At 57.0% G+C, this 230686-nt stretch carries 219 protein-coding genes, 3 tRNA genes, 4 pseudogenes and 1 riboswitch (1 of these 227 cut by a window edge); of the genes and pseudogenes, 110 read left to right on the top strand and 116 right to left on the bottom strand.

What is annotated here, in order from left to right:
* Window positions 1-310, top strand: partial view of a serine protease gene (locus tag ACR0ID_RS05045; RefSeq protein ID WP_480604167.1) — the end only. 1430 nt of this gene lie to the left of the window's left edge; the window shows 310 of its 1740 coding nt (coding positions 1431-1740); its start codon lies beyond the left edge, outside the window; its stop codon occupies window positions 308-310.
* A gap of 70 nt (window positions 311-380) precedes the next feature.
* Here ACR0ID_RS05045 and ACR0ID_RS05040 read toward each other — a convergent pair whose 3' ends face one another.
* The 5 genes from ACR0ID_RS05040 to metZ all read right to left on the bottom strand — a co-directional run bounded on the left by ACR0ID_RS05040 (window position 381) and on the right by metZ (window position 6926).
* A complete protein-coding gene (locus ACR0ID_RS05040) occupies window positions 381-1955 on the bottom strand; it encodes a 5-guanidino-2-oxopentanoate decarboxylase (RefSeq protein ID WP_480604165.1) in 1575 nt (524 codons plus the stop codon).
* A complete protein-coding gene (locus ACR0ID_RS05035; RefSeq protein ID WP_480604163.1) occupies window positions 1955-3403 on the bottom strand; it encodes a TrkH family potassium uptake protein in 1449 nt (482 codons plus the stop codon). The genes ACR0ID_RS05040 and ACR0ID_RS05035 overlap by 1 nt, the downstream gene beginning before the upstream one ends.
* A 59-nt stretch (window positions 3404-3462) precedes the next feature.
* The gene (locus ACR0ID_RS05030) at window positions 3463-4101 is read right to left on the bottom strand and encodes a hypothetical protein (RefSeq protein WP_480604161.1); all 639 of its coding nucleotides are present in this window, start codon (window positions 4099-4101) and stop codon (window positions 3463-3465) included.
* A 283-nt stretch (window positions 4102-4384) separates the two neighbouring features.
* Window positions 4385-5488 carry a GTP cyclohydrolase FolE2 gene (folE2, locus tag ACR0ID_RS05025; RefSeq protein ID WP_480516616.1) on the bottom strand — a complete coding sequence of 368 codons (1104 nt, stop codon included), beginning with the start codon at window positions 5486-5488 and terminating at the stop codon, window positions 4385-4387.
* 247 nt (window positions 5489-5735) lie between these two features.
* Entirely contained in the window at window positions 5736-6926 is a 1191-nt protein-coding gene (metZ, locus tag ACR0ID_RS05020; RefSeq protein WP_480604159.1) for an O-succinylhomoserine sulfhydrylase, read from the bottom strand.
* Between the two features lie 61 nt (window positions 6927-6987).
* Window positions 6988-7065: riboswitch (SAM riboswitch) on the bottom strand.
* A gap of 123 nt (window positions 7066-7188) precedes the next feature.
* On the opposite strand from metZ, the gene ACR0ID_RS05015 reads away from it, so the two are divergent.
* Window positions 7189-7887: a glutathione S-transferase N-terminal domain-containing protein gene (locus ACR0ID_RS05015; protein WP_480493443.1), complete on the top strand. Its 699-nt coding sequence runs from the start codon at window positions 7189-7191 to the stop codon at window positions 7885-7887.
* Window positions 7888-8020: 133 nt separating this feature from the next.
* Window positions 8021-8977, top strand: coding sequence for a calcium/sodium antiporter (locus tag ACR0ID_RS05010; RefSeq protein ID WP_480604157.1), 957 nt, complete (start codon window positions 8021-8023; stop codon window positions 8975-8977).
* Window positions 8978-9125: 148 nt separating this feature from the next.
* Here the strand turns inward: ACR0ID_RS05010 and ACR0ID_RS05005 are convergent, their stop codons facing one another.
* Both ACR0ID_RS05005 and ACR0ID_RS05000 read right to left on the bottom strand, forming a co-directional pair.
* Complete coding sequence (locus ACR0ID_RS05005) at window positions 9126-9623, bottom strand: hypothetical protein (RefSeq protein WP_480476510.1); 498 nt, start codon at window positions 9621-9623, stop codon at window positions 9126-9128.
* Between the two features lie 240 nt (window positions 9624-9863).
* Window positions 9864-10235 carry an OB-fold nucleic acid binding domain-containing protein gene (locus tag ACR0ID_RS05000; protein ID WP_480476508.1) on the bottom strand — a complete coding sequence of 124 codons (372 nt, stop codon included), beginning with the start codon at window positions 10233-10235 and terminating at the stop codon, window positions 9864-9866.
* A gap of 127 nt (window positions 10236-10362) precedes the next feature.
* Between ACR0ID_RS05000 and ACR0ID_RS04995 the strand changes: the two genes are divergently transcribed.
* Together ACR0ID_RS04995 and ACR0ID_RS04990 are read left to right on the top strand one after the other, a co-directional pair.
* On the top strand, window positions 10363-10686 hold the full coding sequence (locus tag ACR0ID_RS04995; protein WP_209504265.1) for a 2Fe-2S iron-sulfur cluster-binding protein: 324 nt from the start codon (window positions 10363-10365) through the stop codon (window positions 10684-10686).
* Complete coding sequence (locus tag ACR0ID_RS04990; RefSeq protein ID WP_480604155.1) at window positions 10686-11429, top strand: FG-GAP repeat domain-containing protein; 744 nt, start codon at window positions 10686-10688, stop codon at window positions 11427-11429. The genes ACR0ID_RS04995 and ACR0ID_RS04990 overlap by 1 nt, the downstream gene beginning before the upstream one ends.
* Window positions 11430-11563: 134 nt before the next feature.
* On the opposite strand, the gene purD is transcribed toward ACR0ID_RS04990, so the two are convergent.
* Window positions 11564-12832 (bottom strand): phosphoribosylamine--glycine ligase, encoded by a 1269-nt coding sequence (gene purD / locus ACR0ID_RS04985; protein WP_480604153.1) that lies wholly within the window; start codon window positions 12830-12832, stop codon window positions 11564-11566.
* A 76-nt stretch (window positions 12833-12908) separates the two neighbouring features.
* Here purD and xseA point away from each other — a divergent pair, with 76 nt between their 5' ends.
* The gene (xseA, locus tag ACR0ID_RS04980; RefSeq protein ID WP_480604151.1) at window positions 12909-14393 is read left to right on the top strand and encodes an exodeoxyribonuclease VII large subunit; all 1485 of its coding nucleotides are present in this window, start codon (window positions 12909-12911) and stop codon (window positions 14391-14393) included.
* Between the two features lie 3 nt (window positions 14394-14396).
* Window positions 14397-15038, top strand: coding sequence for a glutathione S-transferase family protein (locus ACR0ID_RS04975; RefSeq protein ID WP_480604149.1), 642 nt, complete (start codon window positions 14397-14399; stop codon window positions 15036-15038).
* Here the strand turns inward: ACR0ID_RS04975 and ACR0ID_RS04970 are convergent, their stop codons facing one another.
* The gene (locus ACR0ID_RS04970) at window positions 15039-15419 is read right to left on the bottom strand and encodes a hypothetical protein (RefSeq protein WP_480604147.1); all 381 of its coding nucleotides are present in this window, start codon (window positions 15417-15419) and stop codon (window positions 15039-15041) included.
* A 155-nt stretch (window positions 15420-15574) separates the two neighbouring features.
* On the opposite strand from ACR0ID_RS04970, the gene ACR0ID_RS04965 reads away from it, so the two are divergent.
* From ACR0ID_RS04965 to ACR0ID_RS04945, 5 genes are all read left to right on the top strand, one after another.
* Entirely contained in the window at window positions 15575-16213 is a 639-nt protein-coding gene (locus ACR0ID_RS04965) for a lysoplasmalogenase family protein (RefSeq protein WP_480554672.1), read from the top strand.
* 58 nt (window positions 16214-16271) lie between these two features.
* Window positions 16272-17414, top strand: a complete 1143-nt coding sequence (gene ftsY / locus ACR0ID_RS04960; RefSeq protein WP_480604145.1) for a signal recognition particle-docking protein FtsY — start codon at window positions 16272-16274, stop codon at window positions 17412-17414.
* Between the two features lie 88 nt (window positions 17415-17502).
* A complete protein-coding gene (locus ACR0ID_RS04955; RefSeq protein ID WP_480516595.1) occupies window positions 17503-18405 on the top strand; it encodes an EamA family transporter in 903 nt (300 codons plus the stop codon).
* A 16-nt stretch (window positions 18406-18421) separates the two neighbouring features.
* On the top strand, window positions 18422-19027 hold the full coding sequence (locus ACR0ID_RS04950) for an inner membrane-spanning protein YciB (protein WP_267363984.1): 606 nt from the start codon (window positions 18422-18424) through the stop codon (window positions 19025-19027).
* Window positions 19028-19140: 113 nt separating this feature from the next.
* Complete coding sequence (locus ACR0ID_RS04945) at window positions 19141-19809, top strand: Crp/Fnr family transcriptional regulator (protein ID WP_480476488.1); 669 nt, start codon at window positions 19141-19143, stop codon at window positions 19807-19809.
* Between the two features lie 217 nt (window positions 19810-20026).
* On the opposite strand, the gene ACR0ID_RS04940 is transcribed toward ACR0ID_RS04945, so the two are convergent.
* From ACR0ID_RS04940 to rpiA, 6 genes are all read right to left on the bottom strand, one after another.
* The gene (locus tag ACR0ID_RS04940; protein ID WP_480493563.1) at window positions 20027-21466 is read right to left on the bottom strand and encodes a Do family serine endopeptidase; all 1440 of its coding nucleotides are present in this window, start codon (window positions 21464-21466) and stop codon (window positions 20027-20029) included.
* Window positions 21467-21647: 181 nt separating this feature from the next.
* Window positions 21648-21842 carry a DUF2065 domain-containing protein gene (locus ACR0ID_RS04935; RefSeq protein WP_480476484.1) on the bottom strand — a complete coding sequence of 65 codons (195 nt, stop codon included), beginning with the start codon at window positions 21840-21842 and terminating at the stop codon, window positions 21648-21650.
* A complete protein-coding gene (hflC, locus tag ACR0ID_RS04930) occupies window positions 21842-22738 on the bottom strand; it encodes a protease modulator HflC (protein ID WP_480476482.1) in 897 nt (298 codons plus the stop codon). The genes ACR0ID_RS04935 and hflC overlap by 1 nt, the downstream gene beginning before the upstream one ends.
* Window positions 22738-23880, bottom strand: coding sequence for an FtsH protease activity modulator HflK (gene hflK / locus ACR0ID_RS04925; protein ID WP_480557332.1), 1143 nt, complete (start codon window positions 23878-23880; stop codon window positions 22738-22740). Before hflK ends, hflC begins: the two co-directional genes overlap by 1 nt.
* Window positions 23881-23952: 72 nt before the next feature.
* The gene (gene gor, locus ACR0ID_RS04920) at window positions 23953-25311 is read right to left on the bottom strand and encodes a glutathione-disulfide reductase (RefSeq protein ID WP_480604143.1); all 1359 of its coding nucleotides are present in this window, start codon (window positions 25309-25311) and stop codon (window positions 23953-23955) included.
* A 124-nt stretch (window positions 25312-25435) separates the two neighbouring features.
* Window positions 25436-26224, bottom strand: a complete 789-nt coding sequence (rpiA, locus tag ACR0ID_RS04915; protein WP_209504279.1) for a ribose-5-phosphate isomerase RpiA — start codon at window positions 26222-26224, stop codon at window positions 25436-25438.
* A gap of 167 nt (window positions 26225-26391) precedes the next feature.
* Between rpiA and ACR0ID_RS04910 the strand changes: the two genes are divergently transcribed.
* The 4 genes from ACR0ID_RS04910 to ACR0ID_RS04895 are packed head-to-tail and all read left to right on the top strand — an operon-like array spanning window position 26392 to window position 29865.
* The gene (locus ACR0ID_RS04910) at window positions 26392-27093 is read left to right on the top strand and encodes a glutathione S-transferase family protein (RefSeq protein WP_480604141.1); all 702 of its coding nucleotides are present in this window, start codon (window positions 26392-26394) and stop codon (window positions 27091-27093) included.
* 1 nt (window position 27094) lies between these two features.
* Complete coding sequence (locus ACR0ID_RS04905; protein WP_480604139.1) at window positions 27095-28468, top strand: L-serine ammonia-lyase; 1374 nt, start codon at window positions 27095-27097, stop codon at window positions 28466-28468.
* A 20-nt stretch (window positions 28469-28488) separates the two neighbouring features.
* Window positions 28489-28905 (top strand): GFA family protein, encoded by a 417-nt coding sequence (locus ACR0ID_RS04900; protein WP_480604137.1) that lies wholly within the window; start codon window positions 28489-28491, stop codon window positions 28903-28905.
* 45 nt (window positions 28906-28950) lie between these two features.
* Window positions 28951-29865, top strand: a complete 915-nt coding sequence (locus ACR0ID_RS04895; RefSeq protein ID WP_480604135.1) for a DMT family transporter — start codon at window positions 28951-28953, stop codon at window positions 29863-29865.
* Here ACR0ID_RS04895 and ACR0ID_RS04890 read toward each other — a convergent pair.
* Complete coding sequence (locus ACR0ID_RS04890) at window positions 29810-30517, bottom strand: thiamine diphosphokinase (RefSeq protein WP_480476468.1); 708 nt, start codon at window positions 30515-30517, stop codon at window positions 29810-29812. The two genes, ACR0ID_RS04895 and ACR0ID_RS04890, sit on opposite strands and share 56 nt — an antisense overlap.
* A gap of 123 nt (window positions 30518-30640) precedes the next feature.
* Here ACR0ID_RS04890 and ACR0ID_RS04885 point away from each other — a divergent pair, with 123 nt between their 5' ends.
* Window positions 30641-32344 carry a hypothetical protein gene (locus ACR0ID_RS04885; RefSeq protein WP_480604133.1) on the top strand — a complete coding sequence of 568 codons (1704 nt, stop codon included), beginning with the start codon at window positions 30641-30643 and terminating at the stop codon, window positions 32342-32344.
* Window positions 32345-32544: 200 nt separating this feature from the next.
* Here ACR0ID_RS04885 and ACR0ID_RS04880 read toward each other — a convergent pair whose 3' ends face one another.
* The 5 genes from ACR0ID_RS04880 to nthA all read right to left on the bottom strand — a co-directional run bounded on the left by ACR0ID_RS04880 (window position 32545) and on the right by nthA (window position 35915).
* Window positions 32545-32781, bottom strand: coding sequence for a DUF2842 domain-containing protein (locus tag ACR0ID_RS04880; protein ID WP_480476464.1), 237 nt, complete (start codon window positions 32779-32781; stop codon window positions 32545-32547).
* Entirely contained in the window at window positions 32781-34076 is a 1296-nt protein-coding gene (locus ACR0ID_RS04875; protein ID WP_480604131.1) for an adenylosuccinate synthase, read from the bottom strand. The genes ACR0ID_RS04880 and ACR0ID_RS04875 overlap by 1 nt, the downstream gene beginning before the upstream one ends.
* Before the next feature lie 215 nt (window positions 34077-34291).
* Window positions 34292-34630 (bottom strand): nitrile hydratase accessory protein, encoded by a 339-nt coding sequence (locus tag ACR0ID_RS04870; RefSeq protein WP_480493471.1) that lies wholly within the window; start codon window positions 34628-34630, stop codon window positions 34292-34294.
* Window positions 34627-35304, bottom strand: coding sequence for a nitrile hydratase subunit beta (nthB, locus tag ACR0ID_RS04865; protein WP_480476458.1), 678 nt, complete (start codon window positions 35302-35304; stop codon window positions 34627-34629). The genes ACR0ID_RS04870 and nthB overlap by 4 nt, the downstream gene beginning before the upstream one ends.
* On the bottom strand, window positions 35301-35915 hold the full coding sequence (nthA, locus tag ACR0ID_RS04860; RefSeq protein ID WP_480604129.1) for a nitrile hydratase subunit alpha: 615 nt from the start codon (window positions 35913-35915) through the stop codon (window positions 35301-35303). Before nthA ends, nthB begins: the two co-directional genes overlap by 4 nt.
* A 150-nt stretch (window positions 35916-36065) precedes the next feature.
* Between nthA and secG the strand changes: the two genes are divergently transcribed.
* The 11 genes from secG (at window position 36066) to ACR0ID_RS04805 (ending at window position 45143) form a co-directional block, all read left to right on the top strand.
* Window positions 36066-36425 (top strand): preprotein translocase subunit SecG, encoded by a 360-nt coding sequence (gene secG / locus ACR0ID_RS04855; RefSeq protein ID WP_480476944.1) that lies wholly within the window; start codon window positions 36066-36068, stop codon window positions 36423-36425.
* Window positions 36426-36585: 160 nt separating this feature from the next.
* Window positions 36586-38229, top strand: coding sequence for a CTP synthase (locus tag ACR0ID_RS04850; protein WP_480604127.1), 1644 nt, complete (start codon window positions 36586-36588; stop codon window positions 38227-38229).
* 112 nt (window positions 38230-38341) lie between these two features.
* Complete coding sequence (locus ACR0ID_RS04845; protein WP_480554650.1) at window positions 38342-38824, top strand: bacterioferritin; 483 nt, start codon at window positions 38342-38344, stop codon at window positions 38822-38824.
* A gap of 160 nt (window positions 38825-38984) precedes the next feature.
* Complete coding sequence (locus tag ACR0ID_RS04840; protein ID WP_480604125.1) at window positions 38985-39755, top strand: isocitrate lyase/PEP mutase family protein; 771 nt, start codon at window positions 38985-38987, stop codon at window positions 39753-39755.
* A 180-nt stretch (window positions 39756-39935) separates the two neighbouring features.
* Window positions 39936-40385: a tellurite resistance TerB family protein gene (locus ACR0ID_RS04835; RefSeq protein WP_209504295.1), complete on the top strand. Its 450-nt coding sequence runs from the start codon at window positions 39936-39938 to the stop codon at window positions 40383-40385.
* A gap of 20 nt (window positions 40386-40405) precedes the next feature.
* The gene (locus ACR0ID_RS04830) at window positions 40406-40843 is read left to right on the top strand and encodes a tellurite resistance TerB family protein (protein WP_480476448.1); all 438 of its coding nucleotides are present in this window, start codon (window positions 40406-40408) and stop codon (window positions 40841-40843) included.
* On the top strand, window positions 40840-41589 hold the full coding sequence (locus ACR0ID_RS04825) for a phosphate/phosphite/phosphonate ABC transporter substrate-binding protein (protein ID WP_480604123.1): 750 nt from the start codon (window positions 40840-40842) through the stop codon (window positions 41587-41589). Before ACR0ID_RS04830 ends, ACR0ID_RS04825 begins: the two co-directional genes overlap by 4 nt.
* Window positions 41590-41717: 128 nt before the next feature.
* Window positions 41718-42494 carry an ABC transporter ATP-binding protein gene (locus ACR0ID_RS04820; RefSeq protein WP_209504298.1) on the top strand — a complete coding sequence of 259 codons (777 nt, stop codon included), beginning with the start codon at window positions 41718-41720 and terminating at the stop codon, window positions 42492-42494.
* 34 nt (window positions 42495-42528) lie between these two features.
* On the top strand, window positions 42529-43278 hold the full coding sequence (locus ACR0ID_RS04815; protein ID WP_480476444.1) for a transporter substrate-binding domain-containing protein: 750 nt from the start codon (window positions 42529-42531) through the stop codon (window positions 43276-43278).
* A gap of 79 nt (window positions 43279-43357) precedes the next feature.
* Window positions 43358-44245 carry an ABC transporter permease gene (locus ACR0ID_RS04810; RefSeq protein WP_480517728.1) on the top strand — a complete coding sequence of 296 codons (888 nt, stop codon included), beginning with the start codon at window positions 43358-43360 and terminating at the stop codon, window positions 44243-44245.
* Between the two features lie 91 nt (window positions 44246-44336).
* Window positions 44337-45143, top strand: a complete 807-nt coding sequence (locus ACR0ID_RS04805) for an ABC transporter permease (RefSeq protein WP_480554643.1) — start codon at window positions 44337-44339, stop codon at window positions 45141-45143.
* 92 nt (window positions 45144-45235) lie between these two features.
* Here the strand turns inward: ACR0ID_RS04805 and ACR0ID_RS04800 are convergent.
* Together ACR0ID_RS04800 and ACR0ID_RS04795 are read right to left on the bottom strand one after the other, a co-directional pair.
* Window positions 45236-45312 (bottom strand) — tRNA-His (locus tag ACR0ID_RS04800).
* Window positions 45313-45360: 48 nt separating this feature from the next.
* Window positions 45361-45843 carry a GNAT family N-acetyltransferase gene (locus ACR0ID_RS04795; protein WP_480604121.1) on the bottom strand — a complete coding sequence of 161 codons (483 nt, stop codon included), beginning with the start codon at window positions 45841-45843 and terminating at the stop codon, window positions 45361-45363.
* A gap of 77 nt (window positions 45844-45920) precedes the next feature.
* On the opposite strand from ACR0ID_RS04795, the gene ACR0ID_RS04790 reads away from it, so the two are divergent.
* Window positions 45921-46109: a DUF6324 family protein gene (locus tag ACR0ID_RS04790; RefSeq protein WP_117869403.1), complete on the top strand. Its 189-nt coding sequence runs from the start codon at window positions 45921-45923 to the stop codon at window positions 46107-46109.
* Window positions 46110-46114: 5 nt separating this feature from the next.
* Here the strand turns inward: ACR0ID_RS04790 and ACR0ID_RS04785 are convergent, their stop codons facing one another.
* A complete protein-coding gene (locus ACR0ID_RS04785) occupies window positions 46115-46546 on the bottom strand; it encodes an MmcB family DNA repair protein (RefSeq protein ID WP_480493473.1) in 432 nt (143 codons plus the stop codon).
* Window positions 46547-46660: 114 nt separating this feature from the next.
* Between ACR0ID_RS04785 and ACR0ID_RS04780 the strand changes: the two genes are divergently transcribed.
* Window positions 46661-46981 (top strand): ArsR/SmtB family transcription factor, encoded by a 321-nt coding sequence (locus ACR0ID_RS04780; RefSeq protein ID WP_480476940.1) that lies wholly within the window; start codon window positions 46661-46663, stop codon window positions 46979-46981.
* Entirely contained in the window at window positions 46978-47403 is a 426-nt protein-coding gene (locus ACR0ID_RS04775) for an SRPBCC family protein (RefSeq protein ID WP_480604119.1), read from the top strand. The genes ACR0ID_RS04780 and ACR0ID_RS04775 overlap by 4 nt, the downstream gene beginning before the upstream one ends.
* Window positions 47404-47617: 214 nt before the next feature.
* On the opposite strand, the gene ACR0ID_RS04770 is transcribed toward ACR0ID_RS04775, so the two are convergent.
* From ACR0ID_RS04770 to ACR0ID_RS04750, 5 genes are all read right to left on the bottom strand, one after another.
* Complete coding sequence (locus ACR0ID_RS04770) at window positions 47618-47923, bottom strand: hypothetical protein (RefSeq protein WP_480604117.1); 306 nt, start codon at window positions 47921-47923, stop codon at window positions 47618-47620.
* Between the two features lie 59 nt (window positions 47924-47982).
* Entirely contained in the window at window positions 47983-48465 is a 483-nt protein-coding gene (gene nusB, locus ACR0ID_RS04765; RefSeq protein WP_209504306.1) for a transcription antitermination factor NusB, read from the bottom strand.
* The gene (locus ACR0ID_RS04760) at window positions 48462-49013 is read right to left on the bottom strand and encodes a 6,7-dimethyl-8-ribityllumazine synthase (RefSeq protein WP_480604115.1); all 552 of its coding nucleotides are present in this window, start codon (window positions 49011-49013) and stop codon (window positions 48462-48464) included. Before ACR0ID_RS04760 ends, nusB begins: the two co-directional genes overlap by 4 nt.
* 2 nt (window positions 49014-49015) lie before the next feature.
* Window positions 49016-50137: a 3,4-dihydroxy-2-butanone-4-phosphate synthase gene (gene ribB, locus ACR0ID_RS04755; RefSeq protein WP_209504308.1), complete on the bottom strand. Its 1122-nt coding sequence runs from the start codon at window positions 50135-50137 to the stop codon at window positions 49016-49018.
* Between the two features lie 104 nt (window positions 50138-50241).
* On the bottom strand, window positions 50242-50829 hold the full coding sequence (locus ACR0ID_RS04750) for a riboflavin synthase (RefSeq protein ID WP_480476428.1): 588 nt from the start codon (window positions 50827-50829) through the stop codon (window positions 50242-50244).
* Window positions 50830-50970: 141 nt separating this feature from the next.
* Between ACR0ID_RS04750 and ACR0ID_RS04745 the strand changes: the two genes are divergently transcribed.
* The 3 genes from ACR0ID_RS04745 (at window position 50971) to ACR0ID_RS04735 (ending at window position 55487) form a co-directional block, all read left to right on the top strand.
* Window positions 50971-52269 carry a capsule biosynthesis protein gene (locus tag ACR0ID_RS04745; RefSeq protein ID WP_480516553.1) on the top strand — a complete coding sequence of 433 codons (1299 nt, stop codon included), beginning with the start codon at window positions 50971-50973 and terminating at the stop codon, window positions 52267-52269.
* Window positions 52270-52349: 80 nt separating this feature from the next.
* Window positions 52350-53483, top strand: coding sequence for a polysaccharide biosynthesis/export family protein (locus ACR0ID_RS04740; protein ID WP_480604113.1), 1134 nt, complete (start codon window positions 52350-52352; stop codon window positions 53481-53483).
* 3 nt (window positions 53484-53486) lie between these two features.
* Entirely contained in the window at window positions 53487-55487 is a 2001-nt protein-coding gene (locus ACR0ID_RS04735; RefSeq protein ID WP_480476422.1) for a capsular polysaccharide biosynthesis protein, read from the top strand.
* A 2-nt stretch (window positions 55488-55489) separates the two neighbouring features.
* On the opposite strand, the gene ribD is transcribed toward ACR0ID_RS04735, so the two are convergent.
* The 6 genes from ribD to ACR0ID_RS04705 form a co-directional block, all read right to left on the bottom strand.
* On the bottom strand, window positions 55490-56590 hold the full coding sequence (ribD, locus tag ACR0ID_RS04730) for a bifunctional diaminohydroxyphosphoribosylaminopyrimidine deaminase/5-amino-6-(5-phosphoribosylamino)uracil reductase RibD (protein WP_480604110.1): 1101 nt from the start codon (window positions 56588-56590) through the stop codon (window positions 55490-55492).
* A complete protein-coding gene (nrdR, locus tag ACR0ID_RS04725) occupies window positions 56587-57057 on the bottom strand; it encodes a transcriptional regulator NrdR (RefSeq protein WP_267367325.1) in 471 nt (156 codons plus the stop codon). Before nrdR ends, ribD begins: the two co-directional genes overlap by 4 nt.
* Window positions 57058-57177: 120 nt before the next feature.
* Window positions 57178-57591, bottom strand: coding sequence for a secondary thiamine-phosphate synthase enzyme YjbQ (locus ACR0ID_RS04720; protein WP_480604108.1), 414 nt, complete (start codon window positions 57589-57591; stop codon window positions 57178-57180).
* 21 nt (window positions 57592-57612) lie between these two features.
* Window positions 57613-58017 carry a hypothetical protein gene (locus ACR0ID_RS04715; RefSeq protein WP_480493482.1) on the bottom strand — a complete coding sequence of 135 codons (405 nt, stop codon included), beginning with the start codon at window positions 58015-58017 and terminating at the stop codon, window positions 57613-57615.
* Window positions 58018-58095: 78 nt separating this feature from the next.
* Window positions 58096-58641 carry a DUF4166 domain-containing protein gene (locus ACR0ID_RS04710; protein ID WP_480604106.1) on the bottom strand — a complete coding sequence of 182 codons (546 nt, stop codon included), beginning with the start codon at window positions 58639-58641 and terminating at the stop codon, window positions 58096-58098.
* A gap of 2 nt (window positions 58642-58643) precedes the next feature.
* On the bottom strand, window positions 58644-59081 hold the full coding sequence (locus ACR0ID_RS04705) for a thiol-disulfide oxidoreductase DCC family protein (RefSeq protein ID WP_480604104.1): 438 nt from the start codon (window positions 59079-59081) through the stop codon (window positions 58644-58646).
* Between the two features lie 344 nt (window positions 59082-59425).
* On the opposite strand from ACR0ID_RS04705, the gene ACR0ID_RS04700 reads away from it, so the two are divergent.
* The gene (locus tag ACR0ID_RS04700) at window positions 59426-60445 is read left to right on the top strand and encodes a helix-turn-helix domain-containing protein (protein WP_480516538.1); all 1020 of its coding nucleotides are present in this window, start codon (window positions 59426-59428) and stop codon (window positions 60443-60445) included.
* A 178-nt stretch (window positions 60446-60623) separates the two neighbouring features.
* Here the strand turns inward: ACR0ID_RS04700 and rpoD are convergent, their stop codons facing one another.
* The 4 genes from rpoD to ACR0ID_RS04680 form a co-directional block, all read right to left on the bottom strand.
* Complete coding sequence (rpoD, locus tag ACR0ID_RS04695) at window positions 60624-62606, bottom strand: RNA polymerase sigma factor RpoD (RefSeq protein WP_480476408.1); 1983 nt, start codon at window positions 62604-62606, stop codon at window positions 60624-60626.
* 114 nt (window positions 62607-62720) lie between these two features.
* On the bottom strand, window positions 62721-64670 hold the full coding sequence (gene dnaG / locus ACR0ID_RS04690; protein ID WP_480604102.1) for a DNA primase: 1950 nt from the start codon (window positions 64668-64670) through the stop codon (window positions 62721-62723).
* Between the two features lie 80 nt (window positions 64671-64750).
* A complete protein-coding gene (locus ACR0ID_RS04685) occupies window positions 64751-65047 on the bottom strand; it encodes a hypothetical protein (protein ID WP_480554631.1) in 297 nt (98 codons plus the stop codon).
* 119 nt (window positions 65048-65166) lie between these two features.
* Complete coding sequence (locus tag ACR0ID_RS04680) at window positions 65167-66597, bottom strand: Glu/Leu/Phe/Val family dehydrogenase (protein WP_480604100.1); 1431 nt, start codon at window positions 66595-66597, stop codon at window positions 65167-65169.
* A gap of 335 nt (window positions 66598-66932) precedes the next feature.
* Between ACR0ID_RS04680 and ACR0ID_RS04675 the strand changes: the two genes are divergently transcribed.
* Genes ACR0ID_RS04675 through ACR0ID_RS04665 form a run of 3 tightly spaced genes read left to right on the top strand, consistent with a single transcriptional unit; the run spans window position 66933 to window position 69698 of the window.
* Window positions 66933-68570 (top strand): Tad domain-containing protein, encoded by a 1638-nt coding sequence (locus ACR0ID_RS04675; protein WP_480604098.1) that lies wholly within the window; start codon window positions 66933-66935, stop codon window positions 68568-68570.
* Entirely contained in the window at window positions 68567-69097 is a 531-nt protein-coding gene (locus tag ACR0ID_RS04670) for a TadE/TadG family type IV pilus assembly protein (protein ID WP_480604096.1), read from the top strand. The genes ACR0ID_RS04675 and ACR0ID_RS04670 overlap by 4 nt, the downstream gene beginning before the upstream one ends.
* Before the next feature lie 4 nt (window positions 69098-69101).
* Window positions 69102-69698: a TadE/TadG family type IV pilus assembly protein gene (locus ACR0ID_RS04665; RefSeq protein ID WP_480516528.1), complete on the top strand. Its 597-nt coding sequence runs from the start codon at window positions 69102-69104 to the stop codon at window positions 69696-69698.
* Here ACR0ID_RS04665 and ACR0ID_RS04660 read toward each other — a convergent pair.
* The gene (locus ACR0ID_RS04660; RefSeq protein ID WP_480476394.1) at window positions 69660-70139 is read right to left on the bottom strand and encodes a hypothetical protein; all 480 of its coding nucleotides are present in this window, start codon (window positions 70137-70139) and stop codon (window positions 69660-69662) included. The genes ACR0ID_RS04665 and ACR0ID_RS04660 overlap by 39 nt on opposite strands.
* A gap of 157 nt (window positions 70140-70296) precedes the next feature.
* Between ACR0ID_RS04660 and ACR0ID_RS04655 the strand changes: the two genes are divergently transcribed.
* A complete protein-coding gene (locus tag ACR0ID_RS04655) occupies window positions 70297-71208 on the top strand; it encodes a pirin family protein (protein ID WP_480516526.1) in 912 nt (303 codons plus the stop codon).
* Window positions 71209-71229: 21 nt separating this feature from the next.
* Here ACR0ID_RS04655 and ACR0ID_RS04650 read toward each other — a convergent pair whose 3' ends face one another.
* Window positions 71230-71817: a TetR/AcrR family transcriptional regulator gene (locus ACR0ID_RS04650; RefSeq protein WP_480604093.1), complete on the bottom strand. Its 588-nt coding sequence runs from the start codon at window positions 71815-71817 to the stop codon at window positions 71230-71232.
* Between the two features lie 102 nt (window positions 71818-71919).
* Here ACR0ID_RS04650 and ACR0ID_RS04645 point away from each other — a divergent pair, with 102 nt between their 5' ends.
* The 6 genes from ACR0ID_RS04645 (at window position 71920) to ACR0ID_RS04620 (ending at window position 76743) form a co-directional block, all read left to right on the top strand.
* Entirely contained in the window at window positions 71920-72168 is a 249-nt protein-coding gene (locus ACR0ID_RS04645; protein ID WP_480604092.1) for a hypothetical protein, read from the top strand.
* 125 nt (window positions 72169-72293) lie between these two features.
* A complete protein-coding gene (locus ACR0ID_RS04640; RefSeq protein ID WP_480516520.1) occupies window positions 72294-73580 on the top strand; it encodes a homoserine dehydrogenase in 1287 nt (428 codons plus the stop codon).
* Between the two features lie 69 nt (window positions 73581-73649).
* Window positions 73650-74633 carry a class II fructose-bisphosphatase gene (gene glpX, locus ACR0ID_RS04635; protein WP_480516517.1) on the top strand — a complete coding sequence of 328 codons (984 nt, stop codon included), beginning with the start codon at window positions 73650-73652 and terminating at the stop codon, window positions 74631-74633.
* Window positions 74634-74726: 93 nt separating this feature from the next.
* Window positions 74727-76469: a single-stranded-DNA-specific exonuclease RecJ gene (gene recJ, locus ACR0ID_RS04630; RefSeq protein WP_480604090.1), complete on the top strand. Its 1743-nt coding sequence runs from the start codon at window positions 74727-74729 to the stop codon at window positions 76467-76469.
* A 98-nt stretch (window positions 76470-76567) separates the two neighbouring features.
* Window positions 76568-76642, top strand: a tRNA-Glu gene (locus ACR0ID_RS04625).
* A gap of 26 nt (window positions 76643-76668) precedes the next feature.
* Window positions 76669-76743 (top strand) — tRNA-Glu (locus tag ACR0ID_RS04620).
* A gap of 65 nt (window positions 76744-76808) precedes the next feature.
* Here the strand turns inward: ACR0ID_RS04620 and ACR0ID_RS04615 are convergent.
* Window positions 76809-77591 carry a DeoR/GlpR family DNA-binding transcription regulator gene (locus ACR0ID_RS04615; RefSeq protein WP_480604088.1) on the bottom strand — a complete coding sequence of 261 codons (783 nt, stop codon included), beginning with the start codon at window positions 77589-77591 and terminating at the stop codon, window positions 76809-76811.
* A 475-nt stretch (window positions 77592-78066) separates the two neighbouring features.
* On the opposite strand from ACR0ID_RS04615, the gene ACR0ID_RS04610 reads away from it, so the two are divergent.
* The 8 genes from ACR0ID_RS04610 (at window position 78067) to ACR0ID_RS04575 (ending at window position 85608) form a co-directional block, all read left to right on the top strand.
* Window positions 78067-79806 carry an ABC transporter substrate-binding protein gene (locus ACR0ID_RS04610; RefSeq protein WP_480476378.1) on the top strand — a complete coding sequence of 580 codons (1740 nt, stop codon included), beginning with the start codon at window positions 78067-78069 and terminating at the stop codon, window positions 79804-79806.
* Window positions 79807-79868: 62 nt separating this feature from the next.
* A complete protein-coding gene (locus ACR0ID_RS04605) occupies window positions 79869-80918 on the top strand; it encodes an ABC transporter ATP-binding protein (protein WP_480476376.1) in 1050 nt (349 codons plus the stop codon).
* A 1-nt stretch (window position 80919) separates the two neighbouring features.
* Window positions 80920-81996 carry an ABC transporter ATP-binding protein gene (locus tag ACR0ID_RS04600; protein WP_480604086.1) on the top strand — a complete coding sequence of 359 codons (1077 nt, stop codon included), beginning with the start codon at window positions 80920-80922 and terminating at the stop codon, window positions 81994-81996.
* A complete protein-coding gene (locus ACR0ID_RS04595; protein ID WP_480493503.1) occupies window positions 81993-82856 on the top strand; it encodes a carbohydrate ABC transporter permease in 864 nt (287 codons plus the stop codon). The genes ACR0ID_RS04600 and ACR0ID_RS04595 overlap by 4 nt, the downstream gene beginning before the upstream one ends.
* Window positions 82853-83650 (top strand): carbohydrate ABC transporter permease, encoded by a 798-nt coding sequence (locus tag ACR0ID_RS04590; protein WP_155139158.1) that lies wholly within the window; start codon window positions 82853-82855, stop codon window positions 83648-83650. The genes ACR0ID_RS04595 and ACR0ID_RS04590 overlap by 4 nt, the downstream gene beginning before the upstream one ends.
* Window positions 83651-83658: 8 nt before the next feature.
* Window positions 83659-84063, top strand: coding sequence for a DUF2160 domain-containing protein (locus ACR0ID_RS04585; protein WP_480604084.1), 405 nt, complete (start codon window positions 83659-83661; stop codon window positions 84061-84063).
* 65 nt (window positions 84064-84128) lie between these two features.
* On the top strand, window positions 84129-84524 hold the full coding sequence (locus tag ACR0ID_RS04580) for a BlaI/MecI/CopY family transcriptional regulator (RefSeq protein WP_480476368.1): 396 nt from the start codon (window positions 84129-84131) through the stop codon (window positions 84522-84524).
* On the top strand, window positions 84511-85608 hold the full coding sequence (locus ACR0ID_RS04575) for a M56 family metallopeptidase (protein WP_480604082.1): 1098 nt from the start codon (window positions 84511-84513) through the stop codon (window positions 85606-85608). The genes ACR0ID_RS04580 and ACR0ID_RS04575 overlap by 14 nt, the downstream gene beginning before the upstream one ends.
* Before the next feature lie 9 nt (window positions 85609-85617).
* On the opposite strand, the gene ACR0ID_RS04570 is transcribed toward ACR0ID_RS04575, so the two are convergent.
* The 5 genes from ACR0ID_RS04570 to xylF form a co-directional block, all read right to left on the bottom strand.
* The gene (locus tag ACR0ID_RS04570; protein ID WP_480604080.1) at window positions 85618-86955 is read right to left on the bottom strand and encodes an MATE family efflux transporter; all 1338 of its coding nucleotides are present in this window, start codon (window positions 86953-86955) and stop codon (window positions 85618-85620) included.
* A 216-nt stretch (window positions 86956-87171) separates the two neighbouring features.
* Window positions 87172-88479: a xylose isomerase gene (gene xylA / locus ACR0ID_RS04565; protein WP_480604078.1), complete on the bottom strand. Its 1308-nt coding sequence runs from the start codon at window positions 88477-88479 to the stop codon at window positions 87172-87174.
* 10 nt (window positions 88480-88489) lie between these two features.
* Entirely contained in the window at window positions 88490-89287 is a 798-nt protein-coding gene (locus ACR0ID_RS04560) for an ATP-binding cassette domain-containing protein (protein WP_209504341.1), read from the bottom strand.
* Entirely contained in the window at window positions 89287-90585 is a 1299-nt protein-coding gene (locus tag ACR0ID_RS04555) for a sugar ABC transporter permease (RefSeq protein WP_480493509.1), read from the bottom strand. The genes ACR0ID_RS04560 and ACR0ID_RS04555 overlap by 1 nt, the downstream gene beginning before the upstream one ends.
* A gap of 76 nt (window positions 90586-90661) precedes the next feature.
* Window positions 90662-91681, bottom strand: a complete 1020-nt coding sequence (gene xylF / locus ACR0ID_RS04550) for a D-xylose ABC transporter substrate-binding protein (protein ID WP_267364640.1) — start codon at window positions 91679-91681, stop codon at window positions 90662-90664.
* A 152-nt stretch (window positions 91682-91833) separates the two neighbouring features.
* Between xylF and ACR0ID_RS04545 the strand changes: the two genes are divergently transcribed.
* Both ACR0ID_RS04545 and ACR0ID_RS04540 read left to right on the top strand, forming a co-directional pair.
* Window positions 91834-93051 (top strand): ROK family transcriptional regulator, encoded by a 1218-nt coding sequence (locus ACR0ID_RS04545; protein ID WP_480493513.1) that lies wholly within the window; start codon window positions 91834-91836, stop codon window positions 93049-93051.
* On the top strand, window positions 93041-94552 hold the full coding sequence (locus ACR0ID_RS04540; RefSeq protein ID WP_480604075.1) for a CRTAC1 family protein: 1512 nt from the start codon (window positions 93041-93043) through the stop codon (window positions 94550-94552). Before ACR0ID_RS04545 ends, ACR0ID_RS04540 begins: the two co-directional genes overlap by 11 nt.
* Here the strand turns inward: ACR0ID_RS04540 and ACR0ID_RS04535 are convergent, their stop codons facing one another.
* Genes ACR0ID_RS04535 through xylB form a run of 3 tightly spaced genes read right to left on the bottom strand, consistent with a single transcriptional unit; the run spans window position 94553 to window position 98252 of the window.
* The gene (locus ACR0ID_RS04535) at window positions 94553-95851 is read right to left on the bottom strand and encodes a cytochrome-c peroxidase (protein WP_480604073.1); all 1299 of its coding nucleotides are present in this window, start codon (window positions 95849-95851) and stop codon (window positions 94553-94555) included.
* Window positions 95848-96795: an aldose epimerase family protein gene (locus ACR0ID_RS04530; protein ID WP_480604071.1), complete on the bottom strand. Its 948-nt coding sequence runs from the start codon at window positions 96793-96795 to the stop codon at window positions 95848-95850. The genes ACR0ID_RS04535 and ACR0ID_RS04530 overlap by 4 nt, the downstream gene beginning before the upstream one ends.
* Window positions 96795-98252 carry a xylulokinase gene (gene xylB / locus ACR0ID_RS04525; RefSeq protein ID WP_480554612.1) on the bottom strand — a complete coding sequence of 486 codons (1458 nt, stop codon included), beginning with the start codon at window positions 98250-98252 and terminating at the stop codon, window positions 96795-96797. Before xylB ends, ACR0ID_RS04530 begins: the two co-directional genes overlap by 1 nt.
* A 341-nt stretch (window positions 98253-98593) precedes the next feature.
* On the opposite strand from xylB, the gene ACR0ID_RS04520 reads away from it, so the two are divergent.
* Together ACR0ID_RS04520 and ACR0ID_RS04515 are read left to right on the top strand one after the other, a co-directional pair.
* The gene (locus ACR0ID_RS04520) at window positions 98594-101023 is read left to right on the top strand and encodes a GcvT family protein (RefSeq protein WP_480604069.1); all 2430 of its coding nucleotides are present in this window, start codon (window positions 98594-98596) and stop codon (window positions 101021-101023) included.
* A gap of 31 nt (window positions 101024-101054) precedes the next feature.
* A complete protein-coding gene (locus ACR0ID_RS04515) occupies window positions 101055-102065 on the top strand; it encodes an Ldh family oxidoreductase (RefSeq protein WP_480604067.1) in 1011 nt (336 codons plus the stop codon).
* Between the two features lie 164 nt (window positions 102066-102229).
* Here ACR0ID_RS04515 and ACR0ID_RS04510 read toward each other — a convergent pair whose 3' ends face one another.
* The gene (locus ACR0ID_RS04510) at window positions 102230-104176 is read right to left on the bottom strand and encodes an FAD-dependent monooxygenase (RefSeq protein WP_480604065.1); all 1947 of its coding nucleotides are present in this window, start codon (window positions 104174-104176) and stop codon (window positions 102230-102232) included.
* A 136-nt stretch (window positions 104177-104312) separates the two neighbouring features.
* Between ACR0ID_RS04510 and ACR0ID_RS04505 the strand changes: the two genes are divergently transcribed.
* The 12 genes from ACR0ID_RS04505 (at window position 104313) to speB (ending at window position 117194) form a co-directional block, all read left to right on the top strand.
* On the top strand, window positions 104313-104756 hold the full coding sequence (locus tag ACR0ID_RS04505) for a MarR family winged helix-turn-helix transcriptional regulator (protein WP_480604063.1): 444 nt from the start codon (window positions 104313-104315) through the stop codon (window positions 104754-104756).
* Between the two features lie 337 nt (window positions 104757-105093).
* The gene (locus ACR0ID_RS04500; protein ID WP_480476338.1) at window positions 105094-106134 is read left to right on the top strand and encodes a TRAP transporter substrate-binding protein; all 1041 of its coding nucleotides are present in this window, start codon (window positions 105094-105096) and stop codon (window positions 106132-106134) included.
* 58 nt (window positions 106135-106192) lie between these two features.
* A complete protein-coding gene (locus tag ACR0ID_RS04495; protein WP_480604061.1) occupies window positions 106193-106777 on the top strand; it encodes a TRAP transporter small permease in 585 nt (194 codons plus the stop codon).
* Complete coding sequence (locus ACR0ID_RS04490; protein WP_480604059.1) at window positions 106774-108087, top strand: TRAP transporter large permease; 1314 nt, start codon at window positions 106774-106776, stop codon at window positions 108085-108087. Before ACR0ID_RS04495 ends, ACR0ID_RS04490 begins: the two co-directional genes overlap by 4 nt.
* Window positions 108088-108178: 91 nt before the next feature.
* A complete protein-coding gene (locus tag ACR0ID_RS04485; protein ID WP_480476332.1) occupies window positions 108179-108943 on the top strand; it encodes an SDR family NAD(P)-dependent oxidoreductase in 765 nt (254 codons plus the stop codon).
* Between the two features lie 10 nt (window positions 108944-108953).
* Complete coding sequence (locus ACR0ID_RS04480) at window positions 108954-109721, top strand: crotonase/enoyl-CoA hydratase family protein (protein ID WP_480476330.1); 768 nt, start codon at window positions 108954-108956, stop codon at window positions 109719-109721.
* Window positions 109722-109725: 4 nt separating this feature from the next.
* Complete coding sequence (locus ACR0ID_RS04475) at window positions 109726-110208, top strand: MarR family winged helix-turn-helix transcriptional regulator (protein ID WP_480604057.1); 483 nt, start codon at window positions 109726-109728, stop codon at window positions 110206-110208.
* A 2-nt stretch (window positions 110209-110210) separates the two neighbouring features.
* The gene (locus ACR0ID_RS04470) at window positions 110211-112028 is read left to right on the top strand and encodes a feruloyl-CoA synthase (RefSeq protein ID WP_480604055.1); all 1818 of its coding nucleotides are present in this window, start codon (window positions 110211-110213) and stop codon (window positions 112026-112028) included.
* A gap of 15 nt (window positions 112029-112043) precedes the next feature.
* Window positions 112044-112919 carry an amidohydrolase family protein gene (locus ACR0ID_RS04465; protein WP_480604053.1) on the top strand — a complete coding sequence of 292 codons (876 nt, stop codon included), beginning with the start codon at window positions 112044-112046 and terminating at the stop codon, window positions 112917-112919.
* Between the two features lie 118 nt (window positions 112920-113037).
* Window positions 113038-114567, top strand: coding sequence for an acyl-CoA dehydrogenase family protein (locus ACR0ID_RS04460; RefSeq protein ID WP_480604051.1), 1530 nt, complete (start codon window positions 113038-113040; stop codon window positions 114565-114567).
* Window positions 114568-114636: 69 nt separating this feature from the next.
* Window positions 114637-115926, top strand: coding sequence for a flavin-dependent oxidoreductase (locus tag ACR0ID_RS04455; RefSeq protein WP_480604049.1), 1290 nt, complete (start codon window positions 114637-114639; stop codon window positions 115924-115926).
* A gap of 290 nt (window positions 115927-116216) precedes the next feature.
* Window positions 116217-117194 (top strand): agmatinase, encoded by a 978-nt coding sequence (gene speB / locus ACR0ID_RS04450; protein ID WP_480604047.1) that lies wholly within the window; start codon window positions 116217-116219, stop codon window positions 117192-117194.
* Window positions 117195-117224: 30 nt separating this feature from the next.
* On the opposite strand, the gene ACR0ID_RS04445 is transcribed toward speB, so the two are convergent.
* The 9 genes from ACR0ID_RS04445 to ACR0ID_RS04405 all read right to left on the bottom strand — a co-directional run bounded on the left by ACR0ID_RS04445 (window position 117225) and on the right by ACR0ID_RS04405 (window position 127438).
* Entirely contained in the window at window positions 117225-118445 is a 1221-nt protein-coding gene (locus ACR0ID_RS04445; RefSeq protein WP_480604045.1) for an aminopeptidase P family protein, read from the bottom strand.
* 162 nt (window positions 118446-118607) lie between these two features.
* A complete protein-coding gene (locus ACR0ID_RS04440) occupies window positions 118608-119819 on the bottom strand; it encodes an ABC transporter permease (protein WP_480554597.1) in 1212 nt (403 codons plus the stop codon).
* A gap of 5 nt (window positions 119820-119824) precedes the next feature.
* The gene (locus ACR0ID_RS04435; RefSeq protein ID WP_480604043.1) at window positions 119825-121099 is read right to left on the bottom strand and encodes an ABC transporter permease; all 1275 of its coding nucleotides are present in this window, start codon (window positions 121097-121099) and stop codon (window positions 119825-119827) included.
* Between the two features lie 70 nt (window positions 121100-121169).
* Complete coding sequence (locus ACR0ID_RS04430; protein ID WP_480604041.1) at window positions 121170-122261, bottom strand: extracellular solute-binding protein; 1092 nt, start codon at window positions 122259-122261, stop codon at window positions 121170-121172.
* Between the two features lie 103 nt (window positions 122262-122364).
* Entirely contained in the window at window positions 122365-123465 is a 1101-nt protein-coding gene (locus ACR0ID_RS04425) for an ABC transporter ATP-binding protein (protein ID WP_480476308.1), read from the bottom strand.
* Between the two features lie 136 nt (window positions 123466-123601).
* The gene (locus ACR0ID_RS04420; RefSeq protein WP_480476306.1) at window positions 123602-124312 is read right to left on the bottom strand and encodes a maleate cis-trans isomerase family protein; all 711 of its coding nucleotides are present in this window, start codon (window positions 124310-124312) and stop codon (window positions 123602-123604) included.
* Window positions 124309-125454 (bottom strand): M24 family metallopeptidase, encoded by a 1146-nt coding sequence (locus ACR0ID_RS04415; RefSeq protein ID WP_480604039.1) that lies wholly within the window; start codon window positions 125452-125454, stop codon window positions 124309-124311. The genes ACR0ID_RS04420 and ACR0ID_RS04415 overlap by 4 nt, the downstream gene beginning before the upstream one ends.
* On the bottom strand, window positions 125451-126494 hold the full coding sequence (locus ACR0ID_RS04410) for a pyridoxal-phosphate dependent enzyme (RefSeq protein WP_480604037.1): 1044 nt from the start codon (window positions 126492-126494) through the stop codon (window positions 125451-125453). The genes ACR0ID_RS04415 and ACR0ID_RS04410 overlap by 4 nt, the downstream gene beginning before the upstream one ends.
* Window positions 126495-126565: 71 nt before the next feature.
* Entirely contained in the window at window positions 126566-127438 is an 873-nt protein-coding gene (locus ACR0ID_RS04405; protein ID WP_480604035.1) for a LysR family transcriptional regulator, read from the bottom strand.
* A gap of 106 nt (window positions 127439-127544) precedes the next feature.
* Between ACR0ID_RS04405 and ACR0ID_RS04400 the strand changes: the two genes are divergently transcribed.
* Genes ACR0ID_RS04400 through ACR0ID_RS04380 form a run of 5 tightly spaced genes read left to right on the top strand, consistent with a single transcriptional unit; the run spans window position 127545 to window position 132344 of the window.
* Window positions 127545-128144, top strand: coding sequence for an amino acid synthesis family protein (locus tag ACR0ID_RS04400; RefSeq protein WP_209504371.1), 600 nt, complete (start codon window positions 127545-127547; stop codon window positions 128142-128144).
* Window positions 128116-128904, top strand: a complete 789-nt coding sequence (locus ACR0ID_RS04395; RefSeq protein ID WP_480476298.1) for an alpha/beta fold hydrolase — start codon at window positions 128116-128118, stop codon at window positions 128902-128904. Before ACR0ID_RS04400 ends, ACR0ID_RS04395 begins: the two co-directional genes overlap by 29 nt.
* Window positions 128901-129818 carry a flavin reductase family protein gene (locus ACR0ID_RS04390; RefSeq protein WP_480604032.1) on the top strand — a complete coding sequence of 306 codons (918 nt, stop codon included), beginning with the start codon at window positions 128901-128903 and terminating at the stop codon, window positions 129816-129818. Before ACR0ID_RS04395 ends, ACR0ID_RS04390 begins: the two co-directional genes overlap by 4 nt.
* Before the next feature lie 3 nt (window positions 129819-129821).
* Complete coding sequence (locus ACR0ID_RS04385; protein WP_480493541.1) at window positions 129822-130856, top strand: LLM class flavin-dependent oxidoreductase; 1035 nt, start codon at window positions 129822-129824, stop codon at window positions 130854-130856.
* Window positions 130857-130865: 9 nt separating this feature from the next.
* On the top strand, window positions 130866-132344 hold the full coding sequence (locus ACR0ID_RS04380; RefSeq protein ID WP_480604030.1) for an aldehyde dehydrogenase: 1479 nt from the start codon (window positions 130866-130868) through the stop codon (window positions 132342-132344).
* 83 nt (window positions 132345-132427) lie between these two features.
* On the opposite strand, the gene cuyB is transcribed toward ACR0ID_RS04380, so the two are convergent.
* Together cuyB and cuyA are read right to left on the bottom strand one after the other, a co-directional pair.
* Window positions 132428-133135 (bottom strand): cysteate racemase, encoded by a 708-nt coding sequence (cuyB, locus tag ACR0ID_RS04375; RefSeq protein WP_480604028.1) that lies wholly within the window; start codon window positions 133133-133135, stop codon window positions 132428-132430.
* A 3-nt stretch (window positions 133136-133138) separates the two neighbouring features.
* On the bottom strand, window positions 133139-134152 hold the full coding sequence (gene cuyA / locus ACR0ID_RS04370) for a D-cysteate sulfo-lyase (protein ID WP_480604026.1): 1014 nt from the start codon (window positions 134150-134152) through the stop codon (window positions 133139-133141).
* 122 nt (window positions 134153-134274) lie between these two features.
* Here cuyA and ACR0ID_RS04365 point away from each other — a divergent pair, with 122 nt between their 5' ends.
* Window positions 134275-135180, top strand: a complete 906-nt coding sequence (locus ACR0ID_RS04365; RefSeq protein ID WP_480604024.1) for a LysR family transcriptional regulator — start codon at window positions 134275-134277, stop codon at window positions 135178-135180.
* A gap of 133 nt (window positions 135181-135313) precedes the next feature.
* On the opposite strand, the gene ACR0ID_RS04360 is transcribed toward ACR0ID_RS04365, so the two are convergent.
* The 7 genes from ACR0ID_RS04360 to ACR0ID_RS04330 form a co-directional block, all read right to left on the bottom strand.
* Window positions 135314-137050: a SulP family inorganic anion transporter gene (locus ACR0ID_RS04360; RefSeq protein ID WP_480604022.1), complete on the bottom strand. Its 1737-nt coding sequence runs from the start codon at window positions 137048-137050 to the stop codon at window positions 135314-135316.
* Window positions 137051-137185: 135 nt separating this feature from the next.
* Window positions 137186-138868 carry a bifunctional protein tyrosine phosphatase family protein/NAD(P)/FAD-dependent oxidoreductase gene (locus ACR0ID_RS04355; RefSeq protein WP_480604020.1) on the bottom strand — a complete coding sequence of 561 codons (1683 nt, stop codon included), beginning with the start codon at window positions 138866-138868 and terminating at the stop codon, window positions 137186-137188.
* A 15-nt stretch (window positions 138869-138883) separates the two neighbouring features.
* On the bottom strand, window positions 138884-139768 hold the full coding sequence (locus ACR0ID_RS04350) for an MBL fold metallo-hydrolase (RefSeq protein WP_480604325.1): 885 nt from the start codon (window positions 139766-139768) through the stop codon (window positions 138884-138886).
* A 92-nt stretch (window positions 139769-139860) separates the two neighbouring features.
* Window positions 139861-140481, bottom strand: coding sequence for a hypothetical protein (locus ACR0ID_RS04345; protein WP_480604018.1), 621 nt, complete (start codon window positions 140479-140481; stop codon window positions 139861-139863).
* Between the two features lie 150 nt (window positions 140482-140631).
* Complete coding sequence (locus tag ACR0ID_RS04340; RefSeq protein WP_480604016.1) at window positions 140632-141297, bottom strand: Crp/Fnr family transcriptional regulator; 666 nt, start codon at window positions 141295-141297, stop codon at window positions 140632-140634.
* A gap of 110 nt (window positions 141298-141407) precedes the next feature.
* A complete protein-coding gene (locus ACR0ID_RS04335) occupies window positions 141408-142115 on the bottom strand; it encodes an IS6 family transposase (protein ID WP_480604014.1) in 708 nt (235 codons plus the stop codon).
* A 9-nt stretch (window positions 142116-142124) separates the two neighbouring features.
* Window positions 142125-142487, bottom strand: a complete 363-nt coding sequence (locus tag ACR0ID_RS04330; protein ID WP_480604012.1) for a methyltransferase domain-containing protein — start codon at window positions 142485-142487, stop codon at window positions 142125-142127.
* Window positions 142488-143010: 523 nt separating this feature from the next.
* On the opposite strand from ACR0ID_RS04330, the gene ACR0ID_RS04325 reads away from it, so the two are divergent.
* From ACR0ID_RS04325 to ACR0ID_RS04300, 6 genes are all read left to right on the top strand, one after another.
* Window positions 143011-143919 (top strand): LysR family transcriptional regulator, encoded by a 909-nt coding sequence (locus ACR0ID_RS04325; protein ID WP_480604010.1) that lies wholly within the window; start codon window positions 143011-143013, stop codon window positions 143917-143919.
* A gap of 112 nt (window positions 143920-144031) precedes the next feature.
* The gene (locus tag ACR0ID_RS04320; RefSeq protein ID WP_480604008.1) at window positions 144032-145195 is read left to right on the top strand and encodes an ABC transporter substrate-binding protein; all 1164 of its coding nucleotides are present in this window, start codon (window positions 144032-144034) and stop codon (window positions 145193-145195) included.
* Window positions 145196-145260: 65 nt separating this feature from the next.
* On the top strand, window positions 145261-146250 hold the full coding sequence (locus ACR0ID_RS04315; RefSeq protein WP_480604006.1) for an ABC transporter ATP-binding protein: 990 nt from the start codon (window positions 145261-145263) through the stop codon (window positions 146248-146250).
* On the top strand, window positions 146243-147172 hold the full coding sequence (locus tag ACR0ID_RS04310) for an ABC transporter permease (protein WP_480604004.1): 930 nt from the start codon (window positions 146243-146245) through the stop codon (window positions 147170-147172). The genes ACR0ID_RS04315 and ACR0ID_RS04310 overlap by 8 nt, the downstream gene beginning before the upstream one ends.
* A complete protein-coding gene (locus tag ACR0ID_RS04305; protein ID WP_480604002.1) occupies window positions 147162-147968 on the top strand; it encodes an ABC transporter permease in 807 nt (268 codons plus the stop codon). Before ACR0ID_RS04310 ends, ACR0ID_RS04305 begins: the two co-directional genes overlap by 11 nt.
* Window positions 147969-147986: 18 nt before the next feature.
* Entirely contained in the window at window positions 147987-149411 is a 1425-nt protein-coding gene (locus ACR0ID_RS04300; RefSeq protein ID WP_480604000.1) for a gamma-aminobutyraldehyde dehydrogenase, read from the top strand.
* A gap of 59 nt (window positions 149412-149470) precedes the next feature.
* On the opposite strand, the gene ACR0ID_RS04295 is transcribed toward ACR0ID_RS04300, so the two are convergent.
* Window positions 149471-150178 carry an IS6 family transposase gene (locus ACR0ID_RS04295; protein WP_480603998.1) on the bottom strand — a complete coding sequence of 236 codons (708 nt, stop codon included), beginning with the start codon at window positions 150176-150178 and terminating at the stop codon, window positions 149471-149473.
* 244 nt (window positions 150179-150422) lie between these two features.
* Between ACR0ID_RS04295 and ACR0ID_RS04290 the strand changes: the two are divergent.
* Window positions 150423-151127 (top strand): annotated as a pseudogene (locus ACR0ID_RS04290) (IS6 family transposase).
* 96 nt (window positions 151128-151223) lie between these two features.
* On the opposite strand, the gene ACR0ID_RS04285 reads toward ACR0ID_RS04290, so the two are convergent.
* From ACR0ID_RS04285 to ACR0ID_RS04265, 5 genes and pseudogenes are all read right to left on the bottom strand, one after another.
* Window positions 151224-151472: a hypothetical protein gene (locus tag ACR0ID_RS04285; protein ID WP_480603996.1), complete on the bottom strand. Its 249-nt coding sequence runs from the start codon at window positions 151470-151472 to the stop codon at window positions 151224-151226.
* A 38-nt stretch (window positions 151473-151510) separates the two neighbouring features.
* Window positions 151511-153370, bottom strand: a complete 1860-nt coding sequence (locus tag ACR0ID_RS04280) for a Na/Pi cotransporter family protein (protein WP_480603994.1) — start codon at window positions 153368-153370, stop codon at window positions 151511-151513.
* A gap of 436 nt (window positions 153371-153806) precedes the next feature.
* Window positions 153807-154513: pseudogene (locus ACR0ID_RS04275) on the bottom strand (IS6 family transposase).
* On the bottom strand, window positions 154510-155199 hold the full coding sequence (locus ACR0ID_RS04270) for a phytanoyl-CoA dioxygenase family protein (RefSeq protein ID WP_480603992.1): 690 nt from the start codon (window positions 155197-155199) through the stop codon (window positions 154510-154512). The pseudogene ACR0ID_RS04275 and the gene ACR0ID_RS04270 overlap by 4 nt, the downstream one beginning before the upstream one ends.
* A 4-nt stretch (window positions 155200-155203) precedes the next feature.
* On the bottom strand, window positions 155204-156262 hold the full coding sequence (locus ACR0ID_RS04265; protein WP_480603991.1) for an L-idonate 5-dehydrogenase: 1059 nt from the start codon (window positions 156260-156262) through the stop codon (window positions 155204-155206).
* A 69-nt stretch (window positions 156263-156331) separates the two neighbouring features.
* Here ACR0ID_RS04265 and ACR0ID_RS04260 point away from each other — a divergent pair, with 69 nt between their 5' ends.
* Window positions 156332-157099: an SDR family oxidoreductase gene (locus tag ACR0ID_RS04260; RefSeq protein WP_480603989.1), complete on the top strand. Its 768-nt coding sequence runs from the start codon at window positions 156332-156334 to the stop codon at window positions 157097-157099.
* Window positions 157100-157146: 47 nt separating this feature from the next.
* Here ACR0ID_RS04260 and ACR0ID_RS04255 read toward each other — a convergent pair whose 3' ends face one another.
* Genes ACR0ID_RS04255 through ACR0ID_RS04235 form a run of 5 tightly spaced genes read right to left on the bottom strand, consistent with a single transcriptional unit; the run spans window position 157147 to window position 162081 of the window.
* Window positions 157147-157737, bottom strand: a complete 591-nt coding sequence (locus tag ACR0ID_RS04255; RefSeq protein WP_480603987.1) for a LysE family translocator — start codon at window positions 157735-157737, stop codon at window positions 157147-157149.
* 16 nt (window positions 157738-157753) lie between these two features.
* Window positions 157754-158677, bottom strand: coding sequence for a 2-hydroxyacid dehydrogenase (locus ACR0ID_RS04250; RefSeq protein WP_480603985.1), 924 nt, complete (start codon window positions 158675-158677; stop codon window positions 157754-157756).
* Window positions 158670-159518: a fumarylacetoacetate hydrolase family protein gene (locus tag ACR0ID_RS04245; protein ID WP_480603983.1), complete on the bottom strand. Its 849-nt coding sequence runs from the start codon at window positions 159516-159518 to the stop codon at window positions 158670-158672. Before ACR0ID_RS04245 ends, ACR0ID_RS04250 begins: the two co-directional genes overlap by 8 nt.
* A gap of 11 nt (window positions 159519-159529) precedes the next feature.
* Window positions 159530-161326: an IlvD/Edd family dehydratase gene (locus tag ACR0ID_RS04240; RefSeq protein ID WP_366553914.1), complete on the bottom strand. Its 1797-nt coding sequence runs from the start codon at window positions 161324-161326 to the stop codon at window positions 159530-159532.
* Window positions 161323-162081, bottom strand: a complete 759-nt coding sequence (locus tag ACR0ID_RS04235; protein WP_480603981.1) for an SDR family oxidoreductase — start codon at window positions 162079-162081, stop codon at window positions 161323-161325. The genes ACR0ID_RS04240 and ACR0ID_RS04235 overlap by 4 nt, the downstream gene beginning before the upstream one ends.
* Before the next feature lie 190 nt (window positions 162082-162271).
* Here ACR0ID_RS04235 and ACR0ID_RS04230 point away from each other — a divergent pair, with 190 nt between their 5' ends.
* Window positions 162272-163156: an NAD(P)-dependent oxidoreductase gene (locus ACR0ID_RS04230; protein WP_480603979.1), complete on the top strand. Its 885-nt coding sequence runs from the start codon at window positions 162272-162274 to the stop codon at window positions 163154-163156.
* A complete protein-coding gene (gene denD / locus ACR0ID_RS04225) occupies window positions 163153-164121 on the top strand; it encodes a D-erythronate dehydrogenase (RefSeq protein WP_480603977.1) in 969 nt (322 codons plus the stop codon). Before ACR0ID_RS04230 ends, denD begins: the two co-directional genes overlap by 4 nt.
* Here denD and ACR0ID_RS04220 read toward each other — a convergent pair.
* Window positions 164118-164768: a GntR family transcriptional regulator gene (locus tag ACR0ID_RS04220; RefSeq protein ID WP_170396177.1), complete on the bottom strand. Its 651-nt coding sequence runs from the start codon at window positions 164766-164768 to the stop codon at window positions 164118-164120. The two genes, denD and ACR0ID_RS04220, sit on opposite strands and share 4 nt — an antisense overlap.
* 197 nt (window positions 164769-164965) lie before the next feature.
* Here ACR0ID_RS04220 and ACR0ID_RS04215 point away from each other — a divergent pair, with 197 nt between their 5' ends.
* From ACR0ID_RS04215 to ACR0ID_RS04170, 10 genes and pseudogenes are all read left to right on the top strand, one after another.
* Window positions 164966-165979: a TRAP transporter substrate-binding protein gene (locus ACR0ID_RS04215; protein WP_170396175.1), complete on the top strand. Its 1014-nt coding sequence runs from the start codon at window positions 164966-164968 to the stop codon at window positions 165977-165979.
* A 79-nt stretch (window positions 165980-166058) separates the two neighbouring features.
* Window positions 166059-167228 (top strand): mandelate racemase/muconate lactonizing enzyme family protein, encoded by a 1170-nt coding sequence (locus ACR0ID_RS04210; RefSeq protein ID WP_142634768.1) that lies wholly within the window; start codon window positions 166059-166061, stop codon window positions 167226-167228.
* A 16-nt stretch (window positions 167229-167244) separates the two neighbouring features.
* The gene (locus tag ACR0ID_RS04205; RefSeq protein WP_480603975.1) at window positions 167245-168087 is read left to right on the top strand and encodes a TRAP transporter small permease subunit; all 843 of its coding nucleotides are present in this window, start codon (window positions 167245-167247) and stop codon (window positions 168085-168087) included.
* Entirely contained in the window at window positions 168087-169709 is a 1623-nt protein-coding gene (locus tag ACR0ID_RS04200; protein WP_480603973.1) for a TRAP transporter large permease, read from the top strand. The genes ACR0ID_RS04205 and ACR0ID_RS04200 overlap by 1 nt, the downstream gene beginning before the upstream one ends.
* 10 nt (window positions 169710-169719) lie before the next feature.
* Window positions 169720-170670 carry a phytanoyl-CoA dioxygenase family protein gene (locus ACR0ID_RS04195; protein WP_480603971.1) on the top strand — a complete coding sequence of 317 codons (951 nt, stop codon included), beginning with the start codon at window positions 169720-169722 and terminating at the stop codon, window positions 170668-170670.
* Window positions 170671-170694: 24 nt separating this feature from the next.
* Entirely contained in the window at window positions 170695-172197 is a 1503-nt protein-coding gene (locus ACR0ID_RS04190; protein ID WP_260024878.1) for a UxaA family hydrolase, read from the top strand.
* Window positions 172194-173198 (top strand): Gfo/Idh/MocA family protein, encoded by a 1005-nt coding sequence (locus ACR0ID_RS04185; RefSeq protein ID WP_480603969.1) that lies wholly within the window; start codon window positions 172194-172196, stop codon window positions 173196-173198. The genes ACR0ID_RS04190 and ACR0ID_RS04185 overlap by 4 nt, the downstream gene beginning before the upstream one ends.
* Window positions 173199-173304: 106 nt before the next feature.
* Window positions 173305-174225, top strand: a pseudogene (locus ACR0ID_RS04180) (NAD(P)-dependent oxidoreductase); the annotation flags it as partial.
* Between the two features lie 3 nt (window positions 174226-174228).
* Complete coding sequence (locus ACR0ID_RS04175; RefSeq protein ID WP_480603967.1) at window positions 174229-175110, top strand: DMT family transporter; 882 nt, start codon at window positions 174229-174231, stop codon at window positions 175108-175110.
* Window positions 175107-175970 (top strand): sugar kinase, encoded by an 864-nt coding sequence (locus tag ACR0ID_RS04170; protein ID WP_480603965.1) that lies wholly within the window; start codon window positions 175107-175109, stop codon window positions 175968-175970. Before ACR0ID_RS04175 ends, ACR0ID_RS04170 begins: the two co-directional genes overlap by 4 nt.
* Here ACR0ID_RS04170 and ACR0ID_RS04165 read toward each other — a convergent pair.
* Both ACR0ID_RS04165 and uxaC read right to left on the bottom strand, forming a co-directional pair.
* Window positions 175957-177153, bottom strand: coding sequence for a mannitol dehydrogenase family protein (locus tag ACR0ID_RS04165; protein ID WP_480603963.1), 1197 nt, complete (start codon window positions 177151-177153; stop codon window positions 175957-175959). The genes ACR0ID_RS04170 and ACR0ID_RS04165 overlap by 14 nt on opposite strands.
* Window positions 177154-178518 carry a glucuronate isomerase gene (gene uxaC, locus ACR0ID_RS04160; protein ID WP_480603961.1) on the bottom strand — a complete coding sequence of 455 codons (1365 nt, stop codon included), beginning with the start codon at window positions 178516-178518 and terminating at the stop codon, window positions 177154-177156.
* 102 nt (window positions 178519-178620) lie between these two features.
* Between uxaC and ACR0ID_RS04155 the strand changes: the two genes are divergently transcribed.
* The 7 genes from ACR0ID_RS04155 to ACR0ID_RS04125 all read left to right on the top strand — a co-directional run bounded on the left by ACR0ID_RS04155 (window position 178621) and on the right by ACR0ID_RS04125 (window position 185384).
* Window positions 178621-179637, top strand: a complete 1017-nt coding sequence (locus ACR0ID_RS04155; RefSeq protein ID WP_480603959.1) for a Gfo/Idh/MocA family protein — start codon at window positions 178621-178623, stop codon at window positions 179635-179637.
* Window positions 179634-180635, top strand: a complete 1002-nt coding sequence (locus tag ACR0ID_RS04150; RefSeq protein ID WP_480603957.1) for a Gfo/Idh/MocA family protein — start codon at window positions 179634-179636, stop codon at window positions 180633-180635. Before ACR0ID_RS04155 ends, ACR0ID_RS04150 begins: the two co-directional genes overlap by 4 nt.
* Complete coding sequence (locus ACR0ID_RS04145; protein ID WP_480603955.1) at window positions 180632-181684, top strand: Gfo/Idh/MocA family protein; 1053 nt, start codon at window positions 180632-180634, stop codon at window positions 181682-181684. Before ACR0ID_RS04150 ends, ACR0ID_RS04145 begins: the two co-directional genes overlap by 4 nt.
* Complete coding sequence (gene uxuA / locus ACR0ID_RS04140; RefSeq protein WP_480603953.1) at window positions 181681-182862, top strand: mannonate dehydratase; 1182 nt, start codon at window positions 181681-181683, stop codon at window positions 182860-182862. The genes ACR0ID_RS04145 and uxuA overlap by 4 nt, the downstream gene beginning before the upstream one ends.
* Before the next feature lie 224 nt (window positions 182863-183086).
* Window positions 183087-183977 (top strand): NAD(P)-dependent oxidoreductase, encoded by an 891-nt coding sequence (locus ACR0ID_RS04135; protein ID WP_480603951.1) that lies wholly within the window; start codon window positions 183087-183089, stop codon window positions 183975-183977.
* 11 nt (window positions 183978-183988) lie between these two features.
* Entirely contained in the window at window positions 183989-184852 is an 864-nt protein-coding gene (locus ACR0ID_RS04130) for a sugar phosphate isomerase/epimerase family protein (protein WP_366553952.1), read from the top strand.
* 112 nt (window positions 184853-184964) lie between these two features.
* Complete coding sequence (locus ACR0ID_RS04125; RefSeq protein ID WP_366553954.1) at window positions 184965-185384, top strand: secondary thiamine-phosphate synthase enzyme YjbQ; 420 nt, start codon at window positions 184965-184967, stop codon at window positions 185382-185384.
* 30 nt (window positions 185385-185414) lie between these two features.
* Here ACR0ID_RS04125 and ACR0ID_RS04120 read toward each other — a convergent pair whose 3' ends face one another.
* The 8 genes from ACR0ID_RS04120 to ACR0ID_RS04085 form a co-directional block, all read right to left on the bottom strand.
* Window positions 185415-186185 carry an SDR family oxidoreductase gene (locus ACR0ID_RS04120; protein ID WP_480603948.1) on the bottom strand — a complete coding sequence of 257 codons (771 nt, stop codon included), beginning with the start codon at window positions 186183-186185 and terminating at the stop codon, window positions 185415-185417.
* Entirely contained in the window at window positions 186182-187222 is a 1041-nt protein-coding gene (locus tag ACR0ID_RS04115) for a zinc-dependent alcohol dehydrogenase (RefSeq protein ID WP_480603946.1), read from the bottom strand. Before ACR0ID_RS04115 ends, ACR0ID_RS04120 begins: the two co-directional genes overlap by 4 nt.
* Window positions 187219-188319, bottom strand: coding sequence for a mandelate racemase/muconate lactonizing enzyme family protein (locus ACR0ID_RS04110; RefSeq protein ID WP_480603944.1), 1101 nt, complete (start codon window positions 188317-188319; stop codon window positions 187219-187221). Before ACR0ID_RS04110 ends, ACR0ID_RS04115 begins: the two co-directional genes overlap by 4 nt.
* On the bottom strand, window positions 188319-189314 hold the full coding sequence (locus tag ACR0ID_RS04105) for an ABC transporter permease (protein ID WP_480603942.1): 996 nt from the start codon (window positions 189312-189314) through the stop codon (window positions 188319-188321). Before ACR0ID_RS04105 ends, ACR0ID_RS04110 begins: the two co-directional genes overlap by 1 nt.
* 3 nt (window positions 189315-189317) lie before the next feature.
* Entirely contained in the window at window positions 189318-190295 is a 978-nt protein-coding gene (locus ACR0ID_RS04100; RefSeq protein ID WP_480603940.1) for an ABC transporter permease, read from the bottom strand.
* On the bottom strand, window positions 190280-191815 hold the full coding sequence (locus tag ACR0ID_RS04095) for a sugar ABC transporter ATP-binding protein (protein WP_480603938.1): 1536 nt from the start codon (window positions 191813-191815) through the stop codon (window positions 190280-190282). The genes ACR0ID_RS04100 and ACR0ID_RS04095 overlap by 16 nt, the downstream gene beginning before the upstream one ends.
* Window positions 191816-191882: 67 nt before the next feature.
* A complete protein-coding gene (locus ACR0ID_RS04090; protein WP_170558391.1) occupies window positions 191883-192857 on the bottom strand; it encodes an ABC transporter substrate-binding protein in 975 nt (324 codons plus the stop codon).
* Window positions 192858-192911: 54 nt separating this feature from the next.
* Window positions 192912-194378: an aldehyde dehydrogenase family protein gene (locus ACR0ID_RS04085; RefSeq protein ID WP_480603935.1), complete on the bottom strand. Its 1467-nt coding sequence runs from the start codon at window positions 194376-194378 to the stop codon at window positions 192912-192914.
* Window positions 194379-194544: 166 nt separating this feature from the next.
* Between ACR0ID_RS04085 and ACR0ID_RS04080 the strand changes: the two genes are divergently transcribed.
* Window positions 194545-195645, top strand: a complete 1101-nt coding sequence (locus tag ACR0ID_RS04080; protein WP_480603933.1) for a LacI family DNA-binding transcriptional regulator — start codon at window positions 194545-194547, stop codon at window positions 195643-195645.
* Between the two features lie 10 nt (window positions 195646-195655).
* Window positions 195656-197293 carry a GMC family oxidoreductase gene (locus ACR0ID_RS04075; protein WP_480603931.1) on the top strand — a complete coding sequence of 546 codons (1638 nt, stop codon included), beginning with the start codon at window positions 195656-195658 and terminating at the stop codon, window positions 197291-197293.
* A 143-nt stretch (window positions 197294-197436) separates the two neighbouring features.
* Here the strand turns inward: ACR0ID_RS04075 and ACR0ID_RS04070 are convergent.
* From ACR0ID_RS04070 to ACR0ID_RS04030, 9 genes and pseudogenes are all read right to left on the bottom strand, one after another.
* Window positions 197437-198141 (bottom strand): annotated as a pseudogene (locus ACR0ID_RS04070) (IS6 family transposase).
* 79 nt (window positions 198142-198220) lie between these two features.
* Window positions 198221-198964, bottom strand: coding sequence for a ribonuclease activity regulator RraA (locus ACR0ID_RS04065; protein ID WP_480603929.1), 744 nt, complete (start codon window positions 198962-198964; stop codon window positions 198221-198223).
* Between the two features lie 16 nt (window positions 198965-198980).
* A complete protein-coding gene (locus ACR0ID_RS04060; protein ID WP_480603927.1) occupies window positions 198981-199904 on the bottom strand; it encodes a sugar kinase in 924 nt (307 codons plus the stop codon).
* Between the two features lie 72 nt (window positions 199905-199976).
* Window positions 199977-200720, bottom strand: a complete 744-nt coding sequence (locus ACR0ID_RS04055; RefSeq protein ID WP_480603924.1) for an SDR family NAD(P)-dependent oxidoreductase — start codon at window positions 200718-200720, stop codon at window positions 199977-199979.
* A 54-nt stretch (window positions 200721-200774) separates the two neighbouring features.
* Window positions 200775-201647 (bottom strand): NAD(P)-dependent oxidoreductase, encoded by an 873-nt coding sequence (locus ACR0ID_RS04050; RefSeq protein ID WP_480603922.1) that lies wholly within the window; start codon window positions 201645-201647, stop codon window positions 200775-200777.
* Between the two features lie 10 nt (window positions 201648-201657).
* Window positions 201658-202092, bottom strand: a complete 435-nt coding sequence (locus tag ACR0ID_RS04045; RefSeq protein ID WP_480603919.1) for a GlcG/HbpS family heme-binding protein — start codon at window positions 202090-202092, stop codon at window positions 201658-201660.
* A 19-nt stretch (window positions 202093-202111) separates the two neighbouring features.
* On the bottom strand, window positions 202112-203398 hold the full coding sequence (locus tag ACR0ID_RS04040) for a TRAP transporter large permease (protein WP_480603916.1): 1287 nt from the start codon (window positions 203396-203398) through the stop codon (window positions 202112-202114).
* A gap of 2 nt (window positions 203399-203400) precedes the next feature.
* On the bottom strand, window positions 203401-203934 hold the full coding sequence (locus ACR0ID_RS04035) for a TRAP transporter small permease (protein WP_010437284.1): 534 nt from the start codon (window positions 203932-203934) through the stop codon (window positions 203401-203403).
* 76 nt (window positions 203935-204010) lie between these two features.
* Window positions 204011-204985 (bottom strand): TRAP transporter substrate-binding protein, encoded by a 975-nt coding sequence (locus ACR0ID_RS04030; RefSeq protein ID WP_010437283.1) that lies wholly within the window; start codon window positions 204983-204985, stop codon window positions 204011-204013.
* 322 nt (window positions 204986-205307) lie between these two features.
* Here ACR0ID_RS04030 and ACR0ID_RS04025 point away from each other — a divergent pair, with 322 nt between their 5' ends.
* Entirely contained in the window at window positions 205308-205976 is a 669-nt protein-coding gene (locus tag ACR0ID_RS04025) for a GntR family transcriptional regulator (protein ID WP_480603913.1), read from the top strand.
* Between the two features lie 24 nt (window positions 205977-206000).
* Here the strand turns inward: ACR0ID_RS04025 and ACR0ID_RS04020 are convergent, their stop codons facing one another.
* The 12 genes from ACR0ID_RS04020 to ACR0ID_RS03965 all read right to left on the bottom strand — a co-directional run bounded on the left by ACR0ID_RS04020 (window position 206001) and on the right by ACR0ID_RS03965 (window position 218426).
* A complete protein-coding gene (locus ACR0ID_RS04020; protein ID WP_480603910.1) occupies window positions 206001-206519 on the bottom strand; it encodes a redoxin domain-containing protein in 519 nt (172 codons plus the stop codon).
* A gap of 303 nt (window positions 206520-206822) precedes the next feature.
* Window positions 206823-207530 carry an IS6 family transposase gene (locus ACR0ID_RS04015; protein WP_480545708.1) on the bottom strand — a complete coding sequence of 236 codons (708 nt, stop codon included), beginning with the start codon at window positions 207528-207530 and terminating at the stop codon, window positions 206823-206825.
* Between the two features lie 407 nt (window positions 207531-207937).
* Window positions 207938-209092, bottom strand: coding sequence for a Gfo/Idh/MocA family protein (locus ACR0ID_RS04010; protein ID WP_209504393.1), 1155 nt, complete (start codon window positions 209090-209092; stop codon window positions 207938-207940).
* Window positions 209092-210147: a sugar phosphate isomerase/epimerase family protein gene (locus tag ACR0ID_RS04005; protein ID WP_480481740.1), complete on the bottom strand. Its 1056-nt coding sequence runs from the start codon at window positions 210145-210147 to the stop codon at window positions 209092-209094. Before ACR0ID_RS04005 ends, ACR0ID_RS04010 begins: the two co-directional genes overlap by 1 nt.
* A gap of 27 nt (window positions 210148-210174) precedes the next feature.
* Window positions 210175-211233 carry a LacI family DNA-binding transcriptional regulator gene (locus ACR0ID_RS04000; protein ID WP_209504395.1) on the bottom strand — a complete coding sequence of 353 codons (1059 nt, stop codon included), beginning with the start codon at window positions 211231-211233 and terminating at the stop codon, window positions 210175-210177.
* Window positions 211234-211240: 7 nt separating this feature from the next.
* Window positions 211241-212863: a dihydroxyacetone kinase subunit DhaK gene (locus ACR0ID_RS03995; RefSeq protein ID WP_480603907.1), complete on the bottom strand. Its 1623-nt coding sequence runs from the start codon at window positions 212861-212863 to the stop codon at window positions 211241-211243.
* Between the two features lie 11 nt (window positions 212864-212874).
* Window positions 212875-213867, bottom strand: coding sequence for an ABC transporter ATP-binding protein (locus tag ACR0ID_RS03990; protein ID WP_209504397.1), 993 nt, complete (start codon window positions 213865-213867; stop codon window positions 212875-212877).
* The gene (locus ACR0ID_RS03985) at window positions 213860-214957 is read right to left on the bottom strand and encodes an ABC transporter ATP-binding protein (RefSeq protein WP_209597607.1); all 1098 of its coding nucleotides are present in this window, start codon (window positions 214955-214957) and stop codon (window positions 213860-213862) included. The genes ACR0ID_RS03990 and ACR0ID_RS03985 overlap by 8 nt, the downstream gene beginning before the upstream one ends.
* 2 nt (window positions 214958-214959) lie before the next feature.
* A complete protein-coding gene (locus ACR0ID_RS03980; RefSeq protein WP_209504399.1) occupies window positions 214960-215148 on the bottom strand; it encodes a hypothetical protein in 189 nt (62 codons plus the stop codon).
* Entirely contained in the window at window positions 215145-216083 is a 939-nt protein-coding gene (locus tag ACR0ID_RS03975) for a carbohydrate ABC transporter permease (protein ID WP_010442361.1), read from the bottom strand. The genes ACR0ID_RS03980 and ACR0ID_RS03975 overlap by 4 nt, the downstream gene beginning before the upstream one ends.
* Complete coding sequence (locus tag ACR0ID_RS03970; protein ID WP_170332156.1) at window positions 216080-217027, bottom strand: carbohydrate ABC transporter permease; 948 nt, start codon at window positions 217025-217027, stop codon at window positions 216080-216082. Before ACR0ID_RS03970 ends, ACR0ID_RS03975 begins: the two co-directional genes overlap by 4 nt.
* A gap of 79 nt (window positions 217028-217106) precedes the next feature.
* Window positions 217107-218426, bottom strand: coding sequence for an ABC transporter substrate-binding protein (locus ACR0ID_RS03965; RefSeq protein ID WP_480603904.1), 1320 nt, complete (start codon window positions 218424-218426; stop codon window positions 217107-217109).
* 270 nt (window positions 218427-218696) lie between these two features.
* On the opposite strand from ACR0ID_RS03965, the gene ACR0ID_RS03960 reads away from it, so the two are divergent.
* Complete coding sequence (locus tag ACR0ID_RS03960; RefSeq protein WP_480476258.1) at window positions 218697-218912, top strand: hypothetical protein; 216 nt, start codon at window positions 218697-218699, stop codon at window positions 218910-218912.
* A gap of 355 nt (window positions 218913-219267) precedes the next feature.
* The gene (locus ACR0ID_RS03955) at window positions 219268-221184 is read left to right on the top strand and encodes an adenylate/guanylate cyclase domain-containing protein (RefSeq protein WP_480496567.1); all 1917 of its coding nucleotides are present in this window, start codon (window positions 219268-219270) and stop codon (window positions 221182-221184) included.
* 846 nt (window positions 221185-222030) lie between these two features.
* Here the strand turns inward: ACR0ID_RS03955 and ACR0ID_RS03950 are convergent.
* Window positions 222031-223593 carry an arylsulfatase gene (locus tag ACR0ID_RS03950; protein ID WP_480603901.1) on the bottom strand — a complete coding sequence of 521 codons (1563 nt, stop codon included), beginning with the start codon at window positions 223591-223593 and terminating at the stop codon, window positions 222031-222033.
* A 177-nt stretch (window positions 223594-223770) separates the two neighbouring features.
* Here ACR0ID_RS03950 and ACR0ID_RS03945 point away from each other — a divergent pair, with 177 nt between their 5' ends.
* A complete protein-coding gene (locus ACR0ID_RS03945; protein ID WP_142640380.1) occupies window positions 223771-224154 on the top strand; it encodes a DUF4345 domain-containing protein in 384 nt (127 codons plus the stop codon).
* Entirely contained in the window at window positions 224151-225053 is a 903-nt protein-coding gene (locus ACR0ID_RS03940; protein ID WP_480603898.1) for a DUF302 domain-containing protein, read from the top strand. Before ACR0ID_RS03945 ends, ACR0ID_RS03940 begins: the two co-directional genes overlap by 4 nt.
* A gap of 267 nt (window positions 225054-225320) precedes the next feature.
* On the opposite strand, the gene ACR0ID_RS03935 is transcribed toward ACR0ID_RS03940, so the two are convergent.
* The 3 genes from ACR0ID_RS03935 to ACR0ID_RS03925 form a co-directional block, all read right to left on the bottom strand.
* Complete coding sequence (locus tag ACR0ID_RS03935) at window positions 225321-226028, bottom strand: IS6 family transposase (RefSeq protein ID WP_170442133.1); 708 nt, start codon at window positions 226026-226028, stop codon at window positions 225321-225323.
* A gap of 220 nt (window positions 226029-226248) precedes the next feature.
* Window positions 226249-228447 carry an adenylate/guanylate cyclase domain-containing protein gene (locus ACR0ID_RS03930; protein ID WP_480519626.1) on the bottom strand — a complete coding sequence of 733 codons (2199 nt, stop codon included), beginning with the start codon at window positions 228445-228447 and terminating at the stop codon, window positions 226249-226251.
* 283 nt (window positions 228448-228730) lie between these two features.
* Window positions 228731-229060 (bottom strand): hypothetical protein, encoded by a 330-nt coding sequence (locus tag ACR0ID_RS03925; RefSeq protein WP_480495749.1) that lies wholly within the window; start codon window positions 229058-229060, stop codon window positions 228731-228733.
* Between the two features lie 432 nt (window positions 229061-229492).
* Here ACR0ID_RS03925 and trpS point away from each other — a divergent pair, with 432 nt between their 5' ends.
* Window positions 229493-230494, top strand: coding sequence for a tryptophan--tRNA ligase (trpS, locus tag ACR0ID_RS03920; RefSeq protein WP_480603895.1), 1002 nt, complete (start codon window positions 229493-229495; stop codon window positions 230492-230494).
* Window positions 230495-230686 lie beyond the last annotated feature (192 nt).

Here is a 230686-nt window from a genome sequence, read left to right as displayed (position 1 = left end):
CGCGGATATCCGTGGCCTGAACGGCGAGACGGGTGTCAAACGGCTGGCGCTGAACGCACAGCCCGGCGATGCGGGCGGGCCGGTCTTCAACGACAGCGGCAACGTGGTTGGCATGCTGCTGCCCACACCGTCAGCGGGTCGTACCCTGCCCGCATCAGTCAGCCTTGCGGCAACCGTCGAGCGGTTGACAGAAATCCTGACGAAAGCCGGTGTTTCCGGTCAGTCGAGCGAGGAAACCACCCGGATTTCCCCCAACGAGCTGAACCGGCGCGCGACCGGAATGACGGTTCTGGTGCATTGCTGGGATTGAACGCGCGCAGATATTGAAACCAGACATTGAAACATCAAAGCGCCGCATGAACCTGCGGCGCTTTTATTTGTTACAGAATGTCCGGGGTCACGTGGATCAAGGTCGGGACAGGTGCATCGAAAGCCGCGCGAACCGCGCTCTGCATCTCAGCCAGAGATGAAGGGGCTGAGGCGCGCGCGCCAAAAGCCTCGGCCAGCTTGCAGAAGTCCGGGTTATGCGCCACCACTGCATTGGGCGCGATCTGGCTGCGGACCATGCTGTCTTCGATTTCTTTCAGTTTGCCATTGTCCCATAGGATGATCGGCAGCGACAAACCCAGTTCGACCGCAACACCCAGTTCCTGCATCGTATAGTGGAACCCGTAATCCCCGGCGATAACCGCAGTTGGTTTGCCGCGCCGTGCCACCGCGCCGCCAATTCCGGCCGGTAAACCATAGCCCAGCGTTCCGAACCCGGTCGGATGGTGCCAGTGATGCGGGTAGGCCATGTCCCACACCTCTTTCGCGACATAGGCGAATTGGGTCATGTCGGAATAGATCATGGTATCAGCGGGCATCGCGGCGCGCAGCGCATCGGCCACTGCTGCAATTCCGGGCCGTTCGGCATCCACCTCGGCCCGCCACCGGGCACGGGTTCCGGAAATCTCGTCGGGCGACCAGCCGGTTGCCGGTTTCAGGTTTTCGGTCGCCTGCCACAAGGCGCGGGCAAAGCTTTCGCTGTCGGTTTGCAATTTGATCGCGGCGCGATGGTGGTCGGACAGGACTTCGGGATCAAGGTCAACGCGGATCAGCGTTGACGAATGCCCAAGGTCGCTGCGCCACAGATCGACCTCGCCCAGTTCTGCGCCGACCGCGATGACCAGATCCGCCGAGGCGATAACCTCGGCGCTGCCGGGGCGCGGCAGCGACGCGCCAAAATCCAGCGGATAGTTTGCGCCCGGCAGCCCGCGCCCTGCGTATGTAGTAAAGCATGCAGCCCCAAGCTGTGTCAGAATCTGCCGCCAGTCGTTGGACTTGCAACCGCCCCCAAGAATGAACAGCGGCCTGCGCGCAAGGTTCAGCATCGAGACAACCGGCGATACGTCAGGCGGCAACGCCTTGGTGCGCAACGCAGGCTGGCTGGGGAAAGGTGCCGGGTCGGCCTCGGCCTGCAACTGCGCGATTGGCACCTGAATGTGCTTGGGGCGCGGGCGCGACAGCTCGAATTCTTCAAAGGCGCGTTCGACCAGCGCATAGGCGGCCTCGGCGGTGTTGGCCTGTGCCGACCAGTCGGCAACAGTTCCGGCCGCAAGGCGCTGGTCCTTCATCTGGTGCAACTGGCCGCGCAGGGCCTGTGTTTCATCAAGGCAGGACGACACCACCAGCATCGGCACCGAGTCGCTGTAGGCCTGCCCGATCGGCGTCATGATGTTGCACAGGCCGGGCCCGGTGATCACATAGGCAACCCCCGGCTTGCCGGTTGCGCGGGCATACCCATCGGCCATAAACCCCGCCCCCTGTTCGTGACGGGCCAGAACATGTTGGATGCCAGCCTCTTCGATGCCGCGATACATTTCCTGATTGTGAACGCCGGGTATACCGAAAATCACGTCCACGCCACGATCCTTGAGCATATGCGAAATCTGCGCGCCAAGGGGTCTTTTCATCAGCCTCTCCAGAATTGAACAGTGAAGATCGCGTAAACGGCCAACAGCTCGAGCCGCCCGACCAGCATCCCGATTGTCAGCAACCATTTAGCCGTGTCGTTGAGATTTGCGAAATTGCCCGCTGGTCCGATCTGATCGCCCAGACCGGGACCGACATTGGCCAGCGCGGTCGCTGCCCCGGAAACGGCTGTGATAAAGTCCAGACCGGTCAGCGCCAGCGCCCAGGACAGAACGCCCATCGACAGGACAAAGAACATGAAAAAGCTCATCACCGAGGTCAGAATACCCTGCCCCACAGGCCGCCCATCATAGAGCGGCACGAACACGCCATGCGGAGACCTGATCCGTTTGATCTGACTATTGATCGAGGCAAACAGCAGCTGATAGCGGAATATCTTGATCGAACATGCCGTCGATCCCGCGCAGCCACCTATCAGGCCGATCAGGAAGAACATCATGATCGGAAAGCTGCCCCAGCCCATGTAATCGACACTGGCATAGCCGGTGCCCGAGATGATCGAGGTGATGTTGAACAAAGATTCCCGAAACGCCTGTTCCCAGTGATGCGGAAAGACCGATGTCAGGAAAATCGACATGATGATGACCAGAACCAGAATGGTCGCCAGAAACACGCGAACTTGACTGTCTTTCCACAAGGACGCTGTATGGCCGTTTGCCAGCTGGACGTAGCGCACAAAAGGAAGCGCCGCCAAAATCATGAAGACCGACGCCGCATATTCGGCGGGCCCCGAGAAGGTTCCGAACGAGGCGTCATAATTCGAGAACCCGCCGGTCGAAAGCGTTGTCAACGCATGTACCAGGGCGTCGAAAAAGTTCATTCCCAGACCGGCGTAAACCAGCGCGCAGACAAGTGTCAGGAAAACATAGATAAGCGAAATCTGACCCGCGATTTCTTGCGCGCGGGGCAGGATTTTTCCCATTGTTTCAAAGCCTTCCGAGCGGAAGATTTGCATGCCGCCAACGCGCAGCTCGGGCAGGAATACCATGGCGACAACGATGATCCCGATGCCCCCCAGCCATTGCAGGATACCGCGCCACAGCAAAAGCCCCTGTGGCAGGGTGTCCAACCCGGAAATCACCGTTGAACCTGTTGTTGTCAGGCCGGACATCGCCTCGAAATACGCATCGACAAAGCGCAGCTCGGTTTCACCGAACAGAAACGGAATTGCGCCAAACAGGGGCAGCGCCGCCCAAACACCGGTTGTCAACAGGAAGGTCTGGCGGATGGTCAGCCCTTCGCCCACACCGTTCGAGCAGCTCATCGCCAGAACGGACCCGGTCAGCGTCGTGATAATCGCGCTTTCCAGAAACACGTGCCATTCCCCGCGCCCCTCGATCAGGTCCGCGAGCATAGGCAGCAGCATGGTCGCCCCAAGAATGGCGACCAGCAAGCCAATCACATATCCGACCGGGCGAAGATCCATCATGACGCGCAGGGTTGGCGTGCCAACCCGACCGTGTCAAGCAGATGATCCCGGTTTACCCGTCAGTTTTTGGCATCTGCTCCGGGCATCACGGGTGGTTTGGACGGGGCACGAGTTTTTCGCGCCTGCGGTTTGCGCGGCTCTGTGGCCGGGGCAGATTTCGCCTGCACCTCAGCCGGGGCAGGATCGGCCGGTGTCGGCTTAACCTGCGTTGCCTGAACAGGCGCCGGTTTTGCAGGGGCGGGCTTGGGCGTTACGGGCGACACGGCTGCGGTCGCAGGTGTCACCGTAGATTCAACAGGTTTTACTGCTATTTCATCCCTAACCGCTGGTGTCGGTTTGGCTGCCGCCGGGGGTGCTGCCGTGGGCCGCGGACTGGCTGAGAACTCAACCGGCGTGGCCGCCGGCTTGGACGGTGCAGGTTTGCGGGCCAGCTTTTTCTTGGGCGTTGACGATTTCACCGGTACGCGTTTCGCACGGTTCGCGGCGGGTTTGGGTTTGGCCACCGGTTTTTCCGCCGGTGTTTCCACCACAGGAACCGGTGCTGATGCTGCCAGGTGCAGGGCGTGGACCGGCACCATCGGCAGTTCAAGTGCCGAACGGGTCATGATCTGTGCGATCTTGATCTGGTTGACGATCGCATAGCCAGCCATGCGTATAGCTGCGGCCTGAAGCTCTAGCGGTTGGGTAATCGGATTCATTCCATAGATCTCCTCTGAAAACGATGCAGCCCGAAGAGTGAGGGTAAAGCGCCCTGCCCGCTCGGAGGGTCCGGGCGGAGGTAGGGGTCTTGCAGTCCAAGGCGTCTCACGTCTCGGCTTCCTTTCGGGTGACACACCATTAAGCGCGCCGGTGTGCCGAAGCTGCATTCCCCGTCAGGATACAGGAAGTCTTCACGCAATTGCAGCATTTTTGCTGCACTGCGGCGAATGAGCGCCTATCAGATAAATCTCTGATTAAATTCTAGCCACTTACCCGAGACGTTCAGCCAACGTGAAACAGGGTCGTAAACAGTTTCGGGTCCAGGCTGGACGCGGTGAAGGTTGGGCCTTCGGTCAGAATCGACACGGCGTCATGGCTGTGCAGGCTCTCTTGATGGCTTGCGACAACGCGAAAATCGCCAACGTGATGATCTGCCAAAAGCTCGGCGCAGAACAGGCGCGCGGCATCTTCGACAAAGATCGGATTGGCTGCGTTCAGCTCGGCAAATGCCTGTTCATCTTCGCGTTTCACCATGACCTGCGTTTCCGTCGGAACCGCACGGCGGCACAGCGCAATCAGGTCTTCAAACCACAGGCAATCCGCATCACAGTCCACGACAACCGAGATCCGCGCGACGGAGCGCTGCGAATGCGGCGTCGCCAGCTGACCACGCATCGACCGGGCATGTTCGCTGAGTTCCAAAGAACATGGGCAGGTCGAGGAATAGACATAGTCAAGGTGCATGATCTTTAGACGCACACCGTTCTGTTCGACCAGTTCCAGCGCTATATCGTAATACTGGTACCCTTCAAGGCCCGAGCGCAGGCTTTTGATCCTATCCGGGTAAGAAAAGCGCATCTGGATACGGGCGTCGAAACTGTCCAGATCGGACATGTAATCATCCAGAGCGGATTCCATGACCTCAAAGCTGAACGTCCGTTCCGCATGTTTATAGAAAGACCGCATGATCCGGGACATATTGATGCCCTTTTTCTCGGCCTCGAGGCTGACCGTGCCGGTGATCGAGGTTTCCAGCGTCAGGTCTTCACCCTCTTTCCGGTGGAACCGGATCGGCAGGCGGAAGTTCGAAATACCCACATGTTGAATCTGCTGTTTGGCCCCACGGATCAGGCTGGACGGGCCGTTCTGCAAATCCGGCAAGGAAGCGCGGTACGCTGCATCGACGGTAAAGTCATCGGGGTAAGCGCGCGAAAAGGGCGGATAGTTGCCCGCCGCCAGACCGGGCAGCAGCCGGGCCACAGCCGGGTCAAGCTGGTTTATATCGGCTTCCGAGGCGGACTTTGCCCATTGCCGCAAAACGTTCAAAGCCTCGGCAGCCTTGTCCCGATCCGGTTTTTCATCAATGTCGCGCGGGTGAACGTTCATCAGCGGCAGTTCCTTGGTTGGTCGTCGGACTATATATGACTGATGGTCTATTACCAGTCTAACCCGATACATCGGCAATAGCAGCCCGGATTGAAAAATCCGGCGCAAAACCGTCATCTCGCAACAGTTAGCGCCTTTTGAAGGCGGGAACAGCGGGCGGTGCGCCTAGCTGCCGCCCGAAACAGAGTGGCCGCATAGGCACGCAGCCAGCCCCCACGCACGAAATGGGCGCGCGGGGGGCTTTGGTTTATTTCTGCGAGGCTTCCAACGCTTGCTGAAGGTCGGCCAGCAAGTCACCGGCATCCTCAAGCCCGACGGAAAAGCGGACCAGACCCGGTGTAATGCCCAGCTGGTCCTTCTGCACGTCACTAAGACGCTGGTGCGTTGTTGTCGCCGGGTGCGTCGCGATGGATTTGGCATCGCCCAGATTGTTCGAAATCACAGGAATGGTCATTGCGTTCAGGAAGGCAAACGCCGCATCCTTGCCGCCCTTAATGTCCAGCGACAGCACGGTTCCGCCCTTGCCGCCCAACTGGGTCTGAACTAGCGCGTTCTGGGCATGGGTTTTCAGACCGGGGTAAAGTGTACGTTCCAGCGCCGGGTGCCCTTCCAGCGCCTCGGCAATCTTTTGCGCGCTTTCGGCTTGAGCATTGACCCGCAGCGCCATTGTCTCAAGACCCTTGAGCATGATCCACGCATTGAACGGGCTCAGCGCGCCGCCGGTATGCTTGAGATAGGGTTCAACGGTTCCGCGGATGAAGTCCTTGGTTCCGATGATCACACCGCCCAGCGCACGGCCCTGCCCATCGATATGCTTGGTCGCTGAATAGACGACCACATCCGCACCCTGCTGGATCGCGCGCGAGAACACCGGGGTCGAGAACACGTTGTCCACCACGACAACGGCTCCGACCCCATGGGCCAGATCGGCCACGGCGGCGATATCGATCACCTCAAGCGTGGGGTTCGACATGGATTCAAAGAAAACGGCCTTGGTGTCCGGGCGGATCGCAGCCTTCCACTGTTCCAGATCGGTGCCGTCAACAAAGGTCACGTCCACGCCATAGCGGCTCAGGATGTTTTCAAGGATATAGAGGCACGAGCCGAACAGCGCCTTGGCCGAAACGACATGGTCCCCGGCCTTCAGCATCGAGGTCAGCGCGCCGTTGACGGCGGCCATACCCGAGGCCGTCGCAAACGCATCTTCGCCGCCTTCCAGCGCCGCGATGCGTTGCTCGAACATGGACACGGTCGGGTTGCCGTAACGGGCATAGATGAACTCGTCCGGGCCACATTCCAGAAATCGGGCCTCGGCCTGTTCAGCGTTTTCGTAGACGAAACCCTGCGTCAGGAAAATCGCCTCGCTCACCTCGTTATACTGGCTGCGACGGATGCCGCCATGGACGGCTTGGGTGCGTTTGTTCCAGTTCTCGCTCATCTCAATCCTTTCAGCCTCGGGTGGAGGCAAACAAAAAACCCCAGACGCGGCCAAGCGAAAGGGGTCTTTCATCCTGACCTTTTAGCGGTGTTGTTTAGCGTGGCCCGCAATCCGGTAACAAATCGCCACGTAGCTTCAGGATCGCAATACGCCTCGGGCGGTTCTCGGTCAAGCCCGGCCTGCGGTTCGGTCACGCTTTCGTAAGCGGTACTTGCCGAACCGGCAGAAACCCGCATGATCCCCGTCAACATCAGGAGAACATATGGCTGACCCGATTGATCTGTATTTCTGGCCGACACCGAATGGCTGGAAAGTTTCCATCGCCTTGGAAGAGATGGAGCTGCCCTACACCACCCATCTGATCAATATCGGCAAGGGTGACCAGTTCGACCCCGGTTTCCTGAAGATCGCGCCCAACAACCGGATGCCCGCCATCGTCGATCCCGACGGGCCGGACGGCGCACCTATTTCGGTTTTCGAAAGCGGCGCGATCCTGATGTATCTGGCCCGCAAGACCGGGCGGTTCTATGGCAGGACCGAGCGCGACCGGATCGCGGTCGAGGAATGGCTGATGTGGCAGATGGGAGGCGTTGGCCCGATGGCGGGTCAGGCGCATCACTTCCTGAAATACGCCCCGCAACTGGACCCGCCACAGGACCTGCCCTATGCCAAGGACCGCTACCGCGCCGAGGTCGCGCGCCTTTACGGCGTACTGGACCGGCGGCTGGCCGAAAACGAGTATGTCGCGGGCGATTTCTATTCCATCGCCGACATGTCGATCTGGGGCTGGGCCAGCCTGTGGGAAGGTCAGCAGCAGGTACTGGAGGACAAGCCGCACTTTGCCCGCTGGCTGGAGACCGTCAGCGCCCGCCCAGCCGTTCAGGCCGGACGCGCGCTTTATGCCGAGTTGCGAGGGGATCACCGGGACAAGCAGGCGCAGAGCGTTTTGTTCAAGCGGTAGGCTTGTTCCATGGCCGGTTTTGAGGTCAATCTTACGTATGCTGCGTGATGCGCGAATATCCGCCTTTGCTATTGTATAGGTTTGGCAAATCATTACATGAGCGACGGAAATCCTTCAGAAAGACCCACTCAAGATGTACGCGGCATTATTTGTCGTTTTTGGCCTTGTTGGCTTAGTGGTCGGTGGCGAATTGGTGGTGCGCGGATCGGTTTCTGCTGCCAAGTCGTTCGGTATTTCACCGATGGTCATTGGACTGACACTGGTTGGCTTCGGAACGTCAACACCGGAACTGGTTACAAGCTTGCAAGCCGCGCTTTCCGGTTCTTCAGGCATTTCAATTGGGAATGTTGTCGGCAGCAACATTGGAAACATTCTTCTAATACTCGGCATCGCAGCACTCATCGCGCCTATCGCCGTGAACCCGAGAGCACTCCGCCGGGACGGTACGGCGGTCGTGATAGTAACTCTCCTTTGTTTAAGCGTAGTTCTATACGGCGAAATCAGCCGGCTGATCGGCGCAGGGCTTGTCGTCACCTTGGCGGCCTATCTGGGCTTCACACTGTGGTCTGAGTATAGGTCCGAAGGCACGCCAGCCGCAGCTGTCTACGAGAACGAAGCAGAAGCCGTAGTCGGCCCAGAAACATCACTTGCCGTGTCGTTACTGATCACCGTTGCAGGGCTGGCGATCACGATATTTGGGGCAAAGCTCTTGGTGACAGGTGCCGTGTCTCTTGCCGAGACAGCGGGGCTTTCGGAGACGGTAATTGGGCTGACAATTGTTGCAATCGGAACCTCAATGCCGGAGCTCGTCACTTCAATCATCGCAGTTCGGAAAGGTGAGGGAGATGTCGCACTCGGGAACGTCTTGGGCAGTAACATCTTCAACATCTTGGGTATCCTTGGCGTAACTGTCCTGGTGCAACCTATGGTCATTCCTGGCGAGATTATTCGTCTCGATATCTGGGTTCTGTGTGCCTCAACGCTTGTCCTTATCGGGTTTGCCCGAAGCGGCTGGTCAATCAGTCGGCGCGAGGGCGGGCTCTTTGTGCTCGCTTACGTTGTCTATCTTGGTGTGCTTCTGGCTCGGTAAGCGTTCACTCGGATAGCCTAGCTGTCTAATGAAGCGGACCTTTACAGCGGTGCAGTTATGGCCCGCTTTGTCCCCGTACCAGGTTACTCCGCCCCGCACCAACACGACCAGCACCCCCGGCGGCGAATCCTTGGCGCAGGGTGACCTGTCAGCGAAACTGGAATTCAGGTTCCGCGGGGAAAGACATGGAAATACCTGTCCAGTGCCCATTGCGCAGCCTTGCAACGTTCCGCCCGTCAACACGCATCCGGGTTGTCAGGACAAATGCGGCCTGCCCTTTGTTCGCTCCGGCTTTCTGGGCTGCGCCGTCAGAACGCTCTGCCCTTTCGAAAAGCATCCCATCGGGTTTTGCCGACCGCCGGGACCGAAAGCTCGGGATCAAATGCGGCTTTCGATCCGCTTTCTCCGCCGAGCGCGACGCCTCCATCCGCTTGAGTTGCTGCAACTCCGACCGAAGCCTTTTTGCAGTCTCAACCTGCCTGCGTTCAAAGGAATAAGCGCTTAACGCCTCATCGATCATTCGGGCGGTATGAACATATCCCGCTGAACGCGTGAGTTCCGAGAGCTCAGCCAGACGGTCGGAAATCCGGCTTTCTTCCAGAGAGACGGTATTTTCGAGCGATCCTTGATGTGTTGCGTTGGGCATCCGAACTGACTCTGAAAAGACGTTGAGTGATGCGCAATCCGGCCCGAGCTTTGACACAAGCCGATGCGCAAAGATGCGTGTCACTACGCGCCCGGTGCCAAAGAGTCGACCATCCCGCGTTCAAGTGGCGGAAAAGCGCCTTAGTCGCGCATTTGGGGCATAGAAAACATACCGCCCGTTCTTCAGGCGCGGGTTTGCGGCACTGCGACGGACAATGTCGGATTGATCCGCACAGCAGACCTAACCCTGCCCCTGCACCAGCAGGTCCAGCATGCCCGAGATATCCTCGATCTCTTCCGCGATCACATGGGTCACCGAATGCGCCCGCTGCATCCGGCCCGTCACCTTCAGCAACCGCCCCGAGATCACCGCACGGCGGAAGCGTTCGTAGATTTTGCGCCAGACCACCACGTTGACGATCCCGGTCTCATCCTCAAGCGTCAGAAAGATCACGCCTTTGGCCGTCCCCGGCCGCTGCCGCAGGATCACCAGCCCGGCCACGGCCACACGCGCCCCTTCGGGCGGGGCCTCCAGCTGGGCGGAGGGCAGACAGGACGGCGGTCGCGGCCAGTCCCGGTTTGAAATCGCGCGGTGAAAAGGGGCAGTAAACATAAGAACAAAAATAGAACAAAATACAGGAAAGTCCAGACACGGCGCAAGGAGTCGCAAATGAGGCTGGAAACACCTAACTCCCTTCACTAAGGAAGGTTTCGAACATCGCAAAAGGAAGACGCACGCAATGGCAAAGATCACCTATGTCGAGCATGGCGGTACCGAGCACACTGTCGAGGTCGCCAACGGACTGACTGTCATGGAAGGGGCCCGAGACAACAATATTCCCGGCATCGAGGCCGATTGCGGCGGTGCCTGCGCCTGCTCGACCTGCCATGTCTATGTCCACCCCGACTGGGTCGAGAAGATCCCGGCCAAGGACGACATGGAAGAGGATATGCTGGATTTCGCCTATGAGCCCGACCCGGCCCGCTCGCGCCTGACCTGCCAGATCAAGGTGACCGACGCGCTGGACGGTCTGATTGTCCAGATGCCCGAAAAGCAGATCTGATGCTGTCCAAAGCGCCGCGTCAACCCGCCCGCCTGTGGCAATGTCGGGTGCGCAGCGCTTTGCTCCCTTTTGGCATGTGGTGCGCGCTGCCAATCGCAGTCCCGGCGGACACCATCACCGACGCTCGCTTCACGGAACCAACCACGCGATACGCGCATGGTGTTTTGGGCGACAACATCGAATACGGCGCGCTGGAACTTGTGGTCAATGACACAGTCGTAACGGTTCTCCTGCCACAGGACCGTGTATTCGAAGACCTCGCGCCGCGTCTGGCAGACATCGACAGGGACGGCGCGGTTGAAGCAATTGTCGTTGAAACGCAGGACACAACAGGCGCTCAGCTTGCGATCTACAACGCCGCTGGCGAAAAAATCGCGGCCACACCTCATATCGGCGCACGTTTCCGCTGGCTCGCCCCGGTCGGTGCTGCTGATCTGGACGGTGACGGCAATATCGAAATCGCCTATATCGACCGCCCCCACCTGGCCAAAACCCTGCGCATCTGGCGCTTCAAAGATGGCGGCCTGACCGAAATCGCCGCTCTGCCCGGCCTGACCAACCACAAGATCGGTGAGGATTTCATTTCCGGCGGCCTGAGGAGCTGTGGTGAACTCCCTGAGATGATCCTTGCCAGCGCCGACTGGTCGCAGATCATCCGTGTTTTTTATCAGGATGGCTGGCATCTGACGGACCTGGGCCCGCTCAAACACCGCGACAGTCTCACATCAGCCCTGAATTGCTGATCCGCTTCTTCATCTGGCCAATAATATCCTGGGGGTGAGCGGTTGAAAGGAAATCGTACAGTGGACGATTTCGACCGCGAACGCGCGCAGCGCCGGGAGGCCGCAAGGCCGAGGGGGCAAAGCCCCCTGCCCGATCATCCCTCCAAAGCGCGCCAGCCGATATCGCTGCGATAGAACCCTTCGGGCCAATCCACGGCATCAACCATCTGATACGCCCGGTCGCGCGCCTCTTGCAGCGTTTTTCCGCGCGCGGTCACGTTCAGAACGCGCCCGCCGACAGCCTGCACCTGCCCCGCAGCCTCGCTAGTGCCGGCATGAAACACCATATTGCTGCTGTCCTCGGGCAAGCCGTCCAATCCTTTGATGACCGTGCCCTTCTCGTAGGTTCCCGGATAACCTTTGGCCGCCATCACGACCGTCATCGCGTGATCATCAGCCCAGTTGACCCGCATCTCGCCCAGCCGCCCTTCGGCGGTGGCATGCAACAGGTCCATCGCCTGCGCGCCCAGACGCATCATCAGGACCTGACATTCCGGGTCCCCGAAACGGACGTTGTATTCCACAAGGCGCGGCTGGCCGTCCTTGATCATCAGCCCCGCATAGAGAATTCCCTGAAACGGTGTGCCCCGGCGCTTCATTTCAGCAATGGTAGGGCGCACGATTTCTTCCATCGCGCGCGCTTCAACTTCAGCACTCAGAACCGGCGCCGGAGAATAGGCACCCATCCCCCCGGTGTTCAGGCCGGTATCCCCTTCGCCCACCCGCTTGTGGTCTTGTGCCGTACCGATGGACAGGATGTCTTGGCCATCGCACAGAACAAACAAAGACGCTTCTTCGCCGTCCATAAACTCTTCGATCACGACCTCGGCCCCCGCGCCACCAAAGGCACCTCCGAACATGTCGTCAATGGCGTCAAGCGCCGTGTCTTCGTCCATGGCCACGATCACGCCCTTGCCGGCGGCCAGACCATCGGCCTTGACCACGATTGGCGCGCCCTTTTCGCGGATATAAGCCTTGGCGGGTTCGGGCGCGGTGAACCGCGCATAAGCGGCGGTGGGGGCATGTGCCGCGTCGCAGATTTCCTTGGTAAAGCTTTTCGAGGCTTCCAGCCGGGCCGCTTCGGCAGACGGTCCGAAAACCAGCACCCCGGCTTCGCGCAGGCGATCCGCCACTCCTGCTGCCAAGGGAGCCTCGGGGCCGACAATCACGAAATCAATCGCGTTTTCTTCGGCAAAGCTGACGACGGCCCCGCCGTTTTCGATATCCAGAGCGGCACAATCAGCGATCTGAGCGATCCCGGCATTGCCCGGCGCCACGATCAGACGGTCGCATTTGGGGTTTTGCATCACCGCCCAGGCCAGGCTGTGTTCGCGCCCGCCGCTGCCGAGAATAAGGATGTTCATGGGGTCGTCTCCGATCTGCTTGGCCTCGCCTGCGCGGCGTTCTAAGCTGGGTGAGCATTTGAAACAAGGCGCTGAAATGTCCGACCTGCTTGATGACCCGATTCCGGGCCAAAACACCCCTGAATACACGGTTTCCGAGGTATCGGGCGAGGTAAAACGCACGCTGGAAGGCGCGTTCGGGCGAATCCGCGTGCGCGGCGAAGTTGGCCGCGTGTTCAAGGCCCGATCCGGGCACCTGTACTACGACATCAAGGACGACCGGAACGTTTTGGCCTGCACAACATGGAAAGGTCAGGTTTCCAGCCTCTCGGTCGTGCCAGAGGAAGGGCTGGAGGTTGTCGTCACCGGTCGCCTGACCGCTTTTGGCGCGCAATCCAAATACAACCTGAATGTCGATGAAGTTGCCGTAGCCGGTCAGGGCGCGCTTATGGCCTTGCTGGAAAAGCGCAAGAAACAGCTTGAGGCCGAAGGTCTGTTTGCGCCCGAGCGTAAGAAGCCCCTGCCGTATCTGCCGCAGATCATCGGCGTCGTGACATCGCCTTCGGGCGCGGTGATCCGTGACATTCTGCACCGGCTTCGGGACAGGTTCCCGCGCAAGGTGCTGATCTGGCCCGTAGCCGTGCAGGGCGCAAACTGCGCCCCCGAGGTTTCCCGCGCCATCGAAGGGTTCAACCAGTTTACACCCGGTGGCGCACTGCCCCGTCCTGACCTGATCATCGTGGCCCGTGGCGGTGGGTCGATCGAAGATCTTTGGGGCTTCAACGAAGAAAGTGTCGCGCGCGCCGCCGCCGCATCGGAAATACCGCTGATTTCGGCCGTCGGGCATGAAACCGACACGACCCTGATTGATTTCGTCTCGGACCGCCGCGCGCCTACACCCACAGCTGCGGCAGAGCTGGCCGTGCCGGTCCGCATCGAACTGCTCGCCTGGACCGGAGAGCAAGGCGCCCGTCTGTCGCGCGCGGCAACGGACGCGGTGCAGCGCCGTTCGCAAAGGCTGCGCGATTTGTCCCGCGCCCTGCCGCGCCCTGACAGTCTGTTGAACTCCCCCAGACAACGCCTTGATTTGATTGCAGATCGCCTGACCCCAGCTTTGACGCGAGGAGTGCAAAACCGTCGCCTGCAAGTGGTGGAACTGTCTGCGCATCTGCGCCCGTCAACTCTGCGCGGTCTGGTTTCGGCCCGTCAGGAATCACTGCGCAACCTGTCTTCTCGCCTGTCCCTGCGACCGATTCAACGCGAGATCGGCCAGCACGCGCAAAACCTTGCCCGGCTTGGTGACCGGCTGAACGCGGCGCAGACCACGCGGCTGGATCGTCTGAAACATCAGCTTGAGGCCACCGACCGCCTGCGCGAAACGCTCAGCTACAAGGCCACGCTGGAACGCGGATATGCTGTGGTCCGCGCAGATGGGAATGTCATCACGACCAAAGCCGAGGCCGCGAAACATACGGCGCTGGACATCGAATTCGCCGATGGCATTCTTGGCGCCGGGACAGCCGCAAAGCAGCCCAACCGGAAAACCAAACCGGATGCACCAGGTCAGGGATCGTTGTTCTAAGCCATGCTGACAATCTGGGCCCGCAAAACGTCATCGAATGTTCAGGCCCTGATGTGGTGCGTCGGAGAGCTGGGGCTGCGCTTTCATCGCCACGATGCAGGGCACAGGTTCGGTGGGCTGGACACCGATGCCTTTCGCAAGCTGAACCCGAACGGCACCATCCCAGTACTCCAGGATGGTAATCACCCACCGCTGTGGGAGACCGGCGCAATCCTGCGCTACCTGGCGAATGCCTATGGCGGGAATGCGTTCTGGCCGCGCGACCCGGTCCAACGGGCCGAAGTCGACAAATGGGCGGAATGGGCCAAGATCAACATTGCGATGGATTTCACGGTACCCGTGTTCTGGCAGGTTGTGCGAACTGCTCCGGCGCAGCAGGACCAACACGCGATTAAACAGGCCGTTGCCGCACTGGAAAGCAAACTGGCACTTGCCGATACCCGGCTATCAGAAAACACCTACCTGTGCGGGTCCGATCTGACGCTGGCCGATATTCAGCTGGGACATATCCTCTATCGCTATTACGACATTGCCATATCCCGCAGGGTCCTGCCCAACCTGCGGCGCTATTACGAAAAGCTGACAGAAAGACCTGCATATCAGGAGCATGTCATGCTCAGCTATGATGAGCTTCGGGTGATCTAGTCAGACACCGACGTCGGGGCCATAACACACCATTTCTTCACCGATATCTTCCGCCTCGTACAGTTCGGTCGCCTGCGGGTCGCCTTCAAACTGCGCGACAAGGCCACCACCGGATCGCGTAAAGACCCAGCATTGCGGATCAAACCGGTCTTCGTAGATGAAACAAATCTGCTCTTCCTGCTGATACCAGACACCTTCCTTGCAATCGCCATCCAGAAAAGACCAGATCACGCGGCGGTTGGGCAAATAGCGTTCGACCCCGTAGACGTGCCCTTCGAACCCGTAAAACAGGGTCTTGCCCCGCGTATAGGTGTCGAATTCGGGGCCGGACAAAGGGGTCTGGGCCACAGCGGGCGGTGCGGCAAAACAGGCGAGAATCATCAGCGCTCGGAACATACGCCCATTGTGTCAGATGCGATCCGGCGACGCCATTCACCCTTTGGCCGAGGTTTGGCGAAACACGCTTAACTCCACGTAAGCGCTTGATTATATGCCCCGCTCGGGATGATGGTATTCGAAAACCGCGGTGAGGTGACATGACAACCTTTCTCTTCTGGATCGCCCTTGGCTGCGCATTGGGATACCTGCCCCTGACGGTCCGACCAGCCAGTTCCTTGCGCACTGTGCTGAAAACCGCCTCGGTCGCCGTGTTGGCAGTCATTGCGGTTCTGCAAGGCGGCCCATGGATGCTGGCCGTTGCGCTTGCTCTGTGCGCGACCGGGGACGCGCTGTTGTCGCGTGAAACGGATGCCACGTTCATGGCTGGTATTGCCGCTTTTGCCGCCGGGCATCTGGCCTATATCGCCCTGTTTCTTTCGCATCCCGCCAGTTCCGCCAGCCTGATCTGGGATGCCCCCGCGATCGTGTGGTCTCTGATCATTCTGGGCATTGTCATGGCCACCTTGCTTGCCTCTCGGGCCGGAGATCTGAAAGGCCCTGTTCTGGCCTATATACCGATCATCCTTGGCATGGGGATCACCGTGCTGGCGCTGCCCCAGACAGGTGCCCTGCGATGGGCGTTTCCGGCTGCAATCGCCTTCATCGCGTCCGACCTGATCCTTGCAACGGAAAAGTTCCTGCTGCCTGCGAACCATCCCGCCCACAAGCTGACTCCCTATCTGATCTGGCCGCTCTACTGGGGCGCGCAATTTGGGTTCGTCTTCGCTTTTGCGTGACCCTTTGCAACTGCCGCAAATCCGCATTAGGTGAAAGGAACACCTGCGGAGACCAAATATGGCGTTTTTCTCAAAGCTAAAGGACAAGCTGTTCAAATCCTCATCCCGCCTCGAACAGGGGCTGGACGCCATCGTCGAGGATGGTGGCGAGGAAATCGCCGCACCCGACCCAGTCCTCCCCGAACCAGAGCCCGAGCCGCAACCGGTCCCGGAAATTCCGGCCCCTGAACCGGCGCAGGAACCGGCTGAACAACCTGCCCCCGCGCCGGCAGACCCCAAGCCCATTGCCCCACCGCCGGAAATTCCCGAATCCAAAGGCATCCTGAACCGCCTGTTCAGCCGCGGCGGCGCCGCCACTGAAATGCGCCGCACGCTGGATGACGACATGCTCGAGCAGCTCGAAGAGCTGCTGATCGCTTCTGACATGGGCGTCGACACCGCCCTCCGTGTCACCTCGAACATGGCCGAGGGGCGCTTTGGGCGCAAACTCTCGACCCGGGAAATCAAACAGCTTTTGGCGCAGGAAGTGTCCCGTGTGATGGAGCCCGTGGCCAAGCCCCTGCCGATCTATCCCAAACGCCCGCAAGTGGTGCTGGTCGTCGGCGTCAACGGCTCGGGCAAGACCACGACCATCGGCAAACTGGCCAGCCAGTTCAAACAGGCTGGCAAAAAAGTCGTCATCGCCGCCGGTGATACCTTTCGTGCTGCGGCCGTCGAACAGCTGCAAGTCTGGGGCGACCGCGCCGGGGTTCCGGTTCTGACCGCGCCCGAGGGCTCGGACCCCGCCAGCCTCGCCTTTGACGCGCTGACCCGTGCTCAGGCCGAAGGTGCGGATCTGCTGATGATCGACACCGCCGGACGCCTGCAAAACCGTACCGACCTGATGGAGGAGTTGGCCAAGATCGTCCGCGTCATCCGCAAGGTTGACGAGACCGCACCGCACAACACCTTGCTGGTCCTCGATGCCACCACGGGCCAGAACGCGCTGAGCCAGGTGGAAACCTTCCGCAAGCTGGCCGATGTCTCGGGCCTGATCATGACCAAGCTAGACGGAACCGCCAAGGGCGGTGTTCTTGTCGCGCTGGCCGACAAGTTCGGTTTGCCGATCCACGCAATCGGCGTGGGAGAGCAGATTGATGACCTTGCCCCCTTCGACCCCGAAGAATTCGCCGCCGCCCTGACCGGGCTCGACAAGGGCTGATCCGCCTCTTCATCTGGCCCAAAATATCCTCGGGGGTGTGGGGGCAGACAGCCCCCACCCCTCTCCGCCCTGCAAAAGGTTTGCGTATTTGAGCGACTGGCTGATTTCACTTGAAGGCACCGAAGCCGGTCACCAACTGGCGCTGGCACTAGCGTTGATGGCTGCCTTCCTGCACGCCGCGTTCGGGGCGCTGCAGAAAGGCCGCCATGATCCATGGCTGTCCCGCGGCGCCATTGACGCCAGCTATGGCCTGATGGCCGCCCCGTTTGCCTTTTTCGTGGTTCCCTGGCCTGAACCTCATATGTGGCCGATCTTCGCCCTCGTCTGGCTGATCCACATTGCCTACAAGACGCTGCAGGCCGCGGCGTACACCAAGGGGTCCTACACGGTCGTCTATCCCGTCGTGCGCGGGACAGGCCCGCTGTTTACGGTCATTGGTGCCTATCTTCTGTTCGGTGAAACATTCTCGGCCGTTCAGTGGCTGGGCGTGGCCACCCTGCTGGCCGGAATATTTGGGTTGGCCGCCTACAACTTCAGGTTCCTGGAAACCAACAGGGATACGCTGGGCATCGCGTTGACACTGGCGATCATCACGGGCCTGTTTGTGGCGCTTTACACCACCTATGACGCCTATGGCATACGCGCCACCGCCGACCCGTTCACATTTCTGGCCTGGTTCTTCATGATCGACGGCGCGGCGATGCCGGTCTACGCCTTCCTCAGATGGCGCGCGATGACACATCGCCCTGCACCCGGCCCGCTGATGCTGCGGGGTCTGGCCGGCGGCATCATCGCGCCTTTGTCCTTTGGGTCGATCATGCTGGCCACACGGCTGGACAAAGTCGGCGAAGCCGCCGTCCTGCGCGAAACCTCAACCGTCTTTGCGGCGCTGATCGGCTGGCTTGTCCTGAAGGAGACCGTTGGCCCAAGACGCATTGCATTGATGGCATTGATTGCACTCGGCGCCGTAATAGTTGAAATGGGCGGGTAAGCAGCAGGACATACCGATGACAGGCAAAAAAGATATCAACCCATTTCTGAAACAGGTGCTGGAGCTTGGCCCGCCGCTGGCCTTCTTCTTCATCTACCTGCGCTTGCGCGATGACAGCTTTCTGATCGGTGGCACCGAGTATTCCGGCTTTATCATCGCCACGATTATCTTCGTCCCCTTGATGCTGGGGGCAATGGGTATCCTGTGGTACCTCACAGGCCAGCTTAGCCGGATGCAGATTTTCACGGCCTTCATGGTCATTTTCTTTGGTGGCCTGACCGCATGGTTCAATGACGAGCGGTTTTTCAAGATGAAAACCACGCTTGTCTATGGCCTGTTCGCCCTGATCCTTGGCATCGGGTTGCTGCAAAAGAAATCTTATCTGGCCTACGTACTGGATGAAATGCTGCCTATGAAGCACGAAGGCTGGATGATTCTGACGCGCCGCCTTTGCGCCTGTTTCGCCGTTCTGGCCGCCGCAAACGAGTTTGTCTGGCGCACCATGTCGACGGACCTTTGGGTCAAAATCGAAACCTTCGGATTTCCCATCGCGCTGATGGCCTTCCTGATGCTGCAATTCAGCATCCTGCAACGCTATATGGACGACCCGGAACAGAAATAGCTGTCCTGACGTCGCAATACCTGCAAAACAAACAAAATTCTTGGCTTAGCCGCCGAGCTATGGGAAGTTGTGCCACCACCCACACTCACACCTTACCCAAGATCGGTGTATACATGACGGCCTTTCCCACCAGCGGCTTCCTTTCGGAGGCCTCCGACGGGCTTAGAGAGATGCTTTCGGCGCAGGCGACCGACATCTCGCTGGCTCAAGGCGAAACCCTATTCGAACAGGGCGATGAAGGCGATTCGCTCTATGCCATTCTGGAAGGCACGCTTGAAGTGTCCTTTCTGGCGATGAGCGGGCGAAAGCTGACGCTGACCCTGATGCGCCCTGGCGAAGTCTTTGGCGAAATTGCGCTGTTTGACAACGGCCCGCGCACGGCGACTATTGCGGCGGCCGAGCCATCGCGCGTTTTGCGCGTACGTCGCAATGACGTCATGAACCAGATCAGAAAACAGCCTGATCTTGCCGTGGATCTGATCCGGTTGGCCGGGGTGCGCATGCGATGGATGGGGTTGCAGCTGAACGAGCAGGTCTTTTTGCCCATGCCCATTCGATTGGCCCGAAAGCTGTTGCATCTGTCGGAATTGCAGGACGACCCAACGCAGCGCATCACCTTGTCGCAGAGCGAACTGGCCGAATTTGTCGGGGCCACACGCGAGGCCGTTTCCAAGACGATCTCGATCTGGAAACGCGACAATATTGTCGAATCCTCGCGCGGCGGATTGCTGATTCAGGATTTCGACGCTTTGCGGGAACTGGCCGATTCCGAACTTATCTGACCCAGTGTGATCTGGTTCACATACGAAGAGGTCGGCGTTGACCTAAGGTGAAGTTGTTACCGTAGGAGGTCAGAGAATCATCCCCGATATCTGTCCACTGATCTCTCCCTGTATCTGAGCCATACGCAATTACCGCGTATGGCTCATTTTCTTTCTGCATGCCTCTTCAGGTGTTCAGGCAATGAAAAGGCCGGGTGCTTGTCCCGGCCTTTTCTAATCACTCTTCCAGGCTTAGCGCCACAAATCGCGGCTCGCCCCCCCTGCGGACCAAAAGCAGCAGGGATTTCCGCCCAGCCTCTCGCGATTGGTCCATTCGGGCCTCCAGATCCGCGATGGTTTCCACCTTTTGCTGACCCGCTTCCGTAATCAAGTCACCCGCGCGCAACCCTTTCGCGTAGGCTTCAGACGCTTCGTCGACATTCGAAATCACCAGACCTTCGGCATCTGCATCCAATCCCATATCCGCGCGCAGCGTATCTGTGAGCGGGGAGATGGTCAGCCCGAGAATATCGGCGTTTTCTTCGACCGGAGCATCTTGCGTTTCTTCTTCGTCATCTTCTTTGCTTTCTGCGTCTTCGCGGCGTCCCAGCGTGACCAGAATTGTCTGCGTGCCGCCATCGCGATGCACAATGACCCGGACAGCTTTGCCGACTTCTGTTTCGCCAACCTGACGGACCAGACCACGGGTGTCTTCGACTTCGACACCGTCAAAGCTGATGATCACGTCGCCTGCTTTCAGACCGGCCTCCTGGGCGGGGCCTTCCGGAACATCGCTGATCAGCGCGCCGCCGGGCTTTTCCAGCCCCATGGCCTCGGCCATGTCCTCGGTCACGTCCTGAATGCGGACACCCAGCCAGCCGCGCCGGGTTTCACCAAACTCGCGCAGCTGATCGACAACCTTCACTACCACGTTCGACGCCATCGAAAAGCCGATGCCGATCGAGCCACCGTTGGGCGAGAGGATGGCGGTGTTCACGCCGATCACTTCGCCGTCCATGTTGAACAACGGACCGCCCGAGTTGCCCCGGTTGATCGCCGCATCCGTCTGGATGTAGTCGTCATAAGATCCGCTGAGCGCACGGTTGCGGGCGGATACGATACCAGCGGATACAGAAAAGCCCTGACCAAGCGGGTTGCCCATGGCAATAACCCAATCACCCACACGCGCCACGTCGCTGTCGCCGAATTGCACGTATTTCAAGGGGCCGGACGCTTCGACCTTGAGCAGCGCGATATCGGTTTTCTCATCGGTTCCGATGACCTTGGCCACCAGTTCTTTTTTGGGCTGCCCGTCGCCGGGGAAGAATTCTATGAGGATTTCATCAGCTTCCGCAATGACGTGATTGTTGGTGACAATAAAGCCATCCTCGGAGATCACAAAACCCGACCCAAGGGCGTTGCTGCGTCGGGGCGGGCCGTTGTCATTGCCGCCGTTGCGATCCTGAAACTCGCGAAAGAAATCCTCGAACGGAGACCCCTCGGGCACGATGCCCTGCGGACCTGTCTGACCTTCGATCAGGGTGCTTGTGGTGATGTTCACCACGGCCGGGCTGATCTTTTCCGCCAAGGGCGCAAGGCTTTCGCTTCTGGCCTGAGCGGAAACCGACTGCGCCAGCACAAGCAGTGTACCAGCAAAGGCCAGCCACATTAGCCGCATCCAAACACTCACGTCGTCCCATCGGACGGATAAACTGCGCGCTTTTGCCTGCACTTGAGCTCTCCTTGTCGACAATCTTGCCAAGGCCTGTATCGGCCTTTCTTAGTTTCCAATGTAGTCAGTTTAACCCGGTGAGCAACTCGGGATCGCAGCGAAATCACCCGCACGTGAAACCGCCTCGTCAAAAGCCCAGTTGATATGCCCCCCAGAGCAGGATCAAACCACTGACAACACAAAGCAACCCGGCCAGACGCCGGGCCTGTACGGGCATGGCGCGCAGCGCCTCCAGCATCCGTTCGATAAGCGAAGGGGCCAGCGCATAGGCCAGCCCCTCGACAATCAGTACCAGCCCGAAGGCCAGAAGGATCATGCCCATTATTCAGAGACCGGAGCCGCCGGAACACTCCGCCCTGTGGGTGAACCCAGGTAATTGAAAAATTCGGAATCCGGGCTCAACACCAGCGAGCTGTTACCGCCTTGCAGCGCATTCTGATAGGCCGTCAACGAGCGGTAAAACTCAAAGAACTCCGGATCGGCGCTATAAGCTTCGGCAAAGATCGCGTTGCGTTCGGCGTCGGCTTCACCGCGGGTGATCTCAGCCTCACGGCGCGCATCCGACACCAGTTCAACCACAGTCCGGTCAGCCTGCGCGCGCACACGTTGCGCCGCCTCGTTACCACGTGCGCGTTCATCTGTCGCTTCACGTTCCCGCTCGGCCTTCATCCTGTCAAATGTGGCCTCAAGGTTGGCCTGCGGCAAGTCGGTCGCTTTCAAGCGCACGTCGATTACGGTGACGCCTAACGCCTGCGCTTCGGCAATCGCGCTATTTCGAATGCGCAGCATCAAGGCTGCACGGTCCGAGCTGAGAATGTCACGCGAGGAAACCGAACCCAGTACTTCGCGGGTTTCAGCACGCAGAATGCGGTCCAGACGATCCTCGGCCACCGGGATACCACCGACGCCAACGGCCTGACGGAACTGTTCCAGATCAGAAATTCGATAACGCGCAAACGCATCAACCACCAGACGACGATCATCCAGCGGAGTAACTTCCAGCGGGTGGACATCGATGGACAGGATGCGGTTGTCATAGCGCACTACTTCTTGAATCACCGGTATCTTGAACGCCAGACCTGGCTCCTCCTTCACCGCGACAACGCGGCCAAATTGTAAAACCAGAGCACGTTCGCGCTCGTCCACGATGAAAATCGAGGAAAGAACACCGACTACCGCGATGAAAACGATCGGCAAAATAAATGTCGTCTTACGCATCAGTTGCTCTCCCCAGAAGGACTACGGCGCAGCTCATTCAGTGGCAGGTAGGGCACGACGCCCTGCCCTTGTCCACTCGAACTCGGGTCTAGAATGATCTTGTCGACGTCACCCAAAATCTGTTCCATCCGCTCCAAGTACAGACGCTTGCGAGTCACGTCCGGTGCCTTGGAGTATTCTTCCAGAACCGCGCTAAAGCGGCTGGCCTCACCTTGGGCACTATTGATTTGTTGGGCGCGGTACCCTTCAGCCTCTTCCAGAATCTGTGCGGCTTCACCACGTGCCTCGGCCAGCACACGGTTGGCATAGGCGTCTGCCACGTTCTGCAACCGGTCACGTTCTTGCGCGGCAGCCTGGACATCGCGGAAGGAGGCGATCACGTCCTGTGGAGGGTCGGCTTTGTCAAAGTTGACGCGAATGATGTTCACACCCGAATCGTAGCTGTCCATTGTATCCTGAATCAGCACCTGCAAACGGTCGGCGATTACGCCGCGATCACGGTTAAGGATCGGTGCAAGCTCGCTTTGCGCAATGATCTCACGCATCGCGGATTCGGACACGGCTCGGATCGTCTGGCGCGGATCACGCAGATTAAACAGGTACTTGGCCGGGTCGTTGATGTTCCAGACAACCTGATAATCTATGTCGACCACATTCTCGTCGCCGGTCAGCATCAGGCCATCGTCGCTACCACGCGCGCCACCCATGTCTTCGTTCTGTTCGCGGGTCACCGGTATGACCTCGGCGGTTACAAACGGCCATGGCGCAAAGTTCAGGCCCGGATTGCCGACGGCCGAGAATTCGCCCAGAAACAGTTCGACAGACTGTTCTTCGGGTTTGACAGTATAAAAGCTCGCAAGCCCCCAGACTACTGCAGCTGCAACAAGGCCAATCGCAACTGTGCCCTTGGTAAAGGCCGGACCGCCACCGCCCTGATCACCGCTACCGCCACGGCCACCGCCGCCACGGCCGCCCATGAGGACGCGCAGCTGCTCCTGGCCTTTTTTCATCAGTTCATCGATCTCGGGAATATGCGGGCCATCGCTTTCGGGAGGCTTGCGCCCGTTCCCGTTGTTACCCTGATTTCCTCCGCCACCGGATGAGCCTCCGCCCCCCCAGGGGCCGCCGCTGTTGCCCGCCATATGTATCTTTTCCTTCGTTTTGGACCGTGTGATCACGGGTTCCCTTGTAACCTGTGTGCGCGCGCTTGCAAATCAAGCCGTGCGCACAGGTTGCCGCATTGTCACCAGTTCTTCGGCCATGACCGGGTGAACTGCAACCGTGCGGTCAAAATCTTCCTTGGTCGCGCCCATCTTTACGGCGATTCCCGCCAGCTGGATCATCTCGCCGGCACCGGGGGCGACAATATGGCAACCCAGCACCTTGCGCGTGGCCTGAGAGACGATGAGTTTCATCAGTACCCGCTGAGTGCCGCCAGCAAAAGATTTCTGCATCGGCTTGAAAGATGTGGCATAGACCTCGATCGGTTCCTGTTCTGCTGCCTCTTCTTCGCTGAGGCCGACAGTTCCCATCTCGGGCTGAGTGAAGATCGCAGTCGGGATCAATTCGTGATCTACCGGTGTCGGATTGCCTTTGAACACGGTTTCCACAAAGGCCATTCCCTCGCGGATCGCGACCGGGGTCAGGTTCACCCGGTCGGTCACATCGCCAATGGCAAATATCGAGGGAACGGCGGTCTGGCTGTATTCATCCACGATGATCTCGCCCTTACGACCGCGTTCAACGCCCAAAGCCTCCAACCCAAGGTTATCGGCATTCGGCGCACGGCCCGTGGCATACATCACCACATCAAAACTCTGCTCGGAGCCGTTGGTGGCCTTGACCCAGATCTTGTCGCCTTGCTTTTTCATCTCAAGCACATTGGTGCCCAGATGCAGGTCGATGCCGTTCTGGCACATTTCTTCGCTGATCAGTCCACGCGCCTCGTCATCAAAACCCCGAAGGATCTGTGCGCCGCGATAAAATTGAGTCGTCCTGACCCCCAGCCCGTTCATGATCCCGGCAAATTCACAGGCGATATAACCGCCCCCTACGATCAGGATGCTTTCTGGCAGCTTACCCAAATGGAATATCTCGTTCGACGTAATCGCCAGTTCCGAGCCCGGAAAATCCGGAACAACCGGGCGACCGCCAGTGGCGATCAGAATGTGTTTGGCGGTTTTGCGGGTTCCATCGGTCAGCTCGACCGTGTGGGCATCCACAAGGCGCGCACGCTGGTCAAAGCTTTCGACGCCGTTGTTCTTCAGGATATTGCGATATATCCCTTCCAACCGATCAAGCTCGGCCACCAGCTTGCCGTGGAAAGTGTTCCAGTTGAACGCGCCGGGCTGAATGTCCCAGCCATAGGCCTGCGCATCCCCGACCATGCCCGAGTATTCGCTGGCAAAGACCATCAGCTTCTTTGGCACGCAGCCCCGGATCACACAGGTGCCGCCATACCGGTCTTCTTCGGCCAGCGCGACCTTGGCGCCGGTTTCGCCCGCCGCAACACGCGCCGCGCGGACCCCGCCCGAACCTCCGCCGATGACAAAAAGATCATAGTCAAAGCTCATGCCGGGTTCCTTCGTTCAACTTTCAAAATTCTCTGGATATCTGGGCGTAAAAAAGCCTGTGCCAACCCCCGGCGCGGAAAATTCGAACTTTCATAGCCACTTGCCGAACGGAACTGCACGAAACTCAGTCCGAAAAATCGGAGAACAGATTGTCGCGCGACCCGCTGAGCAGCTGATCCAGTTCGACCGTGCCCGCATTGATATCCCGCAGCTCGACCCGGCCATCGCCATGGCCGATCACGACCTTGTCGCAGATGTCGATGAACAGGCCATTTTCCACAACACCGGGCACCTGGTTCAGGATCAGCGCCATCTGGCGTGGGTTGCCGATGCGCTTGAGGTGCAGGTCAAGGATGTGGTTGCCCTCATCGGTTACAAACGGGGCCTCACCATTCATGCGCAGCGCCGAGGACGTTCCAAGCACATCCATTGTATCCAGGGCTTCCTCGATCAATGTGCGCGTTGTCTGCCAGCCAAAGGGAATGACCTCGACAGGCAGTGGAAAGGCCCCCAGAGTTTCAACTTCTTTGCCTGCATCGGCGATGACGATCATCTGATCGCTGGCCGTGGCCACAATCTTTTCCTGCAAATGCGCACCGCCGCCCCCCTTGATCAGGTTCAGGTCCTGATCGAACTCATCCGCGCCGTCGATGGTCATGTCCAGCCAACCGGCCTGATCCAGTGAAATGACGTCAATACCAACCTCGCGGGCAAGCTGCGCCGTGCGGGTCGAGGTTGGAACACCCTTAATCCGCAGGCCGTCTTCGCGCACCCGTTCACCCAGACGGCGCACCAGCCAGGCGGCTGTCGATCCTGTGCCAAGGCCCACGCGCATCCCGTCTTCGACCATGTCGGCGGCACGGTACGCGGCAACATATTTCGCGGTGTCGATTGGCGACAGATCTCTGGTCATAGCAGCTTTCCCAGTTTATTCTGACGGAGTTATAGGGAATGCGTCAGGCGACTGCGACCCCATTTTGCGATCCGACAGGCGTTAAGATGTCTCAGGACTACGCGTTTCCTGTCGGAAAAGTCGCAATCATGTCTTACACCCACATCTTTGCGCTGTAAGTTGCGCGCATGTTGACCCCGTACCGCCTGCACTATGCCCCTGACAACGCCTCGCTGGTGATCCGGCTGGCGCTGGACGAGATGGGCGTGGCTTATGAAACGGTGCTGGTGGACCGCCGCCAGAACGAGCAGGACAGCGACGCGTATCGGTCGCTTAATCCCAACGGGCTGATCCCGGTTCTGGAAACGCCGCAGGGCCCGATCTTTGAAACCGCGGCGATCCTGCTTTGGCTGACGGAGCGCCATGGTCAACTTGCTCCGACGGCGGATGATCCTGAACGCGCCGGATTTCTGAAATGGCTGTTTTTTGCGTCCAACACGTTGCATGCGGATCTGCGCATCCTGTTCTACGCTGAAAAATACATAGACGCCTCACAGGCCGACACGCTGCGCGCGGGCATCCGACCCCGGTTGCTGCAGCACCTGCGGCTGCTGGATGCGCTGGCGCAACGCGGGCCTGAGTGGTTTCGCGCAGGTGTCCCATCGGTTCTGACCTATTATGTCGCCTGCATGATGCGCTGGATGGCCCTGTACCCCGTAAGTGCTAACCGTAGCTGGTATCAACTGGCCGACACGCCGCATCTGCAGAAAGTTCTTCTGCACCTTGAGACATGCCCCGCCACCCGTTCGGCAATCGCTGCGGAAGGTTTGGGCGTTACACCTTTCACATCCCCTACTTACGCTAATCCCCCGGAAGGCTCGGCTATCTGATATGTTCCTATCTGTCTTCGATATGTTCAAAGTGGGCATTGGCCCGTCTTCATCGCACACAATGGGCCCGATGGTGGCCGCGGCGCGCTTTTTGGACATGATGCGCGCCTCCCCCTTTGAGTTTACAGGCCTGAAAGGATCGTTGCACGGCTCGCTTGCCTTCACCGGTGTCGGTCACGCGACCGATCGGGCGACCATTCTGGGTCTGGCGGGTTTTGTTCCTGACACCTATGACAATGAAAAGGCCGAGGCCGCGCTGGCTGATATCGCCCGCACGCACACGGTCACGCCCGAAGGCCTGCCGACGCTTCATTTCGATCCCAAGGCGGATCTGATCTTTGACTACGACAACAATCTGCCCGGACACGCCAACGGGATGATCCTGATGGCCACCGACGCACAGGGCGATGTGATCCTGCGGCAGGTGTTCTATTCGATCGGCGGCGGCTTTGTCCTGACCGAGGAAGAACTGGCCGAGGGGAAAGACACCGACGAAGGCGACCCGGTCCCGTTCCCGTTCAAATCCGCCGCAGAAATGCTTGAGATGGCCAAATCCAGTGGCAAAAGCATTGCCGGGATGAAGCGCGCGAACGAGATCGCGCGGGGCTGCGCCGACAGTTTCGCGAAAGGCTCGGCCCGCCTGTGGGACGTCATGAATTCCTGTATCGAACGTGGCTTGACCACTGACGGCATCCTTCCGGGCGGGTTGAAAGTGCGCCGCCGCGCGAAAGGCATCTATGATGCGCTGATGGCCGAGCGCGGCATGAACCTGACCGCGCCGCACACGATCAACGACTGGATGAGCGTCTATGCCATGGCGGTCAACGAGGAAAACGCGGCGGGCGGGCAAGTTGTCACCGCGCCCACCAACGGGGCCGCAGGTGTTCTGCCCGCTGTTCTGCGCTATTATCTGGATCACGTACCGGGCGCGTCCGAGAGCCATATCGAGGATTTCTTGCTGACCGCAGCGGCCATTGGTGGATTGGTGAAATACAACGCCTCAATCTCGGGTGCCGAAGCGGGATGTCAGGCCGAAGTTGGCAGCGCGGCCGCCATGGCGGCAGCCGGGCTTTGCGCCGTGATGGGGGGAACCCCCGAACAGGTGGAAAATGCCGCCGAGATCGCGCTGGAGCATCATCTGGGCATGACCTGCGACCCTGTTGCCGGGCTGGTTCAGGTTCCTTGTATCGAACGAAACGCGCTGGGGGCCATCAAAGCGGTTTCCGCCGCCTCGCTGGCCTTGCGCGGAGATGGTCAGCATTTCGTCCCGCTGGACGCGGTGATCGAGACGATGCGCCAGACCGGCCATGACATGCATGAGAAATACAAGGAAACGTCTCTGGGTGGTCTGGCTGTGAACGTACCGAACTGCTGAAACAGAAAGCGAGGGGCGACATGCGTGGACATTGTCTGTGCGGCAAGATCCGGTTCGAGGTCGACCCTCCGGTACTGTCATGCGTCAGCTGCCATTGCGACAGTTGCCGTCGCAAATGCGCAGCGCCGATGACAACATATTTCGGAGTTCACGATGGCCATTGGCGGTGGACCAGTGAAGAGCCCAAGCGTTTCAACTCCTCTCCCGGTGTCGAGCGCAGCTTCTGCCCGCACTGCGGCACGCCAATGTCCATCAGTTCAACCGCCATGTCGGATGTGATGCACCTTTTTGTCGCGACACTGGACTCTCCTGAAGCGCTGGAACCTACGTTGCATGTCGCGCATGAAGAAAAGCTGAAATGGCTGAAATTGGAGGATGGTTTGCCTACCTGCAACGGGCCGGATTACACCAAGGTTCAGCCCCTGGCCGACCGCTGACAACAGCGCTTCCCTCTGCGTCGCGAAACAGTTAGCGTCGCGCTCGTGACTCAGGACAGACCCGTCTTTGGCATCTTTTTGATGCTCGGTTTTTGCGTGCTCGCGCCCTTGGGGGATGCGATGGCGAAGCTGTTGGGCGAGACCACGCCGCTGGGTCTGCTGGTCACGGTGCGTTTCGCGGTGCAAGCGGTGATCCTGATCCCGCTGGTTGCGGTGACGGGGCGACCCTGGCGGATGCGCGGACGGATCCTGCGGCTGACCCTGCTACGGACCGTGCTGCATATCATCGGCATTTCGGCCATGTTCAGCGCGCTGCAATTCCTGCCTTTGGCGGATGCCGTTGCAATTGCCTTCGTCATGCCATTCATCATGCTGCTGCTGGGCAAATATGTTCTGGAGGAAGAAGTCGGTTCCCGCCGTCTTGCCGCCTGCATCGTCGGGTTCATTGGCACGTTGCTAGTTATTCAACCCAGCTTTGCAGAGGTGGGCGCACCTTCGTTGCTGCCACTGATCGTTGCCGTGGTTTTTGCCTTGTTCATGCTGGTCACCCGGCAAGTCGCGAAAGAGACCGACCCGGTGTCGTTGCAAGCCGTGTCCGGCGTATTTGCGACAGTCCTTCTGGCTCCGATCCTTCTGATTGGCACGCAAATGAACATTCAAGAGCTCTCGATGACCCTGCCGTCCAGCGACCTGAACTGGCTGCTGATTGCGATCGGGGTGTTGGGTACGGTCGCCCATCTGCTGATGACCTGGTCGCTGCGCTATGCGCCCTCTGCTACACTGGCCCCGATGCAATATCTGGAAATCCCGGTTGCAACCCTGATAGGATGGGTGATCTTCAGCGACCTGCCCGACGGATTGGCTGCAGTTGGCATCGTCATTACCATTGCCGCAGGCCTGTACGTCATTCTGCGCGAGCGGGCCAGCGCCCGGTCTGCCCCGACAGAAACACCTGCATAAGCGGATCGAGTGCAGCGCGCGGGATCATCACCAGCAAGCCCGGCCCATCCATCTTCAGCTCGACAGGTGCCAGTGCGCGGTTGGATGTTCCCACCTGCCCGTCCGGCCGAAAGGCCAGATCGTCAATCGGCCATTCCAGCCCGGTACTACGCCCCGTCACTGGCTGCATCGGAAACAGCGAGACCACATCGCCGGGCGCAACCGGCAGCTTGATCTCTGGCGGTGCGTGAAAAACCAATTCACGTTCGCCCAGCAATATGCAGGCCTGATCCTGCCGCCGGACCAGAACGTTCAGAACGGCCAGTTGATGATCAAGCCGCCCGCCAAGAAACCCAGCCCCCAGAACCAGCGGAGCGTGCAGATTGCGCAGAGCCTTGTCGAAATCGGTGCTGTCCTGTTCGCGGATGGCAAACAGGCGATCCGCGGGAATTTTTGCTTGCGTCGCTTTGCTCAGCGAATCGAAGTCACCAATCACCGCATCGGGAATCCGGCCTGATTCTGTCAAAACGTCCGCTCCGCCATCGGCGGCAACGACCGAATTGACGCGATTCAGCACCAGATTCAGGTCTCCAGATCCGATAAATCCACCTCCGAACAGCCCAATTGGATCGGCAGAGCGTACAATTGGCTTGATTTTCCTAAGATTGGCCATTTTTCCCGGATTTGGACACATTAAGACCACAAAATGATAGGTTCATGCATAAAGTTCAGAGCCTTCGTGTGCTCCCGATTCCGGGTAAGTGGGCTCTCGTAGTTTGTAAAGGACGTGCGTCTGATGGTACAGAATAACAAGGTATTAACCGTTTCATATGGAACCTTCTCCTGCACTTTGGAAGGATTTGATGATTCCTTTGAAACGATGAAAGCCATCGCCGAGTATTTCCGCGATCTCGCAGCGGATGACCGCTACTTCGGCTCAGAACCCCCGCAACCGGATGCCGAAATGCTGACCCGCATCGCCCGGCGCGACGCATCACAGCGCGTCGAAGCCCGTCAGAACGAATCCGGCCTGTTGCTGCGCGCCACTCAGACCACCGAAACTCCTGTTGCTGTTGAAGAACCGGCCCCGCACACGGCCGCGATCAATGTTGCCGAAACTCCCACTCATGTTCAGCCGCAACCGGCCCCTGCGCAGACCGGGTTCGCCGAGGCAGAACCTGTCGCGGACACCCCGCCCCCGGCTGCTGACAGCATCGCGGCGAAACTGCAACGCATTCGCGCGGTCGTCTCTCATTCCGACGTGCCCGCTGCCGAGTATTCCGAAGACGAAGAGTCGCCGCTGCTGGCCAATACCGCCCCCCCGGTAGATGCTGTGGCCGCCGCGTTTGAGGCCGGTGCGCTCAGCGCAGAAGACTTTGCCGAACCCTCAGAGCCTGAAGCCCAGGAAACCGAAGAGCCCGCGGCACCTGCGATTGATGAGTTGCAGGATCAGGAAGCTGAAGAACCGCAAGCGGCTGAGACAGCAGAAGCACTGATCCCCGAAGCTTCTGAAACTCAGATCGAAGAAACCGTTGACCTGCAGGCGCCCCTGACCCCCCAGCCCCTGCATATCGACGAAATCGAAGACGCGCCGGTGGCGGATCAGTCCGCTGCCGAGCCTCTGTTCGCTGATCTTGAAGACGTTGCCGAAGACGATTTCGACGAAGAAGATGCCCCCAACATCCTCAACGTTGAAGACGTAGCAATTGAATCCGACGATGAACCGGTCGAGGAAGACCTGACGCAGGGTGTATTGACGGCAGAAGACGAAATGCACCTGTTGACCGAAATTTCCGAGATCGAACAGCACCTGTCCGGTCGTTCGAGCCAAAAACTGGCTGACGATGCGGATCCCGATCAGGATATGTCGCGCCTGATGGCAAAGACCGGCGAGCATATGGATGACCCCAGCAGCAGCGATGCGCGCGAAACCTATTCGCACCTGCGCACCGCCGTCGCAGCCACCGAAGCCGACCGCGACGGTCAGGCGCGCTCGAAAGAGGCGGCCGACCGGGAATACCGCGGCGATCTGGCATCCGTGGTCAGCCCACGGCGACCCGAAATCAAGGTAACCAGCATGCGTCCGGCACCGGAAGCTCCGGCGCCACTCAAGCTGGTGGCCGAGCAGCGCGTGGATGAACACGGAACATCCGCAAGTCCGGTCTTGCCACGTCGCGTCACTACAGACCAGGAAGCAACCGGATCAGAGGAAGGCGGTTTCGCACAGTTTGCACAGGAACAGGGTGCGCAATCGCTGCCTGATCTTCTGGAAGCGGCTGCCGCCTATCTGTCCTTCATCGAAGGTCAGGAGCAGTTTTCGCGCCCGCAGCTGATGAACAAGGTGCGTTCGCTGAAACAGGACGAGTTCAATCGCGAAGAAAGCCTGCGTTCTTTTGGGCAGTTGCTGCGCGATGGTAAAATCGAGAAAGCCGGAGGCGGGCGTTTCGCGGCGTCCAACCTGATCGGTTTTCGCCCCGACGACGAGCGTGCCGTAGGCTGATCACACCGGAAGGTTCACAAGCAAGGCCGGGGTTTGCCCCCGGCCTTTTTGCTTTTGCAATTGGACCATACGCCTGCCTTGAATGGCAAAGCCCGCGCGTTTCGACTGTTACCAGACGGTCGTCACCAAAGCGCCGAGGACCACGCGTTTTCCCGCACGGCACTCAGCAGGCCCGGTCATTTACACGTACCTCACGAGCGCTAGGACTGATCGGGGTCTTCTTTACCGACGCCGCGAAACACGAACTTGAACGGCAGGGCCCAAAGGATGCCCAGCACGATATAAACCAGCAACTCAATCCAGATCGGAGGACGCCCCAGCAAGTTCACGATCGTCACCACGGCGATGATGTACAGCGGAAGGCCAAGCACAAGGATCACCAGCGACCAGCGCCGGCGTGCCTTGTAACTCAACCCTGTCTTCTGTTTCTCGCGCATCAGTCAGCAAAGGGGTCCGTCACCAGAATGGTGTCGTCCCGCTCCGGGCTTGTGGACAAAAGCGCAACCGGGCATTCGATCAGTTCTTCGACCCGACGCACATATTTGATCGCATTTGCAGGTAAATCCGCCCAGCTGCGCGCGCCTTCGGTCGATTCGCTCCACCCCGGCATTTCTTCATAAATCGGAGTACAGCGGGCTTGCTGATCAGCAGCGGTCGGAAGGTAATCCAAACGTTCGCCATCCAGCTCATACCCGGTGCAGATCTTAAGTGTCTCAAACCCGTCCAGAACATCCAGCTTGGTCAGCGAAATACCGTTCACGCCGCTGGTTGCGCAGGTCTGGCGCACCAGACAGGCGTCGAACCATCCGCAGCGGCGCTTGCGGCCTGTTGTCGTGCCGAATTCGTGCCCGCGTTCACCCAGACGCTGACCGTCTGCGTCTTCCAACTCGGTCGGGAACGGCCCTTCTCCAACACGGGTGGTATAGGCCTTAACAATGCCAAGCACGAAATTGATCGAGCCCGGACCGATTCCAACACCGGTTGCCGCCTGCCCCGCAATCACGTTCGACGACGTCACAAAGGGATAGGTGCCGAAATCGATATCCAGCAGCGCGCCCTGCGCCCCTTCAAACAGGATGCGTTTCCCGGCCTTGCGCTTTTCGTTCAGCACTTTCCAGACGGGAGCTGCAAACGGCAGAATTTGTTGCGCGATCTCTTTGAGTAGAGCGATCAGCGCGTCGCGGTCAACCGACTCGATACCCAGACCCTTGCGCAACGGATCGTGGTGTTGCAATGCGCGGTCCACGCGGGCCTCCAGCGTGGCTTCGTCCGCCAGATCGGCAACGCGAACAGAACGCCGCCCAACCTTGTCTTCATAGGCCGGGCCAATTCCGCGACCGGTTGTTCCGATCTTGGTGCCTTTGCTCGCAGCTTCCTCGCGCGCACGGTCCAGCTCGCCATGAATGGGCAGAATCAATGGCGTGTTTTCAGCGATCATCAGCGTCTCAGGAGTGATCTCAACACCCTGCGCCCGGATGGTTGCGATCTCATTGACCAGATGCCAGGGGTCCAGAACCACGCCGTTGCCAATAACGCTCAACTTGCCGCCGCGTACCACGCCCGAAGGAAGCGCGTGCAGCTTATAAACCTCACCGTCGATCACCAGCGTATGACCGGCATTGTGACCGCCCTGAAAACGCGCGATTACGTCCGCCCTTTCGCTGAGCCAGTCGACAATCTTGCCTTTTCCTTCGTCGCCCCATTGGGCGCCGACAACAACCACGTTGGCCATATCCGGTCCTTTTCGTGCTGAGTGATCAAACCCGGCTCATATAGCGGGGCAAAAACGGCAGGGAAACCGATATTTCGCCGCAGAGGAAAATCGCGCTCGCGCGCGATGCCTCCGGCGGGGATATTTGTAGCCAGATGAAGAGTGGATCCCCTGCTTCACCTGGCTGTAAATATCCCGGGGGAGGCGCCCGGAACGGGCGGCGGGGGCAGAGCCCCCTAACCCTGTCGCCGTAAGTGGACAGGTTGCCCATGCGGAGTGGTCAGGTAAGCCTCTTCCCAGGCCTTATGCAGATCAAGCACATCTTTCGGCCTTGCAGCGCCCTGTTCGGCCAGCAATGCCTCAAGCGTTTCCAGCCATGCGTGGAAGTAATCGTCACCGCCATCCAATTCCCCGGCAAGCCCATTGTGTTTCAATGTCGCTGAAAAACGCGCCGCCCAATCCGCCCATTCGAACCGTCCGGCCTCGTTCAGCGCGACGGTGACGGCAAAGACCTGAGCGTGCCAGGGTTCAGCAAAAACCGGCTCGGGGGCTCCGTATGAGATACAGTCGTTCATGCCGGTTCCAGGTAGCTTTGCCAGAGGTCCAGCACCACCTGGTCGGCGGGATGTTCGGTGGCGGCCCAGAGTTCTGATGCCGCAAAAGCCACTGCATAAATCGGCTCTGGCGCCTCACCCAACCCATGCGCATTGGAATCGGGCAGAACATGGGTTCCGTGCAGGCGCAGGATTCGGCCCCTGGCACCGGATGCATAGACAGGCAGGCGCGTGTGACCTCCATCCACGAGGCGATTTGCTGTCGGCCGGACCGTGACAACCTCTTGCCCCACAGAATACAGCGCCGCGACATTGGAAGGCCTGTCCGCAGGCCCGCCTTTGGCCAGCGCAGCGGACACCGCTTCGGCCTTGAGCGCTCTGTCTGCCAAGGGGTGCGGATTGTCGCCGCTCACGCCACGCAGATCATCCAATGTCAGAACACCCTTTTCGACCAGCAGATCGGCCAGACCGGATATCCATTTCTCATAATACGAAAACCGGGTGTAATCCTTCGGAGACAAGCGTTCGCGCGCGTGGCGCGAAACGTCGATGTTCCACTGCCCCAGAAACCCGGATGCAAGTGTCACCGCAAGAGCGCGGGCGTGCCAGTCTTCGGCAAAAACAGGCGCGTCCTCTGCCTCGGGGTGTATCGGACCATCACCGAAACGGCCTCCCATATCGTGAACGCGGGTCATGATGGCACCTTGGGAAGGCCCGTGCCGATCATGCTGTCGCGCGTCACAAGCGCAGCAAGCTCATCTTCGCTCATTCCGTCTGTGCCTTCAGGGCGCATGGGCAAGACGAGATAGCGAATCTCGGCCGTCGAATCCCAAACCCGTACAGAGGTGTCTTGGGGCAAGGTGACGCCGAATTCGGCCAACACCTTGCGCGGTTCTCGCACTGCGCGGGCTCGGTAGGCGTCGGATTTGTACCATCCGGGCGGGATACCCAGCAGCGGCCAAGGGTAACAGCTGCACAGGGTGCAGACGACCATATTGTGCCGGTCCGGTGTATTCTCGACCACCACCATATGTTCGCCCTGGCGGCCATAGTAGCCAAGGTCCGCTACGACTGGAGTGGCGTCTTCAAGCAGGGCAGCTTTGAAGGCAGGGTCGCTCCAGGCTTTGGCAACGACGCGCGCGCCGTTTTGCGGCCCGATCCTGTTCTGATAAGTGTCGATGATCTCATCCAGAGTCGCCGGATCGATCAGCCCTTTGCGGGTCAGAATCGTCTCGAGCGCTTTGACGCGCAATGCGGGTTCAGGTGGCAACAGGGCATGCGGGTGGTCGTGATCGTCATGTGGCATGGCCGCAGCCTGCGTCACAAATCAACACACTGTCCAGTCCCTTTGACGTGATGGGATACATCAAAGAAGTTGATGCCAACTCCTGACTTGCCCCCGCTGGCAAACTTGCATAAGTACCACGCGATACACGCCACGCTGTACAGGACCACCATGGAAAACGTCGTTCTCATTATCCATCTTCTTCTGGCTCTGGGCCTGATCGCCGTTGTCCTGATGCAGCGGTCCGAAGGCGGTGGCCTGGGTATGGGTGGTGGCGGTGCCATGGCCGGTCGCGCAGCAGCGACGGCATTGGGCAAGCTGACGTGGATTCTGGCGGCCTGTTTCATCGTCACCTCGATCACGCTGACCATTCTTGCGGCTCAGAAATCTTCGGGCAGCTCGGTAATCGACCGTCTGGGCGTTCCGGCACCGGCTTCGACCGAGGAAAGCGCACCGGCGATTCCGTCGGTTGATGATCTTTTGCCGCCGGCACAGGACGACAACGCGCCTCTGATCCCGCAGGCGGATTGATCCACAAAACCTAGAAACATGAAAGAGGACTGCAACAGCATCTTGCGGTTCTCTTGCGCTTTTGGCGCGAATCCTTTATACGTGAAGTCCCGTGATGCAGCGGTTTTTCGGAACCGCCGGGCAGCTGATTTTGACGTCTCACGGGAGCAGCCGAAAAACTATGGCACGTTTTATTTTCATCACCGGTGGTGTGGTTTCGTCCTTGGGCAAAGGGCTGGCTTCGGCAGCTTTGGGCGCTTTGTTGCAGGCCCGCGGTTATTCGGTGCGTCTGCGCAAGCTGGACCCCTATCTGAACGTCGATCCCGGCACGATGTCGCCCTTTGAGCATGGCGAAGTGTTTGTCACCGATGATGGCGCCGAGACCGATCTGGACCTTGGCCATTACGAACGGTTCACCGGTGTCGCAGCGCGCAAGACCGACTCGGTCAGTTCCGGGCGGATTTATTCAAACGTGCTCGAGAAAGAACGCCGCGGCGATTACCTTGGCAAGACCATTCAGGTGATCCCGCACGTCACCAACGAGATCAAGGATTTCATCGCCATCGGCGAGGATGAGGTTGATTTCATGCTGTGTGAGATTGGCGGTACCGTGGGTGACATCGAAGGCCTGCCCTTCTTTGAAGCCATCCGACAGTTCAGTCAGGACAAACCGCGCGGCCAGTGTATCTTTATGCATCTGACGTTGCTGCCCTACATCAAAGCGTCGGGTGAGTTGAAAACCAAGCCTACCCAGCACTCGGTGAAAGAACTGCGCTCGATCGGTCTGGCCCCCGATATTCTGGTCTGCCGGTCCGAAGGGCCGATCCCGACCAAGGAACGGGAAAAGCTTGCCCTGTTCTGTAACGTGCGTCCGGACAGCGTGATCGCGGCGCAGGACCTGTCCACCATTTACGACGCGCCGCTGGCCTATCACCGCGAGGGGCTGGACCAGGCCGTTCTGGATGCCTTCCAGATCAGCCCCGCCCCCAAACCTGATCTGGCCAAATGGGAAGATGTCAGCGACCGCATCCACAACGCCGAAGGCGAAGTGAAAGTGGCCATTGTCGGCAAATACACGCAGCTTGAAGACGCCTATAAGTCGATTGCCGAGGCGCTGACCCATGGCGGTATGGCCAACCGTGTGAAGGTCAAGATCGAGTGGGTGGATGCCGAAGTTTTCGACACCGAAGACGCAGCTCCGTATCTGGAAGGCTTCCACGCCATCCTCGTCCCCGGTGGATTTGGCGAGCGTGGCACCGAAGGCAAGATCAAGGCGGCGCAATATGCGCGCGAGCACAAAGTCCCCTATCTGGGCATTTGTCTTGGCATGCAGATGGCGGTGATCGAGGCAGCGCGAAACGTTGCGGGTATTACCGAAGCCGGGTCCGAGGAATTCGACCATGAGGCCGGGAAGAAACGGTTTGAACCGGTGGTCTATCACCTCAAAGAGTGGGTACAGGGCAACCACAAGGTCGAGCGCAAGGTCGGCGACAACAAAGGCGGCACAATGCGCCTTGGGGCCTACAACGCAGTATTGGCGGACGGGTCCAAAGTCGCCGAGGTCTATGGCGGCACCCAGATCGAGGAACGGCACCGCCACCGCTATGAGGTGGACATCAAGTATCGCGACAAGCTTGAAAAAGCGGGCCTGAAGTTTTCGGGCATGTCGCCGGACGGTCGTCTGCCCGAAATCGTGGAATGGGCGGATCACCCGTGGTTCATTGGCGTTCAGTACCACCCGGAACTGAAGTCCAAGCCGTTTGACCCGCATCCGCTGTTTCGCGATTTTGTGCGGGCCGCGAAAGATACCTCACGCCTGGTCTGATCCCTGACTGTGTCGGACTGCCACCCCACGTTGTTTCGTGGGGATTGATCTCTTAACTGTGTGCAGAGGCAGGCTTTCTGCTTTTGCATTTCACGATTTCAGGAGATTTCCGATGAGCAACGCAACAACGATCAGCAACCTTCAGCAAGCGCTTCATATGGAGCTTACTGCCGCGCACCAATACCAGTTGCACGCGCACGTTTTGGACGACTGGGGCCTTGATATTCTGGCTGAGAAAATGCGGGGCGAGATGCAGGAAGAACTGGTGCATTCTGACGCCTTTATTGAACGTATCCTGTTTCTGGGTGGAACCCCCGAGCTTGCGTTTCAGAAAAGCCCTGCCGCAGCGGGTACACTGGAAGAAATGTTTGCCTCTGATCTCCAAGACGAGAGTGAGGCCGTTGTTTTTTACACCAATGCAGCGCAACAGGCGGCCGAAGTCGGTGATGTTGGTTCGCGTTCACTGTTCGAACGCATCCTGATGGAAGAAGAAGGTCACAAAGCCTGGCTGGAGACACAGCTGAGCCTGCTGCAACGTCTGGGCGAATCTGCGTTTAGCGCGAAATTCGTCTCTGGCGCCGCGGGCGAAGCCTGAGACCTTGGTTTCAAGCCGGTGGATGTCACAGGTACTTTGCGCAGCTGACGCAATCTGTGCCTGTGCCGTCACCTCAAAGTGACCTGTCTGGGTGCAAAAACTCTGGCCGGGTCATTTTCGCAGCGTTAGCTGTAGGATACGCGACAACAGGAGAGTTCCGATGACCAGCCAGTCCCAGAAAGCCGTGACCTTTACCAGCCTTCACAAGAAAGGCGATCCTGTCATTCTGTTCAATATCTGGGACGTTGGCAGCGCTGGCGCTGTTCGGGACGCTGGTGCCCAGGCCATCGCGACCGGCAGTGCCCCTGTTGCCATGGCGCAGGGCTATGGCGACGGGCAGAACATTCCACTTGAGGCCGCGTTGGACAATGCACGCCGCATCGTTGCAGCGGTTGACTTGCCCGTAACACTGGATTTCGAGGGCGCTTATGCCGAAGACCCGCAAGGGATCGCGCAAAACGTTCAGCGCGCGCTGGACTGCGGTGTTGTTGGTTTCAACTTTGAAGACCAGATCATAGGTGGAGACGGTCTCTTTGACATCGCCACTCAAGCCAAACGTGTTGAAGCGATGTGCGACGCCTGCGCGCGCGCAGGCATTCCCGCCTATGTCAATGCGCGCACAGATATCTTCCTGAAGGCAGCAGCGGACACCCATGACGACACGATGCTGAATGAGGCCATTGCCCGTGCCAATGCCTATGCTGATGCAGGTGCCAGCGGATTCTTTGCACCCGGGCTAAAGAACGAAGCCCTGATCGCCCGGCTTTGCGAATCCACGGCCTTACCGGTCAATATCATCGCCCTGCCCGGCACGCCGGATACGCCCACCCTGGCAAAACTGGGGGTTGCGCGGATCAGCTACGGTCCGGTTCCCTATCGCCAAATGCTGGCCTGGTTGCAAACCGCAGCCAAAGAGGCCCTGACCTGGTAATCACAGGTCTTTGTTTCCTCAGCACAAATTGCAACCCATGGATATTGGGCTATGATTGATTGTTGGCCGGTGTGTAACCGGTGCCGCGCCGCTCTGATTCAGCCTGGGACACACGCAATACCATAGAGCGACCAGCAATTCGTGCTTGGCCGATCACGACCTGTCGTCTAGGTGTTTGTTATGTTGAAAAGGTTCTTTAAGGCGCTCAGACCGCCTCATCATGAACAGTTGCCGGACCCGGATGCAGAACTTGCTCTGGGTGCTCTGATGGTGCGCGTCGCGCAGGCAGATCGCGATTACAAGCTGGAAGAGATCAGTCTGATCGACAAGATACTGGCCCGTCTGTACCAGCATAACGCGATTGAGGCAGCCAAGGTGCGTGCCACCTGTGAAAAACTCCATGCTGCGGCACCGGAAACTGATACGTTCGGCAAACTGATCCGGGAAACCACGGATCTGAAAGAGCGGCTGGCAGCCCTTGACGCGTTGTGGGAAATCGTTCTGGCTGATGGCAGTTCGGACGAGGGCGAGATAAAGATCGTCGAAGAAGCCCGCATTGCCATGGGCCTGAGCTACAATGACAGTCAGGCAGCGCGCGAGCGCGTCCAAAGCCGCTTGGATGTGAGTTAAGCGCCCGCTATATCTTACCCATGTTCAGTGACTTTCTTTCCAGGCTCACACAGCCCAAGCCCGACCCGCTTGTCGAAGATGATGCCCGCCTGGCCCTGACGGCCCTGCTGGTGCGTCTGGCACGATCTGACAACGATTATTCTGCCTCCGAAATGTCGCGCATCGACCGCATATCGGCAGAACGATACGGTTTGTCCCCATTCGAAAGCGCGGCTTTGCGCGCCCGTGCCGAAGATCTGGAGGCTGAAGCCCCCGACACGGTCCGTTTTACCCGCGCCATCAAGGAAGCAGTCGCTTATGAAAACCGGCTGGCGGTGGTTCAGGCGCTGTGGTCAGTGGCCCTGGCTGATGGCCACCGCACGGGTGAGGAGGACTCGCTGCTGCGTCTGGTTGTCAGCCTGCTGGGTGTCAGCGACGTGGATTCGGCTTTGGCCCGGCAAAAGGCCGCCAAATCTTGATAGCCATGCTTGGCATGTACGACATGCCCGAGGTTCAGGCCGCCAATGGTCGGTTCTGGGGGTTGATTCGCGCGAATCTGGGTTACGGGCCAGAACAGCTGACCCGAGACGCCGATGTTTGGCAGGTTTGGCTTGATCCCGATCTGGTGCTGGCACAGACCTGTGGAATGCCCTATCGCACACGCTTGCATGGTCGTGTTCAACTGGTGGGCACCCCGGATTACGGCCTGCCCGGTTGCCCTGCCGGGCATTATTGCTCGGTCTTTGTGGCGCGGCGCGACGACGACCGCACGCTGGCGGGAATGACTGACGGTATCTTCGCATATAACGAAGCATTGTCCCAATCCGGCTGGGCGGCACCCATCACGCATTTATCCCGGGAGAACCTGTATCCCGCGTCGTTGTTGGAGACAGGCGGTCACGCGCTGTCAGCGCAGGCGGTCTCGGAGGGGAAGGCAGATTTCGCGGCGCTGGATGCGTTGACCTGGATGATGTTGCAAGAACATACCGATCTGGGCGAAAGCCTGCGCGAACTGGCAAAAACCGCTTCTACACCGACCCTGCCCTATATTACCGGACCCGACCAAAACGCGGATCTGGTCGCAGACGCAGTTCGGGCAGCAATAGAAAACCTTGCCGAACACGACCGCAAAACGCTGCACATTCAGGGGCTGATCGACATCCCGGCGGAGGAGTACCTGTCCGTACCGACCCCGCCACCGCCATGCGCCCAGCGGATAATCTGATGGCCAAATTGTCGGGTGCATTTGGTCAATTTGACAGTTTCCGACCCTGAATTTGCGAATTGCGCATTGCATTGAGCAAATTTTTCGGCCCTAGTACCGCACCAACACCACAAACTACTGGACTGCCCGTGACAGAAACCGCTCCCGTCATCGAAATCAAAAACCTTCACAAAAGCTTCGGCAATCTGGAAGTGTTGAAGGGGGTGGACATCACAGCGCATGGCGGCGACGTGGTCTCGTTGATCGGGTCATCGGGGTCAGGAAAATCAACTTTGCTGCGCTGCTGCAATCTGTTGGAAGACAGCCAGCAGGGCGAAATCCTGTTCAAAGGCGAACCTGTCAAATGGTCGGGCGATAGCCATGGGCGCCGCCCCGCGGACCCCAAGCAGGTCCTGCGCATCCGCACCAACCTGTCGATGGTGTTTCAGCAGTTCAATCTGTGGGCGCATATGACCATCCTGCAAAATGTCATGGAAGCCCCCGTGACCGTTCTGGGCCGCGACAAGGCCGAAGTGGAAGACAGCGCGCGCAAATACCTTGAGAAAGTTGGCATTGGCGACAAATGCGACGCCTATCCGGCGCAATTGTCCGGCGGTCAGCAACAGCGCGCCGCTATCGCGCGGGGGCTGTGCATGGAACCACAGGCGCTGTTGTTCGACGAACCGACCTCGGCGCTGGATCCCGAACTGGAACAGGAAGTGATCAAGGTGATCAAGGATCTGGCAGCCGAAGGGCGCACCATGATCATCGTGACTCATGACATGAAAATGGCGGCAGATATCTCGAGCCACGTGGTATTTCTTCATCAGGGCCTGATCGAGGAAGAAGGTTTGCCCGAAGATATCTTTACGTCACCCGAATCCGAGCGGCTTCGGGGCTTTCTCTCCGCCACTCAGGCGGCTTAACTTCAAGAACAGAACCAAAACTGGGGAGTAACCAATGAAAAACCTGATTCTGTCCACTGCGGCCCTGGCGCTGACTGCTGGTATCGCCATGGCCGACACGATCCGCATGGGCACCGAGGGCGCCTACCCTCCGTACAACTTCATCAACGATGCAGGTGAAATCGACGGGTTCGAGCGTGAAGTCGGCGACGAGCTGTGCAAACGCGCCAACCTGGAGTGTGAATGGGTCAAGAACGACTGGGATTCGATCATTCCGAACCTGGTCTCGGGCAACTACGACACCATCATCGCCGGTATGTCGATCACAGCCGAACGTGATGAGGTCATCGACTTTACCCAAGACTATTACCCGCCGACCGCTTCGGCCTATGTTGCGACCTCTGACTCGGCAGACGTAACCGGCGGTGTCGTTGCGGCGCAAACCGCCACGATCCAGGCGGGCCACGTTGCCGAATCCGGCGCAACCCTGGTCGAATTCGCGACCCCGGAAGAAACCATCGCAGCCGTCCGTAACGGCGAAGCCGATGCCGTTCTGGCCGACCGCGACTATCTGGTGCCGCTGGTCGAGGAATCGGGCGGTGAACTGGTGTTTGTCGGCGATCCGGTTCCGCTGGGCGGTGGCGTTGGCATGGGCCTGCGTGAAAGCGACGGTGAACTGCGCGGCAAGTTCGACGAAGCCATCACTTCGATGAAAGCCGACGGTACGCTGAACGAGATGCTGATCAAGTGGTTCGGTGAAGGCACCGCCACATACGGTACTGACGGTTCGGTCGTCACCAACTAAGACCTGACCAATCCCGGTCCGGTGCCTCGGCACCGGGCCGATTCCGGCCTAGCCGGAACAGACGTTGGAAAGACGCCATATGTTCTCGTACTGCGCTGATCCTGACACGCTGGGCACGTTCCGCTGGTTTTCATGCTACCTGACCAATGGCGTACACTGGTCGTTCTACCTGTCTTTCATCAAGGTTTTGGCCCTGCTGGCTGTGACCGCGCCCGTCGCACTTGGCTTCGGGTTTGCGGGTGCCATGGCGGCGCGCTCGCATTTCCCCCCGCTCAGCTGGCTGGGCAAAGGGTATATCGCGATTGTGCGCGGCGTGCCCGACATTGCGTTTTTCCTGTTTTTCGTCATCGCACTGGATCAGGCGTTCGAATGGACGCGGCATAAGATATTGTGCCCGGACTGGACCGACCCAATCCGCCAGGGCAATGATTTCCTTGTTTGTCAGGCTGCCAAGCTGCCACTCGGGACCGCGCCTGAATGGATGCATGAAACCTATGGGTTTTTCCTGGCGGTCATCACGTTCTCTATCGTTTTTGGCGCCTTTGCGGCCAATGTCCTGTTCGGGGGGATGCGCGCCGTACCACATGCGCAGCTGGAAACGGCCGAAGCTTATGGTATGAACCGCCGCCAGACCTTCTGGCGCATCCTGGTGCCTCAGATGTGGGTCTACGCGCTGCCCGGCCTGTCCAATCTGTGGATGGTGCTGATCAAGGCGACGCCCCTGCTCTTCCTGCTGGGTGTTGAAGATATCGTGTATTGGGCGCGCGAACTGGGCGGCACCAAAACCTCGAAATTCACGCAATACCCGCATGGCGACTGGCGCATGTGGTATTTCCTGTTCCTGCTGATCTTCTACCTTGGCATGACCCGTTTCTCGGAACTTGGGTTGGAAAAACTGATGCGGCGATTGTCCCACGGACAGGCCACTTCGGGCGGAGAGCTTCTGCGCAAGGAGACCACGGCATGATGATCCGCGTTCAAGACCGCATCCGGGTGCCGCACGCGATTGCACAGCAATCTCATTCGCGCACGCAATCTCCTTTTCAGGGAGCCCGAGCATGAGCTGCATCCAGACCATTCAGGATTACGGCCTGCGTTCGCTTGGCATTGGGGAGCGCCTGCTGCCCAAGACCGATTTCACCCTGTGCGAACAGTTCACCCTGATCGGCTCGGGCATGATCTGGAACATCTATTTCGGCGTCATGGCGCTGACGACCGGGTTCTTTCTGGCCACTGCACTGGCCGTCGGCAAAGCCTCGACCAACAAATGGCTGCGCAAACCTGCCGAATGGTTCATCTTTCTGTTCCGGGGCTCGCCGCTCTTTATCCAGTTCTTCTTTGCCTATTTCTTCTTTCTGTCGCTGAAGAAAACCTATCCACTGTTTGACGCCTTCACCTCGGCTTGGCTCGGCGCACTGATCGTGCTGTTCCTGAACACCGCCGCTTATTCAGGTGAGATTTTTTATGGTGCTCTGCGCTCGATCCCCAAGGGAGATATCGAAGCGGCAGATGCCTATGGTATGTCCGGCTGGTCGCGGTTTCGGCGGATCGTCTGGCCAACCATGCTGCGGCTGGCCTGGCCTGCCTACACGAACGAAGCCATCTTTCTGTTCCACGCCACCACGCTGGTCTTCTTCTCGGCCTTTCCGGCCTGGCAGCAGCGCGGCGACGCGCTCTATTACGCCAGCTATTTCGCGGACAAGACGTTCAACCCGTTTATCCCCTATCCAATTCTGGCGTTCTATTTCATCTTGCTGACATTGGTGATTGTCGGGGGTTTTGGCCTCATCAACAAACGCCTGAACCGCCACCTGCCCACTGCGAAACGGGTGAAAATGCGGTTCAAACTGAACCTGGCGCGCTAAAGATCAGCGCGCCGGACTTTCCGGCGTTCGAGCCTACACTATGTTTGTAATGCGCTTGGCGGTGCGAACACGGACAGTCGATTTTGGGGGAATGGTACCGCCTCCCTGGCTTGAACAGGGGACCTCTGGATCCACAATCCAGCGCTCTAACCAACTGAGCTAAGGCGGCACTTCGTGAGGGGCGATGTACCGAACGCGCCGGGGGAATGCAAGAGGATTAAAGCCGAATTCTCCAGCTTTGTTCGACAAGATCGACCCCAAAGGAATGCACCGGTTTGCTGTCGATCAGTTCCCAGCCAAACGCCCTGTAAAGCACGCAGGCAGCCGTATGGCTTTCATGGGTCCACAGAACCATTTCCCGATATCCAGCCTCGCGTGCGAAGTCTGTACAGGTCTGTAACAGCCGTTTCCCCAACCCAAGTCCGCGCGCCTCGGGGACAAGCAGGAAGAGGCGCAGTTTGGCGGTCGTCTGGTCCACGCGCACGCAGAAGATGCTACCCAATCTTTGTCCAGCCCGTTCAGCAATCCAGCCTTTTTCAAAGGACGGGTCGTTGTCTGCAATGAACTCCTCAAGGATGCGCGCAACCAATGGGGCAAAGCTGTCATCAAATCCTTCGTCGCGCGCATAGAGCAACCCGTGCTGTTCAACCAGCCACGCGGCATCATCGGGGCGAAACGTTCTGAGAACCACTTTATCCATGTCTTATCTGACCGCAAAGGTGACTTGATTCTCAACCCCGTGCGCGTTAGCACGAACGCTCAGGCTCGGAGGCACAGATGGGCATCAATACCGAACGCGATATACAGGCCAACCTGCAAATCGGCCCGACCGATCAGGGGATGGTACGCTTGTTCATCGAAGCCGACGGCATCGAGATTCCGATGGATTTCGATCCCGAGGAAGCCGAAGAAATCGCAGACGAGATCCGCGCCGCGATACAGGCCGCCCTCGCCGTCAAAGGCTGAGCTTTTTACAAGCGCGGATCGCGCAGTGCATGCAGTCGGCGTGCTGCATCTGTTGCAAATTTCTGGATCATCTTTTTGCGCCGCGCTGGAGCAAGCTTGTCCTCGGGCGCCATGCGCACGATCTCGGCATCATAGGCATCAGCAATGATCAAGCCCGTTTCGTCAGGTAACAGATCGGTCGGAAACTCGGTATCCACGGCCCAGAAGAATCGGTCGCACCATTCCAGATAGCCCTGCCATTTGGCATCCGATTGATAATCGGCACGGCTGGATTTGCATTCGATCACCCAAATCTCACCTTTGGGACCCAGCCCCATCACATCGACACGCAGACCACGTGCCGGAACGAATTCTTCAACAGAAACAAAACCATGCGCGGCAAGGTGGCGTGCGACGCCACGCGCCAGTTTCTGTCCGGGCTGCAGATCTAAAGTCATGTCAGAAATGTGAACAATTAGGGAACAAAAGTAAAGTGCTGCGTCGCACTTGACATGATACCTTTGGGTGTCGCATTAATATGATACCAAATGGTATCTCTTCTGGGGTTGCTTATGGATAACCGAACTCAAAACGCTTTTCGTGCGCTGGCCGATCCCACACGTAGGGACATTGTGCAATTGCTCTCGTCTCAAGACATGACCATCGGGCAGTTGACAGACCGGTTCGACATGACCCGGGCCGCGGTCAAAAAACATCTGACCGTGCTATCCGACGGCGGCTTGATCACCGTTGAAACGCGCGGCCGCGAACGCATTAACCGTCTTGAACCACAGGGGATGGCCCCCGTTCTGGACTGGCTCAGATATTTTGACCAGTTCTGGGACGATCGCCTCAACTCTCTCAAGGAAGCTGTTGAAAGGAAATCGAAATGACCGATGCAGTTCTGAATAAATCGATCTTTCTGAGGGCCGAGCCGGAAACGGTTTGGGCTTATCTTACAGACCCGGATCGTCTGGCGGAATGGTTCCACAAACCTCAACATACTCTGTCTGCCGGTCAAAAGCTGGAGATGTTTGGCACAACAAGCGGCGACCTGTTGATCTGGGGTGAGGTTCGCGTTGCCAACCCTCCCAAATATCTGGAATACACGTTCACCGTAAAACCGATGGGCGACGCGGTGAGCGTAGTCAAGTGGACCCTGGAACCCGTCGCAGGCGGGACGCGCCTTGACCTGCGGCATGAAGGCCTGCCGCAGGGGGCCGATGCCTTTGGCCTGATCCTGGCGCTGGACAAGGGTTGGGACGAGCACTTTGGCAAGATGCGCACGGCATTGCACGAAACTGTTGATGCCTGACCCCTTGTGCGAACCCGTCATACGCCCTACTTAAGCGCGTGGCGGGTTCTGCCCTTCTTGTGAAAGGTAGCATTCTGGTGGCCTTAAGCAATTCCGAGGGGGCTGGCTCTGTTCAGGTCCTGGCCTGATTACCTGGCGCCCACCTGTATATACAGGTCCTCGGGAATCAAACCACACGGTTGTTTGGTGGTCCCGCCACATTTTCCACGGAAGTTCAGCGCCCTGCGCGGGCTTCCTGCTTTGCAACCGCCGGTTCAAAGCTGTGTACAACAGGTGTCCCCCGGCGCGGGCCTTGCGGCTTTTCTGCCATGCTCATGATCTTGTAGGCGAACTGGACACCGGCAAAGACAATGCCGTTCATGAACCAGATCATCACCAAAGCGATAAAGCCGATTTCCGAACTGGTTATCAGATGGCGGAGGTTTGCGACATTCAGCGCCAACAGAACGCCGACAAACACAGCCGAAATGACAAAGCCCCAGGCAACTTGCGCGATATAAAGGCGGATCAGTTTGGGCATGGCGAACCTCTTTGCGCTATGACATTCAAGTTAGCGCATATCTGGTTCTCGTAAAGGCGTCAGAATGCCTCGGGCTGTGCCTCGCGCGCCATGTGATCCAGCACAGCGTTGACGAATTTCGGCTCTTTGCCTTCCGGGAAAAACGCACGCGCCACATCGACGAATTCGGTGATGACAACCTTTGGCGGCGTGTCGCTTTGGGTCAGCTCGGCACCTGCGGCACGGAACACAGCACGAAGGGTCGGATCGATGCGCGCGATCGGCCATTTGGCCACCAACGCACGGTCAGTCATCTGGTCGATGGCCGCCTGATAGTTCACCGCATTGTCAACCAGGGACCTGAAAACCGAGATATCGCCGTCCAGCATCTCCTCGCCCTCATAGACGGCGCCAAACCGGTGATCCAGAAACTCGTTCACGACAGCTTCGGTCGTTTGCCCGGACTGTTCCATCTGGAACAGCGCCTGCACGGCATAAAGCCGGGCGGCGGATTTCATCAGGCGTTTCTGGTTGGCCGGTTTCGGCGCGTCTGTCTTGGTCATGCTGTCGAGGGTCCGTTGCTGTCGCCCGCCACAAGGATGGACTCGGACGGCGGCTTGAAACCAACGCCCTTTTTGGAAGAGCCCCACTTACGGCTGAGCGCGATCAGATGCAAGGCCGCAGCAGCAGCCCCGCCCCCTTTATTCATCTTTTTAGGGTTCGCGCGGACTTCGGCCTGCGCGTCGTTTTCCACAGTCAGAATGCCATTGCCGATGCACAGGCCCTGTAGGCCCATCAACTGGATGGCCCGGCTGGAGTCGTTGCAAACGGTTTCGTAATGCGTGGTCTCACCGCGAATGACGCAGCCCAGCGCGACATAGCCGTCAAAGTTGCATTGACGGTCGGCCATAGCGATGGCGGTTGGGATTTCCAGCGCGCCGGGTACCTCGACCACTTCGCAGGTGCCACCCGCGGCTTCGATTTCGGCCTTCGCGCCCGTGATCAGGTTATCGGCAATCGCACGATAAAACGGCGCCGCCACGATCAGCATCTTGACCGGCTTGTCAAATGTCGGTGTCGGCAGAACGCCATGTTCGTCTTGAGCAGCCATGATCAGTCTTCCTTCAGAATCGAACGGGTGCCGACGATGGACAGGCCAAACGCGTCAAGCCCCAGATAAACGGTTTGCGGCGAGTCGGTTAGCAGGACCAGTTCCTGAATTCCCATCTTGGACAGGATCTGCGCCCCCAGACCGGTTTGTTTGATGGTGCGCGGCCCCTCGTCACCCGTGGCGTATAGCGAGTTGCGCGGTTGACGGAACAGGCAGACCACGCCCCGTCCTTCTTCAGCAATCTTTTCCATGGCGCGCGGCAGTTCGCGCGAGGATTTCGGACCAAGACCCAGAATATCGGGGGCCTCGTGCAGAGCATGGGTGCGGGTCAACACCGGTTCGGGTGTGGTGATGTCGCCCTTGATCATGACCACATGTTCGATGCCATGGGTCTGATCGGTGAACAGCCGCATCTCCCACTCGCCGCCATATTCTGACGTCACCATCTGACGCGAGGTTTCAACCACCAGATTGTCGTTGCGCGACCGGTAGGCAATCAGGTCACTGATCGTGCCGATCTTCATGTTGTGCTCTTGCGCAAACTCAACCAGATCGGGCAGACGCGCCATGGTGCCGTCGGGTTTCATAATCTCGCAGATCACGCCCGAGGGGTTCAGACCGGCCAGACGCGAGATATCAACGGCGGCCTCGGTATGACCGGCACGCACCAGCACCCCGCCCCGCTTGGCGCGCAAGGGGAAGACGTGGCCGGGCGTTGCGATATGGGCCATCGTGTTCTGCTCGTTGATCGCAGTTGCCACGGTCAGCGCACGGTCGGCGGCAGAGATCCCGGTACTGACCCCTTCGCGCGCTTCGATGGACACGGTGAATGCGGTTTCGTGCCGGGACGAGTTGTTCACTGCCATCATCGGCAACCCAAGCGCTTCGACACGTTCCGCTGTCATCGGCAGACAGATAAGGCCACGGCCATGGGTGGCCATAAAGTTAATGGCCTCGGCATCGGCGAACTCGGCAGCAATCACCAGATCGCCCTCGTTTTCGCGATCCTCGTGGTCGACCAGAATATACATCCGGCCCGCACGCGCCTCTTCAATAATGTCTTCGATCGGGCTGATCGCGTCGCGCAGCCGGGCCTCGACCGGGCCGGGTGTCTCAAAGCTCATTGGGCAGCCTTTCGCATGGCATGTTTGAACGGCGGAATAGACCACTGAGGGCACAAAGACCAGTCCACAAACGGCGCAGGTCTGCTCCGACGCGACGTATCGTATCAGGACATCTCGGCCAGACGCGACACATAACGGGCCAGCGTATCGATCTCAAGATTGACCCGGTCACCGACCTGCACGTCACCCCAGGTGGTGACCTCTTTGGTGTGTGGGATGAAGTTGATGCCGAAATCGCAATCTGTCACGTCATTGACCGTCAGGGATGTGCCATTCAGTGCCACCGACCCTTTGGGCGCAATGAACCGTGCAAGATCCTTTGGTGCGCGCAGGGTGACGCGGGTGCTGTCGCCGTCTTCCTTGATCGCGATCACCTCGGCTACGCCATCCACATGGCCCGAGACGATATGACCGCCCAGTTCGTCACCAACCTTCAGGGCACGTTCCAGATTGACACGCTTGCCGACAGTCCATGTGTCGAGATTGGTTTTCGAGACGGTTTCCGCGCTGATCTGGACATCATACCAATCGTCGCCCAGCGCGATCACGGTCAGACACACACCGTCACTGGCAATCGAGGCCCCGATATCGATGCCCGCAGTGTCATAGGCGGTCTTGATCCGCGCGCGCAGGTCACCCTGCTGCTCCAGCTCGGCGACGGTGCCCATGTCGGTGACGATCCCTGTAAACATTCCGTTAACCCTCAGTTTCTAACCTGTGCCTGACTATCACCGTCGAGGTAAGGCCAACGGGCCGCGCGGGCAAGCCCTGCCTTGCCGTACACCGACCAAACGGGCATAGTTTTGGCAACAACAACAATACGAGCAGTTCGGATGCAGCACCCGCCTTTAAGGTCTCATGATCGGGTCTTCCTGTTCCTTCAGGGCCCGCACGGACCTTTTTTCCCGGCCTTGGGGCGTATGTTGCGCGCGACGGGGGCTCGGGTCTGGCGAGTTGGATTCAATGCAGGCGATCAGGCGTTCTGGTTTGACAAAGCAAGTTACATCCCGTTTCAGGACAAACCGGAAAACTGGCCCGCAACACTGTCCTCTTTAATCGCTGAAAAAGCTGTTACGGACATTGTACTATATGGCGACACCAGACCCATACATGCGCGTGCGGTCGAAATCGCACGGTCTTGCGGAGTTACCGTACATGTATTCGAGGAGGGGTATCTGCGCCCCTGGTGGGTGACCTATGAGCGGGACGGGTCAAATGGAAATTCCCGGCTGATGACGCTGGACGTTCAGCAGATGCGTCAGGCCATGGCCCTGTCCGACCGAAAGGCGCCGCCGCCCCCGTCGCATTGGGGAGACATGCGGCATCATATCTTCTATGGCGCCCTTTATCATTGGTTCGTGATGACTCTGAACAGCCGCTACCGAAACTTTCAACCGCACAGGGAATTACCTGTCTCGCAAGAATTCAGATTGTACCTCAAGCGCCTGTTCTTGATGCCTTTTCATCGTCTTCAGCGAAGTGTGGCGACGGCGCGGGTCAGATGGGGCGGATACCCCTACCACCTCGTTCTGTTGCAGCTTGGGCATGACAGCTCGGTGAAGGCTCATTCCAGCTTTTCGGGCATGTGTGAATTTCTTGAGCTGGCAATCGAAGGATTTGCGCAAGGCGCGCCGACCCATCACAGGCTGGTGGTAAAGGAACACCCCCTGGAAAACCATCGCGAACCGTTGCGACGCCGGGCTCGCGAGATTGCCAGAAAACACGGCATCGACGACCGGGTTCATTATGTGCCGGGCGGCAAGCTGGCCAGATTGCTGGATGAGGCGAATTCGGCCGTCACCGTGAATTCCACCGCCGGACAGCAGGTCCTGTGGCGGGGCATTCCATTGCGCATTTTCGGGCGTTCGGTTTATGACAAACCCGATTTCGTCTCGCAGCAGCCGATCGCGGCGTTTTTTGCCGATCCTTGCCGCCCCGATTCCGAAGCCTATCGCTGTTATCGGCAATTTCTTCTGGAAACCAGTCAGGTACCCGGCGGGTTCTATTCAAGACGAGGGCGCCGTCAGCTGCTGCGCCGCGCCGTGGATATGCTTTTGGACACCAACGATCCCTACCAATCGGTTCTGAATACGAACGAGGCGCGAACGACACAGTTGAAAGTCGTCGAATGAAACGGGTGGTGTGTGACTGGAAGTTAAGCAACTTACCAGCTAATCTGCACGCAACTACAAAAGACTGAGGATATCGGGCGGTGAAAGTCTCTCCTAGGCGATGGATTCGGGGCGTGTCCTTTGTGGCTGCAATTGGCCTGCTGGCCGCGTGCCAGCTGCCAAAATCCGGACCGAACAAATCCGAAATTCTGGCCGGTTCAGTTCAAAAAGGGGGCAACGCATTTGTCGTTGAAGTTGATGACAACGTCACACGCGCGACATCCGCTATTCCTCAGTATGGTTTTTCTTCCTCCTTTAGCAGTGCCCAGACATTGACCGCGGATACCGTCCGCCCTGGCGACGTGCTGGGGCTGACCATCTGGGAAAACGTCGACGATGGCCTTCTGTCCGGCGAAACCGGTCTTGCAACCGCGTTGAATGAGGTTCAGGTCGACAGCGATGGATTTATCTTTGTTCCCTATGCAGGCCGGATTCGGGCTGCGGGAAACACGCCGGAACAGCTGCGCGTTCTGATCACAGACAAGCTTCAGGAGCAAACGCCGGACCCGCAGGTCGAAGTGCGGCGCGTCGCTGGTGACGGGTCCACCGTCTCGCTGACGGGCACGGTTGCCGCGCCGGGCATTTATCCGATTGAACGGCCAACCCGGTCGCTGCTTGGTATGTTGTCCCAGGCAGGCGGAGTCTCGGTCGCGTCTGACATCGCGCTGGTGACCCTGATCCGGGGCGATCAGAAGGGTACCGTCTGGTACGAGGACCTGTTTCGCAACCCCAAGCTGGACGTCGCCCTGCGCGGTGGCGACCGCATTCTGGTGGAAGAGGACAGCAGATCGTATATCGCCCTTGGCGCAACCGGGGGCCAGTCGCGCGTGGCATTTGAAAGCCAGGACCTGTCGGCACTGGAAGCCTTGGCACAGGTCGGTGGTCTGCTGACGCTGTCCTCAGATCCAACGGGTATCTTTATCCTGCGCAAGGAACGTCAGGAAGTCGCCCGCAGTATCACCGGACGCGCCGACCTCAAAGGGGATCAGCGCATGATCTACCTGCTGAACCTGACAGCCCCCAACGGCCTGTTCATTGCACGCGATTTCGTGATCCGGGACGATGATACGATCTACGTGACCGAAGCGCCCTATGCACAATGGAGCAAATCGATCTCACTTATCGCAGGCGGTCTGACACCCGTTGCAAACGTTGCCACCCTAACCGGCAATTGATGCATGAGGCCCGATCCCGACACGTCAGCCGGGAGCGGGCAAAATCGGCTGTTCGTCTATAACGGCGGCTTTCTGACCCAGAAACGTCTGAGACGAATCCTGTCGCTTTCGGGTTACGACATTCGTCTGGGATATCCCAAAGACGGCGATTGCGTAGGCGTCTGGGGTAACAGCCCGACAGCACATCGCGGCCTTAAGATCGCCGAAAAACACGCTGCCCCGGTTCTGCGGGTCGAGGACGCCTTTCTCAGATCTCTGCACCCGGGCCGGAATGGCGAGCCCCCTTTGGGGCTGTTACTGGATCGTTCCGGCCTGCATTTCGATGCCGCCACGCCGTCTGAGCTTGAAACAGTGCTGGCCACGCACCCCCTGGATGACACGGCCCTGCTGAACCGTGCCCGCGCCGCGATCACGCGGATCAGGGAGCTTAACCTCAGCAAGTACTCCGCCTTCGATCTCGATCTTGACCCACCCGATCCGGGTTATGTTCTGGTGATTGATCAGACGGCCGGCGATGCGTCGGTAACAGCAAGCAGAGCGGACCGCGCCCGGTTTCTTGAAATGCTTGTCTTGGCGCAGGAGGAAAACCCCGGCGCGCGTATCCTGATCAAGACGCATCCTGAAACACTGGCTGGTCACCGTCAGGGGCATTTTACCAATCAGGACCTGTCAGACCGGATATCGCAGTTCAGCGACCCGATCAGCCCATGGCCGTTGCTTGAAGGGGCTGTCGCAGTCTACACCGTGTCCTCGCAACTGGGGTTTGAGGCAATTCTGGCTGGCCACAAACCGCGTGTTTTCGGCCAACCTTTCTATGCAGGATGGGGCCTGACGCAGGATGACCGCCCCGTTCCGCGTCGTCAGCGCAGCCTGACACGGGCACAATTGTTCGCGGCCGCCATGCTGCTTTACCCGACTTGGTACGATCCCTATCGCGATCAGCTGTGCGAGCTGGAAACGGTGCTGGACACGTTAGAGGCACAGACCCGCGTTTGGCGACAGGACAAGAACGGCTGGACGGCATCCGGGATGCGCTTGTGGAAACGCAGGCATCTGCAACAGTTCTTCGGACAACATGGAAAGCTGCGCTTTACGGCATCTCAACCCGGCACACCGGACCACCCCCACATGGTCTGGGCCAGCCAGGCAAGAAACACCGAAGGGGCGGTTCGGGTCGAAGACGGGTTCTTGCGTTCACGCGGACTTGGGGCGGCACTGGTCCCGCCACTGTCGCTGGTGACGGACGAATTCGGTATCTATTACGACCCGACAAAACCCAGCCAGTTGGAAGAGTTGATCACTTTGCGTGAAACGTTGAGGCCGGATCAGGACCTGCGCGCAGAGCGTCTTATCGAGAACCTCTTGGCCGCAGGCTTGAGCAAATACAATACCGGCAATCCCGCCAGCCCCCTGCCCGAAGGCCATCGTATTCTTGTGCCCGGACAGGTCGAGGACGATGCCTCAATCCTGTTGGGTACCAGCGCGGTTCGCAACAATCTGGACCTGCTGAAAGCTGCGCGCGACGCCAATCCCGACGCGATCCTGATTTACAAACCCCACCCCGATGTCGAAGCGGGTTTGCGCGAAGGCAGGATCGATGCCGAGGCAATTGCCGACATCGTTGCAACCCAAACAGACCCCGCATCATTGTTGCTGCACGTGCAGGAAGTATGGACCATGACGTCGCTTCTGGGGTTCGAAGCTTTGCTGCGCGGCGTGAAGGTTACAACTCTGGGCGCGCCTTTTTATGCGGGTTGGGGGCTGACCACGGATCTGGGGGCTGTTCCTGCCCGGCGTGGTGCGCGACCGACGTTGATGGGCCTCGTCCATGCCACCCTTATTGATTATCCTCGCTATTTCGACCCGGTCACGGGGCAACCCTGCCCCGTCGAGGTTGCCGTTGAACGTCTGGCGCAGGGCACTTGTGCCCCGACCGGTCCCTTCAATCGTGTTCTGTCAAAACTTCAGGGCGTGTTTGCGACACATGCGCACTTGTGGCGCTAAACCTAGTCAGACGCCCTGCGCCAACGGTGCAGGATATCCCCACCCACCCTATTGGTTTCCATCAGCTCGAATCTTGGCGCCGCGTCCAGCGTCGTTAACCCCAATGTTCCAACTGCCGCCAGCCCCTCGGCTCCGATGGTCAATCCGGCAGTAAATCCGACCAGTTCATCCACCAGATCCTCGGCCAGCAGTGACGCCGCCAGCGCCGCCCCCCCTTCGCAGAAGACGCTGGTCAGACCGGCTTGCCCCAATTGATGGAGCAGATCGACCGCGTCAATCTGATGATCTTTCAACGCGCAGGGGATCAGCCTTGCGCCCAGTCCTTCCCAGGCTTTCGCGCGCTCGGCGTCCGGGTGATGCGCATGGCAGAGCCAGACAGGTGTCTTTGATGCCGTGCGGGCCAAATGTCCCATCAGGGATATGTCCATATGGCGCGAAACGACAACGCGCACCGGTTGATGTTCAACGCCAAGATCCCGAACCGTCAGTGACGGATCGTCGGCCCGCGCGGTACCCGCTCCGACCATCACCGCATCGTGACGCGCACGCATGGCATGGACGACACGACGCGCCTGTGGCCCGGTGATCCATTGGCTGTGTCCGGTCGAGGTTGCGATCCGCCCATCAAAACTGCTGGCTAGCTTGAGGGTCACGAAAGGTCGGCCTTGTTCCGTCTTCAGGAAGAAGCCTTCCAGATCACGTTCCGCCTGCTCTGCGAGGACACCGGTTACGACCTTAATTCCGGCCTCGCGCAACTTGGCAAAGCCCTGCCCTGCGACGCGCGGATCACTGTCTTCCACGGCGGCCACGACACGGGCGACACTCGCAGCAATCAAAGCCTCGGCACAGGGGGGTGTCTTGCCGTGATGGGCGCAGGGTTCCAAAGTTACATAGGCGGTCGCACCGTGCGCGGCCTGCCCGGCTTGCGCCAAAGCCTCGGTCTCGGCATGGGGGCGACCGCCAGGCTGGGTCCAACCGCGCCCGACAATCCGGCCTTTGCGCACGATAACACAACCCACTGCAGGGTTTGGCCAGCACATCCCCTGACCGCGCCGCCCCAGTGACAGGGCCAGCGCCATGAATCGCTTATCTGTTTCGCTCACTCGTCCGTCGGTGGCTGCGGCGGGCGCAGTTCGTGGACAAACTCCTCAAAATCATCGGCCGCCTGGAAATTCTTGTACACACTCGCAAAGCGAACATAAGCGACGGTATCGATCCGCGCCAGAGCTTCCATGACGATCTCGCCGATCTTGTGGGACGGGATATCCGTATCGCCCATGCTTTCCAGCCGACGTACGATACCCGATATCATCTGATCGATCCGTTCAGGATCAACTGGCCGTTTCTGCATCGAGATACGGATCGAACGTTCCAGTTTGTCGCGGTCGAAGTCCTCGCGCTTCCCATTGGTCTTTATGACAACCAAATCACGCAGTTGCACACGTTCATAGGTCGTGAACCGCCCGCCACAGGCCGGGCAGAACCGGCGTCGGCGGATTGCCACGTGATCCTCTGCCGGACGTGAATCTTTTACCTGAGTATCGATATTTCCGCAAAACGGGCAGCGCATCCGCCGTCTCCTCGTCCCTTGTTCCGCCTCTTTTTGTAAGCGCTGCGACTTACTTATCCACAACTATAGGGCAGCAACTAGGATTTGGGTAGTCGGAAATTTCAACCGCTAGATAAAGGGTCAGGCCAGGTGCGCTGCAATCCGTCTCTGGTGTGGTGCCGTGCGGTGTTCAAACAGATATATCCCCTGCCATGTTCCAAGGCATGGGCGACCCTGCACCACAGGTATCGACAAGGATACAGGCAACAGCGCAGCCTTTATATGCGCGGGCATGTCATCGGGGCCTTCATAAGTATGCCTTAGATACGACATTGACGGGTGATTGGATGGCGGCACCAGCCTTTCGAAGAACGCCCGAAGGTCGGTTTGAACTTCGGGATCCGCGTTTTCCTGAATAAGCAACGAACAGGAGGTGTGGCGAACGAAAAGCGTCAGTAAGCCATCCGTCGCCACCTGCCCCAGCCAATGCCTCAACTCGGCCGTGAACTCGTAAAGACCTGAACCTTGGGTCTGAATTACAAATTCAGTCTGCATTCACGGTGTCTCGCCGTTTTGTCAGTCGTTAAAGAACGGTCGATAGTTACACCTGGCATTCGCGCCTTGTACAGATATGCTGTACCCCGGCTGAAAACCAACCGAAACAAAGCTGCTTGGCTGCGCACCGACATTCTGTGGCGGCTTGATCGAAAACTGAACCGCTGTTTTACGCCCTGTGGTGACGCTTGGCCCATACCCGCGCAACACGTAGATCGGATCGCGCCAGCCCGCGCCCAAAGTACGCCGTGCATAATCCGCTGCCGCGCACCAGTATCCTTCGGTACGCTGGTCGCCGCGCGGAATAACCTCGAAGTCAGTAGCGTTTATCGGCTCGGTCCGGTACCCGTGCGGCGCTGCGTCAGCAGCCATGGGAATGCTGAACGCCAGGGCGGCAATCGCGGCAAATGTCCGTGTATGTTTCATTGTCATTACTTCCCTGATTGTGTGTGTCAAAAAGGTTAGGCCATTAGCTTCGTCGGCACAGGGTCGCTCACGTTCTGTTTAATCTGTCTCGTGCGATACGTGAACCGGCGTGAGCCATCCCTGATACCTGATCAACATTCCCAGTCCCGGCGCGTCCGCAGACACATCAAACCGAAAGCGCCCCGCTTTGTCCCGCCATTCGCGCGTTCTTGATCGCGGCAAGGTAAAAGCTGGCATCGGAATACCAAACACGGTCAGGCGGAGGATTTTGATGTGCATTCCGTTTTCCCGCCAAATGGGCTTTAACCAGATTGAAATCGAGCCGAAAGATTCCCGAACACATTCTCTTTTCGTATCATATTTCAGAGTTGATCGGGTTTTGTGGCCCGCGAAATTCCGGTCCCATGACCAGATTTCGCCATTTGTATCAATGTGCAGGGAGACAGGGACGTCTTTGCCGCTTTGCGGAAACCCTGCCAGACGTGTTACAAGGGCAACCCATATCCCTTTGCCACGTTCGATATCGCAGCGTCCCGCAAAGCAGCCCTCGCTCATGTGCAGAATTCGAACCGCCTTTGGCAACCTTTCGGTCGATCCTATCGCCTTAAGAAAGGGATCGCCCATCGCTAGTACCCGTTTTCGGCAAAACGAGCGCTGATATCGGGACCGGGAACCAGACATGTCTCGGAACGCCCGAAGAACGCGTATCTGTTTCGTGCGATCAAGCGATAGGCCGGATCCTTGATAAGCCGAGGCAGAAACCGGCATATTGATAACAGCGACCACGGAGCGCGCAACTGTCGCATCGCCTCAGAAAACGCATCCAGGTGCTGAAAAACAGCGCCATCCACAACGACCAGATTTGTTTGAAAATCCTGTGTGGGAAGGCCGAGATCACGATATAGCTTTTGCCCAAGCGGGGACTGCGCCGTTGCAAATTGGAAAACATGGCGCCGGTCACGTTTCAGCATAAACTGGAAAAATCCCGAACACAGCACGCATTCGCCGTCAAACACAATCAGGTTTTGGTCATAAACCCCTGTATTCTCGAAAACATCTTGCAAGGTTTTTCACCGGTATTTTTGACTTAAAGCCAGCCTGACAAAACCACCTGAGCGAAGCAATGCGACATGTACGAAAGGTATGGGGGCGTGCCGGGGAGCCTTGACCAGAGGCTGGTGATTTCCCCGAGGCTCTGACCTCATCCCCATAAAGGTCTGGACCCGGCAACATTGCTGAATTGGTTCGTTGCACATGGCGACGCTTGTCCATACTGGTCAATAAATTTCGAGAATTTGCCGCCGATGGCTTGTTTCTGTGTGAAATCGACTTGTCAGCACCTCGATCATGAAAGAGAATTCTTTAATAGTCTGCTTATGTATTTGAAAATTTGAGGTACTGTTTCGCGATGGATGTCGATATCGGCCGACTTCATCTGTTTGTTCAGGCACTGGACCGCTATTCCGGAAATGGCGATATGTCCTGTAATGTCCTGAAGATGGCAGGGCTGCGCCCTCAGGATATCGCGCCGCCGGTCTCAACCTACAGCGTACAAAGCGAGGCTTTGTTTATCCGTTATGCATGTGACGCCACCCACGACGTCACGTTTGCGGCTCGCACGGGTCTTGAGGTTACGTCAGCCTCGACCGTGACCGCCTATATCAGCAAGTATTCCCGCGATCTGAAACAGGTGATGGAGAACCTCTCGCGCTTTCACGGCATCATCGACCCTGCCATCGCGCTTAACCTGCGCGTCGCGGGTAACTTTGCGACCTTGGAAGCCGAGTGGAAAGACCCCGGATTTGCGCGGTATCATAGACGCACCGAATTCCTGATATTTGCGACCCTGGCCAGAATGCGGAACCTGACGCAAGTCAATCTCTATCCGATAGAAATTCGGTTTCAGCACAGGGTCGGCGACCACGCCCGAAGATTTGAGAAGCTTGCCGGTTTTCCCGTGACCTTTGGGGCTGAGAACCTCGAGATTATCCTGCCACTTTCCGCGCTGGACCTGCCTGTGCCGACATATGACCCCCAACTCAGAGAGCACTTGCTGGGATATGCAGATCGCCTGCTTTCTGAGAGAGGCGCCCCCAAACATCTGACCCGCTCCAAGGTCGAAGGGCTGGTTACCCGTTCCCTGCCCGGCGCAATCCCGCAGGCCGAAAGCGTCGCGGCTGATCTGGGGATGAGCCTTAGAACCTTCAGCAGGCGCCTCAGGGATGAAGGCACCAGCTATCGCGATGTTGTCGACGAACTGCGGTGCGACCTGGCGCAGACCTTTATCAAGAATGAAATGCCCTTGTCCGAAATCGCCTATTCGCTGGGCTATGCGGATCAGGCCGCATTTTCGACCGCTTTCAAACGTTGGACAGGCCAGCCGCCCAGCGCGTTCAAGACACGATTGGCACACCCGATACGGACGTGAGACCGGGGGTCATCAGCTTGAAAAACCTCGCCCCGGCCCGTCCCATGAGTGGACAGAACGGATATAGAAGGACAGGAGGTCCGGGCCTTGTGCGTTCCCGCCAATGTGATGGGAGAACAGGCCATCGTGAAGAGCGCCTTGATTGAAAAAAGGCGCCTCGGGTGAGGCGCCTTGGAAATTATTGATCCAGGAAGGACCGAAGCTTTCGGGATCGGCTGGGATGCTTCAGCTTCCGCAGCGCCTTCGCTTCGATCTGGCGAATACGTTCGCGGGTCACGCTGAACTGCTGACCCACCTCTTCAAGCGTGTGGTCGGTGTTCATACCGATGCCGAAACGCATCCGCAGCACACGTTCTTCGCGCGGGGTGAGCGATGCCAAAACCCGTGTGGTGGTTTCCTTGAGGTTTTCCTGAATGGCGCTGTCCAGAGGAAGCACGGCATTCTTGTCCTCGATGAAATCACCCAGCTGGCTGTCTTCTTCGTCACCAATCGGCGTTTCCAGCGAAATCGGCTCTTTGGCGATTTTCATCACCTTGCGAACCTTCTCAAGCGGCATTTGCAGCTTTTCGGCCAGTTCCTCGGGTGTCGGTTCGCGGCCGATCTCGTGCAGCATCTGGCGGCCGGTCCGGACCAGCTTGTTGATCGTTTCGATCATGTGAACCGGAATGCGGATCGTGCGCGCCTGATCCGCGATTGAACGCGTGATCGCCTGACGAATCCACCACGTTGCATAGGTCGAGAACTTATAGCCGCGGCGGTATTCGAACTTGTCTACCGCCTTCATCAGGCCGATATTACCTTCCTGAATAAGATCAAGGAATTGCAGGCCGCGGTTCGTGTACTTCTTGGCGATCGAGATCACCAGACGCAGGTTGGCTTCGACCATTTCCTTCTTGGCCTGCCGCGCCTCTTTTTCGCCCTTCTGGACCTGCTGAACGATGCGGCGGAATTCGCTGATGTCCAGACCCACATACTGGCCGACCTGAGCCATGTCGTTGCGCAGCTCTTCGACCTTCGCGGTCGAGCGTTCGATGAACATCTGCCAACCCCGACCCGGCTTTTCCGCCATCTCGGCCAGCCAGTTCGGGTCAAGTTCGCGGCCGCGGTATTCGTCGATGAACTCGCGACGGTTGATCCGCGCCTGATCGGCCAGCTTCACCATCGAGCTGTCCAGCGCCATAACGCGACGGTTGATACCGTAAAGCTGATCGATCAAAGCTTCGATCCGGTTGTTGTGCAGGTGAAGACCATTCACCAGTTGCACAATCTCGGCCCGCAACTTCTGATAAGTCGCTTCGTCCTCTTCGCTGAACGTGCCATCCTCGTTCAGGGTGGCCGAAATACGGCTGTCCTGCATTTCAGACAGCATCGCGAAATCGGTAGAGATCCGTTCCAGAGTGGTCAGAACCTGATCCTTCAATGCCGCTTCCATCGCGGCCAGCGACATATTGACCTGATCGTCTTCGTCATCATCGTCGTCGCTGGTGATCGGGTTGCCATCCGCATCCAGTTCCGGCCCGGCCTCTCTTGCAGGTTTTGCAGCCTGCACGGCAGACGCATCAACGACTGGCGCATCGCCGTCTTCGTCCAGCTGGTTGCCGAACGTGGTTTCCAGATCGATGACATCACGCAGCAGAATGTCTTCGGACAACAATTCATCGTGCCAGATGGTGATCGCCTGGAAGGTCAACGGGCTTTCGCACAGGCCTGCGATCATGGTGTTGCGCCCTGCTTCAATCCGCTTGGCGATGGCAATCTCGCCCTCACGGCTGAGCAGTTCAACCGAACCCATCTCGCGCAGATACATGCGAACAGGGTCGTCGGTGCGGTCCAGCTTTTCGGTAGCGGCCCCTGCCAACGCAACCTCGCGGTTGCTTTCGGTGGTTGTCAGATCGGTCGAGCCTTTGTTCTCTTCCTCTTCGGCCTCTTCATCTTCGATGATGTTGATGCCCATCTCGGACAGCATCGACATAACGTCTTCGATCTGTTCCGAGCTGACCTGATCAGGCGGCAAAACCTGATTGAGCTGATCGTAGGTGATGTAACCTTTCTCGCGGGCCTCGGCGATCATCTTCTTGACGTTGGCCTGGCTCATGTCCAGCGAGATTTCCTGTTCCTGCTCGTCGGATTTGCTATCTTCGGTCGTATCTTTGGCGGCCATTCAATGCTCCTGCAGGGATGGGTGATTCGTTTGAACCGAATCATTAGCGCGTAGAAGTGATTCGACCACCCGTTTACCTGTTTTTCTTTTCCAGTGCCTTACGAAAACACCATTTTACCGGCGTTTCCGAGTGAAATCGATCTTGGCAAGGGAATCAGCAAAGCCATCTCGTTCAGCTTTCTTCAAACGAGCACCGTTGTGTGCAACATCGTATACAGCCTTGTCTTCGTTTTGACTTCGTGTTGCGCGATTAAGTTCTTCTGCCGCCTGACCAAGTCGGTATGTAAGTGTTTCATCCGGAGTAGCTGTGATCTCTTCTTGACCCTCAACTACTTCTTCCTCACGCCCCCGGAGCGCTTTGATTTTCGCGAGTTCTTCGGCCAGTGTCATCTCGGCCTTTTCGACGTCGCCTGGTTTGAACACACAGGGGATTACGGCGACATGGCGAAGGGCCAGCAGGTTTTCAAGGGCCGAGGGCCCTAAAGTTTCGGTAATGTGGTCCTTCAGATTGTCCGGGTCATCGATCGCGTGGCGCAGGATTGCAGTTCGCAATGCAGCATGATCGGGATCACGGCATTCCATTTCTTCCATTTGGTGTTCGAACTGCACGACGACTTGGGGGTTAAGCGCGGCAATAGCCAGAATGGCCGCTTCGCGCAGTTGAATCTCGGCATTCTCGGCCGAGGCCAAAAACGAGGACCGCGCGCCGGGCGTGGCGGGCTGTTTTGGCGGCACCCATTTGCCGCGCGGTTGCCATTGCCGGGATTGCGGCTGCCGTTGCGGGCGGAACAATTGCCAGCGCAGGTCCTTGATCTCTTGCCCATAATGCGCCCGGATCGATGGGTCGCGGATAAGCTTGATTTTCTCGCGCAGGGACTTGTCCAAAGCCGCCTTGCGTTCGGGGCTGTCGAACACCTTGCCGTCGGTCTCGCGCTGCCACAGCAGCTTGACCATCGGAATGGCTCCATCCAGCACGGCCTTCACGGCGCCTGCCCCATCGACGCGCAGCAGGTCGTCGGGGTCTTTGCCCTCGGGCATCAGGGCAAACCGCAGCGACTTTCCAGCTTCGAGCAGCGGCAAAGCCAGATCAACCGCCCGCATCGCCGCGCGCAGACCTGCTGTGTCGCCGTCCAGCGCAATGATCGGCTCGTCCGATATCCGCCACAGCAGTTGCAATTGATGTTCGGTGATGGCCGTTCCCAAAGGGGCAACCGACGCGCCAAAGCCGGCTTCGACCAGCGCGATCACGTCCATATAGCCTTCGGCCACGATCAGCGGCTGCCCCTTCCCTGCCGCCTGTCGTGCCGGGCCTTGATTGTAAAGACTGCGTCCTTTGTCGAACAGTTCGGTCTCGGGCGAGTTCAGATATTTCGCGTTGTCATTGGGGTCCATCGCCCGCCCACCAAACGCGATACAACGTCCGCGTGGATCGCGGATCGGGTACATGATGCGGTTGCGGAAGGTATCATAAGGCTTTTTGCCCTTGTTCGAGGGCTTGGCCAGCCCGGCCCCAAGGATCAGGTCCTCGGCCACGTTCTTGCCGCGCAGATGGTCCCAAAGCGCCTGCCAATCGTCCGGGGCAAATCCAATCTCCCACCGGTCCAGTGCTTGCGCGTTCAACCCGCGGCGCGCGAGGTAGTCTCGTGCGGCGGCTCCTGCCCCGGTCTTGAGTTGCAGGCGGAAGAACTGCGCTGCCTGCTCCATCACATCAGCCAGCTGTGTTCGGTGGTCCTGTTTTTCCTGCGCCTTCGGATCGCGCGCAGGCATCGGCATCCCGGCTTCGCGGGCCAGAATCTCGACAGCTTCGATGAACGAGACATTCTCGGTCTCTTTCACAAAACTGATCGCGTCGCCTTTAGCGTGGCAGCCAAAGCAGTAGTAAAACCCCTTTTGGTCATCCACGTGGAACGAGGCCGTCTTTTCATGATGGAACGGGCAAGGCGCCCACATATCCCCTTTGCCTGGATTGGACTTGCGTTGGTCCCACATGACTTTGCGCCCGACAACCTGAGAGAGGCTGAGCCGCGTGCGCAATTCGTCCAGAAATCCGGGGGGCAATGACATGAGTCAAACCTGACAGAAACAGGAACGCGCGCCAAGGGGATGGCGCGCGGTTGTCCACAGGGAAATTGCCGGGTTGTGGATTATTGTTGCAGGCACAGTTCAAGCCACGCCGCGCCCAGGTCTTTCTTGCGCACATCCCGCATCTTTTGCTCATAAACCCAAGGTGTGATCAGCGGGATTGCAGCATTGTAGTTTTCCGGCCATGTCGGGCCGCTATCCGCCACCGCTTGTACAACGTCACGTTCGTTTACACGGTCCAGTCGCGCCTTTTGAATCGCAGCCACCACATCTGCTTGATACTTGCAGCTTTGCTCCTTGGTTTCCTGAGCGGCCAAAGGGGTGGCCAACAGAGCCGCAACAAAAGCGATACGCAACATGGAATTCTCCGGAGATTCGTTTCTTTGACGTAGATTGCCCGTCAACCTAACGGGCTGTCATGGACATTCAAGCCGCAGCCGATGCAGGCGGGGCGAATTGATCACCCCGCCTGTCTGATTCAGAGACCTTTGGCGCGGTAGCTTTTCGCAACACGGTCAATCGCCACGATATAAGCCGCCGTACGCAGGTCCTCGACATCATCACGGCTGTGCCAAACCTCACGCATCGACTGATAAGCAATGCGCATTGTGTCATCGAGACCCGAGCGCACCAGCTCAAGCTCATCCGCGCCTTTGAGGTACTTGGCCTTAAAGTCCGGCGACATAGACCATGCATCGCCCAGGTACCGGTCCAGCCTTTCCAGCTCGCTGACGATCAGTTCATGACGCGATTCTTCCTGTCGACGCTGCATCCGGCCAAAGCGGATATGGCTAAGGTTCTTGACCCATTCAAAATAAGACACCGTCACACCGCCCGCATTTGCATACATGTCGGGGATGATCACTGTGCCTTTCTTGCGCAGGACTTCATCCGCGCCAGCGGTAACCGGACCATTGGCAGCTTCGATAATCAGCGGCGCCTTGATCCGATCGGCGTTCGACAGGTTAATAACACCCTCCAAAGCCGCCGGGATCAGAATGTCGCATTCGGCCTCCATCACCGCTGCACTTTCAGCGGAATGGGTCGCATCGGGATAGTCTTTTACGCCGCCGTGTTTGACAATCCACTGCCGCACGGCTTCGACGTCAATGCCGTCGGGATTAAATAGTGCACCGTCCCATTCGATGATTCCGGTGATGCGCGCGCCATCTTCCTCGCTCAGGAACTTGGCTGCGTGATAACCTACATTGCCAAGCCCCTGCACGATAATGCGCTTACCATCCAGTTTGCCCGACAAACCTGCTTTTTGAATGTCTTCAGGGTGGCGGAAAAACTCGCGCAGCGCATATTGGATGCCACGTCCGGTCGCCTCGACCCGCCCGGCAATGCCGCCCGCATTCAAGGGCTTGCCGGTGACGCAGGCGCGCGCGTTGATGTCCGTTGTGTTCATCCGCGCGTATTGGTCGGCGATCCAGGCCATTTCACGTTCGCTGGTGCCCATATCGGGCGCGGGCACGTTTTGCGAAGGGTTTATCAGGTCTCGCTTTGCAAGCTCATACGCAAATCGCCGCGTGATCTGTTCCAGCTCATGCTCTTCATATTCTCGTGGATCAATGCAAAGCCCCCCCTTGGAGCCACCAAACGGCGTTTCAACAAGCGCGCACTTATACGTCATCAGCGCAGCCAGGGCTTCGACTTCGTCCTGATTCACTGCGGTGGCATATCGAATACCGCCCTTGACCGGCTCCATATGTTCCGAGTGGACAGATCTGTAGCCGGTGAAGGTATGAATTTCACCACGCAACCGAACACCAAATCGAACTGTGTAGGTTGCGTTGCAGACACGGATCTTTTGCTCCAACCCCGGCGGCAGCTCCATAAGGGCGGCTGCCCTGTTGAACATCAGGTCAACACTTTCACGAAAGCTGGGTTCTTTGATGCCGGTCATAAAATCCTCCGTAGCGGTACATGACGATACGTCACGACGTTTTGTCGCACCACTGGCGGCATGCTGCAATCAAACAATGCACTTTTTTTAATCATTTTATGAACGCATGCTTAGTTGCCCTAGGGTGAGTCGCTCAGATCGGCCAACTCCCTAACGAATTGTTTTCATTTCATCGACAGATCACCTGAAACGGTCCGAATTATACCCCTCGGGCGCGTAAAAAGGCCAAAACCAAGCCTTTTTCGCCCAATTCACGCCACGTTTGAAAATTAACTTTGTCCCAAATCTCTTTTTCTTTGACGCACGAATTCGACGTGTGAAGCGGAGTAACCAGAATGCTTAATTCCTTGCTTTGTAACGACGGCTCGAAACCGAAGCGCAAAACGTTCAAGTTAGTGCAGTTCGCTCGGAACGAAGATGGCGTCTTCACCATTTTCGTATTGTTTATGGTGGTCCTGATGCTGGCGATTACCGGCATGGCCATGGATGTCATGAAGTATGAGCGTGACCGCGCTAGCCTGCAATCCACACTGGACCGCGCTGTGCTTGCCGCCGCAGACCTCGACCAGGACCTTCCCGCCAAGGCGGTCGTCGATTCTTACATGGACAAGGCCGGGCTGGGCAATCTGAATGCCATTACGACGGTCGTCGAAGGTTTCGGCTCCAAAAAAGTAACTGCTACAGCTGAAGCGGTTGTGCCGACCCGCTATCTGAGGTTCGGCAAAGTCACTGAACTGGGCCTTGTTGCGACCAGCGCGGCTGAAGAATCCATTGGCGCTGTCGAAATCTCGTTGGTTCTCGACATCTCCGGCTCCATGTCTCAATCGTCCGCCACGCCATCAAAGACAAAAATCGCGGTATTGAGAGAAGCTGCGTCGGAATTTGTGAGGCTCATGCTAGACAAACCTGACGAAACACAGATTTCAATCTCGATTGTTCCTTATGCAACGCAGGTCAACGCTGGTGCATCAATCCTGGACAAGTTCACGAATGTCACGCAGGAACACAGTTATTCGCACTGCGTAAACTTCATTCCAGAGCAGTACAGCGATTCTGATCTGGAACGGGATGACACGTTGGAGCGCACCGCCCATTTCGATCCTTTCACCTATTCTGAAGGGTCAATCGACCTGCCCGTTTGTCCGGTCCGCGCAGGGAGTGCAATCACCCCTGTCACCGACAATATGAACAAACTGCTTGCCCAGATTGCGTCCCTCACCCCCGGTGGGAACACGTCGATTGATATTGGGATGAAGTGGGGCACTGCCCTGCTGGACCCGAGTATGCGCGGAATTGTTCGCGACCTGTCACTGGAACAGGATCCGTCCTTTGTAGGTACAACAATTGTACCATCAAAATTCTCGGTCCGTCCTTCAGACTATGGCACCGACGTTCTGAAGATCGCCATTGTTATGACCGATGGTCAGAACACCGATCAATACATGCTTAACCCATCGCTGCGCGAAGGTATGTCAGACGTCTGGTACAACCCGGAAGCTGATGAGTACACCGTGTACCACTCTGAGGGTCGTCCGAATTTTTTCTGGCCTCAGCAAGACGTTTGGGCGGATCATCCCTACGGAAACCCGGAACCTGAGACAGAGCTGAACGAAGAACCCGGAACAGCCGTTCGGTTGACATATCCTGAACTGTTTAACCGAGTATCTTTGGCATGGAACGCACGGTACAACTATTACTGGCAGTCCAGCGGTTGGGCAGAATGGTATTCCAAGGCCTACGCGAAAGTCGAAACGTCGGCCAAGAACCAGCGCACCAAGCACATTTGTGATGCGGCCAAAGATCAGGGTATCATCGTTTACGGTATCGCATTCGAAGCGCCCAGAAGCGGATACAGGACCCTCAAAGACTGTGCCAGCTCTGACAGCCACGTCTATGACGTAAGTGGCCTGAACCTTGAGAAAGCCTTTGAATCCATCGCATCGTCGATCCGCAAGCTGAGGCTAACCCAATGATCAGCAAAAAGCTGTCGATGCTACGCCTGTTTCGACAATCCGAGGCAGGGAATGCGACAATCGAGTTCATCATGCTCGTACCCTTCTTCCTGGCGCTTCTCGTGGCAGGAGCCGAACTGTCCATCATCACAATGCGGCATGCTGCTTTGGAGCGTGGGGTTGACCTGATCGTAAGGGATATTCGGCTGGGTACAGGTACGGACTGGAATCACGACGTGATCAGGGATCGGATTTGCGAAGTGTCCGGAATCAAGGATTGTACAGGGAATTTGCGACTGCAAATGGTCAAGCAGGACGCGTTCGCTGGTATCTTGCTTTCGGACGACATCCCCTGCACGGACAGTTCTGAAGATCCCAAGCCGGTTCTGGATTTCAAGAGCGGCCAGTCCAATGAGTTGATGATCCTACGTGCCTGCCTGCGCATAGATCCGGTTCTTGAGACCTCTGCCATTGCCAAGCTTGTCCCGGACGCTACCGGCCACTACGCGGTGACCGCAACAACGGCATTCGTACAGGAGCCACTGTAAGATCATGTCTGTACTCCAAAATCTGAGAAATCGCGTCAAAGTCTTCAAGAAAGACGAAAGTGGCATTCTGACCGTAGAAGCCCTCATGATTTTTCCACTGATGTTATGGACGATTACGTTCACGTTCACAGCATTCGAGGGGTTTCGTCAAAGCGCGTCCAATCTGAAGGCAGCTTATACAATCAGCGACCTGATTTCGCGTGAAACGCAGGCCGTAACAGATGTGTATATCGACTCGCTGCACGATTTGGCGGGCAAGATGATCAATAACCGGTCAGACGTGAAAATGCGTGTCTCGCTGATCGTTTACGATGAGGACGATAAACGCCACTATGTGCGCTGGTCGACCGTTCGCGGCTTTGACAATGAGTGGGACGACAACAGCATCGATGAAATCGAAGATCGCCTGCCGCCGATGCCCAATCAGGATACGGTCATTCTGGTCGAAACGTCGAATGAGTACATCCCCACGTTTAGACCGGGTTGGGACTTTGCGACAGGTATCACCTTTGAGAACTTCATCTTCACCCGTCCCCGCTTTACTAACGAAGTTGCGTGTAACTTATCCAGGACCCCGTTCGTCTGCACAAATAGCGGATAGAATTTCGGACATGAACTTGGCTTCGGCGGCAGATGTCATGCCGCCCACGCCAACCCGGTGACCCACCCGCCACCACAATCCCGGAGCCCAGCGGTTCGCCGCTTTGTTTCGCGTACGGACCAGAAAGCCGTTTGACGGTTTGAACGCGAATACACCCCGATCCACCGTTTCAATATCGGCCACTTCCGCGATGACCTGACCCGATCCCGTTCGCAACTCGGTCCGGGTCAGTTCGATACAGTCTTCTGTGGCGCGCCATACCCGAAGCGCCAGCCAAAGCGATGCACCGCCAACGACAAACAGAAACACCTGCCAAACCGGTTCGGGCGGCGATGCCAGCGCGACATAGGTAACCAGCATTCCAACCGTTGTCAGCATCCCTACCCCGGTCCATCGTCTGGGGGATGAGGCCTGAATCGTTGCCAACACGTCGTCCTGCATGGATGTCTCCTGTCTGATCCACTTCGATCTAGCCATTTTGCGCCGGAAACAACAGGGGTTTGGCTGCAAAACAATTTCGCACAGGTCCGGTTATTTTGTGCAAATTGACTGCTGTGGCGCAGAGATTACATGCTGCCCGGATGAAACGGAGGCAAACATGTCCCTTAGACCGACGTTGGAAACACGCAAAGCCATCCCCACAATGGAAGGGGCTGGTGTGAAACTTCACCGCGCATTCGGGTTTCAGGACCCGTCCGAACTGGATCCCTTTCTGCTGTTTGATGATTTCAGAAATGAACGCCCGCAGGATTATCAGGCCGGTTTTCCCTGGCACCCGCACCGGGGGATCGAAACGATCACTTACGTCCTGACCGGCACGGTCGAACATTCGGATTCGCTGGGCAACACCGGCACGCTTGGCGCCGGTGATGTGCAATGGATGACCGCCGGATCCGGTATCCTGCATCAGGAAATGCCAAGCGGCAACATCTCAGGCCAGATGCACGGCTTCCAGTTGTGGGGCAACCTGCCTTCGGACCAGAAGATGACCGCCCCGCGCTATCAGGACGTCCAAAGCAAGGATATCCCCGAAATCACCGATGACGATGGCACGACAGTGCGGGTGATCGTAGGTGATTTCTGGGGTAAGACTGGACCCGTAGACGGGATAGCTGCTGACCCGCAATATCTGGATATCTCTGTCCCGGCGGGTGTGAAGAAAACTTTCCGGATCGATACGTATCGCCGTGCTTTCGCCTATGTGTTTCAGGGTCAGGCCGCCTTTGCCGATGCCTCGCAGCCGACAGGTGTGCTGCTGGAAAAGGAAATCGCCGGGCAAGAGGTCAATATCCGCGACATGTCTGGGGATCGCACGCTTGTCCGTTTTGGCACTGGCGATGAAATCACCGTTCAGGCTGGCCCCCAAGGCGTGCGGTTCCTACTGATCTCAGGGGCTCCCATCAACGAACCCGTCGCCTGGCATGGCCCCATCGTGATGAACACGCGGGCCGAACTGGAACAGGCATTTCGCGAGCTGCGCAATGGTACGTTCATTCGCCCCGCGCACTAACAGCGTGACGGTTTGACTTTGTCAGGCCGTCACTGCCTTGTGCACCATGTTCCAATAGATCTCCTCGACCTCGTCCAGAGACAGGCGACCGCCCGAGCGGTACCAGGTCATCACGCCATTCAGCATGGCAATCACGGCCAGCGTTGCAATCTTCGTGTCCGAAATTGCGAAATGTCCGGCCTGCTGCCCTGAAGCAAGGATGCTTTCCAGCACGTTTTCGTATTGGCGCCGCAGGTCTTCGATTTCAGCAAAGTTTTCGGGTGAAAGATTGCGCAACTCCATATAGGCGATGAAAACTTCGTCGGGGCGTTGCAAATGGAAGCGGATGTGAAAGCCGATAAACTGGCGCAAGGCGTCTTTTGCATCGTCGCAACGGCCCATTGCATCTTGCGCCTCAAGCAGGTCCTGCATGTGTTCGCGCATCAACCGGTGTAAAAGGCTCTGTTTGTCGGGCGTATAGTTATAAAGCGCGCCTGCCTGGACCCCGACCTCTTTCGCGATCTGCCGCATCGAGACGGCGGCATACCCATAGCGGGCGAACAGGTGCAGCGCAGCCTTGCGGATACGCGGGCCGGTTATGTCGGAATGTGAGCCTTGAGTGCGTGCCATGGGCCTACAGTATATGAACAGATGTTCATATAGAACCCCGCTTGAACGATTTCGTCAAAACGTGCATCACGATGGGGCAACAAAGACCGAAAAGCCTGCGACATGAAACTGCTGCCTGTTTTGCCACTTTTTCTGTTTTGTTCCGCCTGTGCGGACATTCCCGAGCTGGAAGGCAGCGAACAGGCTGCGGTCAGATCCGCCGCCTACCCGCGCCTTATTCCGCTGCAGGAAACCTTGGGGCCACCGGTGGATCCGATCCATCAGGCAGCAGCCGTCGAAGACGAACTGACACAACGCAGCAATGCCTTGGCTCAAAAGGCGCAGGCGCTACAAAACGCGCAAACCAACTGACGCGCCATAAATCACCCCCACTATCCCCCGGTGACGGATTGCACCCTTGGCCTGAACCCGCTAAGGCAGCGCTGATTGGACAAGCATCCGACACCAAAAATACTCGAGCTGAAAAGGACCACGACATGACACAGGCACTGCGGCTTGGAATTGCGGGCTTGGGAACGGTCGGCGTGGGTGTCGTCAAGATCGTCCGCCGCCATGCAGAGTTGTTGCAGGCCCGTACAGGCCGTTCGATTGAAATCGTGGCTGTTTCCGCGCGCGACCCGAACAAGGACCGTGGCGTGAACCTGTCGGACTATGCCTGGGAAACTGATCCGGTTGCATTGGCAAAACGCGACGACATAGACGTTTACGTCGAATTGATGGGTGGCGAGAATGGTCCAGCCAAAGCCTCGGTCGAAGCAGCATTGGCCAGTGGCAAGGATGTGGTCACGGCCAACAAGGCGTTGCTGGCTATCCACGGGCAGGAACTGGCTGAAAAAGCCGAGGCCGCCGGTCGTGTGATCCGGTTTGAGGCCGCTGTCGCTGGTGGTATCCCGGTGATCAAGTCCCTGACCGAAGGTCTGGCGGGTAACGAGATCACCCGCGTGATGGGAGTGATGAACGGGACGTGCAACTACATTCTGACTCGGATGCAGTCGCAGCGTCAGGGCTATAATGCCCTTTTCGATGAATGCGCCGAATTAGGATATCTGGAGGCAGACCCCAATCTGGACGTTGGGGGTATCGACGCTGCGCACAAGCTGGCCCTGCTATCCTCGATTGCGTTTGGGACCAAGCCGAATTTCGACGCGATCGAGATTGAGGGTATCCAGCAGATCAGCCTGGACGACATCGACCAGGCCGAAGACATGGGCTTTCGCATCAAGCTGCTGGGCGTGGCGCAGCGCACCGCGCGCGGGCTGGAGCAACGTATGCAGCCCTGCCTGGTACCCAGTGACTCACCACTGGGCCAGCTGGAAGGCGGCACCAATATGGTCGTGATCGAAGGCGACGCGGTTGAGCAGGTTGTTCTGCGCGGCCCCGGCGCGGGCGAAGGCCCAACAGCCAGCGCTGTGATGGGCGATGTCTGCGATCTGGCGCGCGGATTGCAGATCCCGACCTTTGGCCGCCCGGCCACCACGCTTGAAACCGCAGTTCCCGCCGTCACCGGCCGACCTGCGCCGTATTATCTGCGACTGGGCCTGCTGGATAAACCTGGTGCATTGGCCAAGGTTGCGGCCATTCTGGGCAATGCCGGGGTGTCAATCGACCGGATGCGCCAATATGCACATGCCGAAAGCACAGCGCCTGTACTGATCGTCACCCATAAGACCACCCGAACGGCGCTGGACGTCGCGTTGGAGGGTTTCCGCGAAACCGATGTGGTGGCAGGCGACCCGGTTGCATTGCGGATTGAAGCGGTTTGACCTTGCGGCCTGCATGAAACGCAAGCTATGCCGGAAGACACGGCTATACTGACCAGAGGATACAGAAACATGAGTGCTGCCAAGACCGATTTCAATGACCGCCTGCTGTCTCTGGGGCTGGCGAGGGTGGCAGAACAGGCTGCACTGGCTTCGGCTTCGCTTGTGGGCCGGGGCGATGAGAAGGCCGCGGATCAGGCCGCAGTGAACGCGATGCGGGAACAGTTGAACCTGCTGGATATAGCAGGTGTCGTGGTCATCGGTGAAGGCGAGCGTGACGAAGCACCGATGCTGTATATCGGCGAAGAGGTTGGCACCGGAAATGGCCCCGGCGTGGATATCGCACTGGATCCGCTGGAAGGCACCACGCTGACCGCCAAGGATATGCCGAACGCACTGACCGTCATCGCAATGGGCCCGCGCGGCTCGATGCTGCACGCGCCGGATGTCTATATGGACAAACTGGCGGTTGGCCCGGGTCTGCCGGAAGGCGTTGTCAATCTGGACATGACGCCGCGCGAGCGTGTCGAAGCGCTGGCCAAGGCCAAGGGGTGCAAACCGGCCGACATCACCGTCTGCATTCTGGAACGCCCGCGCCACGAAGCGATGATTGCCGAAGTGCGCGAAACCGGTGCCGCGATCCGTCTGATCACTGATGGTGACGTGGCGGGTGTCATGCACTGCGCCGAAAGCGAAGTGACCGGCATCGACATGTATATGGGCCAGGGCGGCGCGCCCGAAGGTGTGTTGGCCGCCGCTGCGCTGAAATGTATGGGCGGGCAGATTTTTGGCCGCCTGTTGTTCCGGAACGATGACGAACGTAGCCGGGCCGCCAAGGCTGGCATCACCGATCTGGACCGAGTTTATGCACGTGATGAGATGGTGACGGCGGATGTGATCTTTGCCGCCACCGGCGTGACTGGCGGCTCTTTGCTGCCCCGGATCAAGCGCGAGCCCGGCTGGGTGGAAACCACAACGCTGTTGATGCGGTCCAAGACCGGGTCGGTACGCCGCATGTCCTACCGCACGCCGACTTGGCCGCATGACAATTCATAACGGCTTGCGCCGTTGCCTTCGGCCAGAGTATTTCTGAAAAGGTGAAGAGGCCGGGTCCGCAAGGGTCCGGCCTTGGCGCATAAGAGGCGAGCAATGAGTTTTCTTGGAGTCGAGCAATCACTGACGGGACGGCTTTGGGTTGGACCTAGCCCCGAGATTGAGCGGGCGGCCGAGATGATGGCGCAACAAACCGACCTGCCCCGTGCCGTTTGCCAAGTTCTGGCCCGGCGCGGCGTGCCGGTATCGGAGGCGCCCGGCTTTCTTGACCCAAAGCTGAAGGAGTTGCTGCCTGATCCGCGGGCCTTAAAGGATATGGAAGTTGCCGCCACGCGCTTTCTGGAAGCCGTCCGCAATCGTCAGAAAATCGCGGTGTTTGCAGATTACGATGTCGATGGCGGCAGCTCTGCCGCGTTGCTGCTGGTCTGGCTGCGGCAGATGGGCGTGCAGGCGACGCTTTATGTGCCGGACCGGATCGACGAAGGGTATGGCCCCAACGTTCCCGCAATGCAGGAGCTTGCGGCCAGGCATGACCTGATCATCTGCGTTGATTGCGGCACGCTCAGCCATGATCCGATTGCGGCGGCTTCGGGTGCGGATGTGATCGTTCTGGACCACCATCTGGGGGGCGAGACGCTGCCCGATTGCGTCGCTGTGGTAAATCCAAACCGACAGGATGAAAGCGGCGATCTTGGTTATCTTTGCGCGGCAGGCGTGGTGTTTCTGATGCTGGTCGAAGCCGGTCGCCAGCTGCGTGACGCAGGCGCAAGGGGACCGGACCTGATGGCCCTTCTGGATCTGGTGGCCCTGGCGACCGTTGCCGATGTGGCGCCGCTGATAGAAGCTAACCGCGCCCTGGTGCGACAGGGGCTGAAAGTGATGGCACAGCGGCAGCGCCCCGGCCTTGTCGCGCTGTCCGATATCTCGCGCATGGATACAGCACCCAACAGTTATCACCTGGGGTTTCTGCTTGGGCCCCGTGTGAATGCCGGGGGAAGGATCGGTCAGGCCGATCTGGGCGCGCGCTTGCTGAGTACCGATTCTCTGCATGAGGCGCAGGCGTTGTCCGAACGTCTGGATGCATTGAACACTGAGCGCCGCGACATTGAAAACGCGGTGCGTTCCGCCGCGCTGGCGCAGGCCGAGGCGCGTGGCTTGGACGCCCCTTTGGTCTGGGCGGCAGGCGAGGGCTGGCACCCCGGTGTCGTTGGTATCGTGGCCTCTCGGCTGAAGGAGACAGCCAATCGACCGGCAATCGTGATCGGTTTTGATGGGGATGAGGGTAAGGGTTCGGGCCGCTCGGTTTCTGGCGTCGATCTTGGGGCTTCGATCCAGCGTCTGGCGGCCGAAGGGTTGCTGGTCAAAGGAGGCGGCCACAAGATGGCCGCAGGTTTGACCGTCATGCGCGATCAGTTGGAACCCGCAATGGAGCGCCTGAGCGAGTTGTTGGCCAGACAGGGGGCCGGCCAGGGCGGTCCTGCGGATTTTAAACTGGATGGCGCGTTGATGCCCGGCGCGGCAACCGTGGATCTGATCGAGCAGATCGAACAGGCCGGACCGTTTGGCGCCGGTGCTCCGGCCCCGCGCTATGCGTTGCCTGACCTGCAGGTTCGCTTTGCCAAACGGGTCGGTGAATCGCATCTGAAACTGTCGCTGACCGATGGAATGGGCGGCGGGCTGGATGCGATTGCCTTTGGTGCTTTTGACGGGCCGATGGGCGAAAAACTGTCAAATCATGGCGGTGCGCGCTTTCATTTTGCGGGTCGGCTAGAGGTCAACACCTGGGGCGGACGCCAATCTGTGCAGCTCAGGCTGGAGGACGCGGCAGAAGCCCGTTAACACGCAGCTTTGGTGCGCTAAAAAACTTTCCAATCCCTGCGTTTTTACGCTTGCGGGGGTCACGGCGAAACCGTAAAAGGCCCTCCACAAGCCAGCGTGGCCCGTTCGTCTATCGGTTAGGACGCCAGGTTTTCAACCTGGAAAGAGGGGTTCGATTCCCCTACGGGCTGCCATTTGCGCTTGTGACCTGATACCAAGTGGCCCGTTCGTCTATCGGTTAGGACGCCAGGTTTTCAACCTGGAAAGAGGGGTTCGATTCCCCTACGGGCTGCCACTCTTCCTTAGCTTCTTCCATCCCAAAGCACCAAGACCATCCGGGCTGCGCCTGAAAACAGCAACCTAGCTGTCATCAACGATCTGAATTTCGATGCCCCAACGGTCAAGGAATCTGGCCACCCCACCTTTTGGCACAGCATCCGTGACCAACGAATGCACCAGCCGAGGATCCGGCCCCACATAAGGTGCCCTTTCACCAAACTTGGAATGCGCTGCAGCCATAACAACCTGGTCCGCACACCTGACCACCACCGATGCAAGATCCGCTTCGGCCGCGCTTTGATACAGAAACCCTTTGCTGTCTGAAATCGCATCCGTGCTCAGGATCACGATGTCAAAGGCATAGCGTTGCAGCTGCTTATGGGTGACGTGACCAAAAGTACCCCTTTCATCGATCTGCAACTCCCCCCCCAAAAGGTGCACCCGGTTTCCGTTGACCCCGGCCAAGGTCTGCACGACACCGATGGAGTTGCTGACAACCGTGAGGTTACTGACCTGGCGCAGTTCTTCGGCGACAAAGGCAGTCGTCGATCCCACATCCAGGAAAACGGTCATCTGATCGCGAACCAGTTTCGCGGTATGCCCGGCGATCAAACGCTTTTCATCCGCGTCTTGCGAAATCCGGTGAAAGAAGTTGGGGGCGCCCTGCACTCCGGCAAGATAGGCACCGCCATGAACGCGCTCGACCGTACCCGCCTTTGACAAGGCTTTGATCGTTCGGCGCACCGTCTCTTCGGAGACGCCGAGCATATTCGCCAAATCTGAATTCCGGGCCGTTCCACCCAAACGTCTTAGGGCATCAAGCAATTCCAGCTCACGATGGGTGTTGAGGGTATTCTTCTTCACGAACCGGCTCCGGAAATTTTCTTTATATGGACACGGAATACCGTGAACGGCAAGGCAGTGCCACATCCGCATTGCCACATCCGGCCTTTTGTCGGACCGGATTGGTGCTATATGAGCACTGAGTTTTAGCAATAATGATCTGGGAAGCTGGTTTGCCTGACTTCCCACTCAGTGCCGGATCAGTGTCGGTGCCTCACGAAACACGAGTGCAATTCTGCGCGCCAGCCGTCATTACAAGCCCGCATTGAGTCACGGTGGATTTCCCTATTTACCCCGCTTGAACTCAATAGATTTTCACAAGCAAAATTAGTTGTTTACAATCAATCTCTGCACTGGAAGGACGCTCGAATCACCTGTCTTCTGAATGCCTGAACGTCAATTACTAAAAATTTAGTTTGACACATACGCAAAAAATCGCTGATGCTGTTCTGCATCCGGTTCCCGCCGGAGAACCATAATTTTTGGGAGGAGACAGATGCGGAGACATCTACTTTCCGCAGTGGCGGCGGCTGCCGTCATTGCGGGGCACGGGTCCGCTTGGGCCGACGAAGCCGCAGCACAACGTTGGATCGACGACGAATTCCAGCCATCGACCTTGTCGAAAGACGAACAGATGGCCGAGATGCAATGGTTTATCCAAGCTGCACAGCCCTACGCTGGCATGGAAATCAACGTCCTGTCCGAAGGTATTCCGACGCATTCTTACGAGTCGGAGGTTCTGACCAAGGCTTTTGAAGAAATCACCGGCATCAAGGTCAATCACCAGATCCTTGGCGAAGGCGAAGTGGTCCAGGCTGTTCAGACCCAGATGCAGACAGGTCGGAACCTGTATGACGGCTATGTCAACGACAGTGACCTGATTGGTACCCACTCGCGCCTGCAACTGGCCTATCCACTGACCGACATGATGGGCGGCGACTGGGCGGCGACAACTTCGCCAACAATCGATCTGGATGACTTCATGGGCATTCAGTTCACCACCGGGCCGGACGGCAAGCTGTATCAGCTTCCCGACCAGCAGTTTGCGAACCTTTACTGGTTCCGCAAGGACTGGTTCGATGACGAGGCCAACAAGGCCGCGTTCAAAGAGAAATACGGCTATGATCTGGGCGTTCCGGTCAACTGGTCGGCCTATGAAGACATCGCCGAGTTCTTCACCAATGACGTGAAAGAAGTCGACGGCGTGGCGATCTACGGCCACATGGATTACGGCAAGCGCGCGCCTGACCTTGGCTGGCGCATGACCGACGCCTGGCTTTCGATGGCCGGTGCCGGTGACAAGGGCGAGCCGAACGGTATTCCGGTTGACGAATGGGGCATCCGCATGGAAGCGGGCACCTGTAACCCGGTCGGCGCCTCGGTGTCGCGCGGTGGTGCTGCAAATGGCCCCGCAGCGGTCTATGCGATCCGCAAATGGGACGAATGGCTGCGGGCCTACGCGCCTCCAGGTGCGGCGTCTTACGACTTCTACCAGTCGCTGCCGGCACTGAGCCAGGGCAACGTGGCCCAGCAGATTTTCTGGTACACCGCCTTTACCGCCGACATGGTGAAGCCGAAGTCCGAAGGCAACAACACCGTGGATGACGAAGGCACGCCGCTGTGGCGGATGGCGCCCAGCCCGCACGGCCCCTACTGGGAAGAAGGCCAGAAGGTTGGCTATCAGGACGTGGGTTCCTGGACGTTCCTGAAATCAACCCCCTCGGATCGTGCGCAGGCAGCCTGGCTTTATGCCCAGTTCGTTACGTCCAAGACTGTTGATGTGAAGAAGTCCCATGTGGGTCTGACCTTCATCCGCGACAGTTCGGTCAACCACGAGTCGTTCACGGAACGTGCATCCAAGCTGGGTGGTCTGGTCGAATTCTATCGCTCGCCTGACCGCGTGGCATGGTCGCCGACCGGCATCAACGTACCGGACTATCCAAAGCTGGCCCAGATCTGGTGGCAGCAGATCGGTGACGTGAACTCGGGCGCCTTCACCCCGCAAGAGGCGATGGACCGTCTGGCCGAAGAGATGGACATCACCATGGCCCGTATGCAGGCCGCGGATGAAAGTGCCGGTGTCTACGGTGGCTGTGGCCCGCGTTTGAATGAACCGCAGGACGACGCATTCTGGCTGGAAAAAGCGGGTTCGCCCAAGGCCAAGCTGGAAAACGAAAAGCCGCAGGGCCAGACCGTCAACTATGACGAACTGGTTAAGCGCTGGCAGTCCCAGTAAAAGCAACATCGTAGGCCGGGCTTAAGCCCGGCCTACCCCTGAATGCCCCGCGAGTTTCCCAGATGATCGAACTTCAAGACGCGACCAAACGGGTCGGCAACGTCATCCATATCAAGCCAACAAACCTGACGCTGCAAACCGGCCATTTCAACGTGCTATTGGGCGCGACAGGTTCCGGAAAAACGTCACTGATCAAGATGATGGCCGGGTTGGACCCGATCGCCTCGGGCAAGGTCCTGATGGACGGGCAGGACGTGACACGGTTGAACACGCAAAAGCGGCAGATCAGCCTGGTGCACCAGTTCTTCGTGAACTACCCGCATATGACCGTATTCGACAATATCGCCTCGCCTCTGCGCGTGGCTGGCATGGCCAAGTCCGAGATCGATGGCCGCGTGGAAGAGGCCGCCGATCTGCTGCAATTGCGCCCCATGCTCCACCGCCGCCCGCATGAGCTGTCGGGCGGGCAACAACAGCGAACCGCGCTGGCGCGTGCCATTGCAAAAGAAAGCCGCGCCGTCTTCCTTGATGAGCCGCTGGCGAATCTTGATTATAAACTGCGCGAAGAGTTGCGCGAACAACTGCCCGACCTGTTCGCTGGTCGCGGGGCCGTCGTTGTCTACGCCACCTCGGAGCCTGAAGAGGCATTGCTGCTGGGGGGCTACACCGCGCTGATGGAAGACGGCCGCGTGACCCAATTCGGCCCAACCACCGACATCTACCGTAATCCGGAAAACATTGCCGCGGCGCGTGTATTCTCGGACCCGCCTATCAATGTGGCTCGTATCACCGTTGCCAGCGCCCGGGCGCAATTGGCAGGCAATGTCGGCTGGGCTGTCTCGGACATGGCCGATGGGGAATATATGGTCGCCGTGCGCCCTCATCGCGTGACGCCATTTCGTACGTCTGACGCCGACGTCGAACTGACCGGACGTGTGATCGTGACCGAACTGTCAGGTTCGGATTCCAGCGCGCATTTCCAACATGGTGATGAAGCCTGGGTTTCACTCGCCGCCGGTGTGCATCCCTATCAGGTCGGCGAAGATCACAGTTTCTATATGAACCCGGCGCATTGCCGGTACTTCAGCCAAGACGGCAAAAGGGTGGCCTGACATGGCACAGATCAAGCTTTCAAACCTCCGACACAGCTATTTGCCATCGCCAAAAGGCCCCGAGGACTATGCGCTGAAGGAAATCGACGTCACGTGGCGCGATGGCGGGGCCTATGCGCTGTTGGGGCCATCAGGTTGTGGCAAGTCCACGCTGCTGAACATCATATCCGGTCTTCTTACCCCCTCGGAAGGCCGGATACTGTTCGATGATCAAGACGTCACAGCCCTGTCCCCGGACCAACGCAACATCGCGCAGGTTTTCCAATTTCCGGTGATCTACGACACGATGACCGTGGGCGAGAACCTGGCCTTCCCGTTGAAGAACCGGGGTGTTGATCCCGCGACAATCAAGCGCCGTGTTCTGGAAATCGCCGCGATGCTGGATGTTACGGATATGCTGAACACCCGCGCATCGGGCCTGAGCCCGGACAACAAACAGAAGATCTCGATGGGTCGCGGCCTTGTTCGCGACGACGTGAATGCGGTGATGTTCGATGAACCGCTGACCGTGATCGACCCGCACCTGAAATGGAAACTGCGATCCAAGCTGAAAGAGCTGCACCAGCGCGTGCAGGCCACAATGATCTACGTGACACACGACCAGACCGAGGCGCTGACCTTCGCCGACGAGGTGGTGGTAATGCAAGACGGTGAAGTGGTTCAGATCGGAACGCCGGTCGAACTGTTTGAACGGCCGCAGCACACATTTGTCGGCCATTTCATCGGCTCGCCGGGTATGAATGTCCTTCCGTGTGAAGCCAAAGGCGACCGCGCCGTATTTGAAGGGCACGAGGTCATGCTGGAAGGTCCCACACACGGTGACGGCGGCCGCACCGATTTGGGTATCCGCCCGGAATATGTAGGTTTCGGCGACACTGGCATTCCGGCACATGTGACCAAGGTCGCCGATATCGGCCGCCACTATGTGGTCAGCGCCGTGGTCGGCAACATCGCCCTCAAGGTCGTGACCGAACACAGTGTACCGGAACCGGGATCACAGGTCTTTTTGCAATTCAAACCCGAACAATCCCGCGTCTACCGCGACGGCTGGATCGCAACTCAGGAGCGGGTGCAATGAGAACGGAAAACCAAAAGGCGTGGTTCTTTGTCCTGCCCGTACTTGCGCTGGTAGCGTTCAACGCGCTGGTGCCTATGATGACGGTGGTCAACTACTCGGTGCAGGAAACCTTCGGCAACAACCAGTTCTTCTGGGAAGGACTGGGCTGGTTCGAACAGATCCTGCGATCCGACCGGTTTCAGGCAGCACTTGGACGGCAGTTTCTGTTCACCTTCCTGATCCTAATCATCGAGGTACCGCTGGGCATCATCGTCGCCCTGTCGATGCCGCGCAAAGGCTTTTGGGTGCCTGTCTGTCTGGTGCTGATGGCCTTGCCGATGCTGATCCCTTGGAACGTTGTAGGGTCGATGTGGAACATCTTCACCCTGCCCAAGATTGGATTGCTGGGATATTTCCTGAATGACGTGCTAGGCATCAACTATGACATGACGCAACAGCCGCTTTCGGCCTGGATCACCGTCATCGTCATGGATGTGTGGCACTGGACGTCGCTGGTCGTGCTGCTGTGCTATGCGGGCCTCGTATCAATCCCCGACGCCTATTATCAGGCCGCCAAGATCGACGGCGCCAGCCCGTGGTCGGTGTTCCGCTATATCCAGCTGCCAAAGATGAAGACGGTTCTGACCATCGCGGTTCTGCTGCGGTTCATGGACAGCTTCAATATCTATACCGAGCCTTTTGTTCTGACCGGGGGCGGTCCCGGCAACTCGACCACCCTGCTGTCGATTGACCTTGTGAAGATCGCGCTGGGGCAGTTCGACCTTGGCCCGGCGGCAGCGATGAGCCTGATTTATTTCGCCATCACGCTGCTGGTGTCGTGGCTCTTCTACACTCTGATGACAAAGGACGACGCAGAATGAAAAAGCGGTCCATCATCCCGATCCTCTATATCGCGTTCCTGATGCTTCCGATCTATTGGCTGGTGGCGATGTCCTTCAAGACCACGAACGAGATCCTGTCGGGCTTTTCCTTGTTTCCCCAGACTTTTACGCTGGAAAACTATATCACCATCTTCACTGACCCGACGTGGTACTGGGGTTACATCAACTCGATTACCTATGTAACTCTGAACACAGTGCTTTCCGTCTGCGTTGCCCTGCCTGCGGCTTATGCGTTCTCACGCTATCGGTTCCTCGGCGACAAGCAGCTGTTCTTCTGGCTGTTGACCAACCGCATGGCCCCGGCGGCCGTGTTCGCCCTGCCATTCTTCCAGCTATATTCGTCGATCCACCTTTTCGACACCTATCTGGCCGTGGCTTTGGCCCATACGCTGTTCAACGTGCCGCTGGCGGTGTGGATTCTGGAAGGGTTCATGCGTGGTATCCCAAAGGAGCTCGATGAAACCGCATATGTGGATGGATATTCGTTCCCGCGCTTCTTCGTGACAATCTTCCTGCCCAACATCAAGGCAGGTGTCGGTGTCGCGGCGTTCTTCTGCTTCATGTTCTCATGGGTTGAAATGCTGCTGGCTAAGACCCTGACAGCGGTTGAAGCCAAACCCATCGCTGCCGTGATGACCCGCACAGCATCCAGTGCCGGGTACGAATTGGGTCTGCTGGCCGCCGCGGGCACCCTGACCATCATCCCCGGTGCCATCGTCATCTGGTTTGTTCGCAACTACATCGCGCGTGGCTTCGCGATGGGACGAGTGTGAGGTTCGACATGCGAAAACTGCTTCTCACCCTCCCCTTCGTGCCCTCAGCAGCCTTTGCCCAGGCCAAGGCCGGATGGGGCAATGTCGGACAGGAGGCCGAAAAAGGGTTCTCGTGGACGGACCCCTTGTGGCCCGATTTCTGGATGGCATGGACACCTGCCACGCTGGCCGTGTTTGTCGGCATCTTCTCGGCCATAGCATGCATTGGCCTGCTGGAAGGTTTCAAGTTCCGCGACGGGATTGAACGACGCGGGGTTCTGGGGCTGACAACCACGCTAGGGGATCGCCTGTTCATAACCCTTCTGGGGTCCGCGTACATTTTCCTGGCGTGGCTTGGATTGGTCGGGCAACCGGTCTGGACACCGCTATTCCTGTCGATTGGCTGGGGCGTTTTTGTGTTCTGGAAAGTTTAGACTTTGAGAAATCGCGAAAGGATGCTTGTCTGTCAGGCATAATAACCATGACGACACCGAGACCGATGCGAAAGAAAAAGACGACAAATCTGCTGACCGAGGTCGAACTGGAGTTCATGAACGAGCTCTGGGCCCTCGGGCAAGGCTCGGTGCGTGATGTCCTGGACCGCCTGCCGTCAGAACGCAACCTGGCCTATACATCCGGGGCCACGATCCTGCGCATTCTGGACGAGAAGGGTTTTGTGGAAAGCCAGAAGTCGGGAAAAACCCTGATCTATACTCCGCTTCTGGAAAAGGACAGATATCAGGCCCGTTCGCTGCAAAATCTGTCGCGCACGCTTTTTGACGACACCCCCGCCACACTGGTGGCGCGGCTGGTCGACGACGCGGGGCTGAGCGAAGCCGACCTGGAGGAAATTCGAGCACTGGTAGAGAGGAGACTGCAAAATGACAGCGGTTAGACCGGTTCTCGACGCATTCATCGAACTCAACATCGTGCTGGCCTTTTCGGCGGTCATCTGGCTGATGACCCGCACGGCCCTAAGCCGCACCGCCCTGCGCAATGGCTATGTTGTACAGTTGCGGGCCCTCAAGACCCTGTGCATCTGCGTCCTTGCCAGCCCGTTTCTGGCGGTTGGCGTTTCGTCGCTGGCGACTTACGCATGGCCGGGCAGTGCCGTGGCCCTTGGCGATATCGCTGTTGCGGCCTATCTGCGCGGTGACATCGCAATGCCTGCCACGCAGTTCGAAGCACTGCTGAACACTCGCGAAAGGTGGGTAGATCTTGCATTGACGGGACAGCAACCTGTGATCACCCTCGTTGCCGCCATACTTGCCTGTGTCGCAGCCATGTACGCCGCGCGTGCCTTGCGGGACGCAATGGCGATCCGTCAGACTGTCAATTCCAGTTTTCTTTGGCGGCGGTCTGCCAAGGTGGATATTCGCCTGTCCGATCGCATCACCGTGCCGTTCGCCGTGCGCGGACTTCGCCGCCGCCACGTCGTTCTGCCTAGCCATTTGCTGGACACCCCGCGAGAGTTGCGTTTTGCGCTCGCTCACGAGTTTCAGCATATCCGTACTGGTGATGTGGAATGGGAACTGGGGTTTGAGCTGCTGCGTCCGCTTTTGTTCTGGAACCCTGCCTACCTGATGCTCAAGTATCAATTCGGCCGGCTGCGCGAGTTGGCCTGTGACCAGTCGGTTGTTGCGCGCAAACGGATTGATGCGCGGGAATACACGGCGTGCCTGCTGGACTATTGCGCCCGGACAATCTCAACCAACAGCCCACGCGTTCTGAATGTTGCTTTTGTGACAGGCGGCAAGGCAAAGCGCGTACTGCGGCAACGTGTAATCGCACTGACCGATGTTCAGCCTTCGGTCCCCGCCTTGCCGGCATTGTTCCTCGGCATGACGCTGATCTTTGGCGCCCTTTTGGCTCTGGGGTCGGCCTCAATCCAGCAGACACGGGATTGGAGCCATGACCGCCTGATGCTGTCAACGGTGGTCAACTTGGAACGACTGGAGGCGCGCAATCAGGGGAACTGACCTGATCGCTTACCAGCCGCGACGCCCGAACAGCGAGTGAAGTCGCCCCTGATCGGTAAAAGGCTCGGGCGATTGCACGCGTTCCAGCCGCGCAACAACGCGCGCGACAAGAACCCATCCTATGACAGCAAAGATGACGCCCCCAAAAGCCTGCCCCAACAGAACGCCCGACGCCCCGGCGATTTGTGAGCCAATTGTGGCAAACACCCATGTGCCAATGGTGTGACGACCCCAGTTTATCCACGTGGAATAGACCGGATGGCCTAGATTGTTGAAACTGGCATTTGTCACAAAAATCACACCGTTGAAGAAAGAAGCCAATGCCAGCGGGCCACAGAACAAGTAAATTAGTACGCGCGTTTCCCCCTGGGCTGCGAACAAATTTGCAATTGGGGACCGCAGCAAAAACAAAATAGCCGACATGCAAAGTACATAGATTGCGGTGAACTTGATCCCGGCCAGAAACGCAGTGCGCACGCGATCAAATTTTTCTGCCCCGAAATTCTGCCCGATGATTGGCCCTATCGCGCCGGACAGCGCAAAGATGACCGAAAACGCCACCGGCAACAGCCTCCCGATCACCGCCATGCCCGCAACTGCATCCGTTCCGAACTGCGCGATTTCCCGAACAACGATGGCATTCCCGATCGGCGTGGCGACGTTCGTCAGAACAGCAGGGATTGCGATGGCCCGCACGGGCCGAAAATCCTGTGCCACCTGTTTCATCGATGGGCGTGCAAACCCCTGATGCACCCGCAGCGCGGGCCATAAGGCTGCGCCCAACATACATAGCCGCGCCAGAACTGAGGCTATCGCGGCCCCATCCAACCCCAGTCCAACGGCAAATATCAAAATCGGGTCAAGAACTGCATTCACAACGCCGCCGTAAATCGTTGCCATCATTGATCGGCGCGCATCGCCGTGGGCGCGCAGCACAGCCATCGCCGCCATCGCAATCGACATCACCCACATAGTCGGCAGAATGATAGAGACATAGCGCGTCGCCAGCCGCAAAACCTCGCCCTTTGCGCCAAGCAGCGACAGCAGAAAGCTGACGTACAGCAGCACCAAAACTGAGGTTACCAACCCGACGATCAGCCCCAGCACGGCGACACTGGACGCGTATTGCCTTGCCTGTTCGACCCGCCCGCCGCCCAACTCACGCGCGACCAGCGCCCCGGCAGAAATCGACAGACCGATATTGATGGCGTTCGTAAAAAACAGCAGCGTCCCGGCATAACCTACCGCTGCGGCCAGCGCGTCGTTGCCCAGCATCGAGATAAAGACCATATCGACAAAATCGACAGCAAAGATCGCCATCAATCCGATGCTCGTGGTCAGCGACATGCGCGTCACATGTAGCATCAGGTTGCCGCTTAGAAAGATTGCCTTACCTGATGATTTTTCCACCAATACTCTGGTCGTCCCACCTGCGCGACCCAGACGGGCCCATGATGCCACTGCGTTCGACAAGGGAAAGCCCCGGGCAACGCCTAAGTAAACTCACGCGTTTCCGGGGCTTTGTACACCGATTATTTTGAGTTCTGGCTGAGCCGGCCGGAATTACACAAAGCGGTTCACGTAATTCTCAAGCACTTCCTGACGCCCCGAGCGCGGCTGAGGATTGAGGTCTTCGGCAAGCACCCGTGCCGCAATCTCGTCGAGGTCGGAATTCAGCATCGCCTGAGCCTTGGGCGTTTTCCAGCCTGCATACCGGTCGGCCAGTGCCTGTTCCAGCCCACCATCTTCAAGCATAGCGGCTGCTGCTTTCAGGCCCCGGGCACAGATATCCATCCCGCCCACATGCGCAGCGATCAGGTCTTCGGCGTCGATGGATTGCCTGCGAAGTTTAGCGTCGAAGTTCGTGCCACCCGTGGTAAACCCGCCCGCTTTCAGGATGTGGTAATAAGCCAGCGCAACCTCGGGTGTGTTGTTGGGGAACTGATCCGTATCCCACCCGGACTGGTAATCGTTCCGGTTCATATCGATGGACCCAAGCATACCCTCAGCCGCGGCAACAGCGATCTCATGTTCAAAACTGTGTCCTGCCAGGATTGCGTGCCCTTGTTCCAGGTTCAGCTTTACCTCATCCTCAAGGCCGTACTTGCGCAGGAAACCGATGCAGGTTGCCGCATCGAAATCATATTGATGCTTGGACGGCTCCTGCGGTTTGGGTTCTACAAGGATCGTGCCTTTGAAGCCGATCTTGTGCTTGTACTCGACCACCATGTTCAGGAACCGGCCCATATGATCCAGTTCGGCCTTCATGTCGGTATTGAGCAGCGTCTCGTAGCCCTCGCGCCCACCCCAAAGCACATAGTTTTCGCCGCCCAGCTTGTGGGTCGCGTCCAAACAGGATTTCACCGTGGCGGCGGCAAATGCAAAGACATCTGGGTCGGGGTTGGTACTGGCACCCCCCATCCAGCGACGGTGGCTGAACATATTGGCTGTGCCCCACAACAGCCTGGTGCCAGACACCTGCATCTTTTCACCGATATAGTCAGTGATCTCATTCAGCGTTCGCAGGTTTTCTGCAAAATTGCCCTGTTCGGGACGGATATCCGCGTCATGCCAGCAGAAATAGGGCTGACCAATGATCTCGAACATCTCAAAGGCAACATCGGCCTTCATTTTGGCGCGGCCCATGTCATCTTGCGGATGCCATGGACGTTCAAAAGTCGAGCCGCCAAACGGATCCCCGCCTTCCCAGGCGAACGAGTGCCACCACGCCACGGCAAAACGCAGGTGATCCTCCATACGCTTACCCATCACGATCTCGTCCGGGTTGTAGTGACGGAATGCGAGCGGGTTCTTACTGTTCTCGCCCTCGAATTGGACCTGCTCGATCCCCTGAAAGAAACCGCTCGTCATCTCGTTTACCTCATTCCGTCTTTTCGCCAGGCTTTTTGCCCAGAATGATCATCGACAGCAGATCGTCGTCCGTGACATCGGCGATGTCGACAGTGCCAACCAGTTGCCCGTTTTTCATGACCGAAGCCCGGTCGCACAACTCCATCACTGCATGCACGTCGTGGTCGATCAGGAATATCCCGATCCCCTGCGCCTTGAGCTGTTGGATCAGGTCCGCCACCATCTGTGTTTCGTGCGGGCCAAGCGCGGCTGTGGGCTCGTCCATGATCAGGATGCGCGCATTGAAATATACCGCACGCGCTATGGCCACCGACTGCCGCTGACCACCGGATAGCGCCGAGACCGGGTCGTTGAACTTCTGAAAGTTCGGGTTCAGCTGTGCCATGATCTTGCGGCATTCGGCCTCCATCGCGGCATCGTTGACCAACCCGAAAGGCGTGACCATCTCCCGCCCCAGGAAAAGGTTCGAACTTGCATCCAGATTGTCCGCCAAGGCTAACGTCTGATAGATCGTCTCGATATTGTTGGCACGCGCATCGCGGGGGTTGTTGATCTCAACCTTCTTGCCGTCGATCAGGATCTCTCCGTGGTCCTTCTGATAGGCACCCGAAAGCACCTTGATCAGCGTAGATTTACCGGCCCCGTTGTGGCCCAGAAGACCCACAACCTCGCCCGGGTACAAGTCGACCGAGACACGGTCCACCGCCTTGATGCCGCCGAACGAAATCGAGATATCGCGCATTTCGACAAGAGGAGGCTGGCCGGACCCTCGGCCCGAAGTTTGGTTCTGTGTTTCTTGTGCTTGCATCATTTCGCTCCCAGACGTTTGCGATAGACGATGTCGATATAGACGGCCAAAACCAGAACGGTGCCCACGACGATGTTCTGAAACGGTGCGTCCACGCCAACCATAGCCATGCCCGATTGAAGCGCCTGCATGATCAGCGCGCCAAGGATCGCGCCGTAGATCGTACCGATACCACCGGACAGCGCCGTGCCGCCGATTACGGCCGCAGCAATCACGCGCAGCTCATCCAATGTGCCGATATCGTTCGAGTGGTTGGCCAGGCGGGCCGAAGCCACGACCGCCGACAGCGCACACAGGAACCCCATCAGGGCAAAGATCTTGACGGTCATCATGCGAGTGTTGATGCCCGACAGTTCCGCCGCATCCGGGTTGCCCCCCGTGGCAAAGATATAGCGGCCAAAGCGGGTTTTGCGGGCCACAACAGTCAAGGTTACCGCAACAAGGATCAGGATCAGAACCGAGATCGGGATACCATAACCCACAACAAGCCCCTCAGGCAGGGCCTCGCCGCGCGCTTCGAACATACGTTCCAGCCTGCGGGTGGGAATCGAGTAGCTGTTGACGATCAAGACATAGCCCATAATGGCGATGCCAATGATCCCCGCCAATGTAGTTTCAGCCCAAACCGGTTTCACAGGAAACCCATGGGCAGCCTTGGAGCGTCGACCGCTCCACAACGCCCAAACCGCAATAGCGGTGGCGGCAAGGCCGAACAGAAGGCTGACCGTTGTTCCCAATGTCCCGTTGGTTCCGCCAAATATCAGGAAGGTGCTGTCCAGCGGGCCGATAGTCTGGCCATCGGTCATGTACCAGGCGACGTTGCGCCAGACCAGAAAACCGCCAAGCGTCACGATAAAGGCCGGTATGGTCAGATAGCCTACCATCCAACCGTGGAATGCGCCGATCAAGGTTCCGACTGCGAGGCCAACAACAAGGGTGATTGCCCAAGTCGCCGGGTGATTTAAACCTAACCCCAGCACGTTCGGCAGAAGTTCGGTCTGTGTCATCGCCATGACGGCGGATGTGGTCGCCAGCAGCGCGCCGACCGAAAGATCAATGTGGCGCATCACGATAATGAACACCATACCGCAGGCCATTATCGCGACCGAGACGGTCTGGATCGACAGGTTGAACAGGTTTCTGGGCGTCAGAAAACGGCCATCCGTTACGATGTTGAAGCCGATGCACAGGATGATGAAGGCGCCGATCATGCCCAATAGCCGCATGTCCAGTTCCAGTTGCTGGAACAGGTTGGCCTTTGCTTTTTGGGGTACCGGCTGAGACGAAGTTTCGGTCATATCCGATCTTTCATGTTCAGCTATGGTCTCTGGCCCGGCCTTGCGGGCCAGAGACGTTATGGTTTGGAGACTTGACTTAGTTGCAGGGTGCAGGGCCGTTTTCGACGCCCTGGCACAGGTCTTCCAGCGGAATCCAGCCAGCATCGACCACAACGGAAAGGTTGTCTTTTGTGATCGGCACAGGCGCCAGGAAGACAGACGTCATCTCAGTCCCACCGGGCGAAGTCCAGCTGACCGCGCCTTCGACGTCCGCCGCAGCCGTTCCACCGCTCAGCGCGACCGCGATTTCACCTGCGGCCTTGCCCAGCTCACGTGCGTCTTTCCAGACCGAAACGGTTTGCGTGCCTTTGGCCACCCGGTTCAGCGCCGCATGGTCGCCATCCTGACCCGACACCGGAATGCCGTCCATACCTTGTGCGGTCAGTGCAGCAACTACACCGCCTGCGGTTCCGTCATTTGACGCGACCACAGCATCAACTTTGTTTTCGTTGGCGGTCAGGATCTGTTCCATGTTGCGCTGCGCGTTCGCAGGCAGCCAGCCGTCGGTATAGGCTTCGCCAACGATCACAATGTCACCACTGTCAACAGCACCCTGAATGATCTCCTGTTGACCACCGCGCAGGAAATCCGCGTTCGGGTCGGTGGGCGAGCCCTTGATCATCACATAGTTGCCCTTGGGCATGGCGTCGAACACCGCACGCGCCTGCATACGACCGACTTCGACATTGTCAAAGGTCAGGTAGAAGGCCCGATCATCTTCGATCAGACGGTCATATGCGATGACTGGGATACCTTCGTCGGCCGCTGCCTGAACAGCCGGTCCGATGGCCTGGGAATCCTGCGCCAGAATGATCAGCGCATCAACGCCCTGGGCGATCAGACTTTCAATATCCGACAACTGCTTGGCCGACGACGATTGCGCATCTGCCGAAATATACTCGGCACCGCCCGCCTCAAGCGCGGCTTTGATTGCCGCTTCATCGGTTTTCCAGCGCTCTTCCTGGAAGTTCGACCAGCTGACACCGACCGTGGTTTCTGCAAACGCAACCGTCCCCATCAGGACAGCCACAGCAGAAGCGCTGAGAATTCGTTTCATGATTTCCTCCCGGTTTATCGAGCCATCGCTTCATGATTCGTGGCTCTCACAATTCTGAGTATCATATTTATTTCAGTCAGTAAAATATTTATGCTACCGGAAAGAAGAAAAACCGCTTACGCTTAGGAAATCACCAGATTCGTGAGGGCAGGATGCTGAAAAGCAAGGTTTCTTCAAACGCTACGGATCAACGAAACATCACCCGTTTGCGTGTACTGGAACAAATCCGGTCGACCGGCGCGATATCGCGGATCGACATTGCAAGCGCGCTTGAGACCAGCCCAGCGACAGTGACGGCGGCAACGTCAGATCTGCTTTCAGCTGGTCTGATTCAGGAAATCGAAAGCGAAACACCGTCAAAATCCGCGCGCCGCGGCAGACCACGTGTGCTGCTGAAGCTGCATGGCGGATGTCACCTGATTGCCGGTGTAAAAGTGGCCCGGCACCAGATTTCAGTCATCTTGGTCGATTTTGAAGGCACCGAGATCACCTCTTACACTCATCCGCTGGAGGAGGCCCGGATGGCCCCGGAGGCGTTTGCAAAAAAGATATGCGCGGCGCTGGAACAGGCCTGCGTCTCTGCAAGCAAGTCCCTGACAGACGTCTCCGGCGTCTGCATAGGCATTGCCGGATTGGTCGACGCAGAGCGGAACTTTGTACATTGGTCATCTTCGCTGACAGTGCGCAACGTGGATCTGAGCCCGCTTCTGTCTCAAGTGCTCCCCTGCCCCGCGTTCATCGAGAATGACGCTAATCTGGTTGCAAAGGCCGAACAGCTTTTCGGGCTTGGCAAAGGGTTGAAGAACTTTCTGGTTGTCACGATAGAACACGGCATTGGTCTGGGCATTGTGTTGGATGGCAAGCTATATCGCGGCGAGCGCGGCTGCGGTGCGGAATTCGGGCATGTCAAAGTTCAGCTGGATGGCGCGTTATGTCAGTGCGGGCAGCGCGGATGCCTTGAAGCTTATGTTGGGGAATATGCCCTGATCCGCGAGGCAACCATTGCCAGCCAGGCTACTGACCCGCACACTCTTGCTGATATTCACGCAGCTGCCCAATCCGGTGATGCCCGGTCCATTTCCGTTTTGTCGCGCGCTGGTCAGATGTTTGGAATGGGGCTTTCCAACCTGATCAATCTGTTCGATCCGGAATGTATCATCCTGTCCGGCACCCGAGGCAGCTTTGAATACCTGCATTCCGACGCAGTGATGACCCGCATCAATAACGGTGTTGTCAGCGTTGACGCGCCGCTGCCTGAAATCAACGTAAACCATTGGGGGGATTCAATGTGGGCAAAAGGGGCGGCGGCCTATGGGATCGAACAAGTCTCGATTTTGAAAGTCAGGGAACTGGCGGAAAATGCGAGTTGAACTGACGATCCTGCTAGCGACAGCGTCTGCCGCCTTGGCTGACATCAGCCTGCCACAGTTTCACAGCATCGACGTCCCCAGCCATGTTTACGACGGCGGGTGGGAGCACTTCGTCGGCGGAGGCGTTGCCGTTTTTGACTGCAACGGCGATGATCGGCCCGAGCTGTTTGCCGCAGGAGGAACTAATCCGGCTCAATTGTTTGTCAACACATCAGGACCCAATGTCAGTTTTCGGTCAGAAACGCCAAGCGCACTGTCTCTGACCGGCGTGACCGGCGCTTACCCACTGGATATCGATGGAGACGGGTTTGTGGACCTGGCAGTATTGCGCGTTGGTGAAGACGTTTTGTTGCGTGGCAAACCAAATTGCGCATTCGAACCGTTCACCTCGTTGAATTTCCAGTCTCAGGATCACTGGACCACCGGATTCTCCGCCACCTGGGAAAGCGGTCAAACCCTGCCGACACTGGCTTTTGGAACATATGTCGACCGAACCAACCCCGATGGCCCGTTTGAAGCCTGCGGGCCGACGCTTTTGTATCGCCCCGAAGGGGCGGCCTATGGCCCACCTCTCCACCTGGTACCGGGACATTGTTCCTTGTCCATTCTGTTTTCCGACTGGGCGCGCACCGGGCGCGCGGATCTGCGTGTCAGTAACGACCGACATTACTATGTGCGCGGCGGGCAAGAGCAGCTTTGGGCTATGGAAGACACGCCACGCCTTTACGCGCCGGAAGATGGGTGGCTGCCCTATTCGATCTGGGGCATGGGGATTGCATCAAGGGATATATCAGGGGACGGCTTCCCGGATGTTTACCTGACCTCGATGGGGGACCAGAAGTTTCAGATCTTTGATACCACTGCCGAGGGGCCGACATGGCGCGACGCGACTTATGACCGGGGAACAACGGCGCACAGGCCGCATGTTGGTGGCGATGGCCGTCCCTCAACCGGCTGGCATGCGCAGTTCGGCGACGTCAATAACGACGGGCGCGACGACATATTTGTCGCCAAGGGCAATGTCGAACAGATGCCCGACGCGGCGCAAACCGACCCCAACAACCTGTTGCTGCAATCCGCAAATGATCAGTTTTTCGAAGCTGCCTCAGCGGCGGGTGTTGCCTCTATGGGCAAGTCTCGCGGTGGAGCTCTGGCGGACCTGAACGGGGATGGATCGCTTGATCTGGTCGTGGTCAATCGCGGGTCAGCGCTTGAAGTATTTCAGAACGAACAACAACTTGGAAACTGGGTTCAGGTTGATCTTGGCCAGGATCGTTCCAACCGCGCAGCTGTTGGCAGCTTCATCGAGGTCAAAACCGCCGACGGAATTCAAACACGGGAAGTGACCATTGGCGGCGGTCACGCAAGCGGCATCTCAGGGCTTCATCACTTTGGCCTGGGCAACGCGGACGAACTGGCGCTGCGGGTTATCTGGCCAGACGGCACAGTTGGTGATTGGCAGCCCTTCAGAAGCAATCAGGTGCTTCGCATCGACCGCTGATCATTGATCAACAGGCAAACCGCTGGGCACATGCGCAGGCACACCCAGCCGGACTGCCGGGTCTTCCAGTGTGCTGAGGAAACTCAGAATGGCGTTCACCTCGTCATCACTCAGGCTGATTGGGGCCAGTTCATTCGACGCTGCAATCGCCTCGATCAACGTGGGGTCGAGCAAGGCTTTTTGATCTTCCGCGCCCGGAAACTCTGGCAACGCTGCTTTTTCGATCGAGTAGCTGCGCAAAGCTGCAACCGGATCCAGATGATGACGGACAACATCTTCAAGCCGCGCGTAGGCTCCGTTGTGACCATAGGGTGCCGTCAGGGTTACATTACGCAAGGATGGCGTGCGAAATGTGAAGGCGTCATCCGCATTGCCCGTCACACGCAATCGCCCGTCATCGCGAACATGGTTCTCGAACCGGGCGGCTTTTCCCGGCCCGATTTGCGGCATGGCGATAGAATGAAACCCATGATCCGTCTGGAACCAGCCGGAATGGCAGGTGCTGCACCCGGCCTTGCCGTAAAAAAGGTCGAGCCCCATTTGCGCCTGCTCGGGCAGCACCTCTTTTCCTTGCAGCGCACGATCAAACAGGCTGTTGTCAGCGCGCCATTCAAAAGCGATGAAATCAGCAATGATATTGGCGATTGCGGTAAAAGTGATCTCTTCTCCGGGCGCGAGCTGGTCAAAGCGTGTCCTGTATTCCGGGATTGCGGCAACACGCGCCGCGATAAGATCCCATGCGCCATCCTTTTGGGTCAGCAAACCAAGACGTACGGCTTTGCTCACTTCGTTTTCCGAATAGTGGCCCGCCATTTCGTCAGCCGACAAGACCGGGAACATCGCTTGCGCGGCCAGTGCAGATTGGAAGCCCGGCCTCATATCTGTGCCCAAGGGCGTTCTGAACCCGTCAGGCTGTGACGGGTCTGCCTCAAGACGCCCGTCATGAAAGAAGGTGGTGAATTCCAGCGCCCCAAGGTTCCACAGCCCCGGTGCATTTCGGGGAATGCGCTGCTCGGGCATGTTTTCCTGATCAAGCCTGCGCGCTGCCCCCAGCCCCACACCGCCTTCACCGATACCCAGAGACAGCGCGTCTGACGTTCCCAGTTTCGGATGATGACAAGTGGCGCAGCTGATGTTTTTGTTCCCCGACAGGATCGGGTCGTAAAACAGCAACTGTCCCAGTTCGACCTTGGCAAGGTCCGGTTCTACAAATTGAGGAAGCGGCCCGAGGTCCTGCGCCTGCGCCGCCGACAGTGTCACGCAAAAGGCCAGAGCATACACCGATATCCCAACTCTCATACCTGATCCCCTGAGATTTCCAACGTCAGAACTTGTTTATAGGGTTTGTCCGGAGAATAGATGACGGACGGAAACAAGGGGTGGTTCACAGCGTCCGTGTAACCGGAAGGCTCAATGCAAAGCCCTGCGCATGGCGTGAAAGGATCAGACAGGTGCGCGGCGGAATAGACCTGCGCGCCGGGCTGATCAGAGTAAACATTCATGCGCAAACCTGACGGTGTTTCAACCGTTGCAACCGGTCGATTTGATTTGCCCGCCTCTTCAAACACGAAGTAGTGGTCAAGGCCACGCCCCTCATCACCGATAACGAGCACGGATGAGAAATCCAGCCCTTGGTTTTCGATCTCATTCACGACGCCTGTCGGAATGGAGCTGTCGTCCAGTTCCAGTACCCGCTTTGAATTCAGGGCCAACCGGCTGTCAAGAATACCGCTTTGGCGCCCAAGAGTATAGTAATTGTGCTGCGCAATGCTGATCGGCGTAGGCCGGTCCGGCCATGCGGTGATCGTGTAAGTCAGCCGTGGAAAAGCCAGCTTGACATGAATCTCGAACCTGATTTCTCCGGGAAAACCATCATCGCCGTCAGGTGACGTCAAGGAAAGAACCGCACGGTTCGGCTTAGTCTTCCTGATAATCCAGTGGCTGCGCGACAGCCCGAGCGCACCGCCATGCAGCGTGTTTTCCCCCTCATTCGCTGTCAGGCGATAAGCGGCATCCTGCATTTTAAACTTTGCGCCACCGATCCGATTGGCGACGCGACCCACGATTGCACCCAGATAATATGGGTCCGTCAGATATTCCTGCGGGTTTGGATAGCCCAGGATCAAGGGCGTTTCACCGATCCACCAACCTTGTGTGATCGCCCCATAGCTCAGCAGGGAAACCGACATCGCACCATCTTCCAGAACAACCTGTTCGATGGGTAGGGAAGTGACGCCCTTCATCATGGCGCAGACAAGGGGGATAGTGCCGCATAAAACTGGCGGTATCTTTGATATTCAGCCTCATAGGCGTCGAATAACCCCGCGCGCGGCTGAACAATTTCAGAGATTTCTGGCGATGTCATGAGTTCCGCCGGGTCTGCATCTTTTACTGCACAGGCAGCAAGGCGTGCCGCGCCTATGGCGGCTCCGAATTCACTGCCTTTAGGCAAGGCAAGCGGGATGTTCAGAACAGTTGCCAGCGTCTCGACCCAGAAACGGGATCGTGCGCCCCCACCGACGACCATCAGGCTTTCAGGCTTGGTTCCCGTGCTCCTGAGGGCCTCAAGGCAATCTCGCAGCGCGAACGAGACACCTTCCATCACGGACTGTGCAAGATCCTCTGGATCCGACGCAATATCCAGCCCCATAAACGCCCCCCGGATAGCGCTGTCATTATGAGGGGTACGTTCCCCCGACAGATATGGCAGGAACTTGGTCTTCGACGGCCCGGTGACGGTATCCGGCAACGCCGATGCGAGTGCACCAACGGATTGGCCGAGGTTCCGGGACAGCCAGTTCAGACTGTTGGTCGCCGACAGGATGACACCCATTTGAATCCAGTGGTCCGGCACCGCGTGGCAGAAGCAGTGAACCGCCGTTTCCGGTGCGGGCGCGTAACTGTCCTTGGCAACCAGCAGCACACCCGACGTTCCCAGCGATAGAAAACCGCTGCCTTCGGCGATACTTCCTATACCACAGGCAGCCGCGGCGTTGTCGCCTGCCCCGCCCGCAACGACTACGGGTCCGGTCAGGCCCCAGTGCTGCAATATCTCCGCCCTCAGCTCGCCCCCGACGGCGCTGCCTTCGACCAGTTCGGGCATCTGATCCCGGCGCATGTGGCTGAGCTCAAGCGCTGTTTCCGACCATTTCCGACGTCCGACGTCCAACCACGCTGTACCCGCGCTGTCGGACATTTCACTTATGTATTCTCCGGTCAGCCAGAAGCGTAAATAGTCTTTGGGGAGCAAGACTTTGGAGGTTTTTTCAAAAACGTCAGGTTCATGCCTGCGCATCCATTCCAGCTTGGGCGCAGTGAAGCCGGGAAAAACGATGTTTCCGGTGATCGATCGCATCGCGGAAAGCGCATCCAGTTCGGCAGCTTCACGGGCAGACCTTGTGTCGTTCCAAAGGACACAGGGCCTCAATACGCTACCATTTCGGTCCAGAAGCGTTGCGCCATGCATATGCCCGCTCAGACCTATGCCCCGCACTGCCGAAAACGCAGCGCTGTTTTGCCCCTGCAACTGGGCAACGACCTTTTGACACGCTTCAACCCAATCCGCAGGTTCCTGCTCTGACCAGCCCGGATGCGGTGTCGATGTGTTCACGCTCGCTTCGGCCTCGGCAACGACGTCACCGTCTTCACTGACCACAATTCCCCGAAGACCTGACGTCCCCAAATCAAGACCGAGATACACCTGCTCCTCCCATTTGTAAGCCGCAATACTGAGGCAACAGAAACCCAGTTTTGCAAAGGCATCAGGTTTCACTGGCACAGTTTGCGCTAACATCACAAGGTGAAACAAGACAAGGAATATAAAAATGATGTCGTCCTGGACAGCACTGAATGACCCAGACCCAGACAGCGACCAATACGAAGGTGCCCGATAAGAGGTGACCTGAACTAAGCCGCGGGAGAAATTTTTTGCGATTGTCTGGCAACATGTTTCCGTAAAAACTTCGGAATGTTCTCATCTTACTGATTTCGGGCAGGCAGAGCTTCTGACACCATGATCAGTCGCAAGAAGGAAATCGGCGAATGAAATCACATGCCAAAGTTGTTGTCGTTGGCGGCGGATGTGTGGGCGCGTCCATTCTGTACGGTCTGACACAGCACGGCTGTAGCGATGCGGTGATGCTGGAACGGACCACACTGACCTCAGGCTCGACCTGGCATGCCGCCGGTCTGCTGGTCACCTTCGTGCGGTCCCATAACGTGTCGAAGATGACGATGGAAACCATCCGCATCTATTCAGAAGTCGAACAGAAGATGGGTACGTCGGTAGGCTTGCGCAAAGTGGGTCAGCTGCGCGTTGCCAACACCCAGAAACGTTGGGATGAATTCCAGTCATATATCTCGATTGCCGAGGCTGCAGGTGTGCCCTGCAAACTGCTGACGCCCGCGGAAATTGCCGATGTTCATCCCCTTCTGAACCAGTCTGAGCATATTCGCGGCGGTATCCTGCATACCGAGGACGGCTATGTGAACCCGGCCGACATCACCATGGCAATGGCAAAGCTGGCGCGAGATGCGGGCGCCACAGTCTATCAGAACACCGAAGCACAGGCGTATGAAAAGTTGGAAAGCGGTCATTGGAAAGTGACCACCAATCAGGGAGAGATCACGTGCAAGCATTTGGTTTTTGCCACCGGCAATTATGCCCGTGAAAATGCCCGACGCGTTGGGCTGGACCTGCCCTGCATTCCCATCGTTCACCAGTACTGGACCACGGAAACAGTTCCACTGCTCAAGGAACGTCGTGCGCAGGGTTTGCCCGAGTTCCCGATCCTGCGGGATGAGGATTACGGCGCATATCTACGCGAAGATGTCGGCGGCATTCAGTTCGGGCCCTATGAGTTCACCAAGGACCTGAAGCTGTTTGCCGAAGACAGCGTTCCACCTGACTTTGGCGCAGACCTCTTGCCCGAGGATTTCGATGCCGTGGAAACCCAATGGGAACGGGCTATTGAGCGGGTTCCGGTCCTTGGCGAGGTGGGCATCAAGGCCAACACGCGCGGACCCTTCCAAATGACGCCGGACGAATTGCCACTTGCCGGGCCAGCGCCAGGGCACAATAACCTGTGGCTGGCCGAAGGGATGCCCGGCGGCATTCTGTGGGGCGGCACCGTGGGCGAACGGCTGGCCCGTTGGATCGTCGACGGTGATCCGGGCATGGACATGTCGGAACTGGACCCGCGCCGTTTCTCGGACTACGCCTCTAAACGCTGGACCATGGACAAGGTTCGCGAAACCTGGGGCACACATATGAACGCGCATATCCCCGGCGAAGATTTCCCGGACGCGCGCCCAATGAAAACCGTGGGGTCTTACGATCTGCTGACGGCGCATGGCGCAGTCTGGACCAGCTTCAACGGCTATGAATTCCCGCGCTGGTTCGCCAAATCGCCGCAAGAGGCGATCCCTGAACATTCTTTCCGCCGCACCAATCACATGGAACGCGTTCAGGAGGAAGTGCACACCACCCGCGAAGAGGCCGGGTTCATCGAGATGTCGCCAATGACCAAGTTTACTGTACGCGGTCCCGGCGCCGCGCGGTGGCTGGATGGTCTGATGGCAAACAAACTGCCTAAAGTGGGCCGGATGAGCCTGTCGCTGTTGTTGAACGCAAAAGGTGGCATGGATGCGGAATACACAGTTGTCCGCTATGCCGAGAATGATTTCTATCTGGTCTCTACCCCGAATTGGCGCGCCTATAACTGGGATCAGCTGCAACGTCTGCTACCACAAGATCAATCGGTTATCCTTGAAGACGTTTCAGAACAGTTGGGTGTGATCGCTCTGGCGGGTCCCAAGGCGCGCGAGATTTTGCAACCGCTGACCGACAACGATTTGACGAACGCAGCTTTTCCCTGGCTCTCTGCACAAAAAGGTGAAGTTGGTTATGCCAAAGACGTTCACCTGCTTCGGGTATCTTACACAGGCGAGCTGGGCTGGGAACTGCACCATCCGGTCGGGTATAACCGCCATCTTGTCGACCTGCTTTTGAAAGCCGGTGTAAAACCCTTCGGGCTTGAGGCGTTGGAGTCCATGCGCCTTGAAAAATCCTATCGCGCCATCAACCGTGAGATTTGCAAGGACATGACACCATATGAGGCCAGCCTTGATCGGTTTGTCGTCACCGAGGGACGCGAGTTCATCGGAAAAGCGGCGCTGGAGAAGCAGAGATACGAGGGCAATCACAAACGGCTGGTCACGTTGAAACTTCCCTTTGGCGAAACTTCGGTGATGTTCGATGAAGGTGTTTATGCAAACGGTGAACTGATTGGTCGCGTTACATCGGGTGGGTTTTCTTATTATTGCAACCACGACATAGCGATGGCACTTGTACCAAACGATATGACCGCGCCGGGTGCAAGGATGCAGGTTTTGGTCCATAACGAAATGCGCGATGCCGAGGTGATCGATACTTGCGCCGTTGATCCCACCAACGCACGTGCGCGTGCCTGACCCCTGAAGTAAAAAGACTGGATTTGAAAAGATGACCGAACACTCGATCAAAACGCTTTCTCTTGCCGAGGTTCGGGCGCTGGCGAAAGCCGTACTTGTTTCTGCCGGAGTTAATGCACAGGGCAGCGATATTCTGGCCGACATTGTTACCCGGTCCGAGCGGGACGGCCCGCGCAGCCACGGATTGCGTATGCTGCCGGTCTATGTCCAAAGCTTCACCTCGGGCTATGCAAACGGCAATGCGAAGCCAAAGATAGAAAAGGCTGCCCCGGGCGTTCTGCGCTGTGACGCCGATAACGGGTATTATCAGGTCGCGGCAGCCGAAGCCCGCGACATGTTGATCGAAATGACGCGGGAAAACGGCATTGCCGCTTTCACCTGCGCAAATTGCCACCATCTGGGCGCGTTAAGGTTTGACACCGAACCGCTTGCCGAAGCTGGTCTGGTGGCTTTCGCCGTGATCAACTCATTGTCCATGGTGGTGCCGCAAGGCGGGGTGCGCCCGGTATTTGGCACCAACCCGATGTCTTTTGCCTGTCCGCGCGAGGGCGGTGCGCCGATAGTCTGGGATCAGGCGTCTTCAATGGTTGCTTTGATGGATATCCGCATGGCCGCAGCCGAGGGGCACGACCTGCCCCACCCTGCCGGTCTGGACCCTGACGGCGCACCCAGTACGGACCCGAACGCTATCCTGGAAACCCGCAGCCTGTTACCTTTTGGCGAGCACAAGGGCGCCGCAATCGCTTTCATGGTTGAAGTGTTGGGTGCCGCCCTGGCTGGTGGAACCCTTTCCGTGAACAATCAAGAACGTGAGGCGTTCGGAGCCCTTAACATCAAAGGCGGTGCAACACTGATTGCGATTGATCCGACGCGGTTCGGCAACGAGGCCTTCAATCAATATATCGCGCGCATTTGCTCAGAAATTGTCGGTAATGGGGACGCCCGTGTTCCGGGTGATGGGCGTCTGGCCAAACGGGCGGCAGCCGAGGCTGACGGTGTTGAGGTCAGCACCGAGGTTCTGGCCGCGTTAAACGCGTCCTGAAATACCCGCGCTCAGCTTTCTGGCTAGAGGGCCATCCTACGACACGGGCGGCTTCAAGCGTCAATGCAGCTTTGCACAGGCGGTAATCTTGCCGAACCAAGCACGGATGCGACAGTCCATTCTCCCCTCGTAACGGCGGTCCATTGCGGTCTAAGACGTCGCACTTATCTACCGCCGCCCGCAACAAATAGCCTGGAGAAGAAGTCAAACAAGTCAGCGTGACACTCTAATGGCAGGATATGCGCCACATATTGGTCCGGCCTGACGACGACCATACAACCCTTTCTCCGGTCAATTCCGCGCATTTCGTAGATGTCTTCACGCCTCTTGTGATCAACGCAAAAAACCTTCTCGAAGTCGCGCAGGCCATACCTGCCCTTCTCGGGTTTCAAAAGAGACGGCATATCCTCATAATTCAGCGATATGAAATCCTGCGGGAAGATGGCCCGTAGGTCTAACAAACCGTCGATGTCTTCGTCAGGGCGCACAAACCGTCGCAGAGGAGAGTTCGGATCGCTTTGCAAAACCTCGCAAAGCTGATGGATCGATCCGCCTTGCGTACCTGCGTCTCCCTGTCCTGCGAAGGCATAGAGCCTCCAGCGCGCATCCGCTTCGGCCACATGCCCCAGTTGCATGGGCATGGCATCTGCAAGCCGGACAACTGGTGCTGAATGAAATCGCTTGCCTATAACCAGCCCACGCGCCAGATGCTGGTGAACCGGTTCGGCGACCAAGTCCGAAGGCCCATAGTGAACCGAAAGCCCGCCGGTGAACTCCAGATTTTCGATAAACTGTTTTTGAAATCTGGGCATATCGGTGCCGTCAAGCTCTGACTCGCCCGGAGGCGCACTCATGATCCGGGCCCATTTATGGTCGGTTTCGACCAGTCTTTTGGCCTCTTGCAAACGCTCGGCCGAGTAGCTGTGAAGAAGATCAGGCTTTGACCTTCCTGTCAGCACATGCACCAGTTTCCAGCCCAGGTTGAAAGTATCGCCCATCGACACGTTCATCCCCTGACCCGCCTTGGGGCTATGCGTGTGGCAGGCGTCGCCCGCCGTGAAAACGCGCGGGGTGCGTGTAGCAACTTCATGCTTAGGAACATCGTCGAACTTGTCGGTCAGCCTGTGGCCAATCTCGTAGACCGACCACCAAACGACTTCTTTTACGTCGATGGAATAAGGACGCATGATCCGGTTCGCGGCAGCGATGATATGGTCAGCCGTCAGATTGCGGTTGGCGATCCGCTCATCCGGGTTCAGTTTGTCAAGCTCGACATACATTCGGAACAGGTATCCGCCCTCGCGCGGAAGGATCAGAACGTTTCCTTCCGATGCCGATTGAACAAGGCATTTCCGCCGCAAATCGGGAAAATCGGAATTCGCCAGAATGTCCATAACGCCCCACGCCTGATGTGCGGCATCGCCTTGCAGCTTACCCCCGATGGCCTTGCGCACATTGCTGCGTGCACCGTCACAGCCTACGACATAGTTGGCACGCACTGTAAGCCGTTCAACCACGCTACCATCATCGCCCAAGCGTTCAAGCTCTGCCGTGACGGGGTGATCCGTGGAACCGGTATCAATTGTCAAATCGCTGACACGAAGCCCGTATTGGGGTTGCAGCCGCGTTGGAGCGTTTCTCATCACATCCAGAAACAGCTCATGAATCCGGGTCTGATTCATCAAGGTATGTGGCATCTCGGATTGATCTTCGGCAACGTCCTGCACCGTGCCCGCCCGGCGGATGTGGCCCGGGCTTGCGGGATCGGGCGTCCAGAATGCCGTTTGGTTGACCCAATACGCTTCGCGCTTCACTTTCTCAGCGAAACCGAGCGCCTGAAACATCTCCATCGAGCGGACGTTGACGCCATCCGCCTGGCCTTTCTCCATTGGACCCGGCTTTTGATCCACGATCATTGTCGAAATTTCGGCGAACCCGGCCAGCTGCGCCGCGAGGCAAAGCCCGGCCGGTCCACAACCCGCGATCAAAACATCAACCTTTTCGGGGATGGATGCGGGGTGGTCGTGGTGATCGGGGCGACCGGGGCGACCGAACGCAGCCGGTTTGATATCCGGGTCACCCGGACGAAATCCATCAACGTAGTATTGCATTGTCCCCTCCTCCGCAGGTTCACATAAATTTAATAACTGTACTTACTATTTCCTGTCAACAAAGATATGTACACTCACTAATTGCCGCGGTAATTCTGGAATAAGTGACGGCGTAAAGTGATTTCGGAGGTTTTGCGTGAGTATTTACGGAATGGCGGGCCACCTCATCCGCAGGCTCAATCAGATTTCAACCCACGTGTTCTCGGTCCGGATGCAGGAGGCCGGGATTGACCTTACATCCGTTCAGTTCGCAGCACTTGAAACAATTCGCGCCGAACCCGGCATTGATCAGGCCACAGTCGCGGCGAAAATCGCCTATGACCGCGCAACAATCGGCGGGGTCATCGACCGGCTGGAGCAGAAAAACTATGTCAAACGCTCGGTCAGTCAACGTGACAGACGCGCGCGAGAGGTCACCTTATCCGAAAAAGGAAAAGACATCCTTGCGGCGGCTATGCCAGTCGTAATTGACCTGCAAAACGAGATCCTCGGAGGGCTAACTCCGAATGAACGCGAAACGTTCCTGAAGCTCGCAGGCAAGGCAGTTGATGCTGTCACCGACGATAACACACGGCCTTGAATTTCATGACGGACGCTGGTTCAATTGAAACAAGGAAAGCAAATCCACCGTTTTTGAGCTTTAGTTTCCGAAACCAGAAACTTAAATCTAAGAAATCTCAATTTACCTTTGAGCCAACCGAGGGCAATGTAATCCTGAGAGGATAAATTGCGTCCGCGCATGACCTGTCTGATGCGTAGCGTTTCGACGAAAAGGTTCACATGTGTGAACATTCTGTTTTCCGAAAAGGACCTGAAACCAAACACTGAAAAAGTGGATATAACTCGTTATAAAACATAACTAATATGAGCAATCATGAACAGGGGATGATACTCATAGGTCATCTAGGGAGGAGACCATGACCAACTTGCGCAGAACCATACTCAAATCTGCAGTGGCGGCGATTGCTTTCGGTGCCATGTCAACCACTGCCATCGCGGCCGAAGTGACACTGCGGATGCACCAATTCCTGCCGGCACAAGCCAACGTACCCAAGAACGTTCTGGATGTCTGGGCCGACAAGGTCGAAGCGGATTCGGATGGCCGGATCGAAATTCAAAGGTTTCCGTCCATGCAGCTTGGGGGCAAACCCCCCGAACTGATCGACCAAGCCATTGATGGTGTGGCAGACATTGTCTGGACTGTGTCCGGATATACACCAGGCCGCTTTCCTCGAACCGAGGTGTTCGAACTGCCGTTCACCATGACTAATGCCGAAGCCGTCTCACGCGCCTATTGGGATCTGGCCGAAGAAACCATGATGGACGATGACTTCAAGCAGTTCAAAGTACTCGGGCTCTGGGTGCACGGCCCCGGTTTGATCCATTCAAAGGAACCGATCGAAAGCATCGAGGATCTGAACGGCGTAAAGCTGCGCGCACCGACACGCGTAACCAACGGCCTTTTCAGCTCGCTTGGAGCAACCCCGGTTGGCATGCCTGTTCCTGCGGTGCCTGAAGCGCTGTCCAAAGGCGTGATCGACGCCACCGTGATTCCCTGGGAAGTGACCGGCGCCCTGAAGGTCAACGAGCTGGTCGGAAACCACACGACCTTTGGCGACGACACGCTATACACCACCACTTTCATCTTCGCGATGAACAAGGACCGCTGGGATGCACTGCCGGATGATCTGAAGGCCGTCATCGACGCCAACTCGGGTGCTGAATTCTCGGCCTTCGCAGGCAAGCAGATGCAGGCCGATGACGACGGGCCTCACAAGCAGGCGATGGAACGCGGCAACAACATCATCACGCTGAGTCCGGAACAGGTCGCGGAATGGAAGGCAGCATCACAGCCGACCACTGACGCCTGGATCGCCGAGATGGATGAAAAAGGTCTGGATGGAACCGGCTTGCGCGCCCGCGCGCTCGAACTGATTTCGCAATACTCCGGCAACTGATCCGGTCGCTCTTCCGGCGCTATTTCCCGCCGGGAGAGCAATCCCTTTGGAGTTGATCATGCAGAAACTGGTAGAGCGCATCGCGCGCTTCATGGCCGTTCTCGGCGGTGTGGTTCTGACTGCGCTGGTCCTGCTGACCTGTGTCAGCGTGCTGGGGCGCGGCCTGAATACGCTGGGCCACTCGGACGTTATGACGTCACTGTCGGAAGCAGCGGCAAATGCGCTGATTGCATCGGGCGTCGGGCCGGTGAATGGCGATTTTGAACTGGTCGAAGCCGGCATTGCATTCGCCATATTCTCGTTCCTGCCGATCTGCCAGCTCTATGGCTCTCACGCCACAGTCGACGTATTCACCAACACGCTTCCGGCAAAGGCGAACAAAGTGATAATCACATTCTGGGAAATCGTCCTGTCGCTTGTCATTCTTTTGATCACGTGGCGCTTGTTTGTCGGCATGCAAAACAAGCTGGACTATAGTGAAACGACCTTTCTGCTGCAATTTCCGGTTTGGTGGGCCTATGGGCTAAGCTTTGTTGCCGCCCTTGTCGCATCACTTGTTGCTGTCTATTGCGCCGTCGCGCAGGTCATCGAGCTTGTCACCGGGCGTCACATCCTGCCCTACCGCGGGGAGGCCGCACATTGACCATGCTCGAACTTGGCTACGTGTCCTTTCCCGTACTTCTGATCATGATCTTTCTGCGCGCACCGATTGGCCTTGCCATGTTGCTGTGCGGGATTGGCGGGCTGTATTTTGCCATGGGTGGCACCAGCATGTTCATGGCCAAGCTCAAAACCGAAACCTACTCAACCTTTTCCAGCTATTCGCTGACGATCATTCCGATGTTCCTGCTGATGGGGCAGTTCGCGACATTGTCGGGCATGTCTTCAGCCTTGTTCAAAGCTGCTGAAAGCTGGCTGGGCCACCGCAAAGGGGGCGTCGCCATGGCGGCAGTCGGCGCTTGTGCCGGATTTGGCGCAATCTGCGGGTCCTCCCTTGCCACTGCCGCAACGATGAGCCGTGTCGCGCTGCCCGAACTGCGCCGCTACGGCTATTCCGGCGGGTTTTCAACCGCAACGCTTGCTGCTGGCGGCACATTGGGCATTCTGATCCCGCCTTCGGTGATCCTTGTGATCTATGCGATCCTGACGGAACAGAATATCGCCAAGCTGTTTCTCGCGGCCTTTGTCCCCGGCATTCTGGCAGCGCTCGGCTATATCATCACGATTTCGATCTATGTGCGCATGTATCCTGACGCCGCGGGCACCCGCGAAGCGATCCCATATCCTGAACGCGTTCGGGCACTGCTGGATGTCTGGCCTGTCCTTCTGGTTTTTGGCCTTGTTGTCGGTGGCATCTATCTTGGCTGGTTCACCCCAACCGAAGGCGCAGCCGTGGGGGCGGCGGGAACCGGGCTGATTGCTCTGATCTCGGGCAATCTGAACTGGCAGGTCTTCGTCGAAAGCATCATTGCAACGGCCTCAAGCACGGCGATGATCTTCTTCATCGTGTTGGGCGCAGGGCTGTATAACAGTTTCCTAGCGCTCACTCAGGTACCGCAGGAACTGTCTGGCTGGGTCGTTGGACTTGGGCTCAGCCCGTGGATGGTGTTGTGCCTGATCCTGGTGTTCTACCTGATCTTTGGATGTCTGATGGACAGCCTGTCAATGATCCTGCTGACTATCCCGATCTTCTTTCCGGTCATCAGCGCAATGGATTTCGGCATGAGCCCTGAACATGTGGCCATCTGGTTCGGTATTCTGGTTCTGATCGTTGTCGAGGTCGGGCTGATCACCCCTCCGGTCGGGATGAACCTGTTCATTATCAACGCTATGGATCGTTCAACCCCGATGACCCAAACTTACAAGGCAGTGATGTGGTTCGTCACCTCTGACATCATTCGGGTCATTATCCTGGTGCTGTTTCCGGCCATTACCCTGTTCCTGATCCCCTAACTTAAACACCTTCAGCGGTTCGGGGCGGGCACATCCGAAAATAGATATGAGACACAACAATGATTGAACATATTAAAATGGAGAGGGTACGATGCAGTTAAGTGGATGCGTCGCCCTGGTCACCGGCGGCGGAAGCGGGCTGGGTGCTGCAACGGCTAGGCATTTCGCCGCCAGCGGAGCAAAGGTTGCCGTTTTGGATTTCAATGCTGAAGGTGCGAAGGCAGTTGCTGACGAAATTGGTGGTCTTGCCCTGCAAGCCGATGTCAGTGACGAGGCCGCCGTCAGTGCCGCGTTTGAGACGGCAATAGCCCATTTCGGGTCGGCACCCAGAATCGCTGTCAGTTGTGCGGGCGTCGGCATGGCGGCCAGGATCGTCGGGCGCGAAGGCAAGCTGTCATTCGACGTGTTCGAGAAAACTCTGCGGGTGAACCTTTTTGGCACCTACAACGTCATGAGCCACGCGGCGAGACACATGGCCGGTCTCGACCCGTTGGCTGACGGTGAACGCGGTGTGATCATCAACACGGCGTCGGTTGCGTGGCAGGACGGTCAATTGGGTCAAGCCGCTTATGCCGCATCCAAAGGGGCAATCGCCTCGATGTGCCTGCCTGCCGCACGGGAGCTCGCGCAGTCGGGGATTCGGGTGATGGCCATCGCACCTGGCCTGTTCCACACGCCAATGATGGAAGGCTTGCCGGAAGAGGTCAGTGCCAAGATCACTGCGAACATTCCCTTCCCGGCCCGCCTTGGCGAAGCGCGTGAGTTCGCAATGCTCGCCGAACAGATCGTTGAAAACCCGTTTTTGAATGGCACCACTATTCGACTTGATGGCGCCGTTCGTCTGCCGCCCCGGTAAGGAGTTCCCCATGGACAGCCAAATCCTGAACATTGAGGTCAACGGATCCATCGCGACCCTGACCATGAACCGCCCTGACAAGCGAAACGCGATGTGCGAGGAACTGTTAGGCGCGCTGGATGATTTCTTTTCAGCTCCACCCAAGAACGTGCGCGTGGTGATCCTGACCGGAACTGAAGGGCACTATTGTTCCGGATTGGACCTGTCCGAGCATGTTCATCGTACGGCCGAGGAAAACCTGCACCATTCCCGCCACTGGCACAGTGTCATGGACAAGATCCAGTTGGGTGGGCTTGCGGTTGTCTCGGCCATGTTTGGCGCCGTGATCGGCGGCGGGCTGGAGCTTGCAGCGGCAACACATGTTCGCATCGCTGAACCTTCGACGATCTTTCAGCTTCCCGAAGGCCGGCGCGGAATATTTGTCGGTGGCGGTGCGACCGCGCGGGTCGGTCGCCTGCTGGGGGCCGATCGGATGACCGAGATGATGTTGACCGGCCGCAAATATGGTGCCGATGAAGGGGTATCGCTGGGGCTTGCACATTATAGCGTGGGTGAAGGCGAGGCTTTGGCGCTGGCCCAAAAGCTGGCAGGTAAGATTTCCCGAAACGCGCCACTGTCAAACTATCTGATGATTCAGGCGGTCGCGCGGATCAATGAAATGTCGCAGAACGACGGACTGTTTACTGAATCGCTGGCCGCGGCCCTGTCGCAAACAACACCAGATGCGCAGGAAGGACTGCGGGCCTTTCTTGAAAAGCGCGCCCCGAACTTCAGGTGAACACATGAAAAGGAAACATGAACACACGCCAGAAGACGGCGCGCCTAACACGATCAGCGATGCCACGCTGCGGGGGTTTGTCGGGTATCGCATGAAACGGGCCTTCAATGTGGTGCAGGAAGACCTGACAACAACTCTGCGTCCCTTTGGTCTGCGAATGCTGACTTATACGGCACTGGTTCTCATCGTCGATAACCCCGGTTTGCGGCAGTCCCAACTGGCTGACGCAATGGATATCGAGCGCCCGAACCTTGTCGTCATCATTGACGAGCTGGAGCGCAGGGAACTGATCGTCCGCGACCGGGTACCGACCGACCGGCGCGCCTATGCGCTAAGGACGACACTGGCGGGCAGGCAATTATATGAAAAGGCCGTCGCCGCGGTTACCGCCCACGAAGGCAAGCTGCTGGCCTGTTTGGATGACGCAACCATCACCACCGTTTTCGATGCCCTCAGGACGATCGAAAAAGCGAGGAAAAGGGGCTGATCATGCAACGCACATCGGAATACCTGGTGCATTCTGTTTCGCGCGAAGATCGGGCCGACGGTTCCATCCTGCTGAAATCAAACCACACTCTTGGTCCTGTCGTCGACAAAACCGGTGTCTGGCTGCACGCCTGGGCCTCGGACGCGCCTGACCGCACGTTCATTGCTGAACGCAGCGGCGCAGGATGGCGCAAGGAAAGCTATGCGACCACGCTTGAAAAGGTGCGGGCAATCGCAAGCTCGCTATTGGCGCGTGGGATGGGGCCTGACACACCGATCCTGATCATGAGCGGCAACGGCTTGGATCATGGTCTGCTGAGCCTGGCTGCTCAGTACATTGGCGTACCGACTGCGCCCGTAGCCGAACAATACGCCTTGATCCACGGTGCACATGGCCGCCTGCGCCATGCCATCGAACTGGTGCGCCCGAAGATGGCCTATGTCGTCGATGCGGATCAATACCGAGAGGCGCTGGAACTGGATGCGCTTCAAGGGGTCGAAATCGTAGCCAGCCGACAAGGCAGGAACAGTCAGGTCACAGCGTTCGACGAACTTCTCAAAGGGGATGTCAGTGTCGATCTGGAGGCAGCCTATGAACTGGTTGGCCCCGATTCCGTCGCCAAGATCCTAATGACCAGCGGTTCAACCTCGGCCCCGAAGGGGGTCATCACGACCCAACGCATGATGTGCGTGAACCAGACCATGCTGGCCGACGGGTTGCCATTTCTGCGCACGCGTCCGCCCCGTGTGGTCGATTGGCTGCCATGGAACCACGTCTTTGGCGGATCTCATAACTTCAACATGATGCTCGCCAACGGCGGAAGCTTCTACATCGACGACGGCAAACCGGTAGCCGGTCTGTTTGAGAGGACGCTGGAAAACCTGTCCATGGTCACCGGCACGCTCAGCTTCAATGTCCCCGTAGGTTACAGCATGCTGCTGGGCGCATTGCAGCGGGATGGCGATTTGCGTCGGCGGTTTTTCGAAGAACTTGATCTGATCTTTTATGCGGGCGCTTCACTGCCACAGGACATCTGGTCTGGATTTGAACAGATGGCGCTGGATGTCAAAGGTGAGATACCGCTGATGACCTCGTCCTGGGGGCTGACCGAGACAGCGCCCGCCACAATGATGCAGTCCGAGCCCATTGACCGTTCTGGGGTTGTTGGCGTTCCGATGAACGGCGTGACACTCAAGCTGATACCGGATGAAGACATGCGATGCGAAATGCGCATCAAAGGGCCAAACGTGATGCCCGGGTACTTCAACGAACCGGAGAAGACAGTCAGCGTTTTCGATGAAGAAGGGTTTTTCATTACCGGCGACGCCATGCGGTTCATCGACCCGAAGGACGTAAACAAAGGTATGAAATTCGACGGCCGGATATCCGAGGACTTCAAATTGTTGACCGGAACATGGGTGCGGGCCGCGCAATTGAGGATGGACTTGTTGACCTGTCTTGCGCCTCTTGCCTCAGATCTGGTCATTACAGGTGCCGACAGAAATGAGATCGGCGTCATGGTCTTTCCCGATGTCGCCGAGCTGAAGCGGGAAGGATTTGACCTGAACGACGACAGTGGCGCCTACTGCTGCAAATTGCTGCAAGGCGAAATTCACCGCCGCCTGGCAGAGCGCGCCCGCGAGCTATCGGGCAGTTCCACACGGGTCGGGCGCGCCATTGTCCTTAGCGAGCCTGCCTCGATGCCCGAGGGCGAAATGACCGCCAAGGGGAACCTCAATTTCCGCAAGATACTGACACGCCGGCAAAATTTACTTGAGCGTCTTTATGACGACGCCGATCCGGCAATCATAAAGATCTGAGAAAGGAACGAACAGATGGTCGATATCTCCAAGGTTCGCGCAATCGACATTCACACCCACGCTGAAGAACCCTGCGGGTGCCACTCGGATGACGGCTATGACTACCTGCAGGCAACCATGGCCAACTACTTTGGCGCGCCGTGGAGCCATCCGCCTACGGTTCCCGAAACTGCACAGCACTATCGCGAGCAAAACATAGCCGCGGTGATCTTCCCGGTCGATGCCGAGCGGGAAACCGGCTATCGGCGCTACAAGAACGAAGAAGTTGCCGCATTGGCGGCGGAAAATGACGACGTGCTGATCCCGTTTGCGTCAATTGATCCGCACAAGGGCAAGATGGGCGCACGCGAGGCGCGCCGCCTGATCCGCGAATTTGGTATCAAAGGGTTCAAGTTTCATCCGACGATGCAGGGGTTCTACCCCAATGACCGCATGGCTTATGACCTTTACGAAGCAATCGCCGAGGAAGGCTGCATCGCCCTGTTTCACACTGGTCAGACCGGTGTCGGTTCGGGCATGCGGGGTGGTAACGGAATGCGGCTTAAATACTCGAACCCGATGTTCATGGATGACGTCGCCGTCGATTTTCCGGATATGAAGATCATCCTCGCGCATCCGTCATTTCCCTGGCAGGAAGAGGCGCTGTCCGTGGCGCAGCACAAGCCCAACGTCTATATCGACCTGTCCGGTTGGTCACCAAAGTACTTCCCCGAGATTCTAGTGAAATACTGCAACTCGATCCTCAAGAAAAAGGTCCTGTTTGGGTCCGACTGGCCAATGATCACTCCAGAACGCTGGCTGTCGGATTTCGAGAAGATCAATATCAAGGACGAACTGCGCCCGGACATCATCAAAGGCAATGCCGCGCGCCTGCTGGGACTGACCCCGTGATGCTGCCCCCTGCCCCATCACTGCCCTACCCAGTCACTTTGAACTTCGACTGTGCCGAACCGCCAGAACCGGGCCGCGTCGTGGTCGTCGAAGTCACCAGCTATCGGGTGACATGATCATGAAGCCATTCGAAGCCCCACTTGCGGACATCTTATTCACGTTGAACCACGTAGTCCGGGCCACCGATCTTCCAGATTGGGACGCTGACCTAGCTGGTGAGATCGGCGAACATTTTGCCGCCTTCGCACAAGGTGAAATTGCCCCGCTGGACGAGCCGGGAGACAGGCAGGGATGCTCGCTGGAAAACGGTCGCGTATCCATGCCTGCCGGCTTTGCCCAAGTTTATGCAACGTATTCGGAACAGGGCTGGCCCTCGCTCACCGTGCCTGGAGAATATGGCGGTCAAGGGCTTGGTGCCCTGATACTGGCCATAACGTCCGAGGTGTTTTCGGGCGCAAACCACAGCCTTCAGATGGTTACTGGGTTGGTTCCGGGCGCGGTGCGTACCTTGTTGCGCTTTGGCACGAAAGATCAGCAGTCCCGGTACATTCCCTCTCTGGCCTCGGGTGAAACTCTGGCCACCATGTGCCTGACCGAACCCGGGGCCGGGTCTGACCTTTCGCGCGTGCGCTGCTGGGCGGAACCTGCTGAAGATGGCTGGAAGATCACGGGAGAAAAAATCTTTATCTCTGGCGGTGACCAGGACATGAGCGATCACATCCTGCATCTTGTGCTTGCGCGCACGTCCGATGAAGGCGTCAGAGGTTTATCGCTGTTTCTATGCCCCAGCACCTGCACTGACGGCAGCCGTAACCACGTTACCGTAACGCGCATCGAGGAAAAGATGGGCCTGCATGCCTCACCCACGTGCCAGCTGGCATTTGATGGTGCCAAAGCTGAACTGATCGGGGCCGAGGGTGAAGGTCTGATGGCCATGTTCACCATGATGAACCACGCCCGGCTTGATGTCGCCCTACAGGGCGTCGCGCACGCCGCGCGGGCCTATGACATTGCCAGTACTTTTGCCAGTGAAAGGGTGCAGGGACGCAATGCCGACGGTCAACCGGCAACACTGGATCAACATGCCGACATCCGCCGTATGCTGGATCAAATCGACTGGCTGGCAATCAGCAGCCGCAGTCTTGCACATCTTGCATTTGTCACCATGGAACGGGGTACATCGCCTGACCTAGTCGATTTTCTGACCCCGGTTGCTAAGGTCTATTGCACCGAAGCCGGTATCAAGGCCGCCGAATTGGGTATGCAGGTACTGGGCGGCTATGGCTATTTGCGCGAATACCGGCTGGAGCAGACCTATCGCGATGCCCGAATTACCTCGATCTATGAAGGGGCCAACGGCATACATGCGCGTATGCTGGCAACACGTCTTTCCGCAGAGCCTGCGGGCGACGCCTTTGCCGAATTTGTTGCGCATGAAGCCGAGCATTGGACATGCGATGCGATCTCGGACGCACTGGACAATTGGCAATCCGCTCGCAGAAAGCTGAAACAGGGTGACAGCGCGGCGATGGCGCATGGGTTCATGCAAACGACGATTGATACCGCTCTGACTTGTCTGCGGGTGCGGCTGCGCAACGCCGCAAGCCTTCATCCATCCCCGGAACGGATCAAACGCATTTGCGGTTGAGGCTGGATCCAAGCGCGCAGATTATCGACAACCGATACCCGCCACCAATCGGACTGAAAGGAACGTAACATGACAGATCCAAAAGTGCTGATCGCGGGTGGTGGTATTGCCGGGTTGTCGCTGGCACTGACACTGCATCAGATTGGCATCGACTGCACTGTCTTTGAAAGCGTTCGGCACCCGCGCCCGCTGGGTGTCGGAATAAACCTGCAACCCAACGCTGTGCGCGAGTTGTACGATCTGGGTTTCACGGCTCAGGATCTGAATAAGTTCGGCGTCCCTGCGCAGGAATGGGCGCTTGTTGGTTTGAATGGGCACGAGATTTACGCGGAACCGCGCGGAACTTTCGCTGGTTACAATTGGCCGCAATACGCGGTGCATCGCGGCGCGTTTCACATGGCGCTTTACCAGCGGTTTGTCGAACGCGCAGGCCCGGATGCCGTACGCCTTGGTGCTCGGGCCACGGGATACCAGACCAATGCGGATGAGACGGTTACAGTGCGGTTGCAAACTGACCAGGGGGACGTCCGCGAAACCGGTGCCATTCTAATCGGCGCCGACGGTATCCATTCAGCCATCCGAAACCAGATGCATCCAAGCCAACCTCCGATCCATTGGGGAGGCGCCGTCATGTGGCGCGGCACAACTTTGGCAAAGCCCGTGCGCACGGGTTCTTCCTTTGTCGGACTGGGTACGCATAAGAAACGAATGGTGATCTACCCGATCTCACACCCCGATCTCGGAACCGGCATGGCGCTGATAAACTGGATTGCCGAAGTCACCTACGATGACCCGGACGCGCATGCGGCAACCGGGTGGTTCCGGCAGGTCGAGGCCAAGGATTTCTCGCACCACTTTGACGGATGGACCTATGACTGGCTGGATGTTCCTGCCCTGATCCGCGGTGCGGATGTGACATATGAAAACCCGATGATCGACCGCGATCCGGTTGAAACGTGGGTTGACGGGCCGGTTGCCCTGATCGGAGACGCCGCACACCCGATGTACCCTACCGGTTCGAATGGGGCCAGCCAGGCGATCATGGACGCCCGCATATTGGGGGCCAGCTTGCTCAAGCATGGCGTGGGCTCAACCGCGCTGGTGGCCTATGATGACACGCTGTGCGGTCCGGTGTCAGACCTTATCCTTCGCAATCGGGGTGCCGGGCCTTTTGGCCTGTTGAATTTGGTCAATGACCGCTGTGGCGGTGTGTTCGACGATATTGAAACAGTCATTCCCTTGGCTGAAAGGGCCAGTTTCATGGCCAAATACAAAGCTGCCGCAGGTTTTGCGCGCGACGCCCTGAACAGCGCACAGCCAACGATTGCGCCCGGCTCGCAGCTGGCTTGGCAGGCGTGATGGAAAAGCTATCGGTGGATTGAGCACCTGCGCCCATTTCAACAGCGTTTAGCCGGTCCTGTGTATCGCCCGTAAAATCATGCGCTGCCGTGAGTGATTTCGCGGCATACCAGCGTGTCCCACCGAAATTTCGTTTGTGGCGAAACGACCAACAGCTAATCGGAAAGAACGCACCGGATCAGACCTGTCTGAACGCCAGACACGTTTTGATAGAAGGAAATTGATTTCATTGCACCGCCTTCTCATGTTCAATTGCACGCAAGGCGACAGGGCCATTGAAAGGACTGAATATGCAGGATCATGGATATGCGTCAGGTCGACTGAACCTACCATTCGTCGGAATATCAACCTTTGGAAAATCTCCGTATGTCGAGGATTGGGACAATATTGATGCGGATGTTTGCATCCTTGGTGCGCCATTTGATTTCGGCACGCAATGGCGCGCCGGAGCAAGGTTCGGCCCTCGGGCCGTGCGTGAAGCTTCGACCCTGTTCAGTTTTGGACATGCCGGTGCCTATGACCACGAAGACGACGCAACCTATCTGGACAGTTCAGTACGTATTGTGGATTTGGGGGATGCGGATATCGTCCACACAAAGACCGAGGCCAGCCACGAAAACATCGCCTATGGTGTTCGCAAAATCCTGACCGCAGGGGCGCTGCCGCTTGTGATCGGCGGCGATCACTCTATCAACATTCCCTGCATTTCCGCGTTTGAAGATGATTGTGCGCAAAATGGCCCGATCCACGTGGTTCAAATCGATGCGCATCTGGATTTCGTGGACGAGCGTCACGGTGTCACCAATGGCCACGGCAACCCCATGCGACGGGCGATCGAAAAAGACTATGTCTCGGGGATGACCCAGTTGGGTATTCGAAACGTCTCGTCAACCGCCAAGGAAGGATACGAGGACGCGCGCGCACGTGGGTCAGACATCTTGTCCGTGCGTCAGGTGAGAAAGCTGGGAACCGAGGCTGTTCTTGAGCGAATTCCCGAAGGTGCTCGGTACTATGTGACAATAGATATTGACGCCTTTTGCCCTTCCATCGCAGCAGGGACCGGGACGCCAAGCCATGGGGGGTTTTTGTATCATGACGTTCTGGAAATCCTTCAGGGCCTCGCCAAGCGCGGCAATGTCGTCGGCATCGACCTTGTCGAAGTGGCACCAGCCTATGACCCCAGCGAAAGCACGCAGATTCTGGCCGCGCAGCTATTGTTGAATTTCCTGGGTTTTATCTTTCACGAACGCGCCGGTCGCGAGAGATGAAGGGGGAGCGTTTGCTCCCCCCTCTTTGTATCAGGCATCGATAATGTTGTGGCCAGGCCCATATGGGAAGCCGGTGATGTTCTCGGCACCGTCTTCGCCAACCACCAGAATATCATGCTCGCGGTAGCCCCCTGCACCGGGTTGCCCTTCGGGGATCCACAGCATGGGCTCGATTGAAACGACCATGCCAGGTTCCAACACGGTGTCGATATCCTCTCGCAATTCCAGACCGGCCTCGCGCCCGTAATAATGGCTGAGGATGCCGAAAGAATGGCCATACCCGAACGAGCGGTATTGCAGCAGCCCCTCATCGGCAAAGAAACGGTTGATCTCGGCAGTGATGCCTGAACAGGTCGCACCGGGTTTGATCAGGCTCAGACCCAGTTCATGGGCCGCCACATTGGCCTTCCACAGGCGCAGGCTGTCGGCGTCCGGCTCGCCCAGAAACAGGGTACGTTCCAGCGCAGTGTAATAGCCTGAGATCATCGGGAAAGTGTTCAGCGACAGGATATCGCCTTTTTGCAGGGCGCGTTTTGTCACCGGGTTATGCGCGCCATCGGTGTTCAGCCCGGACTGGAACCAAACCCAGGTGTCGCGATATTCGGCATCTGGATAGGCGCGCGCGATTTCCTCTTCCATTGCGTCTCGGCCCGCCATGGCAATCTCGATCTCTGTCGCGCCTTCACGAATGGCCGCATGGATCGCCGACCCGCCAACATCCGCGGTGCGTGCGCCACCCTTGATCAATTCAATCTCTTCGGCGGACTTGACCATGCGCGCGGTCATTGTATCCGGCGCGATATCAACCAGCTCGGGGGTACCCAGCATCCGCAGGGCAGTGTCGCGGGCGGCCAGCGTCATGTGGTCGCCTTCAATGCCGATGCGCTTGGCGTTGCCGATCAGGCTTGCAACCGCACGCCAATAATTGTCGCGCTTCCAGTCAGTATAAATCACGTTGTCTTCGACCGACCGACGCCACGGTTGCCCGGCGTCGATGTTGGCCGAAACGGTGGTGCAGGCCTCTTGAGTGACCACGCAGCCATACGGACGGCCAAAGGAACAATACAGAAAGCCCGAGTAGTAGGCGATATTCTGCATCGATGTCAGCAGAACCGCAGGGATATCACGTGCGGCCATGATGCTGCGAAGCTTGCTGAGACGGCGATCATATTCACCCTTGCTGAACGGCAAAGGCGCTTTGTCACCATTGTGGCAGGTAAAGAATTCGGGTCGTTTTGTTGTGTCGGTCATCACTTGGTCTCTCAACTTTGCCGGGCGACAAATCCCGGCCACATGTCCCGGCGTTCAGGACAGGCGGTCTCGGGGTCCGAGAGCCGATCACCCCCTTACGTGCCGCGACGCCATCGCAGCGAGGATGAACAGGGAAATCGTTAGATCAGACGATACGATCCGTCAAGCGGGGGAAAGCCCCCGCAGGCGTTCCGAACGACGCCGCAGCAATTCAACCGTGGTCAGCAGCGCAATCGACAGAACCACAAGGATTGTCGCAACCGCCAGAATGGTCGGGCTGATCTGTTCCCGCAGGCCGGTGAACATCTGCCACGGCAAAGTCTTCTGACTGGCTGAGCCCACAAACAGAACCACCACAACTTCGTCGAACGAGGTGATGAAGGCGAACAGACCACCCGAGATCACACCCGGCAGAATCAGTGGCATCTGGATCTTGAAGAAGGTACGTACCGGCCCTGCCCCCATGTTCGCAGCAGCACGCGTTAGTGAGCGATCAAAGCTCACAAGCGTGGCGGTCACAGTGATGATCACGAATGGGATACCCAGAACGGCGTGCGCCAGGATGACTTTCAGATAGCCCACAAAGTTCTTGTTCATGCCCAACGTCCCTTCAAGGAACCGACCGATATCGCTGTAGAAGAAGAACATGCCGGTGGCCGAGATGATCAGCGGAACGATCATCGGCGAAATGAGGATTCCCATGATAGCACGGCGACCGGGGACGTGGCTCTGGCTGAGGCCAATGGCCGCCAGAGTACCAAGCGAGACCGAGATGACTGTGGCAATCGGGGCAATGATCAGCGAGTTTTTGAAGCTGCGTTGCCATTCATTGTTGGTGAAGAAATCACGGTAGTGCTTCAGCGAATACCCTTCAGGGTCAAGCCGCAACATCTCGGGCGTGAAGGTGAAAAAGTCTTGTGCGTTGAACGACAGCGGCAAGACCACAAGGATCGGTGTAATCAGGAAGACAAAGATCGCACCGCAGATCACCCGAAACAGGTAGTGGTAAAAAACTTGCTGCGCGGTCAGGTATGGCAGCAGCTTGCGCCGGTATCGCCCTTCGTACAGCCAGTAGGTAAACCAAATAAAGAACCAGCCGCCCAGCAGGCCAAGAACGCCTCCCATAAGACCTGACAACAGGAAGCCTGCGATGCCAAAGCCGAGGATATTGATCCAGCGGGCCAACTGCTCATTCTTTAGAATGTTGATGTAAATCCATGCCAGACCGGCAATCACGATGGCGCCGCCCACGATCCCCAGCAGGACCGAGCCGTTTCCGGCGCCGACAAAGATACCAGCGAATGCCCCGGCCAGTGCGACGCTGGGCAGAACCATGGACAGAGGTTTGCGGGATATCGGGGTAAGTGCGGCCATCTTGATTATCCCAACTTCACGTTATCAATGCCCACGATCTTGTCGTAGACCCAGTAGAGCAGCAGAACGACCGCCAACAATATCGTTCCCAGCGCCGCCGCCAGTCCCCAGTTCAGTGAAGACGAGATGTGATAGGCGATCCGGTTTGAGATGAAGACACCTTTGGTACCACCCACAATTTCAGGCGTGATGTAGTAGCCAATCGCCAGAATGAACACGAGGATGGAACCAGCGCCGATGCCCGGAATGGATTGCGGGAAATAAATGCGCCAGAAGGTCGTCCAGTTCGTCGCCCCCATGGATTTCGCAGCGCGTGTATAAGTTTCCGGAATGGTCTGCATCACTGAATACATGGGTAGGATCATGAATGGCAGCAGGATATGCGTCATCGCTGTGATCGTACCGATCTGGTTGTTGATGATCACCAGCCGTGCATCGTCGGCTACTAACCCCAGCCAGACCAGCGTTTCGTTGATGACGCCTTGCTGTTGCAGCATGACTTTCCAGGCTGATGTTCGGACCAGCAGCGACGTCCAGAACGGCAAGAGCACAAGGATCATCAACAGGTTCGACACCCGCATCGGCAAGGTGGCCAGCAGGTAGCTGACCGGATACGCCAGAAGAATACAGGCGCCGGTAATAACCAGTGACATGAACAGGGTCCGGCCAAACAACTTGATCAGGATCTGCTTGTCTTCAGGCTGAGATTGCGCGCCGTCAGGGGTTCTGCGCATATCCACTGCATTCAGAAAATACCCGTTGGTGATCTTTGGCGAATGGGTTTTGATCACGCGCCACGTTTGTGGATCGCCCCATCCGTCGTGAATATCTACTAGTTGCTCTTTGAACGGACCATCCGTTTCAGGATCCAGTTTCTTGATCTGACGACCTGACTTGCGGAACATCGAAGACATACCGGTTTCTTCGTAGTTCAAACGCGAACCAAGCCGTGTGTGCTCTTTGTTGTCAATCGCAACAATCATATCCCGGACAAATGCGTTATACACATCTTCGCCCGGCAATTCGCCAGACTGCTCGTCCCAATTTTGAAGCGCCTCGACAGTTAGAGGCAGTGTTTCCGAAACGATGCTGTTCTCGACCGATCGGAAAAGCATCGCCGCGATCGGCACAATAAAGGAAAACAGCACGAACAAAAGCAAAGGGGCGATCAGAAGAAGGGCGCGCAGCTTTTGCCGCCGCAGCGAGCGTGCCAGCGATAGTTTGAGCGGCGTTCCGTCCGCTGCCAGCATGGGTCCGGCGTTTTGGCTTGCGTCAGTCATTCGAGCCCCTCGGGTATGTCTTGGTTCAGGGGCGGCGCACCGCCCCCGACTGTGTCATGAAATCAATCGCTTACTGCGCCAGCCATGCCTGGAACTTGGCGTCGATATCGTCGCGGTAATCCGCCCAGAATTCGTAGTTATACAGGAACGTGTTCTTGGCGTTTTCCGGATCGGTCGGCATATGCGGTGCCATATCGATACCCAGATCGGCGTGCTGACCCACAAGTGGAGCTGACGAAGCGCGGGCCGGACCGTACGAGATGTACTTGGCCTGATCCGCCAGACGCTGAGTGTCGGTTGCGAACATGATATAGTCCAAAGCGCGCTGCTTGCGCTCATCGCTCAGTCCGGCAGGGATGATCCAACCGTCCAGATCGAACACCTGCGCGTCCCACAGCATTGCAACCGGCTGTTTCTGCTCTTCGATCACACTGAACAGACGACCGTTATAGGTCGAACCCATGACAACTTCGCCGTCAGCCAGCAACTGAGGCGTGTCCGCACCGGCGGACCACCAGACAACGCTGTCTTTGATGGTGTCCAGCTTGGCCAAAGCCTGATCCTGACCTTCCGAAGTCGCCAGAACGTCATAGACATCATCCTTCGCGACGCCGTCACACAGCAGCGCCCATTCCATATTATTAATGGGGCGCTTTTCCAGCGAACGCTTGCCCGGATATGCCTCCAGGTCGAACACTGCACAGACGTCGGTTGGTGGGGTGTCACCTACCAGATCGGTGCGGTAGCCGAATGTGGTCGAATAGACGATCTGCGGAATAAAGCAATCGCTGACTAACAGTTCCCCGAAATCTTCAGAAGCCGGCGTGCCATCCGGAGCCGGAGCCAATTGGCTGTCAAAATCGATTTCAAGCGCCAGACCTTCGTCGCAAAGCCGGATTGCGTCAGCGGCCACAACATCCACTACATCCCATGTGATGTTGCCCGCTTCATTCATCGCGCGCAGTTTGGCGACGGCCTCGTTCGAGCTGTCATCGTTCAGAATCGTGATGCCGGTCTTTTCCGAATAGGGCTCGTGATACGCCTTCAACTGCGACTTTGAATAGGCACCGCCCCAGGAAACGATAGTCATCTCCTCGGCTGAAACAGTGCCCGCAGCCGTCGCAATTGCAGCCGCAGTGAGCATGATCTTGGTTGGTTTCATGTGTTACTCCCAGTTCATCCCGTTTTATGTGGTGGTCAGCCGATGCACGGGTTTTCACCGGCCGGTCCCTCAGCTTAACCGCGCTTGTCCCGCGCGGTTTGGTCTATGCGTCGAGCGCACGACAATCCTGTGCCAGCCAGCCGATCTCGATCTCCTGACCCGGGGTCAGGCGTACGGCATCAGGCGCATTTCGAGTTTTGGCGATGAATTCGTTGTTTCCGGCAACGGACATGCGGAACCGAAATACGTCGCCCATGTAAATGAATTCTTCGACCCTTGCTTTCAAAGTATGCGCGTCGGCGTGCAGGCGGTCTTTGTTGAATTCCACACGTTCAGGGCGGATCGAAACTTTGGTCCGGTCGCCTGCGTTGTGGACGTTGATCGGAACCGCGTCGATTTCCGAGCCATCATCCAGGCGTACGACGCAAGTGTCGCCATCAATCGATTTAATAACACCTTCCAACGTGTTGTTTTCACCGATGAATTGCGCGACGAAACTGTTTTCCGGCTCTTCGTAAAGCTGATCAGGTGGCGCAAGCTGTTGAATGCGGCCATCGTCGAAGACGGCCACCCGATCTGACATGGTCAGCGCTTCGGTCTGGTCGTGGGTCACGTAGACAGTTGTGATCCCAAGCTCATGGGCCAGACGTGTGATTTCGAACTGCATATGTTCACGAAGCTGCTTGTCCAATGCCCCCAAAGGCTCGTCCATCAAGACCAGTTCGGGCTCGAATACCAGGGCACGGGCCAGAGCAATCCGCTGTTGTTGCCCGCCCGACAGCTGAGCAGGACGTCGGCCACCAAAGGCGCCCATCTGAACCATATCCAGCGCGCGCTTGACCTTTTCATCCCGCTCCGACTTGCCCAGCTTACGGACTTCAAGTGGAAACGACAGGTTCTCGGCCACCGTCATATGCGGGAACAAAGCGTAGTTCTGGAAAACCATGCCAATACCGCGCTTGTGCGGCGGGATATTGTTGATGGGCTTGCCGCCCAGGAGGATTTCACCGTGCGTGGCGGTTTCAAATCCGGCGAGCATCATTAGGCAAGTCGTCTTGCCCGAGCCTGACGGCCCAAGCATTGTCAGAAACTCACCTTTGGGCATTGCAAGGTTTAGGTCTTTTACGACGAGGTTCTCGCCGTCATAAGACTTCTGTACGCGTTGGAATTCGACAAACGCGGCGTCGTTCATTGTATCGGCCACAAGACCCCCTGTTACGTCAAATGATTATCCGTCTTCTGCGGATTTCATTGATCTGTAGCCGTTAGTTAAGACCAAGCGATGTTCACATTGCAACAGTGAATCCCGGTTTTGTTACACAATATCGGGATTTAACAGCTCACCCGGCTTCGTTCAGAACTCGCATATGCCACGCAAGACTTTGATTACTGGACAGAACCGGCTTGCCGATACGAGCGCGTATCTCGGGAATAGCCTGTTGCGTGCGAAGGTTTGTACAACTCAGAAAAACCGCATCAACCGACGGGTCCGAGCCCAGTTTCGTGGCAGCGTCGATGACGGATTGCACCGAAATCCGAACAACTTTGGCCTCTTCTGATTCCCCGAATGTCCCAAAAACATCCATCTCCACTCCGCCTTGTGCAAAGGCCCGGCGCAGGGGAAGGTTTACCTCTTCAATATAGGGCGACAGCAGCGCGAATTTCGAAACTCCCAGGTGTCGCGCACAGGCCGTAGCCGCACGCAAAGGGTTTGTAACTTCGGCGGTCTGGCATGTCTGTTTAACAAGTTCCGCTACACGGTCGGACCCGATAACCGAGCTTGCAGACGTGCACCCGTACCCGACAACGCGATAAGGTCGCGCGCTGGGCAGCAATCCGGCGGCGGCTGGCAGCGCCTTCTCCATTTCCGCAAGGCTTTCCGTCGTCACCTCAATCCCGCTGGGAATACGTGTCACATAGATTGGATACTTGCGGTCCGAAAAATACGAGCTGAACTCAGGCTCCAACGTTTCATCGGTCTGCAACACGATCAGACCAAGTGGGGTGGCCTTGGGATCGTCCTCATCAAGGGCGTAATGTATTCGGGTCATATCTCGATCACCTCTGGCCCGATACGCGGGCTAAGAAAACATGGAGCGCCTTCGGTGATGACAATGTTTTCTTCATGGACAAGTATTTTTGTACCAACGGCGATGCCCGGCTCCAGTGTCAAAACCATGCCGGGTTCCAGCACGGTCTGGTCTGCCGGAATAATGGATGGCCATTCTGTCAGTGACATCCCCAACCCATGACCCAGCCGCCCTGCATCTGTGCCTTCAGCATCTTTGGTAAGCACCTTGTTCATAGCATGGAACAAATCTGAGGCTGTTGCACCGGGTCGGGCGATTTCGAACGCGGCATCTGAGGCTTCCACCAGTCGGGCGTGCGCTGATCTCACCTCAGGCCGGGCTGGGCCTACAGACCAATTGCGATCAAAATCACAGAAATAGCCATCCCAAACCAGACCTGTATCCAGCATAAGTACGTCGCCAGGTTCCAACGGCGCCGAAGTTGCAGGTGATATTACATCACTGTAGCCGCCCTGCTCTGCCCCGCCTGCTAGATACGGCACCCAATCGGCCCCTTCCTCAAGGCAGAGCATCTGGAAGCGGCGAAAAACCGTGTCCAGAGGCACCCCTGCGCGGGCAATCTCGGGCACGCGGGTGAAGGCGCGTCCCGCAATACCACAGGCTGTTTGGATCTTGGCAATTTCAGCCTGGGATTTGATCATGCGCAGCCGGCGCAGGATACCCTGATCTCCGGTGATGCGTCGCGTGCCGAGAGCGCCGCGCAAGCGTTCAATGTCCGCCATGGGCATACGCACATGAGTCTCATGGCCGTCCGGCATTCCGACATTGCCTGAAACGGGTGTCAGTTCGGCCAGGACATCGGCCAGAAGCGAGATACCGTCGTCCTGCAAATCGGGCGCGCTCCAGGTTCGGATGTCATCGATCCAGGTCTGCGCCATGAGCGCGGCCCCGATCGAAGGGATCACGGCCACCGGTTTGCCCGTGGCCGGTACGACCAGAAACCATGGCCGGGTTGGGCTTTCCCAAAATCGGGTCAGATAGCCGGTAAAGAAACGCACTTCAGTTTCTGTAGTCAGCAGCAGCGCCGACAAATCCGCGGCTCGCATCAGCTCCTGCGCGCGTTTGGTGCGCGCCTCGAACTCTGTCTGATCGAACCCTCTCATTCCGCGATCTCCGACAGAAAGCACAACACGCGTGAGTTTTCGTCGATCCCCATGGCTTTCCGTGCGGTTTCGTTCATCACCGCCGCAAGGCCTGCCCCGCCTGACGCCGTGGTGGCCAGCCCGACCTTTGCCATCGCGTCAAGCTTTGCCGCCACATCGTCATCTGAAAGGGTCAGGAACAGGTCTGTGTCGCGGGCCAATCCGTTTAACGCGATCAACGACGGTTCCTTGCAGTCCAGACGCCCCATGATGCTGTCTGGGCCATCCGCTAAAACACATTTTCCGGCAACTATGCTGGCCTGCAACGCGGGCGCCGCTTCGGGTTCAACCACAACGATCTTCGGTGCGTCGCCCCAGATGTGTCGTGCATAGGCAGCAACGGCACCGGCCAGCCCGCCCACGCCTGCTTGCAACAGAATATGCGTCGGAATCTCAGGGCACTGCCTGACAGCCTCTGCCGCCATTTGCAGATATCCTTCCATGAGCATCCATGGCAGGTCATAATATCCATCCCACGAACTGTCCGACAGCAATATCCATCCGTTGTCTTCGGCAGCCGTTTTCGCGGCCTCCATGCTGGCGGCATAGTCAGCACCACTTCGAACAACCTCGGCTTTTTGCCCTTTCAGACGTTCCGCAAAGGTCTCGGGCACAGTTTCAGCAATGTAAACAACAGCCTTCGCGCCGAAGATTCTGACACCAGCCGCAACACTCATGCCGTGGTTCCCGGCGCTCGCGGTCACATAGGTCGCGCCTGCCAGAGTTTGTTCACCCGGCTCACCTGTCTTCTCGGCCGCATGACGCGCAATTACATAGGCTGCCCCTAGAGCTTTGAACGAACCAAGGTTCATACGCGCCCGTTCATCTTTCACCCAAAGCCGGGCTACAGGGGCCAGTTTCCCGGCATCAACCAATGGCGTTTCTTTCGCGACAGGGCACCGAGAAAGCAAATCTGCAACACGGGCAGCATCTGTAGAAGGATACGGCGCAGACGGTGCAAGCTTTTGGCCCCCCCGATGTGGATTGGTGATGATCTGCATACGCCCCTCGCCTAATTGTTCATCTGGTGACGTGACCCTACCGATGGAACACTGTCAATCAACCTCTGCCGTTAGCCAGAGACGTCGACGACCTTCGGGGTCTGTTCTGTTACCAAGGCCAACACCCAGTCGTGAAACAATCGGGCAGCCGGATTGGCGGCGTTTGACGAGAGGTAATAGCCTTCGTTGCTGTCAACCGAACATTCATGCGCGCGTATGACCAGACCGGCGGCAATCGCATGAGTCGTCAGTAATTCGCTGACCAACGCGACACCGCTGCCGTGAACGGCCAATTGCAGAGCCATCCCAAATGTATCGACAAAAACACCAGGTTGGCGGCGCAAGCCCTGTTTTTCAAACCATGTGCCCCACCCACTTGATGTCCCGACAGCCTCGATCAGAGGCAGGTCAAACACGCCGCCCGCGACCGTCGGGGATTTCACGGCAACCAGACGGTCAGGCATCAGGCGGACAGCGCCCTGTCCCACCTGTTTCTTTGATCCGAACCTAACCTGAACATCAGCGTGGGATGCGTGGAAATCGTCGGGCCAGATCGCACTGAGAAGCCGAACGCGAACTTCAGGATGGCGTCCGGTAAAATCTGACAGATATGGGGCAATAACCCACTGGGCGATGCTAACAGACGTGGCGACGGTCAAGATGTCTCCGGACGCGCTGGCGTCCACGCGCCAGGCAGCCGCGGCAAGCGCTTCAAGCGCGCTGCCAACCTCGGGCAATAGTTTACGCCCCGCATCCGTCATCGCCAAACTTCTGGGGTGCCGCACAAAAAGAGCTGTCCCCAAACGCATCTCGAGCGATTTCACCTGCTGACTGACCGCCGATTGCGTCAAGCCAATCTCTTCGGCAGCCGCCGTAAAGCTAAGCGTTCGTGCAGCCGCCTCGAAGGATCGGAACCAGGTCAGTGGTGGAAGAGATTTACCCATTTGGTCAAGCTGTCCATTAATCTTTTAATGGCAAAGCACATAATTCAATCATTTGTCAAAAACCCTGTCCGTTTTTAACGTTTGCGAGCGCGACAGGAGAGCTTTGATGCAACCGGAAATACGTAAGATCGTCACCTACGATGAGGAGGTCCTTGTCGAGGGCTTCCGAGCCGCCAAAACCCCATGGCGCATGTTTGCCGTGGCCGCAGTGGTTCACAACCCCTGGGCAGGACGGTTTGTGGAAGACCTTAAACCCGAGATACAGGCCTATGGCCCTGTTCTGGGTGAGATGATGACGAAACGTATGATCAAACTGGCCGGGAGTGGTGAGGCAATCGAAGCCTATGGCAAAGCCGCCGTGGTCGGGCTGAATGGTGAGGTCGAGCACGCTTCGGGCCTTATTCACACGTTGCGCTTTGGCAATCACTACCGTGAGGCCGTCGGTGCGAAATCCTATCTGGCGTTCACCAACACACGTGGTCCGGCAAATGCGCCGATCATGGTGCCGTTGATGGATAAAAACGATGCCGGGCGGAGGTCGCACTACCTGACAATTCAGTTCTCAATTTCTGACGCACCGCGCGATGACGAAGTTGTGGTCGTATTAGGCGCAGCAACCTCGGGCAGACCGCACCACCGTATCGGTGACCGTTATCAGGATCTCAAGGATTTGGGCCATGACCTGGACAACCCGGCCGCGGTCTGAGATCGGCGGGCTGGCGGCTATCCAGACTGGTTCGGGTCAGAATATCCTTCTGTTGCATGGTGTTGGTTTACGGGCTGAAGCCTGGGGTGCGCAATTGGACGGGCTTGAGTCCGAGGGTTGCATGACCGCTCCGGACATGCCCGGTCACGGAAACAGCCCATTAACTGACCTCAGCATCGGGCTTTCGGCGTACACCGAAGCGGCTCGGGGTGTTCTGGACTGCATGAGTGGAGCGGTCGTTTTGGTTGGCCACTCGATGGGGGCCATGATCGCGCTTGATGTTGCCACCAAAGCGTCAGACCGGGTTTGTGGGGTCGTCGCATTGAACGCGGTTTTTGAGAGAGCCGCGAATGCGGCACAGGCCGTGCGCGACCGTGCGGCGCAGCTGGATGGCAAGACGATCGCTGATCCCACCAGCACATTGCATCGATGGTTCGGAGATGTCGCCTCGGCTGAGCGCGATGCCTGCCGTAGATGGCTGACGGCCATGGACCCGGCTGCGTATAAAACGGCCTATTCCGTCTTCGCCCACAGCCAGTGCCCCCGACGCGATGCGTTGGAGAAACTAAGCTGCCCGGCGCTTTTTCTAACCGGCAGTCTTGAGCCCAATTCAACCCCGGAGATGTCACGCGCCATGGCGGACGCCGCGATGAACGGGCGCGCGCAAATCATTGAAGGCGCTGCACATATGATGCCGATGACGCATGCAGATCAGGTCAACGCTGCGATTTCCAGCTTTCTGAGTGAGCTGCGCCCATGACCGCGCTTGATCCTCGTGACCTTCGTCGTGCATTCGGTCGGTTCATGACCGGTGTGACGGTTGTGACGACGTGTGATGACGTAGGCAATACACTTGGCTTTACGGCCAATTCCTTCACTTCGGTTTCTCTCGACCCGCCGCTGCTTTTGGTCTGTCCGGGAAAAAACCTGTCTTCTTTCGACGTTTTTGCAACCTGCGCCCGTTTCGCGGTGAACATTCTGGCCGAGGGGCAGGAAAACGTATCCAATACGTTTGCCGGGTTCAAAGGTGATCGATTTGCCAAAGTCGATCACTACTTTGATAAGAATGACGTCCCTTTGATCAGGGGGGCAGTCGCAACGTTTTCCTGCCGCACTCATCAGGTTGTCGAAGCCGGCGACCATTGCGTTTTGATCGGTCAGGTCGAAACGTATTCTCAGGACGATGCCACCGGACTTGGCTATGCGAACGGGCAGTATTTCAGCCTCGGACTGGAGCGTGGCGCGCTGGAACCATCCGGGCGAAATGTGGTCTGTGGCGCGATCATCGAACAGGACGGGCACGTCTTTCTGGAGAAAACAGATGCCGGTTTCCGCCCGCCGCAAGTTACGCTGTCAGATCGGCAAGATCTGCGAAGCAGCCTTATGCAGAACCTGACGGCAAGGGGTATCAATGCGCGCCTTGGCGTCGCGTATTCCGTCTATGACGATGCCACCACGCACCATGTTTACATTCTTGCGTCTGCGCCCGCCCTGCCCCGGCATGGCCCGTTTCACGCAGTCGCAACCAAAGACCTGGCGACCCTGCCTTACGCGTCAGCACCCATCGCCACCATGATGGCTCGTTTTGCGCTGGAAAGCCGAACCCGCAATTTCTCGCTTTATCTGGGTGACGCCCAGCGGGGCGATGTGCACAGCCTGTCGGAAAGGACCTGAGGAATGGAGTTTTCCCTTTTTGCCCATATGGAACGGCTGGGCCCCGAAGAGTCGCATGAGAAGTTGTATGAAGAGTTCATCGAGCTGTGCAAGATGGCTGATCAGGCAGGGATGCGTGCGGTCTGGACCGGTGAACACCACGGGATGGATTTCACCATCGCACCCAACCCGCTGATGTCGCTGGTGGACATCGCGCATCATACCAAAAACGTGCGCCTTGGCACCGGCACTGTGATCGCACCGTTCTGGCATCCGATCAAACTGGCGGGAGAGGCAGCCGCGGCGGATATCATGACCGGTGGCCGGATCGAACTGGGCATAGCGCGCGGTGCCTACTCTTATGAATATGAGCGGCTTATGCCCGGTCTGGACGCATGGACCGCCGGTCAGCGAATGCGAGAGATCGCTCCTCTGCTGCCCAAATTGTGGGAAGGCGACTGCGCGCATGACGGAGCGTTCTTTCAGTTTCCCGCCACCAGTTCGGCGCCAAAGCCGGTGCAGCTCGGCGGGCCACCCATCTGGATTGCCGCGCGGGATCCGAACAGCCACGAGTTCGGTGTTCAGAACGGGTTCAACATTCAGGTCACCCCGCTCTGGCAAGGCATCGAAGAAATCGAGACACTGATGACCCGTTTTGAGACCGCCTGCGCCAATCACGGCGGAGCGCGCCCCAAGATCATGCTGCTTCACCACACCTATGTCGGGCGCGATGACGCTGAACTGGATCGGGCTGCGCGGGATTTGTCCCGGTTCTACAACTATTTCGGCGCGTGGTTCCAAAACAAGCGACCAGTCCGACAGGGATTGATTCAGGCTCTGACCGAAGAAGAAATGGCAGCCAACGCAATGATGGCACCCGAAAACCTTGCACGCGATCTGACAATCGGCACAGCAGACGGAGTGACAGAGCGTCTGAAACGCTATGAAGACCTTGGATATGATGAATACTCGTTTTGGATCGACAGCGGCATGAGCTTCGAACGCAAACGCGCATCGCTTGCCCGTTTCATCGACGATGTAATGCCAAAGTTTCAGTAAGGGGCCGCAATGCACCATAAGCCACATTTCCAGCTTTTTATCGACGGCACTTGGACCGAAGGGGCACGTGGGCAAGTGATGACCTCATTGAACCCCGCGACGGGCGAGGAATGGGCCAGTTTCGCCTGCGCCGCACCCGAAGACGTAGAGCGTGCCGTTTCTGCAGCGCGCCGGTCACTTGACGAACCGGCGTGGCGGGACATGACGCAAACCGCGCGTGGCAAACTGTTGTTCCGGCTTGCGGAACTGATCGAACAGAACGCAGGACGCCTTGGCGAGGTCGAGACGAAGGACAGCGGCAAGCTGCTGGCGGAAACCGCGACCCAAACGGCTTATGTCGGCGATTATTATCGCTACTATGCGGGGCTGGCGGACAAAATCGAAGGCGCGGTCCTGCCGATCGACAAACCGGACATGCATGTCTTTACGCGGCGCGAGCCCATTGGCGTGGTGGTCGCAATTGTCCCCTGGAACGCGCAGATGTTTCTGACGGCTACCAAGCTTGGGCCAGCTCTGGCCGCGGGGTGCTCGGTTGTGCTGAAGGCATCAGAGATTGCGCCCGCCCCAATGCTGGAGTTCGCCCGCTTGATTGACAAAGCGGGATTCCCACCCGGCGTCGTTTCCGTCATTACCGGGGACGCCGAGAACTGTGCGATCCCTCTCACCCGACACCCTGACGTGGACCGCATCGCGTTTACTGGCGGGCCGGAAACGGCGCGCCATGTGGTGCGCAACTCGGCGGAAAACTTTGCTGTAACCACGTTGGAATTGGGTGGAAAATCCCCGATCATAGTTTTCGATGATGCCAATCTGGATGGTGCGGCCAACGGACTGATCGCGGGTAATTTCGGCGCTTCAGGTCAAAGCTGCGTCGCAGGATCGCGCGGGCTGATCCATCGCCCCCTTATGGAATCCCTTATCGCCAAAATCGAAGAAAAGATGACGGGCATTGTCATCGGCGATCCATTGAAACCTGAAACACACATTGGCCCGCTGTGCACAAAAGCTCAGATTGTCAGAATTCAGGCGACGCTGGCCAAGGCCAAGGAACAGGGCGCACGTATTCGTTTCGGTGGCGCGCCACTGGATCGGTCAGGTTATTTCATGGCCCCAACGCTGGTGGAATGCACCAATGCCGAGACGGAGACCCTGAAGGTGGAAATGTTCGGCCCCGTCATGTCCTTGCTGCCCTTCGACACTGAAGAAGAGGCAATCGCCCTGGCCAATGACACGCCGTTCGGGCTTGGCTCGGGTATCTTCACCGAAAATGTCGCCCGTGCTCACCGTGTTTCATCACGCCTGAAATCGGGCATCTGCTGGATCAACACCTACCGCGCCGTCTCACCCATCGCGCCCTTTGGCGGTTTCAATCAATCCGGTTATGGCAGGGAAGCGGGATTGGAGGCCATTCACGATTACACGCGAACCAAGACCGTTTGGCTGAATACATCGGACAAACCGATGTCGAACCCATTTGTTATGCGCTGAGGTGATCTGCAAGACGATCAACGATCACAACTGCACAGCAGCGCTGCCTTCCAGCCTTATCACTTGCCCCACTTTCAGCAGGATCAAGAGTGGGTGCGATTTGCTTGGGAAAACGCGATGATCGCATCAACCAACAGGTCAATCGTATCAACGGCTATTACGTCCGCGGCGACACTGTCGGCGATTAACGACAGCTCTGAACACGCGATAAGTTGCATATCTGCCCCGGCACCAATCAGTTCCGCAGATACGGTATTCAGAGTTTCGCGTGCCTCATTGTAAGGATCACCGGCCTTGATCCTGCGGATGGCTGCAAGCATCTTGCCCTCATCTGCTGGCCAGACAACTGACATTCCCCGCGCTTGAAACGCGGTGTCGAAAAGACCTACGCGCCGCAGCGCGGGCGACGCCAGCATCCCGATACACCCACCCGGTCCGATTGTCCGGTCGGCACGATCCACTGCCAGTTCCACCATGTTCAACAAGGGAATAGTCGCGGCATCCGTAATCGCAGCAGCATAGTAATGTGCAGTGTTGCACGGCATGGCCAATGCCACAGCCCCGGCAGCTTGAAGACGACGTGCCATCGCGGCAAGCACAGGCCCCGGATCCGCGCCCGTTCCGTCAATCAAGTGAGAAATGCGAGACGGCACCTGCGGGTTCATATCGATCAACAACGGGATATGGTCGCGATCGTCGTTTGCAGGCACAGCCTCCACCAACTTGCGCTGGAGGAGGATAGTCGCCTCGGGACCCATGCCACCAAGAATACCGATCGGGGCCCGCGTCATTGGTCAGATATTGACCCAGCGGTTCTGATAGTCAAACACAAAGTCATACCCCCCCAGCGCCGCTGCACCGCCGGTATGCAGGAATACGACACGCTGGTCCTGGAACTCGCCTTTGCGTGCAAGATCAATAAGACCTGCCGCACCTTTTGCCGAATAGCAGGGATCCAAAAGTATCCCCTCCAGCTCGGCGAACATCCGGATTGCCTCGATACCACTTTCGGTAGGCAAGCCGTAACCCTGTCCGACGTAATCTGTATTGGCCATCACGTCTTCGCGGTTCACGACGCCTGCACATCCCAGCTTCTCGGCTGTTTTACAGGCAAGATCGTAAACCATCTGTTCTTGTTTAAGTTGGGGCGCCCGGGTCCCGATCCCCAAAACCGGCACCTTCGCGTTCATGGCGCACATACCGGTCACCAACCCCGCCTGCGTTCCCGAAGAGCCGGTCGCGTGCACCAGCCGGTCAATTCTTAAACCGCGGTCGTTGGCTTGGCCCAAAAGCTCAAAAGCTGCGTTCACATAGCCAAGGACACCTGTCGGATTTGATCCACCACCGGGGATGAGGTAGACGTTGCGCCCCTCTGCCCTTTTCTTTTCTGCTGCTTTTTCCATCTCGGCCGGCATGTCATGCCCGCCGGGAAATTTCTCGGTGGTTGCACCGTGGAGGTGATCCAGCAGGACATTGCCGTTGGTGTTGTAGTTTCCGTCCTGATAACCGGTGCGATCTTCCAGCAGAATATGGCAATCAAATCCCAGCTTGGCTGCAAAAGCGGCTGTCTGTCGGCCGTGGTTGGTTTGTGTCGCCCCTTGCGTCATGACCATATCCGCGCCCTGCGCCTCGGCTTCGGCCATCAGGAATTCCAGCTTTCGGGTCTTGTTGCCACCGGTCGACATACCGGTGCAGTCATCGCGTTTGATCCAGATTTCCACCCCCAGTTCTTTGGACAGCCTCTTCATCGGCTCCAACGGCGTCGGCAGATGGGCAAGGTGCACACGGGGAAAGCGGGCGAGATGCATGTGGAGGCTCCTAACATTGACTTTTGGCAATTTATCATCGCTTGAACCGCGTATCTAATTCGAAATTCAACTCATAACTTGCATGAATTGCATATTAGAAATGCTTGGTCTATTTAAACCCCATGCGCTTGGAATGGATCGATGACATTTTGGCTGTTTTGGATGGCGGTTCGTTGACACGAGCCGCTGAAAAGCGGCTTCTCACTCAATCGGCCTTCACCCGGCGTATACGGCTTATCGAAAACAGCGTCGGAGCCACCCTGTTTGACCGCCGCCGCAAGCCCGTATCACTTATGCCTGGCATTCAGTCATTGGAGCCCGAACTGAGAGAGCTTAGTACGCGGCTGCACAAACTGCGACATGTGCTGAAGACAGCGAATGACCAAACCGGGAAGTCACTGTCGTTTGTGTGCCAACATGCTTTGACGACCACGATTTCGCCAAGGATCGTGCAAACGCTGACCGAGAATGACGATATCTCAATTCACGTGCGATCGGGGAACCAGGACGAATGTCTTTTGAACCTGATCTCAAAACAGGTCGATTTCGCGATCATGTATTCGATCCCGGGCGACGAAATAAGCAGTGTTGGTGACGCATTCGAAGCCAAGACACTTGGCGCGGACACTTTGATTCCCGTTTGCGCACCCTCTGTTCGCAACAAAATCACCAGCGCGGCACTTCCGGTCATAGGCTATCCGTCCGATGTGTTTCTGGGGCAAGTTTTCGCTCGGAAAATCGCGCCGCGATTACCAGAGGAAACCACACTTGTGGCCAGAGCTGAAACGGCCCTGACATTTGCGATGCAACAATATGCCCTGAATGGAATTGGCGTTGCCTGGTTACCTCATTCCCTGGTTGCTGCGTCCCTGGCAACAGGTCAGCTTCAACGCGCTGACAGCACACTTCCTTCACAGGAACTGACAATCAGGATGGTTCGTTTTGCAGTTGCTCAGTCCGAATATTGTGAGCAAATCTGGCAAAGCTTTGATGCGCTTCCATTCGATTTCGCTACGTTGCATTATTGATCTGACGTCGAAGTAAACCACTTCCGGAATGCAAATGAGTGCGGCCCAAGGCAGCCCACCTATTCAAGGTGAACCCGAGTATTAAGCCCGCATCGGAACTTCTCACGGGATTCTGGCCCTAATTCGGCTCTGGTTACTCTGCCGCTGATGTTACCCTGTCCGGTGCGGTCAACCGCTGCCATGCGTCGTACTGGGCGAGAAAGATTTGTCCGTTGAGGTCGTCGAGGAAATGCGACTGTTTCAAGCGGTCCATGACGGGGCCTTTGACTTCGGACAAGTGCAGACCAACGCCCATGTCACGCAGGCGGTGGTTGATGGCCTCAAGGCTTTCGAGGGCTGAAAAGTCGACCTCGTTCACCGCCGAGAACATCAAAACCACGTTGCGGATTTCGCAACCCTCGGTCACACGCGCCTGGATCAGATCTTCGAGGAAACGGGCGTTCACGAAATACAGGCTTTCATCCACCCGCAGCGTCACAAGTGACGGCTCGGTGTCGACTTTGTGGCGATTGATATTGCGGAAGTGCTGCGTGCCCGGCACAAGCCCGACCTCGGCCACATGCGGGCGCGAGGTTTTGTAGAGATGCAGAAGGATCGAAATCGCCACGCCGCTGGCCACACCGGTTTCGACCCCGGCCAGCAAAGTCAAAACGATGGTGGCGGCTACGGCGGTAAAATCGGCGCGCGAATATCCCCAGGTCTTTTTCAGGATCGACGTGTCCACAAGGCTTAGCACCGCAACAATGATCGTCGCGGCCAGGGTGGCCTTGGGCAAAAAGTACACCAGCGGTGTCAGGAACAGCGCGGCAATCGCCAGACCACCAGCGGTATATATGCCTGCCGCCGGGGTTTCCGCCCCCGCATCGAAGTTCACGACCGAGCGTGAGAACCCGCCGGTGACCGGAAAGCCGCCGGTAAACGCCGCGCCCAGGTTGGCTGCGCCCAGACCGATCAACTCCTGATCGGGGTCCACGCGCTGGCGTTTCTTGGCAGCCAGCGTCTGCGCAACCGAGATGCTTTCGACAAAACCGATGATCGAGATCAGGATCGCAGGCACCAGCAATGCACCGATGAGGTCCGAGGACAGCCCCGGCAAAGTCAGTGGCGGCAGGTTCTGAGGCACGTCGCCGACGATCTTGACGCCCTGCGCATCCAGCCCGAACCCCCAGACGACAACTGTGGTCACCACCACGGCAGCCACTGGTCCGGCCTTGGTCAGCACGTCAGCCAGCAAGGGCGTCACCCCCATGCGCCGCAACGCGGGTTTGAGGTTCTTGCGCACCCAAAACAGGAACGCAGTGGCCAGCACGCCGATGATTACCGTCAGCCAATTGGTCTGCCCAAGGTTTTCGAAGATTGAACCCAGCATCCCCGGCAGGGTATGCCCATGCGCGCTGACACCCAGAATGTGCTTTAACTGGCTGGTCGCTATCAGGACACCCGACGCGGTGATGAAGCCAGCGATGACAGGATGGCTGAGGAAATTGGCCAGAAAGCCCAGTCGAAAAACGCCCAGCAGCACCAGAAACCCACCCGAGAGGAAAGCCAGTGTCAGTGCCGCCACCATGTATCCAGCTGTGCCCTGCTCGGCCACCTGCCCCACGGCGCTGGCTGTCAGCAGCGACACAACCGCCACCGGCCCCACCGCCAAAGCCCGGCTGGTGCCAAAAACTGCATAAAGGATGATCGGTAGAATCGAAGCATAGATCCCGGCCTCAGGCGGCAACCCTGCCAGCAAGGCATAGGCCAAGGACTGTGGGATCAGCATGATCGTGACGATCACAGCTGCGATCAGATCATTCGACAGCGACGCACGTCTATACTGGCGACCCCAGTCCAGAATAGGAAGGAAACGTAAAAGGCTCTGCATGGGTTCACGTCCTGAGAAAGCGGCGGCCAGAGCGCGGAAGGCTCTGACCGCCATACCGTGGCCCGTCGCACATTTAGTGAAGGCGGGACAGGCCAGATCTAACACCGGTTCTTCCGGTGTCAGTTTCGAAGGGAGTTAATCGGTCGCCACCTTCAGTGGTTCGGGCTTGGCCAACCACTCTTTGCCCTTCAGCATCGCGGACCAGTAGATCGGCGGCAGCAGCTTCTCTTTCAACAGCCACGCCAACCGGCTGGGTTTGGTTCCGTCGATCAGGAATTTCGGGAAGCTGGGTGTCATCACTCCACCATAAGCGAACTCGGCCAGAACGATCTTGCCACGCTCGACCGTCAACGGGCACGAGCCATAGCCGTCATAGGCGGCAACCGGGCCGCGGCCCTGAATGTCGGCCACGATATTATCGGCCACGGTCGGTGCCTGTTTACGCGCCGCCGCCGCGGTTTTGGCGTTGGGCGCGTTCATCACGTCGCCCAGCGACCAGATATTGTCGAAGCTCTTGTGGCGCAGTGTCGCCTGATCAACATCGACCCAGCCCGCCGCGTCCGCCAGCGGCGACACGCGAATAAAGTCCGGCGCGACCTGTGGCGGGCAGACATGCATCATGTCAAACTCGACCGTGACCAAATCCGGCTCGGCGTCGGGCACTGCAACCTTAAAGGTCGCTTTTTTCGCCGCCCCATCTACCGACACCAGATTGTGAAAGAAATTCAGCGAGGCGTCGTATTTCCTGACGTATTCCATCAACGCCGGGACATAGTCCTTGACCCCGAACAGCACACCGCCAGCGTTCATGAACTGGATGTCGATATCCTTCAGAACACCGCGCCGGAACCACGCATCGCCCGACAGATATAGGGCTTTTTGTGGCGCACCCGCGCATTTGATCGGCATCGGCGGCTGCGTGAACAGCGCCCGGCCCTCCTTAAGCCCTTCGACAAGCTGCCAGGTGTAGGGCGCCAGGTCATAGCGGTAGTTCGAGGTCACCCCGTTGCGGCCCAAGGTTTCTTCCAGCCCTTCGACCGCGCTCCAGTCCAGCTTGAGCCCCGGAGACACGACAAGACGGTCGTATTTCACCACCCGACAGCCATCCAGAATAACGGCATTGTTCAGCGGCTCGAAGGCAGCAACTGCCGCCTTGATCCACTTCACCCCGCGCGGGATCAGGGATCCCATCGTCTTGGCGGTCTGTTCTGCTGAGAAGACACCCCCGCCCACCAAAGTCCAGCCGGGCTGATAATAATGCACGTCAGACGGATCAATGATGGCGATCGACAGGTCGGATTTGCGCGCGTGCAGGCTGGCCGCAGTGGCAATACCGCCTGCCCCACCGCCCACGATAACCACGTCGAAGGATGCGTCGCCCGTGTCGGTCGGCGTTTTCCCACCATTGGCAATGCGGCGGGCGACGCCGCTCATGTCATAACCGGCGACCTTGGTGGCTGACAGGATCTCGGATACCGGACGCTTGTGCGCCGCCTCGTTCAACGACCACAAAGTGGCCGAGCGCGTGCCGGTCCGGCAATAGGCCAGAACCGGACCCGGCAACTCGGTCAGCGCGCTGCCAAAGGCCTCGGCGTCCTCGTCCCTGACGATCCCGGTTTGCACTGGAACATAGCGCACCTCGAGACCCAGTTTTTCCGCAGCTACCTCGATCTCCTCGAAAGTCGGCTGATCGGCACCTTCGCCATCGGGACGGTTGCAAATGATGGCACGAAAGCCCGCGTCTTTTATCGCCTCGATGTCATTTGGCGTAATCTGCGGCGACACCGAAACTGCGCCTGATATCTTTCTGATGTCCATGGGTGCCTCTTGCGTTCAGAGCTTGTTGACTGGGACTTTGAGCATCTGGTTCCCGTCCTGGTCCGTTGGAATGCCGCCCGCCCGGATGTTGACCTGAATCGAGGGGACGATCAGTGTCGGCATTGCCAGCGTCGCGTCGCGCTCGGACCGCATTTTGATGAACTCGTCCCTTGTCTTGCCGCCGCCCACGTGAATGTTGTGGGCCTTCTCCTCGGCCACCGTGGTTTCCCACTGGATGTCACGCCCGTTGGGACCATAATCGTGACACATGAATAGCCGGGTTTCGTCCGGCAGGCTGAGCACCTTGTGAATCGAGTCATATAACGTCCCCGCGTCGCCCCCGGGGAAATCGGCCCGCGCCGAGCCACCGTCAGGCATGAACAACGTGTCGCCCACAAAGGCTGCATCCCCGACAACATGCACCATGCAGGCGGGTGTGTGGCCCGGCGTATGCATGGTAAAGGCGGTCATGTTGCCGATCTTGTAGGTCATGCCATCGACGAACAGGGCGTCAAACTGGCTGCCGTCCCGCTGAAACTCGGTGCCTTCATTGAAGATCTTGCCAAACACGTCTTGCACGATCTTGATGTTTTCACCGATGCCGATCTTGCCGCCCAGCTTTTTCTGGATGTAAGGCGCGGCTGACAGGTGGTCGGCATGGGCGTGGGTCTCAATGATCCATTCCAGCTTGAGGCCCCTCTTCTCAACCTCGGCAATCAGCATGTCGGCATGGCCAAACGTAATGCGGCCAGCGGCATAATCAATATCCATGACACTGTCGATAATCGCACAGGCATTCGAGGTCGGGTCCGCAACAATATAACTGATCGTCGCGGTCGCCTCGTCGTAAAAACCCTGAACATCGGGCTTCACGCTCAGATCCACCGGGTAGCTTCCAATCGGCGTCGCTATCGCGTCGGCCATTTTCTGGTTGTGTATCTCGATCGACTTCTGATCATTCATGATCTTGCCTCCTAACTGGCACGGATCCGTTACCCGTTTCCGCCGCGTGTCATCATCATTTCGTGGACGGCGTCCATGCCGCGATCCGCCATCGCGCTCACTTCGGCCGCATGGATATGCATGGCTTTGGCTATTTCCGGATCGTCAGATGTTTGCACCACTACGATCCCTTCAGAGGTCACTTCGATATCCGAGGTGATCTTGTCGCCATGTTGAAAAAATATGTCGAGGGTCGGGCTCTGAATGATGATCATCGGATCATCCTTGCGACTCACCCGATCGATCATCTCGGCAACATGGGAGACCAGAGCATCCATGACATCCGGGTCGGAAGATCTTGTGACAGTGCGAATACCGTTGGGAAGGTTTTCAACCTCGCGTGTGATCGTATCGAAATTGCGGAACATCACAGCCAGCTCGGCGCTTTCCTCGGGCGTCGCGTTCTCGCCCCTCAGCCCCGGCATGTTGACCTCGTCGTGGCCTTGCCCGTCTGCACCATGACGATGCTCTGCCCGTTCACCGGTCATTCCCTGGCGATGCCCGTGCCCGGACATCAGAAAGATGTAACTGCCAGCCGCGCCGACCAAAGCAGCAACAAGCAACGCAATGGCGATGCCGCCGAACGTCCGGGCGGGATTGCGGTCATTCATCTTTGTCTCCTCCGTTTCTGCCAACCCTCATCCGGCCTTCGCGTGAGACCTGCAATCACCATGGCGGTATGAAAAGTTGAGGAGTAAATATAACTTTGAAACCCCGACTTCAGTGACAAAGTCACGAAACCGGAAAATTTCCCGAAATGGTCAGGTGCTTTGAGCCAACTGTTCCAAAGCCGCCTTGTTGGTTATCGCAATGCGCCCCCGCGATTGTGTAATCATCTCGCGTTTTTGAAAGTCCTGCAAAATCCGCGATACGACTTCACGCGCGGTGCCCAGTTCGCTGGCGAGTTGCTGATGCGTTGCCTGAATGTCTTCCCGACCCCCGGACAGAACCAGAAGGCGTTCAGCAAGGCGAATATCCAAGTGCCCGAATGCCACGTCATCGACTACCCGCAACAGATCAATCAGCCGGCGCGAATAGGCCTCGAACACAAACTCACGAAATGCGTCTTCTTCCGAGACCAGACGGTCAAAGGCATGTTTCGGCAAGGTCACCGCCGTTACGTCGGTTTCGGCAATACCTTCAGCGTTATATGCTTCTTCTGCCAGCATGCAGGCCGTCGTCAGCACACAGCTTTCCCCCGCCTCGACCCGATAGAGCACGATCTCGCGGCCCGAATCCGAACTTTGAGAAACGCGGATCCGTCCGTCATACAAGAACAACAGGCTGTCGGGGACGTTGTCAGGGCCGAATACCTGAGCGCCTTTTGGGCACCGCACAATACGGGCCGCCGTACGTAACCTTTCACGCACAGCCTTCGGAAGGCGGCTTGTCCCGTGAAATCGCTCAGTCCAGTCCAAAATTGTCATCTTGCGTTGCGCATGGGTGCCACAATGCCCTCCTCAATCGGCGCGATACGGTTCAACGGTGCTGTCAGACGAATTCGAACCAGTCTCAGTTTGCCGCGGAAACCGCGAACCTATCCGGAACAAAGTTGACGCCACTCGGCGAGAGCAGCGGTGCGGGTCAGCTTGAAGGTGTCTCGACTGGCTAGCGATCTTTCCTGGTTGAAGTGATTGTAGACAGAGGAATGGACGGAGGCGAATTTCTGCAAACTTCGCATTCGCCTGAAACGCTGCATCGCGCGTTCGCGTCGTCGAAACGGCAGGTGCGAATTCTCGACGCGGTTGTTGAGCCACCTTCCCGTCTGTTGTTTTTCGAGCGCGCCCATTTCTCTGAGCGCAGCCATGTAGGAAGCGAAGCGATCTGTGACGATCTCTTCGGCGCAACCATGTCGCTTCATCAATTTCTTGAGGAATTTCAGCGCTGCAGCTTTGTTTCGGCGTTTGGTAACAACGGCTTCCAGCACCTCGCCTTCATGATCCACAGCCCGCCAAAGATAATGCCGCTTGCCATTCACCTTCACGAAAACCTCGTCAACGTGCCACTTCGATTTTGAAAAGGCTCTGAGTTGCTGAACACGCTTTCTTCGGATCTCTGATGCAAACATAGGGCCAAACCTGTTCCACCAATATCGGACAGTTTCGTGGCTCACGTCGATGCCTCGCTCGTGTAACAGATCTTCGACATTTCGAAGCGAGAGCGGAAAACGGATATACAGCATCACCGCAAGGCGGATTATCTCGGGGCTGGTTTTGAAGTATTTGAATGAGGCAGGTCTGGTCATGGGAAAAAGCTATGCAACCGCCCTGCCCGCCTCAAGCCAAATTCTTCTGACAAAACCATCGAAAGAGTTGTCCTCAAATGGCAGGTCGGTAGCATCCGCGCATTTATAGCTGAGCCAGTCGCGCTCATTTCTTCGACCGGCGCGGTCAACCATTTGCTGTGAGATATCGACGCCGACCACTTTCCCTTGGGGGCCAGCTTGATCGGCGATGGCGGCAGCAAGAAATCCTGGCCCACTTCCAATATCAAGAACGGTTTCTCCGTCTTGGACGGCAATTCTTTGAATAGTGTCGCTTCGTTGCGCAACGACATCTGGCCCAAGATAGACTGCCTCTAGACGTTCTGCTGCCGCGTCGTCATATTCCATCCCCATTGAGCAATTCCTCCCTCACTGGAACAAAGGCTAGCACCAATTCTTGATTTGAAAAAACATTGCATTGAAGCCGCGGCTTATGTGAGATCCGTCGGACATTTGCGCGAGGTGCAGCATCTGGTACTTTGGGCTCTCTCTCCGATTTCGCCGCCTACATCCTGAACATCGGCTCATTGACATCCAACGGTAGCGCACCGTCCGAACCACTGCAAAATCAGGGGCTTCGCGAGATTGGCAAATGGCCGGTCTCAATCAGCCTGCCGCAATGGCATTGCCGCATGGGCACAAGGCCGTTCAGAGCCCAAAACGTCGGATGCTGCCTGGCGATCGAACTTCCGCTTAGCGATTTCACGGCAACATGGAAATTGGTTCCATCGTGTATCTCCGCCGATCCCGGATACGATAATCCTGAACTTTCGGCCAGTAAGTCCGCCACAAAAGGGATGTGACCCCCACCTGCAACAACCATTGGCTAAATGGTTTCCTATTCTAATTGCGTCCCGAAATGTGCATGGATAGGGTCATGTCTTTCACGCTGAAACAGATCAGGTATTTCGCTGCGGCTGCCGAGATGGGCTCGATCAGCGCCGCGTCGCATTCGCTGTCGATCTCGCAGAGCGCGGTGACTGAGGCGATCAAGGATCTTGAGGCGATCTTGGGCGTGAAACTGTTCGAGCGCCACCCCCGCGGCCTACACATCACGCCGGAGGGGCGGCAGTTTCAGCGCAGCGTCACCGCGATCCTGGCGGAGGTTGCGAATGCGACCCGCGTGCTGGCCGAGGGTTCAAAGCGCGTTGGCGGGCAGTTGAATCTTGGCGTGACCTCTCTGACCGCCGGCTATGTGCTGTCCGAGATGCTGTCGAAATTCCGTCGCCTTCACCCAGAAGTTGAGGTGACCGCCATCGAGGATACCGGGGAATATCTGGAGCATCTTCTGGTCGGTGGGGAGCTAGATGTCGCAGTTATGGTGACAACCAACCTGCGCAATGTTCACGCGCTTCAATCCGAGATTTTCGAGGTGTCGCCCTTTCGCCTGTGGCTTCCCATTGATCACCCGCTGGCCAAACAGCATAGCATCGCGCTGCCGGATGTGTCGGACGAACCCCTGATCGTACTTGATGTCGACGAGATGGAGCAGGAGGCGGTCAAGCTACTCTCGGCCTTTGGCAAGCGGCCAAAGCTTGCCTTTCGCACCCGAAGCGTCGAGGCAGTTCGCTCGCTTGTAGCAACTGGGGCGGGCGTCGCGATTCTGCCCGATCTAGTCTATCGCCCCTGGTCTCTGGAGGGCGATCGGATCGTCAGCCGGGATGTATCCGGGGCGCTTCCGGTGGTTCAGGTCGGGCTGGTCTGGCGCAAGGGCGCGGGGATGTCCGAATCCACGCAGGAATTTATCACGATGATGCAAACACTAACCGCGTCCGGGGTCCGGTGATGGCATTGCATATCGGAAAAGCCGATGCCAAACCATCTGATTTTTGAATTTGCGATATCGGGCCGTCGGGCTCATCCTCTCAAAAAACATATCGAACTTTGGGAGGAGTGATATGAAACGCTATCTGAAACCCTGCACGATGCTGACCTTTGCGGTCGGCATCGCAGCTCAGCCGGTCTATGCCGAGATGATGACCTCGCTCGGCGCGGGCGAAGGCCAAGTCAGCATCGTCGCCTGGCCCGGTTATATTGAACGTGGCGAAACGATGGAGGCCTTCGATTGGGTGACCGGCTTTGAGGCCGCCACGGGCTGTATCGTCAATGTCAAAACCGCGAACACCTCGGACGAGATGGTCGCGCTGATGAACGAAGGCGGGTTTGACCTTGTCACTGCGTCGGGCGACGCGTCGCTGCGCATGATCGCCGGTCGCCGGGTGCAGGAAATCAACCCGGCGCTGATCCCGTCCTGGGGCACTCTGGACCCGCGTCTGGAAAGCGCCCCCTGGCATACCGTCGACGGCAAGCATTACGGCACGCCCTACATGTGGGGCCCGAACGTGCTGATGTATAACACCGACGCCTTTGGCGGCAGCGCGCCGACCTCATGGAGTGTGGTCTTTGAAGAGCAGACCCTTCCGGACGGGCAGAGCAACTCGGGCCGCGTGCAGGCCTATGACGGCCCGATCCACATCGCCGACGCCGCGCTCTACCTGATGCACCATCAGCCCGAGTTGGGCATTGCCTCGCCCTATGAACTGAACGAAGAACAATATGCTGTGGCTCTGGATCTGCTGCGTGGTCAGCGCAAGCTGGTCGGCCGCTACTGGCACGACGCGTTCATCCAGATCGACGACTTCAAGAACGAGGGCATGGCGGCCTCGGGCTCGTGGCCGTTCCAGGTGAACCTGCTGCAAGGCGATGGCGCTTCAATTGCCTCGGTCATTCCGGTCGAGGGGGCCACGGGCTGGGCCGACACCACCATGATGCACGCCGATGCCGAGCATCCGAATTGTGCCTATATGTGGATGGAACACACGCTGAGCTCGAACCTGATGAGCGACCTGTCGGTCTGGTTCGGTGCCAACCCTGCTGTGCCCGCCGCCTGTACCGATGGCCGCGGCATGCAGAATGCCGAGGGTTGCACCAAGAACGGCTTTGACGATTTCGAGCGTATCGCGTTTTGGCAGACCCCGGTCAGTAAATGTGAAAGCCAAGGCGAATGTGTGCCCTACTATCGTTGGGTCTCGGATTATATCGGCGTCATTGGCGGCCGTTGATCTGACCTGAAACCTCTGCCGTCCCGGTCCTGCGGGGCGGCAGACTGCTAACCTTGAGAGACACCATGACTACTGCCGTCCGATTCCGCGGCGTTTCCCGCCATTTCGGAAATGTGAAAGCTGTTGACCGCGTAGACCTTGAGGTTGCGCCCGGTGAGTTCTTTGCCATGCTTGGCCCGTCGGGCTCGGGCAAGACGACCTGCCTGCGGCTGATCGCCGGGTTCGAACAGCCGACCTCTGGCGAGATCGAGATTTTTGGAGCGGAATCCTCGCGCGTGCCGCCCTATCGCCGCCCTGTGAACACCGTCTTTCAGGACTATGCGCTGTTTCCCCATCTCAGCGTGACCGATAACGTCGCCTACGGGTTGATGATCAAGGGGCTGGGCAAAGCCGAGCGCCGCCGCGCCGCCGAAGAGGCGCTGGAGCTTGTCGCACTGCCGGGTTATGGCGGCCGCAAGCCCTCGGACCTGTCCGGCGGACAGCGTCAGCGTGTCGCGCTGGCCCGTGCGCTGGTCAACAACCCCAAGGTTCTGCTGCTGGACGAGCCGCTGGGCGCGCTGGACCTCAAGCTGCGCGAGGCCATGCAGGAAGAGCTGAAAAGCCTTCAACGGCAGCTGGGCATCACCTTTGTCTTTGTCACCCATGATCAGAGCGAAGCCTTGTCGATGGCCGATCGGGTTGCCGTTTTCGATCAGGGCAAGATCCAGCAAATCGGCTCGCCCGAGGATATCTATGACCGCCCCGACACGCCGTTCGTGGCGGATTTCGTGGGCTCTTCCAACGTGCTCCACCCAGAGCTGGTCCGCAAACTGACCGGCAAATCGGCCCATGCCAGCCTGCGCCCCGAGGCGATCCGCCTGACCAGTGAAGGCCCGGCGGCCACGGTGCAGTCCTGCGCCTTTCTGGGCTCGGCGACCCGTGTTTCGCTGGACTGGGATGGCGAACAGGTCGCCGTCCTTCTGCCCAAGGGCGCAGAGATTCCAGCGCCGGGACAGACTGTTCACCTTTCCTGGGAGGCTGATGCCCTCTACCTGATGGAGGGAGCCAATGGCTGACACACGCCCAAACGGCGCGTTCGGACACCTGTCGGACCTGCTCTGGCGCAGGCCGCGGGTTCTGCTTCTGCTGTTGATCGGCCCGCCGGCCTTGTGGCTTGGCGTGATCTATCTGGGGTCGCTCTTTGCGCTGCTTGCGCAGAGCTTCTTCTCGATTGACGAGTTCTCGGGCCTGATCAAATACGAATTCACCCTGCGCACTTATGGCGAGCTGTTCCGCCCGTCCAATCTGGATATCATCCTGCGCACGGTAGTGATGGCGACTAGCGTGACCATCGCGGCCGCGGTGATCGGCTTTCCGGTGGCCTATTACGCCGCGCGTTTTGCACGCGGGCGCTGGAAGGCGCTGTTTTATCTTGGCGTGATGCTGCCGCTTTGGTCCAGCTATCTGGTCAAGGTCTATAGCTGGAAATTGATCCTTGCGAAGGAGGGCATCCTTAGCTGGGTCTTTGAAAAACTGCACCTGACCTGGCTGCTCGAGGCCTATCTTGCGATCCCGGTGCTGGGCGGTAACTCGCTTTCGGTCAGCTGGACCGGCACCTTCCTTGTGTTCCTCTATGTGTGGATCCCTTTCATGATCCTGCCAATTCAGGCTGCGCTCGAGCGCGTGCCCGCCTCGATGCTAGAGGCCAGCGGTGATCTTGGCGCGCGGCCAGGACAGACCTTTCGCCACGTGCTGCTGCCACTGGCGCTGCCGGGCGTCATTGCGGGCTCGATCTTTACCTTCTCGCTGACGCTGGGTGACTACATCATCCCGCAGATCGTTGGCACCTCGGCGCGGATGATCGGTCAGGCAGTCTATCAGTTCCAGGGCACAGCCGGGAATATTCCGCTTGCCGCCGCCTTCGCCATCGTTCCGATCCTGATCATGGGCGTCTATCTCTTTATCGCGCAACGAAAGGGGGCTTTCGATGCAATCTAATCGCGCGTCCTTCTGGCTGAAACTCGCGGCAGCGGCGGGGCTGGCCTTTATGCACCTGCCAATCCTGCTGATATTCGTCTATGCTTTCACCACCGAGGACAAATCCTATCAATGGCCGCCCCCCGGCCTTACGCTGAAGTGGTTCGCAGTCACCTGGGAACGCCCGGACGTCTGGGAGGCATTGTCCCTGTCGGTGCGGGTTGCCAGCATCTCGACCGTGATCGCGCTTCTGTTGGGCACGCTCTGCGCGGCGGCCGTGGCACGTGCCAAGTTCTTTGGTCGCGAGACGATCTCGTTGCTTGTGATCCTTCCGATCGCGCTGCCGGGCATCATCACCGGCATCTCGCTGCGGGCGGCCTTTAATCTGGGGGACATCCCGTTCAGCTTCTGGACCATCGTCCTGGGCCACGCGACCTTCTGCATCGTGGTCGTCTATAACAACGCGGTGGCGCGGTTCCGGCGGACCTCGGGTAGTCTGGTCGAGGCCTCAATGGATCTAGGCGCGACTGCCTTTCAGACCTTCCGCTATGTCATCCTGCCCAATATCGCCACGGCGCTTTTGGCGGGCGGCATGCTGGCCTTCGCCCTCAGCTTTGACGAGGTGATCGTGACCACCTTTACCGCCGGTCAACAGCAGACGCTTCCAATCTGGATGTTGGAAGAGCTGGTGCGGCCCCGTCAGCGCCCCGTGACGAATGTCGTTGCCATGGTTGTGGTGCTGCTGACCTTTCTGCCGATCCTCGGCGCATATTATCTGACCCGCGGCACGGAAAGCGTGGCCGGGCAAGGCAAATAAAGTAGAAAGGACTCCCTGATGGAAACCAACATGCTGATTGGCAATTCCTTCGAAGCAGGCACGGATCAGGAAGAAATGGTCCTGAACCCCCGCACGGGCGAGGTGATTGTCCAGATCCCCGAGGCCGACCCGGCGCAGATTGACCGCGCCGTCGCGGCGGCGCGTGCGGCCTTCACCGGCTGGGCATTGACCACCCCCGGCGAGCGCGCGGGCTATCTGCTGCAGATCGCGGATGCGGTCGAGGCCAATCTAGAGATGCTCGCCCAGCTTGAGGCATTGAACTGCGGCAAGCCGATCGACGGCGTGCGCAATGACGAGATTCCGGCGGTCGCGGATTGTTTCCGCTTCTTCGCGGGCGCAGTTCGCAACATGCATGGGCCAATTGCCGGGAATTACCTGCCGCGCCATACCAGCATGATCCGCCGCGACGCCGTCGGGGTCGTCGCCTCGATCGCGCCGTGGAACTATCCGATCATGATGATGGCTTGGAAACTGGCACCGGCCCTCGCAGGTGGTAACACCGTTGTCATGAAACCGTCCGAGCAGACGCCCCTGACCGCACTGGCTTTCGCCAAGATCCTAGCCGATATCCTGCCCGAAGGTGTGGTAAACGTGATCGCCGGCAAGGGCGGCTCGGTCGGGAACACGCTGATCAACCATGACGGGGTCGATATGGTCTCGATCACTGGGGATGTGGCGACCGGCAAGAAGGTACTTCAGGCCGCCTCGCGTACCGTCAAGCGCACCCATCTGGAGTTGGGCGGCAAGGCTCCGGTCATCGTCTATGACGATGCCGATCTATCGGCAGTGGTCGAAGGGCTCAAAGCCTTTGGCTATTACAACGCGGGGCAGGACTGCACCGCAGCTTGCCGGATCTATGCGGGCGCCGGGATCTATGAAAATCTTGTGGCCGAGCTGTCTGCCGCAGCGGCCAGCATCGTCTATAACAAAGCCGATGACAGCCTGAACGAGATTCCGCCGCTGATTTCGCCGCGCCAACGCGATCGGGTCGCCAGCTTTGTCCAGCGCGCCGCTGACCTCTCGCATGTCGAGATCGCCACAGGAGGCGCAACGGTGGACGGGCCGGGCTTCTACTACAAACCCACAGTCGTCGCGGGCGCCCGCCAGGAAGACGAAATCGTCCAGCGCGAAGTGTTCGGCCCCGTGGTCTCGGTCACCCGGTTCACCGAGGGCGACCCGGTCGTCGATTGGGCCAATGACAGCCAATACGGCCTGGCCTCGTCGGTCTGGACCGGAAATATCGGCCGAGCGATGGATGTCGCCGCGAAGCTTCAATACGGCTGCACTTGGGTGAACACACATTTCATGCTGACAACGGAAATGCCGCATGGCGGGCTCAAGCAATCGGGCTATGGCAAGGATATGTCGATGTATGCGCTCGAGGATTACACCGCGGTCAGGCACATCATGGTGGCGCATTGATTGCGTGGTGCTGTCAGACGAATTCAAACCAGTCTCAGTTTGCCGCGGAAACTGCGAACCTATCCGGAACAAAGTTGACGCCACTCGGCAAGAGCGGCGGTGCGTGTCAGCTTGAAGGTGTCCCGGCTGGTGAGCGATCGTTCCTGGTTGAAGTGATTGTAGACGGAGGAATGGACGGAGGCGAATTTCTGTAAACTTCGCATACGCCTGAAACGCTGCATCGCGTGTTCGCGTCGTCGGAACGGCAGGTGCGAATTCTCGACGCGGTTGTTGAGACACCTGCCCGTCTTTTGTTTTTCGGTAGCGCCTAGCTCTCTGAGCACGGCTCTGTATGAGGCGAAGCGATCCGTGAACACGTTTTCCGTTTTTCCGTGTCGCTTCATCAATTTCCTGAGGAATTTCAGTGCTGCAGCTTTGTTCCGGCGTTTGGTGACAACGGCTTCCAGCACTTCGCCTTCGTGATCAACGGCCCGCCAGAGGTAGTGCCTCTTGCCATTCACCCTCACGAAAACCTCGTCCACGTGCCACTTCCATTTGGAGAACACGCGCAATTGCTGAACACGCTTCCGTCTGATCTCAGCAGCAAAAATCGGGCTAAACCTGTTCCACCAATACCAGACAGTTTCGTGACTCACGTCGATGCCTCGCTCGTGCAACAAATCTTCGACATTCCGAAGCGAGAGCGGGAAACGAATGTACAGCATCACTGCAAGGCGGATGATCTCGGGGCTGGTTTTGAAGTACTTGAAAGAGGCAGGTCTGGTCATGGACAAAAGCTACGCAACACCCCTACCCCGCTCAACCCAAGTTCTTCTGACAAGACCCGAGTGGGACCCAGATTGGAGAGGTCAGAACTGCTGCTGAATTTATAGCTAGATTTTTACCTATGTGCTTTTCTCGTGGCTCATCGGCCGGTTTCGTGCTTTCGCCTGATGCAATCAGCTGTTCGCGCATGGCATTGTCAGAGGAAACCGGCTTGAGCCGGGCAGGGTGGATTTGTAGCGTTCAGGCATGACCAAACCTGATCCATTTCGCTACTTTAAAACGAGCCGTGAGATAATCCGCCTTGCAGTGATGCTTTACGTGCGGTTTCCATTATCGCTCCGCAATGTGGAAGATCTGCTGCATGAGCGCAGCATCGATGTGAGCCATGAAGCTGTGAGATTTTGGTGGCATCGGTTCGGTCCGATGTTCGCGTCCGAGATCAGAAAACGGCGGATTGCAGGCATGAATTCCAGCAAGTGGCGCTGGCATCTGGATGAGGTTTTCGTGAAAATCAACGGCGAGCGGCATTATCTATGGCAGGCTGTCGATCATGAGGGCGAAGTCCTGGAAAGCTTCGTTACAAAGACACGCGACAAGAAAGCCGCATTGAAATTCTTAAAGAAAGCAATGCGTAAGCACGGCAGTCCTGACGTGGTCGTGACGGACGGGCTGGCATCGTATGGCGCGGCTTTGAAGGAGATTGGCGCTGCAGGCAGACAGGAAACCGGTCGCTGATTGAACAACAGGGCCGAGAATTCACATCTGCCGTTCCGACGACGAGAGCGGGCGATGCTGCGTTTCAGGCGTATGCGAAGTTTGCAGAAGTTCGCCGCCGTCCACGCTTCAGTCTACAATCACTTTAATCAGGAACGCAGCCTTTCAACGAGACCAAATTTCAAGCTCAACCGCGCCGCCGCTCTGGCTGAGTGGCGTGGTCTTGGCGCGAGTTAATGGACAGTGTCACTGTCCTTGTAGAGACCAGTTCGAATTAGTCTGCCAGCACCCTCAGCACGACTCAAACCAATTTCTAAAGGCAGGACCAGCGTATTAGTCGATCTCCCTCAATAGCCACTCCGCCCGTTTGACGCTCTCGTGCGCTGTTCCGAGTTTTCGAACCAGCCTGGCTTTCCTATCAGAATTCTTCTCCATATGAATTTCGGCCTCAAGATCTGCTGCCTTCTTACGCAGCTTCTTGAGTACCTTTTGAACATGGCTGGATTTAATTTTCTCCGCTTTGCCTGCCTCAAGACGTGAGTTGTACTCGGCCAATTTTTCGGCAAGTTTTTTCAATGCCATCTGATACCCCCCGCAGATCGTCGCGCAATTTCAGCATGCTATTTGCTTTCTACGACTTTACTGTGACGTTTTTCGAATTCGTCTTCCTTAGAGAGCGCATCGGTTTCAGTCTTATACTCACCGAGTTCTTCTTCTTCCAAAGCCAACAAACGTTCGACTTCGGCCATAGCGCTGTCTCGTTCGATGTAAAAGGTTCTCGCTGCTTCGATCAGCTTACGCATCGCGCTATAGGCATAGTCCGAGTCGTTGAGAAATGAAGTTGCGGCATCGGGAGTGAGTTGGTTTTTTCGAATGAGCTGTTCTACACGGCGCGCAGCGGTCCGGGCATCTTCTTCTACTTGTGCACGTTCCTGATCAAGCCAGAGCGCACTACGCTCATCCGGTTCTGCGTCTTCAAGTTCTTTAATTTCGACGAGTATTCTGGCAATTTCAGTACGGAGGTCATCATACAGTTCGGTTGCACTCCCGGAAAACCGTACAGTGTGACGCAAGATATTCTTTCGCAGGTGTTTGACCGACTTAACCGCTTGAACGATGTCACCGGCGATATCCCTCAGTGCATAAACACGTTCCGCAACGTCTGGTTCGACACGTTTTTCCCCGACGCGCGTCGAGAATTCGACAATGGCAGAATAGAGCGTCTTGATCTTGCGCCGGTAGCTTTCCTCGATATCCATGTCGGTAGGTGTTCGACTGCTGCGAACCACCTCTGCAACGCTGTTCGCGCCAAGTACATCCTTCTTATGCAGATTCAGGCCATGCAAGATCAACGTCATCGCGTTTTCGTAGAGATGCATGACTTCCTTTCGAAGTGCGATCTCAAGAGTTTGTGGGAAATCATCGGCTGCATTGTTCAGGTACCGCGGTTGACTGACATCGGGGGTTGGTTCGACGATACTGCGTTCAAGAAAGGAGATCAGCCAACGCATCAATGGTAACATGAGCAAGACGCCGAGCACGTTAAAGATGGTATGGAACACCGCCAACTTCAGAGCATAATCTTCCGCACCGATGCCCACGGTACCACTGATCAGGTCAACCGTCTCACTCAGCGGGACTATGAAAACCAAAGCTACCGCCGCAGTCGTTGTATTGAAGATCAGGTGCGCCAATGCGAGTCGCTTGCCCTGAAAATTGGCGCTGATCGAGCCAATAATCGCCGTAATCGTGGTTCCAATATTAGCCCCGATAGCCAGAGCCAGCGCGTTTTCATAGCTTATTTGTGAAGCGGCAAGCGCGGTGAGAGTAAGCACCATCGTCGCGTGGCTCGACTGCATAATCACGGTTGCGGTAGTCCCCAACAAACAATAGACTACCAGCCCCCAAAATCCCGACAAAGCAAATCGCATTAGGTCGACCTGGTCCTTGAACGCGTCGAAACCCTCTTTCATGTAATGAATGCCTAAAAACAGAAAACCCAGTCCTCCAAGGGCGTAACCAATCCCACGGAGCACCTTCGGCTTCTGAAACACAAGAATTATGCTAAGGCCGATAATTGGCATGGCATAGGTTGCGATATTCACCTTTAATCCTAGCCCGGCGACCAACCACGCACCCGTCGTCGTTCCGATATTGGCCCCAAAGATTATCCCCACCCCACCGACCAGAGAAATAAGGTCAGCACTTAAAAATGAAATCGTGATGACCGAAACCAGTGAGCTGGACTGCAACAACGCAGTAGAGACGAAACCGAATAAGAGAGATCGCGAAACGGATTTTGTCGCTCGCTGAAGCATTCGCTCTAGTGTTCCGCCTCCAAGTAGCTTGAAGCCGTCTTCAAGCATAAGCATGCCAAACAAAAAGATAGCGATCCCAGCTGCAACCACCTGCGCGTCAGGACTTACCCAGAAGGCAATTAGTAGCGCGCCAATTGCGACGGGTAGGTAGTACTTGATCATTCAATCAGTCCAAAATTTTGGATCGCAAAAACACCGAATGGCGCGAATTTCGACCTACAGGAAGACCGCACGCTAACCTCGACCAAGTTCGTGCAGCGCCAAGATTCTCAGCAGATACTAAATCCCAAACCCGGGCGCCTTCTGACCTCGATGTTTCTACTACCGCAACGTACATGTCTCATTGATTCAAATCATGGCGTAGGAACTCTACTTGCCCAAATGTTTGAACTGACTTGCCAAATGAGACCGATGGACCAAACATGTAGAGAACTGAAAGAGTAGAAAAAGCCGTTCGCCTAAACCGCGAAGAACTGTTCCGGTTTGGTGCGGCTCTGCTCTTCATCGTCGGCATCATGCTGGTAGGGTGCTGGCAGACTAATTCGGGTGCTGTCAGACGAATTCGAACCAGTCTCAGTTTGCCGCGGAAACCGCGATCCTAACCGGAACAAAGTTGACGCCACTCGCTAAGAGCGGCGGCGCGGGTCAGCTTGAAGGTATCTCGACTGGCTAGCGATCTTACCTGGTTGAAGTGGTTGTAGACAGAGAATGGACGGAGGCGAATTTCTGTAGACTTCGCATGCGCCTGAAACGCTGCATCGCGCGTTCGCGTCGTCGAAACGGCAGGTGCGAATTCTCGACGCGGTTGTTGAGCCACCTGCCCGTCTTTTGTTTATCGAGCGCGCCCATTTCTCTGAGCGCTGGCTTGTAGGAAGCGAAGCGATCTGTGACGATCTCTTCGGCGCAACCGTGTCGCTTCATCAATTTCTTTAGGAATTTCAGTGCTGCAGCTTTGTTTCGGCGTTTGGTGACAACGGCTTCCAACACCTCACCTTCGTGATCAACAGCCCGCCAAAGATAATGCCGCTTGCTATTCACCTTCACGAAAACCTCGTCAACGTGCCACTTCCATTTGGAGAAAGCGCGCAGTTGCCGAACACGCTTCCGTCGGATCTCAGCTGCAAACATTGGACCAAACCTGTTCCACCAATATCGGACAGTTTCGTGGCTCACGTCGATGCCTCGCTCGTGCAACAGATCTTCGACGTTTCGAAGCGAGAGCGGGAAACGGATATACAGCATCACCGCAAGGCGGATGATCTCTGGGCTGGTTTTGAAGTACTTGAAAGAGGCAGGTCTGGTCATGGGAAAAAGCTACGCAACCGCCCTGCCCGCCTCAAGCCAAGTTTTTCTGACAAAACCGTTTTCACGCCATTCTGCTGTTTCATTGAAGGCTTTATGAAACGCAACGCCGCACCAATGCGTCTATCGTCTGTGTTATTGGGCCCTGATGCGTGAAATAGATGCCCGTGATGCATGGATGCCTGCCCTGCACGCGATTCGGCAGCAACTGCATCTTTTTCGTTCACATCGACTGCGATTTCCTGCCCGCGTGACAAAAGATTGTTTTCGCTGAAGGTGTCCACGTGAGGCACGATACGGCTTTTGTGGCTGCCGGGAACAAACTTCATACACCCGCTTTGCTCAGACGCTTCTGAAATCGCAACCCAATAGGTCAAGTCTTGGTGCCACGAGACTATCTTCGATGATCGCGCTTCTTTCACAAAAAGTGCACCGCTCCAAACCATGAGATCCGGCCCTAACACCGTTGAAGCAGCCTCAATCAGCTTCGGATGGCGAAGAAGTGCATCGAATGATGGTATCAGCCTGTCCGGATAAGAATATAGAAGCTTGAGTTTATCTGGGTCGTCTCTGAGAATGCGCTCAGCTTTCTCAAAATCATTGCGCAGCGCTTGGACCTCAGAAGCTGTCAGGATATCCAGCGGAGCTACGAAACCGTCTCTTTCATAAGTCTTTGCAATATCACTCATTCGTCTATCCATCGTCATTTTTTGGAAACGTTAACTGCACCTTCATTGATTGGCTTCGATCAGACGCGACCTCAAAGGCAGTGACAGCTTCGCCAACTTCGAAGGAATGCGTTACCAACTGGTCGACGTTAATTAGTCCGCTTCGCATCATCTCGACCGCGACTGAAAACTCGGAATGGAAACGGAAAGACCCGCGAAGCACTAACTCTTTTGCAGTCAACGCCTGCATCGGCACAGTCATATCTCCGCCCAGACCAAGCTGAACCAATGTTCCACCCGGGCGCAAGCATGCGACGCCAGAAGCCAGAGCCGATTGAGCCCCGGAACACTCCAGTTGCACATCAACCTGGCCCTTGTCGTTTTCAAACTGCTCCAGTTTTTGCGGATCGGCGTAGGTGTTGATGACATCGTCTGCCCCACATTCACGCGCCACAGCGAGGGGCTGGTCCGAGATATCCGTCGCCACTATTCTGGCCGCCCCAGAACGACGCGCCGCCAAGATCGTGAGGCAGCCGATTGGACCGCATCCCGTGATAAGAACCGTTTTACCTAAGAGGCTCCCGGCTTGTTTAATCGCGTGCAAACAGACCGCCAAAGGTTCGGCCATAGCGGCCTGCGCAGGACTTAACCCATCTGCTGGAACGCATTGACTGGCTTTCGCCACGAGTTTGCTTTGAAAAGCGCCTTGGATATGCGGGAACGGCATCGCGCTGCCATAGAACTTCATATCAAGACAGTGGTTTTGCTGCCCGTTCAGACAATAAATGCAGGATTGGCAAGGTCGGGATGGAGAAACTGCAACCAGTTGACCTAAATACAACCCCTGCACACTTGACCCAACTCTCACTATTTCCCCGGCGATTTCGTGTCCAAGCACCATCGGTTGACGCAACTTGATCGCGCCGAAACCACCGTGGTTATAATAATGCAGGTCAGAGCCGCATATCCCTCCCGCGCGCATGGCAATCAAGACTTCGTCTGGCCCCACGTCGTGAACATCCCGGTTTTCCAACCTCAGATCTTTTGCGGCATGGATAACAACAGCAACACTGGCCGAAGACATTGCACGGACTCCCTATACAGATTGCCAAAAGATACGGATAGTCGGTGCTGACAACCAAGGGATTTTTGCATGACGCTTGAAATGTTTAGCCTAGAGGGAACACGCGCGCTCGTAACAGGCTCTAGCCAAGGCATCGGATTTGCATTGGCTCGTGGTTTGGCTGCCGCCGGTGCGCAGGTCGTTTTGAACGGTCGCGATGCCACTAAACTAGCGGCAGCAGCATCCGAGCTGAGCGAAACAGGCGCCTCGGTACGCGAACTTTCGTTCGATGCAACCGATCATGAAGGTGTCCGATCTGCCGTCGACGACTTTGAAGCAAAGGTCGGCCCGATAGACATCCTGATAAACAACGCCGGAATGCAACACAGGACGGAGTTACAGGATTTCCCCGCTGATGCCTTCGAGCGCCTGCTACAGACAAATGTAGCGTCCGTCTTTCACGTCGGTCAGGCTGTGGCACGGCACATGATTGAAAGAAAGTCTGGTAAGATCATTAACATTGCGTCGGTTCAATCCGCATTAGCAAGACCGGGTATTGCGCCTTACACGGCGACAAAAGGCGCCGTGACCAATCTTACAAAAGGAATGGCAACTGATTGGGCTAAGTATGGTCTGAACTGCAATGCCATTGCGCCTGGATATTTCGATACACCTTTGAACGCCGCCTTGGTTGCCGACCCAGAGTTTAGCTCATGGCTTGAGAAACGTACCCCGGCCGGTCGCTGGGGAAATGTAGAAGAACTTGTAGGCGCCGCTATTTTCCTTGCGTCACCTGCATCCAGTTTCGTCAATGGTCATACTCTCTATGTCGATGGCGGAATAACGGCGTCACTTTGATTTGTGGCTTTCAATCGTCTGCTAAGTAAGACCGACTTAGATATCGTTCATAGCGCCGACGCCAAGGCAATCACCACAACCACCATTAATGAAGCGGCCACCGCAATATTGATCCTTTGATGCGATCTCTCGCTTAAATCAAGGCTACCCAGCTTTGCGCCAGCACCTAGCCAGATCATGTGCACTGGCACCCAAATCATATTGAATACTACGATTTTTATGACGACCTCCCAAACGGGCGCATCGGGCAAAAAGGCAAACCCTGAAAACAATGCTGTGCCGACCACGTAAGCCTTGGGATTAATGAACTGAAGTGTCAGACCGTTCGCAAAACCAAGCGGCGAAACCGCAGGGGAAAATCCGACCTTTGAGCCGGCGCTGGCAATACGCCAGGCGAGAAATACCAAATACCCGACAGATGCGAATAGCAACAAAGTTCTAAGCACCGGTACAGCCAAAGCAACCGCAGCGACTCCAGAGACAACTAACATCATGTTGATGAACCCGCCCAGCATCAGACCAGCCACAAAGGCGAGTCCAGCTCGAAAACCAAATGCTGATCCAATACCCGCGGTTGTTAGAACACCCGGGCCCGGCGTAATCAGCAGAAAGAAAACCGCGACAGCAAACTCAAACACTTTTCAGATTGGCCTATTACAGATCTCTGCATTCCGGCACAGCTATGATCACCGATCCGTCCTTATGGTGTTGCAGCAGATTGTCGACAGTCAGGTCACCCATTGCTGCACGCGTCTCAAAAGTCGCGCTACCAGCGTGAGGGAGCAGAACGACATTGGACAACTCGCGCAATGCTTTTGGAACGCGCGGTTCGTCCTCGAAGACATCAAGCCCTGCCCACCCGAGCTCACCGTTTTGCAATGCACTAATTAAGGCAGTTTCGTCGACAACCGAACCTCGACTAACGTTTATCAGAGTGCCGCCTGCCCCCAACGCGCGCAACACCTCAGCGTTGACCAGCCTATTGGTCGACGGGCCGCCGGGCGTGATGCATATGAGGACGTCCACATGCTCTGCCATTTCAACCAAATTGTCGAAATATCGGTACGGGACATCCTTTTGATTGCGGGTGTGATATGAGATTTCGGGTGCCCACGGCTCCAATTTATCAACAATCGCCTGACCAATACGACCAAGACCAAGAATGCCTATTTTTTGATTGTCCGCTGATCGCGTCAAAGGGGCATTACCTTCAACTTCCCACCGTCCGGACCGAACGTAATTATCGTCACGTATGAGCTCTCGATAACATGACAGCAACAGCAGAACGGCGGTGGTTGCGACTTCTTTGTTCAACACATTGGGCGTGTGAGTCACAACAATCCCGCGCTCAGCCGCAGCACTTGCGTCGACGGCGTCGTAACCGACTCCATAGACGCTGATCATCTTCAGATTACTGAGTGAAATCATTAGGTCATGCGGAACGCCATCATGCCCGTTCGTTACGATATGCGTAATACTTTCCGCGTTGAAATCGTCCAATTGATGAATATTGAACACTGAAGACAGGCGTTCTCTCATCCGTTCGGTGATCCCACCAATTTGCAACAAGTCAGCCATCCTGGCCAACCTTTTGCCGTTGAACACCAAGCCCATCGATACGAAGCTCCATGACGTCGCCCTTTTTCAGATAAACTGGTTCCGGTTTGATCCCCATTCCAACACCGGGCGGTGTTCCGGTTGAAATGACGTCACCGGGGTGCAGTGTAAAAAGTTGGCTTAGATGCTCAATGATCTCGGCAACGGAAAAGATCATCGTGGCAGTATTCCCGGTTTGCATGCGCTGACCGTTTACATCCAGAGACATACCAAGACTCTGAGGATCCGGCACCTCATCCCGGGTCACTAGCCACGGGCCGGTAGGGCCAAATGTGTCGCAGGATTTTCCTTTGGTCCATTGACCTGTCAGTTGCGTTTGAAAATGCCTTTCCGACACGTCGTTTACGATGCAATAGCCCGCAACATATTCGAGTGCGTCGGCCTTGGAGACGTATTTGGCCGTCTTACCAATGACGACCCCCAGTTCGCATTCCCAGTCGGTATGTGTAGACCCCCGCGGCATAACAACATCGTCATAGGCACCAATGACGGCTGAGTTCGCCTTGAAAAAGAGTATCGGATGCTCGGGAATATCTGCGCCGGTTTCTGCAGCATGGTCCGAGTAGTTCAGACCGATGCAAAGAAATTTTCCGATGTCACCGACACACGGCGCGATACGAGGGTCACCCTCTACAACTGGCAGGTTGTTCGGATTCAATGACCGCAGGTTATCAAGCGTTCCGTCATCCAATATATCCCCCGTGATATCATTGATATGAGCGGACAGATCCCGCAATTGACCCTCAGAGTCGACCAGGGCCGGCTTTTCCGAGCCCTTGGCTCCGTAACGCACAAGTTTCATTTCCGTTCCTTTTAGTGGTTATCGCGTGGCATGAAGCCTCGCGCGATATCGCGGTAGTTTTCTGCACCCTTGAGCGTCATACCGCGATCCAAGCGATCTATTTTTTCGCGGAATATTTCCTGCCACGGGGATTGGTTGGGCGGGGTTGAATAACCACCCTTTGCCTCCAGATCGCGGGCGCGTTGATGCAGTTCTTCGAGCGAAACCAGCATATCTGCTGTGCCTTTGCCAAGATCGATGCGCAGTCGGTCGCCATTTCGCACCAAGGCCAACCCACCACCCTCTGCAGCTTCGGGTGAGGCATTCAGGATAGACGGGCTTCCTGATGTACCGGATTGCCGTCCATCACCGATGCAAGGAAGGGCTTCGATGCCCTGTTTCAACAAATATGCGGGCGGCCGCATGTTCACGACCTCTGCAGCACCAGGGTATCCTTTTGGTCCCGCTCCGCGCATAATCAGAATACAGTTTGCGTCGATGTTTTCTGCAGGATCATCGATCCGATGGTGAAAGTCCTCAGGCCCATCAAACACAACCGCCCTGCCCTCAAATGCATCCGGATCATCCGGGTTCGACAGGTAGGTCTCTCGAAATGCCTGTGAGATCACAGACGTCTTCATAATCGCACTCTCGAACAGGTTGCCCGAGAGATTGATGAACCCCGCCTGTTGCTTAACCGGGCTACTGACAGGCTTGATTACGTCGCTATTCTGAGACCGGCGCGTCGAGCAGTTATCGCCCATCGTCTTACCGTTCACCGTTATCGCATCGGAATGCGGCAGCAATCCAGCATCAAGAAGCTCTCCGACAACGGCGGGTACACCTCCGGCCTGTTGGTAGTCTTCGCCCAGATACTTACCCGCTGGCTGCATGTTAACTAACAGAGGAACGTCGTGGCCAAGTTTCTGCCAGTCATCGTTGGTCAACGGAACACCAAGATGCCGGGCGATTGCATTCAGGTGGATCGGCGCGTTCGTCGATCCGCCAATCGCAGAGTTGATAACAATCGCATTCTCAAAAGCCTGACGTGTCATCACATCGCTGGGGCGTAGATCCTCCCAGACCATGTCCACAATGCGTTTACCCGTTTCATAACTGATTTGGCCGCGCTCTCTATACGGGGCTGGAATGGCTGCTGATCCGGGCAATTGCATACCCAAGGCCTCAGCAAGCGAATTCATGGTCGTTGCTGTTCCCATCGTATTGCAATAACCCACCGAAGGTGCTGCGGCGGCTGCGATTTCCATGAACTCATCGGTGTCGATTTCGTCAGCCGCAAGGTCTTCGCGCGCTTTCCATATAACCGTGCCCGATCCAGCGCGTTCACCTTTCCACCAACCGTTGAGCATGGGGCCGACCGACAGGGCAATCGCTGGGATGTTGACGGTCGCAGCGGCCATAAGAAGCGCGGGCGTGGTCTTGTCGCAACCAATGTTCAGAACAACGCCATCAATCGGATACCCGAATAGACTCTCAACCAAGGACAGATAAGCCAGGTTGCGGTCGAGTGAGGCCGTTGGCCGTTTACCTGTCTCTTGTATCGGGTGGACCGGTATTTCGATGCACGTTCCGCCGGCGGCGATGATTCCATCGCGAACACGTTTGGACAATTCGATATGATGCCGATTACAGGGGCTCAAATCACTGCCGGTTTGAGCAATGCCAATGATCGGTTTGCCTGATTGCAGTTCCTCACGGGTCAAACCGTAATTCAGGTATCTTTCCAGATACAATGCAGTCATCTCAAGGTTCTCAGAATTCATGAACCACTTGCGAGATCGCAAATCGTTTTTTGATACTTTTGTCATTGGCCTGACCAACCCCCGTCAATTATGTGCGTGTGTCCTGTGGTGAATGCACTTTCATCGCTCGCCAGATAGACGACCAAGGCAGCAATCTCTTCTGCTTTCGCTACACGCCCCATAGGCTGACGCGCCACAAATTGTGCAAGGGCCTCTTCTCTGCTGCCCAGTTGCTCGCCCAACGCATCTACGCGGTCACGCCAACTGGGACTATCGACTGTTCCCGGACAAATGCAATTGCACCGGATTCCTTTTGTTATGAAGTCCACGGCTACCGATTTCGTCAGCCCGACAACAGCGGCTTTTGTCGTTCCATATACAAAACGATTTGGCGCACCGATTATGGAACCCAGCGCGGAAGACATATTGATTATCGAGCCTCCTCTGCGCTCTATCATTCCCGGCAATACAGCCTTTGTCGTGCGCACCATCGAGCGCACATTAAGGTCCATTGCGAAATCCCACTCTTCATCGGTTGCATCCAGAATAGTTCCGTGATGCACGAACCCTGCGCAGTTGAACAAAACGTCCGGCTTCGCTCGCGCGACCCCATGATGAATGCTGTCATTATTCGTCACATCCATCTCGAATATTTCGAGATTTTCGAGATTCTGACCGCGAATCAAATTTAGTTTTTCAGGGTTAATATCCGTCGCATAGACTTTTGCACCCTCTCTTGCCATTGCAATTGCGCTTGCAAGTCCGATCCCCTGTGCGGCGGCTGTGACCAGGACGCTTTTTCCCTTAAGTCTTTCTGACATATAAATATTCCGACCTCAAAAGTGGCGACTGGACAAGTGTTACTTCGTCCCACAGATCAACCGAGAAGCAAAGAAACCTTGGCGGATTTGCAACGACTTCTGGCATGTGGGCACAGAGCCGTTAGCGTATGACAGAGATTTTGGTTTGGCCATAACCATGCGTGGCACAGCTTCGGAAGGACAGTAGATGATGAGCAAGCAGTTCAAAGTGGCTCTGTTGGGAACCGGGCTGATGGGAGCTCCTATGGCGCGGAATATTTTGTGCGCCGAGTTTCCGCTCACTGTATGGAACCGCAGCTTGAAAAAGGCCAAACCGTTGACAGCAGAAGGCGCGACATTGGTGGAAACTGCCCCGCTGGCGGTTTCGGGTGCAGACGTAATAATAACCATGCTCTCGGATGGATACGCGACCGGCGCGCTACTTGCTGACGAGGCTTTCCGCGAGCAACTCAAACCGGGGATGATCTGGATTGATATGTCGAGCGCCAAACCCGAACACGCAAGAGAGCAATCCGCGCAGCTTTCCTCGATGGGGGTGCTGCATCTGGACGCCCCGGTTTCCGGTGGCACCAAAGGTGCTGAAGCTGGCACCCTTGCGATCATGGTCGGTGGCGATCAGGACGTTATGGAGCGCGTGCGACCGGTTCTGACAGCAATGGGCCGGCCTGTACATGTTGGCCCAAGTGGTTCTGGTCAATTGTGCAAATTGGCCAATCAAACAATTGTCGCTGTAACAATATCGGCTGTCGCCGAAGCGACTCTACTGGCTCAGCAAGGCGGTGCAGACCCCACCGCGTTGAGGGCCGCACTGAAGGGGGGCTTTGCGGATAGTATTATCTTGCAACAACATGGCGAACGCATGTCTGATGGAAATTTTACACCTGGGGGTTTGTCTAAGTTTCAACTAAAGGATTTGGACAACACGCTGGAGGAAGCGCGAAGCCTTGGCGTTCAGCTACCTAGCACCCGATCTGTGCGCGACCGTTTCGAATATCTGATAGACGAAATGGATGGGGCCGAACTGGATCATTCGGCTTTGTATCTAGAACTCAAAAAACGGAACGGAATGCTGTGACGCGGATCCTGATTATAGGCGGCGGAGGAATGCTGGGCCAGAAACTGGCCCATCGCGTGTCGACCCAAGAAACCTTTGGAGCCGATGCCCAAGTCTCACTGTTCGATCTCTCGTTCCCGCCCGACAGTGCGGCAGGTAATCAAATTGTGGGGAACTTGACTGCGTCAGGCATAGCTAAGTCTTTTACTACGCAGCGGCCAGACGTCATTTTTCATCTTGCAGCTATCGTTTCAGGCCAAGCTGAAACAGACTTTGCGTTGGGTTGGGATGTAAACCTTATGGCAACGTGGGCACTGCTGAACGCACTTAAGGATGAACACGAGGCTTCAGAAAGCGAGTACACACCTCGCCTGGTTTTTGCCTCGTCCATAGCAGTTTTCGGGTCACCATTCCCCGAGAAGATAAGCGATGAATTCCTCTCGGCACCTTTGACAAGTTACGGAGCGCAGAAAGCGGCGGCTGAATTGATGATCACGGATTTCAGCAGGAAAGGATATATCGACGGTATTTCCTTGCGCTTGCCTACTTTGTGTGTGCGCCCGGGCAAAGCCAACGCTGCCGCTTCGTCCTTCTTTTCAGGTATAATCCGAGAGCCATTGAATGGGGATGAGGCTGTCTTGCCAGTTGCCGAAACCGTTCGTCACTGGCACGCCAGCCCCCGCGCCGCTGCGACTTTTTTGACCCACGCAGCAACAATGGACACGCAGCTTTTGAATGACAGACGCGCGTTGAACATGCCTGGCGTAAGTTGCACCGTCGCCGAACAAATCGAAGCTCTGCGCAAAGTGGCCGGCCAAGAAGCTGTTGGACTAATCAGGCAAGAACCCGACGAGACAATCGAACGAATAGTCAAGAATTGGCCGCGAGACTTTCAAACAGATCGCGCTCTGGAGTTGGGGTTCGAGGCGGAGTCAAACTTCGACGAAATCATTCGCGTGTATTTGGAAGACGATTTTCGGCTTTAGTCGCCCATCGTCTTTCCAGTTAGATGGCGTTCCAGATGGTCGTGAATTTTCTCTCGTGTTAACTGCTCATCCCCTGACAATGCTGCTTCAAGTATATCGGCATGGTGTCTTATGTTCTGAGAAATGAATTCAAAGTTCCGGTCTGCCACCATCAACTGCTGTCTGAATTGCGCGTAAACTCGGCTATGCATTTGTTTTAAAGTTTCCGAGCCACAGGCAGAAATAAGTGTTTGGTGAAATTCCTTTTCCGAGGCAAACCATATCTCGATAAGGCCGCTCGGGTCGTCTGTGGCGTGAATGCGTTTTTCGATATGGCTGAGTTTGTGATGTGCGGCCGTCAATCTTGCTTCCCAATCCACCCCGCCATTACGGATCGACATTGCGGTGCCTTCGGCCTCCAACAGAACACGAACGTGGGTCAATTCGATAAGCTTCTGCGGCGAACGCATTGGCACGCGGAAACCTTTTTGTTCCTGAAAGTCCACCAAACCAACAGCGGCCAAACGAAAAAGGACTTCACGAACGGCGCTCGCGGAACAGCCATACACTTTACGAAGTTCTTCAGCCCGCACCTTGGCTCCATGCTCGAATCCATTAGAGATCAGGCGCATCTTAAGATCTTGATAAATATCTATTTCGTCGTTCATTCCAGTATGCACCTTCAAGTTTTGTCCAAGTAGCGTCCTAACCTTATTTTCGAATTATCGCAAGAATCTCGAAATTTTTAGAAATTTCAATTTTTTCTTGTTGCATTCGATTCGTCGGCTTAACGTTTACCTGCGCGACAGCAAAGGAGGCGGCAAGATCTTCCACACCGCGCACGCTCAACGTCTGGGAGGACAATATGAAAATAGTCAAGACAGCGGCCCTGGCGGCCGTAGCCACGACAATGGCAGCCGGTTTCGCGATGGCTGAAACAACGAAGCTTAGAATTCAAACCCATTTTTCGCCCGAAACTCTGTCAGGCCAGATGGCTGCAAAATTCGTTGAAGACATTCAGGAAATGTCGAACGGCGAAATCGAAGTTGAAATGTTCTATTCCTCTTCGGTGGTCAAATCAGTTGAAACCTTCGATGCCGCAGCTACCGGAATTCTGGATTGCGACATGACGGGCGGCGGCTATCAGACCGGTAAAAACCCGGCCTTCCAGTTTGCGGGCGACCTGCTCGGCGGATATCAGAACCCATATCAGCAAATGGCTTGGCTTCTTCATGGCGGCGGAAGAGAAGCTGTAAATGATTTATACAACGGCTACGACATGGAATTCATCGGATGGTGGATTCCCGGGCCAGAGTCGTTGTCTTCGACCAAGCCGATTGCGAAAGTGGAAGACTTCAAAGATTGGAAGTTTCGCTCGCCTCCAGGCCTTGCAACCAAGGTGTTCGCGGAACTTGGTGCTTCTCCGATCGTGATGGACTTCAACGAAATCTTCACGGCTTTGGAAACCGGTATCATTGATGGTGCGGATGCTGCGAACCTGACGAACAACGTGGGCCTCGGTCTGTACGAGATCGCAGGTCACACAAACTATCCCGGTTTCCACTCGATGCCTGCAGATCACCTAGCTTGTCGCAAAGACGTCTGGGAAGCGATGCCCGCGCATCACAAGAAGATCATGGAAGTCGCAATGGATAGCTTGGCATTGCACAATGCCACAATCAATGAAGTGCAGAACGCTCAGACTGCAAAAGACCTGAAAGCAAAAGGTGTTCAGTTGTACGAATGGTCGCCTGAAGACCTGGCAGCGTATCGCGCGGCCGTTCAGGTCGGTTGGACTGAATTCGCGACGACCCCTGAGGCACAGGCGCTTTTGGAAAGCCACATCAACTTCCTGCGTGACCTGGGAGCAATGCAGTAGTCAGGCTTCGACCGAATTACGACGCACGGAGGGGCCGCACTAGCGGCCCCTCCGGATTGGCGCCGGGATCCAGAACTTCATGAAAATCAACAGAATAATAAGTCACATACTGCAGTACGACATGCCGGAAGTTCTGGGCTACTCGCAACAGTATTATGACAAGCGTACAACCCATCTGGTCGAGATTCAGACAGATGAAGGGGTAACCGGTTGGGGCGAGTGCTTTGGTCCCGGAAACGTAGCCATTGCCAACAAGTCTATCGTAGAAAAGGTAATCCAACCATTGGTCCTTGGCATGGACCCTTTGGACAAAGACGTGATCTGGCACAAGGTGTACAACCTTCTGCGAGACCATGGCCAAAGCGGAATGCCAATACAGGCTTTGTCCGGGGTGGACATCGCACTTTGGGATATCACCGGCAAAATCTCTGGCCTCCCCCTCCATAAGCTTGTCGGCGGCGCGCATCGCACAAGCGTTCCTTGCTACGGCTACGGCATGATGCTTCGGGATGAACCGATTTCTAGTCTGGCCAGCCGTTTTGAGGAGGAAGCCGCAAAGATCAAAGAAATGGGATTTACCGCCACCAAAATGAAAACGGGCTTTGGCCCGAAGCCTGATGTGAAGCTGTGCGAAGCAGTTCGACGCGGAGTTGGTGACGACTTTCCTTATATGGTCGATGCAAACCATGCTTATACGACTTCGGACGCATTTTTTGTCGGTCGGGCGTTGGAAGAACTGGACGTATATTGGTTCGAAGAACCTGTCGCGCCAGAAGACATTGACGGGTACCGCGAATTGCGCACTTCGCTGAAAGTCAACATCTCGGGCGGGGAGGCAGTTTTCAATCGCTGGGCTTGGCGCAATCTTCTTGAAAATCGCGGCATCGATATAGCGCAGCCAGAAGTATGCGCTTTGGGCGGTGTTTCAGAGTATCTCAGGATTCTAGCACTATGCCACGCACATTTCACTCCGGTCGTAAATCACGTCTGGGGTAGCGCCATCGCTGTCGCAACTAATCTGCATTTACTGGCGGCCATGCCCCCAATTCCAGGCGGCTTGCATCCTTGGGAGCCGATGCTGGAGTTCGACACGACGGACAACAAGTTTCGGGATGATCTGCTGACCGTACCGCTGGAAATTCAAAATCAGGTCAAGGCCAACAACGGCCGTGTCATGATCCCGACTGGCCCCGGACTGGGGGTCGAGCCGGATCGAGACTTTATCGATCACTACAGGATCGAAGGATAGGGACGAGGGTTACGCGATGCACAAGAATTCAGGCGGACCAATTGAATGGCTCATACCGTTGGCCTTCGTCGCGACTGCCAGTTGGCTTGTTTGGCATCTCCCGGCATTCCTATTGGATTGGCTGCCTTACACCTCTGAATCCCTCAAAAGCCAGGTAACTGAAATATATCTGCGCAGCGACGTCACGCCCGAATTGTCTGGCGTATTCGGGGGGTATGTCGACATCATCGACATGGCCGCGCTCGTCCTTCTACCGTTTCTTGCAGTGATTGGTACCAAGACCGTGCGCCCGGCAACGATGGAGTTCGAAGGCTCGACGGTTATGGACCGTTTCGCCCTGTTCATAGGCCGAGTGACGATGATGATGATCGCAATCATGACTGTCGTCATGCTCTACGAAGTCTTCATGCGTTATATCCTGGAGAAGCCGACCGAGTGGGCGAACGAAATGACACTGTGGTTCGCCAGCTTTGTGTTTTTGATGTCTGGCTACTACGCCATGCAGCAACGCAGTCACATTCGAATATTCCTGATGTACGACGCCGTTCCACGTTGGCTTCAGCGCGTTTTTGATACGGTTTCGACTATACTGATCGTGCTATTTGCCTTCTTTCTTGTCTACGGCAGCTACAAACAGGTGTTCGTCAACAAGCTCTACAAATGGGAGCTTTATGGCTCTGCCTTCAATCCTCCGATCCCGGCGACGTTGCAGCCGATGGTGCTGATCGTGATTACGCTCGTCGCAATGCAAGCAATTTTGAACTTGGTCGCGGATTGGAACAAAGAACCGGAAATCCACACAGATGAACCGGACGAAGACGAAATTGAAATGATCAAACGGGCGGTGGGACAAGACTAATGGACATTGGAACAATCTCACTCATCCTGATGGTCGCCCTGATTGTGCTTCTGGCGATCGGGATGCCCTTGGGTCTGGCCTCGGCTTCGCTTGCGGTTCTGGTTCTTGTGCTCAAGTTCGAACCGACACTGCTTTTAAACCCGTTTTCATTCGGCGACGGGATTCTCACCGGTCGGCCAGGGACTGGGCCGCTCTATATCCTGGCGCAGAAGATATACGGGCTCTTAACGGACTACGTGCTCATCTCCGTGCCATTGTTTATCTTCATGGCGTCGCTACTAGAGCGGTCCGGGATCGCGCGCGACATGTATTCGTCGCTGAATGTCTGGCTGTCCAGAACACGCGGCGGCATCGCGATCGTGACCTCGATCATGGCGGTGATCATGGCTGCCATGTCCGGCATCATCGGCGGTGAGGTTGTCCTGCTGGGCCTTATCGCCCTGCCCCAGATGCTGCGCCTGGGCTACGATCAGAATCTCGCTATTGGCGTCATCTGCGCCTCTGGGTCGTTGGGCACCATGATCCCTCCTTCGATCGTTCTGATCATCTATGGGCTGATCACCGAAACCTCGATCAAGTCGCTGTTCACCGCGTCTTTCATTCCCGGCTTCATGCTAGCCTCGATGATCATCCTGTACATCATCATCCGCACTCGGTTGAATCCTCATCACGCTCCGCTGCCGGAACCGGACCCGAACGACCCCGAACCAGCCGAGAAACGCAAACTGTTTGGTGCCTTCATGAGCATCGTCGTCGCCGGATTTTCCACCGTTCTGTTTATCCGGGCCGCTTTTTTCGAACTGTCAGGCTCCAACGCTGCCAGCCAGGGCGAACCAGCGCGATTGGGGACAGCTGACTACCTGCCCTGGTTTGCCGGTATCACGATCGTCGCCCTTCTGCTGATTTTCGTCGTCTTTGGCAGACAGCGCGCAAAAATCGGTTGGGAAATGGGCAAGGGTCTCGTCGCGCCGCTGGTCGTAATCGGCGTCGTGCTCGGCTCGATCTATGGCGGGATCACGGGCATCACCGAGGCTGCTGGTATGGGCGCCTTCGCCGTCCTGATCATCGCCATCCTACGGGGCGAAGGATCGTTCGAGCTGGTTTGGGACAGCTTGATGCGGACACTAAAATCCACAGGCACAATCATCTGGGTTACGATCGGGGCCGCCGCGCTGGCGGGTGCCTACACCATTGCTGGGGGGCCCCAATACGTGGCCGACCTGATCGTCGGCCAAGAGCTGCCAACCATGTTGGTCATTCTGGTAATGATGCTGATCTTGCTGTTCATGGGCGCATTCATGGATTGGGTCGGCATCGTACTGTTGATCATTCCGGTCTTTCTGCCGATCGTCATGCGCCTTCCTATCGAGGAAATCGGAGTCTTTGGCCAGTTGGAGCCGAGTCATGTCGCCATCTGGTTCGGCGTCGTGTTCTGTATGAACATGCAGGTCAGCTTCCTCTCGCCCCCTTTCGGCCCGGCCGCGTTCTACCTGAAGTCAGTGGCCCCGCCGCATATCAGCCTGACGGATATCTTCCGCGGCTTCCTGCCATTCATCGGGATCCAGTTGCTGGCGCTTTCCGTTCTTCTGATCTGGCCGGGCATCATCGCGCTGCTGTTGTGAGGTTGCACCCATGCTGACACAAGATCAGATTGGCAAGTTCCAGACCGATGGATACCTCGTGGTTGAGGATGTTATTCCCCGCGATGTCCTGGGTCGGGTGCAAGCGGAATACTCGGATGTCCTGAACCGGCTCTATGACTGTTGGTACAAAAAAGGGCTGGTCAAGGACGAGCCGTCCGGAATGACCTTCTGGGACAAACTTCTGTCCGCCTATCAAGCCGGATGCGACTATTTCCAGCCGCTGGACATCTCGCTGCCCGGCGATCGGATCATTGCGGACACACCGTTCCATATTGGGCCCGCAGTGTTCGACTTGCTGACGGCCCGCCCCATGCTTGACATTGTCGAGCAGCTGATCGGGCCAGAGTTGGTGAGCAATCCAATCCAGCACGTTCGGCTGAAGCCCCCTGCCCTGAAGCTGTCCAAGGACGAGGTGCGCGCGCACATCACCGCAACGGACTGGCATCAGGACCGAGCGGTTGCGCTGGAGGATGCTGATCAGACCGACATGGTCACGGTGTGGATTGCCGTCAACGATGCAACCGTCGAAAACGGCTGCCTGCAAGTGCTGCCGAAGGCACAGGACCAAACCATCCTGCCGCATTGTGCCCGGACGCAGACAGGCATTGCTGACGGGTTCATTGATGAAGGCCGCGCCGTACCCCTTCCTGTCAAGGCCGGCGGGATCATCCTGTTTCACCCTTTGACGCCACACGCTTCGCTGATCAATAAAACGGGCCGGTTCCGCTGGTCGTTCGACATCCGCTTTAGCGCGGCAGGCCAGCCGACCGGTCGAGATCATTTCCCCAGCTTCATCGCGAGGTCCAGATCGCGCCCCGAAACCGAGCTGCGAGATTGGCGCATCTGCAAGTCCAATTGGGAGGCGGCGCGAGCAAGACTGTCCGGCAAGCCGCATATAGATATTCACCGGTGGACATCGGACTCACCGTTCTGCGCCTAGCTGCTGCCGCCAGGAAAGCTGATTATGACTTTTGTACGTTTAGATCGAACGGATAGCGTGGTGGTTGCAACTCGGCATCTGGAGGCCGGCAGTATGGTCGAGGATGTCACGACCAATGCGCGCATCCCCTCGGGGCACAAGGTCGCCACGCGGAATCTTGCGCTCGGCGATCCGGTCAGAAAATACGCCCAGATCATCGGTTACGCCACCCAACCGATCGAACCCGGTGACCATGTGCACACCCACAATGTCGAGTTCCGCAACACCAGTGTGGACTACGAGTTTGCGACGGATCACAGGCCCATGAAACCCGTCACCTCGGTCGATACGTTTATGGGCTACCACCGGGATAGCGGTCGGGTCGGCACGCGCAACTACATCGCGGTTCTGACCACCGTGAACTGTTCGGCGACTGCGGCCCGCATGATCGCCAATCACTTCACGCCGGACAAGCTGGCCGAGTTTCCGAACATCGACGGCGTGGTGGCCTTTGTCCATGGAACGGGCTGCGGAATGGCCGATTCCGGCGACGGTTTTGAAGCCCTTCAACGGGTCATGTGGGGGTTTGCAAAACACCCCAACCACGCTGCCGTCCTGATGGTCGGTCTGGGCTGCGAGATGAACCAGATCGACTGGCTGCTGGACGCGTATGGGCTGAAGCAAAGTCCCACCTTCCAGACGATGAACATCCAGAACGTCGCCGGATTACGTCGGACCGTGGAAATGGGCATCAACAAGATCAACCAGATGCTTCCCATTGCCAATGAGGCGAGGCGCAGCGAAGCCCCGGCGTCCGAACTGATGGTTGCGCTGCAATGCGGTGGTTCGGACGCTTGGTCCGGTGTGACTGCGAACCCGGCGCTCGGACATGCCTGCGACCTGTTGGTTGCGCAAGGCGGCACAGGTGTCCTTGCGGAAACTCCTGAAATCTACGGAGCCGAACACCTTTTGACCCGCCGCGCCCTTGGTCGCGCAACTGGGGAAAAACTGATCGGACTGATCGATTGGTGGCAGGACTATACCGCTCGCAATCACGGTTCGATGGACAACAACCCAAGCCCCGGCAACAAGCAAGGGGGTCTGACGACCATCCTAGAGAAGTCGCTGGGGGCAGCGGCGAAGGGCGGAACCACCCCTTTGACCGGTGTATTCAAATATGCCGAACACATCACCGCCAAAGGCTTCACCTTCATGGACAGCCCCGGATATGATCCGGCCTCGGTGACCGGGCAGATCGCGGCTGGGTGCAACCTTGTGTGCTTCACCACGGGACGCGGCTCTGCATTTGGGTCCAAACCGGCACCCACGCTGAAAATCGCTACCAACTCTGAATTGGCAGCACGCATGCCCGAGGACATGGACGTGGATGCGGGCGACATTCTGACCAAAGGCGCCAGCGTCGAAGAAAAAGGACAGGAAATATACCAACGGCTGCTCCAAGTCGCCTCCGGCGCGCGGACCAAGTCCGAGGCGCAGGGCTTGGGTGACTACGAATTTGTTCCCTGGCAAATCGGAGCGGTGATGTGAAACGAATCCTTGTATCCGGCGGCGGATTGATCGGTATCCGTCACGTCCGCGCCGTGATTGAGCATCCCGGCTGCATGTTGGTCGGGTTGGCCGATCCAGATGGCTCGATCCAGATCGACGCGCCGCGTTTTGCCAGTATGGACGAGGTGCAGGGCCCAGTGGATGGCGTCATCATCGCGACGCCAACCCGCCTGCATGCCGAACATGGCATTCTGGCCGCATCCCGCGGTTGGCACATGCTGATCGAAAAGCCGGTTGCAGCATCGGTCGATGACGCCCTGCGCCTGAAGACGGCCGTTCGCCAGGCCAATGTCCGCAGCCTTGTAGGCCACCATCGGCGGTATCATACAATCTTGCAACACCTGAAGGAGGTGATCGCGCAAGGTACGATCGGACAAGTCATCAATGTCTCGTTGCTGTGGGCCATGCGCAAACCCGACAGCTATTTTGAACAGAACTGGCGGACTTCCGATGGCAGCCCAGTCATGATCAATCTGGTGCATGATATCGATGTCCTGCGCTTTGTGATCGGAGAAATCTCGGATGTCGTCGCCCTGCCCGGAGCGCCCATCCGCGGATCGGAACGGATAGAAAGCGGGGCTATCGCGATCGCATTCGAAAACGGCGCGACGGGCACTATCAGCTTTGCCGATACCGCACCCAGCCCCTGGGGGTTTGAGGCCGGAACCGGCGAAAACCCGAACATCGGCACGACCCATCAGGACATGATGTGGATCACGGGAACTAAGGGCGCCGTCAGTTTTCCATCCATGACCCTGTGGCGCGGACAGGATTGGGGCACTGCGGCCCAAAAAGACCAACTTACACGACCGGAACAACAACGCGCACCGCTGGAGGTGCAACTGGATCACTTCCTTGACGTGATCGATGGCGCTCCCCCACTGATCGACGTCGAAGATGCAGCCCGAACGCTCGAGGTCACATCACGGGTCGAACAGGGGCTAAAGGCGCAAACGACTCGAGCGCGGGCGCCGGCCTGATGGACATGCGGCCCGGCCAAATGCCGGACCACCCAAAAACCAATGATTATCCACCGGGCAATATGAGCATTAAGAAAGCAAAGCCGCCCGCAACAAACACAAGAATAAAAACCAGACACATTCAAGGAAAGGGAAACCAATGAGCAAACCATCAATCGGGTTTATCGGCTTGGGACTAATGGGCGGAGCCATGGTGAGCCGACTGTTGGACCAAGGATACTCGGTCACGGTATTGGGAAACCGCGACCGCACGTACCTGGACGCCGCGATTGACCGAGGCGCCCGCGAGATGCGAAACGCCCAAGAACTGGCTCAGGCCAGCGACATCGTGATGCTGTGCATGGGCACCTCCGAACAGGTCGAGAGCCGAATGCACGGTGCAGATGGAGTGATTTCAGGATTGAAGTCCGGCGCGATCGTCATCGACTTTGGCACCTCGCTTCCTGGCAGCACACGCGCCTTGGCCGAGGAGGTTGCCGCAGCCGACGGAAGCTATCTTGATGCACCGCTTGGCCGGACACCTTCACACGCGCTAGAAGGCAAGCTCAACATTATGACGTCTGGCGACAAGGCTGCCTTTGACAAGGCCGAGCCGACACTGAAAGATTTGGGCGAAAACGTTTTTTACCTTGGCCCCGTTGGGTCCGGGCACACGATCAAGCTGATCAACAACTTCTTCGGAATGACCGTTGCGAACGCGATGGCCGAAGCCTTTGCCATGGCTGACATCACCGGTGTTGACCGCAAGCAGCTGTATGATGTGATGGCCGCAGGGCCGCTGCATTCCGGAATGATGGATTTCGTCAAAGCCTATGGCGTTGAGAGCGACCCAAATCAGCTGGCCTTTGCCATCAAGAACGCGGCAAAAGACCTCGGGTATTATGACCGAATGGCGCGCGAGGAAGGCGTTACCAGCGTGATGTCGCAGGGCGCGCTTTCGGCGCTGAATGACGCCCGCGACCACGGTCAGGCGGATGACATGGTAAGCCAGATGGTTGACTACTACGTCAAGCGTTTCAACACCTGATCGATGGCCGTCTCCGCCAACCCCACCGCTGACCTGCCGCGCCTTGGCATTGTGCTGATGCTGATGGCGTGGCTGTTCTTTTCGTTGGTTGACCTTGGGGCCAAGTGGTTGGCGTTGGCCGGAGTGCCGGCATTTCAGTTGGCGTTCATGCGCTATGCGGGGCACTTCGTGATCTCAGTGGGCGTGATCGCCAAGGGCGGGATAGAGGCCGGTCGGTTCAAGACTGCCCATCCATGGCAGGTGATAAGCCGGGCCTTGCTGCTGATCTCGGCGACCGTTTTCAATTTTTATGCCCTACGGTTTTTGCCACTGACCGTTGTGTCGGCAATCATGTTCTCAAGCCCGGTCATCGTGTGCTTTCTGTCCGTCTTTGTATTGAAAGAAAGCGTGGGCCCATGGCGTTGGGCGGCTATCATCCTGGGCTTTCTGGGGGTGTTGGTTGTCGTACGGCCGTTTGGTTCGGCCTTTCATCCGACCATGCTGCTGATCGTATATAATGCCACCGCTTTGGCCTTGTACTCGATCATGACGCGCAAGCTGTCCGGGGTCGTTGCCGTGGACACTATGCAATTCTACCTCGGGCTTACCGGGACGGTGGTCCTGCTGCCGTTCGCCATCTGGTTTTGGGTCCAGCCAGAAAACACGTGGAGCCTGATTGTACTGATTGGCCTTGGTGTGTTTGGCTGGTGCGGGCATCAACTGCTGACGAACGCGCATCGGTTTGGAACGGCGAACCAGTTGATGCCATTCACCTATTCGTTCCTAATCTACGTGGCAATCTGGGGTTATCTGTTCTTTGACACAGTACCGGACGCCTTCACGTTGGCAGGAGCTGCGCTAATCATGGGCGCCGGTCTCATCATCTGGAAAAGAGAAAAGAAATGACGCGAATTGCCTGCATCGGCGAAGCAATGATCGAGTTGTCCATGCTGGAAACCGGCGCAAAGGTGGGCGTCGCGGGGGATACGCTGAACACGGCCATCTACATGCACCGTGCCGCGCCTGACCTGCAGGTGGAGTATGTGACATGTCTTGGCGACGACCCGTTCTCAACGCGCATCGTGGACTTCATCGCCAGTCATGGCATCGGAACATCCGGGATCCGCATCATTCCGAACGCCTCTCCGGGACTATACGCTATCACGACATCTGCGGACGGTGAACGCAGCTTTACCTATTGGCGCAGCGAGGCGGCCGCCCGTCAGCTTTTTGCCGATCACGACTTCAGCCCGCTGAACGGTTACGACGTGCTGTACTTGTCAGGGATTTCCGTGGCCATTCTTCCGCATGCAGTCAGGCTTGCGCTTCTGGACTGGCTCGAAGGCTCTTCCGTCCGGCTGGTATATGACAGCAACTTTCGTCCGCGTCTTTGGGACAGCGTCCAACACGCTCGGCAGATTAACCAACGGCTTTGGCAACGTGCAGACATTGCCCTGCCGTCCATTGACGACGAGATGGCATTGTTCGGGGAAAGCGCGGACCAAGTGGCTGCACGCTTTGCCGATCATCACGGTGTTGGTGCGTTGAAACGCGGAGAGAATGGCCCTTTGTCCATCGGTCAGAACACTGACCAAACCTATGAACCTGCCAAAAACGTGCTGGATACGACAGCGGCGGGCGACAGTTTCAACGGTGGGTACCTCGCGGCCTTGCTGATGGGAAAATCACAGGCCGAGGCCCTGATGGCTGGACACAATCTGGCTTCCACCGTTGTTCAGTTCCGCGGCGCGATCATTCCCGGATAAGTGGCGCGAGATCCTCAGCACCAACGAGACCCAAAAACGGCGCTACCGGGTCCGGCTGCTTGACGGCCGTGGCAATTTCCGACGCGCAAGGATCGTTCAGCGCCCTGCCCTTTGCGATCTCGGACATGCAATAGGAGATCCAGGCCCGCATCCCTGCAATCACCGCCTGAGAGCCGGTCTCACGGAGTGTGGGAACAAACCGATACGGCAGCTTCTGGCTGCCATCCATCGCGATTTGGCCCAGACGGTGCGCCAGCTCGGGGTTTTCAAAGCGGCGCAGCAAAGCTTCGGCATAGTCCGGAACCTGTGCTTGCAGTGCTGCGGGCAGCGTTGCGCCCGCATCCTTCATCAACTCGGAAACCAGCGGGCGCAAAACCGGGTCTCGAACCGCCTCGTGGACGTAGGTCAGGCCCCGCTCCAACCCGGTATAAGCCAACAGGGAATGGGCACCGTTCAACATGCGCAGCTTTCGCATCTCGTGCGGGGCTACGTCTTCGACCAGTTGCACACCCGGCCAATCCGGGTGCGGACCGGCGAAACTGTCTTCGATCACCCACTCCGAGAACGCCTCGGTCGGAACAGCCATAGGATCGCCGCTAATTGCGCGAACGGCGTCCGTGGTAGCCGGGGTGATCCGGTCGACCATCGCGTTGGGAAAGCGAACAGAGTCCCAATTCACGTCCAGACCGGCTGCTTCCGCAAAATCGGCAACTGCCGTTTCGAGCGTCTTGCCGTTTTCCATGCGATTGTCACAACTTAGTACCGTTACTGGCTTGCGCCGTTCCGCAAGGCCATAAGCTAAAAACCCGATCAGCGTCGAAGGCCCTTGCCCTGCCAGATCGGCGGCAATCGCTGGATCCTGAAGGTTCAGCTTGCCCGCGGCGTCCAAGTGGTAACCTTTCTCGGTGACGGTCGCCGAGATGATCTCGGCATCAGACATCACATCGAAAATTTCTGCGCGATCCTTGGGCGCGACCAGAACGTCACGCAGAGCTTTGATGCGCCGGACGCCCTGCCCCTGCACGCACAAATCGTACTCGAAACCCTGCCGGGCCAATCCATCCCGAACCGAGGATGAACGCAGGCTGACGCCGACAACGTCCCAACCGCCCACTTGATCGGTGTAATCCAGCAAATGCGCCCGAGCAAAGTTTCCAAGGCCGAAATGAAGAATTGTACCCATTTAGCTTTGCAACCCGTAAACCTGTTTCGCCAGATCGACCGCTAACAACCGCGCCAGATGCTCGGCACTGTCCCGAGCGAAATAGCCGCGCGCAACCTGCTCGGCCAGATGAATCGCCACACCCCGTCGCCACAGGTCGTGACGTGCAGGAATGGACAGAAAAGCCCGCGTGTCGTCATTGAATCCGGCCAAATTGTAATATCCGGCCGTTTCAACGATCTGAGCGAAATACCGCGCAATCCCAGCTGGGCTGTCGTGGAACCACCAAGGTGGCCCGATCCTAAGGCACGGCCAATGTCCCGCCATCGGGGCCAGTTCGCGGGCATAGGTGCTTTCGTCCAGTGTGAACAGAATGATGCGCAGTTCCGCTGAGTTTCCGACCCGGTTCAACAGCGCCTCGAGGCCCGTGACCCAATCCATCGCGATTGGAATGTCGCCCCCCTTGTCCCGTCCGAAGTCCCGCATTACCGCGTGGTTCGTGTTGCGCTTGCTGCCAGCATGTATCTGCATTGTCAGACCATCATCGACAGACATCTGCGCCATTTCGATCAGCATATGCCCATAGAACCGACGAGCATCCTGTTCGGTACCTTCCCGCCGTCTCAGCCGCTGGTACAGCGCATCCGGGTCGTCCAGCCACTCGGTCTGTACGCGTTCGATACCGTGGTCGGTGGCAGTACATCCCAGCTGGATGAAATAAGCCCGCCGCATTCGCAGCGCGTTGAGGTAGCCATCATAGCTGCCCAGATCGCAGTCTGTCAGGTCGGCCAACTTGTTCAGATTCTGTACGAACCCCGGGTCCGCCCCATCCAAAACTCCGTCTGGGCGAAACGTCGGAACAACTCGCCCGCCCCAACCGCTTGTACGGATCTTCCGATGCTCCGCGAGGCTGTCGAGAGCCGAATCTGTGGTGGCCAGAACCTCGATCCCAAACCTGTCGAACAAAGCCCTCGGGCGAAAATCGGGTTGCGTCAGCTTGTCTGAGATCGTGTCATAGATCAGATCTGCCGTGCGCGAAGACAACTCCTCAGACACGCCCAGCGTTTCATGCAGCACAAAATTCATCCAGATCCGGGAAGGCGTTCCCAGAAACAGATGCCAGTGCTCGGCAAAGGTGCGGAAAACGGCGCGAGGATCCTTCTTTCGCCCCTCTTCCCCAACGCCAAGTTCGGACAAGGGAACGCCCTGAGAGTAGAGCATACGGAACACGTAATGGTCGGGAACCACCAGCAGCTCTGCCGGGTTGGGAAACGGCTCATCGGTTGCAAACCACCCCGGATCGCAGTGACCATGCGGAGACACGATCGGCAGGTCCTTGATGCCCAAGTACAGGTCTTCTGCCATGCCATTCAAATTACCAGTCATTTCTGCCTCCGATACTGCTGCCCGCAATTGTTAACACAGTTTTTAATGGTTGCATCTTTCCCGTTCGAACCCGCAGACTGACCGGGTGATCCGGGGGAATGAATGAATATTGCGCTGATTGGTTTGGGGATGGTTTCGGGCACGCATGTCGCTGCCATTCAAGCATCGGATCAAGGCCTCAGTCTTGCCGGCGTTCTTGGGCGCAACTCTGAAAAAGCAGCTGAGTTCGCGCAGCGAAACGGCACCCGCGCATTCGGCTCGATCGAGGAAATCGCAAACGACCCAAACGTCGACTTTGCGATCATCGCAACCCCGCCCGATCAGCGCACAGAGTTGGTACGAATTCTTTCGACCGCGTCGAAACCGATCCTGATGGAAAAGCCCATTGAAAGAACGCTGGGCGCCGCGAAAGCCATTGTCGAGCAGTGCGAGGTGTCTGGCGTGCCGCTAGGCATCGTCTTTCAGCACCGCGCCCGCGCCGCCTCGCAGGCGCTGAAATCAGCCATTGAACAGGGTGAGCTGGGCGCGATCGCCACGGTGGAAATCCGTGTCCCTTGGTGGCGCGATCAGAGCTACTATGACGAGCCGGGTCGCGGCACTTATGCGCGCGACGGAGGCGGTGTCATGATCTCGCAGGCAATCCACACGCTTGACCTTGCGATGTGGCTGCTGGGGCCGATCTCGGACATTCAAGCCATGATGAGAAAAACTCCGTTACACGATCTCGAAGCTGAGGATTGGGCAGGTGCAGTCTTTGAAACGGATAGAGGCGCCGTGGGCACTTTGATGGCGACTACTGCCGAATTTCCCGGGGCCGCCGAATCTATCACGATCCAAGGCACGCGCGCCAAAGCGCATTTGGAGTCAGGTGTCCTGACCTTAACGACTTTCGATGGTTATAAATCCACGGTTGGCGAAACGTCCGCCACAGGCGGAGGGGCCGATCCCATGGCGTTCACCCATGCTTGGCATCAGGCGGTTATCGAGGATTTCGCCAAGGCCGTTGTCGGTGGAACGCAGCCCATGGCCACCGGACGCAGTACCCTTTTGACCCACGCCGTCATAGACGCGATGCAGATCGCCAATCGAACCGGCCAGAAAACACGAGTCATCTCATGAGCCTGACCTGCGTCGCCCTTGGCCTGGACCACCGCCATATCTATGGCATGACGGAAAACATGCATAAAACCGGCGTGGACTGCGTTGGCTACTGGACACAAGGCGATCCGGAAACGCTGCCGGGCTACGTCAAAAGGTTTCCCGGTATTCCGCGGCTGGCCCGACTGGAAGACGCCCTAACTAGTGGGGCGGATCTGGCGCTGATTTCGGCAATACCGGCAGATAGGGCCGCGTTGACGATCCGCGCCATGCAAAACGGCATGGATGTCATGAGCGACAAGCCAGGCTGCACGACGTTCGAGCAACTCGACCAGATCAAGCGAGCGGTCGCCGACACCGGTCGAATCTGGTCGGTGAATTTTTCCGAACGATTTGAAACACCCGTCAGCACGCGGGCGACCGAGTTGGTCGAGGCCGGTGCCATCGGGCGCGTGATCCAAACGATCGGACTTGGCCCGCACCGCTTGAACCCGGCAACGCGGCCGGAATGGTTTTTTCAGCGTGACCGCTATGGAGGTATTCTGACCGACATCGCCTCGCATCAAATCGATCAGTTCTTGCACTACACAGGTTCGGAAACCGCAGAAATTACAAACGCCTATGTGGCGAACTACGCAAACCCCAAAGATCCCGGGTTGCAGGATTTCGGAGAGCTCAATCTGCGCAGCGAGAATGGTACCGGGTACATCCGGGTTGACTGGTTCACGCCGGATGCCTTGCCAAACTGGGGGGATGGTCGTCTGACGATCCTCGGAACCGAAGGATATATCGAGTTGCGGAAATACGTCGATGTGGGTGGGGCCTCAGGGACAGACCATCTGATCCTCGTCAATGGTGAAACCTGCCAAAAGATCGACGCAGCCGACGCCGGCCTTCCCTACTTCGCGCGCCTGGCCGATGACATCCGCAACCGGACCGAAACCGCGATGACACAGACCCACTGCTTTACGGTCATGGAACTGGCACTGCACGCGCAGGAAATGGCGGAACGCAGATGATCAACGTTGCGATCCTTGGCGCAGGTATCGGTGCGCAACATCTGGACGCTCTGGAACGGCTTGACCGCACCTTCCGCGTAACCGCCGTGGTCGACCAGAATACGGACCGGATCGAACAGATACGGCAGAACTCGGATTTTCGAGCACTGACCAACATTCAGGACGCTCTGGATGATCCGGCGATTGATGTCATCGACGTCTGCCTGCCGCCCCATCTGCATGTACCAACCACGCTTGCGGCACTGGCCGCAGGAAAACACGTTGTCTGCGAAAAGCCTCTTGCGACCTCGATGCAAGATGTGGATCGGATCACGGCAGCCACACGCAACGCAGGCAAGCAGGTGTTTCCGGTGTTTCAATACCGGTGGGGCCCGTCACTTGCCCAATTGCGCCACTTGCAACGCGCAGGCCTGACCGGAGCGGTCCAAACTGCCGCGCTTGAGACCCATTGGTCCCGAGGGGCAGACTATTACGCGGTGCCGTGGCGGGGAACATGGGCTGGTGAACGCGGCGGCGCAGTGCTGGGCCATGCCATCCACAACCATGATCTGCTGACTCATATCGCGGGTGATATCGCCTGGGTGTCTGCAATGGCCACAACGCGGGTAAACCCGATCGAGACCGAAGACTGCGCCGCGATCTGCTTTGGCATGACTTCCGGAGCTTTGTGTACAAGCAATATCACCCTGGGCGCTGCCACGGACGAAACCCGCCTGCGGCTCGTCTTTGAAAAGGTGACCGCCACCTCTGGCACCGAACCCTATGCCCCGGGTCAAACGCCCTGGACATTCGTCGCGCGAGACCCTGTGAATCAAGCCGCTATCGACGAGGCCCTTGCAGCCGCCGCTGACGAACAAACAGGTTTCGAAGGGTTCTTTACTGAAGTCGGCAGGGCGCTGCGGTCCGAGGCAAATTCGGCCGTTACACTGCAGGACGGTGCTGCGTCCATCGGCCTTGTGACCGCGATTTATCACGCGGCGCGCACCGGGCAGCGCGTTGCTCTCCCCATCAGGCCCGATCACCCGCTGTATGAAGGATGGCTGCCATGAAACAATGCTGGCGTTGGTTCGGACCCGATGATCCGATCGCCTTGGCCGCTCTCCATCAAGTCGGGGTTCAGGGCATCGTCACCGCGCTGCATCACATCCCGCCGGGACAGCCCTGGGACGAACCAAGCATCGCCGATCGGCAGGCAGTTCTGGCTACTGCCGGGTACAGTTGGGACGTTGTCGAAAGCCTGCCCGTCTCCGAGGCGATCAAAACACAGTCCGCAGACATGGCTGAACATCTGCAGGCGTATAAGTCCAGCCTCAGGGCCCTGTCCGCCCGTGGCATCAAAGTCGTTTGCTACAACTTCATGCCAATCCTGGATTGGACACGCACCGCCCTTCGCGCACCGCAGCCGCACGGCGGAGCGGCCATGCTGTTCGACCTGACCGATTTTGCTGTTTTCGACATACATATTCTCAAGCGGCCGGGCGCGTCCGAAGACTATTCCAGCGACGTCCAGCAAACGGCCAAGGATCGCTTCTTGCGCATGTCGGATAAATCCATGGCCCAGTTGCAGCATAATGTCACTGCGGGGTTGCCCGGCGCCAACGATCAGTGGAGCGTACGGGACGTGCGCGCTTTGTTGCAGACCTATGCACATATCGACCGTGACCGGCTTCGCGCAAACCTGATCGACTTCCTGTCAGAAGTCGCCCCAGTCGCCCAAGAACTGGAACTACGATTGTGCTGTCATCCGGATGATCCGCCGTTCTCGTTGCTTGGTCTGCCGCGGATCATGTCCAGTACCGATGACTACGGCGCCGTTCTGGATGCGGTTGATTTGTTGGCGAACGGCGCAACGTTGTGTACCGGATCGCTGGGAGTGTCCCCCGAATTTGATGGGCCGGACTTCGTGCGCAGGCATGGCGACCGAATTCACTTTGTCCATCTGCGGAATACCCAACGCATCGCCGGGTCAGACAGCCAGAAGCCGGACTTCTTTGAGGCCTCGCATCTGGATGGCGACACCGACATGGTCGGCACCATTCGCGAACTGATGAACGAACAGCGCCGCCGCAAATCCCAAGGGCGTTGCGACTGGCAAATTCCGATGCGGCCCGACCACGGACAAGAACTGCTGAGCGATCTGGGTGGACACAGTACTCCCGGCTATCCGTTGATCGGGCGTATGCGCGGGCTTGCGGAACTGCGCGGCATCATGGCAGCGTTCTCGTAACGCGTCGGATCAGGCGGTTTCTTTTCGCCCGCAACACTTCTATGCTTGCCTGAGCGCCGCATTCTTCGTTTAATTACTGTACGTAAACGGGCAGCGGGGTGTCTTCCGGACTCGCCCGACGTCTGTTCAAGACGCGTGAAACTCCCGCGAAAACCGATGCGATTAGGCATCATTTTTCGAAACGCCTGCCATACGGCAACGGCGAAATATCGGGAGGAGCCCAAATGAATACTGCAGGCGTAATAGGTCTTGGGGACATGGGCAGCGGCCTTGCCAAGAACCTGATCAAGAATGGCTTCGAAACATCCGGTTTCGACCTGAGCGAGACGCGCATGACGGCTTTTGCTGACATGGGCGGCCGGCCCAAGGACAGCGTGGGACAGGTCGGCCGTCACGCCTCCAGTGTGTTTGTCATGGTGATGAACGGAGATCAGGCCCGCGATGTCATTCTGGGTGAAAACGGGCTGGTTGCGAACATAGCCAAAGGCGGAACGGTCATCCTGTCGGCGACCATTACCCCGGCCGAAGCCCGCGCCATCGGGCACGATATGGAAGGCTCGGGCATTAACTTAATCGACACGCCGGTCTCAGGTGGGTTTCCCGGCGCGCAGAACGGCACATTGACGATGATGGCTGCCGGTGCTGCGGATGTGCTGGACCGAAATGCAGAAGTCATGAAGGCAGTGTCGGCAACAATTCATCGGGTCGGCGAAAACGCTGGCGACGGGCAAACCGTGAAAGCCTGCCTGCAATCCCTGATCGGATCGATCTTTTCCGCCACATTCGAGGCTGCGGCCCTGGCGGCCAAAGCCGGTGTCAGCGGTCAGGCATTACTTGATGTGTTCTCCTCATCCAGCGCGGGGTGCGGCGTCGTGAATTCCGCCCTTGAAAACATCATTGATCGCAAGTTCGAGGCCACCGGCAGCCATATCGCAACCATGCACAAGGACCTGACGATCTCGCTGGCACTGGCCGGTGCGTTGGGCGTTCCAATGCACACAGCATCATCCGCTATGCAGATCTTTCACGCAGGAAAAACCAAATACCCGAATGGTGACAACTGGGTGTGTACTCGCGTCATCGAAGAAATCGTTGACGCAGAATTGCATCGCTGAGGGGACCGGACATGAAATTAGGTGTAATTTGCGACGGCATTTCCCGCGATCTGCGGCATGCCGTGGACGTGATGGACGAGTTCGGCCTGGACTATGCAGAGCTTCAATTCGTTGGCGATGCGGAGGTCGGGGATCATTCCCCGCAGGAAGTTGCCGAGATCAACGCGCTCTTGCGCGACCGAGGCAAGCCTGTGTCATGTCTGTCGCGCCATATCTTTGCGGGGATGACAGCTGCCAACAGGCCCGGCGACGACCTGCACACTCGGCACATGGACGCCTTGAAACGCGTAATCGACATGGCGCATGTTGTTGGGTCTCCGCTGGTTCGGATCATGACGCAACGAAAAGAGCAGATACTGTGGGGAAAAAACGGCGCCGAGAAGTGGAACGTGGCGCATGGGGTATGGGACACGATGCCGCCGCTGATCGCGCCGGCCGTTGAACTGGCAAGAGCTGAGGGCGTGACGCTTGTCGTGGAAACCGGAAACGGCACCTTGGTCAACTCCAACTATACAGCCCGCAAGCTGATTGACGATTTGGACGCAATAGACACTTTGAAAGTGCTGTGGGACCCCGGAAACAACTGCTGGTGCCATGAACTGGCATATCCGGACGGTTATGAAGAACTGCGCGGCGGATATCTGGGTCACATTCATATCAAGGACGTAAAGGTCGACACGCCGCGGGCAACACTGGAAGTGCGCCGCATGGGGGAAGGTCAGCTTGCGCCATTGTTCCAACCCATCGCGGACGCGCTCAGATCCGACGGCTATGATGGCGTCATTTCTTTCGAAAGCGTTTATCACCCCGGCAACGGGAACTTCGAAGATGGTTTTCGTCTGTGTGTGGACCAGTTTAAAAGCCTGTTTGCATGAAAATGCAGTCAATATGCGTTCAAAATCAAAAGTTTTACCCCCATTGCTGAATGCCAAGTGGGATGTAGAAAGCTGGGCGCGTTCGCGTGAAATCAAGGAAAGGGCCTGCTGGATGAAACAACAGTTTTTTGACCTGTCCATTGAAACGCCGGGCAAATCCCTCATCGACATCAGCGGGATCGTTCAGCGTGCGGTGTCCGAACACGAATTTGTCTCGGGCCTGTTGACCCTTTGGTGCGTCCACACCGGTGCCGCGCTGTTGGTGCAGGCCAATGCCGATCCCGAAGTGCTCAAGGATATCGAGACGTTCTTCGAGAAACTCGTACCCAAGTCACTAGGCAAGTATCACCACCGCCCGACCGAGGACGACAACGCTCCATCGCATCTGCGGGCGCTGTTGACGCAAACTCAGGTATCGATCCCGGTCGAACAAGGGCAGCTTCCGCTGGGTCGCGTACAAAGCCTGTACCTGTTCGAACATCGGGAAGCACCCAAGGCACGCCGATTGAAGGTGCACTACATCGGGACGTGATGCCTTGGATCACATGGAGCGTTGGCAGTGCTAACGCCCCATCCAGCCCCCGTCGACTACAAGGATTTCACCGTTGACGAAGTCCGACGCAGCAGAGGCCAGAAAGACCACCGGTCCGGCAAAATCAACAGGCGTACCCCAACGGCCTTGGGGTGTTCGTTCCAGGATCGACTTCGACCGGACCGGATCATCCCGCAGGGCTTGGGTGTTGTCGGTCGCGATGTAGCCAGGCGCGATCGCATTCACGTTTACGCCCTGTCCGGCCCATTCGTTAGCCAAGGCTTTGGTCAGCTGTCCAATCCCGCCTTTCGAGGCCGCATAGCCCGGAACGGTGATGCCGCCCTGAAATGTCAGCAGCGATGCAGTGAAGATGATCTTCCCCGAGCCGCGCGCCAGCATGTCCTTGCCAATCTCGCGTGACAGAACGAACTGCGAGGACAGGTTCACCTCCATCACTTCGTCCCACCAGTCGTCCGGGTGTTCGGCGGCGGGTTTGCGTTTGATCGTGCCGGCATTGTTGACAAGTATATCAGGGGTTTGTCCGTCGGCCCTCAACTGATCAATGAACCCATGCAGCGCGGCGCGATCCGAGAAGTCGCATTGGTAGGCCCGGAAATTGCGTCCCATCGCCGTCACGGCTTTTTCGACATCCGAGGCAGACAGCTCGAGCGAGGCGGACACTCCGATGATATTGGCTCCGGCCGATGCCAATGCTTCGGCCATACCGCGCCCGATACCGCGTTTGCACCCGGTCACAAGGGCCGTCTTTCCCGTCAGGTCGAAACTTTGCAAAACACTCATGAACGCGGTCCTACTTCGATCAGGCTTTTCATTGCGGTTGGGCTGCGATCCAGTGCTTCGAACGCGGCCTGGATGTCTGCCAGTGGGCTGACGTCCGTGATCACAACATCCGCGTCCACTCCGCCCGAGGCGACAACTGCAATGGCTTTCTCGTAATCCTCTGGCTCATAGACCCGAGCACCGATCAGTTGCAGCTCTCGCCAGAAGAACTGGAACAGGTCTATCTGAGGTTTTTGAGCATGAATCGCGACCATTACGATCCGGGCCCGAGTCGCGGCAACGGCGGTCATTGCATCGACACCGGGCTGCGTTCCTGACACCTCGAAAACCACATCTGCCCCTTTGTCGCCCGTGCGCGCATTGATTGTGGACACCAGGTCGGTTTCGGTTGGGTTGATTGTGTCAAAGCCAATTTTTTCAGCTATCGCAAGACGGTTCGGATTCACTTCGGAAATTACGACATTTCCACCCGCGTCCCGCGCAACCATGGCAACCAGGATGCCAATCGGGCCGCCGCCGATAACGACAACGTCCTCTCCAGGTTGCAGGTCAGACAGCCGCACATCGTGGCAGGCAACGGCAACCGGCTCGATCAGCGCCGCGTGATCCATGCGCAAGTCATCCGGCAGAACGTGCAACGTGTGGGCCGGAACAGTCCATATCTCTTGCATCGCGCCATCGGTGTCGAGGCCGAGAAACTTGAGATTCTGACAGATATGCTGATGCCCCCGCTTGCAAGCTGGGCATTCTCCGCAGTGATCAAGCGGTCGGACAACGACCTTCTGGCCGGGTTCGACCGTATCGACGCCCTCGCCCACCGCTTCGACGACACCTGACATCTCATGCCCAATCACCCGGTTCAGGCCGACGCGGGCATCCATGTTGCCGTGGTAGACGTGCATATCCGTCCCGCAAATCCCACAATAGGCAACACGAATGGCAGCCTCGCCGGGACCCAGCTCTGTCGCTTGGGCTTGCTCTACTGCAAAGCTCTTTTCACCCCTGTAGTATGCGGCAGTGATCGTCTGGGTCGTCATCTACGCATCTCCTTGTGTTCCGCATTCAATTTGTCCCAGTCGAATTCCACTCCGGTTCCCGGGGCATCCGGGGCCACGGCCAGACAGTCTTCGACAACTAGTGGACGGGTCGTGTACTGGTCTATCGGGAATGAGTGTACTTCTAGCCAGCCTGCGTTGGATTGCGCAGAAACAAGGCTGACGTGCAGCTCCTGCATCCCATGACTACAAACCGGAATGCCGTGTTGTGCGCTTAGCGCGGCCACGCGCAGCCAGCCGGTGATTCCACCGCAGTTTGAGGCATCGGGCTGGATAAAACTCAGTTTCGCGTCATCAAAGGCGTATTCAAATTCGTGTATGGTGTGCAGGTTTTCACCCATGGCAAGGGGAACGCCCGTCGCTTCGACAATTCGGCCATAACCTTTGTAGTCGTCTGGAATTGTCGGTTCCTCGAACCACAGGATATCGCAGTCGGCGAACCCTCTGGCAGCGACGATGGCCTGTTCGACACTCATAGAGTAATTCGCATCGACCATGAAGAACCGGTCCGGCCCCAGCATCTCGCGCACCGCCCGGGCACGTGCAAGATCGTCGGCCAGGTCTGGTTGACCGACCTTGATCTTGACTGCGTTGAACCCACGCGCAAGGTACCCTTCGGTCTGACGCAGCAGTTTCTCCAACGAGAAATTCAGGTCGATCCCGCCGGCATAGGCCTTGCACCTTTTCGACGCTCCACCGGCCATCTGCCACAATGGCGCGTTCTGCGTTCTGCCGCGAATATCCCACAGTGCAACATCCAAGGCCGAGATGGCAAACGAGGCGATCCCGCCCCGTGCGACGTAGTGCACGTGCCACTGCATGGCATCGTACAGGCTTTCGATCTGTTCGGCGTCTTGTCCAACAAGGAACGGTGCCAGGTCATGCTTGATCATCGCCAGAATGGCGTGACCACCCTTGCCCCCGGTATAGGTATACCCGACCCCCTCGACCCCATCCGAGGTTTGAATGGTGACCGTGATCAATTGAAAAAACGTGTGATCCCCATGTTTGGCATCGACCAGGACCTCTGCGAGCGGAACGTTGAACAGCCGCGCTGATACACTTTCTATGCGATTCATTAACCCAAGACCTTCTGCTGCCTGGCAATAACCCGAGACTGTAAAAGGATGACCGCAAATAGAAAGCCTCCACGTATGACCATTTGCCAATAGGCACTGAAACTGATGGTGCCCTGACCGTTTTCAAAGTTTAGAACGTTGAAAACCAGCCCCAGCAACAGCGCGCCGGCGACCGTCGCAGGGATCGATCCCATCCCACCCGTCAACAAAGTGCCGCCTACAACCACGGAAGCGATGGCTGACAATTCCCATCCGATGCCTTCAAGGGGTTGCCCAGCTCCAAAACCCGAGGCCAGAAAGACTCCGGCCAGCCCCGCACAGCCACCCGACAGCAGGTAGACAAAAGCCTTGGCGCGATTGACCTTCAGGCCCATGAGGTTCGAGGCATCCTCGCTGCCACCGATCGCCAAGACGGTCCGCCCGATGGTGGTTCTTTCCAGCACCAGCCAAAGTGCCAGAGTCAGTCCGGCCACGATGACGATTGCCCATGGAAACAGGCCAAACGCCTGCCCCATGCCAAGCTTGGTGAAGTTCGACCCCCAATCGACCGAAATTGTCTGGGCGCCCGAAATCACCAATGCGCCGCCTTTTGCGGCCAGCATGGTGGCCAGCGTGGCGATGAAGGGCGGGATCCGAAGGATGATTATGCAAAAGGCGTTGATCGCCCCGAAACCAACCCCGGCAAGAACGGCCCCCGGCAACGCAACCTGAATCCCATACGGGCTGAGATAGGCCGCAACAACCGAAGTAAAGGCCGCCACTGATCCGACCGACAGATCAATCCCGCCGGTCATGATCACAAAACACATGCCCAGCGCAATCGCGATGAACATCGCGTTGTAATTCAGGAAAGACGAGAAATTGTAGGCGCTGCCAAAGTTGTCATAGCGCATCAGCCCGAACAGAATCAAAGCCAGCAGTGCGATCCAAACCGTCACCGAGGCCGAATTACGTCGAAGGTATTTTCGCAGGTCAAAAGCCGTATCATCCAACATCGATTAAGCCCTCCGAAACTGCTGGACCCAGACGGCCAGGATAATGATGACGGCCTTGGCGATCAGTGCAACTTCGTCCTCTACCCCGTTGGCCAACAATGTATATTTGACCAACTGGATGATGACGGCACCCAGTATGGCACCAAAGATCGGCGCTCGCCCGCCTTGCAAAAGAGCCCCGCCAACAACCGCGGCCGCGATGGCATCAAGCTCCATCAGATTGCCGTTGCGCGCGGCGTCCGAGGCTGAGTTGATTGCAACCACGATCAAACCGGCTAGGCCCGCAAGCACCGCGCAGATGACATAGGCCCCGATCTTGACCCGTCGGACGGGACCACCCGACAGATAGGCCGCGCGTTCATTGCCCCCTATGGCCAGCAAGTAACGGCCCCATGTGGTTCTGGTGATCACCCAAAACAGCGCACAGGCAATGGCCAGCGCCAGCCAGCCCTGGAACGGCAATCCAAGCACTTTACCAGTTCCAAGATAACTGAATGAAGGGTTTGAAAACGTCTGCAGGTTCCCGTTCGTCAAGACTTGGGCAATACCGCGACCAGAGATGAAGAGAATGAGCGTCGCAACGATGGGCTGCACGTTCAACACGGCAACCATCACGCCGTTGAATACCCCGCATAGCCCCGCAATGAACAGCGGCAGGACAATGGCCAAAGTGACGCCTAGCATCGGATTGGCAGAGCCCAGATCCGACAGAAAGATCAACGGAGCAAGCGCCCCCGCCAGCGCCATGACCGCCCCAACCGACAGATCGATCCCACCCGTGGCGATTACCAGCGTCATCCCCATGGCCACGATGGCGATCGTAGCGACCTGGCTGATATTTACGAACAGGGTTTGCAGTTGCAGGAAATTAGGTGTGAAAAACGCGTTGAACACCAGCAGGGCGACTAACGCGGCGATGCCGCCGTGAAAGCGGAAGGGCATTGATGCGACCCGTTGCGGCAACTTCATTGCGCGGTCCATGAACCAGTTCCTTCTTCATGATGCGCAAGCGCGCGCACCAGTATGTTCTCGGTGACCCCGGGGTTGGTCAGTTCCTTGACCGAGCGTCCCTCGTGCATGACCACGATGCGATCGGCGCCTTCCACCAGTTCTTCGAATTCTGAACTGATGAGAACGACGCCAAACCCCTTCTCGACATAAGACCGAATGAACGATTGGATCTCTCGCTTGGCGCCAACATCCACGCCTCGGGTCGGCTCGTCGAGTATCAGGATGTCGGGCTGCGTCGCCAGCCAACGGGCAAGCAGCACCTTCTGCTGGTTGCCGCCGGACAATTCGCGAATGGGTTGGTCCATATGCGCCGCCTTGATGCCCAGATCGTCGATAAAGGCCTGAACAATCTCGCGCTCGCGGGCAAAGTCGATTTGACCACGACTAGCCAGTTTCGGCAGCAGGGCCAGCGTCATGTTCTCGCGCACGGACATGTCTGGAATGATCCCTTCGGCCTTGCGATCTTCGGTCAGAAAGCCGACGCCGTTTGCGATCGCGTCACCCGGTCCGGACGGTTGCCCGACCACGCCATGCAACTCGATTGCGCCGCTGCGTTTCCCGTCCACTCCGAACAAAGCGCGCGCCGCCTCGGTCCGGCCTGAGCCCAGCAATCCGCCCAGCCCAACGATTTCCCCGCGGTGGAGAGTGAGGTCGAAATGCGTCAGCCGCGGGCCTGTTGAAACAGAGTCCGCCCGCAAAACGATATCGCCTTTCTTGGCCTTGGCACCTGCGAAGTCCGTCAAACCGTCTGCCGCGATCTCATCCTTGTTGCGGCCCAGCATGTCCGCGATCATTTCCAGTTTGGTCGTATCCTGGACGTTACGCGTGCTGACGGTGCGCCCATCTCGCATCGTTGTGACTCGATCGCATATTTGGAACAGCTCATCGAGGAAATGCGAAACATAAAGAACAGACACGCCCTGTTTCTTCAACTCGCGCACAACACCGAACAGCACCTCGACTTCGCTGGCATCCAGCGACGACGTGGGTTCGTCCATGATGACAAGTTTCGCATCCAGCGAAACAGCCCGCGCAATCGCAACCAACTGCTGGATCGCTGTCGAGAAATTTCCTAGCGGCTCGGTCACGTCGATATCTATGCCAAAGCGCGTAAGAACCTCGCGTGCGCGCCTGTTGCCCTCGCGCCAGTCGACCAGAAAGCCGAGACGTTTGGGCTCGTACCCCATGATGATGTTTTCAGTCACTGACCGCAGCGGCACCAGGTTGAGCTCTTGATAGATGGTGGCAATTCCGGATTCCTGCGCTTCGCGCGGAGTGGAAATGCGGCTTGGCACACCCGCCAGATGAACGTCGCCGGCATCCCGATCGTAAACTCCGGTCAGAACCTTGATCATCGTCGATTTGCCCGCACCGTTCTGGCCGATCAGCGCATGAACCTCGCCGGGCGCGATTTCCAGGTTGGCCTGGCTAAGTGCCGGCACGCTGGCAAAGGACTTTTCAATTCCCGACATCGAGACGAGCGCATTCATGAGATGTCTTCCTCCGATTGCTTGCAGGTGGCGCCGACCACAGGCCAGCACCACCCACCAGGGAGAATCAATAGGCTTCGTCGATGTGATCGGCCGCATTGTCCTTGGTAAAGATGCGATCTTCGACTTTCACCCATTCCGGGATCGCCTCGCCAGCCGCGTATTTATTCATGACTTCACAAGCCAGAGGGCCGAAGAAGGGTGAGCTTTCCACCGTCACCCCCATCTTGCCATCGATAATAGCCTGAAGTGCATCGCGTGTCCCGTCGATCGAAACGATGGTCACGTCCTCGCCAGGCTTGCGGCCGGCCAGTTCCAGAGCCTGGATCGCACCGATTGCCATCTCGTCATTGTGGGCGTAGACCACGTTCACATCGGGGTGCGCCTGCAGCAGGGTTTCCATCACCTGACGACCCAGGTCGCGCGCAAAGTCACCGGTCTGAGAAGCCACGATCTCAAAGCGGTCATCCGTTGCAATCGCGTCGTCGAAACCTTTTTTGCGGTCATTTGCAGGTGAAGAACCAGTCGTGCCTTCCAACTGGACGATGACGCCATTGTCGCCGTCGAAATTCTCCATCAGCCACTGTGCGGCACGGTTGCCCTGATCAATGAAATCCGACCCAAGGAACGCCACAAAATGCTCGCCCGGCTTGGCAACGGCCGGATCAACCGAGCGGTCCACCAAAAAGGTCGGGATTCCCGCGGCACGGGCCTTCATAACGGCTGGGATCAACGGCTTTTCTTCCCGCGGGGGCAGGAACAGAACGTCGATGCCTTGGGCGATCATGCTGTCCACATCCGCAACCTGCTTTGCTGCAGATCCGGCTGCATCCGTCGCGATAAGGTCCCAGCCGCAGGCCTCGGCCGTGTCATGGAACGATTTTGTCTCGGCAATGCGCCACGGATTGTTCGACTCCATCTGCGCAAAGCCGACCTTGTAGCGATCCTTCTGCTCAAGCGGTGGAAGATCCTGCGCTATCGCAGTCGTGCCCAACAGCGCACCCGCGACAACCGTCGAGATCAAAAGAGTTCTGCGTTTCATGGTTATTCCTCCTCCATTGGTGCGGTCGCCTCCGTTTTGACCGCGAGTTTTAGGTCATGCCCAATTCATGTAAGTCGTCTGTTTCCTCAGATAGCCATCAAAGCCATACGCGCCGTCTTCGCCCCCAACCCCGGACAAACCCCAACCGGTGTGAAATCCCTGTACGGCCTCACCATTGGAGCGGTTCAGGTACAATTCGCCGAACTTCAAACGGCTCGGGGCCTCCATCAATCGCCGGTGCGATGCCGTAAAGAGATAGGCGGACAGCCCGAATGACGTGTCATTCGCAAAACTTATCGCCTGATCAAAATCATCGACTCGCATGGCTGTCGCCACGGGTCCAAAGACCTCCTCCTGCATCGCGGCATTGCCGTTGTCGGAGACCTCGAGAACCGTTGGGGACATCCAGTGCCCTTCGCGGTGCGCGCCGTCCGTCAAAGGCCCGCCTTCCAGATGGACCGTGGCACCTTCGGCAATGCTGCGCTGGATGATTTCGACGACCTTGGTCACTTCGACCTTGCTGACTTTGGGCCCCAGGTCGCAGTCCTCCATCGGATCTCCGATCGACAATGCGCGGGCTGCTGTCACGAATTTTTCCAAGAACTGATCCGCAATACCGCGATGCAGATACATACGCTCGTTGCAGGTGCAAATCTGGCCGCAATTGGCAAACCGGGCGGCAATGGCGGCCGAAACAGCAGCGTCAATATCCGCATCCTCCATCACGATGAACGGAGCCTTGCCGCCAAGCTCGAGCCGGACAACCTTGATCCGGTCGGCCGCGGCGCGAAAAATCTCTTTACCGGCTCGTGTGCTGCCGGTCATTGTGATCAGTGAGGTATCGGGGTGTTCGACCAACCGCTGCCCTACCACCGGCCCCTTGCCTGTCAGAACATTCAGAACACCGGGCGGAAACCCGACCTTTTCGGCAAGCTCGGCGATCGCGAGACCGGACAGCGGCGTGATTTCGTGTCCCAACAGAACAACAGTGTTGCCCGCGACCAGCGCAGGCCCGACTTTCCTGGCGGCCAATGCCAGCGGATAGTTCCAAGCCGTCAACGCAACAACAACGCCATAAGGATGACGCCGGATCTGGATTTCCTCGGACTTGTTGTCCGATGCCACTATGTCACCCGAAATCCTCCGGGCCTCTTCAGCCGCATGGCAAAGAAAGGTAACAGCGGCATCAACTTCACTTCGGGCCTGCGTGATCGGCTTGCCCTGCTCGACCGTGATCAGAGCGGCCAGACGCCCGGCGTCAATCCGGATGGCTTCGGCCAACCGCTGAACCAGTCGCGCCCGCTCGATCGCTGGGCGCGAGGACCACGAGCCAAAAGCACGATGGGCCGCCTCGACGGCCGCATCCGCATGAGCGGCACCGCCATCTGGAACTTGCGCAAAGATCTCTTCATTTGCAGGGTTCTCGACACCAACCGTGTCCGCGTCAGAGTCGGTAAAGCGGCCATCGATGAACATCGAATGCCGAACCACCTGACCCAACTCCCCCACTACAGACCGCAATTTCGCCTCCCGCGCTTACTCGGTCAGACCACATTGGCGACCGCACCATCGATCAAAACACTAATAATATTATTTCGTCAACACTAATATTAATTACTATTCACTAATATTAGTTGCGCGTCCTCCGCATAGTCGATAAAAAGGAAGCGAACAAAAAGGTTGAGCAATGAACGATCAAGCGAACAAGGCCGGGCAGCACAGGGGCGTGGGACGAGTCGCGGGCCGGCAGCGCATAACGATGCATGATATTGCACGCGTCGCCGGGTGCTCACAGACGACAGTATCGCTGGTTCTAAACAAGAACGATTCCGTCAAAATCTCCGAGGACACAAAGCAAAGAGTCCTGGACGCCGCCAACACGCTTGGATACGCCATGCCCTCTCAACTCAGGAAACCCCAGGACAGCGCGCCTCGGCCCTCGGCGTTAGACGGCACCATCGCTTTTGTCGTGGACGATCTGGCGTCGAGCCCCGAAATGGTAAACGCGTTTAATGGCGTGAAACAGGCCGTTCGGGACACGGGAAATCTTGTATTGCTGGCAGAAACCCAAAACGACCCCGAGGTCGAACCCAGAACGCTTAGGAATTTCCTCGACCAACAGGTTGCGGGCATCATTTACGCAACCGTTTTCACCCGGCGGGTGGTCGTTCCGGAAATCCTCAGGCAGACCGCAACCCCGGTTCTGCTGCTGAACTGCTTTTGCGACGACCTCTCTTTTCCTGCGGTGATCCCCGGCGAAGTCGCCGCTGGACATACGGCGACCAACGCCCTGATCAAGGCGGGGCACAAACGAATCGCCACCATCACCGGCGAGCCGTTCATGGAATGCGCCGCAGGGCGAACGACCGGGTACAGAAACGCCCTTGCTTCCGCCGACATCCCATTTGACGAGGATTTGGTCATCGAGGGCAACTGGCTGCCCAGCGCAGGCTATGCTGCCACGCGCGAATTGATGGACCTGCCCTCTCCGCCAACCGCCATTTTCTGTCAGAATGACCGAATGGCAATCGGCTGCTATGAGGCGCTCAAGGAACTTGGCCTATCCATCCCCGAGGACATCTCGGTCATCGGATTCGACGATGACGAAACCGCGCGACACCTGTCGCCACCCCTGACCTCGATGATCCTTCCAACTAGGGCGATGGGACGCTGGGTCATCGAACAGTTGTTCCACGGTCCGACGGATGGTCAGCGACACCCTCTCGTGAAGCTTGAATGCGAACTGGTGGAGCGCGACTCGATCAGCGAACCCAAACGCCGGGCCTGAAGGCGAACTCGTGACGGAAACCTTCGATCATATCGTCATCGGCGGCGGCTCTGCCGGCGCAGCCGCTGCAGCGCGACTGGTCAACCAGGGCAAGTGCAGGGTTCTGGTGCTGGAGGCCGGGCATTCGCACCGCCATCCGTTGCTGGACATGCCGCCGGGTATCTTCAAGATGATCAACGGGTCCAAGTTCATGACCTACCACCAGACCGAACCGCAGGACCACCTGGACGGTCGCGTGCATGACATTCCGCAGGCCAACGTGCTGGGTGGCGGGTCGTCTGTGAATGCCCAGGTCTATATGCGTGGCCGCCCTTCTGATTATGACGCGTGGGAAAACCTGCTCCGACAGACCAACGACAGAGTCGGCTGGGGATGGGATGATGTGCTGCCCTACTTCCGTAGAATGGAAGACAATAACAGGCTTCACAATGACCTGCATGGCAGCAACGGTCCGGTGCAGGTCTCGGATCCGGGGCATATCGACGACATGTCACGTTGGTTCGTTCAGTCGGTGCAGGCCCTTGGCGAACCATTCAACACGGACTTCAACGGCGCAACGCAGCGCGGTGTCGGGTTCTATCAGTTCACCAATCGCGCCGGTAAGCGCAGTTCGTCGGCTTATGCTTTTCTCGCCCCACTCGAGACGAACCCGAACTTGACCATCCAGCTTGGCGCAACGGTCAGCAAAATCATCATCGAAAACGATAAGGCCGTCGGCGTGCAGTATCGAGACAAACGCGGAGCCCACACGGTCCGGTGCGATGGTGAAGTTGTCGTTGCGGCGGGCGCTCTGGTGACGCCGAAAATCCTAATGCTATCAGGCATCGGACCTGATGCACATCTTGCCGATCACGGTATTCCCGTGATCTGCCCATTGCCTGGGGTTGGCCAGAACCTGATTGACCACCCTGAAGTTCCAATTACCGCCTTTGCCAACGGTCCCTACGGATACTTCAAACAAGGTGAGGGCTGGCGGATGCTTCGCAACGGCATCCAGTTCAAACTGTTCGGCAGCGGCCCGGTGACTTCGGCCGGGGTCGAAGCTGGCGCCTTCGTCAATCCGTCGATTCCTGATGGAGAACCGACCATTCAAGCCTTTTGCGTGCCCATCGTCTATCTGGATCGCGACGCACTGGACGAGGTGCAGGATGACTTTGGCCTGACCGTTACGACCGTCGTGGTCAAACCGAAATCACGCGGAGAGGTCCGGCTTCGCTCGGCCGATCCTCACGCCATGCCGGTGGTCTCGCCCAACCTTCTGAAGCATGAAGACGACATGCAGGAGATGATCCGGGGGCAGCGGTTCTTTCGCCGGGCATTCACGTCGGGCCCGCTTGCTCAAAGGGTTCGCGAAATCGTCATTCCTACAGCGGACGACGACCAGACGCTACGAGCACATTGCAAGCGATTCGTGAAAACCAACTATCACCCGGCGGGCACTGCCAAAATGGGCCAAGACGGCGACGGAATGGCCGTGCTGGACGCCAGAATGCGCGTGCGGGGGATCGAGAGCTTGCGGGTGTGCGACATGTCCGCCGTTCCGGACATCAACGCCGGCAACACAAACGCACCTGCCATGATGCTTGGCGAACGATGCGCCGACCTGATCCTTGGCATCGGATCAGCACGCGAGGGACGCAATTCTTAACCTAAGCTGCGGCGTCGTCCGTCATTGAGCCGATTTCTGGCGCAAAAAATGGCGTCGCGCTGCCCGCCCGACCGAAAACGGATTTCCCTAGATGTTTTCCGACTAATTCGAACTTGCCTCAGTTTGCCGCGGAAACCGCGAACCTATCCGGAACAAAGTTGACGCCACTCGCTAAGGGCGGCGGCGCGGGTCAGCTTGAATGTATCTCTGCTGGTGAGATCGCTCCTTGTTAAAGTGGTTGTAGACGGAGGAATGGACGGAGGCGAATGTCTGTAAACTTCGCACCCGTATGAACCGCTGCATTACGCGTTCGCGTCGTCGAAACGGCAGGTGCGAATTCTCGACGCGGTTGTTGAGCCAGCTGCCCGTCTGTTGTTTTTCAAGCGCGCCCAGTTCTCTGAGAGCGGCTCTGTATGAGGCAAAGCGATCCGTGACGATGGTTTCCGCTTTGCCGTGTCGCTTCATCAATTTCTCAAGGAATTTCAATGCTGCAGCATTGTTTTGGCGCTTGGTGACAACAGCTTCCAGTACCTCGCCTTCCTGATAAACGGCCTGCCAAATATAATGCCGCTTGCCATTTACCTTCACGAAAACCTCGTCAACGTGCCACTTCCATTTGGAGAACGCGCGCAGCAGCTGAACACGCTTCCGCCTTATATCAGCAGCAAACATCGGGCCAAACCTGTGCCACCAAAATCGAACAGTTTCGTGGCTCACGTCGATGCCTCGCTCGTGCACCAGATAATCGACATTCCGAAGCGAGAGCGGGAAAGGATGTACAGCATCACCGCAAAGCGGATGATCTCGGGACTGGTTTTGAAGCATTTAAATGGTGATCGTCTTTCCATCCACAAAGGCTATGAATGCCCCCTTGCCCGCCTCAAGCCAAGTTCTTCTGACAAAACCTACATTGCAGCGATTCAGACATCAGTCAGAGAGCCTTGCGCGCCAGACCTCAAATCGTTCAAGAACGTCTGGGTCGGTTGCAGGATAAAGTCCAATTACGGGGGTGTTTTTTCGCACTTCTTCCAGAACGAAGCGTTCGAACAACTCCATTGGGCCTGCCTCGATCGCAATGTCATCGGCGAGGTGACGTGGGATAATCATGACACCATCGCCGTCACCCAGAACTATGTCACCAGGATAGACCGCCACGCCGCCACACCCGATTGGCAAACCGATATCAACCGCATGATGTTTCGTAAGGTTGGTTGGGGCAGATGGTTTTGCGGCAAAGACTGGCATCTCAAGTGCTGCGGCACCGTCGGCGTCGCGAATTCCACCATCCGTGACAACGCCCGCTGCTCCGCGCATTTCCAGTCGCGTCAAAAGGATCGAACCTGCCGAGGCCGCCGATGCATCCTGCCGACAATCCATGACCAATACCGCGCGTTCAGGACATGTTTCCACGGCCACGCGCTGCGGGTGATCTGGCTCACGAAACGCCTCGATCGGGTCGGTGTCAGGCCGTGCAGGAATGTAGCGCAGTGTAAAAGCCGGGCCGACAAGGGAGGGCCTGCCCTTGCCCAATGGGGCAACGCCTTGAACATAGGCGTTTTGATAACCGCGTTTGTAAAGCAGCGTGGCCACAGTCGCTGTGCTGACCTTTGACAAGCGATCAAGCGTATCCGGATGCAGTTTGGTCGTTTCGGCAGGCTGAGGTTTCGGCAAGGGCTGGATCCTTCTGCTAAGGCTGTTGGCAACTATCGAGCAGGCTTTGGTTGATGGGAACAAGTGCACCTTTGCCTTGCACGACATGCCCTGCCAGTTTGCAGGCCAGTGCTAAGCTGTCAGGTAAGGGTGTATCCGTTGCCAGCCCCGCCAGAATGCCAGCGTTGAAACTGTCGCCTGCAGCAGTCGTATCCACAACCGAGGCCAGAGGCGGAACATGGACAGAGCCCTCTGCGCCGCGAGTACGATAAAGGACCGTTTCTGCGCCATTCTTGACAACGATCGTTTCTGCACCCGCCCTTGCATAGCGCCGCAAAGTGGCCGCAGGGTTAATGTCGCTGAACCAAAGTGCCTCGTCCTCGAATGATGGCAAGGCGATATCGCTAACGGCGGCCGCCTGCATGATGTTCTCGGTCATCTCAGAGGGGCTGTCCCAAAGATGCGGGCGCAGATTGGGGTCGAAGGCAATCCGTTTTCCAGCGCGCCGCGCTGACTGAGCAACGTCGAGCAAGGCGGCGCGCCCTTCAGGGTTCAAGATTGCCAGAGTGATGCCCGAGAAATAGATGAGATCTGATTGCGTCATGGCGTGGGCAAGTGCTTGCTTGTCTTGGGCCAATAGGCGTGCGGCCGACTGGCCGCGCCAATAGGTAAAACTGCGTTCCCCGTTGTTTAGCGTGATAAGATACATCCCCACTGAACGGTTTGGCACGATCCGCACCTGCTGGGTGTTGACCCCGCTTTTGCGCATCGCATCCAGCATCCGTGATGAGATGGCGTCATCTCCGACGGCTGTAAAATAGGACAAGGGCGTTTCGGGTGTGAGTTGGGCCAGATACCAAGCTGTATTGAACGTGTCTCCGGCGAACCCCATTTGATACGTGCTTGGCGCGTCAGTTGGGGCCATTTCGGCCATACATTCACCTATCGCGAGAATTCGCATATTCCGGTTTCCAGTACTTCGAAGTTTGACAAACGGTAGCGTTCGACAATTAGGTAACCTGTTCTGCAGTGGTCACGAGAACAGCATCCCACCATTGATATCGACATTGGTCCCGGTCAGATAAGCCGAGTCCTCGCTTGCCAGAAACGCCACGAGGTTCGCAACGTCCTGAGACTGGCCTTGCCGCTTGAGCGGCGCAGCAGCTTCTAGCCCCCGACGGCCTGCATCGGGAGTATGGATGTTATGGAAATCCGTGTCGATCATGCCTGGGCAGATTGCGTTGACACGGATATCAGGACCCAGTTCTTTTGCAAGACTACGGGTGAGCGTCATGACCCCGCCTTTTGACGTTGCATAAGCCGACGCACCCGGGCCACCACCGTCGCGACCCGCCTGACTGGCGATGTTTACAATGGCCCCGGATTTCATATGCAGCAGTGCCGCTTTGACCATAAGAAACGTGCTGGTCAGGTTGAGATCCATGACAGCCTGCCAATGCTCAAGCGACATCTCGGCGATTTTCTTGCGCGCGATCAAACCTCCGGCATTGTTCACCAGAATGTCCAGGCTTCCATAGGTATCGACCGTCTTGGCGATCAACGCATCGACCTCTTCGGGTTTGTTCAAGTCGCCTTGCTTTGCAAACGCCTGTCCACCGATCTTTTTGATCTCGGCTACGGTTTCCTCGGCGCCGGCACTACTGGCGAAGTAATTCACCGCGACATTCACCCCTTCGGAGGCGAGTTTGACAGCGCAGGCGCGCCCGATATCGCGGCCACCACCCGTGACAATTGCGGTCTTTCCCTGAAGTCTCATGGTTGCTCTTTCCCGTTCAATTGGTGCTGCTATGCGTGACTGATGGATCTGACGCTAAAGCTTGGCAAAATAGTCGAAGATTTCCGGCACGTTGCCGTCACCCATGCCTGCGTCCGCGGCTGCCTGAAGGTTGTTCGCGGTTCCTTCAGCGATCTCGGCACGAGTGCCCACGTCCTCGGCCAGCTTCAGGAAGTATCCAAGATCCTTGTTGGCGTTGTTAATCGAAAACCCCAAATCGCTGACACCATCCACCGCGTAGTTCTTACAAAACTGCATAAAGGGGGAATTGGACGGTCCAGCTGACATGATGTCAAAAAGCTGCTGTTTGTTAACCCCTGAGCGTTCAGCCACAGCAAAGGCTTGGCTCATGGTGCAAGCTGTCGTCATGCCCATATAGTTATTGATGAGCTTGGTCACATGGCCCGCACCCAGTTCGCCGAGGTGAAAGACATTTTCCCCCAGTACATCCAGGACAGGTTTCACCTTCTCAAAGGTGGCTATATCGCCTGCTGCCATGATGTTCAGCAAACCATCCTTGGCGTGCGCGGGTGTGCGTCCCAGCGGCGCATCAATCATACCAGCACCTTTTGCGGCCAAGTCTGTGCCGATTTTGCGTGTGGACGCTGGGATCGAGGTGCCAAAGTCAATGACCACAGCACTATCTTTGATGCCTGCCAGGATGCCGTCATCGCCGTAGATCAGGCTTTCGACGACATCCGATGTTGTTACACAAAGCATCACGATATCGCTGTTTTCAGCAAGCTCTCGTGGCGTTGTAACCTCTACAGCACCGCGGTTGACTGTGGCTGCGACGGCTTCCTTGCTCCGACCCATAACAACCAGATCAAAACTGTTGTTTTGCAAGCACTTTGCCATGTTACCGCCCATAAGACCGAGGCCGATGAAACCGATGACGGGTTTTGTCATATCTGACTCCTTAAACTCTTTCCAAGTGGGCTTCGCAGAGCGCCGTGACCCCTGCCTGTGCAACTTCGAGATCCTGGGCTGGTGAGCCCGAGCTGACACCGATCCCGCCAACCACCTGTCCGTCGACCGTCACGGGAAGGCCACCTGCAACGGTCACCATTCGTCCGCCGAGCGTTGAGGATATTCCGTGTGCGGCCATGCCAGGCTGATTTGCTTCACCAAGAGCATCGGTTCCTTTTTGGATACCGGTTGCAGTGAAACTCTTGTCGATGGCCAAAATGATGCTGGTAATCTTGCCACCATCCATCCGCTCAAACGCGATGAGGTTGCCGCTTTCATCGGTGACGGCAATACACATCGGTACGCCGATTTCCTGCGCCTTGGCTCGCGCTCCTTCGATCAACTTGCCCGCGTCATCGATGTCCAGGCGTCTTATTGTCAGCATCGCCTCATTCTCCTTTGATTTAGGGACCAATGATCAAGTTCGGCAGTGTCAGCGATATTGCCGGTACAAAAGTGATCAGCATGAGCGCGGCCAAGATGGCGAGGTAGAAAGGCCAAATCGTTTTGACCGCTTTCTCCATCGGTAGTTTTCCAACAGCACAACCCACAAAGAGACAGGTCCCGACAGGTGGTGTGCAAAGACCGAGACCGAGGTTCACCAAAAGGATCATGCCGAACTGTAGCGGGTCGATGCCCAGCATGTTCATCACCGGCAGGAAAATCGGTGTGCAGATCAGGATCAACGCGGCCATGTCCATGATCATCCCCAAGAGCAACAGCACAGCGTTGATCATCAACAAGATCAGGATCGGGTTTTCTGTGATACCCAACAGGAATTCGACTGTTTTTGTCGGCACCCGGTTGAACGTCAGCATATAGGCAAAAGCACCGGCACAAGCGATCAGGATCATCACCATCGAAGTTGTGCGTACCGAAGAGATAACGGCGATTTTAAAGTTTTCCCAAGACAGGCTGCGATAGACAACAAGCGTCACCACAAAGGCATACATTGCCCCAAATGCACCGGATTCAGTCACTGTAAAGACGCCTGACAAGACCCCTCCGACAATGATCACGGCCGTCAACAAGCCAGGGATCGAGCCCACAAAGGCGATGGCCAGTGCGGTCCAACCCGGAAACTGTTCGGCCTGATAGCCGCGCTTGACCGCCACGACATAGGCGGCAATGGCAAGGCAGCAACACATAAGGACACCGGGCACAACTCCGGCCAGGAACAGTTTTGAGATTGAAACTGCACCGCCTGTTGCGAGGGCAAAGATGATCATGTTGTGGCTGGGTGGGATGATGATCCCGGCAATTGATGATGTCACTGTGACGTTCACCGCATAGTCGGCGTCATAACCTTTGTCTTTCATCACCGGGATCAGGATTGACCCAAGCGCCGAGATATCTGCAATTGCCGATCCGGAAATGCCACCAAACAACATGGACGAGAAGACATTGACGATACCAAGCCCACCGCGCACAGCGCCTACGGCGGCCTGCGCAAACCGAACCAACCGGATCGCGATTCCACCGTGAAACATCAGCTCGCCCGCAAAGATGAAAAACGGGATCGCCATTAGGGAAAAGACGTTGATCCCGGACACGATACGCTGGAACCCAACAAACATCGGCAATCCTTCAAACCAAAAGGAAGCCAATGCGGCGATACCAAGGGCGTATGCCACTGGAGCGCCGATGATGACACATAGGGCAAAAACCCCCAACAGAATCATGAGTCCCATGACTATCCCTGATCTATGTTGTCTTGGCGTTCGTCTCGGCCCAGAAACAGGCGGATCAGATGGCCAGTGGAAAAAAGGAACACCAACGCGCCGCTGATTGTCAGTGGCAAGGAGCGCAAGCCCTCTGACCATTGGATGAGCGGGATCAGGGTGTTCCATTTGAATATTGTCAGCTCGATCCCGTACCAAAACATCATGCCACCGAAACCTGCCATCAGGACATCAGTGAGCACGACGAAAACCGTTCGCACAGAGGGTGGGACTAAATTGCGGAACACGACAACAGAGAGGTGCGTGTGATTGTGCACTCCCGCAGCCGCCCCGAGAAACGCGATGACCATAACCAAAAGCAGTGAAACCTGCTCAACCCAAGTGGGCGTGTTGTTCAGAACGTAGCGACCGAACACCAGCCAGGCAAAGATCGCAGTCATAACGACAATGGCGATGCCAGACAGCAACATGCAAACTCGTGCGAGCAGGTCAAGAATCCTGTCCATGTTGCGCATGGCGGCAGGGGCGGTATCGGGCTCTTGCATTGGATTTCCTCTGAGACAAAACGCCCGGCATCCAATTGTCGGAGCCGGGCGCTCAAAGTTGAACTGTTAAGACAACTTATTCAGTGGCTTGCGCCATTTCTACCAACGCTTTCATATCAGGATTTGCAGCCAAGTAGTCTGCATAGACCGAATCCATTGCGGACTGGAATGGGCCTTTGTCGGCGATTTCATTGACGGTGATGCCGGCCGCTTCAACATCTTTACGCGCTTGTTCAGAACCAATTGCCCAAAGCTCACGCTGGACCAATGCGGCTTCTTCTGCTGCACCGCGCACAGCGGCTTGCAATTCAGGAGACAGCGCATTGAATTTGGCCGTGTTCACGCAGATGCACTCGGGGATAATCAGGTGTTCGGACAAAGAATAATTTGTGGTCACTTCATAGTGACCGACATTCTTGAACGACGGGAAGTTGTTCTCCGCACCATCAACAACGCCGGTTTTCAGCGCTTGCTGAACTTCGGAGAATGCCATTGGAGACGGGTTACCGCCCATAGCTGAAATCATAGATGTATAAAGATCGTTGTTCATCACACGGATTTTCAGACCTTCGACATCTGCGGGCGTGTTGATCGGCTTTTGGCTGTAGAAAGAACGCGCACCGGCATCAAACCATGCCAGTGGCAGAACGCCTGCTTCACCCATCGCAGCTGAAACAACCTCACCGGCGTCGCCGTCCAGCACGCGGAACATGTGCGGCACATCTTTGAAGATGAAAGGAAGCGATACAAGGTTAGCTTCTTTCACCATTGGGCCAATAGGACCGAGGTTGAAGTTACCAACCTCGATTGCGCCGATACGAACCTGTTCTAGGGCATCCGGTTGGGAACCAAGAACACCACCGTGGAACACATCGACGGTAACTTCTCCGTCTGTAGCGGCGTCAACCAGTTCGGCAAACTTGTCCATTGCAGCCGTGTTGGGATGGCCGTCGTTGTGGATATTCCAGGCTCGCCAGTTTTCGGCTGAAGCTGACGTTGCAATGAATGCCACAGCGGTCGCAGTTGCAAAGAACGATTTCGTGAAAGTCATGGGTTCTCCTCCCCGGTTATTTTTGGACAGGATTTGGCTTTCATGGAATTTCAGAGACCGTAAGCCACGTAGCTTTCGATTTCCCCCAAGAACCAGAATCGCTGCTGCCCTTAAAGGGACACTAGTATCCAAGTTATGTCAACTGTAGGCTTTTAGAATGTCAGATTGCTTGACAGTCGAAAGCGCAGGGCATTTGATAGGTGACAGGCCTACATTGGTTCACTCAAGCAAAACAAAATAGAATATTCTATTTGTTTCAATGCCATAACAGTGGATCTGTAATTTGAAACGTGACTAAGACAGAGGGCGCAAGCAACATACCGTGGAAGAAATTGTCAGACGAACCACAACCGATGCGGTCTATGAAGCGCTACACGACGAGATCGTTTCGCTTGAAATTCTTCCCGGTACAAAGCTATCCGAAACAGAGGTAGCCAGCCGATTCGGCGTATCACGCCAACCTGTTCGCAACGCATTCACAAGGCTCGGTAACGAAGATCTGCTCTTAATACGACCACAAAAGGCGACCGTAGTTCGAGGGTTTTCTATGGAGCGTGTGGCTCTCGCGCGATTGGTTCGAATGGCGGTGGAGCTAGAGATCGTCCATCGAGCAATGGAAGTTTGGGACGCAGCAAGTGCAGCAAAACTTGAAGAAAATCTCGCCTTACAAGAGCAGGCGATCAGTGACGGTGATCTATCGGCGTTTCACTCGCTGGACTATGATTTTCACAAACTGATCTACGTGCTCAGCGGCAATCCGATGGCATTTGATGTAATGCTAGAATCCAAGCAAAAGGTTGACCGGCTTTGTATGCTCAGTCTTGAAAAGGGCAGTGCCGCAGAGGCCATCCTCGCCGATCACCGAGAGATTGCACAGGCCATGGCGGCAGGAGACCATGACCAAGCGCAAGCCGCTGTCAGAAAACACCTGTCCCGCCTCGACGAAACCATCGACTTCATCCACAAGACGCACCCAGGCTACTTTGAGTAACCGAGGCCATGCGATCTGGTGGTCTCAGGCCGTTCCTCGTTCCGGACGATCATTATCAATATTGAATTTCATGCCGTCCAAAAGCTCTTCTAAATCGGGACGTGCCGCAGGGCCGTTAGAGATATCGGCCAGCATCAGTGTTCCATTCGGACGGATGGCAAACGCGCCAGGTTCGGCGAACAGACCCGTCGTTTCTGCATCAGATAGAGGCGATGACACGTAAAGACCAAGCGCGCGCATTTGCGCTTCAGTCATTCCATAGCAAAGTTCAAAATCCCAGCCGAATTCTGCTTTGTCTGCCGCAGCTTTTTCTTTGGTGTCGGCAGAGACAACAATAACGTCCATAACGTCAGCCCATGCCGACAGCGCCGCATTCAACTTGTTCAAAAAGCGCTTGCAGCGTGGACAATGCTTACCTCGATAAACAAACAACATGGTCCAGCGGTCTTTTTGTTGACCGATCGTAACCTTGTCATCAGACCCCAGCCTTAAAAAACTCATTTGCTCGATTCGCGCGCCGACATTTGGTTTGGCTGAGGTCATGAGTCGTTCCTTTCTTCTACAAACAAGGGCTTTGCGCGGATACCGTTAGCTTAGTTCATGTCACGTCAAGGCAATTATTGAAACCAAGATCGCGATATCATTTAGTGCTTGAAAGGCACGCTCGATCTAAGATTGCTGTCAGTTAACGAGGAATCACCGATACCTACCCGCCGCCACTCTACGCCCCTCATTGCAGCCGGGCTTCTAATGCCGTAACAGGTGTGAGCGCAACCAGCGTACTTGTGTCGAAGGTGCTGTCAGACGAATTCGAACCAGTCTCAGTTTGCCGCGGAAACCGCGAACCTATCCGGAACAAAGTTGACGCCACTCGGCGAGAGCGGCGGTGCGGGTCAGCTTGAAGGTGTCTCGACTGGCTAGCGATCTTTCCTGGTTGAAGTGATTGTAGACAGAGGAATGGACGGAGGCGAATTTCTGCAAACTTCGCATTCGCCTGAAACGCTGCATCGCGCGTTCGCGTCGTCGAAACGGCAGGTGCGAATTCTCGACGCGATTGTTGAGCCACCTTCCCGTCTGTTGTTTTTCGAGCGCGCCCATTTCTCTGAGCGCAGCCATGTAGGAAGCGAATCGATCTGTGACGATCTCTTCAGCGCGACCGTGCCGCTTCACCAATTTCCTGAGGAATTTCAGTGCTGCAGCCTTGTTTCGACGTTTGGTGACAACGGCTTCCAGCACCTCGCCTTCATGATCCACAGCCCGCCAAAGATAGTGCCGCTTGCCATTCACCTTCACGAAAACCTCGTCCACGTGCCACTTCGATTTTGAAAAGGCTCTGAGTTGCTGAACACGCTTTCTTCGGATCTCAGCGGCAAACACCGGCCCAAACCTATTCCACCAATACCGGACAGTTTCGTGACTCACGTCGATGCCTCGCTCGTGCAGCAGATCTTCGACATTTCGAAGCGAGAGTGGAAACCGAATATACAGCATCACCGCAAGGCGGATGATCTCGGGGCTGGTTTTGAAGTATTTGAATGAGGCAGGTCTGGTCATGGGAAAAAGCTACGCAACCGCCCTGCTCCGCTCAAGCAAAGTTCTTCTGACAAGACCGCTGCAGGCATTGGTTTTGCTTTCATGCCTGAGTATTCGGTTACTCTGCCGGGCTTGTTGCAGCGCCCGCTTGTGGAGCCAGAAGTTTCAAGAACTATCGCGGCCTTTACAGTCCCTGGCCGAAAATACTCGCCGGCTCTCGATGCGCTGATGAGGTTTTCGCAGACTTTTGCATGGCCGGGATAAAAAACTTCGGTTTTGGGCCTGCTCTGAAACCCGATTTTCCTGCCGTTTGTAGTTAGAGTTTTTCGCTCGTATTTTCCTTTGGTCGTTCCAAGAGTTTGCGACACTTTCATTAAACGGCAAGTTAACGTGACAACCCCCGTCTGCCCTATGCCCACAACCAGATTCTAAGCTAAGTCGATCCAAGCCGCATTCCTTGAAGAGCTTTGCACGCACGCGGCCACAAATTTAACGCCATTGAGCCCGTCATAGACTGTTGGATAAACAACCGAAGCGTCAGGTGAAATACCATTTCGGAAAGCTTGGATCGCTTCAGCAGCCTCTCCATAGATATTCGCGAACCCCTCAAGATATCCCTCGGGATGTCCCGGAGGAACTCTACTCAACCGGTTGGCTGCATCAGCAGCACTAGCTCCATTTCGTGTGATTAGACGCTTTGGTTCGTTGTATGGCGTGAACCACAGGTAATTGGGATCTTCCTGAGCCCACTCCAACCCGCCTTTTTCGCCATAGACGCGCAAACGAAGTGCGTTTTCGTTGCCGGGAGCCACCTGAGAAGACCACAGCATACCGCGCGCTCCGCCTTTGAAGCGAAGTAAGACGTGGGCGTTGTCATCGACTTTGCGCCCCAGCACAAAGGCCTGCAAGTCTGCCGCAAGGCTTTCCGCTTTTAGCCCGGTCACGAAGCAGGCAAGGTTGTATGCATGAGTTCCGATGTCACCGGTTGATCCACCCGCGCCCGAGCGTTCGGGATCGGTTCGCCATTCCGCCTGTTTGAAATCCTGCTGCTCGGTCAGCCAATCCTGTGGGTATTCAACCTGAACCACGCGGATCTTGCCAATGTCGCCGTTGGCAACCATTTCACGCGCCTGCCGAACCATTGGATAGCCTGTGTAATTGTGGGTCAAAATGAATAGGGCATTCGCACTTTCTGTTGCTTTGACCAGCTTTTTCGCATCGGCAAGGGTCGAGGTGAGTGGCTTGTCACAAATTACATGAATACCGCGTTTCAGGAACTCACGTGCGGCTGCATAATGAACGTGATTTGGCGTGACAATTGAGACTGCCTCGATCCCAGATTTCAGTCGGGCTTCCCTAATCGCCATTTGTTTGAAGTCTTCATAGACCCGTTCGAGCCCCAATGCCTGACCACTTTCAAGAGATTTCTCTGGCGTCGAAGACAAAGCACCGGCAACCAGCTCGAACTTGTCGTCCAATCGCGCGGCGATGCGATGAACACCCCCTATGAAGGCGTCGTTTCCGCCGCCAACCATGCCAAGCCGAATGCGTCCTGAGGTTTCTTCACTGCGTCCTGTGACCATCACTCAATCCCCAGCATTTTACGATTGGCGGCTTCGTCAGCGCCACCGTCGGCGAAATCATCAAAGGCTTTCTCGGTCACACGGATGATGTGATCTGACACAAATTGAGCACCTTCACGCGCTCCATCCTCGGGGTGTTTGAGGCAGCATTCCCATTCGACCACAGCCCAGCCATCAAAGTCATTCGCGGCCATTTTTGAGAAAACTGCACCGAAATCCACCTGACCATCGCCCAGTGAGCGGAACCGCCCGGCACGATTGACCCAGCTTTGATACCCGGAATAAACACCTTGCCGCCCGGTCGGGTTGAACTCGGCATCTTTGACATGGAACATCCGAATTCGATCTTTGTAGATGTCGATGTTGTCCAGATAGTCGAGGCATTGCAGCACGTAATGCGACGGGTCGTATAGCATGCAGGCCCGTGGGTGATTGCCTGTCCGCTCGAGAAACATCTCGTAGGTCACACCATCGTGGAGGTCCTCTCCGGGGTGAATTTCGTAGCAGACATCGACACCGCATTCATCGGCGTGATTCAGGATGGGCACCCAACGGCGCGCAAGCTCATCAAATGCCGTTTCAATCAAACCGGCAGGGCGCTGCGGCCAAGGATAGACATATGGCCATGCCAACGCGCCTGAGAATGTCGCATGTGCCGAAATGCCTAAATTTTTCGAAGCGGATAGCGCTTTGTTGACCTGGTCTACGGCCCATTCTTGACGGGCTTTAGGGTTTCCTCTGACGCTTTCCGCTGCAAAGCCATCAAACGCACTGTCATAGGCTGGGTGAACGGCAACAAGCTGACCCTGAAGATGCGTTGAAAGCTCGGTGACTTCGACGCCATTTTCTTGGGCCTTGCCTTTGAACTCATCGCAGTAACCGACGCTGGATGCGGCCTGTTCGAGGTCGAACAACCGGCCATCCCAACTGGGAACCTGAACGCCATTGTATCCACAGTCAGCCGCCCATTTAGTGATCGCGCCCCACGAATTGAACGGCGCTTCGTCCCCGGCAAATTGTGCAAGAAACAAAGCTGGACCTTTGATTGTCTTCATTGAATTTCCTCCCCAAAACCTGAGTCTCTATGGCGGTAAATTTTCCTTCAGATAGATGTCGATACGGATACGTTCCTGGGCTTTGTTGAATGGCACTTTGTCTGAAGTTGCACGCAGCAGACGGACGGCTGAACGAACAATGTGCCCAGTGTCTTGCGAGATAAGAGCGTCAAATGTACCGAGCGTAAGCGCCTCACGACTAAGCGGAGTAAGCTCATGAGCTATGATCACCAGATCTTTGCTGAGCTTGTTTTCTGAAAGAAATTGAATCAGTCCTGCATTGCCTGCTGCGGAGGAATAAATTCCAACCAGATCCGGGTAGGTTTCAAAGATCTCGGGCATCATCTTGTAAATCAGATCCGGGTCATCCCGGCCCTCGACAGACGCTACGACTTCGAGGTGTGGAAATTCCTCAGCTACAACTAGATCAAAGCCTTGACGGCGCTCTAGGTGGTCACGTGCCAAACGGGATCCTGTAAGTACCAAAACCTTGCCGTCACGATGCACAAATCGTCCCATCAGCTGAGCTGCGGTTCGCCCTGCCGAAACGTTATCAATTCCTACAAAGTGGTCTCGCTCAGAACTCGGCAAGTCAGACACCAACGCAACCACCGGAACGCCTTTGTCCCTGAGCCTTTTTACAGCATCACGAACAGAAGGCGTTTCGGGCCCAAAAACGGCAACGCCATCAACATCCGAACTGGCGACAGCATCCAAAATATTGACGATATCTTGCGGCTCAAACGGAGCTACCTTTTTTATCGCAATGCGAGTTCGCTCGATAAATTGGTCACGTGACTGTTCTGCGATCTGACTGCTGATTGCCTCCACAAACTCGTTGTCCGTGTCCGGCAGAACAAAGAGGAAGTTGTAAACTCGGTTTCGCGCAAGGTTGGCCGCAGCGGTGTCGCGCACATACCCCAGCTCGTCAATTGCCTTTTGTACTTTCTGTACGGTAACGGCCCGCACACCGGGGCGTCTGTTCAAGACCCGGTCAACAGTCGCCAGACTGACACCGGCGACGCGCGCGAGGTCGTTGACGGTTGGCTTTTTCACCAATTCTAGTTTTTGTTTTTGGTCTTCCACGTGTTCTTCAGCCCTCAATCTCCCGCGCCAAGCCTTCAAACAACAAAGCAACAGCCTCGGCACCGGGATCGTTATGTCCAACTAGGTTTTCTTCGGGAACATAGGCCGCGCGGCCTGCCTTCGCACGACGAATATTCGCGGTGTTGTTCGCGCCTTCGCGGGCAGCCTCGGCCGCATCGGTCAGTCCAGACGGGAGGGCGGCAAGTGCAGGTGCCAGAGCGTCAATCATTGTCCGGTCACCGACCTTGGCACCCCCAACCTGGCTCACGCGATTCAGGCCTTCGACCAGAGACTTCGATACCGAAGCCCCGCTTGCACAGGCATCTCCGGCTGCATTGAAGAAGATTGCGAGTATCACACCGGACGACCCGCCCATTGTCTGGCTTAACTCATTGCCCAACGCCGGAAACAGTTGCGTCAGATCAGCAAGAGGCATGCGGTCAAGGCTACCTTGCAATGCTCTTGCGGCGGTGGCCAGTGTGCTTCCTGTATCGCCATCTCCGGACTTCGCGTCCAGCTCGTTCAGAGACTTCTCTGCGTTGATGAGCAGCTCAGATAAGCGGGTGATCGTTTCCCTCGTGGTGGGATTGTTCGAAGGGATTGGATCGATTGGTGTCAGGCCATCAGGCAACGGGGCTACTTTGATCGGGTCGATGGAATTGACGCCGGGCCATGCGGCCAGATCAACAGGTGCTTCAAGAGCTGACAATTCGTCCTGATCCACAGGCAGAATGGATACCGAAAACCCGTGCATATCCAGCGACGTCATCATCGGTGCCGGGCCAATGATATGGTGGGCAATACCAGTTTCGGACAACGCATGCGTGAGGACAGCCATTTCCAGAGGAGTTGTAGAGCCCAGGTTGTTGACCAACGCTACACAATGCCCGGCACCCACCCTTTGCTTCAGCTTCTCCACCACCGTGGACATGGCCGATACAGCATTTGAAAATTCGACTTGTTGTACACCGGGCTCGCCGTGGATGCCCAAGCCGAGTTCCGCTTTGCCAGGGGCAATCCGGTCTTCTTTTGGAGAGCCCGGAACAGTGCAGGTGTCCAAGCTCATTCCGATGCTGACAACCTTTGCTATGGTACTTCTTGCTGCTTTGGTAACGGTGTCCAGATCGGCACCCCCTTCAGCAAGCGCTCCGGCAATTTTGTGCACCAATAACGTACCTGCCACGCCACGTGGTTGCGGAAGGTCGGGCAAGGCGATGTCATCATCAACTACGACCATCTCTACTTCGCGGCCCAATGCACGGGCGCGTTCAGCCGCCAGTCCAAAATTCAATCGATCACCGGTGTAATTTTTGACGATAAGCAGGCACCCGGCCTCACCCGTGACCGCAAGAATGCCCGCCAGAACTGCCTCGACCGAGGGTGAGGCGAAAACTTCGCCGCAGACCGCGGCTGTCAACATACCGGCGCCAACGAAACCTGCATGGGCGGGCTCGTGACCAGACCCTCCGCCAGAAACCAAGGCGACTTTCGACTTGTCCCAATCCGACCGGTAGACAACCTTGATATGCGGGTATCCGTCCAGCCGTGTAAGCTGCCCGCCTGAGGAAGCCAAAAGGCCATCTATCGCCTCGGTTACCAGGGTTTCTTTTGTGTTGAGGAACTGGGCCATGCTTTTGCTCCTTAATTCACGCGCGCGCCAGACGCGTCAAAATACAACGGGTTATGGGGGCGAATTTTTATAATTTTTCCAGAGGGGTAATCCTGATGAACATCAATCAGGGTGACAACCGGGTGGCCATTCAGGTCCAGGTGCAGCCGTGTTTGGTCGCCCAGATGTTCGGCACGTATGACACGCGCTTCACTGCCCTCGCCTTCAATGATGTTTTCCGGGCGAAGACCAATCTGTGGTCCTTTGTGATCGCCTCCGAACAACTCGGACGGCAGGATGTTGATTCGCGGCAGACCCAACCTGCTGGCAACGTAAACACTGCCCGGGTTTTCGTAGATATCCCGGGGTGTCCCGTATTGAACCAACCGGCCGTTCTCTAAAACGCCGATATGCGTAGCCATTGTCATGGCTTCGACCTGATCGTGGGTCACGTAAAGCAAGGTTGATCCCAGATCGGCCTGAATCCTTTTCAGTTCGACCCGCAAATCCGCCCGAAGCTTGGCGTCCAAAGAGCTGAGCGGCTCGTCCATCAGGAAAATCTGGGGATCGCGCACCAGTGCCCGTCCAATTGAAACGCGCTGCATTTCGCCGCCAGACAGTTCAGTGGCTTTGTTGTCCAGCTTGTGCGGGATCTGCAGGATCTCCGAGACTTCGTTGACCTTCCTGGCGATCTCATCCTCTGGCGTCTTCAGGATCGGTGACCTCAGAGGGAAGGACAGGTTCTCACGCACCGTCATATGGGGGTACAGCGAGTATTGCTGGAAGACCATCGCCACATCACGCTGGGCAGGTGTATCTATCCCAACGTCACGCCCGGCAATGCGCACCGTTCCGGAATCCAGTTTCTCAAGCCCGGATATCAATCTCAGCGTCGTTGTTTTTCCCGCGCCCGTCGGACCCAACAAAACCACAAAGGCACCGTTGGGGATCGTCATTGAGATATCATCCACCGCTTTGATTTCGCCGAATGACTTCGAAATGTTTTCCAGAACGACTTCAGCCATTGCTTAGTACCTCGTCGTTCAGAGCGGACCTCAACGCGCGTCCGGTAGAATTTTCGAAAAGGGTCACTGCGGATGAGCGGAACTTCAAGCCAACCGTCTCGCCGGGGTTAACGGTTTCGCGCGCATCAATGCGGGCTTTCAGCTCTCCGTTCGGGCTTTGCAGCGTCACGATCTGGGTGGTTCCAAGATATTCTGCGGCCAGGACCTTGGCTCGGTAGGCGCTGGCATCCGACAGAAAAACATGCTCAGGGCGAACACCGAAAACCAAGTCACCTTCCGCCCCTTCCAACAGTGTGGGTACGGCTTCGTCGTGACCATTCAGTCGCACCGTTTCCGAGCCAGGCGCGACCTTTCCCTGAAACGGCAGGAAGTTCATCGAAGGAGACCCGATAAAATCTGCAACGAACATCGTAGCTGGTTTGTCGTAGATTTCCTGAGGTGTGCCGAATTGCTCGATCACAGCGTTGTTCATCACCACGATCTTGTCCCCCATTTGCATGGCTTCCAGCTGATCATGTGTGACGTAAACAGTGGTCGCCCCCATGCGATCATGAAGCGCGCGCAGTTCTTCGGCCATGTGCTCACGAAATTCGGCATCCAGGGCACCAAGAGGTTCGTCCATCATGAACGCCTTGGGTTCGCGAACAATCGCGCGTCCAAGCGCCACGCGCTGCCTATCGCCGCCTGACAACCCACCTACCGGGCTATCGAGGATGTCCTTGATCCCCAGAATTCCCGCGACTTCTTCTACTTTGGCTTTGACAGCAGCACGCGGCATGCCCTGCGATATCAGGGGGTAGCTGATATTTTTTCGCACGTTCATGTGCGGATACAGCGCAAACATCTGGAACACGAAGGCAATGTCTCGCTCCGATGGGGGGCGCTGGCTGATCTCCTCGCCGTCCAGGTAGATTTCACCCGACGTCGGAAGTTCCAAGCCTGCGATCATCCGCAGCGTCGTCGTCTTTCCGCAGCCGGATGGCCCTAGCAACATGAAGAACTCACCGTCCTCAATCGTGAACGAGCTTTCGCGGACAGCCGTGAAATCGCCGAACATCTTCTTTACGTTTTTAACTACGATCTGGGCCATTTCTACTCCGGGAAATGGCTGACGATGATGAACATGACGGTTCCGATCAGCGTGACGATGAAAGAATATGTGAAGGCCCAAAGGACAAAGGGCTGCATAAGCATGAAGACACCCAGAGCGATGAGGATGGTCGCGATCATCTCCCATGGGCCCCGGCGAAAACGCATCAATCCGGTAAGAAACTCGCTCATTTGCGCACGGCTCCGAATGTGATCCCACGCAGCAGGTGTTTGCGCATCAGGATGGTGAAAATCATGACAGGGATCAGGAAGATCGTGGCACCTGCCGCCACTGCAGGCCAGTCCAGGCCGCCAATACCGATAATGGTTGGGATGAACGGTGGTGCAGTCTGCGCGTTCGCGGATGTCAGCAGCACGGCAAACGCGTACTCATTCCAGGCGAAGATCAGGCAAAAGATAGCTGTTGAGGCTATGCCGGTCGCGGCTTGCGGCAGCACCACTTTGTAAAACGCCTGAAACCTCGTGTAGCCATCTATGAGCGCGGCTTCTTCGTACTCTCTTGGGATTTCGTCGATGAAGCCTTTTAGCAACCAGACCGCCAAGGAAATATTCACGCCCGTATACAGCAGGATCATCCCCAGATGCGTGTCGCTTAATCCAAGGTTTCTGAACATCAGGAAGATTGGGATGGCGACAGCGACCGGTGGCATCATCCTTGTACTCAGGATAAAGAACAAAAGGTCGTCCTTGAGCGGGACCTTGAACCTGCTGAACGCATAGGCGGCCAGCGTACCAAGGAAGATACTCAAGAACGTCGAGCCAAATCCGATGATAACCGAATTCATAAAGCGCTCGCCAAACTTTGATGGCCCGACAATCACCATGTCGTATTGGCGGACGATCTCATCGGCCCAGTTCTGCGGCGGGTTCGCTTCCAAAAACTCCTGCGTCTGCCGCGTGCGCGTGGTGAAGAGATTTACATACCCTTCAAGCGTTGGGTCAAAGACCACTTTGGGTGGGTAGCTGATCGCATCGGCTGGAGACTTGAAACCTGTCAGTAAAATCCAAACCAGCGGGATCATTGTGATCAGCGCATAAGTGATGACCAGAAAACCGGCGATCCACTTGGAACGGTTCGAAGGTTCGGTTACGGAAAAACTGCTCATCTCTGTTTCACCTTGTTCAAGGCTTTGACGTAGATCGACGCAAGGCCGAACACGGTGACGAAAAGGATGATCGCATAGGCCGAGGCGTAGCCCGTACGCCACTTCTCAAACGCCTCCCGCTTGAGATTGATTGAGGTGAGTTCCGTTACAGAACCGGGCCCTCCGCCGGTTAGCTGAACCACCAGGTCGAACATCTTGAAGTTCTCGATCCCTCGAAACAGCACGGCAAGCATCAGGAACGGCAGGACCATCGGGATGGTGATCGTAAAGAACTGCCGCAGCTTGCTGGCCCTGTCGATCTCAGCCGCCTCGTAGATGTAATCGGGAATGCTGCGCAGCCCGGCCAGACAGATTAGCATCACGAAGGGGGTCCACATCCAGGTGTCGACAATAACGATCGCCCAAGGGGCCAAAGTAACGGATCCCAGCATTTCAAAGCTCGATGGATCTTTGCCTGTGAACCATGACACGATGTAGTTAAACAGCCCGATTTGAGGTTGATACAGGAACTTCCAGAAGTTCCCGACGACTGCAGGAGACAGCATCATCGGCAGCACGATGATCGTGGTCCAAAGATCGTTGCCCTTGAATTTCTTGTTGATCAACCAGGCCAAAGTAAACCCGATCAAGACCTGGAAAAAGATCGTCCAGAACAGGAAGTGCGCCGTCGCCTGCATATTTAGCCAGGTGTCCGAGTCTGTCAGAATACGCTCGTAATTCCTGAGCCCGACATCTTTGACTTCGCGCCCGATCCGGTTGGCCTTGTAGTTGGTAAAGCTCAGTTGGATGGTCCAGATCAACGGAAAGATGTTGATCGCCAGCAATAGAAAAATCGTCGGGGAGATGAATATCCAGGCGATCGCGCGGTCGGATAACCCTCGGATTTTTCGCGCAACTCGCTCGGGCGTTGCCTGGGCAACGCGATCTACGGTCCGGTCAGACATCTCTTTGCCAGTTCTTGTTGGTTTAGGACTCACGGGTGAAGGTGGAGCGGGATTGCGCCCGCTCCTGCCTGTGTCCGGACTACAGCTTGCCTTCGTCTTCGAAGACTTCAGTCCAATCTTCGATCAAAAGATTAAGAGCTTCTTGAGCTGTACCTTGATCAGCAACGACGTAGTCGTGGATGCGTTTCTGCATGGCCAGCAGGAGTTCTGCATAGGCAGGCTCTTGCCAGAAATCCTGAACCCCAGCCATTGCTTCCAGGAAGTCACCGGCAAACGGTTGGCTGTCCACGAAACCAGGATCTTCCAGCACTGAGTTATGCGCCGAGTAGCCGCCTAGCTCCCACCACTTGGCCTGCACTTCAGGCTGTGCGAACCACTTGATGTACTCAAGTGCAGCGTCCTGTTTGTCAGAGTAGCTGACAACAGAGATACCTTGTCCGCCCAGCGTCGAACCTGCCTGATTTTGCGGTGGGTTCACAAAGAAGTCGATCTTGTCACCGCCGGTATTGGGGTCAGCATAGAGACCTGGGAAGAACGCAAACCAGTTCATGGCCATGGCGACCTGACCGGACTTGAAGGCGTCCAAGCTCTCACCCATGTAAGAGTTGGTATATCCCGGAGGCGTCGCCGTTTCGTAGAATTCCTTATAGAATTCCAGCGCCTCTACCGCTTCGGGTGAGTTTACGGCGCCTTCCATGTCATATGAGCCCGGGGTGTTTTCGTATTTAAAGCCCCAAGGATACAGTGCTCCGGTCACACCCATGGTGATCCCTTCCGAGCCGCGCTCGGTAAAGATAGCTGCGCCGTAGACTGTCTTGCCGTCGATCTCACGACCCTGAAAGAACTGGGCGATCTGTAATAGTTCTTTCTGAGATTCAGGCTCACGTAAATCCTGACCAGTTGCTTCTTTGTATGCGGCTTGGATTTCAGGATTTTCGAACCAGTCCTTGCGATAGAACCAGCCATTCGCATCGCCCATCGCAGGCAGGGCATAGTAATTGGGTGTGCCCTTGGGCCAAGTTGAATAGGCGTAGACAGTGGCCGGCGCGAAATCGTCCATGCTGATGCCTTCAGCATCGAAGAAGTCGTTCAGTTTGACATAGTGGCCATTTTCAGCGCCACCGCCGATCCATTGGCTGTCACCAATAAGCAGATCGCAGAGCTTACCACCGGAATTCAGCTCATTCAGCATCCGGTCCGCAAAATTTGGCCAGGGAACAAATTCGAAGTTCATCGTGTGGCCGGATTCTGCTTCGAATTCTTTTGATAGCTCAACAAGTGCGTTGGCCGGGTCCCATGCAGCCCAACAAAGCGTCAGATCTTCAGCATTTGCCTTGGTAGAAAGAGTAGTAGTGGCAAGGACTATTGCGCTGGCCGAGGCCAGTTTTGTGTAAGTCATCCATTCCTCCCTTTTTGCGCCGTCAATCGAGGATGTGCGAATCGCGGCATACCTCCAAGGCTATTTGAGGTACGCACCTCATGTCCAGATTTTTTTGAGGTTCGTACCTCAAATTGTCAGAAGAGGCCGTCAAATATTCTTTTAGCTGTTGATTGGCTTTGTTGCGCAAAGGCTGGGTGAGGGATTAATCTCGTGAATCCAGCATGGTAGCTGGCTGTATGAGCAGACCTATCCCACCGAGCTACAAGACCAAGAACTGACCAGCCTACAATGAAGCCCGCCAACAACTTGGCAATACCGGCCTATGTGGTCATCGATGCCGCCATCGACACGCCCTGGACCCGTATGCCCTTCAACCCGGACGCGCCCGAAGATTTCTTCAGTAAACCCGATACCATAGCAGAGGAGGTGTTCCATATCGCCCATCAAGACCGATCTACTTGGTCGTTTGACGTAGAACTGCGACCCTACGGTGAAAAGTGGTGAGCGACGGACGGCCCATAAGAGACATTCATCATCCAGTTCCGATGCTGCGGTCGCAGTCCGCTTACCGGCCATTCGCTGCAGGCGCACAGTTTTGATTAGATCGAACTCACAGACCGCGGGACGTAGCGTGAATTCACGTCGCAAACCCCGACTTCTGTAATCTGCGCATCGCGACCTCGATCTCCTGCACCAAGGGCGAAGAGCTGACCTCCACTGCGGGTGCAAGCAGGTGATGCCCTCGAGGCGAAGCGGACGTTCAGCCTTGGTTATGAAAGCCAAATTTAACTGGACTACTCAAAGGCCGCGCATTGTCGATATTTCGTGACATCAGTTAGACTGCGAGCAGGAGGGTTCTATGCTGCGCCGACTCGCCGCGATCATGGCTGCCGATGTCGTTGGATATTCGTCGTTGATGGGCAGCGACGAAGCAGGGGTATTGTCCGCTCTCAAAACGCTGCGTTCTGAGATTTTTGATCCCGCAATTGCAAGACATCACGGGCGTCTCGTCAAGTTGATGGGGGACGGTGCTCTTGTCGAATTTGCTTCGGTTGTCGATGCCGTAACTTGTGGCGTCGAAATCCAGCGGACAATGGCTGAGGCTGCTCCGAGCCTCGCCAACGGGTGGCGGTTGCAACTTCGGATCGGAATAAACCTCGGTGATGTCATGATCGCTGATGGGGACCTCTATGGTGACGGGGTGAATGTTGCCTCCCGCATTGAAGGTCTGGCTGACCCAGGCGGTGTCGCAGTTTCTGAGAGTGTCGCGCACCAGGCAATGGGCAAGGTAGATGCCGAATTTGAGGATCTCGGTCTGAAAAACCTGAAGAACATCGCTGAACCGGTTCGGGTTTTCCGCGTAATGCCTGTTAGATCGCCCGCATCCAAACGGCGATCAAACAAGCTTCCATTGATGACCGGTGCATTGGTACTGGTTGGTCTGGGGGCTGTAGGCTTGTTAACATGGTGGATCGGCTTTGATCACGAGCCGCCCGAGGCAATGACCTTTGATGAAGCCGCTCTGTTAACAGAGCCAACGGGTCCGACCGTTGCGGTTCTGCCGTTTCAAAACCTTAGCAATACGGACGCTCGCGATTTATTGGCCGTTGGCATTGGCGAAGACATCATCGTTGAGCTGGGGAGCTACCAGGACCTCAATGTGCTGTCCCGCCAATCCACCCATTCCGTTGGATCGGACGAAAGTAACCCGCGCAGTATCCGGCAGAAATTCGGAGCGGACTATGTGCTGGAAGGTTCGGTTCGGCAGGTTGCAGATCGCCTGCGTGTGACTGCGCGGCTGATTGATACTTCAACGGGCCTTCAGGTCTGGTCGGATGCGTATGACGAAAACCTCACAACCTCCAATATTCTCGACGTTCAGTTGCACATTACGGAAAAGGTCGCCTCTGCCGTGGGTGATGCAGGCGGGGCTATCAAGCGGATTCACGCAGGACACGCGCGCGCGAAACCTCCCGAAAACCTGTCGTCTTACGAATGTTCGCTTTTGCGTGTCGGATTTATGAACCGGCGTGACATGCAAGAGCGTGTTCGCGCCTGTATCGAGCGGGTCGTGGAAGAGGAACCCAATTACTGGCGCGGTTGGGCGCAGTTGTCCGAGGCGCTTCAGACTGACGTCAAGTTTTTCACCGGCTTGTACGAAGGAACGCAGGAAGAAAAAATTGCCCGGGCCGAGGACGCCGCTCGTAAGGCCGTTTCACTCAATCCCTATTCTGCGCGCAGTCATTTTCTGTTGGCGCTTGCCCTGCAGCTTCAACGCAATCTCGACGGGTTTTTCTCATCAGCCGAGACCGCGCTTTCACTGGGGACGGACCGGTATCTGCAGGGGCAGATCGGCTATGAATTCATTTGGTCAGGGCGTTTGGATTTGGGTGCCGCACTTGTTGAAAACGCCATTGCACTTGATCCCAACGCAGCCGACCCAAACTGGTATCAGGCGCTTGCCGAGTATCATTTCTTGAATGGAAATTACGAGACGGCGTTGGAAATCTACCGCAAAGGGGCGCAGCCTGACCTGTGGTGGTCGGTTTCCATCGAGGTCGCGATTATGGCCGAGCTTGGTCCGCACAGTGCCGCTGTTGCGGCGAGAGACCGGCTCTACAGAATCCGGCCAGGCATAAAAATTGCAGACATTGTATGGGTGTATCGGCGCTTTGCGCGACCCGATGAGCTTATTCTTCCTTTTGTTGAAGCTTATCGAACTGTAGGAATGCCGGAAGGACAGTATGCCCCTTTTGATGTGGAGAGCGGGGGTTAACGTACGTAGCCATCGGTATGGAGATGGTGCGGATAAGATTGCTCACAAAGAACTCAGCCTTACTCGGGCACTCCCGCCCTTTGTAGGCTTGCCAGCCAGATCCGCCGGTTTTCGGGATGGTTTTTGATCCTGCGAATTGCCTGCGCATCGCGGAAATTGACAGTTTCGGGTTGATCTCAAGCGCATCTTTGACAGCCTCGGGGACTCAATCCAGAAGTTCAGCGCCGATGGAAAGAGAACTTTCGAGCTGCACAGCTTTGAACCGTCTACTGGTCTCTGAGTTTCGGTTTCAAACTGGTTCTGACTCTAGACCTGCCATTTTCCCTCAGTCAGAAAAATGGCAGGCACAAATACAGCGGCCCTTTTCTGCATGCGCGGTGAATGTCCGCAATGCGGGCCGCTGCAACATTGTGGGCGGGTGCCAAATGGCTCTTTCGGACCGTACTAACCGTAACCAATGGCGGTATCAGGTGGTTCGCTCCCGTTCGTGCGTCGCGCAGCATTGGTCAAGATGGGCTCATAGCTGGCCTCGGGCGCAACGCAGCATCAGGGCAATAGAAACAACTTCCACCGGCGAGAACGGCCCCTAAGCGGACATCCAGCAGCCAACCGATTTGCTGCGGTTGCAGCCCGCTTTCCGGACATTCGTCGCAGGCGCGAAATCGACCCTCGCTCGAACAGGAACTCTGCGGACAAAACCGCCATTTACAAAAATCAGAAAGTGTCGGCCATTTACTCAAAGTAATGACCCGTTTGGGTCGCCAAAAATGTAGTTTCACAAAGGCGAGCTTGCGGCTGTGTCCAACGAAAGCTCGCCCTGCATTTGAATAGTGGAAGTTCAGTTTTCTACTGAGACATGCCACCTTCCTTGGAAGTTTGTTCTTCTACGTGGCTCTGATTTGCTACCGGTCGTCCTCGCGGCGGGAAGTCTTGGAAGGTCGCCAAGTGCGATTGCACAATGCGTGCGGCGGGCCCGAACGCCCACATTTTTTCTCCCATCCAACGGACATACATGCCACTTTCATCAGCTGCTTTCTCATACGGGTCTCTGCGCAAGTTATAGAGCAACGGAGCTACCAACTCTTCTTTTGGGCCAGACCATCCATGGTTTTGAACTACGAAATGAGCTTTCCAATCATTATAGCGCACAGCTTGAAGGTCCGTTCCCTGGTAGTAGAGCAGTTCCCGACGGCTGCTCTCTTCCGCTTCTCCGCTCAGATAAGGAAGTTGATTGTAGCCATCGACGTGGACTTTGAAGCCTTCATAACCTTCTAACAGTTTCTCTTTGAGGTCCGCCGGACCACCCGCAGCAGCAACAAATGTTGGCATCCAGTCCAAGCCGCTGAAAATACCGTTCAACACCTGCCCTTCGGGGATCTTGCCGGGCCACCGGATGATCGCCGGGACGCGGAAACCGCCCTCCCAAGTCGTTCCTTTCTCGCCATGAAAGGGTGTCGTGCCTCCATCCGGCCACGTCAGCGTCTCCGGACCATTGTCCGCGGTGAACATGACGATAGTATTGTCGGACACTCCAAGGTCGACCAGATGAGCTAAGACTTTCCCGACGTTGTCATCCAGTTCTTTCATAATGACATCTTGCAGACCGCGACCGTCACCAAGCATCGCCTCATACTTGGGACTAAGATGTGTCCAGACATGAGCCCGTGCCGGAGCCATCCACACGAAGAATGGAGTATCTGCTTCTACCGCGCGAGAAATGAAGTCTTTGGTGTGATTTGTTACCTCATCGTCCAAGGTCGCTTGCCGTTCTGGTGGGGCGGGCCCATCATCGACAATGCGTTGTTTTCCAACTTTACCAAAACGAGGGTCGATCATTTCGTCGTCTTCTTCGGTAGCGTACGAATGGATGATGTTACGTGGACCGAACTGCGCCACGAATTCCGGGTCATCGGGCCAGTCTGGGTCACTTGTGTATTCCATTGCGTTCAAGTGATACAACCAACCCCAATATTCGTCGAAGCCCTTGGTGGTAGGCAAAAACTCATTCAGGTCTCCAAGATGATTTTTGCCAAACTGACCCGTGGTATAGCCCAATTTCTTCAAAAACATTGGCAGCGTGGGATCATCGGGGTGCAACCCAACTGGATCGCCCGGGAGACCAACAGTGTGCATACCTGTTCGAATAGGCATTTGTCCTGTCATGAATGCCGACCGACCCGCCGTACAACTGGGTTCAGCATAGTAATCCGTCAGGCGTACACCTTCGGAAGCAAGCTGGTCGAGATTTGGGGTCTCGATACTTTTGATACCCCCATGGTAAACGCCGAGGCTTGCCCATCCTACGTCGTCAGCCATAATCACGAGTATGTTTGGGCGCTCACTTTCGTCACTCCAAACGCTAGACCCTACGATACACAGCCCAAGTGTCATTGCCGCTAATGTTTTCATTTGTCCCTCCGCCTTTTTACTTTCCGCAGCCTATCCACAGCGCGACTAGGTGACCACACTACATTTCAATAATCTATACTTCTGAATAAGATACTATCCTTTATACCGTTGGAGGGGGGTGCCATACTGGGTTAGTAGGCGACGCTCCAACAACATCGAAACCATGGGAACGGTATCATGACAGAACGCTCGTTATTGATCCTGGCTGCCTTGGGCCTTGTGCCCATAGCGTTATCTTACGGCCTCATGCCGTCGGCTTCCGTAACCTATCTGTTGGGTTTTCCCGTCGAAGGTGTAAACCAAACGCATGTCTTCCGCGCCATCATGGGCCTCTATCTGGCGAACGCACTGTTTTGGTTGGTTGCGTCGACAAAGCCGAAGTTGCAGCGGTCCGCGCTGTGGGTACTTTTTCTGTTCATGGCAGGGCTTGCTGGCGGCCGTGCTTTGAGCATCCTGTTGGATGGTCTGCCGGGGGCAATACTGGTATTTTATCTGATAGCCGAACTGGTTTTTGCTGCTCTGTCACTCATGCTCTTGCTCAAAAATGGGGAAAGCAAATGAAAGACCTGAAAAATCTAATCCATCATTGTCAATTTAGTCTCGTTGCAGCATCTCTGGTGCTGACCGGAGGGTCCGAAGCATATGCGTCCTCAGCCGAGGCGGCTGTAGATAACAGTTTTGCTGCCATTGAGCGCGCAGTGGAAGACGCCGGGTTCAACTCAGTTGTGACAATTGATCATGCGCGGTTAGCAGCAGCAGAAGGTGTTGAGATGCCGCCGTCACGGGTTCAAATATTTTCGGACCCGAGTATCAACACATCGATCCTGAGCGACAATGTCAGAGCAGGCTTAGACCTGCCGTTTCGGGTGTTGTCCTTTGCGCAGGATGGAACCACCAAGGACATTTATACGAACGCAGAATTTTTGAAGATCCGGCATTCTTTAGACAACCAGCAATCACTCAACAACTTTGGGATCCGACTTAACGCGGTAGTGGATGGTGCAGGCGCAACACCGGCACCTACAGATGGATTGACCCCAGACTTCGGCATTATCGAACTGACCTCCCCACTTAGCGTCGCTGAAGCAGTATCAAACCTGACCAGGATTGTGACGGCACAGGACGATACGGTCTGGTTTGGTGAAATCGATTTCGCCAAGCAAGCCTACAAGCATGGCGTCACGCTACCTGACGCTGTCTTGCTTCTCTTTGGGGGGCCAGCGCCGGGCGGCGTTGCAATGGCGGATTTCCCCGCAATTGGTCTGGATGCATTTTGCCAGAAACTTCTTGTATATGCAGGCGAAAATGGAGGGTCTGTGGTGATATTTAACGACATCGCCGCGTTGGCAGAATTGCACTACGGTTCATCTGCTAAACCTCACCACGCGTTGAACGAGCGGCTTACAGCCACATTCAAAAAAGCACTCGAACAGAAGAGTTTGGCCGCAACCAAAGACTGAAAGTGGCAAGCAACGGAAGTGATTTGCATCGATTTGCAAAGGCTGCTCTGGGCTCGCTACTGCCGTTAGATCAGTCGCAGCATGTTAGCCTAGGGATTGATGTTGCAACAGCAAGGACGGCCCCTAAGCGGACCTTAGGCCAGGAGGTCTTCGCTCCATTGCGGCTTTCCCAAAGCGGACATTGCAACTTCAATAGTCACTTATTGCTGTAGGGGGTGCTGTCAGACGAATTCGAACCAGTCTCAGTTTACCGCGAAAACCGCGAACCTATCCGGAACAAAGTTGACGCCACTCGCTAAGAGCGGCGGTGCGTGTCTGCTTGAAGGAGTCTCGGCTGGCTAGCGATCTTTCCTGGTTGAAGTGGTTGTACACGGAGGAATGGACGGAGGCGAATTTCTGTAGACTTCGCATGCGCCTGAAACGCTGCATCGCGCGTTCGCGTCGTCGAAACGGCAGGTGCGAATTCTCGACGCGGTTGTTTAGCCACCTGCCCGTCTGTTGTTTTTTGAGAGCACCCAAATCTCTAAGGGCAGCCTTGTAGGAAGCGAAGCGATCTGTGACGATCTCTTCGGCGCAGCCGTGCCGCTTCATCAATTTCTTGAGAAATTTCAGTGCTGCAGCTTTGTTACGGCGCTTCGTTACAACTGCTTCCAGCACCTCGCCTTCGTCATCCACAGCGCGCCAAAGATAATGCCGTTTGCCATTCACTTTCACAAAGACCTCGTCCACGTGCCACTTCCGTTTTGAAAAGGTTCGGAGTTGCTGCACACGCTTCCGTCTGATCTCAGCGGCGAACATCGGGCCGAACCTATTCCACCAATAGCGGACTGTCTCATGGCTTACATCGATCCCACGTTCATGCAGGAGATCTTCGACATTCCGAAGCGAGAGTGGAAATCGGATGTACAGCATCACCGCCAGGCGGATGATTTCGGGGCTGGTTTTGAAGTATTTGAAGGAGGCAGGTTTGGTCATTCCTAAATGCTATGCAACCGCCCTGCCCCGTTCAAGCAAAGTTCTTCTGACAAGACCCAGGCATAGTTCTGCATCAACGCAAGTCGGCTCCGAGCCCCATTGACATTTTCTGGGGCATGCTCGAACTGATCAATAGTGCGGCAAGCGGACAATCGCGGGCGGATAGACGGCCTGAGCCAGACCGTTCATGCCTTTCCCAGCAGGGCTAGGAGTCAGCTTTCTACTCGCCTGAGATGCGCGTGATCGCCCTCTTGGCACGAAGCCCTATTATGGGCTCCTCAGTGACGGCCTCCAGCGCTGGCAAAGCTGCACTGGCTGGCGCGCCGATCTTTCCGAGCGTGATTACGACCTCGCGGCGTGCGCGCTTACCGCCAGTTTCTAGAACACCGAGCAGATCGGAGACCGCGTTGGCCGCCTGGGGACCGAACCAGCCCAACATCCGCAGCGTTTCGATCTGAGCTGGTCCTTCCTGCGTCTTGAGATCTTCCAGTAGGGATGTCACGGTAGTGGTCGGCCTGAGCGCTGCGAGTTTCAACCCGTCGGCCATCTTTCGGTTCAGTTCCTCGTGATCGCCGTCCCATTGCATCGGCAGCAGATAGTTTTCGGCAAGCGCCAGCCGATCCTTGTCGCGCGCCCAGGCATACATCAGGTCGTCGGCTTTCCGGCGGTCGCCCAACTGCGCGTGAATCGACGCCGCGGTGATGATCAGGTTCAGCGACTTTTTCGTTCTGGCAGTCGCCTCGTCCAGAATTTCGGCTGCCCTGTACAACTGCCCTAACGCATAATACGCAGCTGCCTCGACAATAACGACATTGGCGGGCACACTGGGGTCAAGCCGCTTGGCAATCGCAATCTCGTCTAGACCCTGCTCGGGATTGCCCGAAGCGATTAGCGCCCAGGCCATAGTGACATGCGCCTCGGGGTCATTTGGGCCAAGCTCGATCGCCCTGGCCGCTTCTTCGATGGCCTTTGCCGAGCGCGCGGCGCCAGTTTCGCCAGTGTTCTGGTCACGGAAGTTAAGCTGCCGCATGGCGCGAATAATGTGCACCATCGACCCGCCTCTGTCGCCGGCTTTTTCAAGATGATCGGGGATCAGAACGGTATAGAGGTGGGCGCGGGAGTTACCGCGAATTTTCTGGTTCCACCGGAACACGCCATCTCGTTGAAAGGCCAGCGCCAGTGCGGCATGGGCACGGCCATAGTCGGGATCAATTTCAATCGCCCTTTCGAAATGATCCACAGCTCGGGCATTGTCGCGTTCGTTGAAGTTCGACATCAACTCCCAGCCACGTTGAAATGCCTCGCGGGCGGCGACGATTTTAGTATCGGCCCGGTTCACCTCCTCGAGTTCGTCGTCGGTCAGTTCAACCTTCAGCGCGTTGATGATCTTCAGTACAAACGCGTCCTGTGCCGCAAAAACATCCGAGGCGTCGCCGTCGAAGCGGTCAGCCCAGACGTGGTTGCCGGTGGTGGCGTCAATCAACTGAGCATTGACGCGCAATGTGGTGCCCGAGCGCCGCACGCTGCCTTCGAGCACGTATTGCACGCCCAGGGTTTCGGCGACGTCTTTGATGCTCACTGACTTGCGCTTGTAAATGAAGGTCGAATTGCGCGCGATGACGAACAAGCCCGAAACTTTCGACAGGTCGGTGATCAGATCCTCAGTTATCCCGTCGGCCAGAGGTTCCTGTTCGGACTCGCCGCTGAGATTGTCAAACGGCAGAACCGCAACCGAGGCCTTGTCGGGCAACGGCAATGCCATCGCTTCGATGGAGGCCGGTTCGACCTTCACCGGACGGGGTTGAAGCCAGTACGCCGCTCCAGCACTGATGGCCAGAAGGCCAAAAAGCGCGGCTATGACCGCGCTTGCTTTACCGTAGCGCCCGCGGGATGGCCGAACGACGGTTGGTTCGGTGCGTCTTGTGGCACGATAAACACGGACAGGCTCGGGGATGTTTTTCAGCGTCTTGTCGCCCAGATCGCCGAACGCCGCCTCAAGCTTGCCGCTGGCATGATCGACGACCGTGCGCGATACCAGCACCGAACCCGGCTCAGCGATGGATTCCAGCCGCGCGGCTACGTTGATGCCGTCTCCGAAAATATCATTGTCCCTGACAACGATATCACCCAGGTTTATCCCGATCCGAAATTGCAGGGCGTCCGGCTCGTCCGCGCGAGGCCTGATCCGGTCCTGCCAGTCCAAAGCGCAGTTCACCGTATCTACGACGCTGGCAAACTCAATCAGATAGCCGTCGCCCATCCGCTTAACGATCCGTCCCCCGTGGCGTTCGACCAATGGCGTGATGATGCCTGTGTCGAGTGCCTCGAGCCGGGCAAGAATGCCAGCCTCGTCCTCGTGCATGAGGCGCGAAAAATCGACCAGGTCGGCAACAAGAATGGCTGCTAGGCGCCGCTCCATCCAGAATTCCGCTGTGATACAAGCTATGCCTTTCAGGTTGCCCTAGCTGTTCGCGTCGTTCAATCCCTTTCGAATATTCGCAAACATCCCGGTCGCGAGCTGCAAACACAAGTCATGGGTAAGCGAAGGCCGAACTGCTGGCTTTTCCCGCCCTTCTGTCATCTGACAGCGTGAAAACCGCGCAGGAGCGGCCAAAATCCGCTAGGTGGGCTTCGAGTGCAGCATCTTGCTTGGTCGGTGAAGGTCCGGATCGGGCCGAACCAGTTGCACGGTGAGAAGCTGGTTACTGACCAACGCAATTTGGTACGTTTCCAGCGGCTAAGAATGTGTATATTGCGACAGCACCAAAAGACACCTCAGAAAAGTATCCAATCAAATAGAGGAAAAATCGAAGCAGTCGTGTGGAAATTGGTCCTGACCAGATTTCCAACTCTCGGAAGCTTCCAAAAGCTTTGTCGGACAGTCCCAACGCCAAACCGAATATGAGCAAGGCGAGCAGGAACACTGGAACCGAAAAGACAACCTGCCAAGACTCTTTAGTGCAAATGTAGTGATTATATCCAAAAGACAGCACAGCTGCGGAAAGGCCAACCAGTGCAGCGATCTTCAGCACAATGTCTGCTGTCTCAGTTATCTTAGGTTCACTCGACAACGCTGTCTGCCTCAAAAAATCAGATATGAACAAATGTCGCGTGACATTGAATTTTGCAAGTGTCGGCTTTAGGGAATCCACACTGCAGCGTCAGTGAAACCGGCCAAGGTCAGCAATGGGTCGTCCTTGCGTCGCATAGCGACCCCTATCACGAACGTTCTGCACCGCATCCGACTTCAGTCTCGAGCTCATTCTACCATTTGATTGACCAGTAATCTTGCAGCCGATAGTCAGTGTTCCATGGAAAACACTTTGATGATCGCAACGACTTGGTGGCTGGCCTCCTGACAGGGTGGCTTGGATGACCAATCGTATTCCGAGGCCGCCGCATGGGCGGCCTTTTGTTTTCCGAGCTTCCCGATGCGCTGCCTCTCGTTTCTTGGGAAGATGCAAATGAACAGACCAACCATTCTGACAGGCGACCGCACCACGGGGCCGCTTCATATCGGACACTATGCAGGCTCGCTTGCAAACCGACTGCGCTATCAGGACAGCCATGAACAATTCCTGCTGCTGGCGGATACCCAAGCCCTGACCGACAACGCCCATGACCCGGAGAAGGTGCGGCGCAGCGTGATGGAGGTCGCGCTGGACTATTTGGCCGTGGGCATTGATCCCTGTCGCACCACCATCTGCCTGCAATCGCATCTTCCGGCGTTGGCGGAGCTGTCGATGCTCTACCTGAACTTCGTCACGGTCGCGCGGCTCGAACGGAACCCGACGATCAAGGACGAAATTCGCGTGCGCGGGTTCGGACGGGATATTCCCGCCGGATTTCTGTGTTATCCGGCGGCACAGGCGGCGGACATCACAGCCTTCAAGGCGACGGTCGTGCCGGTCGGCGAGGATCAGGCCCCGTTGATCGAGCAAACGAACGAGATCGTGCGGCGCATCAACGCAACCTCAGGCCACGCCGTGTTGCCCGAGGCGCGGGCGATCATCCCCAGGGCGGGCCGGTTGCCCGGTATCGACGGCAAGACCAAGATGTCGAAATCCGGTGGCAACGCCATTGCGCTGTCCGCGTCGTCCAAGGAGATCCGAAATGCTGTCAGGGCGATGTTTACCGATCCGAACCATTTGCGGGTCGAAGACCCCGGCTGCATCGAGGGCAATGTCGTCTTTACCTATCTCGACGCCTTCGATCCGGACCAGGACGGGCTTGCCGAGCTCAAGGCCAAGTATCAGAGAGGCGGGCTTGGCGATAGCAAGATCAAGGCGCGTCTGGAAGCTATCCTTCAGGAGCTCATCGCCCCAATTCGCGAGCGTAGGGCACAGCTCTCCCAGGACCGGGGATACGTCCTTGAGGTAATCAAAGAGGGCACGGAACGGGCGCGAGAGCGCACCGAGGCGACAAGGCGCGATGTTGTGAGTGCCCTGGGTCTGTTCCAGTTGTAGGTGACCAGTGGCGGGCGAGCCGGGTGAAGGTCTGTTTCGCCCGCGACCATGCGTACGACGGGCCTTCGTTTTTGCGTTTGCAGCGAACGGCAGGAACGGGCTGATATTGTTGAAAAACAACGTGTTGCTGGCGCAGAGAGAGGCGTACCGAACTGAGCGCGAGTGCCTTTCTTGTCAGGCTTTGCTCGTTTG

This window comes from Ruegeria sp. AL2, assembly GCF_056540845.1.
Note: the sequence above shows the minus strand (reverse complement) of the source record. Positions and strands in the feature narration are given on the sequence as shown.

Coding starts and splice junctions, on each gene's coding strand:
- ACR0ID_RS05040 (WP_480604165.1), bottom strand. CDS start 1,955: ATGAAAAGACCCCTTGGCGCGCAGATTTCGCATATGCTCAAGGATCGT.
- ACR0ID_RS05035 (WP_480604163.1), bottom strand. CDS start 3,403: ATGATGGATCTTCGCCCGGTCGGATATGTGATTGGCTTGCTGGTCGCC.
- ACR0ID_RS05030 (WP_480604161.1), bottom strand. CDS start 4,101: ATGAATCCGATTACCCAACCGCTAGAGCTTCAGGCCGCAGCTATACGC.
- folE2 (WP_480516616.1), bottom strand. CDS start 5,488: ATGAACGTTCACCCGCGCGACATTGATGAAAAACCGGATCGGGACAAG.
- metZ (WP_480604159.1), bottom strand. CDS start 6,926: ATGAGCGAGAACTGGAACAAACGCACCCAAGCCGTCCATGGCGGCATC.
- ACR0ID_RS05015 (WP_480493443.1), top strand. CDS start 7,189: ATGGCTGACCCGATTGATCTGTATTTCTGGCCGACACCGAATGGCTGG.
- ACR0ID_RS05010 (WP_480604157.1), top strand. CDS start 8,021: ATGTACGCGGCATTATTTGTCGTTTTTGGCCTTGTTGGCTTAGTGGTC.
- ACR0ID_RS05005 (WP_480476510.1), bottom strand. CDS start 9,623: ATGCCCAACGCAACACATCAAGGATCGCTCGAAAATACCGTCTCTCTG.
- ACR0ID_RS05000 (WP_480476508.1), bottom strand. CDS start 10,235: ATGTTTACTGCCCCTTTTCACCGCGCGATTTCAAACCGGGACTGGCCG.
- ACR0ID_RS04995 (WP_209504265.1), top strand. CDS start 10,363: ATGGCAAAGATCACCTATGTCGAGCATGGCGGTACCGAGCACACTGTC.
- ACR0ID_RS04990 (WP_480604155.1), top strand. CDS start 10,686: ATGCTGTCCAAAGCGCCGCGTCAACCCGCCCGCCTGTGGCAATGTCGG.
- purD (WP_480604153.1), bottom strand. CDS start 12,832: ATGAACATCCTTATTCTCGGCAGCGGCGGGCGCGAACACAGCCTGGCC.
- xseA (WP_480604151.1), top strand. CDS start 12,909: ATGTCCGACCTGCTTGATGACCCGATTCCGGGCCAAAACACCCCTGAA.
- ACR0ID_RS04975 (WP_480604149.1), top strand. CDS start 14,397: ATGCTGACAATCTGGGCCCGCAAAACGTCATCGAATGTTCAGGCCCTG.
- ACR0ID_RS04970 (WP_480604147.1), bottom strand. CDS start 15,419: ATGATTCTCGCCTGTTTTGCCGCACCGCCCGCTGTGGCCCAGACCCCT.
- ACR0ID_RS04965 (WP_480554672.1), top strand. CDS start 15,575: ATGACAACCTTTCTCTTCTGGATCGCCCTTGGCTGCGCATTGGGATAC.
- ftsY (WP_480604145.1), top strand. CDS start 16,272: ATGGCGTTTTTCTCAAAGCTAAAGGACAAGCTGTTCAAATCCTCATCC.
- ACR0ID_RS04950 (WP_267363984.1), top strand. CDS start 18,422: ATGACAGGCAAAAAAGATATCAACCCATTTCTGAAACAGGTGCTGGAG.
- ACR0ID_RS04945 (WP_480476488.1), top strand. CDS start 19,141: ATGACGGCCTTTCCCACCAGCGGCTTCCTTTCGGAGGCCTCCGACGGG.
- ACR0ID_RS04940 (WP_480493563.1), bottom strand. CDS start 21,466: ATGCGGCTAATGTGGCTGGCCTTTGCTGGTACACTGCTTGTGCTGGCG.
- ACR0ID_RS04935 (WP_480476484.1), bottom strand. CDS start 21,842: ATGGGCATGATCCTTCTGGCCTTCGGGCTGGTACTGATTGTCGAGGGG.
- hflC (WP_480476482.1), bottom strand. CDS start 22,738: ATGCGTAAGACGACATTTATTTTGCCGATCGTTTTCATCGCGGTAGTC.
- hflK (WP_480557332.1), bottom strand. CDS start 23,880: ATGGCGGGCAACAGCGGCGGCCCCTGGGGGGGCGGAGGCTCATCCGGT.
- gor (WP_480604143.1), bottom strand. CDS start 25,311: ATGAGCTTTGACTATGATCTTTTTGTCATCGGCGGAGGTTCGGGCGGG.
- rpiA (WP_209504279.1), bottom strand. CDS start 26,224: ATGACCAGAGATCTGTCGCCAATCGACACCGCGAAATATGTTGCCGCG.
- ACR0ID_RS04910 (WP_480604141.1), top strand. CDS start 26,392: ATGTTGACCCCGTACCGCCTGCACTATGCCCCTGACAACGCCTCGCTG.
- ACR0ID_RS04905 (WP_480604139.1), top strand. CDS start 27,095: ATGTTCCTATCTGTCTTCGATATGTTCAAAGTGGGCATTGGCCCGTCT.
- ACR0ID_RS04900 (WP_480604137.1), top strand. CDS start 28,489: ATGCGTGGACATTGTCTGTGCGGCAAGATCCGGTTCGAGGTCGACCCT.
- ACR0ID_RS04890 (WP_480476468.1), bottom strand. CDS start 30,517: ATGGCCAATCTTAGGAAAATCAAGCCAATTGTACGCTCTGCCGATCCA.
- ACR0ID_RS04885 (WP_480604133.1), top strand. CDS start 30,641: ATGGTACAGAATAACAAGGTATTAACCGTTTCATATGGAACCTTCTCC.
- ACR0ID_RS04880 (WP_480476464.1), bottom strand. CDS start 32,781: ATGCGCGAGAAACAGAAGACAGGGTTGAGTTACAAGGCACGCCGGCGC.
- ACR0ID_RS04875 (WP_480604131.1), bottom strand. CDS start 34,076: ATGGCCAACGTGGTTGTTGTCGGCGCCCAATGGGGCGACGAAGGAAAA.
- ACR0ID_RS04870 (WP_480493471.1), bottom strand. CDS start 34,630: ATGAACGACTGTATCTCATACGGAGCCCCCGAGCCGGTTTTTGCTGAA.
- nthB (WP_480476458.1), bottom strand. CDS start 35,304: ATGACCCGCGTTCACGATATGGGAGGCCGTTTCGGTGATGGTCCGATA.
- nthA (WP_480604129.1), bottom strand. CDS start 35,915: ATGCCACATGACGATCACGACCACCCGCATGCCCTGTTGCCACCTGAA.
- secG (WP_480476944.1), top strand. CDS start 36,066: ATGGAAAACGTCGTTCTCATTATCCATCTTCTTCTGGCTCTGGGCCTG.
- ACR0ID_RS04850 (WP_480604127.1), top strand. CDS start 36,586: ATGGCACGTTTTATTTTCATCACCGGTGGTGTGGTTTCGTCCTTGGGC.
- ACR0ID_RS04845 (WP_480554650.1), top strand. CDS start 38,342: ATGAGCAACGCAACAACGATCAGCAACCTTCAGCAAGCGCTTCATATG.
- ACR0ID_RS04840 (WP_480604125.1), top strand. CDS start 38,985: ATGACCAGCCAGTCCCAGAAAGCCGTGACCTTTACCAGCCTTCACAAG.
- ACR0ID_RS04835 (WP_209504295.1), top strand. CDS start 39,936: ATGTTGAAAAGGTTCTTTAAGGCGCTCAGACCGCCTCATCATGAACAG.
- ACR0ID_RS04830 (WP_480476448.1), top strand. CDS start 40,406: ATGTTCAGTGACTTTCTTTCCAGGCTCACACAGCCCAAGCCCGACCCG.
- ACR0ID_RS04815 (WP_480476444.1), top strand. CDS start 42,529: ATGAAAAACCTGATTCTGTCCACTGCGGCCCTGGCGCTGACTGCTGGT.
- ACR0ID_RS04810 (WP_480517728.1), top strand. CDS start 43,358: ATGTTCTCGTACTGCGCTGATCCTGACACGCTGGGCACGTTCCGCTGG.
- ACR0ID_RS04805 (WP_480554643.1), top strand. CDS start 44,337: ATGAGCTGCATCCAGACCATTCAGGATTACGGCCTGCGTTCGCTTGGC.
- ACR0ID_RS04795 (WP_480604121.1), bottom strand. CDS start 45,843: ATGGATAAAGTGGTTCTCAGAACGTTTCGCCCCGATGATGCCGCGTGG.
- ACR0ID_RS04790 (WP_117869403.1), top strand. CDS start 45,921: ATGGGCATCAATACCGAACGCGATATACAGGCCAACCTGCAAATCGGC.
- ACR0ID_RS04785 (WP_480493473.1), bottom strand. CDS start 46,546: ATGACTTTAGATCTGCAGCCCGGACAGAAACTGGCGCGTGGCGTCGCA.
- ACR0ID_RS04780 (WP_480476940.1), top strand. CDS start 46,661: ATGGATAACCGAACTCAAAACGCTTTTCGTGCGCTGGCCGATCCCACA.
- ACR0ID_RS04775 (WP_480604119.1), top strand. CDS start 46,978: ATGACCGATGCAGTTCTGAATAAATCGATCTTTCTGAGGGCCGAGCCG.
- ACR0ID_RS04770 (WP_480604117.1), bottom strand. CDS start 47,923: ATGCCCAAACTGATCCGCCTTTATATCGCGCAAGTTGCCTGGGGCTTT.
- nusB (WP_209504306.1), bottom strand. CDS start 48,465: ATGACCAAGACAGACGCGCCGAAACCGGCCAACCAGAAACGCCTGATG.
- ACR0ID_RS04760 (WP_480604115.1), bottom strand. CDS start 49,013: ATGGCTGCTCAAGACGAACATGGCGTTCTGCCGACACCGACATTTGAC.
- ribB (WP_209504308.1), bottom strand. CDS start 50,137: ATGAGCTTTGAGACACCCGGCCCGGTCGAGGCCCGGCTGCGCGACGCG.
- ACR0ID_RS04750 (WP_480476428.1), bottom strand. CDS start 50,829: ATGTTTACAGGGATCGTCACCGACATGGGCACCGTCGCCGAGCTGGAG.
- ACR0ID_RS04745 (WP_480516553.1), top strand. CDS start 50,971: ATGCAGCACCCGCCTTTAAGGTCTCATGATCGGGTCTTCCTGTTCCTT.
- ACR0ID_RS04735 (WP_480476422.1), top strand. CDS start 53,487: ATGAGGCCCGATCCCGACACGTCAGCCGGGAGCGGGCAAAATCGGCTG.
- nrdR (WP_267367325.1), bottom strand. CDS start 57,057: ATGCGCTGCCCGTTTTGCGGAAATATCGATACTCAGGTAAAAGATTCA.
- ACR0ID_RS04720 (WP_480604108.1), bottom strand. CDS start 57,591: ATGCAGACTGAATTTGTAATTCAGACCCAAGGTTCAGGTCTTTACGAG.
- ACR0ID_RS04715 (WP_480493482.1), bottom strand. CDS start 58,017: ATGAAACATACACGGACATTTGCCGCGATTGCCGCCCTGGCGTTCAGC.
- ACR0ID_RS04710 (WP_480604106.1), bottom strand. CDS start 58,641: ATGGGCGATCCCTTTCTTAAGGCGATAGGATCGACCGAAAGGTTGCCA.
- ACR0ID_RS04700 (WP_480516538.1), top strand. CDS start 59,426: ATGGATGTCGATATCGGCCGACTTCATCTGTTTGTTCAGGCACTGGAC.
- rpoD (WP_480476408.1), bottom strand. CDS start 62,606: ATGGCCGCCAAAGATACGACCGAAGATAGCAAATCCGACGAGCAGGAA.
- dnaG (WP_480604102.1), bottom strand. CDS start 64,670: ATGTCATTGCCCCCCGGATTTCTGGACGAATTGCGCACGCGGCTCAGC.
- ACR0ID_RS04685 (WP_480554631.1), bottom strand. CDS start 65,047: ATGTTGCGTATCGCTTTTGTTGCGGCTCTGTTGGCCACCCCTTTGGCC.
- ACR0ID_RS04680 (WP_480604100.1), bottom strand. CDS start 66,597: ATGACCGGCATCAAAGAACCCAGCTTTCGTGAAAGTGTTGACCTGATG.
- ACR0ID_RS04675 (WP_480604098.1), top strand. CDS start 66,933: ATGCTTAATTCCTTGCTTTGTAACGACGGCTCGAAACCGAAGCGCAAA.
- ACR0ID_RS04670 (WP_480604096.1), top strand. CDS start 68,567: ATGATCAGCAAAAAGCTGTCGATGCTACGCCTGTTTCGACAATCCGAG.
- ACR0ID_RS04665 (WP_480516528.1), top strand. CDS start 69,102: ATGTCTGTACTCCAAAATCTGAGAAATCGCGTCAAAGTCTTCAAGAAA.
- ACR0ID_RS04660 (WP_480476394.1), bottom strand. CDS start 70,139: ATGCAGGACGACGTGTTGGCAACGATTCAGGCCTCATCCCCCAGACGA.
- ACR0ID_RS04655 (WP_480516526.1), top strand. CDS start 70,297: ATGTCCCTTAGACCGACGTTGGAAACACGCAAAGCCATCCCCACAATG.
- ACR0ID_RS04650 (WP_480604093.1), bottom strand. CDS start 71,817: ATGGCACGCACTCAAGGCTCACATTCCGACATAACCGGCCCGCGTATC.
- ACR0ID_RS04645 (WP_480604092.1), top strand. CDS start 71,920: ATGAAACTGCTGCCTGTTTTGCCACTTTTTCTGTTTTGTTCCGCCTGT.
- ACR0ID_RS04640 (WP_480516520.1), top strand. CDS start 72,294: ATGACACAGGCACTGCGGCTTGGAATTGCGGGCTTGGGAACGGTCGGC.
- glpX (WP_480516517.1), top strand. CDS start 73,650: ATGAGTGCTGCCAAGACCGATTTCAATGACCGCCTGCTGTCTCTGGGG.
- recJ (WP_480604090.1), top strand. CDS start 74,727: ATGAGTTTTCTTGGAGTCGAGCAATCACTGACGGGACGGCTTTGGGTT.
- ACR0ID_RS04610 (WP_480476378.1), top strand. CDS start 78,067: ATGCGGAGACATCTACTTTCCGCAGTGGCGGCGGCTGCCGTCATTGCG.
- ACR0ID_RS04605 (WP_480476376.1), top strand. CDS start 79,869: ATGATCGAACTTCAAGACGCGACCAAACGGGTCGGCAACGTCATCCAT.
- ACR0ID_RS04600 (WP_480604086.1), top strand. CDS start 80,920: ATGGCACAGATCAAGCTTTCAAACCTCCGACACAGCTATTTGCCATCG.
- ACR0ID_RS04595 (WP_480493503.1), top strand. CDS start 81,993: ATGAGAACGGAAAACCAAAAGGCGTGGTTCTTTGTCCTGCCCGTACTT.
- ACR0ID_RS04590 (WP_155139158.1), top strand. CDS start 82,853: ATGAAAAAGCGGTCCATCATCCCGATCCTCTATATCGCGTTCCTGATG.
- ACR0ID_RS04585 (WP_480604084.1), top strand. CDS start 83,659: ATGCGAAAACTGCTTCTCACCCTCCCCTTCGTGCCCTCAGCAGCCTTT.
- ACR0ID_RS04580 (WP_480476368.1), top strand. CDS start 84,129: ATGCGAAAGAAAAAGACGACAAATCTGCTGACCGAGGTCGAACTGGAG.
- ACR0ID_RS04575 (WP_480604082.1), top strand. CDS start 84,511: ATGACAGCGGTTAGACCGGTTCTCGACGCATTCATCGAACTCAACATC.
- ACR0ID_RS04570 (WP_480604080.1), bottom strand. CDS start 86,955: ATGTCGCTGACCACGAGCATCGGATTGATGGCGATCTTTGCTGTCGAT.
- xylA (WP_480604078.1), bottom strand. CDS start 88,479: ATGACGAGCGGTTTCTTTCAGGGGATCGAGCAGGTCCAATTCGAGGGC.
- ACR0ID_RS04560 (WP_209504341.1), bottom strand. CDS start 89,287: ATGCAAGCACAAGAAACACAGAACCAAACTTCGGGCCGAGGGTCCGGC.
- ACR0ID_RS04555 (WP_480493509.1), bottom strand. CDS start 90,585: ATGACCGAAACTTCGTCTCAGCCGGTACCCCAAAAAGCAAAGGCCAAC.
- xylF (WP_267364640.1), bottom strand. CDS start 91,681: ATGAAACGAATTCTCAGCGCTTCTGCTGTGGCTGTCCTGATGGGGACG.
- ACR0ID_RS04545 (WP_480493513.1), top strand. CDS start 91,834: ATGCTGAAAAGCAAGGTTTCTTCAAACGCTACGGATCAACGAAACATC.
- ACR0ID_RS04540 (WP_480604075.1), top strand. CDS start 93,041: ATGCGAGTTGAACTGACGATCCTGCTAGCGACAGCGTCTGCCGCCTTG.
- ACR0ID_RS04535 (WP_480604073.1), bottom strand. CDS start 95,851: ATGAGAGTTGGGATATCGGTGTATGCTCTGGCCTTTTGCGTGACACTG.
- ACR0ID_RS04530 (WP_480604071.1), bottom strand. CDS start 96,795: ATGAAGGGCGTCACTTCCCTACCCATCGAACAGGTTGTTCTGGAAGAT.
- ACR0ID_RS04520 (WP_480604069.1), top strand. CDS start 98,594: ATGAAATCACATGCCAAAGTTGTTGTCGTTGGCGGCGGATGTGTGGGC.
- ACR0ID_RS04515 (WP_480604067.1), top strand. CDS start 101,055: ATGACCGAACACTCGATCAAAACGCTTTCTCTTGCCGAGGTTCGGGCG.
- ACR0ID_RS04510 (WP_480604065.1), bottom strand. CDS start 104,176: ATGCAATACTACGTTGATGGATTTCGTCCGGGTGACCCGGATATCAAA.
- ACR0ID_RS04500 (WP_480476338.1), top strand. CDS start 105,094: ATGACCAACTTGCGCAGAACCATACTCAAATCTGCAGTGGCGGCGATT.
- ACR0ID_RS04495 (WP_480604061.1), top strand. CDS start 106,193: ATGCAGAAACTGGTAGAGCGCATCGCGCGCTTCATGGCCGTTCTCGGC.
- ACR0ID_RS04485 (WP_480476332.1), top strand. CDS start 108,179: ATGCAGTTAAGTGGATGCGTCGCCCTGGTCACCGGCGGCGGAAGCGGG.
- ACR0ID_RS04480 (WP_480476330.1), top strand. CDS start 108,954: ATGGACAGCCAAATCCTGAACATTGAGGTCAACGGATCCATCGCGACC.
- ACR0ID_RS04475 (WP_480604057.1), top strand. CDS start 109,726: ATGAAAAGGAAACATGAACACACGCCAGAAGACGGCGCGCCTAACACG.
- ACR0ID_RS04470 (WP_480604055.1), top strand. CDS start 110,211: ATGCAACGCACATCGGAATACCTGGTGCATTCTGTTTCGCGCGAAGAT.
- ACR0ID_RS04465 (WP_480604053.1), top strand. CDS start 112,044: ATGGTCGATATCTCCAAGGTTCGCGCAATCGACATTCACACCCACGCT.
- ACR0ID_RS04460 (WP_480604051.1), top strand. CDS start 113,038: ATGAAGCCATTCGAAGCCCCACTTGCGGACATCTTATTCACGTTGAAC.
- ACR0ID_RS04455 (WP_480604049.1), top strand. CDS start 114,637: ATGACAGATCCAAAAGTGCTGATCGCGGGTGGTGGTATTGCCGGGTTG.
- speB (WP_480604047.1), top strand. CDS start 116,217: ATGCAGGATCATGGATATGCGTCAGGTCGACTGAACCTACCATTCGTC.
- ACR0ID_RS04445 (WP_480604045.1), bottom strand. CDS start 118,445: ATGACCGACACAACAAAACGACCCGAATTCTTTACCTGCCACAATGGT.
- ACR0ID_RS04440 (WP_480554597.1), bottom strand. CDS start 119,819: ATGGCCGCACTTACCCCGATATCCCGCAAACCTCTGTCCATGGTTCTG.
- ACR0ID_RS04435 (WP_480604043.1), bottom strand. CDS start 121,099: ATGACTGACGCAAGCCAAAACGCCGGACCCATGCTGGCAGCGGACGGA.
- ACR0ID_RS04430 (WP_480604041.1), bottom strand. CDS start 122,261: ATGAAACCAACCAAGATCATGCTCACTGCGGCTGCAATTGCGACGGCT.
- ACR0ID_RS04420 (WP_480476306.1), bottom strand. CDS start 124,312: ATGACCCGAATACATTACGCCCTTGATGAGGACGATCCCAAGGCCACC.
- ACR0ID_RS04415 (WP_480604039.1), bottom strand. CDS start 125,454: ATGAGAGGGTTCGATCAGACAGAGTTCGAGGCGCGCACCAAACGCGCG.
- ACR0ID_RS04410 (WP_480604037.1), bottom strand. CDS start 126,494: ATGCAGATCATCACCAATCCACATCGGGGGGGCCAAAAGCTTGCACCG.
- ACR0ID_RS04405 (WP_480604035.1), bottom strand. CDS start 127,438: ATGGGTAAATCTCTTCCACCACTGACCTGGTTCCGATCCTTCGAGGCG.
- ACR0ID_RS04400 (WP_209504371.1), top strand. CDS start 127,545: ATGCAACCGGAAATACGTAAGATCGTCACCTACGATGAGGAGGTCCTT.
- ACR0ID_RS04395 (WP_480476298.1), top strand. CDS start 128,116: ATGACCTGGACAACCCGGCCGCGGTCTGAGATCGGCGGGCTGGCGGCT.
- ACR0ID_RS04390 (WP_480604032.1), top strand. CDS start 128,901: ATGACCGCGCTTGATCCTCGTGACCTTCGTCGTGCATTCGGTCGGTTC.
- ACR0ID_RS04385 (WP_480493541.1), top strand. CDS start 129,822: ATGGAGTTTTCCCTTTTTGCCCATATGGAACGGCTGGGCCCCGAAGAG.
- ACR0ID_RS04380 (WP_480604030.1), top strand. CDS start 130,866: ATGCACCATAAGCCACATTTCCAGCTTTTTATCGACGGCACTTGGACC.
- cuyB (WP_480604028.1), bottom strand. CDS start 133,135: ATGACGCGGGCCCCGATCGGTATTCTTGGTGGCATGGGTCCCGAGGCG.
- cuyA (WP_480604026.1), bottom strand. CDS start 134,152: ATGCATCTCGCCCGCTTTCCCCGTGTGCACCTTGCCCATCTGCCGACG.
- ACR0ID_RS04365 (WP_480604024.1), top strand. CDS start 134,275: ATGCGCTTGGAATGGATCGATGACATTTTGGCTGTTTTGGATGGCGGT.
- ACR0ID_RS04360 (WP_480604022.1), bottom strand. CDS start 137,050: ATGCAGAGCCTTTTACGTTTCCTTCCTATTCTGGACTGGGGTCGCCAG.
- ACR0ID_RS04355 (WP_480604020.1), bottom strand. CDS start 138,868: ATGGACATCAGAAAGATATCAGGCGCAGTTTCGGTGTCGCCGCAGATT.
- ACR0ID_RS04345 (WP_480604018.1), bottom strand. CDS start 140,481: ATGAATGACCGCAATCCCGCCCGGACGTTCGGCGGCATCGCCATTGCG.
- ACR0ID_RS04340 (WP_480604016.1), bottom strand. CDS start 141,297: ATGACAATTTTGGACTGGACTGAGCGATTTCACGGGACAAGCCGCCTT.
- ACR0ID_RS04335 (WP_480604014.1), bottom strand. CDS start 142,115: ATGACCAGACCTGCCTCATTCAAATACTTCAAAACCAGCCCCGAGATA.
- ACR0ID_RS04330 (WP_480604012.1), bottom strand. CDS start 142,487: ATGGGGATGGAATATGACGACGCGGCAGCAGAACGTCTAGAGGCAGTC.
- ACR0ID_RS04325 (WP_480604010.1), top strand. CDS start 143,011: ATGTCTTTCACGCTGAAACAGATCAGGTATTTCGCTGCGGCTGCCGAG.
- ACR0ID_RS04320 (WP_480604008.1), top strand. CDS start 144,032: ATGAAACGCTATCTGAAACCCTGCACGATGCTGACCTTTGCGGTCGGC.
- ACR0ID_RS04315 (WP_480604006.1), top strand. CDS start 145,261: ATGACTACTGCCGTCCGATTCCGCGGCGTTTCCCGCCATTTCGGAAAT.
- ACR0ID_RS04310 (WP_480604004.1), top strand. CDS start 146,243: ATGGCTGACACACGCCCAAACGGCGCGTTCGGACACCTGTCGGACCTG.
- ACR0ID_RS04305 (WP_480604002.1), top strand. CDS start 147,162: ATGCAATCTAATCGCGCGTCCTTCTGGCTGAAACTCGCGGCAGCGGCG.
- ACR0ID_RS04300 (WP_480604000.1), top strand. CDS start 147,987: ATGGAAACCAACATGCTGATTGGCAATTCCTTCGAAGCAGGCACGGAT.
- ACR0ID_RS04295 (WP_480603998.1), bottom strand. CDS start 150,178: ATGACCAGACCTGCCTCTTTCAAGTACTTCAAAACCAGCCCCGAGATC.
- ACR0ID_RS04285 (WP_480603996.1), bottom strand. CDS start 151,472: ATGGCATTGAAAAAACTTGCCGAAAAATTGGCCGAGTACAACTCACGT.
- ACR0ID_RS04280 (WP_480603994.1), bottom strand. CDS start 153,370: ATGATCAAGTACTACCTACCCGTCGCAATTGGCGCGCTACTAATTGCC.
- ACR0ID_RS04270 (WP_480603992.1), bottom strand. CDS start 155,199: ATGAGTGATATTGCAAAGACTTATGAAAGAGACGGTTTCGTAGCTCCG.
- ACR0ID_RS04265 (WP_480603991.1), bottom strand. CDS start 156,262: ATGTCTTCGGCCAGTGTTGCTGTTGTTATCCATGCCGCAAAAGATCTG.
- ACR0ID_RS04260 (WP_480603989.1), top strand. CDS start 156,332: ATGACGCTTGAAATGTTTAGCCTAGAGGGAACACGCGCGCTCGTAACA.
- ACR0ID_RS04250 (WP_480603985.1), bottom strand. CDS start 158,677: ATGGCTGACTTGTTGCAAATTGGTGGGATCACCGAACGGATGAGAGAA.
- ACR0ID_RS04245 (WP_480603983.1), bottom strand. CDS start 159,518: ATGAAACTTGTGCGTTACGGAGCCAAGGGCTCGGAAAAGCCGGCCCTG.
- ACR0ID_RS04240 (WP_366553914.1), bottom strand. CDS start 161,326: ATGACAAAAGTATCAAAAAACGATTTGCGATCTCGCAAGTGGTTCATG.
- ACR0ID_RS04235 (WP_480603981.1), bottom strand. CDS start 162,081: ATGTCAGAAAGACTTAAGGGAAAAAGCGTCCTGGTCACAGCCGCCGCA.
- ACR0ID_RS04230 (WP_480603979.1), top strand. CDS start 162,272: ATGAGCAAGCAGTTCAAAGTGGCTCTGTTGGGAACCGGGCTGATGGGA.
- ACR0ID_RS04220 (WP_170396177.1), bottom strand. CDS start 164,768: ATGAACGACGAAATAGATATTTATCAAGATCTTAAGATGCGCCTGATC.
- ACR0ID_RS04215 (WP_170396175.1), top strand. CDS start 164,966: ATGAAAATAGTCAAGACAGCGGCCCTGGCGGCCGTAGCCACGACAATG.
- ACR0ID_RS04210 (WP_142634768.1), top strand. CDS start 166,059: ATGAAAATCAACAGAATAATAAGTCACATACTGCAGTACGACATGCCG.
- ACR0ID_RS04205 (WP_480603975.1), top strand. CDS start 167,245: ATGCACAAGAATTCAGGCGGACCAATTGAATGGCTCATACCGTTGGCC.
- ACR0ID_RS04200 (WP_480603973.1), top strand. CDS start 168,087: ATGGACATTGGAACAATCTCACTCATCCTGATGGTCGCCCTGATTGTG.
- ACR0ID_RS04195 (WP_480603971.1), top strand. CDS start 169,720: ATGCTGACACAAGATCAGATTGGCAAGTTCCAGACCGATGGATACCTC.
- ACR0ID_RS04190 (WP_260024878.1), top strand. CDS start 170,695: ATGACTTTTGTACGTTTAGATCGAACGGATAGCGTGGTGGTTGCAACT.
- ACR0ID_RS04175 (WP_480603967.1), top strand. CDS start 174,229: ATGGCCGTCTCCGCCAACCCCACCGCTGACCTGCCGCGCCTTGGCATT.
- ACR0ID_RS04170 (WP_480603965.1), top strand. CDS start 175,107: ATGACGCGAATTGCCTGCATCGGCGAAGCAATGATCGAGTTGTCCATG.
- ACR0ID_RS04165 (WP_480603963.1), bottom strand. CDS start 177,153: ATGGGTACAATTCTTCATTTCGGCCTTGGAAACTTTGCTCGGGCGCAT.
- uxaC (WP_480603961.1), bottom strand. CDS start 178,518: ATGACTGGTAATTTGAATGGCATGGCAGAAGACCTGTACTTGGGCATC.
- ACR0ID_RS04155 (WP_480603959.1), top strand. CDS start 178,621: ATGAATATTGCGCTGATTGGTTTGGGGATGGTTTCGGGCACGCATGTC.
- ACR0ID_RS04150 (WP_480603957.1), top strand. CDS start 179,634: ATGAGCCTGACCTGCGTCGCCCTTGGCCTGGACCACCGCCATATCTAT.
- ACR0ID_RS04145 (WP_480603955.1), top strand. CDS start 180,632: ATGATCAACGTTGCGATCCTTGGCGCAGGTATCGGTGCGCAACATCTG.
- uxuA (WP_480603953.1), top strand. CDS start 181,681: ATGAAACAATGCTGGCGTTGGTTCGGACCCGATGATCCGATCGCCTTG.
- ACR0ID_RS04135 (WP_480603951.1), top strand. CDS start 183,087: ATGAATACTGCAGGCGTAATAGGTCTTGGGGACATGGGCAGCGGCCTT.
- ACR0ID_RS04130 (WP_366553952.1), top strand. CDS start 183,989: ATGAAATTAGGTGTAATTTGCGACGGCATTTCCCGCGATCTGCGGCAT.
- ACR0ID_RS04125 (WP_366553954.1), top strand. CDS start 184,965: ATGAAACAACAGTTTTTTGACCTGTCCATTGAAACGCCGGGCAAATCC.
- ACR0ID_RS04120 (WP_480603948.1), bottom strand. CDS start 186,185: ATGAGTGTTTTGCAAAGTTTCGACCTGACGGGAAAGACGGCCCTTGTG.
- ACR0ID_RS04115 (WP_480603946.1), bottom strand. CDS start 187,222: ATGACGACCCAGACGATCACTGCCGCATACTACAGGGGTGAAAAGAGC.
- ACR0ID_RS04110 (WP_480603944.1), bottom strand. CDS start 188,319: ATGAATCGCATAGAAAGTGTATCAGCGCGGCTGTTCAACGTTCCGCTC.
- ACR0ID_RS04105 (WP_480603942.1), bottom strand. CDS start 189,314: ATGTTGGATGATACGGCTTTTGACCTGCGAAAATACCTTCGACGTAAT.
- ACR0ID_RS04100 (WP_480603940.1), bottom strand. CDS start 190,295: ATGGACCGCGCAATGAAGTTGCCGCAACGGGTCGCATCAATGCCCTTC.
- ACR0ID_RS04095 (WP_480603938.1), bottom strand. CDS start 191,815: ATGAATGCGCTCGTCTCGATGTCGGGAATTGAAAAGTCCTTTGCCAGC.
- ACR0ID_RS04090 (WP_170558391.1), bottom strand. CDS start 192,857: ATGAAACGCAGAACTCTTTTGATCTCGACGGTTGTCGCGGGTGCGCTG.
- ACR0ID_RS04080 (WP_480603933.1), top strand. CDS start 194,545: ATGAACGATCAAGCGAACAAGGCCGGGCAGCACAGGGGCGTGGGACGA.
- ACR0ID_RS04060 (WP_480603927.1), bottom strand. CDS start 199,904: ATGCGAATTCTCGCGATAGGTGAATGTATGGCCGAAATGGCCCCAACT.
- ACR0ID_RS04055 (WP_480603924.1), bottom strand. CDS start 200,720: ATGAGACTTCAGGGAAAGACCGCAATTGTCACGGGTGGTGGCCGCGAT.
- ACR0ID_RS04050 (WP_480603922.1), bottom strand. CDS start 201,647: ATGACAAAACCCGTCATCGGTTTCATCGGCCTCGGTCTTATGGGCGGT.
- ACR0ID_RS04045 (WP_480603919.1), bottom strand. CDS start 202,092: ATGCTGACAATAAGACGCCTGGACATCGATGACGCGGGCAAGTTGATC.
- ACR0ID_RS04040 (WP_480603916.1), bottom strand. CDS start 203,398: ATGGGACTCATGATTCTGTTGGGGGTTTTTGCCCTATGTGTCATCATC.
- ACR0ID_RS04035 (WP_010437284.1), bottom strand. CDS start 203,934: ATGCAAGAGCCCGATACCGCCCCTGCCGCCATGCGCAACATGGACAGG.
- ACR0ID_RS04030 (WP_010437283.1), bottom strand. CDS start 204,985: ATGACTTTCACGAAATCGTTCTTTGCAACTGCGACCGCTGTGGCATTC.
- ACR0ID_RS04020 (WP_480603910.1), bottom strand. CDS start 206,519: ATGACCTCAGCCAAACCAAATGTCGGCGCGCGAATCGAGCAAATGAGT.
- ACR0ID_RS04015 (WP_480545708.1), bottom strand. CDS start 207,530: ATGACCAGACCTGCCTCATTCAAATACTTCAAAACCAGCCCCGAGATC.
- ACR0ID_RS04010 (WP_209504393.1), bottom strand. CDS start 209,092: ATGGTCACAGGACGCAGTGAAGAAACCTCAGGACGCATTCGGCTTGGC.
- ACR0ID_RS04005 (WP_480481740.1), bottom strand. CDS start 210,147: ATGAAGACAATCAAAGGTCCAGCTTTGTTTCTTGCACAATTTGCCGGG.
- ACR0ID_RS03995 (WP_480603907.1), bottom strand. CDS start 212,863: ATGGCCCAGTTCCTCAACACAAAAGAAACCCTGGTAACCGAGGCGATA.
- ACR0ID_RS03990 (WP_209504397.1), bottom strand. CDS start 213,867: ATGGCTGAAGTCGTTCTGGAAAACATTTCGAAGTCATTCGGCGAAATC.
- ACR0ID_RS03985 (WP_209597607.1), bottom strand. CDS start 214,957: ATGGCCCAGATCGTAGTTAAAAACGTAAAGAAGATGTTCGGCGATTTC.
- ACR0ID_RS03980 (WP_209504399.1), bottom strand. CDS start 215,148: ATGAGCGAGTTTCTTACCGGATTGATGCGTTTTCGCCGGGGCCCATGG.
- ACR0ID_RS03975 (WP_010442361.1), bottom strand. CDS start 216,083: ATGAGCAGTTTTTCCGTAACCGAACCTTCGAACCGTTCCAAGTGGATC.
- ACR0ID_RS03970 (WP_170332156.1), bottom strand. CDS start 217,027: ATGTCTGACCGGACCGTAGATCGCGTTGCCCAGGCAACGCCCGAGCGA.
- ACR0ID_RS03965 (WP_480603904.1), bottom strand. CDS start 218,426: ATGACTTACACAAAACTGGCCTCGGCCAGCGCAATAGTCCTTGCCACT.
- ACR0ID_RS03960 (WP_480476258.1), top strand. CDS start 218,697: ATGAAGCCCGCCAACAACTTGGCAATACCGGCCTATGTGGTCATCGAT.
- ACR0ID_RS03955 (WP_480496567.1), top strand. CDS start 219,268: ATGCTGCGCCGACTCGCCGCGATCATGGCTGCCGATGTCGTTGGATAT.
- ACR0ID_RS03950 (WP_480603901.1), bottom strand. CDS start 223,593: ATGAAAACATTAGCGGCAATGACACTTGGGCTGTGTATCGTAGGGTCT.
- ACR0ID_RS03945 (WP_142640380.1), top strand. CDS start 223,771: ATGACAGAACGCTCGTTATTGATCCTGGCTGCCTTGGGCCTTGTGCCC.
- ACR0ID_RS03940 (WP_480603898.1), top strand. CDS start 224,151: ATGAAAGACCTGAAAAATCTAATCCATCATTGTCAATTTAGTCTCGTT.
- ACR0ID_RS03935 (WP_170442133.1), bottom strand. CDS start 226,028: ATGACCAAACCTGCCTCCTTCAAATACTTCAAAACCAGCCCCGAAATC.
- ACR0ID_RS03930 (WP_480519626.1), bottom strand. CDS start 228,447: ATGGAGCGGCGCCTAGCAGCCATTCTTGTTGCCGACCTGGTCGATTTT.
- trpS (WP_480603895.1), top strand. CDS start 229,493: ATGAACAGACCAACCATTCTGACAGGCGACCGCACCACGGGGCCGCTT.